This is a genomic window from Bradyrhizobium sp. AZCC 2176, assembly GCF_036924645.1.
Classification (GTDB): Bacteria; Pseudomonadota; Alphaproteobacteria; order Rhizobiales; family Xanthobacteraceae; genus Bradyrhizobium.
Map to the genome: position 1 here is coordinate 6,669,109 of NZ_JAZHRX010000001.1, position 223,054 is coordinate 6,892,162.

Here is a 223,054-nt window from a genome sequence, read left to right on the forward strand (position 1 = left end):
TGCGTCCGTTAATGCCGCCGCGGTCGTTCACCAACTGAATGTAGGCGATAAGTCCCTTCCCTACGAGACCGATCGATGACGCCGGTCCGCTGAAGGGAAAAACGCCGCCGACCTTAATCTCCGTCGCTGAAATTCCGGGCTCTTCAGCCGCGAATGCAGGCCCGCTCAAAAGTAAAGCCAGAGCCGCCACGGCCTTCCATTTCATCAACATTGCTCGTCCTCCCAAACGCGCACCTTCCGGGGTACGTCGCTGCTACAGCTTACAGTTCTTTTTTAGAACTCGTCAAGCACTTTAGATTATCGCTCCCCGGCCCGCTCGCACGCTCGGGGCGCGGGCTGAAACTTAAGAGCTAAACCATTCCGGCAAATCTGCTTTTTGCAGGCCATCGCCTCATGGAGACCACGCGCGATCGGACGTCGAACGCCAGCTGGGGAAGTCACGGGACACCGTCGTCCAGCGCGCGTCAATTCTGTTATCGAACTAACTTTGACGCATCACTTTCATGGCCTGCGGCCTCACCAAATAGATTGCGTTCGAACTCTATAGTGATATAGATTTCGACTGCCATCTAAAACATGGGGAGACCTACAATGCGCGTGAGCCGCATTCAGGCCGCGGAAAACCGCGAAACTGTAATCAATGTCGCAAGTCGCCTGTTTCGGGAGTGCGGCTTTGATGGCATCGGCCTCAAGGATCTGATGAAGGGTGCCGGGCTCACCCAAGGCGCCTTTTATAAGCAGTTCGCGTCAAAGGAGGACTTGGCGGCGCAGTCGTCTAAGCGGGCATTGGAGAGCGCCACCCTCCGATGGTTGGCCGCTACCGCGGCGAAACCCAAGGATCCGCTCGGCGCAGTGGTCGCGTTCTACCTCAGCGCCGGCCATCGCGATGAAAAAATGGACGGCTGCCCGATCGTGGCGCTCGGCTCAGATGCCGCCAGACAGGGCAGCGACGTGAAAGCGTCATTCGAAGCCGGGATCAAAGACCATCTCGAAATCCTCAGCGGATTGATTGCCGAAACCAACGGCAAGAATCCCAAAGGCAAAGCGATGGCCATTCTCTCGACGATGGTAGGTGCGCTGACGCTGTCGCGCGTCGTCAACGACCCCGATCTGGCTCAGGCCCTTCTGAAGGCGGCGGCCAAACAGGTTCGCGAAGCTGCCGCCGCTTAATGGCTAGTTATTTTATAAGCTCATGGAGGACAAAAAAATGCGCAAATCCGGGATCCATAATTTTCCGACAATCGATCGTGTCGTTTATGGCAGAGCTGCGGCTGTCGCTTTGAAAGATGAGGCGGTGCGACTCGATGCCAAACGCATCTTCCTCATCGTCAGTCGAACCTTGAACACCAAGACGGATGAGATTGAGAAGATTCGTCGTGCTCTTGGCGACAAACATGTGGCGACCTTCGATGGAATTGCGCAGCATACGACGCGTAAGCAGGCTGCCGAGGTGGCCCGTCAAGCTAATGACGCAGAAGCTGATCTAATCGTGGCTATTGGGGGAGGCTCCGCGATCGATCTCGCTAAGATCGTCATCATGGCGATGGAACATGATATCCGCGATGAAGCCGGTTTCGATCCATTTCCCATGGGCCCGGGGGTAAACTTCTCTCCGTTCCTTTCGCCCACAGTCCGACAGATCGCAATACCGTCCACGCTGAATGGCGGCGAATACAATGCAGCAGCGCTCGTCACGGATGAGCGCCATAAGTTGAAGCAGATCTTCTTCCATCCCCAAATGATGCCACTGGCGATTATCCTCGACCCTGCCCTCACCCTTCAAACGCCATCGAACCTTTGGATGGGATCGGGAACGCGCTCGATGGATCACGGTATCGAAGCATTGTGCTCGCCCGCCGGCACCCCGTTAGCTGACGAAGTCGTCTTGGCGGGCATCCGCATTCTGCGCGAGGGAATGCTCCGGACCTTGCAGCAAGCTGATGATCTGGAGGCGCGTCGACTATCTCAATACGGCTCATGGCTCGCATCTTATGGCCTCCAGGCACGCGTCCCGATGGGAGCAAGCCACGGCATTGGCCATGTGCTTGGAGGCACCTTCGGGGTTCCCCACTACTACTGCACACCCGTCATCATGCCGAGCCTTCTTCGCTACAACAAGCCATTCACCGAGGATGCGCAGAAGCGTTTGGCGACGGCTCTTGGCGCCCCGGGTGGCGACGCCGCAGACGCCTTTGCAGCATTCACAAAATCGCTTGGACTACCTGTCCGACTCGCTGACGTCGGCATAGGCGAAGACAAATTCGATCCGATTAGCAAGATTGCAATCAGTCATCGCTTCGTACAGGCCAATCCGAGGCCCTTCAAAAACGAAGCCGAGATCATCGATCTGCTGCGAATGGCAGCTTAGCTGCCATCAGCGACGATGGATCAAGATTGGAAGGTAATCTCATTATGCGTCGTGTCGTCGTTACAGGGTTGGGACTGGTATCACCGCTGGGTTGCGGCAGTGAGTTGGCATGGTCCCGCCTGCTCGAGGCCCGTTCAGGGCTGGCTGCCCTTCCCGAATGGGCAGCTCCCCTTCCCGCACGGGTCGCTGGAATCGTGCCGACAAAGGCCGACGATCCGGCTGGAGGCTTCGATCCGGATCTGGTCGTTCCTCCCAAGGATCAGCGGAGGATGGATCGCTTCATCCTGTTCGCCCTGGTCGCAACGGCCGAGGCCATTGCACAAGCGGCATGGACTCCTTCCGACGCACACTCGCTCGAGCGCACGGCGACCGTGATCGCATCGGGCATCGGAGGCTTTCCGGCAATTGTCGAGGCAGTTCGCACCACCGATCAGCGCGGGGTCAGGCGCCTCTCACCCTTCACCGTGCCGTCCTTTCTCGCCAATCTCGCGGCCGGTCATATTTCCATCCGCTACGGCTTCAAGGGTCCCATCGGGACGCCCGTCACCGCTTGCGCCGCGAGCGTGCAGGCGATCGGCGATGCCGCACGCCTCATTCGAACCGGCGAAGCCGACGTTGCGATTTGCGGCGGCTCGGAAGCCTGCATCGATCTCGTGAGCCTCGGCGGCTTCGCCGCTGCCCGGGCCCTTTCGACGGGCTTCAACGAAACGCCAGCGCGCGCGTCCCGCCCCTTCGACCGCGACCGCGACGGCTTCGTCATGGGTGAAGGTGCCGGTATCCTCGTCATCGAAGAGTTGGAACATGCGCTCCGCCGCGGCGCCCAACCGATCGCGGAAATTGCCGGTTATGGCACGACGGCTGACGCCTACCACATCACCTCAGGACCGGAGGACGGAGACGGCGCGCGGCGCGCGATGGAAGGCGCCTTGCGGCAGGCCGACCTCAAGCCCGGTGACATCCAGCATCTCAACGCCCATTCCACTTCGACGCCGGTTGGCGACGTTTCCGAACTGGAAGCGATCAAATCCGTGTTCGGCCGCGACGGTAAAATTGCCGTCAGCGCCACCAAATCGGCGACCGGTCATCTGCTTGGCGCAGCCGGGGGAGCGGAAGCGATCTTGACGATCCTCGCATTACGCGACCAGGTCGCACCGCCCACCCTCAATCTCGAAAACGGCGACGCGGCCGCGGAAGGCGTCGACCTCGTCTCTCGTGAGGCCAGACGCATGACGATAGAGCATGCGATTTCGAATGGATTCGGCTTCGGAGGCGTCAACGCCAGCGTCATCTTTCGACGTTGGCAATGACATCCTCGCGGCGAGCGGTATCTTCCCCAAAGAACTGATCAATCAAGCACGGCTGCGGGCCGTGCGGCTTGGGCGAAGCGAGGCGCTACCCTGCGGCTTGTGAGCGGTGGGTGAAAGAGTCAGGTTTGGTACTCTAATAATCCGATCTCAATTATTTCCTCACCATTTATCGAGGAATCCTGAGACCATCTTGATCTGCCCCAAGGTATTAGCCCCATTCCAATGGAACCGATTCTTGCTTATGGCTTCCGAGCCGGAAGCTCGATGGGGCTCGTCGCTGTCCTCGAATAGCTGGGCAAACCCTATCGGCTGAGGGCTGCCGCACCGATCTCCCAATGCTCGACCGCTTTCAAGCGGCAATGGGCGATAGGGTTTCAGTGGCGACGGCGCCGACCGACATGGCAGAGACACTACAGGCCGAACGTCGGGCACCGGCGGAATTGTCACCAATTCCTTGCGATCGAAGCCGACCAGGGCCGCATCCACGAGATCTTCAACCTCCATGACATTGGGCACCTTGCTGGCGTCGCCACCAGCTCGTTCGTAAATCTCGGTGCGTGGCCGTGGCCGCGTGCGGCCAAGCGGCGTGCGTAAACTGCGCCGATGCCGCTCGAGGCGCCGGTAAGGAGTGCGGTCGTCATGGATGTTGTCCTAATTGAGTTTCGAGTATCGGGATGCTCTGCCGGGGATCGATGATGACAAATCGTCGGAGCGGCGCGGTCAGCCGCGCGCCTTCAGATGAAGCATCGGGTGATGCTCATAGTAACCGGCGCCGTTCTTCACGATGGGGTCTTCCGAGGTGATCGCCTTTATCTCTTGGTCATCGGCGATCTGATAGAGCGACACGCCATAACCGCCACTCGGGTCCATGACGGGGCCATGCGCGATGACCTGCCCCTTCTCGAACAGGTCATCCAGGAACGCGCCGTGCTGCTTCATCCATGCTTTCTCATCGGCGGTCATGGTCGCGAGAAAATCGGCGCGCGGCGGGATGTACTTGCACAAATAGTACTTCATGGGTCGCTCCTCGGTGAAAGAGACATTTCAGCTTGCTTGGAGATCTCTCGATTTCAGGGATCAATCAGCCACGCCCATCTGCTTGCGAAAACTCTTCTCGAAAGTCTTTTCAGGAACAAAGCGTCGCATCAGGCGGAGACGGCCCGCCATCTTTCCGGGCGTGTACCGAATGCTCGGCTGTTTTTCGGTGGCAGCCTGCACCACCTTGTCCGCCACGGCTTCCACGGGATCGCCGGCCGCGATGCCGTTGCGCCAAGTCGCGTTCATGGCCGCGCGTCCCTTGTCGTAGACGCTCAGGATCCGGTCGGGCTTGTCGCCATTCTCTTCCAGCGCGGTGCGGGTGAAGACTGGCACGACCAGTGAGACACGAATGCCGAGTGTTCGCAGTTCGTGATCGAGCGATTCGGAATAGCCTTCGACGGCGTGCTTGGTGGCGTTGTAGAGCGCTGTATAAGGTCCGGGCAGGAAGCCGGCCACCGAACTGATGTTGATGATCCGGCCTTGGCTCTGCTTGCGCATGATGGGCAGCACTTCGGTGGTGGAAGGATGCCGAAGACGTTGATGTCGAACAGGCTCTGGGCTTGATCGAGAGATGATTGGCGCCGCGGTTGCGTGCCGTGCTGGCGACGACGACATCGTTACCGCGATCTACCAGGATGTCCGTGACCGATTCAGCCAGGGTTGACCTCGAATACCGCCACGAACGCATCCGATCTGGCGACAGCCGGAGCCAGCCAGAAGCGCGCGGCGGGGCGAAAGCCTAATGCTGGTTCGTCTACCGAGATCTTTGATTTCGCTGCATGCGGGCTGAAATAGAGACGCTCGGACGCCGCTGCCCGTCCCGCGTTCCCGACGTGAACGCCCTATCAAGCGGCCTCGACACGACTTTGGTGCCATTGCAGCGCGGGTTTGCGATCGGTACCTGATACTCCATCCAGGAGCCGTCAAGGCTATCTCAGCTTGCCTGAGAAATGTTGTGCTTCGAGCGTTTACTGCGCTTCCGGCTGTACCCTGCCAACCGGACGGTTATGGTGGGCTAGTGAGCATCGGAGTCTTCTCTTCAATTACTCGGCTGATGTCCGGCTCTTCACCAGTATTACATTGCATGACAAACCAGCGCCATCAGGTGCAGCTAAGCTGGTAATCCCATGGATAACTCGGTTGGTTCTCGCACATCCATCAGAGGCGTTGCAGCGACACCTGAAAAGCACCGAAAGCGGGTGAAACGCACCTTATGCAATTGATGCGGAGTCGGCGCATCGTTAGACTCCAAGCATTGGTCTCCGGAGACAGCCAATGCTTGAAACAGAAGAACGTGATCCTCGCGCGCCTGGGGATCGGCGAATGTATCTCTACTTCAACTATTCTGAGTCCGGCTCCCTGCGTTGGTACGTGAAGGTGAGCCGCAAGGGTCTCCGGATCGGCATACGCGAGGAATACGGAACGTCAGCGTTCGACGCGGCCTACGAAGCAGCCGTTGCAGCGCTGGGAGGAGTAATGCGCATGCGGCGCATCAAAGCAACGGTGAAGCCGGATCAGCCGGAGCGCCGCTATCTGTACGCCGATGTTAGCCAACGCGGTCAGGTGCGCTACTACGTGCAACTGCGCAACAAGCTGCCAAAAATTCGGATTTGGGCCGAGTTCGGCGCGGCTGAATTCGAGGCCGAAGTTGACACCGCGATCGCCGCTCAGATCGCGCTGTTCGGCAACGAGGGCGACTACATCAATGCGCAGAAGCAGCGCAACGAGCCACGCCCTGCTCTGCCGGAGACGCCGGCGAAACCCGGCACGCTGCGCTGGTACTGGAACGGCTACAAGCAAAGTGACCACTGGCTGGGTGATCTCAGCGTCGGTCATGAGGGCTTAGCGGAATCGACCCGGCTGCAGCGCACTGGGCTGATCGAGTCGTTAGTGCCCGAGAATGGCGAGAAGCCGTTCGCAGTGTTAACACGCAAAGTCATAAAGGCGGAAATGAAGGCGCGCACGCCGTCTCAGGCCGGCAACCTGCTGTCGGCGCTGCGCGGCCTGATCCGCTGGATGATCGACGAAGGCCATCTCGATGAAGACGATGACCCAACTACCGGACTGAAGTCCGGCAAGGCAAAGGCGAGCCGCGAGACCGGCGGCTTTGTGCCCTGGAGCGAGGACGATATGGCGCGGTACCGAGCGAAGTGGCCGCTTGGGACCGAACCGCGGCTGATGTTCGATATCCTCCACTATACTTTCCTTCGGCTGGGCGACGCGCATCGCTTCGGGCCGCCACATCTGCGACAGATCGTTCGCAAGATGGCGGTGCAGATTGCGACCGAGAAAAGTCGGGGCAACACGACCGTTACGGTGCCTGTTCACCCGGAGTTTGCAAAAAGTTTGCGTGCGGCCCGTACCTCGGGAATCATTGGCGCCGAGGTATTCACTGGCAAGGTTGTGCGCGGCCGAGTCGTGCCGATGAACAAAAAGGCCTGGGCGGCCAAGTTCAAGAAATATGCTGTTCTGGCTGGCGTGAACGAGCCCAAGAAGAGCTGCCATGGGGTACGCAAGGCCCGTGCTGAGGTTGCTGCCTACGCCGACTGCACCGAGAGCCAGATGATGGCGATGTTCGGCTGGACCGATCCGAAGATGCCCGCGCACTACATCGCGCAGGCGCATCGAGAGAGGCTCGGCATCAGCGGAATGGACAAGATCGTCGCGTTCGACCAGAGCCAGTCGCTCGATGATTTCATGCCGCTGCCGGAGGCGAACAACGGGGGAACGCTACGCGGGAACGGAGTGGTAACATTCCCAGGTAACATCAGGAAAAAAGCTTAAGGATTTCAACGCGAAACGTGGGCTTATGGTGCGCTCGGAGGGACTCGAACCCCCACGATTTTACTCACTGCCACCTCAAGGCAGCGCGTCTACCAATTCCGCCACGAGCGCTTGGGATACCGGCTGGTAGGATTACGGCCTGCCGGATCAACGGCGCCGATGTAACAAATCAGGGATGGGGGGACAAGGAAGTTTTGCACTCCGATAACTACCTGACATCAGGGGATTTCGGCAGCATTTGCTTGACTTCGACCGCGATGCGGTTGCGGTCTACCAGCACCACGCCGGAAGCCACCGGAAGGTTGTTGGCGAGGATCTTGACCTCGTCCGCCTCGGTGGCGTCCAGTTCGATGATGGCGCCACGGGAAAGCCGCATCACCTGGTGGATGGGCATGGTCGTGGTGCCGAGCACCACCATGAGATCGACGCTGACTTTATCGAGGGTGGCCACTTCGAAACCGCCAAAGGGGGACTAAATTGGTGTGGTTCCACCTGACCACGTTATGGTTAGCCAATGGTTAATGACCGCCAAAGCCTTGATTTGACGACATTCGCGCTAGTCCAGGGCGGCGGCGAGGTCGAATGGCGGATTTCAGCGAATCCAGTGCCCTACCCTGAGGCCGTGATCGAGATGGAATCACGCGCGGCCGGGATCGCCGACGGCACGGCAGCCGAGCTGGTGTGGCTGCTCGAGCATCCCCCGCTCTACACTTCGGGCACCAGCGGCAAGGCGGGCGACCTGCTCGATCCGCGCTTTCCGCTGTTCCCCACCGGCCGCGGCGGGCAGCTCACCTATCACGGCCCGGGGCAGCGGGTGGCCTATGTGATGCTCGACCTCAAGCGCCGCCGGCCGGATGTGCGGGCCTATGTGGCGGGCCTTGAAGAATGGATCATCCGCACCCTCGACGCCTTCAATGTGCGCGGCGAACGTCGCGAGGACCGCGTCGGCGTCTGGATCAGGCGGCCGGACAAGGGCGCAGGCTACGAGGACAAGATCGCGGCGATCGGCGTTCGGCTGCGGCGCTGGGTGTCATTCCACGGCATCGCCATCAATGTCGAGCCGGATCTGGCGCATTTTTCCGCGATCGTGCCCTGCGGCGTTGCCGATCCGCGCTACGGCGTCACCTCGCTGGTCGATCTCGGCCTGCCCGTGACGATGGAAGATGTCGACGTCGCGCTCCGGCGGGCGTTTGAAGACGTGTTCGGCGCAACCGCTGCGCGCCTGCCGGAAGCAACGGCCTGAGACGTCCGCCGCTCTGCCTAGCGGTCTTCCGCTCTCGCGAGCGGCGACACATATCCAGTAGCGGCGGTGTACAGAGGAGGTCGCGATGACGAAGCGTAGGCTTCCCTTCGAAAACCGGTGGACCAACAACGCGAACGCCCTGCAATGGAATTGCGAACTTGACCGTGTGGGCGTGGCGAACGTACGGGCCATGTTCGCAGATCACGAAACGCGGCATCCCAACCGGCGCAACGCTGTGTTGGACGTTCCGGCCGGCTTTGTCCGGGATTGGCTGGCGTTCCAGGATCGGCGCGCGGCGCGGCAACAACTGCTTTGGCGCGCAACCGTGATTGCGCTTTCGGCTATCGCGGCAACGGCGGCCGTGCTGGGTGTGCTGATCGCGTGAAATGGCAGAACCGCTCAGCCGGATGTGCGCGGCTTTGGTGGCAGCGACAAACCCGACGCCATCGCGAAGCCGCGCGGCGCCGGTGTCGAAAATGCCCGTCAAACCTCCATCGGTCGGCTCTGGTCGCTTAACAACAAAAGCCCATCGGGAAAACGAACCCATCCAAATTTTGAGTCGCACCAAGCCGCTACCTGTGGCGCAGGGAACGTTGGGTCGGCGAAGCAACCGACCGGTATGCCGATGAGGCCAGGAAAAAGTTCGAGGCTCGTGCTTATTGTCGAGCCACATCGAGGGCAAAACACACAATGAACGTTCCCGCCTGACGCTCCTTTGCGGGTGAAGATCGAGCTATCGCCCAGGCGGTTGACTACTTGTTCGGAGTTCCATCGGGACGAGAGAGAAAACGCACTTCCCGAACGCCTTTGGCATCGCGTGCAGTTGCAGGGTGTCACCATCGCAGGTTCGCCTTCGACAGTAATGCTTAGCTGCCCACATTGGCAGGTGGCCGTGCGCATCCCATACCTCTCCTGCTACTGTCACTGTCGGAAAATCATACGGCGTCCGGTTGCTTGGGCAAGCAGTTTTGGTTGATGCGGCTCGCTCCACAAACTCTCCATTGCGGATCGACCAAGGCATCTGACGTGTCGTTGGCCCGATCGATCCGCTCTGGATCCATCTGCCGCGTCCCGGCAGGCCTCGCCGGCTCCGACGAAAATCCTGCCGGCCACAGCAGCAGTTAGCGTTCACGCCGCCGCCTTCCGCGGCGCGACTTCGAGTTGGCCAGCGATGTAGCGGCGCTCCTGGGTGAGGCCGCCGAAGCCGTAGGCATCGCCCTTGACCTCGTCGACATGGGCATAGCTTTCCTCATGCAGCGGCCCGAGCAGTTCGCCCATGCGCTGGAACAGCGCGGCGAGATAGGCGGCCTTCTCGTCCTTGGTGTTGGTGCCCTCGCTGACATGAACGTCGAGCCAGAAGCTGGCGAGGCTCTGTTCGGCGAGCGACTTTCCGCCGGCGAACCAGTCGGCGGCATCGACCGCCTTGACGATGATTGCGGTGACCTTGGGATCCTTGCGCAGGATTCGCGCGGTCAGTTCGCTGACGGCGGAGGCAATCTCGGCCTTCAGCGACGGCGCCTTGCGGACGCTGGAATAGGTCACGGTGATAAGCGGCATGGTCATTCTCCTTCGATCAGGCGCGCGATGACATCGCGCTCCCCTTACCTAGACCCGCGGCCATCATCTTGGTATCTTATCCCTGTTCATAACAATGATAACGGATATTGATGATGCGATGAGCACGCTGGATATCGATACGGTGCAGGCGTTCCTGCTGGTCGCCGAACTGCAGAGCTTTACCCGCACAGCCGAGGCGCTCGGCGCCACCCAGGCCGCCGTCAGCATGAAGCTGCAACGGCTGGAGAGCGTGGTCGGCAAGCGGCTGGTCGAGCGATCGCCGCGGGCGGTCGCGCTGACCGCTGCCGGCGTGGCATTCCTGCCCCACGCCCGCACGCTGATTGAGGCGCATGACCGCGCGCTGTCGGGCGAGACGCCCGCGCGCCAGCAATTGTCGCTCGGGATCTCCGATCACGCCGCAGGACCGGAACTGGTGCCGCTGCTCGAACGGCTGCACGCGATGTCGTCGCAACTGGCGCTTTCCGTGACGATCGGCTTTTCGCGCGCGATGCTGGATGCCTACGATGCCGGCGAATTCGACGCCGTCGTGGTGCGGCGGGAAGGCAGCCGCCGCGGCGGCGAGAAGCTGACGGAAGACGCCTTCGGCTGGTTCGCCGCCAAGCGCCTGGCCTGGCGCCGCGGCGAGACGCTGCCGCTGGCCACGCTGGCGCCGCCCTGCGGCGTGCGCGCGCTCGCCATCCGCGCCCTCGACAAGGCCGGCATCCCATGGACCGAGCGTTTTGTCGGCGGCGGCGTCACCGCGGTGGTCGCCGCGGCCTTGGCCGGCCTCGCGGTGGCGCCGCTGGCCCGGCGGATCGCCCCGCCCGGTCTGGTCGATATCGGTCCGGCCCAGGGGCTGCCGCGGCTGGCTTCCTCCAAGGTGGTGCTGCACTCGAAGGTCAGCGACCCCGCCAAGCGCGCGGCGCTACGGACGCTGGCGGCGACGTTCAGGCACGTGGTGGCCCCGGCGTAACGGACCGTTTCGTTAAAAAGACCGATTTTTTCTGGAACCAATTGGCGCCTTGTGCGTTTGCGCCAGTTAAATGGGCAGCCGGATGTTCACGAAAGATCAGCAACAGCAAAGGGATCTATTCGAATCCGAACGTAATTTCCGACTCCTGGTTGAAGGCGTTGCCGACTACGCGCTTTATATGCTGGATCCTAGCGGCGTGGTGACGAGCTGGAATGTCGGCGGCCAGCGGATCAAGGGTTACTCGCCCGCAGAGATTATCGGGCAGCATTTTTCCCGCTTCTATACCGAGGTCGACCGCGCCAAGGGCAAGCCGCTCCGCGCCTTGCGTATCGCCCGTGAACAGGGCCGCTACGAGGAGGATGGTTGGCGCGTCCGCAAGGACGGCACCTTCTTCTGGGCCAGCGTGGTCATCGACCCCCTTCATGAGGACGGCAAGCTGGTCGGCTTCGCCAAGATCACCCGGGACATTACCGAGCGCCGCGAAGCCCAGCTCAAGCTCGAGCAGATGCACCAGCAGCCCGCGGAATCGCAGAAGCTCGACGCGCTCGGCCAACTGACCGGCGGCGTGGCCCACGATTTCAACAATCTCCTGATGATCATCAGCGGCAGTCTTCACACGCTGAGGAAAGCGGTTGGCGACGATCCCAAATGCCAGCGGGCGGTGGCGGCGATCGAAGGGGCGACCAAACGCGGCGCCACCCTCACCAGCCAGTTGCTGACATTCGCACGGCGGCAGAGCATCAATCCCCAGGCGGTCGACATCGCCGAACGCATCGATGCGGTGCGCGAAGTGCTCGACACTGCGGTCGGCAGCGCGGTGACGCTGCAATTCGACGTCGACCGCGACGTTTGGCCGGTCATGGCCGATGTCGCCGAGTTCGAGACGGCGCTGGTCAATCTCGTCATCAACGCACGCGACGCCATGACCGCCAGCGGCGTCATCACGGTATCGGCGCGTAACGAGACGCCCGGCGGCGAGGACGGCGCCGTCGGATATGTCGCGATCTCGGTGGAAGACACCGGCGCCGGCATCGCGCCCGATATCCTCGGCAAGATTTTCGACCCCTTCTTCACCACCAAGCCGATCGGCAAGGGCACCGGCTTGGGACTGTCGCAGGTTCATGGCTTCGCCCATCAGGCCGGCGGAACGGTCAAGGTGGCGAGCGAGCTCGGCAAGGGCACCAGGATCACGATCCTGCTGCCACGAAAGGAACCCGCGCCCGCGGCCGAGGACGCCAATGCGGTGGAGATCGGCGGCAGCGGCACCGTGCTGCTGGTGGAGGACAATCCGGAGGTCGCATCCGTCAGCGCCGGCCTGCTCGAACAGCTCGGCTACACCGTCCGCCGGGTGGCGAATGCCGAAGCGGCCTTGCGCGAAATCGAACTCGACGGCATAGACCTCGTCTTTTCCGACATCGTGATGCCCGGCAAGATGGACGGTCTCGGCCTGGCGCGCCACCTGAAGGCGGTCAGGCCCAGACTGCCGATTCTGCTGGCCAGCGGCTACAGCGACGCCGCGCTGAGCGTGCGCGGCGATTTTCCCATTCTGCGCAAGCCCTACGAAATCTACGAACTCAGCCAGGCGATCGCGAAACTGCCGCGGTGACGGCTCCTGACCGGCTCTCCTTACAAGATCGCTTCGAACGCACTGCGCAGCGTTTCGTGCCGGAACACGAATCCGTTGCTCAGCGCCTTGTTCGGCAGCACGCGCTGGCCGCCAAGCAAGAGCTCATTGGCAAAGTCACCGCCGACACGGCGCAGCAGCCCGCCGGGTATCCGGAAAATCGCCGGCCGGCGCAGCCGCCGTCCGAGTTCTTCGGTGAATTTCAGGTTGGTGACCGGGATCGGCGCCGTCGCGTTGACCGGGCCTGAGATTTCCGGACGCACGATGACATGCGCGATCAGGCGGATCAGGTCGTCGCGCTCGATCCACGACATCCATTGCCGGCCTGAGCCTAGCGGTCCGCCGAGGCCGAACTCGAACGGCGTCAGCATCCGTGTGATGAAGCCGCCATCGGTGCCGATCACGAGGCCGATCCGCAGGCAGACCACGCGCACGCCATGCGCTTCCGCCGGGCGCGCCGCGTTTTCCCAGGCATCGCAGAGTTCATGGCTGAAGCAGGCGTGTGATTTTGCCGACTCCGTCAGCACCTGGTCCTGCCAGAGCCCATACCAGCCGACGGCCGAACCACTCACCAGCACGGCCGGCTTGCGTTCGAGCCGCGCGATCAGCTTGACGATGTCGCCAGTCATGTTGATCCGGGAGTCGAGGATTTTTCGGCGCTTGGCTTCGGTCCACAGCCCGTTGCCGATCGGCTCGCCCGCAAGATTGACGATGGTATCGATCCTGGTATCCGCTGGAAGCTGGTCGAGGCTCCTGATCAGCGTGATCGGTGGCGGCAGCATATCGGCCTTGGCCGGGTTGCGCACCAGCGCGATGACCTGATGGCCCGCGCCGCTCAGGCCTGTCACCAGGCGGCTGCCGATGAAGCCGGTGGCGCCGGTCACCAGCACCGTCTGCCGTGCGGGCAACTTTTCAACCAGATTTGCCGCAGGCGCGCAGGTCATCCGCGCAAGACGCTTCGACGCGGTGAAATCGCGCAGGCCGCACAGCGCCGCGCCAGCGGCCGATGCGGCCGCGATCAGGCTGAGCCACCCGGTGTAGGCCGATTTGACGCCGGTCGGCTGCCCTGCCCAGCCGATCAAGACCGGTAGCAGCAGCACCAGAATGGCGCCGTAATTGATGGCGAGCAGCGTGTGATTGATGCGTTCGCTGGCCGGCAATTTCCGGCTCATGTCCTCCTCGACGAAATCCATCAGCGTGATGACGATTTCGGCTGTCAGCACCGCGATGATCAGCATCGCAAGGACGCCGTGCACTTCCAGCCAGCCCAGCACCAGGAACAGCAATGCATAGAGCATGTTGCGCACGGCATGGAGTTGCAGTTCGTAACGCTGCGAGGGACGCCATGCGAGCCGTTCGGTCAGCTCATGGTGATAGAACGTATCGAACACGCCCATCACGATCTGAATGGCGATCAGGGTCCAAAGCAGCGACGTCATGATGCGGCCTCCCGGAACAATGCGGACTGACGAATGAGCTTGCCGAAGCGCGGATGAACGATCTCCAGCGTGAAGCGGAACGTGCCGCCGCCGAGATCGGAATGGGTAACGGTGAGATCGCCGGGCGTGAACCGCATCGGCAGCGGCAACCTCAACGGCCCGATCTGGAAGGAATAGCCGACGCTGCGGAACACCAGCGCTTCGTGCTCGACGGCGATGCGCAGCGCCATGCTGACGCCGTAGCCGACATACTCCTCGAGCCCGGTCGGGCCGGCGAACCGTTTCGCCGAGTGAATGACCTGCGGAAATCCGTTGCTGCGCGCGCAGATGCGGGTCCAGATCTGGCCGCCGCTCGCCGCATCCTCGGTCACCGTCACGACCATCGGAACGCCGGTCTCAGTGCAAAGCGGCAGCGGTCCGCCGATCACGCGCGCAAGCTGCGCCAGCCACCAGCCGACCGGCGTAAAGCTCGCCTCCTCGATCGTGCCGACATAGACGACGGTCTGGCCATCGGCGAAGCGCTTGGAGAAGCGCCGCCAGATCGCCAGCGGCAAACGGCCCCAATCCTCATCGGGCAATAAATCGTGGAAGCGGTGGTCGTCGAGCAGGATGGTGTTCGAAGCGGGCGTTGCGGGAAGCCTTGGTACTCTTGTGGACGCCATCACACGCTCCTGCCCTGCCCCTCTGCCCTATCTGGATTTCCCCGCCGGCAATAAACTGACGATCTTCTCGCCAAGCTTGATCAGCGCGACCAGCCTCGGCCGCGGCACGTGGAGCATCTGCGTGTACCAGCGGTCGACCAGCTCGGTGAAAGCCAGCATTTCCTTCAGCCGCTTGCTGGCGACCGGGCTGATGGTCGGATCGTCTGCCGCGTCGGAAACGCAGGCCCGCAGCGCATCGATGGCGGGATCGATTTCGCGCTCCTTGCGACGGGCGGCGATCCGTGCCGCCACCTCCCAGATGTCGGTCTCCGCCTCGAAATGATCACGGCGATCGCCGAGGATCGGCACCCGGCGGATCAAATTCCAGGCCAGCAGTTCCTTGATGGAGTTGGAGACGTTGGACCGCGCCATGCCGAGTGTCTCGGCGATGTCCTCCGCGGTCATCGGCGCCTCGGCGAGATAGAGCAGGCCGTGGATCTGGCTGACCGAGCGGTTGACGCCCCACTCGTCCCCCATGTCGCCCCAGTGCAGGATGAACCGCTCGACGACGGCAGGGAGTTTCTTTTTGTCGGTTGTTTCTGTCATAACAGAAATATCTGACGGAACTGTGCGAATGTCAAGTCCGCCGCGGGCCGCGATTTGCGAGCTATGTCCGGCGGAGCCATCCCCTCTGCCCGATGCCGCGGTTCGACTAGAGGCCCCTGCGAAAGGAACCCGTATGAACCCCGGTTCCATCGTGTTCCCGGTCGATTCGTTAACCGCTTCGGCACGATCGCGTCCTAGATTTCCTTTTCGCGTTGCCGGCAACGAGGTCTGGCGCGGTCATCAAGGCAAAGCATGCCCTATCGAAATCCCCCGGACCCGGGCGGGCCGCTGCGGCGGATCACATCGACGTCCCTGGTCATCACCTTTGCGCTGGTCATGACCGCCTGCGTCCTGGGCGTCATGGCCTGGAAGGCGCTCGACGCCAAGAAGGCGACGCTGGCGAGCGGCAGTGCCGACATCCAGAATCTCGTCCATTCGCTTGCCGAGCATGCCTCGCACACCATTCAGGCGGTCGATATCGCGATGGCGGGAATGGTGGACCTGCTGAAATACCGGGATCCCGAGCCGGACCGGTTCAACAAGTACCTGGCCGAAACGGCGAAGACGCTGCCCCAATTGCGGGGCATCGGCGTCGCCGACGCCAACGGCAACTGGACCTATTCGTCATTTCCGGAAACACCGCGCCACAACGTCTCGGAACGGAATTATTTCGCCCATCACCGCGATACGCCGGACAAGACGCTTCGGATCAGCGAGCCGTTGCAATCCCGTGTGGACGATCGATCCTCAATGATCGTTCTCTCGAAACGTATCACCAAGCTCGACGGCAGCTTTGGCGGGGTCGTCGCCGCAGCGATCGACAAGGATTATTTCAACGGCTTTTACCGGACATTCCAGCTCGGTCCCGACGGCGGCATCAGCCTGATACGGAATGATGGTACGCTCCTGATACGCTGGCCGGCGTCGGACAAGACCAGGGATCTTTCCCGGACCGACCTGTTCTCAAAGCATCTCAAGCTGAGCTCCGTCGGATACTACAAGATCATCTCGCCGTTCGACGGCATCGTGAAGCATTTCGGCTACGAGGAAACGCCGCAATATCCGGCAGTCGTCACCGTGGCGGTGTCGGAAGACTGGCTGCTCGCCGAATGGTGGAAGGGATTGCGGACCGACGCCATCGTCGCCGGGGTGCTGTTGTGCATGATCCTGATGCTGGCAGCGTTGCTGGCCCTGCAATTCCGCTTCCGCAGCAAGAGCGAACGCGCGCTGCGCGAACGCGAGGCGCATTACCGGTTGCTGGCGAACAACATCGCCGACATCATCATCCTGATCGATGCCCGCAGCCTGTTGCGCTATGTTTTCGCGGTCGGCCGAGCCGGTGCTGGGATTGCGCCCGAAAGATATTCTCGGCAAATCATGCTTTGACCTGGTGCATCCCGACGACAGGGAGAGCGTCAAATCGGCGACCGCACGGATCAACGGAATCGACAGCGTCAGCACCGTCGTGTTCCGGCACTATCGCGGCGACGGGACGCTGGCGTGGGTGGAAAGCAAGTTCAAGCTGGCATCGGAACCGAGCGACCCCGCCCGGACGGAATTCCTCTGCGTCATCCGCGACGTCACCGAACGCAAGCGGATGGAAGACGAGCTGACCCAGCTCAACCGCCGCCTCACCCAGCTCGCTGCCACCGACGGACTGACCGGCCTGACCAACCGCCGCACCTTCGACGGCTACCTGCGGCGCGAATACGAAGCCTGCGATCAGATTGCGGTGCTGCTGTTCGATATCGACAATTTCAAGGGCTACAACGACACCTACGGGCATCAGGCCGGCGACCGTTGCCTGCAGGCGGTTGCGAAAGCCATCGGCAACGCGACCGCCGATACGTCAGGCCTGTCCGCGCGCTATGGCGGCGAGGAATTCGCCATCGTGTTGCCGAACACATCGGAGGATGACGCGTTGAAGGTCGCTGAATCCATCCGGCTGACCGTGCGAGCCCTGGGCATTCCGAACACGGCCTCCAGCCGCGGCTACATCACCATCAGCGCGGGCGTCGCCGCCAAAAGCCGCTCGACGCTCGACGAGGCCGCGCTGGTCGGAGAAGCCGACACCGCGCTCTATGAAGCCAAGCGTCTCGGCCGTAATCGCAGCATCGTTTATTCCTCACTCGACCTGCAATATGTCGAGAGCGCGTCCATCCAGCACGACGGCGAGGTCGCGCCGGGTGAGCGGACGCATTAGGCGCGAGGTTTCGCTTACATTCGCTGCCGAAGCGTGTGCAAGGTAATTTCCGGCGGACAGTTTAAGCGAACGGGCAACAGGCTCGTTCCGGCACCAACTGACGTGTAACCGACCATTCTACCGTGATGCCACGCGCCCGCACCCATCGAGCGCGGTAAGCGAGCCTCCAACTTGATTGGAATCCCGCCGGGAAGGCAGAGCTGTCCGCCGTGGGTATGTCCGCTGAGCATTAGATTGAAACCGGCGTTGGCCGCCTCGCTATAGACCTCGGGCGTGTGAGACAGCAAAATGGAAAATGCGCCGCTTGGAATTCGCTTCGCCGCCTTCGCAATGTCGTCGGTCCGATAGAAATGCGCATCGTCGATGCCTGCCAGATAGATCTGACTATTTTGGCGCGAAATTGTTTCGCACTCATTGAAGAGCATCCGGATCCCCATCTCTTCCAGCGCCGGCACCATGTATATGCTGTCGTGATTGCCGAGCACTCCATACACCGGCCCTTTTAACCGGGCCGTCAGCTCACGGATGCTTTTAAGGCTCGGGTCGAATGGTCCATAGGTTTTTCCGCGATAGTCTCCCGTCAATACGCAAATGTCGTACTCGAGGTTGCCGACAATGCCGATGAGGTGCTGCATCGCTCCCACGCTGATGTCTGCGTGCAGGTCACTGAGATGAAGAATCGTGAAATTTGCAAATGCCGGTGGAAGACTCTCAAATTCGAGTAGATTTGTCCTAATGGCGATCTGATCGGCATTGTGACGCGCGCGGTTGTACAGCCCCACCAGCCTCAGCGCGCTTTCAATGATCCAAGGCGCGGAGTACCAATTTTCGAGATTGAAGATGATCAATCCCTGGCCAAAAATTTGAGCCTCATGTTCAGTCTCAACTTTCAGCCGCCGTTCCACATGCTCGGCGCCGATCCGATCCACTACGCTTTGTAAGGCCAATATGGTCACGATTGGCGATTGAACCTCGCCTTCAAGCGACTGTCAAAGCGCGCTTCCAGCCAACGGTCTGCTCCTATCGCGGACCTCAGCAAACCACCCATCATCATCAGAGCGAAGCCATGGATGCTGAGCCCGCCGGGACCACCGATTTCGTCGACGATTTTGTCGTAAAGCTCGTACCAGCCATATCACGACGCTCAGATCGTCGGCAGCACCGAGAAGCGCTCTCCTGCCCGCCTCAGCCTCAGCATGTCGGCACCAGCGGCTTCGTCCTGCAGCGCATCGACCAATGCCGACGATGGTCCGCGCCGACACGAATCGATCATGCCAGTCACCACATCAGCCGGCCCGGCGAACGTCGCTTCCACGCTGCCGTCCCGGCGATTGCGCACCCAGCCCTCGAGGCTGCGCGCGGTCGCCTCATCCTCCACCCAGGCACGGTAGCCGACGCCCTGCACCCGCCCCCTGATCGTGATATGGCGGATCGTGTCGCTCATGACTTCTTCAATCCAAGAAATTCACCGCTGCGCGCTTTAACTTCCGACTCGCGCATCGCCATGCCGGTGAGTTCGGTCGACGCCAGCCCCCTCAGGTTCTTCGGCGAGGCTCCCTCACGCAACGCCTTCAGCGTATCATAGACGGCCTGCGTGGCGGCCGCGAAAGGCGCATGGCCCTGCAGCGCGATCCGCACGCGCTGGCTTCTGAGATAATCGAGCGCAGTCATATCCTCGGACGCGCCGCCGAGCACGATCGGAAGGCGCGTCGCAGCCGAAATGGCTTCCAGCTCCCCGCGGTTCCTGATGCCGGTGAAGAACAGCGCATCGACGCCGGTGGCCTCGTACGCCCGCGCGCGTACAATCGCGTCGTCGAGACCGGCGATGGATACAGCGCCGGTGCGCCCCATGACGACCAGCGACGGGTCGCTGCGGCCGTCGAGCGCGGCCTTCATCTTGCCGACGCCTTCTTCCAGCGGGATCAGTTGCGTTCCGGCCTGTCCGAACGCCGGCGGCAACAGCGTATCCTCGATCGTGAGCCCCGCCGCGCCGGCGGCTTCGAGTTCCTGGATGGTGCGGCGGACGTTGAGCGCGTTGCCATAGCCGTGGTCGGCATCGACCAGTACCGGCAATGTCGAGGCGCGCGACATCCGCCGCATCTGTTCGGCGAGCTCCGTCAATGTAATCAGCGCAATGTCGGGATCGCCGAGCACGACCAGCGAGGCCACCGAGCCGCCGAACATGCCGAGCTCGAATCCGAGGTCTTCAGCAATGCGGATCGAGGTCGCGTCATAGACCGATCCGGGCCGGATGCAGGTGGAGCCGTTGAGAATCGAACGCAGTTTCTCTCGGCGCTGACGAAAAGCCATGGTGCCCTCAGTTCTATCCGCCGTCGTTGCGAGCGCAGGCAATGACGTTACGCAAACTCCAGGATCAGCGCATCCACCGCCAGCGTGGCGCCGGCCGCGGCGTGAATCTTCTTCACCGTGCCGTCGCGCTCGGCGCGCAGCACGTTCTGCATCTTCATCGCTTCGACTACGGCCAATGTCTCGCCGGACTTGACCTCCTGGCCTTCGTTGACGGCAATCGACACCACGAGCCCCGGCATCGGGCACAGCAGCTTCTTGCCGGTGTCTGCAGCGGAATTCACCGGCATCAGCCGGGCGGCGGCCGCCTCGCTTTCGGTGAAGACGTTGACGGCGACTTCATAGCCCTGATGCGCCAGGCGGATGCCGTTCGGGATCGTGCGCACCTGCATCGCGACGAAATGGCCGTCGATGGTACCATGCCAGACCGGTTCGCCCGGCGTCCAGGCCGAGACCAGATTGTGCGGATTGCCGGGAAGACCATCGGTGCCGATGAAACGCACCGCGATGCCCTCGGCCTCGCGCGCCACATCGAGCGCGATTTCGTCGCGATCGAGCCACACCGCGCGGCGGCGTTCGCGTTGCACCAGCCGGCCGCTCATCTGTCCGGAAATCTGCCGCTTGCGCTCGCCCAGCACATGATCGATCGCAGCTCCGACGGCTGCCAGCCGCCGCGCAATCTCGCCTTCCGGCGGACGCGCGGAAAAGCCCTTCGGGAATTCCTCCGCGATGAAGCCGGTGGAAAGCGTGCCCTCACGCCAGCGCGGATGGTTCATCAGCGCCGACAGGAACGGTATGTTGTGCCTGATACCATCGACGTAGAACGCATCCAGCGCGGTCGACTGCGCTTCGATCGCCGCCGCCCGCGACGGCGCATGCGTCACGAGTTTGGCAATCATCGGATCGTAGTGGATCGAGATTTCGCCGCCTTCCTGCACACCGGTATCGTTGCGGATGGTGATGCCGTCCTGGCTCGCTTCCGCGGGCGGGCGGTATTTTACCAGTCGTCCGATGGATGGCAGGAAGTTGCGGAACGGATCCTCGGCATAGACGCGGGATTCCACCGCCCATCCCGTCAGCGTTACATCCTTTTGCGCGATCGAAAGCTTCTCGCCGGCGGCAACCCGGATCATCTGCTCGACGAGGTCGATGCCGGTGACGAGCTCGGTGACGGGATGCTCGACCTGCAGACGGGTGTTCATCTCCAGGAAGTAAAAACTCTTGTCCTGGCCGGCGACGAACTCGACGGTGCCGGCGGAGTCGTAGTGCACGGCCTTTGCCAGGGCGACCGCCTGCTCGCCCATCTTGCGGCGGGTGGTCTCGTCGAGCAGCGGCGACGGCGCCTCCTCGATGACCTTCTGGTTGCGGCGCTGGATCGAACATTCGCGCTCGCCGAGATGGATCACGTTGCCATGCTTGTCCCCCAGCACCTGGATTTCGATGTGGCGGGGATCGACGATGAATTTTTCGATGAAGACGCGGTCGTCGCCGAACGAGGATTTCGCTTCCGCCTTGGCGAGCTTGAAACCTTCAGCGACTTCCTTCGTCGAATGCGCGATCCGCATGCCCTTGCCGCCGCCGCCGGCGGAGGCCTTGATCATCACCGGATAGCCGATCTCGTCGGCGATCTTCACCGCATGTTTTTCGTCCTCGATGACGCCGAGATGCCCGGGCACGGTCGAAACTTTTGCTTTGGCGGCGGCCTTCTTGGATTCGATCTTGTCGCCCATCGCGGCAATGGCGCCCGGATTGGGGCCGATGAAGACGATGCCCGCCTTGGCAAGCGCGCGCGGAAACGCCTCGCGCTCGGACAGGAAGCCATAGCCGGGATGCACGGCCTGTGCGCCGATCTTGCGGCAGGCATCGATGATCTTGTCGATCAGAAGATAACTCTCCGCCGCCGCCGGCGGACCGATCAGCACGGCGTCATCGGCCATTTCGACATGAAGCGCATCGCGGTCCGCCTCGGAATACACCGCGACCGTCTCGATCCCCATACGGCGCGCAGTCTTGATGACCCGGCAGGCGATCTCGCCGCGATTTGCGATCAGAATTCGTTTGAACATGTTCTTCTTGCTTGAGCGTTGGGCGGGATCCTCCCCCGCAATGCGACATGCGGGACGCGGGTAACACACCCGTCGTACAGCAAAAATCGATGGAGGCAACGGTCTCGTATCGGCCGGTTGCGCCGGCCGGCGGCAATTCACCCGGAATAGGCGTTGAAGCGGCCCCGCGCATAAGCATGGGATACCGCCTTCATCAGCTCGCCGACCTCGGATTCCAGATATTCATTGGCCAAGATCAGCGCCCGGATCGTCGCCCGCAGATCGCCACCGCAGGCGGAAATAGCCTGATCCACTGCAGATTCCAGCTCGTCGTGCTCTTCGGATTTCGGCTGTGAAGAGGACGACATGGCAAATATTCCGTGGTGGGTGACGTTGCCTATGTTCCTATTTTGTTCTAACGAAGTCAATGAGCCATTCGGCGTCCGACCAACAACTGCCCTGACGGTTTTCCCCAACCTGCTTTCATGCGCGATTAGCGCCAGCATCTTGGTTCAATCGCGCTCCCTTATGCTAGAAGGCTCTCGCGGGTGTGGAATTGATTTGAAATGAAACAGATGCGGTCACGTATTTTTCTGGTTGCGGCGTTGCTATCGATCGTACTTCCGGCCAGCCAGAGTTTGGCCGCCACCGCCATCGTCCGGGATGGCAGCACGCTTCAGGTCGGCAATGTCACCTACCGGCTCGACGGCATCGAGGCGCCCACCGTCGATCAACTCTGCATCGACCAGAATGCCGATAGCTGGACCTGCGGTATCGAGGCGCGCGATCAACTGACAAAACTGATCGGCGGCAAACAGGTGCGCTGCGACGATCTGGGTCCCGATCCCACCTACAAGAAACGGCGTATCGGCGTCTGCAAGATCGAAGGCGACACCACAAGTCTCAGCCAGTTGCTGGTCCGCAACGGCTTTGCCTTGAATGTCGAAACCTCCGCCAGCGGTCGCTTCAACGTGGACGAAGCCCGCGCCAAAGACGACCGTCAGGGATTATGGAAAGGCTGCTTTGCCGCGCCCCGCGAGTTCCGCGCCGGCAAGAAGGACAGCCCCCTGCTCGGCGCCTCGTGCCGCGCCGACCGAGATCGTGAAATCCGCGAGGCCTTGTTCCCGGAAGATCTCGTGATGCCGGCGGGTTGCAACATCAAGGGCAAATACGCCGTCCGCGCGCGCGTCACCGGGAACCTCGGCATCTACCACCTCCAGATGTGCCGCTCCTACCCGGGACTGACCAGGCCGGATCGCTGGTTTTGCTCCGAGGAAGACGCGCAGGCCGCCGGGTTCCGCAGAGCCTATAACTGCCGATCAACCACCAAGAGCAAATGAGGCTGGCAAAGCTGCCGCTTCCTGTGTGAAGGTACCGGCAAAGGTTGCCGGTGCGCATGACCCCTTCGGACACTTCGAACGTCTTGCCTGAAATTGCCGCCGCCGAACGCTTGCGGCAACATCTAGAGGAAATCGCGGACGAGCGCGACAGGGCTCATCGCGCCCTGCAGGAACGCGAGGCGGAGCTGGCACGAATCCAGCGCATCGCCGGCGTCGGCGGTCTCGAAATCGATTTCCGCGACGGCGTCAAGAATCGCCGCTCCCCCGAATATCTCCTGGTGCACGGCTTGCCGCCCGAGGCGGCCAACGAGACGTACGAGGAATGGGTCAGCCGAATCCATCCCGAGGACCGCGAGCGAACGGTCCAACATCTGTTCGGCGTGCTGAAGAGCGAGAACGAAGACTATTCGGCCGAATACCGCATCGTGCGGCCGAACGACGGCACGATGCGCTGGATCCGCGTCGTCGCCAAGATCGAGCGCGACCGCGACGGTCGCGCGCTGCGGCTGGTCGGCGCCGATTGCGACGTCACCCCCCAAATGCTGGCGCAGGCAACCTTGCGCGAAAGCGAGGAGCGCTTCCGCCTGATCGCCAACAGCGCGCCGGTGCCGATCTGGGTCACCAAGCTCGACCGCACGCGTTCCTTCGCCAACCAGGCCTATCTCGATTTCCTCGGGCTGCCGTTCGAGGAAGCCATCGTGTTCGACTGGCGCAAGCGCCTGCATCCGGACGACCAGCAGCGCGTCGTGCAGGAATCAATCGCCGGCGAGGCCTCGCTCAAGCCGTTCGTGCTGGAGGCCCGCTACCAGCGCGCCGACGGCGAATGGCGGTGGCTGCGCTCCGAATCCCAGCCGCGCTGGGATCCGACCGGCAATCATATCGGCTTCATCGGCGTCGCCCACGACATCACCGCCGCCAAGCAGGCCGAGCACGATCTGCGCCGGCTGAACGAAATCCTCGAATTGCGGATCACCGAGCGAACGGCGCAACTGGAATCCAACGAAGCCCAGATGCGCGCGATCCTGGAGACCAGCCACCAGTATCAGGCGCTGCTCAACCCGCACGGCGACGTCCTCTACGCGAACAAGACGGCACTTGCCGGAATGTGCACCGACGCCGGCGACGTGATCGGCAAGCCATTATGGGAAACGCCGTGGTTTTCCGCGACCCCCGGCATGCGCGAGACCGTCCACAAGGCGTTCGTCGCCGTCATGATGGGCGAAGAGATCCAGACCGAGATGCTGCTGCACCTGCCGATCGGCGACCGCTATTTCGAATTCGCGATGCGCCCGCTGCACGACCAGCACGGCACCGTCATCGGCGCGGTGCCGGAGGCGATCGACATTACCGAGCGCCGCCAGGGCGAGGAAGCGCTGCGCCAGTCGCAAAAGATGGAAGCGGTCGGGCAATTGACCGGCGGAGTTGCGCACGATTTCAACAATCTTCTGACCATCATCCGGTCCGCGACCGACTTCCTGCGCCGCCGCGAGCTGCCGGAGGAGCGGCGCCGGCGCTACATCGACGCGATTGCCGAGACAGTGGAACGCGCCTCCAAGCTGACCGGGCAATTGCTGGCGTTCGCCCGCCGGCAGCCCTTGAAGCCGCAGGTGTTCAATGTCGGCACCCAGGTCGAGGCGGTGGCGCAACTGATCCGCCCGCTGGTCGGCGCCCGGATCAGGATCGACGTCGACATCGCCGACCTCAATTGCTTCGCGATCGCCGATGTCGCGCAGTTCGAAACCGCGCTGATGAACCTCGCCGTCAACAGCCGTGATGCCATGGACAGCGAGGGCCGGCTGACCATCAGCGTCCGGAAAGTAGATGCCATCCCGCCGCTGCGCGCCCAGTCCGCCCGCAGCGGCGACTTCGTCGCCATCACCGTGACCGACACCGGCACCGGCATCGAGCCTGCCCTGCTCGAGACGATCTTCGAGCCGTTCTTCACCACCAAGGAAGTCGGCAAGGGCACCGGCCTCGGCCTCAGCCAGGCGTTCGGCTTTGCCAAGCAGTCCGATGGCGACATCGCCGTCGCAAGCGAGCCCGGCCAGGGCGCGACGTTTACGGTCTACCTGCCGCAGGCTACGGTGCCGGCCGATGCCGTCGAGGCCGCCGCGACCGGCAGCGAACCCGCCGCCCGCGGCCGCGGCTACCGCGTCCTGGTGGTCGAGGACAATGACGACGTCGGACAGTTCTCCACCGAGCTATTGGAAGATCTCGGCTACACCGTCCGCCGCGTCGCCAGCGCGGATGCGGCGTTGGCGATCCTTGCCGAGGACGAGTTTTCCGCTGACCTGGTGTTTTCCGACGTCATCATGCCCGGGATGAACGGCGTCGAGCTCGCCGGCATCGTGCGCGAGCGCTACCCCGGCCTGCCGGTGGTGCTGACCAGCGGCTATAGCAACGTGCTGGCGGAGAGCGCCCATCGCGGCTTCGAGTTGATCCAGAAACCCTATTCGGTGGAATTGCTGTCGCGGATTCTCCGGAAGGCGATTTCCGAGGCGCGGCCGCAGCAGACCTGAAGCAACCTGGTCTCCAACCTCAGGCCGCGGCCTCGACGCCGGCCTCACCCGTGCCGAGCAGCGCGCGGACTTCCTGCGCCGGACGCGCCGCGCTGAACAGGTAGCCCTGCATCTGGGTGCATCCGAGATTCTGCACGGTCTCGCGCTGCTGCAGGGTCTCGACGCCTTCTGCGGTCGTGAACATGTTGCGGTCGGCGGCGATGCTCACCACCGCGCGGATGATCGAGGCCGACGAGGAATTGCGCGTCACTTCCTTGACGAAGGAGCGGTCGATCTTGATCTTGTCGAACGGGAAGCGCTGCAGATATTGCAGCGAGGAATAGCCGGTTCCGAAATCGTCGAGCGCGATGTGGACCCCGAGCGCGCGAAGCTGGTTCAGCGTCGCAAGCGCAGCGTCGTCGTCCGCGATCAGCACGGCTTCCGTGATCTCCAGCTCGAGCCTTCGCGGGTCGAGCCCGCTCTCGGTGAGTGCCGCCGCCACTTTCAGCGACAGCGTTTCCGACCGGAACTGGATCGGCGAGACATTGACGGCGATGCGGACATCGCTAGGCCAGGTCGCGGCTTCCGCGCAGGCGGTGCGCAGCACCCACTGCCCGATCTCCTCGATCAGGCCGGTTTCCTCGGCGACCGGCACGAAGTCGGCCGGCGAAACCATGCCACGCACCGGATGCCGCCAGCGCAATAGCGCCTCGCAGCCGGTGACGCGGTCGCTGCGCAGATCGACCTGCGGCTGATAGTGCAGTTCGAAGGCGCCCTGCGCCAGCGCCGTGCGCAAGTCCGCCTCCAGCTCGCGGCGATGATTGGCCTGTTGCTCCATCTCGGGGTCGAAGAAGCGGTAGGTTCTGCGGCCGGCCGCCTTCGCCGCATACATGGCCAGATCGGCGTTCTTCAAGAGATCGAACAGATCCGAGCCGTCGCGCGGGGCGATCGCGATGCCGATGCTGGCGTCGCTGGAAAGCTGGTGGCCGTGGCAGTCGAACGGGGTGCGCAGCGCCTGATAGATCCGCGCGACCAGGCCGTGAACGTCCTCGGTGCTCTCGATGCCGTGCTGAAGGATGGCGAATTCATCCCCGCCGAGACGGGCGATGAAATCCTCAGGGCCGACCGACTGGCGCAGCCGCTCCGCCACGCCCTTCAGGAACTCGTCGCCGATCAGATGTCCCAGCGTGTCGTTGATGCGCTTGAACTCGTCGATGTCGATATAGAGGATCGCGAACTCGCGCCCCTCGGTTTCCATCAGCAGCCCTTCCGCATGATGCTGGAACAGCGAGCGGTTCGGCAGATTGGTCAGCGCGTCATAATGGGCGAGATGCTCGATCCTGGCCTGGTCGCGCCGCCCTTCGGTGACGTCTTCCAATGTCGCGGCCCAGCCGCCGTCCGGCGACCGCTTGAAGATCAGCCGGATCGTCCGCCCGTCCGGCGTCGAGGTCACGGTGTCCTGCACCAGGCTGCCGTTGGGATCGAGAAACCGGGCGCAATAGGCGTCGACATCGCCGACAAAGGAGCCGCGCTCCTGGCGGTGCTGGATCAGGTCACGCAGATGACAGCCGGGTTTGACCACGTCGGTCGAGAGCCCGAACATGTCGATATATTGCCGGTTGCAGATTACGAGGCGCGCTGAGGAATCGAACAGCAGCAGGCCCTGCGTCATGTTGTTGATGGCGGTGTCGAGATGCTGGCTCTTCTCCGAAAGCTTGCGTTGCGCGGCGGCGTGCTGGCCGCGTAGCTGGCGCACGATCAGGAACACCATGCCGATCACGACGATGATCGCCAGCGCTGCCGCAAAAAATTGCAGCCTGCTCTGCGCCCGCCAGTCGGCGAGTGCGGTCTCCGTTCGGGTGGTCGCGACGATCAGGATCGGAAAGTGCTTCATCGACTTGACCGCGCCGACCTTGTCTTCCGACAATCTCGCGCTGATGAAGCGTCCCGAAACACTGCCGTCCAGCGCCAGCGCGCGCTGAAACGCGTCCGTATTGGCGACGTTGTGGCCGATCAGCTTGTCGTCCCTGGGATAGCGGGCGATGATGGTGCCGTCGCGGTGAATCATCGAGATCGCGGTGTCGCTGTCCAGCGCCAGCGATGCGACGAAGTCCTCGAAATGGGAAGGTTCGACGCCGCGGACGGCAAAGCCGATGATCTCGCCCTGCCGGCCGGTGATCTTACGCGCAAAGACCGTCGTCCAGACCTTGGTCACCCTGCTTACGACCGGCTCGACGATCACGTCGGGCGTCGGCTTGCCCGAGATGAACTCCTGGAAGTAGCGCCGGTCCGTGACGGTCTTGTCCGCCACCGGCCACATCTCGGACGAATTAATCAGCCAGCCCTTGGCGCTCCAGAGATTCAACGCGCCGACATGCGGCAGTACCGAGAGTTTGGTGCGCAGCATCTCGTGCGCGCTCAACGTCGACATTTTGCTTTCGAAATCGTCGGCGGTGTGGACCCCGTCCGCCCGCAGGCCGGCCACGACATCTTCCTGGACATGCTGGAGGTCCAGCAGTTGCTGGTCGAAATGCCGTGACAATAGCAGCGCGCTGTTGTTGAGCTCGCGTTCGGCGACTTCCAGCGCCCGCTCGCGGTATTGCATCGCGAAATAGCCGGTGCCGAGCATGATCGCGATCACGAGGACCGTCGCGCTCAGGATCAGCCACTGGATTGCACCCAGCCTGATCCGCCACGGCAAGCCGCGACCGAACAGCGGCTGGCTCTCCGCGATCACGTCCTGCGATGAATTATTCAGCATTTTCGCTGCCCCCACAGGCGCTTGTTGTAGGGAACACAGCCCAAGAGGGCGTTAGCAAAGTGAGTTATCGCGGGGTTAAGGCGGCGCCGGAATCAGGCGGTTTCCGCCATCTCGATCTCGTCTTCCTTGAGGCTGCACTCGATCAGCGCGCCGTCGATCGTGAACTTCGAAAACAGCGCGCCCGGCGTCGAGGCTTGCAGCGCCGCAAAGTACTGCGAATCTCCAGGGCTCTTCAGGAAGAACCGGATGTGGCTTGCGGACATCGTATCCCTCGACAGCCATACGATGCCGGAGAACAACGCCACCATCATCTGGGCGTATTGGCCGGCATCCGCGATCCCCAGTTCATAGACCGGCGACACCACGATAAAACGTGCCCGCAGGATCGGTGACGGGAATTTGCTCATCATCAGGCGGCTGACCTGGCAGGCCGCATGGATCCGCTCGCCGTCGGAAAGGCAGTACAGGCTGGGATGGTCGCCTTCCTTGGTCAGGCCGTCATAGGCGGTGAAGCTTCCCGTCGAAAAGGTCGAAAAGTCCTCGCCGACGCTTTCAGCGTCTTTCTTCCACTGGCCCTTGATCGACCGCCAGGACCTGTCCGGCTCTTTCATCGGCAGAAGGCGCATGACTAACCAGAGGTTAATGCAAAAGTTGATGCCGCTATTTTACGGGCGGCGGCTAAACGTTTGCTTACGCTGGCGCCCGCTGTGCAAATATTTGTTCGGCTCGCAAAACCACTACCTCGGCGCGCGTTTTGCCGCAGCATTTCCTTGCGGGATCGGCCCCCGCCGCAGCCGGTGAAACGCGTGGGCCGCGAAGCGACCACAGGAACGATCAGGCCCGGTGCGGGTTCTCCGATATCGACGTTTCCTTCCCCCGCGACGTCGAACCCGAGCCCCGCCGAACATCCCTTGAAAATCCGTTGGACGGGGTTGGCGGGGCTTCTTTTATTCCGGTTGAAGGACGGAGGATGGCGCTGTTTCGGATACGGCCAACCCAGGCCGACATCGAAATCGCGGAGCGGATTTCGGACCACACCAGTCCGGAAATCGAACAGGTTGCCAAGGTGCTTACCTGGGGCGCCGACGAGCATGTCGTTTGCGCGCTCGCCGCCGGCTGGTGGCTCTACTGCAGGCATCGGAGCGCGCGCGATCGTACTGGCAGCAACCATATCCTGCTGACGACGATTGCCGTTACGCTGCTGCCGCATCTGTTGAAGTCGATCTTCGACCAGAAACGCCCCGACCGCCTGATGGTCCGCGGGCACCTTCACGGCGTGCCGTTTTCGGGAAAACCTTTCGATGCCTTTCCATCCGGCCATGCCATGCATGTCGGCGCGCTGGCATCGGCTGCCACGGTGCTGCCGCCGGCGAAACGCAACCTGGTCTGGTCGATCGGTGCCGGCCTGGTCCTGACGCGGATCGTTCTCTTGGCGCACTGGACCAGCGACGTGGTCGCCGGCCTTGCGATTGGAGCCGTGGTCGAACGGCTGTTCCGGCGTTGGACGGGTTTTGGATTGCCGCGCCGGGAATAGCCTGCGCTTACGGCGTCGCCCTGCGAGCGGGGCCGACGGTGCTCGCCACAGCGCCGCCGGCCGGCTTTTGGTCTTACGCCGCGGCCTCGTAGTTGACGGAGGTTTCCGCGATCTTGGTCAGCGCTTCGTCGGTCTTCTTTTCTTCGGCCAGCGTCTGGTCGATCAGCTTCACCGCTTGCGGATTATTGAGCTTGGCCGCCCAGGCCTTCAGGGTGCCGTAGCGTGAAATCTCGTAATGTTCGACCGATTGGGCTGCGGCCAGCAGGCCGGCGTCGAGCGCAGGCGTGTCGGCATATTCCTCCATGATCTCCTTGCCTTCTTCGATAAGGCCTTCGATGGCATCGCACTTCTTGCCGCGCGCGGCCTTGCCAAGCAGCTCGAAGATTTGTTCCAGCCGTTCGACGTGCCCCTCGGTCTCTTCGTGGTGCTGTTCGAACGCGGCCCGTAGCTTGTCCGAACTGGCAGCCTTCGCCATTTTCGGCAGCGCCTTCAGGATCTGCTTTTCGGCGTAGTAGATGTCTTTGAGCGTATCGAGAAACAGTTCGTTGAGGTCCTTCTCAGCCATGACGTCCTCCCTTTATTGGCGGGCTGACAACATTGGATTGAACGAAATGGTTCCTAAGCCACGCGCGCGGCGCGCCTCAAGCGCGCCCAGCCGCAACATCGATCAGCGCAATGCCGAGGTCCGCCCGTTTCTTTCGTCGAAGCATTGCCGGGACTTCGGTCAAGACCACTTCGAGCGTCGGCCTCACCGTGCCTGCCAGCAGATGGCCGCCGCGGGTCGAGCCGTCGGCAAGCCCCAACACGATGTGGACATGAAGGCTGGGCTTGCCGTCATCGCCGACGGCGATGTCTCCGATCGCACCGAGAACCTCGCATTGCTCCCCGACCTCGATCTTGCGGTAGCTCTTCGAGGCGATGTCGAACCAGCCGACGGTGGCCCGCTCGAAGGCGCCGATCGCTGTTAGCGACGCCGCGGAAATCCCGGCTTCATTGGCGAAGCGGGTGAGCGCTGCAAACGCCTCCTCGCCCGAATCCAGAATGATGACGTGAACCTGCGCCTGCTCATCGGCGCCGATGCGCTTGCTCTTCATGGGTAACCTCGCAATTGCCGTTCAGGCGGCACTACGTCTGCAACTCAACGGTTGCGCCCGCCTCTTTGAGCAGGTCGCGCAGCGCTCCCGGTCAATCGGCGTCGACCGACATCGTTCCAGGCAGCCCGAATTCAAGCGCTTTCGCGGTGCCGCATGCGCGCCGTCCTGGAACTCTGCAATTCGAGGGAAGTTCACTAGGCGGAGATGGCGATGGATGTCGAAAGCCGCCTGAAGACTGCGCTCGATGAATCAAGGCTCCTTATCCTTGGAGCCCAGGTGCTGTTCGGATTCCAGTTCGAGGCTGTTTTTCAGGAGCGTTTTCCAGATGTCTCCGACATCGCGCGGCATATGCATGGTGCAGGGCTTGTGCTGATGCTGATCAGCATCAGCCTTCTGATAGCCCCTTCCCTGTTTCATCAGATCATTTTCGCTGGAGACAGCCGGGTGGGTGCCATCGCAACGGCGACGAGGCTGGCAGGCATCAGCCTGCTGCCCCTGACCGTCGGATTGGGCATCTCGGCCTTCGTGGCCCTCGAACATGTTTTCGGCCGCACCTTCGCGATCGCTGCCGGCTCGTCATTTACCGCGATCGGACTGGCGCTGCTTTACGGGCTCGGCTTTGCGCTGAGACGGGATCGGAAGAACCAGATGCAGGAAACGTCAAACAAGACTTCGCTGAAATCCAAGATCGAGCAAATGCTGACCGAGGCCCGCGTCATCATCCCGGGCGGCCAGGCCCTGCTCGGATTTCAACTGATCGCCACGTTGACGAAGGCATTCAACGAGCTGCCCGATCTGTTCAAATATATTCATTGTGCCGCGCTATGTGCGGTGGCATTGGCCGTCATCCTTCTGATGGCGCCCGCCGCGGTTCACCGCCTTGGCTTCCAGGGCGAAGACGATGCGGAATTTTTTGAAATCGGTTCTCGTCTGGTGATCGCCGCCTCGATCTCCCTGGCCGTTGGTATCTCCGGCGACGTTGCAGTAGTCTTTTTCAAAACGACCGGAAACACGGTCATTGCGTTGAGCGCGGGTGCGATCGCGCTGCTCGCCTTGCTCGCATTCTGGCTGCTCTATCCGCTCTGGCACCGTAATCGCTATGCGGCCTGACAGCGTCGCCGCTGAAGGTGCGTTGACGCAAGAAATCATTTCGCAAATAGCGCCAAGCCGCCTTGCGGCGGAACATGAAACCGGAACTGAAACCTCACATCCGTTTGAAATGACCGGATCACGATGTCGGAACGGTCGCTATCCGCTGTTCGTTGGCCTCAAGTCACTGCAAGGCCACTACAACGGAGGCAACTTATGAACTTGAAGCTCCTGACCGCAGCCGCAGTTCTTTCCACTGCCGTCGAGGCGCCGGCACTGGCGCAGGATGCTCACGGAAGGTCGGATGCCATCCGGCAGTATCAAACCAGTGACCGCTACTACCATCGGCACAGCGGATTCTGGCCGGCTGACGTAGCAGCCGGGGTGGTCGGCGGGACCATCGGCACCGCTGGCGCGATTGCGACCGCGCCGTTCCGAAACGACGTCTATGCGTATAATGACGGCTACTATGGGCGTCGCTACTACGGCGGCTACAACAGCGGTTTCGTCTGTCAGCCCGGAACGACGGTCTGGGGCGCGGACGGTCGACGTCATATCTGTCAGTAACGAGAGCGGATGAGCGTATGAAAGGCTTGTGAGGCGGCCCCCAGGGCCGCCTCTTTTCTTGTAACTTGCGGGTTAAATCCGCAACCGAATCAGGTAACCGACGAAGCGCGGTTGGGGCGCTGCTTCTTGCCCGGCGGATCGCCGCCCCGGTCCACTCTGCTCACACGCTGGGCGCGCTCCTTGTCCCGAGGTTGCTCCTGTCCACGCTCATCGCGGACGATGCCCTGGTCGTGATCACCGTGGTCCTGATCACCCTGGTCTTGATCACCCTGGTTTTGACCTCTCGTGGACGATCCAGGCTCCATCGCTTCGCGGTGCTGCTTCTTGCCCTCCTCGACCAGCAGTTCATCTCCGAGCATTTGCCCGATGATCTGTTTGGTCTGGGCTTCGGCTTTCTGATGGAACTTGCTCATGGCTGGCCTCCTCGCGGGAGAACGGCGCCGGCGCTCCGATGTTTCCGCCATTAGGCCCGAACCTTTAATGGACGGGCTACACGTTGTCCTTTCCCCGCCCTTGAGACCGGTTCCACACAATGTAACAATCCTGTCGCAGAGCGAAACTAAACGGGAGCGACGCCGGATCACCGGAACCGCTTCTTGTGGGGGAGAATCTGATGCGCCGCACAACCCTGTTGCTGTCAGCCGGTCTGATCGCACTTGCCGCAGCCTCGGCGTCTGCGCAAAACGCCAGCCCGCGCAACCTGATCCTGTTCGTGCCGGACGGCCTGCGCGGGCGCATCGTGACGCCGCAGACCGCACCCGCGATGGCCGAAGTGCGCGACAAGGGCGTCAATTTCAAGAACTCGCATTCGCTGTTTCCGACCTTCACCATGGCGAACGGCTCGGCGATGGCCAGCGGCCATTACCTCGGCGATACCGGCACCTTCAGCAACACGATCTACACCGGCCGCCCCATCGCCCATTCCAACAACACCGTCACCCCGTTCCTCGAAGTCAATCCTGTCCTGCTCGAAGTCGACGAGCATTTTGGCGGCGACTACCTGAACGAAGAGACGCTTTTGAAGATGGCGCGCGAGAAGGGCTACAGCACCGCGGCCATCGGCAAGCACGGCCCCACCTTCATCTTCGACCATACCGACAAGGTCGGCGCGGCCGGGCTGCATTCGATCATCATCGACGACGCCACCGGCAGCAAGAACGGCGTTGCGCTGTCCGACGAAATGAAGGAGGCACTGACCAAGGCCAACCTGCCGGCGGCGACGCCCCCGCGCGGTGAAAACAGCAAGGCCGGCGACGCCAAGACGCCGGGCACCACGACGGCCAATGTCGCGCAGCAGGCCTACATGGCCGACGTCGCAGCCAAGGTCGTGCTGCCGATGTTCAAGGCGCGCAACAAGCCGTTCGTGCTGGTGTTCTGGTCGCGCGATCCGGACGGCAGCCAGCACAATACCGGCGACAGCCTCAACACCATCACGCCGGGCATCAACGGACCGACCTCAATGGCCGGCATCAAGAATGCCGACAATAATCTGACGCAACTTCGCAAGGCGCTGGACGAACTGGGGCTTGCCGCGAACACCAACATCATCGTCTCCTCCGATCACGGCTTCTCGACGATCTCGAAGGAAAGCAAGACCAGCCCCGCGGCAAAAATCTCCTACGAAGACACGCCGAAGGATTTTCTGCCGATGGGCTTTCTCGCCATAGATCTGGCGAAGGCGCTGGACCTGCCGCTGTTCGACCCCAACGACAAGAACGCGCGCGTCGCCGACAACGCCCATCCCAAGGCCGGCAATGGCTTGATCGGGAAGGATCCCGCGAAACCGGATGTGGTGATCGCCACCAATGGCGGATCGGACCTGATCTATATCCCTGCTAAGGAACGCAAACTCGCGGACCGCACCATCAAGGCACTGCTGCAACAGGACTACGTCAGCGGCCTCTTTGTCGATGACGAGCTGGGGAATTTCCCGGGCACGCTGCCGATGTCGCAGCTCGGCCTGAAGGGCAAGGCGGTCGTGCCGCACCCGTCGATCGTGGTCAATTTCCGCTCCTGGTCATCGGGATGCGACGAGCCGACCAACTGCTCGGTGCAGATTGCGGACACTGTGCTGCGCCAGGGCCAGGGCATGCATGGCAGCTTCAGCCGTGGCGATACCCTGAACTTCATGGCGGCGATCGGGCCCGACTTCAAATCGGGCTTTGTCGATCCCCTCCCCGTCAGCAACGCCGATGTCGGCGCCACCGCGGCCAGGCTCCTGGGGCTCACGCAAAAAGCCAACGGCAAGCTGATCGGCCGCGTGATGACCGAAGCGATGCCCAATGGCGCAACGCCAACCGCTTACACGGGCACCGTGAAGTCGAAACCGTCGGCGAACGGCCTGCGCACCGTGCTGAACTTCCAGCGCGTCGGCTCGCAACGCTATTTCGACGCGGCGGGTTTTCCCGGCCGCACGCTCGGGCTGGATGCGGAAAGCGGCAAACAGAAAACGGCGGGGAAATAACCCCGCCGCATGTACCTGACTATCCGATGCGCCAATGCCCCTTGTGGATGTCGAATTTCACCAGGCCTTCGTCGCGCATCTTCAGAAGCAGGGATTGGCAGGCTTCCTCATTCGGCAGATTGGCACGCCGCATGAGTTGATAGGCCTTGAGCGGCTTCTCGCGAAGCGCATTCAGGATATTTTCGCGATCTTTCAGCATGACTGGTCCTAAAATCCAAAACTGGCGTTCATGATGAACCGCTCAGGCGATGACGAGTTTGATCTGGCCATCTTCAAGATTTCCCGCCGCGAGCGCGTCGCGCGCCATCTTTTCGACAACCGACCAATTTGCGAGAAGATATTTTTGGGCCAGCGCCTTCGTCGGCAGCTCGGTTTGCAGAACGCAGCGCTGCCGCGCATTCCCGTTCGCGATCTGAAAGGATACCGCCTGCGGCCCTTCGATGATCTCTTGTTCAGTGGGCTTGGCAGGTTTCCGCATTCGTTATTCCCTGTGAATGTCCGATTGAAATTGAGCCAAGCTGTCCGGATCGGCATCGCCCGCCGCACGTTGACCCGTCTCTTAGCTATTGCGAATGAGCGGCTAGCAGCCGGCTAGGACTGATCGTCCTCGGCCTCTGGAGAGCGTTTAGGCCTGTGATCCGCGGTCGGCTGTGTGTTGCGGACCGCCTCGGCCAGCATCAGACGCAACTCGTCCTTCGTCATCGGTGGTTGCCGCGTGGTCGATGATTTCCATTGTGCCATAAACGACTATATGGGGACGCCGGGGTGAGATTTAAACCCCCTGACCCATCAGTGTCCCGACACGCCCTTCAGCATGTTCTGCGGCCAGCGGCAAAGGGACGGCCGTGTCCCGCCCGCAGGCCGGACAGACGAGCGCATGTGCATCCTTCTCCGTTTTGCAAAAGAAGCAAGTTTCCGGCATCCCTGCCCCTCTAGTGTGCGACGTTGAGCAAAAATGTCGTCACAGTGCGACGTCCCTCGGAATCATGGACTTCCACGCGGACCAGATGTTCGCCCTGCGGGGCTTCGGCGTCCGGAATCTCGATGCCCGTCGGCTGGGCATAAGGCCTTATTCTCGACGTCAGATCGACGTTTGGCATTTTCAGGTAAGTCACGCGAAGCGAATCGAGATTGATCGTTGCACCGCCGAATCCCCGAAATTTGAGCTGCAGACGTAGCGGGGAACGCGCCTCACTGGCATCGGGGCCGGCAAGGTCGATACGCGGTCCGCGCGTGACGGCGCGAGCGACATGAACGCCTTTGGGCGTGGGAAGCTGCGCTTCTTCCGGCGTGATCAGGACAACGCCTGCTCGGGCGTCGGGCGGCTGCGTCGTCAAAATGAACGCCATCAAGAATACGGACCAAAAGACTTTCACGAATGTGTTTCTCCAAAAGCGCTCACTCAGCGAACCATCACCCTGGGAAACGATGACATCGCGCGCCTAGATGTAACGTCTGAAAAGCGCCAGGCGGCAAAGGGCCCGGGGTACCCAGGAAATTTACGCGCGCTCAGTTGCAGATCTCAATGTTTCCTCCACCTCCGCCTGATGGACCACCTGCGACGCCGGAGGCTCTGTATTCCACGCGGCATCCTTTTGCTACGGGCCGACAACCGCCCTGACCGCAAACAACCTGACCTGAAGCTTGCGGCCTCGACGAAGAATTTTCTGATTTTGTCCGCTCCGGCAACTCGCGCTTCGACTTCGGCTCAATTCGCTTCGCACTCGGCTTTTTCACTTCAATCTTTTCGCACGTATTGTCGTCGCCAACCTCGTACCCTGCCCGGCAAGTGATCTTCGTGCAAAGGTCCCCATCGGCCTTGTAGCCATGGTCGCAAATCTTAGCAATGCGCGCATCAGAAGACTTCCAAATCGGGGATAAAAACCGACGCTAGCAGAGTGGACATTGGACGCACCAACCGCAGAGCGCTTAGTTGCAAACTTCGACATTGTTTAGATGAGTCCCGCCACCTGGATTCCTCACCCCGTTCGCTAATCGACAGCCTTTGGCAACAGGCCGGCAACCTTGCTGGGTGCATACCACTTGACCGGAAGCCTGTGGCTTTGTCTCCGAGGCTTCCGCCTTCGCACGTTCCGGCCTTTCGCGTTTCGGATCGTCGCGCTTCGCACTCGGCTTTTTCACTTCGATCTTTTCGCACGTATTGTCGTCGCCAACTTCGTACCCCGCCCGGCACGTAATCTTCGTGCAGCGATCGCCATCGGCCTTGAACCCATGGTCGCAAATGAGAGGGCAAACGCGCGTCGTTTTGCTCTTGACGACATCGAGGGCATCGACGCTCGCAACCTTGATCTCCAGCTTCATCCCCGTGTGCTTGTTGAACAGATCGAGCGAGCGCTGCGAGGCCGCATTCCAGTTGCCGTCAACCGCACCGGTGTTGCAGCCGACGCGGCGCAGTTCGGCCTGTAGCGAACGGGGAAGATCGACGGCCTTCGGCTGATCGGATTGGTCCGCCGGCGGCGTCAGCGCGGCGATTTTGCTTTCGCCGCCCCTCTTCGCAGCCGGGTCCTTTTCCTCCTCGGCGGCTTTCAACCGCGCGGCCTCCGCAGCCTTGGCTTCCTCGGCGGCTGCTTTCGCGCGGTCGGCTTCGGCAAGTTTTGCTTCTGCAGCGGCCTTCGCTCGCTCGGCTTCCGCGACCTTGGCCTCTTCGGCCTTTTTCGCCTTCTCGGCCGCGATGCGGGCTTTCTCGGCGGCTTTGGCTTGCTCGGCCGCCTTGGCCTGCTCCGCGGCCCTGGCGCCTTCGATGGCCAGTCGCGCCTGCTCGTCCTGGGCCGCCTTGGCCTTGTTCGTGGCCTCGATGCGCGCGGCCTCAGCCGCCAGCTTGTCACGCTGCGCCTTGGCAAGTGCCGTGAAGAAGCCGGACGGATATTTCTCGATGAAAGCATCCCACACCGGCTTGGTGCCGACCTGAAGCGCAAATTCGTAATACCGCTGCATGGTGGCATCGTGATCGGTCGATGCGGCGGCCGGGGCTGCAGGCGCGGCGGGCACGAGCGTCACGTCGTTGCCGCCCAATGATCCGTAAACGAACGGCTCCTGTGCATTGCCCGTTGCTTTCAACACATCGTCGCGGACGAAGCCAAATGCCTTGCGAAGATCAAGTCCCGGCTTGGCAAGATGGTTGACCAGCGCGGCCGCAAACGGACTGTTCTTGCTATCGCCATCGGATGCGGTCGATCCCGCCTTCGCCGCAAAGGCGATCATGGTGTTGGGGCTGGAAGGCTCGACCTTGGCGAGCCCGCGGCCGATCGCGCGCGAGGCGATCGTCCGCTTCATGCTTTTTGCGAACGGGTTATCCCGGCAGGCATCGAGGATGACCAGCCGCAATTGCTTGGCCGGCTCTACAGCAAATAACACACGATCGAGCGGCAGCGTCTCGTCCAAGACATCGGAGTCCGTCTCGAGCGTGGCGTCGATCGGAATCAGATAGTTGGTGCCATCCAACTCGATGCCGTGGCCGGCGTAATAAACCACGGCGACATCCGCATCGCGGCTCCGGTTGCCGAACTCGCGCAGCGTCTTGCGCAACTCGCCGACGGTCAGGTTCAGCTTGGACTCGACCGTGTCGAAGCCTGCGGACTTGAACATCGACGCAACCGCCGCCGCATCGTTCGCGGGATTGCTGAGCTTGGCGACATTCCGGTAAGCCGAATTGCCGATCACCAGCGCAACGCGCTTCTCGGCAAACGCTGGCTGGCCAGCCAGCAAAGTCAGCCAGGCCGTCAGGACCACCCCCAAAAACGCGCGCATCAGAAAATTTCCAAATCGGCAATGAAAACCGACACTAGCATCGAATTTAACGGTCACAATACGTAGGAATGCCGAGCGGTTAATGTGATCTATATCACAGTCCTCCGCCATAGCTTTCACTGACCCAAGCGTCGACCCGCTCGGCACGCGTCCAAAACGCCGCAAAACGCGCTGCGCGCAAAAACGAATTTCATCAGCCGGTTCAACGTGATTTGCGTCGTCCAGATTGCGCGGCGAAAATATACGGCTTCCACCGCAGGCCAAATCAGCTCCATAACTCCGCCCGTCTCGCGGCAGATGAGGGGCGTTGGCCATCGTCACGAACGGGCGGTGAGATGCGATGGACGCTGATGGCGCGCTAGACGTACGCGCCGGAGGCGTACGGCGAAGTCGTGTGGTTCGGGCGCCGCGGTGCTGGCGTTAAGTCCCAGGAGAGGCGAAGCTTCTCGGGGGCGACGGAGGCAACAGAGCCGTTCTCCGGGAAGAGCACGAAGTAAGCCGTAAAGCCATTGCGCAGGGAAGGCCGGAATGCTCCCGCTGCCCTGTATGCTCGTGTGCAGTTTTGTTTGCGCAAATCGCACGCGAGACCGCGGGTGCAGCAAGCACCCGGTCTTCCCTGCGCCCTCTATTTCGAAGAGGGCCAAACGAAGATCAAACCTCGGACGCAATGCGCCGCGAGATCGCGAAAGTATGTCTGCCATAGGATGGGTAGAGCGAAGCGAAACCCATCGTCACTCGTCACACGCATCAGCATTGATGGGTATCGCTTCGCTCCACCCATCCTGCAAAGCTACAAAAAAACGGCGGGAAATGACCCCGCCATCTTCAGATCAGTGATCGGTAGATGAACCTACAGCATCCCCATGTCCAGCATGCCCGGCAGTTGCGCTAGCGGAAGAGCGGCGGCGCCGATCAGCGTTGCGACCAGTGCCGTGAGGCGGTGGTTGATGCGGCGCTTGCCGCGCATCTGGCTGGCAAGCCATTCCAGCACCTTGGTATCGATCTTGGCGGCCTGCGTCGGCGCCCAGCTCTCGATGTCGGTGTCGGGCGACAGCGCGACCGTGCGCGGCGGCACCGGCAGGCCGGACTCGGACGCCGCATGATGGGCGACCGCCTTGGCCAAGAGATCGTCGAACCGTCCGTCGTCGGTACGCTCGGCGGCGGCATCGCTGATTTCAAACAGCGCCTCGACTTCGGCGCGGCTCACCGGCTGATGCTCGACCGCGCTGACGGTCAGGATGCGTACGCACCAGGCGGCGTCGTCGGCATCGAGTGCGCGGGAAAAATGGATACGGCCCCTGGTGGTGGGGCCCTCGCCGGTGATCACGCCGTCGCGCACGATGGTGAGCGCGTGCGCCGCGGTCCGGCGGCAGGACGGTTGCGGGACGTCGGACGTCTCAGTCGACGTTTCAGCGGCTTTGGCAGTCGGGGCAGGCATAGTTGCACTTCTCAATTTCTTTTTTCAGGTCCAGCATTTCCATACGGGGCATGAACGAGCGGTTAACGATTCGAAACTGGCATTCCCTGATTTTTACATGGTTGCCAATTGGTCGCTGTGAGGTCAGTCACGGTTCAGATGGCAAAACCGGCCGGGCGTGATGCGGGCGATAAAAGGCAATATCGGGGCAGACAAGGGAGATCGCGGCGCCGTTGCGGTTTTTTCGTCGCAGAGGCATGGATCGCAAGAAGGTGCTAGAAGTTCCGGGCTTGCGGAGAAGGATCTCACCTTTTACGTGAACCAGTTCCTTTAACCCCCGTCAGGCTCTATAATCTCCGCAACAAATTCTCCTGTAACTAGAATAAGATGAGGTCAGACCATGGCACTCCAGATTGGCGCAACCGCCCCCGATTTCGAAGCCCAGACCACCGAGGGAAAGATCAAATTCCACGACTGGATCGGCAATAGCTGGGCGCTTTTGTTCTCGCACCCGAAGGATTTCACGCCGGTTTGTACCACCGAACTCGGCGCTCTCGCGAAGTTGAAGCCGGAATTCGACAAGCGCGGCGTCAAGCTGATGGGTCTGAGCGTCGATCCCGTCGACAGGCATGCGAAATGGTCCGAGGACATCCAGGAGACGCAAGGTGCCGCGCCGAACTATCCGATGATCGGCGACACCGATTTCAACGTCTCCAAGCTCTACGACATGCTCCCCGCCTCCACCTCGGGCGATCCGCTCACGCGCACGCCCGCCGACAACCAGACCGTCCGCAACGTGTTCGTCATCGGTCCGGACAAGAAGATCAAGCTGGTGCTGGTCTATCCAATGACGACCGGGCGCAATTTCGCGGAAATCCTGCGCGCGATCGATTCCCTGCAGATGACGGCCAAGCATCGCGTCGCGACGCCCGCCGACTGGAAGCAGGGCGAGGACGTCATCATTGCCGGCTCGGTCAGCGACGACGAGGCGAAGACGATCTATCCGGCCGGCTGGAAGGCGCCGAAGCCCTACATCCGGATCGTGCCGCAGCCGAAGTGATGGCGTAGCTGCTGTCGTAGATGGGGTAACGGGCCCGGGTCTGCCCTCCAAGCAAGCCGCGCTTGCTACGGCGCTATTTGATGGCGCGCTGCGCGCGGCTTGCTTGGAGGGCGGGCGGTCGTCCCTCACATTGATGGTGTGACGGAGTCGAGGGATGAGCCTCGCTCCAAACATCGAGGAGAGACGACCATGAACTACTATGCCGGAATCGACGTGTCATTGGAATGCTCGAGCGTGTGTGTTGTTGACGCAAGCGGCAAGATTTTGCGCGAGGCCAGGGTGGCCAGCGAGCCGGAGGCGCTGATCGCCTGGTTCCGGTCGTCTGGCTTTGAGTTTGAGCGGATCGGGCTGGAGGCCGGGCCGCTGTCGCAATGGCTGTTTGCGGGGATGAAGGCCGCCGGCCTCGCCGTTGAGCTGCTGGAGACGCGGCACGTGCGGAAGGCGTTTGAGGCGATGCCGGTCAAGTCGGATCGCAACGACGCGCGAGGGATTGCGCAACTGATGCGGCTGGGCTGGTTCCGACCGGTCCACTGCAAATCGATCAGTGCGCAAGAGACCCGATCGCTGCTGACGGCGCGCAAGCTGGTGCAATCGAAGCTTCTCGACGTGGAGAACAGCCTGCGCGGGATCCTGCGCGGTTTTGGCCTGAAGGTTGGCAAGACGACCGGGCAGAAGTTCGCGGGACGGATCGAGGAACTCGTGGACGGCCACCCGCACCTGCAGATGATCGCCAAGGCGCTGCTGGCGGTGCGGGCGGTGCTGCGGACCGAGTTCGCAGCTTTCGAGAAGCAGACCTGCAGGATGGTGCGGTCTGACATGCAGGCGCGGCTGCTGACGTCGGTCCCGGCGGTCGGCCCGATCGTGGCGCTGACCTATGCCAGCGCCATCGACGATCCAACCCGGTTCAAATCGTCGAAGCAGGCAGGAGCCCATTTCGGGTTGACCCCGAAGAAGCACCAATCCGGCGAGACCGACTACACCGGCCGGATCAGCAAGATCGGTGACGCCTCGGTGCGCACGGCGCTTTACGAGGCCGCCAACGTCATGCTGACCAAGCCGGTCAAAGGCTGTTCGCAATTGAAGAGCTGGGCCATGCGGATCAAAAAGCGCGCCGGCATCAGCAAAGCCAAGGTGGCGCTGGCGCGCCGGCTCGCGGTGATCATGCATCGCATGCTCGCCGACGGAACCCCCTTTAACGCCGCTGCGACGGCAGCCTGACAGGAGAGACGCAACCGTTTTCGGGCGGGTCACGACACCAGGCCTTCTCGAAGCGAAGTCCCTTCGCCGGGACGATGGATCAGGTCAGGCCGTTGCCCACCAGGTTGCCCTCGTGAGCACGCTCAACGTAGATTGGTCGACCTATCCTCTTCCAACCCCATCAGGTGGCGGCCCTGCGCCGACCCCGTACAGAAGCGAGACCCCGGCGAGCGGACAACGCAAAAGGGATTGACTAATCGAGGCCCGTTACAGAAGGGTGGGCAAAGCGCAGCGTGCCCACCACTACTTGTCTCACTCTTGATGGTGGGCACGGCGGAAGTGCGCCTTCGCCCACCCTACGGAGTCGCCGCAACCCAATTCGCCACGAGCAATCCGGCGGTCGATGAGGCCGCCGTCACCAACGCGCCCCAGGTGATGTCGAGGATCGCGACCGGCCAACTCCAGTGCTTGAGCAGCGCCAGCGAGGTCAGGTCGAAGGTCGCATAGCAAAACAAGCCGAACAGCGCGCCATAGAGCAGCGTCGATTGCCAGGACGCCGCTGCCCCACCGCTGACGAAGATCACGATTCCGGCGACGTAGAGCAGATAGAACAGGATCGCGGGTACGAGCTTGATCTCGCCCAGCATGTTGCCGACCTGAGAGGTGAAGAAGTCCTTGGCGACGACGCCAAGGAACAGAAAATCGACGGGGACGATGACGAACAGCGTCACCAGGTAGAGCGCGGCGTATCGGTTCAAGGTGGCCTCCAGCCCGGGAAACGAGGGGCAATCATTCGCAGTATAGGCAAACTACGAATGCGGAGGCTTCCGGTTTCACGGGCGGCGCGGTGCGCCGCCGTAAGGCCGTACTCAGGCGGCGCGGACGCGATCGAGGAATTTTTCGACTTCGGCCTTCAAATGCAGGCTCTCGCTCGACAGGTTCTGCGCGGACGCAAACATCCGGCTCGACGTCTCGCCGGTCTCGTCGGCGCCCTGTGCGGCGTTGCGGATGTTGGCTGCGACATCCGCCGTTCCGCTCGCGGCGGCGCGAACGCTCTGGGCAATGTTCTGGGTGGCGCCGCGCTGCTGCTCGACCGCCGCCGAGATCGAGGTGGCGATATCGCTGATGCGTTCGATGGTCTGGCCGATCGCCTTGATCGCGCTGACCGACTCTTCGGTCGCAAGCTGCATGTTGCCGATCTGACTGGAGATTTCCTCGGTCGCCTTCGCAGTCTGGCCCGCGAGGCTCTTGACCTCCTGCGCCACCACGGCAAAGCCGCGGCCGGCGTCGCCTGCCCGCGCCGCCTCGATGGTGGCGTTGAGCGCCAGCAGATTGGTCTGCTCGGCGATCGAGGTGATCAGTTTCACCACGTCGCCGATCCTGGCGCCCGCTTCCGACAGTTCGTTGATGCGCTGGTCGGTGGCGACCGCCTGCTTGACGGCGTCGGCCGCGATCCCGTTCGATTCCTGGACCCGGCGGGTGATTTCGGCGATCGAGCTGGAGAGCTCATCGGAGGCGGCGGCTGCAGTGCGGACGTGCTCAGAGGCGGTCTCGGAAGCGCCGGCCGACTTGCCGGAGAGCCCGGCCGTGGCCCGCGCGGTCTCGGTGAGTTGCCGCGCGACCCGCTCGAATTCGCTGGAGGAATTCAAAACCTTGTCGAGGATGCTGCCGACGCTGGTCTGGAACTCGTCGACGAAGCCGCGCAATTCCGACTTGCGCTGCTCGGCTGCGGCGGCGGCAGCCGCGGTCTGCTCGTCGCGCATCCGGCGGCGTTCGACCGAGTTGTTCTTGAAGACCGCGAGGGTACGCGCAATCTCGCCGATCTCGTCCATGCGCTCTTCGCAATCGATCTCGACGTCGGCATTGCCGTTGGCGATCGCGGTGAGCGAGGCCGTGACCGATGTCAGCGGCTTGGTCACCCGGCGCACGATCAGCATGGTCAGCAGCATCACCAGCAGCGCAGCGATGCCGGCGGCGATCGCCATGTTCTGGATGGCATGCGACAGCATGGTCTCGTAGTGCGCCATCGGAATGCCGACATAGAGAAGCCCGATCACCTTTCCGGCCGAGTTCACGATCGGATAGTAGGCCGTCATGAACGTCTTGCCGAACAGCGTCGCCGGCCCCTTGTAGGCCTCGCCGCGGCGCACCACCGCCTGCCCGGGGTGGTCGGGGGCGAGTTGGGTGCCGACGGCGCGGTCGCCGTTCTCCTTCTTCACGTTGGTGGTGCGGCGGACGAACTGATTGCTGGCGTCGTCATAGACGAACAGCGTCGCGTTGCCGCCGGTATAGCCCACGGCGCGGTCGACGATCGCGTGGTCCTTGAACTCGGGCATCTTGGAAATTTCGGCGCGGGCGACGGCCCCGTCCCTGATCGTGATCTTGGCGTCGCTGTAGGTCTCGGCGAACGCCAGGCCCAGCGTGCGTAAATTGACTTCGATGTCCCGCAGCGCCCGGTCGCCGAACTCGGAAGTCAGCGACCAATGGGCCGCTCCCACCACCAGCGCGGTATTGACCGCGATCAGAAGGATGGCGGAGATCACTGCCTTGGTACCGAGCCGCAGCTTGAGCGCCGGCAGGAATTTTCCAATGGATCGCGTGGTCATAACGAGAAATCCCCCAAAATCACGCCCAATCTGACCCGTTTTGCTTACGATCGCCTTAATGGACACAACCCTCGGCAAGTTATTGGGAGATATATGAAATTTATACGTGTGCGAACGCCGCGAACTCTACCTCAAACTGAGCGCGATTGACGACCAGCATCGCGGCTGCACAGGCGATCATGCCGACAATAGAAACCGCGTCGAGCTTCTCGCCGAGCGTGATGCTGACCAGCGAGATGGCCGAGGCGAGCCGGCGAGCCCGAGCAGCAATCCGCCCCACTGCACCGGCGTGACGCGTTCGCCGAGCCAGCAACCAACCCGATCAGCGCTGTCCTCCTCCTCATGCCGAGGGGTGCGTTGGCCGCTTGAAACCAATCAGCACGAACGCAATTGACCCCCGGGAAGGCACGGAATCCAAAAAACTTCCTGATCGCGGATCTCGGGGAATTAAGCGATGGCAATCAGATGGTGCCGGTCGCAAACATTGTGGACGCTCGCTGCATTCCTGCTGATGACGACAGTCGCCAGCGCCGGTACTGAAAAATCAGCCCATCCGTCCGAATTCCTGCTGCTCGCCCAGATCGCGCTGCTGGTAGCGGTCGGACGCGGGCTCGGCGAAATCATGCAGCGAATCGGTCAGCCATCCGTGATCGGAGAACTGTTGGGCGGCCTGCTGCTGGGTCCTTCACTATTCGGATGGCTCTGGCCCGCCGCGCACGACGCGATCTTTCCACCGTCTCCCGAACAAAAAGCGCTGATCGAGGGCATCGCACAGTTCGGCATCCTGCTGCTGTTGCTCCTGACGGGAATGGAAACGGACCTCAAGCTCGTCCGCAAGGTTGGCCGTGCCGCCGCCTCGATATCGATTGCGGGCATTGTGGTCCCGTTCATCTGCGGTTTCTCGCTCGGCCAATTTCTGCCGCAGAGCCTGCTTCCCCATCCCGAATCCCGCCTCGTGGCTTCGCTGTTTCTCGGTACCGCGCTCTCGATATCGTCGGTAAAAATCGTCGCCGTGGTCGTCCGCGAAATGAACTTCATGCGGCGGAACGTCGGCCAGATCATTGTTGCCACAGCCATCATCGACGACACTATCGGTTGGATCATCATCGCGATGATCTTCAGTCTGGCATCGCACGGCACGCTCGATGTTTTTTCCGTTGGTCAGGCCGTGCTTGGCACCCTTCTCTTCCTGGCCGTCAGTTTCACGGTCGGTCGACGGCTAGTGTTCCGTCTGATCCGGTGGACCAACGATTACCTGGTGAGTTCAGCCGCGGTGATCACCGTCATCCTGTTGTTGATGAGCACGATGGCGATGATCACGCACCTGATCGGCGTTCACACCGTTCTCGGCGCGTTCGTCGCCGGCATCTTGGTCGGTGAATCGCCGATCCTGACACGACAGATCGACGAACGCTTGCGCGGCTTGATCACCGGCCTATTCATGCCGGTGTTTTTCGGCATGGCGGGCTTGAGCACGGACCTGACCGTGCTTGGGGATCCTGACCTGCTCCTGCTGACGGTCGCCCTGGTGCTGATCGCCAGCATCGGAAAATTCGGCGGCGCGTTTGCGGGCGGTGCGCTCGGCGGGCTCACGCCCAGCGAATCCTACGCGCTGGCGAGCGGAATGAACGCGCGTGGCTCGACCGAAGTCATTATCGCCACCATTGGTCTTTCCATGGGGGTCCTCAGCCAAAACCTGTTCTCGATGATCGTGACGATGGCCATCCTCACCACCATGGCGATGCCGCCGATGCTTCGCGGCGCGCTTTCCCGCCTTCCGCTCGGCAAAGATGAAAAGGCGCGCCTTGAGCGCGAGGAGTTCGAGCAAAAGGATTTTGTCGCCAATCTCGAGCGCCTGTTGCTCGCCGTGGATGAAGGCGCGAATGCGAAATTTGCCTCTCGTATCGCGGGCCTGCTCGCAGGAACGCGCGGTCTGCCAGTTACGGTTCTTCATGTAGGTACCCGTGCGAAACAACAGGAGGGAAAGCGCCAGGATGAGGAGAGCCACGAAGCCATTGTAAGAGAAGCCGCCGCGGCGATCGCAGAGGCCCGCCAAGAGAGCGTGGACGACGTCGAGGTAACGACGCGCACCCGGGTCCAGAAGGCCGCCGATGCCGTGGTGGAAGAGGCGCGAAAGGGCTTCGATCTTCTCGTCGTCGGGATGGAAAATGTCTTGGGCAAGGACGGCTTCGACAAGAAAATCGAAGACGTCGCCTCGGGCTTCAAGGGTCCTGTTGCCCTCGTTGCGGCCAGGGGCGTCCACTTCAAGCAGCCTGCGAGCGCAGAGTTCAGGATACTGGTTCCGATTTCCGGAAGTGCCTCATCGCGACGCGGTGTGGACATCGCAGGCGCGCTGGCGCGCTCGAGCCCTCATCCACTCAGGATGGTTTATGTGTCCACGACCAGGGGCAAAGGCGCGCGCCGGCGCAGCGCCAGCATGTCGCTCGCGAGCGAAGAAGGTATTTTGAAGGACGCCGCGGCGGCAGCGGCCCTTTATGATGTCGACGTCAGAACGGCGCTGCGTGCGAACGTGACTCCTGAAGAAGGCATCCTGCATGAGATCGAGACCAGCGGCGCCGATCTCGTCGTATTGGGTGTCGATCGAATTCAGGGAGAAACGCTGAACATCGGCGGCGTAGCCGCCGCGATTCTCGGCAAATCAAAGGTGTCGGTGTTGCTGATTGCGGATGGCGAGGCCAACCGGAAAGACTAAGCCGCGGCACAACTCGCCGCCCCTCACCACTCTTCCGGACATGGATCGACGATCTTCCAAAGCTCGCCGCCGTTCTTGATCTTCTTCATCTCGGTGGTGAGCCCGCCATTGCGGCGGATCCAGTCCTTTACGGTGTCCGGGTAATAGGACATCAGGTCCGACGTCCCTTCCAAGCTGGTGACCTTCATACCGAAGGTGAAGGCCTTATCGTAGTAGGCTTGGTGGAAACCGAGGCTCGCCTTCGGCGTGACGCAAATCTTGTTCATCGGCACGATGCCGAACACCAGCGTGCAGGCCGAATTGCAGATGCCGTCGATGATCACGCGCTCCTTGCGGTCGCGGATGCGCTTGTACTTGGCCTTGTACTCTTCGACATAGCCGCCGTGGTCGCGCGTAATATGCAGGTCGGCGCGCGCCGGGCTCGCGACCACGACCGAGAGGAACAGCAAGGCAAGGGGCGTGATGCGCATGGGTCGATCGGGAACCGGGTAACCTCTGTGAGACGCGGGATAAGTCGGCCCGTGAAGTCAGGACCGGACAGCAGAATCTTGGCCGGACTGTGTTGGGAATTCGTTAAGCATCCCTTGAGGCCAAAACTGGGCGCGTTAGGGTGGCTTTCCGCAGCTTTTCTACCCGCCTCTCCTAGAATACGAAACCAGATCGGCCAAAATGTCAGGGGTACAGGCTTCGATCGAATCAGAGGTTTGGCGTCTATCTTGTTGGTTTGACGCGCTTTCTTCAAACGAATGGCTATCCGCCCAGCTCGAAAACTGTTTTCAGTGGAACTTCCGGAGAATCGAAATGACCAAAGCGAAGTTTTTCGTTGCCGCCGCCCTCCTCGCCACCGCGGCCCTGGCCCCGAGCCTGGCAGATGCCCGCCATAGCCGGCACCACCTGCACAATTGGGGCCTGCCCTACCCGATCAGCTTCCTCCACAATTACGGGCCCGGCCCGCAGCCCGGCACCTTCGCCTATTACGATGGTCCCTCCACCATCCTCTGCCGCCAAGGCGCAGCCGCCTATATCGGCCAGGACCGCCGGCGGCATCCCTGCTACTGACATTCCGCTGCTGGCCCTGCCGGGCCAAGTCTGATAATCGGCAGACCGCACGCGCTCGTAGCTCAGCTGGATAGAGCATCGGATTTCGATTCCGAGGGTCGGGAGTTCGAATCTCTCCGAGCGCGCCACGGCCACCTTCGCCGGCTTTCGCCGCCCTTCGCCCGCCGTCGTTTCGCACGCAACAAGATCCTGTAAAGTCAGCACTTTTCTCGCCGCACGCTTCCGCCGGTCTTCGCTGGCCAGCGTCGACATCTTTCGTTCCGGCCGCCCCTACAACTATCCCTCGACTTCAGTTAGAAGCTCCATACATCGGAAACGGCGCATTTCCGCGCGTTTCAATCGAGGGACGGGAGTTCGAAGCTCCAATGACGCTTCCAACTGGCGAGAACGCAAAAACCACCATCACCGCGAAGAACTATCTCACGGTGGGACCAGGGGATTACCCCTGCGGCGACAACCTCTATCTAATCGTTTCCCCATCCGGCGGCCGGCGCTGGCTGTTCCGTTATCAGCGCCTCGGCCTGAAGCGCCGCATGGGGCTTGGATCAGCCAAGCTGGTCAAATTGAGCGAAGCCAGGGACAAGGCGATCGATGCGCGCCGCCTGCTGGCCAAGGCCACCGACCCGAGGGAGGCCCGCGACGAAGCCCGCCGCGTCGAAGGCTGCCCCCTGTTCGGTCCCTACGCCACCGCCTGGCGCGAGACCTATCAGAAGAGCCTGCGGCACCGCGCCTCCCGCGGCAAGCTCAGGCGCATCATCGACGTGTTCTGCAAGCCGCTGCACCAGATGCGTCTCGATCAGATCGGCACCGACCAGATCATCAAACTGGTGCTCGACCCGATCCGGCATCAGGTCGAGAATAGCCGCGACACCCGGCAACGACTGAAGCTGATCTTCGATGTCGCCATTGCCGACAAGCACCGCACCGACAACCCTGCGGACTACGAAACCAGGCTGCGGCCCAAGCTGGGCAAGGCGCCGAAGCGCGGACGTGCACGCGGCAAGCACAAAGCCATGTCGCATCACGATCTGCCGGCGTTCATGCGCAAGCTCGCCGCCCGGCCCGATCTTTCCGCCCGCGCGCTCGAGGTTACCACGCTGACGGTCGCGCGCACCGCCGAGATCATGCACATGAAATGGAGCCAGATCGATCTCGCTACCGGGCTTTGGGAGATCAAGGCCGCCGACATTCCGCAGGACACCGCAGGAGGCGAAGGCACCAAGAACGATTGCGACAAGCTGACGCCGTTGCCCCGGCAGGCGGTCGCAATCCTGCGCAAGCTCTACGACGGCCGTGTGTGCGACTATGTTTTTCCGGGACGCGATCTCAAGGGGCCGATCTCCAACAACACCATGCTGAAGGCGCTCAAGGAGAATTCGGGCGACCCGACGCTGACGGTGCACGGCCTGCGCGGCACCTTCCGCACTTGGGCCCAGGACGAGACCGATTTCGAGGAAGAGATCGTCGAGCACTGCATGCATCACATCACCGGCGATGCAGCCGAGAAGGCCTACAAGCACGGCCAGGCCTTGAAGAAGCGGCGCGCCGTGCTGCAGGCCTGGGCTGATTTCGCCACCAAGCCGCCTGCGCTCAAACTTGTGCACGCCACCGCGTCCTAACGCAACGACCCCGGCGCCCGCCACAGGCAAACCGGGGTCAAACACGAGAGGTCTCAACAGCGCCATGACAAATAACGCTTTCTGCAGCGGCCGGCAAGCCGCCAACATCACCACGTTTAAAGACCGTGATGCCTGGATCAGGGCTGTCACCGCTGACAGGCGGCTGAGCCCCAGTGCGCGCCTCATCGCCGCCCGGGTCGCGCTGCACCTAAATGTCGAGACCGGTCGGTGCGATCCCGCGATGGGCACGCTCGCCGAAGAGGTTGGCATGCACCGCGCCTCAGCCTTCCGGGCCGTCGCAGCGCTCGCCGCGCAGGGCTGGATTGAGGTCGCAGGAACCAAGGGCCGGCACACCAACAGCTTCCGACTGATCCTGCCAACCGTCGCACCAGTGCGACCGTTGAACCGTGGCACCAGCGCGACGGTTGGGAGCCCGAACGATCGCACTAATGCGACTGCAACCGTCGCATCAGCGCGAGTCGAACCGTCGCACCAGTGCGACCCTATAAGCGAAGAGAAAACCGAAGGAGAAAACCGAAATATATATCCCTCGACCCTGCCATTGACCGAAGTCCAGGCCGAGAAGTCAAGACCAACGAAACCCAAAGAAAGACGTACCCGCTTCGACGAATTCTACAACGCATTCCCTCGACACGTTGCGAGAGGTGCAGCAGTCAAGGCCTACGCGCGCATCATCAAATCTGGCAAAGCCACCGAGCAGGAACTGATCGACGGCGCCAAGCGCTACGCAGCCGAGCGGCTTGGGAAGCAAGTTGAGTTCACCAAACACCCGGCGACCTGGTTGAACGCTGAATGCTGGAAAGACGAGCCAGCGAGTCCCGAAACGCGATCTAGCGCCGGTCCGCAGAACGTTGCCGAACAAGCTTTGAACGGTGCAAGCCGAGCTTGGGAAGCCTTTCTTGCGGCCGATGAAGCGGAGATGCTGCAATGAACCAGCTTGTCGCTCAGCACCAGCAGAAGCACCTCCCCACCGCCCGCTCCGCCGAACTGCGCAAGCGGATGTACGATCTCGCGCACCGAATAGCCGACGGCGACGGTGGACCGAGAGAGTTGATCCCAATCGCCGAAAGGGCCGCCGAAATAGCCAAGAGGCTGCCATTTGTTCGCAGCAGTGATCTGCGCGAGATCATCCCTAGGGTCGAGACCGAATTGGAAACCCACAAGGGTTACCTGCGCGAGATGATGGTGCTGTCCAGCCCGGCTAGCATGGGCGATATAGTGCGCGAGATTACCGAGCTTCTGCTCGCGATCCCAGGCAGCAGCCATGTGGATCTAGCCTTGCTTACTCAATGCGCGATCGAGGCGGTTGCCCGCGAAAAGCCATCGCTCGCGCGTCTACTTGTCGCCCGGGAAAGGCTTCTCCGCACCGCAAGGTTTAGGCCAAGTGTCGCCGAGATATTGGAAGCGTTTCAGGTCAACTGCGATAGCAGTGATGGCTGGTATGTGGCTGAAGGCCTGCGGGTCGCAACGCGCACCGGGGCGCTCGCGGCCAACTATGCGAAGCTGATCGAAGCACTGCCGCAGATTGAGAACGCGGAGCAGGAAGTGCGCGAGCGACGCGAACTGGCTATGCGTGCGGAGGCAGACCAGAGCGAGCGGCAAATCCGTGAGCAGCAGAAGCGGGAAATCCGTGAGCAGCCCTACCCCGTCCGGCATATTACCGGCGAGTTCATGGTCTACGACCGCAAGGCGAGACGCATCCTGGGATCGTTCGCCACCCGGGAGGCGGCCCACCAGGCTCTGCAGCAAGCAAAATCAATGGCGCGGAGAAAAGGAGCAGAAGCACGGCGCTCCGAAGACGACCGACGCACGCTGGAGACAGAGCCAGCCAATACTTCAAGCCAGGGAGCAACGCGATGATCCCTCAACTCGGAGAGATCGCCCGCACAATCGCCGACCGGGCGTTTGAGACCTAACAGACGCGAACCTGAGGCGTGTGCTCGGGCAACTCTCGATGCCCGATTTGGAGAAGGTTTTGGATCGTGTGGTGGAGATCGATCGAGAGCACCTCGCGGAAATGGACGCTAACTTGCCCGAGAGAATGCACCTCGTCTTCTTAGCCGGACTATTCCGCTGCATGCAAGGCAATACCATTCCGGGGTTTCTCCGCAGCCTTATGTTCGTGAGGCTGATGAACGATAACCGAGAGATGGCACGGAAGATCCCTTCAGACGAATTGGATCGAGGATTGCGCGAGGTGCTGCCGACGCGACAATTCCGGCAATGGCAATGGGTGCAGTGCGTTACGCGTTCGCTTTAGCCGCTGAAACCAATGGCCGCGCCGACGATGAGCAATTGGTCCGCCGACTCGCCGGTGAATTGGAGGCGCATCCCGAACTGGTGCGCATCCTCGGGCCTTTAAACCCCATGCCGGAGAGCGACTGGTGACGCTCCATCGGGCAGCCCCCGGGACGGTGAAAGGCAGTGCGGGCTTCATGACATGCCGCTCGCATTGTGGGCGCGCCGAAAAAAGCGCCCTGGAGACGCTGCCGCCAACGCCGCCGGCAGTGGGCCTGCTTGCAGGCGAAGGGTAACGAGTATCCCGGTGCAAATTGCCCGGCCTCTCATGTCGGGGCGTGATGTGGTGAAGATCAGACCCTGCTCTTTCACCAGATCACGGAGAGACAGGGCGAAGCTATGCCTGAATCCCGATTGGGCGGCGACACGCGTGACATGACGGCGCAGTGACGCGTGACGGAGCGTGATGCTTGGGCGGAACGCGGACCGATGCCCGTGCATGTTGCCCTTGGCTTTCACTTGGCACATTTGCTGCGGCGGCTGCGGCCACCGAGGTGAAGCGGTCGCGCCGCTCTCCGATCTAGTCTAGCGACAAGGCAGCTGCGCTGCGGCCGGTGCGGTCACTGGCAGGCCTTCGCACCGGAATCCATCCTAGCGCCTGTGCGCAGCCGGCGGTCCAAGCGGTCGCGGGCAGACCCGCCTGGTGTACTGGAGCGATGCGAACCCCGGTAGAGATCGCGGCGCAGGAAGGCCCGATCACCGGGTCGTCACCGGACCCGGTGCTCAACGATCGCGTGGATACGTCTTTGCCAAGGTTGCCTAACCGCCGGCCTTCAGGCGGCGGCGTTCAAGCGGTCAATGGTTTGCTGCAGCCGTGCGATCATCGCACGTTCGGCCTCGATCGTGTGCCGGGTGGTGTCCACCTCCGGCGGACCAATATCACCGGTCGACATTTCGCCGGATTCCAATCGCCGGATTCGGTCGTGAGCCAAATCAATGAGGTCTTGAAGCTGCTTCTTCCAATGAACGGACATGGCCTGCAATGTGTGGTGGTCACTATCGCAGTAAGCGTGGGGCCGATTCCCTAACGAACTATTGCTAATTGCGTGGCCCGACTACCCGGGACAATCCTGGTTGACAGCCACGCCAGATCGGGGCGCCATTTGCCCCGATGGCGGGTCGACGGTCGACCCGCATTCTTGGCTAGGTTCGCATGCAGGCAGACACGCGCGCCAGAGACCACAATTGCGGGGGGTCTCGCGAGAAAGCCCTCGAACTTCTGGAGAAGGAAGAGCCGTCACGCAGCCGAGGATCGACCAAGTATGGCGCCGCCCGGCAGTTTTGCCCTGTGAAGATTGCCCGCCTGCGCAAACCTCTGCGAAACTCGAGAAGCTGGCGAAACGCTCCCGCTGATTGATCAGGTTGTGGCCGACGCGTTACCGGGGAAACCCAGCAACGCGCCATATGGATCATTGCATGATTTCTCAGGCGATTTCGGGAACCCGCCTCATTCCCAATTCGAGCGTTCGCTTCTTGGCGGCGGCCGGTGCGGTGGTAGCGAGCACCTGCTCGATCATTTTGAGGAATGCGAGCCGCTTCCTGATCTCGGCGGCTTGGCGCTCGATGCTCTCGGCCATGGGTTCGATCAATCCAACCATTTTCGCGCGTCGGCTTGGGTGGCGAGCACTCGCAAGGACGACTTGGAAATAAAATGACCTGCATCTAAAGCGTGACCTTGCAACCCGGTCTATCCGGGAAAATGCGGAAAAGGAAAGACCAAGCGCATTCGCCAACGGCCGGGATCGAGCGCGGCCAGCTTGCCGTTGTGGTTCGGGCCCCGCTGACCGAAGAGGCACCGTTAGTGCCCTACAGAAACCAGTGGCCCGATTCATGCCTGGCCCCGGAGCGCGAGCGCGGGAGATTTCTGTTTTTCAGCACCAATTTTGAGTTGTTGTTGGGAGTACAACATGATTGACGAGAATCTTGCTCGGCTTCGAACACATCGCAGCAACATTCAGCGCTATCGCCATTTGCTAGAAACCAGCCTGACGGACCTCGAACGACAGTTTATTGCCAAGCGCCTTGCGGAAGAACAGTCGGCCATCGAAACGCTCTCTGCGAGTATGCCAGCAACCCCATCCAAGGATCCGCACGCAGCCTAACAGCAAGCTTTTAAAGCGGCTCCGACGACGCACTTCCGAACTCGGTTTCTATCGATATTCTTTGGATTGCTGATGGATGGCCGCACCACGGCCCCAATCGGTCGCAACGATTGGCGGCACGGGGACACGGGAGAGTTAGCGGAGTTCCCACGTAGATTTGGCCAGAGTTTCTGAAGGCGACTCGCCAAATTGCGAACGATAGCTCCTGGCGAAATCGCCCAGGTGCCAAAAGCCGCAGGCAAGTGCGCACGCCTTGACGCTGCCCGTCCCTGCCAGCAGTCGTTGGCGCACGAGCCATAGCCGTCTCAAGCGCAGATATCGATGGAGGCTCATTCCCTGGTATCGCTGAACCGCATCGTGCATGGTTCGCACCGAGACGCCGACATGTCGCGCAAGGTCTCCGCTGTAGACCGGACGTCCGATGCTACCGGACAAGACTGCCTGGATATCCCGGTAAACTTTGAAATGCCCGATGGAGTTCGCGCGAGAGGTCCACTTTGCCTGAACAACGTCGGCGAATGCGGCATCGATAGCGGCAACCAGGGACTCGCGCATCGCGGAGGAAGCGTGGCCGACTTCGGAGGCATTGAAGTCCGACGAGTTTGATAGGATCTGCTTCACCTGCTCGCGGAGCCGATAATGCGCAGATGTGCTCGTTTCAAACACCTTCCAATTCGGACTCGCCTGGGGCCACCCACGATCTTGCATTTCCTGCGTGAAGATAACCGACGTGAACTGTCGCTCGGTCCGTTCGACCGTGGTGTATGCAGCACCATTACGTCCGATCACGATAGCCGACCGGTCTCTTTCGACGCCGTTGAAGCGGATCGGCGAACCATCGTCCATCGAAAATCCGACGGCGGTGCAATTTGGGGCAAGGTGGCCTTCCGCAATTCGCGGGAAGGACTGAGCGAAATTGATGTCGCAACCCGGTAGATTCAGGATGGTTTGCGCAGCCGAGATTCTCCGCACGAGAGGGGTGAATTCCACGGCCAGATTTCGCACGGCAGTTCGATACTGATCAATGTCGCTGAAGCGGAATACTTTTGGCGCGAGTGTTGGCAGAGCGTCGCTGTTCATCAGGCAATAGGCGTTCGCAACCACGGTCGGGTCGGCAGTATATCATTGACTCCCGAACGGAGTTTGACGTCCGTCAACGTCTGACCCCCCGGAATATTACGGATAGCGTCAGGCCGGCGGAAAAAGAACGGCCTCAGCATCTTCTCGGGGCTGCCGAATTTCGACACTGTTCGCACCGAATTTTCGGTACCAGACCACCATCACTGCCGAATACATAACCCTGCATTAACTACTATAGCGTGATCATTCCACCACTTGCACGGGCATTCAACAGCCGACTAGCGCAGCCTGGTTTCTTACCGCCTGCGCAAATCTAGCCAGAGCTGGGCTGTCCGAGAGGTGCGCATGCGTGTGGTTTTCGAGTTTTTTGTCATTAATTTTTTTTACGCTTCCTACAAAACGAAGCGCCCGATTGCGGTAATTGCGAATGTCCACGGTCCAAAATTTTCATCGGCTTCACCACGGGAAACCCCAAGCAGACCGCTCGCGTCGGAGACCATTTGATGCTCTGACCCACGTCGCGGCGCTGCTGTCGAGCGTTGAGGGTCTGCAGATTGACACAAGGGAGGATTTGCGCCGCGCCATCCTCGTTCTTGATCTCGCAAACATGTGCATCCAAGTGTTCATCGGACAGATCGGGAGTGGTGCAGCCAAAGAACATTTGCTGGCGCAGTCCGCGAGGATCGATCACCTCATTGAAGCTGCGCGTCGCGAGGCCGCGCATTTCCGAGTTCCAATATTGCTCTAGTTAAACTTGATGCCTTTACTCCAGGGAATTGCGATGAGGTGGAATAATCGAAAGACAGCCCGCGTTCAGTTTGAACACAAGCACCTCGTCAACCTCATGGGTGTTGATGGGACATGGCGACGAACTTGCACCCTTCTCGACGCTTCTGAAACCGGCGCCAAGCTTGAGGTAGAAGGCTCTACCGACGCCCTCAAGACAGAAGAATTTTTCCTGGTTCTATCCTCCACCGGTATGGCATTTCGCCGGTGCGAGTTGGTTTGGGTCAACGGGCCACAGGTAGGCGTGCGGTTCGTCACTGAGAAGACAAAGAAGAAAAACTACCCGAGCAAGAATGACCATTCCGTTGGTGCGCAGTAAGTCAACCTTGCAGAATCAGACCTTGGATGACCGGCGATCTCACATGCAGCTAGTCTCTTCGCGAACGATCTCCTTCATCGATGTCCCCTCTCTCGCAATTGTTGAGGCCAAAGAAGTTCTATTTCATGACGAGGGAAAGGGCTTTCTCCTCTATCTCTCCGGCGGAGACTTGTCGTCAACGGCCGAAGAGCGAGTCGTGTTCCTGGAATTACGGGAGGCGCTGATCTGGTTGAACGAGCCCCCTGAGGATCAGGGATCGTTTTGGCCATGAAGACGCGCAAGTAAGCCGCTCAACGGACGGCCCTCATGTTTGTGCATATTCTGGCTGATGATGCCGCCAAGCTATCCGACCTTTGCAGCATCCTTGACCGCAGATGTCGCGTAGCAGCGGAACGGCTCGATGTCGACGCAAAGCTCTCGCAGGCGCCTCACGCTATGGTTGTCCGGGCCGATCTACGTATCGTCGAAAACATCGCGGCTCTCAAGAAGAGGAGTGCCCGCATGGCCAAGGTCCCAAAGCGCATATTCCTCGTCGAAGAACCGTCTCACGCCTGCATCTCGCAGGCCTATGCCCTGGGAGCCACGCTCGTTCTACCGAGCACAATCAACCAGTCCAGATTGCTCGCCGCATTGGCCGATCCGGCTGGACCAGAACGCGCCTCGTCAACCGCCGCGTCGCGGCACGACAACACGGTTGAGGTCGCGGCTACCGCCATTGGATCGATGTTCACCGCGGTGTCGTTGGGCGAGCCGATAGATGTGATCGGGACGAAAGAAGCTGGCAGGAAAATCGCCGATCGCATCACAGAGCGCGGGCTCACTGAATGGCTCACGACCGTGCGGCGCCATCACGAAGGGACCTACCAGCACTGTCTTCTCGTTACCGGTGTGGCCATCGACTTTGGGCTTAGCCTGGGACTGAGGAGCACCGATCTTGAGCGGCTGTACTCTGCCGCCATGTTTCATGATATCGGCAAAGCAACCATCCCGCTGGCGATACTGGACAAGCCCGAACGGCTGGACGTCGAGGAGCGCGCACTTATCGAGACGCATCCGGTGGCGGGATACGATTTCCTGAAAACTCACACAGGTATTTCCGCTGAGATCCTGGATGCTGTCCGGCATCATCACGAATATCTCGATGGCAGCGGATATCCGGATGCGCTCTGTGCCGAGGGTATCACTGATATCGTTCGAATGCTGACCATCTCCGATATCTTCGCCGCGCTGATTGAGCACCGGCACTACAAGCCCACCATGCCTCGGGCGGAGGCCTACAGCATTCTTTCCAGGATGGAGGGAAAGCTGGAAAAGCCCCTCCTGGCTGTGTTCAAGGAGGTCGCACTGACCAGGTAGCCGAGCATTGACCGTGGGTCACCGAAACTGGCTAAACCCACCGACGTTGATCGCGCGCTTGAGCCCAAAAAAGTGCGACTGCAGCCGCGGTAAAGCTTGCAGGTTCTGGTCCTATCGGAAACAAGGCTTTTCGCGACTAGCCCAAAGCAGTATACTACTTCTATTGCACTTTGTTTGTTGGGTTGGGGACCTATTATGTTGGATGACGAATTTAAGAGACAGCGCGCCCAAACTGTACGCGATCTTGCAGAGAAAGCCGACCCATTCATCAAAAGGCGTCTTCTTGATCTCGCAGCGAGATATGAAGACAACGGCCAGCTCTCTCATGTCACCAAGACACCAAACGACCTGCAGTTCGTTAGCCATAGCAACGACGGTTCGGAACGTTAAGCCGGAAAGGCGGGCCGCGGCGACGCCATGTGCCGGCTAGTAGGGCTGGGTTGAAGGCGAAGGGAAAATGAGCGCAGCGGACAAACTTCATCAATTCGCAGAAATGTTAGCCGCGGCGTCGTCTAGAGCCCGCGTGGCCGAACCTTCACAGATCAATCCAATTGCCACGGAGAACACTACCGTCGATGGTGCCGCGGTAAAGCTTGAATCTGCCGTGGCTGCAGCTACCCCTGAGGCTGGACGCGAAAACGACGCCGATTCTGATGTCCAGCCGCCACTAGGCGTACGTTGCGCGCGTTATTTGGCAACACGCGCTTCCTCCTTCCTGGTCACATGCCAGATCACGACGTGGTAATGCGGCACGTCCACGCCGGGGTGACCCGGGTTGAAGTAGAGGCTGACGTGGTCGAGCGCTGCGCCAGCGAACCCCGGCGCCTCCAATAGCTTGCGATCGTCGATGTCTCTTGTCGGGACCATATACAGGGTCGCCATCAAGCGATCCTTGCGGTCGAAGCACAGGAATGGTCCGAGCGGCAAAGTTTCGGGCTTGACAAAGAGGATGCCCAGGCTGGGAAAGAACTTTGGGAAGTTCACGAGGTCGCTAACGCGCTTGTATCCGTTCTTTTCGGCAATCTTCCGCTGATTTGGAGGCGGACGAACGACCTGGTGCTTCCTGCGCGCTTTGCCGCCTCTGTGAGCGGCTGTTTTGGGTTTTCCGACCTTGTCGGCCGTTTGCACCCTGGTCGGTGCGAGCACCTGCGGTGCCGCGGGTTGGGCTGGACCAAATTGGGGTTGACCAAACTGCGGCTGGCCAAACTGGGGTTGGCCAAATTGGGCGGCAGGCTGCCTCACGTCGGCGATCAATCCGAGCAACGCGACTAGAGCTGCGGTCACCAGCGCATTGCGCATCTTGATTTCCCAATCTTTGCTCACCTGCCCTGCTGGCGTTCTCGCCACCGCATGAAGTCCTGGAACAACTCTTCGCGGTCCGGCGGACTGCTGGTTGGCTTCTGCTCGAGGAAGCGGCCGAACGCCTTGCGAAGCGCGGCCTCTCCGCCCGATTGCCGCTGGAGCCAGCGCTCTGCCGGTCGAAATCGTCGCCAACCAGGGAGCACCTCATGCAAATTCACCTCTCGCCATTTGGGATGGTGAGCGTCGCCGAGAAATTCAGGAAACCGCGAGAACAACGTGTCGACAAACAATTCCAGGAGCTGAAACCGCTCGCTACGGGTCGGCCAGTTGTAGGCGAAAAGAGCGCATTTGATCGCGATCGTGTCGACGCTTTCACCGGTCCCAACGATGTTTGGGTAATCCTCGCGGCGGAAGGTCGATGGCAAATAATCTTGCTGCAGTGCTTTGGAATAGGGAATCGGCAGCAAGTGAATGCCATCAGCTTGCGCGTAGCGGGCCAGGACGTTGACCGGTTTTGCCGAAACCAGCAGGCTGGCGAAGATTTGCCCCCTCCTCATTCCATCCAGCGCGGCGTCTAGCCCTAGGTTCAACTCGCTGATCTTCACCTCCAGACGGTTGAGTACCTCACGGCCAAGCACAGCGGCAGCACTGCCTTCTTCGCCGAGATTCACCCTCTTTCCCTCAAGATCTGCCAGGCTCCTGATCTCAGACCGCGTGAGGAGATGGAACTCTTCGACAAAAAGTGGGGTGATGTAGACGAGCTTGTTCTGGATGTCTGCGATCGTCCTTGTCTCCCGGAGCCGGTCGACCAGGACGACAGGCGCGATCGCCATGTCGGCCCCTGCTAGCGTAAGCACGTCCAGGATGTTGCGGATGCGACCGTTTCCCACCATTGGCAGCACCCGCAACGCGACCTCGCCGCGAGGACCGGTCTCCTGGCCGCTTGCCAGCGTGGTCGCAATGTCTTGAGCTATGGCGAACTCGGTGCTTTGCGGCGGACCGGTTACCAATCCCGCGGTGTACGGGCTCACAGCTATTCCGGCTTCCTTCCTGGGAGGACTTTCCTTCGGCGCAGACACTTTGGCGGGTTCACTCGAAGAAACGGATGGTCGGGTTTGGGCGAGGACCCCCTGGGCCTGTTGGCCGAGCCAAGCCGCTGCAATGAATGCGATCAACAAACCGACCCGCACCGCTCCGCAGGCCCTCATTGTTCACACCTGTTCGATAGACCGGCCCTCCCCTGGGCGTGACGTTCGCTCACCGTCGCCGAAAAAGCTTGAGCCGACATCGTCATCCCGCCAGGTCAGAAGCACGACCGGCGGAAGGGATTTGCTTCGCTTTTCCAACGCGCCTAGAGCAGCGGCGTTCCTTTGTCGGGGATGCCTGCGGCCAACGGTCCGCGTCCGTTCTGGGGTCATTCGCGTCGGTTTCACCGGGTCGCGATCACGTCTCATCTACCCGAAAAGCGGACTATTTCAGGGGCCGTCGGCATGTCTCAAAGGTGCCAGCAACTTTCCTTCACATGCAGTCAGCTCGTGGCGTTTCCCGGTGCCCTCCCGGCCATTTTGCAGTAGTCTGACAGACGTGGTGCTCTGAAGATGCGAACCGGGAGGAGCCCATGGATGTCGCGGCCTGGCTGTGTGGTCTGGGGCTGGGACAGTACGAACAGGCGTTCCGGGAGAACGACATCGATGCCGAGGTCCTCATCGACCTCACGGCCGAGGATCTGATCGGGCTCGGCGTCGCCTCGATCGGCCATCGCCGCAAGCTGCTCGCCGCCATTGCCAACCTGCGCGCCGGCTCAATTTCGACGGTCATCCCTGCCACGGCCGCACCCGCCGCTGTCGCCGGGAAAGCCTCGCTTGCACCCGAGGCCGAGCGCCGCCAGCTCACCGTGATGTTTGTCGACCTGGTCAACTCGACCGCGCTCGCGGCGCGACTCGATCCGGAGGAAATGGCCGAAGTCCTGCGGACCTATCACAGCGCAGTGGCAGGCGCGATCGCGCGGTTCGAAGGGCACGTGGCGAAGTACATGGGGGATGGTGTGCTGGCCTATTTCGGCTATCCGCGCGTCCATGAGGATGAGGCCGAACGCGCAGTGCGGGCCGGGCTCGCGGCGGCCGCGGCGGTGCACAGGCTGGGATCGCCGCATGGCGAGGCGCTGGCGGCCCGAGTCGGGATCGCGACCGGCCCGGTGGTTGTCGGCGAGTTGATCGGCGAAGGCGCGGCGCGCGAGGAGACGGTGGTCGGCGACACGCCGAATCTCGCGGCGCGGCTGCAAAGTCTGGCCGAGCCGGGGACGGTGGTGATCTCCGCCCGGACCCGGGAGCTCATTGGTGGGCTGTTTGAGCTCGCCGAGCTCGGCATGCAGATCTTGAAGGGATTTCCCGTTCCGGTGCGGCCATGGCGCGTGGTCGGGGAAGGCAGCGCCGAGAGCCGGTTCGAGGCGTTGCACGGCGAAGGCCTGACGCCGCTGGTCGGTCGCGAGAATGAGATCGGCCTGCTGCTTGAGCACTGGGAGCGGGCCAAGGAGGGTGAGGGCCAGGTGGTGCTGCTGGCGGGCGAGCCTGGCATCGGCAAGTCGCGCCTCGTGCGGGCGCTGCGCGGGCGACTTGAGAACGAGCCGCATATCGCCTTGGGCCACTACTGCTCACCGCACCATCAGACCAGCCCGCTCTATCCGGTGATTGGGCATTTGGAGCGCGCGGCGGGCTTCGTCGCGGATGATCCTGCCACAACGAGGCTCGATAAGCTCGAGGCGCTGCTTACGCTATCGACCGATGATGTCACCACGGTGGCCCCGCTGCTCGCGGCATTGCTGTCGCTCGAGACGGATGCGCGCTACCCGCCGCTCGATATGAGCCCGCATCGGCAGAAGGAACGGACGCTCGAGGAGCTGGTCGACCAGGTCCTAGGGCTCGCAAGGCGCCGGCCCGTCCTCGCCCTGTATGAGGACGTGCACTGGGCAGATCCGACCTCGCTCGAGCTCCTCGATCTGTTGGTCGACCGGGTGCAGGGCGCCCCCGTGCTCGCTCTCATCACCTTCCGGCCCGAGTTCGCGCCGCCTTGGACGCGCCATGCCCATGTCACGGCGCTGACCCTGAGCCGGTTGAGCCGCCGGCAGGGCGCGGCCATGGTCGCGCGGCTGAGCGGCGGCAAGGCACTGCCGCCTCCGGTGCTCGACCAGATCGTCGCCAAGACGGACGGCGTGCCGCTGTTCGTCGAGGAGCTGACGCGGACCGTGCTGGAGACCAATCTGCTACGCGATGAGGGCGACCACTACTCGCTCGCGGGGCCGCTGCCGCCGATGGCGATCCCAACCACGCTCCAGGAGTCGCTGTTGGCGCGGCTCGACCGGCTGGCCCCGGCCCGGGAGGTTGCCCAGGTCGCGGCGGCGATTGGCCGGGAATTCTCGCACGAACTGCTCGCGATTGCCGCGGCGCTGCCGGAGAGCGACCTGCAGGCGGCGTTGGACGACCTCGTCGGCTCGGGCCTGGTGTTCCGGCGCGGGACGCCGCCTCAGGCGACCTACAGCTTCAAGCATGCGCTCGTGCAGGACGCCGCCTACGCGACTCTGGTGCGCGCGAAGCGGCAGCGCTTGCACGCCCGGATCGCCGGCGCGCTCGAGCAGCATTTTCCGGAGACGGTGCAGGCGCAGCCCGAACTTCTGGCCCACCACTATATGGAGGCGGGGCTGGCCGAACCGGCGATCGACTATTGGCTGAGGGCGGGACAAACAGAGATCGCGCGCTCGGCCACCGCAGAGGCGATCACGCAACTGAGCAAAGGGCTCGAGCTGATCGCTGCTCTCCCCGACGACGCCGCACGATCGCGGCGGGAGCTCGAACTGCAAGTCGCACTCGGTGTCGCCCTGATGGCTGCGAAGGGCTGGGCCGCACCGGAGGTCGGGCGGGCCAACGCACTGGCCCGAGACTTGTGCGAGCGCCTCGGCGACACGTCGCGGCTCTTCCCTGTTCTCTATCTAGTTGATGCACACATCGTGGCTGCGACTGAATGACTCGGCCTTTTGATTTGGCCTTCCGTAGGGAGAAGTTAGTGTGATTCTATGTCTGGCACTTCGATTCTGTTGAGGTGCCAAGATGTTGAACGAACAATTCAGGCTTGGTCGGTTCGGGGACGGTCGTCTCGATAAAGGGGGGCGGCCCTGCTCGAAGGAATGGTCACGCGCGCCAGTTCGTGCTTGCGGCGAGTGGCGGAGGGTGATCGGGCCAAGATCGTCCAATTCGGCCGATTTCTCGCCAATGAGAACGTGACCCTGGAAGCGCTGCTCGCAGGCTGGGGGGAACAAACGGCCGTTGCAGTGGCTGGCCGGCACGTGCTGGCGATCCAGGATACAAGCGAGATCAACTTTAGAACCAAGCCCGAGCGCCGGCGCGGGCTGGGTGAGATCGGCAAAGGGACCGGCCACGGTTTGCTGTTGCATGCAATGGCCGCGGTGGATGCCGACAGCGACGCATGTCTGGGTCTGGTTGCCGGCAAGATCTGGACGCGCCAGGGCCGGGTAACGGTGCCGCATGACAAGCGGCCGCTGGAGCAGAAGGAATCGGAGCGTTGGATCAGCACGGCCAATCGGGCCAAGCAGGTATTGTCTGCGGCCGCGAGGGTCACGGTGATCGACGATCGCGAGGGCGATATCTATGCCAAATGGGCGAGCGTATCGGCCTCAAACTTCCATCTGCTGACGCGGAGCATGCATGATCGCCTGCTGGCGGACCGGGCGAGCATGTATGCCACCACCGCCAGCTGGCCCATCATCGACACCGCGACCATTGATGTTGTGGCGCGTGCCGATCGACCCGCCCGGCAAGCCAAACTCGTGCTGCGTTTCGGTCGGGTCACCCTCAAAAGGCCGCAGAACGCATCGTTCGATTTACCCAAGACAGTCGAGCTTACTCTGGTCGAGGTCGCTGAAGTCGATCCGCCAGCAGGCGTCGAGCCGCTGCATTGGTACCTGCTGACGACCCATGACGTGAGCGATGTCGCGTCCGCCTGGCAGATCGTCAATTGGTACAAAAGGCGCTGGATTATCGAACAGCTGTTTCGCCTGATCAAAACTCAGGGTCTCCAGCTCGAGGACAGCCGGATCGAAACGGCCGATCGGCTGCTCAAGCTCACCGCGATTGCCGCCAAAGCTGCCGTCATGATCCTGCAGCTCGTTCAAGCGCGCGACGGACGCAGCACCGAGCCAGCCAGCAACGTGTTCAATGAAGAGCAGATCAAACTCCTCGCCGCGCTTGCCACCAAATACGAGGGCAGGACCGCACTCCAAAGCAATCCACATCCCCCGCAAAGCCTGGCTTGGGCCTCATGGATCATCGCTCGCCTCGGCGGATGGGACGGTTACCCACGCACCAAACCGGGACCCATCACCATGCGGCACGGCCTCCAATACTTCTTGGGCGTGGCGGCGGCGTGGGAGACCCTCAAAGATGTGCGAATCAACTAGTGTTCTCTATGGGGAGTGGGTTTTTCACGTCGTGAGGGCGGAGCTCGAGGCCGGTCGAACTGCAGGCGAGGATTTACTCCGCCGCGCCCAGGAACAGAACGATGCTGCCGCCGAAACCATTGGCAACCGCATCGTCGGAACCGCTGAATTGCTTCGCGGCGAGTTAGTGGCTGCTCGCACCCATCTGGAGCGGACGCTCGCTCTCTACGATCCGGCCGCCCATCGGTCGCTTGCCTTCCTGTTCGCGCAGGATCCAAGCGTGGCGGGACTGTCCGTTCTGTCCTGGGGACTGTTCGCCCTCGGCTATCCCGAACAGGCCCAGGCGAGGAGCGAAGAGGCACTGACAGACGCGAAGGCGTTGTCCCACCGCAACACCCTCGGCTATGCCCTGCTTTACGGCTGCATCCTGTCGCAGCTCCGCCAGGACCACGACGAGGCCCGAGATCGGGCGAATGCGCTGATCGCGCTTGCAGCCGAGCAGGACTCCCCACACTTCCTCGGAGCCGGCATCGTTATTCGCGGCTGGACGCTGGGCGAGGCTGGGGATTTTGGGGCTGGTATCGCGCAGATCCGAGAGGGACTTGCGATGTGGCAGGCCACCGGAGCGGGCTTCCTGGTGCCCTATTTCCGAAGCCTGCTTGCTGAGCTCCACGGCCGGTCCGGCGCTGTGAACGAGGGCTTGGATCTTGTTGGCGAAGCGCTGGACCGAGTGGAAGAAACCGGCGAGCGGTGGTTCGAGGCCGAGCTCCATCGGATGATGGGCGAGCTGATGCTGCTACGGCCGAGGTCCGATCCGACCGCCGCGGAAGCGCGGCTCGTCCATGCGGCGGAAACGGCGCGCCAGCAAGGCGCCAAGCTGTGGGAGTTGCGCGCGGCGACACGCCTTGCAGAAGTTTGGAGAGAACAGGGTCGGCGCGGCGAGGCTCACGACCTGCTCACCCCGCTCTATAGCCAGTTCACCGAGGGCTTTGGGACACCGGATCTGCAGGCTGCCAGAGCACTACTTCGAGAGAGCACTGCCAGCTCGGAGCCGAAGAACCCGATCCCAAACACCAGTCGTTGATGCTGCATACGAGCATGGCAGGTCTCTTGGCCAAGTCGCCTGGACGGGAATCTCGCCGGCTTCAATAGTAGCGTGAAGCCGCCCGCCTCTGAATCACCCAAGTCACAGAACCATACGTGTCCACAGTTCGAGCGTTGCCCCTCAAACCCAGCCGAGTTGCTTTAAAGCCATGCCAGAATGCCAGATCTTCGTCACGTGGCTGATCTTGTCGTCGGTGAATTGTATCACGTAGACGTAGTCTGAAGTGGTTTTTTTGCCGGTTGGCTCACACGGACCACCGGGACCGGTATGAGTGCCTGAAAAGATGGCATAGGCAGCGACGTTGTTTCGTTCAGTATCGGTAGCGAAGGATTTCACCTCGTAGCTGCTGTCCGGCATAGCGGTTGTTACCCCCCTCATCCAATCCGCGTATTCCGCAAGCGTTTTAATATCTGCAAGCGGTTCGGCTTGAGCGGCGAAGGTCGCGTTTGGAGCACAGTAAGCCTTGCAGATTTCCCAGCCCTTTCCAGTCTCGCAGGCGGCAAAGAAATCGTTGGCAATTGCCGTGATCGATGCCATGAGCGGTTCTCCTTGGTATTTATTGCAGACTTGGCTTGAAATGAACTAACCGAGGGACTTCCACGTTAACGCCGCGCAATCGTGGTCCCGATTTACCTAAGTTTTGCCGGGCCCGCCGCGTTACTCGTTCACGCACAACTCGCCGCGGGCGTGCGATTCAAATCCGCCGCCTTGCCGGCCGATGCCGGTGAGAAAAATGAGCCGGCCGGTGGAGTTGCTAAATCGATCGGTTCCCTTGACGATCCTATCCAGTTGGCTGAAGGCCAGCGACTCAGTGTCGTAAATGCCAGCAGTGGTGGTTGTGATTGTCCCGCCTTTTGCCGTGACGACCACCGTTCCCACGTAAGATTGCTGTGTTTTTGGCAACGAAGGCAGTCCTGCCGTTTCGGCCATTCCGTGCGCCGTGAAAAACCACGTTGCGCCACCTAGAGCGGGCTCATTACTCATCACTGTTCCGACGGTGCAAAGGTCGATCTGGCTTGAGCAACCTTCTTTGGTCATCTGAAGCGCAATTGTCGCCTCAAAGTTTCGGCACTGCGCGGGCTGTTGTGCGCAGCCGGCGCTCGTCGAAAGTGACATTGCAAGGATCAGGGTTGAAAGAAAGGCGATTTTCATCATGCCCTCCTTTTCTGCTGGATGTGCACTCTACATCTGATTGGAGGGGTAAACTAGAGTGCGCCAGCGCACCCTTCCAATTAGGCCGCCGCCTGTCGCAAGTCCGCAATAGGTCCCATATCGGACACTCGCCTGTAAATCACAGGCCGTCCGGATCGGGTACGGCGACGGACGCCAATGCGGCCTCAACCCTTCCAGCCGGCCTTGCGCAAACCCTCGACGAGATGAGCGTGGTCCTCCGGACGAAACCACGGAGTTCTCTTGCGGACATACATGTCAAATGCCGCCGGTGCGCGGGAGATGGCCTTCTCCAATGCCTCCCTTGCTTCCGCTGTGCGCCCAAGCTGGCCCAGCGCCGCCGCGGGCCAGCGGTAGATCATCGGAAAATCGGGATACGACCGGATCAGCCGTTTCGAGGCTTCGATCGAAGCCTCGTATTCGCTGCAGAAATACAGACCACACGCAACGTGCAACAAACGTACTGCCAGATACGGATCGCGGGGGTCGAGCCTGATGCAGGTTTCGAGCGCCGTGAGTCCTTCCCTTGGCCGTCCCGCGAAGATCAGCGTCGCGCCTCTGTGGCCATGCGCGATGGCCAGATTTGGACTCATTGAGAGAGCTCGCTCGATCTCCGCCAACGCACCGTCAGCCTCGCCGCGCGCTTGCAAGGCCCAGCCGAGGCATGAACGCGATTCTGCATCGGCGCCATCGAGCGCGACCGCGCGACGGGCCAAGGCTTCGGCCGAGCGTTGCGCGTTTGGCAGATCCAGCTTCTGGTAGATCGCGGCCGCTTGCAGCTGATACAAGGCGAGCGCGCTGTAGCCGCCGGCGAAAGTCGGGTCAAGATCGATCGCCTGCTTAAAAAAGGTCTCTGCCGTCGCATCGTCGTCTGGGGTAGCTTTGCTCAGATGCCACAGACCGCGCTGATAGGCCGCCCAGGCATCAAGGCTCTCCGGTGGCTTGCGCATGGCACGTCGTAGCTCGGCGTCTGCAATGGCGGGGGCCAGGGCGGTCGTCAGCGCTTCGGTGAGTTCGTCCTGCATCGCGAAAATATCGGCGAGATCGCGGTCGTAGCGCTCGGCCCAGACATGGTTGCTGGTTCCTGCCTCTATCAATTGCGCAGTGACGCGGATCCGATTGCCGGCCTTGCGCACGCTACCTTCGAGCACATAGCGCACGCCGAGCTCGCGTCCGACCTGTTTCACATCGACCGCTCGACCCTTGTAGGTGAAAGACGAGTTCCGGGCGATGACGAACAGCGAGGGATAGTGCGATAGTGCCGTGATCACATCCTCGGCGACCCCGTCGGAGACGAATTCTTGCTCGGGGTCGCCGCTCATATTGGTGAATGGCAGCACAGCGACGGACGGTTTGTCGGGCAACGCGAGCGCCGGAACCTCAGCTTTGCGCGTCGCGGGCCTCTGGCTGGGATCGATGATGATACGGTAAACGTGGACAGGCCGGGCGATGTTCTTCAGCGTTTGTTCGCCCGCGTCCTCGACGTCGAAAGACACCTTATCGCGCGCGTGACTGAGGACTGTACGAGAGATACATATACCGCCGGGTTCGGCCAGCGCCTCAAGTCGCGCCGCGATGTTCACGCCATCGCCATAGAGGTCTCGGCGTTCGATCATCACGTCGCCAAGGTTAACCCCGACGCGAAACTCAATTCGTTTTTCCTGCGGCACGTTGGCATTGCGGTCAATCATGCCCTGCTGAACCTCGATCGCGCAGCGTACTGCATCCACCACGCTTGGAAACTCAATTAGAATTCCATCACCGGTCGTTTTCACGATGCGGCCGCGATGTTGCTTGTTCTTTGGATCGATCAGCTCGCGGCGAAGCAGATTGAGGCGAGCAAGCGTGCCCTCCTCGTCCGCACCCATCAGCCGGCTATAGCCCGCAATATCGGCGGCGAGAATAGCGGCGAGCTTGCGTTTGGTCTGATCTAAGGCCATTGGGGTCGGTTTCCCCAGTTCCTCTCCATATTATCACGGAATGCTATGCCTCTGGGATAATTCGCGCGGGATGGCCCGCCGAGAGACTCGGACCTTGCGCTGATACCGGATGCGGATCCCGGCGCAACCGCGATGAGGAACGCCATCATCATCCAACCAGGGTTGCACGAGTCCGGAACTTGGTGCCAAACGCGGACTTTGGCTTAAGCCATCCGTAAAAACTAATAAGCTTGGGCCGCGGTCCTGGCTTTCAGCAATGGCCTGCGGGGCGCGCCTCCGGCTGCCCATCGCCAGTTGCCCCGGCGAATAGGGACTGTCGTGCTTACCGCAGTTGCGGCGGCGTGATCGGAGCGCCATGCTGGAGGGCGAGCGGGCATTTTTGCTTATTTCCCTGAATCTCGAACAATCAGGGGACGTGATCCTTCCTGCCACCACTAATGCTGTAGGATTTGGTGAGGAAGTACTCGCGATTGCCCAGCGCCTTCTCCGCGTACTGGTCGATGGCCACCGCGATGACGTGCTGGTAGCAGTACCCCTCCCGCGCCGCCATCAGCTGCACCTTCGCGAGAGCTTTAACCCAAGGCGTGTTGTCGGCTTGTTCGTCGATACTATGCCTGCGCGTCATCCGGGTCCTTTTTCATGTTGCCGATTGGCTCCGTTTTCGGGCTCATGATGACATTCCTCGTTAATGCGCGCAGCCGCGCACTTTTGGCCGCGGCATGTTTAGCGACCAGTCCGTTAGAACTAGTGGTGGCAAGAGGATAAGCACTGATGCGTAGCAGCAGCTCGAAATATTCGAGTGCCTTTTGGTAGCTCAATGCGTCGCCCGAAGACCAAATAAATGGTCCGGAAAGACTAACCGCGTGATCCCCAAACAGTTCCTTCCCGAGGCGCCGGCAGCACTCAGGAACCAATCCGGCACATCCGGCATTCGTACATAAGTCTCTGTGCTGCCGCGTCCCCATCATGCCATGAGCGCTCCTATAAGACAGGCTTTTCATATCGAGGAGATCTTCCCCTCAATTGACTGTGGCCGCTTTGCGGTCAAACGGATCGTGGGCGAGGCCGTCGAGGTCTGGGCAGATATCTATCGCCACGGCCACGATGTCGTTGCCGCCGACTTGATATGGCGCCGCGAGCCCGAATCCGATTGGCAGCGGACCGCCATGATTCACCATGGCAATGACCGCTGGGTGGGATCCTTGGTGCCTGAGAAGACGGGCCTCCACAGCTACGCGATTGAGGCGTGGACTGACGAATTCGCGACGTGGCGACATGGCTTTGAGCAAAAACGGAAAGCCAATGTGGCGACCGAGCTTGACGCCATGGAGGGAGCTTCCCTGCTTTCCCGCGCCGTGAGCGGCGGTCAGGAAGCTACAGTGAAGATTGCACGTGCATGCGAAGCCTTCTTACAGTCGGGCAAGTGCGAGGTCCTGCTCTCCGATGACCTCAGAAAGGCGATGGCTGAAGGGCAAGAGCGTACGGATCTCACCCGATCGAAGCCGCTTACACTCATGGTGGATAGGCCCCAGGCTCGCTACAGCTCCTGGTACGAGATGGTGCCGCGCAGCCAGAGTCCTCACCCGGGACAGCACGGCACGTGGAACGACTGCATTGATCGTCTTCCTGACATCCAGGCCATGGGCTTCGATGTCGTGTATTTGACGCCCATCCACCCGATTGGACGCACGAACCGCAAGGGACGCAACAATGCTCTCAGGGCGGTCGACGGTGATCCGGGCAGCTTTTACGCGATTGGCTCACATGAGGGTGGACATGATGCCATCCATCCGCAGCTTGGAAGCCTGGATGAATTTCGGCGGTTTGTTGCGGCATGCGCTGCCGCCGGCATGGAGGTCGCGCTCGACTTCGCTATTCAATGTTCACCGGATCACCCCTGGCTCAAGCAGCATCCGGAATGGTTCAAACGCCGTCCAGACGGCTCGATGAAATACGCGGAGAACCCCCCAAAGAAATACGAAGACATCGTGAATGTTGATTTCGAGTCGGACGATGCTGAGGGGTTATACCGAGCGTTGCGCGATGTCGTCCTGTTCTGGGTCTCGCAAGGCGTCAAAATCTTTCGTGTCGACAACCCACACACCAAGCCGTTTCGCTTTTGGGAATGGCTGATCAAGGAGGTACAAGCGCGTGATCCTGACGTGCTTTTCCTTTCGGAGGCATTCACCAGGCCCAAAGTCATGAAGGGGCTTGCCAAGCTCGGCTTCACGCAGTCTTACACGTACTTCACGTGGCGCACGGAAAGATGGGAGATCGAGCAATATGTGAACGAGCTCGCGGGCTACCCCGAGCGCGAATTTTATCGTCCTAATTTCTTTGTTAGCACGCCCGACATCCTGCCGTTCCACCTTCAGCTCGGCGAGCCATGGACGTTCAAGACGCGGCTTGCGCTGGCCGCAACGTTATCAAGCAACTACGGCATCTATAACGGTTTTGAACTCCTCGAGCATGAGCCGATACCCGGCCGCGAGGAGTATCTCAATTCCGAAAAATACGAATTGAAATCCCGCGATTGGGACAAGCCCGGAAACATCAAGCCTTATATCGCCCAGATCAATCGTATCCGGCGCGAAAACCCGGCACTGCAACAGACCTCTGCGATCCGCTTTCTGCCCGTGGAGGACAGTTCGGTCATTGCCTACGTCAAACATTCCGCCGATCAGACAAACGTAGTCGTGACTGTCATCGCATTAACGGGTGGTTTCCGGGAATTCTGGCTTCCGCTCGGTGATGTGCAGGTGCGGCAAGGCCACGGCGACTTGAAGCCCGTGACGGCGCTCGAAAACCTCAAATCCGGTCCGACCTCGCCCGTCGCCTATGGCGGTATGCGGCTTTGGATCGATCCCATACACGATCCCGTGCTTATTTTCCGGTGCTTGGGTTAACGAACATGAGTGCCGCAGGTGAACGCCTCGCATTCTTGGAAATACCGGAAGGTTCTTCATGGGTTGCGAACAGCGAGGTAACCGCAGCTCTCGAAAGACATTTTCTTCCAGTGTATCTCGCCAAAGCCAGGTGGTTCCCTGGCAACTCTGAAACGCGGATTAAGCCAAAGATCATTGCAAGCCTTCCTTTCGCCGCGGACTCAACCACCTTCGTCGTTATCGAGACCAACCATCGCGCGCGCTATCTCCTGCCCTTACGGGTCGACTGGCCCGGTGATGTGCGTCCCGAACTGGATAAATCCATCGTGGCTCGTTTGCACCAGGGCGAGCGTGAAGGACTGCTGTGCGACGTCGCCGCCGATCCGGCTTTCATCCGACGGCTCCTCGATCACCTTCGGCGGGAGGCTTCCATTGCTGGCTCGGGTTGGCGGCTGGACTTCAAGCCCACGAGCAAACTCGGAAGTCAACCTCCGAATACTCCATCCCGGATCCGCGCCATTCAAGGCGAGCAATCCAACAGTACGGCGCTGGTTGACCAGGACTATGTCGTCAAGCTTTACCGCCAAATCGAGCCCGGCCAAAACCCGGAGGTCGAGATGGGACACTTTCTGACCGAGGCGGCGAATTTTGCGCATACGCCTGCGCTGCTTGGCCACCTCGAGGCTGCTCATACTTCCGCGAGTTATGCCCTCGGTATTGTTCACGCATTTGTGCCGAACAGCGGTGATGCCTGGACCTGGTCGGCCGAGCGCCTCAGCATTTACCTTGACGCTATGGGGAAAGGCTCTGAAGAACGCGACAAAGCGATCACCGCACGGCGAGATTATCTCCATTGGGTGCGGCGACTGGGTTGCCGCGTCGCGGAGATGCATCGCGCTTTGGCGAGCCGCGACGAAGTGGCGGCGTTCAAGCCTGAGCCGATCGACGAAGGCGATCTCGATTTCTGGATCGGCGACGTTATGGAGCGCGCTGCTCGCATCTTCAAGAGGTTGGAGGAATCGTCGCTGGATGTGGACGACCGCCCCCTCATGGAGCGCCTGCTTCGGGTCAAACCTCGACTATATGATTACGCAGCTAACCTCATCCGTCCTTCGCTGGGCCGCTGCAAGATACGCCATCACGGCGATTTGCACTTGGGCCAGGTGCTTGTAGCCAATGGGGACGCAGTCATCATAGACTTCGAGGGCGAGCCCAGCCGACCTTTGGCAGATCGGAGGCGCAAGGCTCCTGCTGCGCGCGATGTCGCAGGTGTGTTGCGCTCCCTGGACTACGCCGCCATGGCCTCGAGACAGCAGAGGCGGATGTCAGAAAAGCTCAACACTCCGGAGTCGCGAGCCTTGTTCGCGTGGCGCGAGCAGACGACAGATGCCTTTCTGACCGCTTATCAGGAGGCGATAGGCGCCTCGGTTCTGTGGCCCGACCGCGCCGAGGACATGAAGGCGATGTTGAATTTCTTTTTGCTCGAAAAAGCGCTCTATGAGATCGAATACGAGCTTTCCTACCGGCCGTCTTGGATTTCCGTGCCATTGCAAGGCGTCCTGCGGGTTCTCGAAGAAGGAGGCGTGGCCTAGACCGAGAGTGGGAATTCAGCGACATCCATGATGGCACCAAGCGCCTGGCGGAGCCGTCGCGTCATGGTCTCTTCCGTCGCCAGGCCGAGCACCAGCATTGATCGACCAGCGGCCTTTAAGCGGTGGCCAAACGGATAAACCGTCAACGTCACATCCGGTGCATGCGTATCAATGAGCTCGGCCCAGGCGCGGCCCTGCGGCACTTCGGGCAAGACGAATTCGACCAAATCATGATGCGCGTTATAAACAAGCAGCAGCGTCGCATTCGAACCTTGCCGTTTGACACCAGTTTCCTGGGCTCTTCCGTCAAGCAGCATACCGAAACATCGCGTGGTCGGATTGTCCCAATCCGCCGTTCTCATCTCCCGGCCGTTCGGAGCGAGCCAGCTCACGTCCTTCACGTCTAGTTCTTCATTGACGTTGCCGATGACAAACCTAGAGCGATGCAGGATGGGAAAGGCCTGCCGTGTCGCGATTAGCTTGCGGACGAATTCCCGCAAGGCGCGGCCTTCGCCGGAGATCCTGAGCCAATTGAGCCATGTCGTGTCATTGTCCTGAGCATAGGCGTTGTTGTTGCCAAGCTGAGAATGGCCAAACTCGTCACCCGCGAGGATCATAGGTGTCCCGTGCGACAGCAGCGTCGTCGCTAGAGATTGCGCTTTTGCTGCTCGCGAAGCTTGATGATCTCTGGATCATCAGTGGGCCCTTCAGCGCCGTGATTCCACGAATGATTGTCCGGGTGTCCGTCGCGGTTGCCTTCGCCGTTGGCATCGTTGTGTTTATCATTATAGGAAACGACGTCGTTCAGTGTGAAGCCGTCATGCGCCGTAACGAAATTGACGGACGACCATTGCCTGCGGCCGCGCTTGTTGAAGAGGTCGCCCGATGCGGTGATGCGCCGCGCAAATTCGGGCGTCATGCCTTCATCCCCTTTCCAAAACCGACGCACCGCATCCCTGAATTTATCATTCCATTCCGCCCATCCAGGGGGAAATTGGCCGACCTGATAGCCGCCGGGGCCTATATCCCATGGCTCGGCGATCAGCTTGACTGACGAAAGGATCGGATCCTGCCGGCAGGCATCCAGAAAGCCGCCGCCTTCATCGAAGCCGTAGGGCTCCCTCGCGAGAATGGTCGCAAGGTCGAAGCGGAAACCATCCACACGCATTTCGGTCGCCCAGTAGCGCAAGCTGTCTGCGACCATCTGCAACACGCGCGGGTGCGAAAGGTTTACCGTATTGCCGGTACCTGTATCATTGATGTAGTAGCGCTTCTGGTCCGGAAGCAGGCGATAATAGCTCGCGTTATCGATGCCCTTGAAAGAAAGCGTTGGCCCGAGTTCGTTCCCTTCGGCGGTGTGATTATAGACGACGTCAAGGATCACCTCGATGCCATGGGCATGAAACTGATTGACGGCCTCCTTGAACTCATTCGCAAAGGGCGCCTTGAGATAGCGCGGCTCGGGCGCGAAGAACGCAAGCGAGTTATAGCCCCAATAGTTGCGAAGGCCCTTCTCCACAAGGTAACTATCGTCCACAAATGCATGGATCGGCAAGAATTCAGCGCTAGTGATCCCAAGCGCGCGAAGATAAGCAGGGATATGTGGATGGCAAAGTCCGGCGAAGGTACCGCGGTCGCTTTCCGGTACAAGCGGATGGCTTCGGGTAAAACCTTTGACGTGCATCTCGTAAAAGATGGTGCGGTCCCAGGACACCTCGGGCTTTGCCGCACGGCCCCAGGTGAAGGCGGGGTCTATCACGCGGCATTTTTGCATAAGATGCGCGCTGTCGCGTGAATCGAAGGACTTGTCCTTGTCCGAGTGACCGAGCTCATAGCCGAATAATTCCGGTCCCCAAAGCAGCGCGCCCACAAGCTGCTTAGCATAAGGATCAATCACGAGCTTGTTGGGATTGAAACGATGTCCGGCATCTGGCTGGTAAGGACCGTGGACCCGGTAGGCGTAGACTGCACCCGGACGTGCCGTCGGTATATAACCGTGCCAGACTTCATCGGTGTATTCGGGCAGCTCAATGCGTTCGATCTCTTTCTTTCCGCTGTCATCGAAGAGGCAGAGCTCGACCTTGGTGGCATGAGCCGAAAACAGTGCGAAATTAACGCCAAGGCCATCCCAGGTGGCTCCAAGCGGAAAGGGCTTACCTTCCAGCACCGGAGCACGCCGAAGGCTTGCCGCCGCCCGGGCTAGTCTCTTATCCTTGACCTTGTTCATGAACAATCCCAGACGCATCCCCTGCAACGCGCAAGGGCGGCTGTGCGCTGTCCAGTAAAAGCGCTATCCATGCTTTGGTTCCCGTCACCCACCAGGCGTAAAAAGCAGCCGCCCTTGTTCGGAGTGACCCTTGAACTCCCGCAGCTTTAGCGATCCACAGTCTTTGTATGCCGCTCGATCCAGGCCCGTGTCTGAAGCGAAGGGACTCTACCGGCCATCCGCTACGTTCAATACGGACATTACGGACGGCGTGCCGGTTAGTTAGCGCAGAGCCATCTTTTGCAACTCGCCGCTCAATCGGTCGAGCATAAGGCTTGCGCAGGATTGAACACTGCGAAGCAACTTAACTGCGCCATGCCTCCTCCGACTGGTGTGGATGGAGCCTGGCTTTGTCTTCCTCGTATTCCCTGATGAGGTCAGCGAGAGCTTCGCGCGTTAGCTTGTCATCGGTTGAGTTTTCTAATGTCCGACACGCTTCGATCTTATAGTCCAGCTCGCGGCACAAATCGCACATGCGCACCTCCTGTATCATACCGGGAGCACACACTATCTCCACCCGCGTCTTTGGCTGACCATTGCTGGTGATGTGCTACAATGCGATTAGACCGGCTTTGTTTCAAGGGAACGTCACCTGGGCGACTGTCCCCTACCCCGCCGCCGGAGCGGCGGTAACGCCGACCGCTCGCGTTGGACCAGCTCTTGAATAAACGCCAGCTTGCCGATCAGCGGGCGCGTCAACACGAATGCGTACATGTCCGAGGTGCTGATGGTGCGGCACAGACTGTCCATCGCGAGTACGAATAGAAACCACGCTCCCGTCACGGCATCGAAATCCTCAATCGCAGGGTGTCGAACTCGACCCTCGCGCGCAGACCGCCAATGCAGTCGGCGGCCAGTCGGCCTTCCTGACGCTCGTCAGTCGTTGACCAGGGTGCCGATCAACTGGAGTAGAGCCTGGTGTTCGGGGCCGTTGGCGCCAGCTCGAAGGAATTTTCCGATTTCGATCAGGGACGTACGTCCCCCGGAGCTGGCATTGGGCTTGTGCTCCACCATCGCGACACCCGATTGCGGATCGCGGACCAGCCGCCAGACGTCACCGTTGGCGCTTTCGTAGAGAATTCTTGTCATGCCTTTTCAACCAGGTGATCTCCGAGGGGTTCCTGGAGGGGCGGGCGGAAGAACCAAAATCCCCGACGGACGTTGGATCCGCATGTCGGACGCTTTTCACTATTTCCGAGCCCATGCTGTCCGAGCCCTTTGCAAGGCTCGGGCGGCACAACAGCTCGAGAAATCGCTCGACTGATGGGCGTGGCAAATTCGTCAATCGAAGCGGCGCCCGCGGAGAATTGTGTGCGCCGCAGGAAGAAAGCGGGTGTCCGGCGGGAGACGAAAAGTTCTGGCAACCGTCGTGCATCTCCTGGAGACCACGTCCCTGGTTCGCACCCCGCTCCCGGCCGCTGTCGCGGCGACCGCAAACGGAGATTCGGCCCGCTAGTTGGAGCGGAGATACTATGGCTCAAGCGTTGTTCGGCTTGGGTCATGACGCGATTTCACTTCCGACGTCCAGCTGGACCCTAGCCCCTCGGACGGGCTCGGGCGCGCAATCAGCGAACGCCGTATTGAAGTTGATCGCCTCGCCGCAATCCGCGTGTCGACGGAGCCGCATGCCGTGCATTCCAGGTGCGCGCGCTGATCGCCTGCCAATCAGGCACGCTGTCGAGCCGCAGTTCCGCGCCGCGGTCGCTATTGGGAGAGGAACGGAAGTGGTCCCGACATCGCTAAGCCGACGCAACTGACCCTTAGCTCACATCGATGACTGAGCTGAACATTGACGGACCCGATTCTCTACTCGGCCCCGTACTCATTCGGCCAACATCGCCTCAGCCGGCCAGGAGCGGCGCCCGGCTTCACTGTTGTCGGGAAAACGGCCTTACCCATTTTCAACGCGTTGCAACGAGCCGCGTTAAGCGCCAGAACAAAGGGCCTCACATGCCGTGGCTGGCAAATACTTTTTGGCAGCTCTTGCTCAGTCTGGTCCTGTTCTGCTGCAAGCATTGTTGGACCGCTCCATCATCGCCCAATTGCTGTCGGGAAAAGCGCTGCGCATCTCGTCTACAGCCCTGCTGCTCTTGTGGCGTGCCCATGTGACCCTGTGATGGGGACCTCCGGCCGCCCAAGACTTTCCCTTAGTCGGACCAGGCTGGTTTCTGTTCAGTTCATCTCTTTGGACACAAAGATCATCAATCTTCGCCAGCATCCTTCCGATCAGCGCTTCGGCAGATGCGGTCGGGATTCCTGCTCTTTGGAGTTGAAGGATTTCCTTCCTCTGGCGTGAGACCTGACTCCGCATGCGTTCAATCTCGGAAACGGCCCTGATTGACCTCATCAATCGGAAGCGCGCCGGCAAGCCGATCACCCCGAAGGAGCGGCCGGCCGCTGGCAATGTGGTCGATCTAATGCAGGCGTTGCGCCGGAGCGTGGGTTCGGAGCAGGCGTCCAAGCCCGCGAAGAAGCCCAAGAAGGCGTCCGTCGGACAGAAGGAGATGCTGCTACCGATCGCCAGCAAGAAGCCAGCAAAGGAAGCGACCGCGAAGAAACCCACCGTCAAATACCAGCGTAAGTCGGCATAGAGCGGCTCCGCCACAGCAACGACGCCGATTTGTGTTCTCAGCCGAGAGGTCGGCTTTGCCTGAAATGGAAACTGTTCGGAGTGAACCTCCTGGCCACGGCGCGCGCCTGGCCCTCGCATGTCTCCAGCGTGATCTTCTGGGCAAGCATGACGTCTCCGATCGGCAGAGCGCCGATCGGCATGAAACACAGCCCCTCCTGCAGGCGACCTCTTTTGTCGATCTCGCACACATTCACCGAGGCCCCGGCGTGGATCCTGTACCGCTTTCCGCTGTCGCTTCCGACGACCTCAAAGTAGCCCTTCCTGGCGAACTGCTCTCGCTGCGCCGGCGACAGCCATTCTCGCAAGAGCCGCAGCGAGCGGCCCTCCGGCGTGCCTTCGGCGCCGTGCCTGATGAACAGGGCTCGCGTCGCGCTTATGCGGGAGCGGCCGCCCGGCCGCCACAGTCGAAGGCCGAACATGGCCGGGCCGTTACCCGCCGACCAGCCTGGGGAAGAAGACAGTTTCTTCCGCAGTGGGGTCGAACGATCGTAGGTGCGAGATCTGACCCGGACCCGTCCTAACGGCCGCGGTGAAGCCGGCATTGGTGAGCTCGTAGAACCGCTGCTCCGCCTTCGCCAGTTCTTGTGCGTCATCCGAATTGAAGGGGTGACGGCGGTCGCCGCTGCGGTCCATCACGATCTGGATCGGCATGATCGTCCTCCCGGGATTGCTGGTGGCAAGGCCTGCTCCAGTATCCGACCGACCTCACGGACTTTCAAGAAGAACATTCCATCGCAATCGCCGATCGTCTGCCGATCGCAGCAAGCGCAATCAGGCTGGCAGACGCTTCCGGGCAGGTGTCGCCGAGCGAGTCCAGGCGTCCCGAACTTCAGCGACGGCCGCCTCCAGAGAGACGCCGGACGGCGGATCCTGACGGGCGATGACGAGAGCGCGCTCTTGGGCATGGGGATCAGCGCGGGCCTGCATCCAGCCATGCTCCTCGCATTCGCGGATCGGTCCGGCTTCCTGCAACACGGAGACGGCCCAGCCCCGCAGCGTCCTCATAGCGGGCTGCCGTTCCTTCGTCATCCGCATCGAAATGGCTCCTGCCGAAGACCACGTCTTCCGATCCGGCTGCTAACAAAGTTCAGGGATTCGTAAATGCAAGGTCTGCTGGTTGTCCGCGGGTCTGACGAGGCTACGCAGCCACTACCTGCGATCTCGTCTCTAACGTCTGCTGTCCAAGATGAACCGGACCAAGATTTGCCAAGCGGGAACCGCCGCTTGTGCCCCCTGCGGACTGGGTTGAAGCCACACTGGGGCACGGCTGGAGGCCCGTTCGAGCCGAGTTTCCACGCTCAATGTGAGCGCTTTCACACGACGCCAGCGGATGCCGAGCTAACGGGGTTGCATTCCATCAGGGCCTCGGCGACCGGTTCTAACCAGGCGCGTAATCCATCGCGATCCGAACTCCGCTGGCGCCATTCAACAGCCGCTTGAGGTGGAAGCTGGCGAATGCGTCATCCGGATGCTGGCCTACATGCGCCGCGAAGGCGGCGATCGCGCGCGGTCCTTGGCTTCAAGCTTGGCGAACGCGTCGAGGTAACTTTTCAGGGCGGCATCGTCGTCGATGCGCAGCGGCTCGAAGGCGCGCAGCGCTTCGGACTTGCCCCTCAGGACGAGGTCGCCGACCGGCCTGCCGCGGAAATCTCCGGCCTTTGCGATCGTCGCACTCGTGCAGATGCGCGTGCCGAGCCGCTTGTTGGCGGCTTCGAGACGCGCCGCGACGGTGATGGTATCGTCATGGGTCGCATATTCGAAGAATCGTCCGCCGCCGAAATTTCCGACGATGGCGGGCTCGGCATGCACGCCGATCCGCATCACGCCCAGAGTGACGCCTTTCCGCGGCAGCATTCGCGAAACGACTCGCTCCAGTCGTCCATCGCCGGGGCGCACGCCACCGGCACGCGATCCATGGTCCGGCTGCTCGCCGGGATGGGATCGGTGCCGCCTTCGCAGCTGCAAAATCCCCGTCTCACCCCCAAAGTTCTGTCTTAGGACTGCAAGTGTCAGAACCTTTCCGCTGTCCACGATGTTGACTTTGTGAGTTCCGCGCGCTGGACGGGACGAAGCCGTCCGCGCCCTCACCGGGAGGAAGTCACCATGAATACGACGCTTACGAGCATTCGGGATTGGAGCGAGGCTTTGCTCACATCCCTTGCGGCCGCGATGGCCATATTCTTCACCGCCATTCCCAAGATCCTTGCATTTGCCGCGATCCTAATTATCGGCTGGTTCGTCGCGGCCTTAGTGGCAAGCGCAATCGCGGCGGTGCTTCGGCGAGTCCGCTTCAACGAACTATCCACGCAATCGGGGTTCACCGGCTTCGTTCATAACATGGGGCTGGAGACTGATGCCTCGGGAGCGATTGCCCTCACGACGAAATGGTTCATCAGGCTGATCGCGCTTGTGGTTGCGTTCGACGCTTTGGGTCTACCGACTGTTTCGGACGTGCTGCGACAACTCCTGTTGTGGATTCCCAACCTTATCGTCGGAATCGTCGTTCTCGTCATCGGTGGCTTGGCGGCGAATGCCCTGGGTAACTTGGTCCGAGGTGCCACGGCACAGGCCGACCTGGGCAATCCCGACCTCCTCGCCAATATTTCAAAGGTCATGGTGTGGGCCTTCGCCATCGTCATCGCCGTGAACCAGATCGGTGTTGCACAGACGTTGGTCAACACGCTGTTCACGGCTGTCGTCGGCGCAGCAGCTCTCGCGCTCGGTCTGGCCTTCGGGCTCGGTGGACGAGAGACCGCAGCCGAGATTGTCCGTCGATGGTACGACTCGTCGCGAGGTGTCGCGTCGAAGCTCGACGAAGCTGCTGAAGCCGGCCGTCGCTTGGGCGAACACACGGCAGGTACTTCCCAACCGCCGCGCCAGTCCAGCAGGTGAACACCCCTGTAGGGCCGATAAGAAGGTCCGTGGTCGTTTTTGTGCAAAACGATGAGGTCCCTGACGTCGCCCAATGCGAAATGCATCAGTGGTCGTAGAAAATTTCGTTCGTCAGCCAAAATGGACTTTTTCAACACTATCGTAGGCAGAACGGAAGTGGCGCAGACCGGGTGCGACTTCGCCTTTTGACCCGGAGCAGAAGTCGCAGACCTCACCAATAGGCTTTTCTAGGCCAACTCAGCAAGCAGCGCGGCGGCTTCTTTGAGGTCGCAAGTATCGAAGCCTTCGGTGAAGCCGCCGTAGATCGGCGCGAGCAGGTCGCGCGCGTTGGTGCCCTTGCCTTGATCGCGCCAGAGGCGGGCCATGCTGGTGGCGGCGCGCAATTCCCAAAGCCTCGCGCCCTGTTTCTGCGCTGTTTCAAGTGCGCGGCACAGCCAGCCTTCAGCATAGAGTCCATCCGACTTGGTGATCAGCGCCTCGGCCATGAGCCGACACAGCTCCGCCTCGTACCAGCGCTCGTCGGTGCGCTCGACCAGCGCCAGCGCGTCACTCAACAGGCTGATCCCGTCGGCGATCCGGTCCGCTCGCCTGTGCGCCTCCGCCAGAAGACCAAGATAGTAAGGCACCTTGATCTCGGCACCCGTCGCCCGCTTCGTCGTCAGCCCCCACCGCATCCTGCTGATGCCCTCGTCGATGGATCCTCCCATCGCGAGCATGGCCCATCCTTGGAAACACGTGCCCGATCCAACGAAGTGAGGAAATTCTTGCTCGCTGGCGAGCGCCACCAGCTCCTCGGCTCGTTCCTTAAGGATTGCCTCATCGCCGCACAGTTGGTGAAAGAGACAGCTGATGTGCAAGGCGAATGCCAATGTATAAGGCTGCGACAGCTCGCGTGCCCAAGCCAGCGCGCTTCGGCTTTGCGCGAGTGCGTGATCCTGTTGTCCTAACAGCAGAAGTGTCCAGGCAACGAAGCTCTCGGAGGCAACGCGCTGATCGTGGGGGGTTAACTTCGGAGGTCGGTGCTCAGCCGGATCATAGAAGTTGAGTGCCTGCTGCAGATGGTGGAGCGCACGGCTGAATTCACCGAGAAACAGATGGCTGACGCCCAGGCACTTGTGCGTTATCAGCTTGGTGTCCCGGTCGTTTCGGCCGTCGGAAAGCGCGGCAAACTCTTCCGCGACCTGATGAGCGGCGCGGATCTCGGCGTGATTGTGCAAGACCGAGTGGGCGCCGTTCAGGGCAATCGCGGCCTGGGGACCCGCCAGGGCCTCGCGGCACAGCTCGCGGGCGCGGGCATACGCTTCACGGGCCTCGGGCGATGCCCATCCCTTGGCCGCTGTCAGCGCCCCAGCGAGGGCGAGCCGAAGCGAAAGTTCGTCGGATTGCCGCTCCGGACTTTTCGGCAGGCTGACGAGCAGCTTGATTGCCTTGCCAAAATGCGCAGCGGCTTCGGCCATCGTCGAACGTTGGACGGCCAGGCGCCCAGCCTTATCCCAGTACTCGATGGCCTTCTCAACGAGGCCAGCCATGGCACAATGCCGTGCGAGAAGTTCGGGCTGGGCCCCTGCAATCTCTGGAAACTGGCGTTCCAGCGTGGTGGCAATTCGGCCATGCAGTTGCTGCCGTTGCGGGCGCAGCAACGTGCTGTAGGCGGCATCCTGCACCAGCGCGTGCTTAAAGGTGTACGTGGCATCCGGCGGCGTCCCGCGTCGGAACACCAGCTCGGCCCGTATGAGCTGCTCCAAGGCGCTCTCTAGCCGCGGTTGCGACATCTTGGCCACGGCACTGATCAGCTCGTGGGAAAACTGACGCCCTAGGGTCGCCGCGATCTGCGCTACTTCTCGGGTTGGCGCCAATCGATCGAGCCGGGCCAGAAGCGAGGCCTGAAGCGTCGTGGGGATCGCCAAAGGAACCACCGGGCCGGCCATAGAGTAATGGTCTCCGGCATCGGTCATCGATCCGCTCTCGATGACGGACTTGGTCAGCTCCTCGATGAATAGCGGCACGCCATCGGTGCGATCAATGATCTGATCGGCAATTTCCCTCGGCAATGTCTTGCCTCCGGTGACGCGCGCGATCATCTCGGCGCGGTGCCGAGGGGACAAGCGGTTGAGATTGAGCAATGTCACGTGCGGACGGCCGACCCAGGGCGGCGTGAACTCTGGCCGAAACGTCAGAACCATCAGGAGCCGCAGCGTCGCGGCCCGATCGATCAGAAGATCCAGCGACTCTAGCGTCGTGGGATCGCTCCAGTGGATGTCTTCCCATAGCATCAGCAGTGGCTGTTGCGCCGCAAGTCCCTCGATCTGCGCCACCTGCATCTGAAGTGTTTTCTCCTTGCGCTTCTGCGGCGTGAGATTGAGCGGCGGGTAGCGGCCGCCGGCCGGTATCGACAGCAAGTCTGCCAATAGAGGAACAGCTTCGCCCAGCTCCTGGTTGGCCAGAGCCAGCACGGCCACAAGCTTGTCCAAGCGGGTCCCGGCCGTATCCTCGCGCCGAAATCCGGCCGCCTGCTCGAGCTGGGTGATGCTGGGATAAAGCGCACTGTGCTGATGATGCGGCGAGCAGAAATATCGCAACCGCGTGTGCGGCTCGTTCCGCACCTGCTCCAGTAGGGTTTGTGCGATGCGCGACTTGCCGATGCCCGGCTCGCCGACGATCAGGACCACGGAACCGTCGCCGGCCTTGGCTCGCTCCCAGCGCCGCGTCAGCAATGCGATCTCTTCCTCGCGACCGATCAGCGGCGTGCTGGCGGCGCGCAGCGCCTCGAATCGGCTGCCGACCTGGCCCGCGCCCAGGACCCGCCAGACCTGCACCGGATGGTCCATGCCCGCGATCGCCAATGGGCCGAGATCGCGATAGTCGAACAGGCCGCCGAGCAGGCGGCGCGTATTGTCCGCGATGACGACCGTGTTCGGTTCGGCAAGCCCCTGAAGCCGTGCCGCGAGATTAGGGGTCTCACCAATGACCGCTTGTTCCTGGGCCGCGCCTTCACCGAGCAGATCGCCGACGACGACAAGGCCGGTGGCGATACCGACACGCACCTGCAGCGAGGACGTCCCACCAGCATTGAGCCTGGTCACGCCCTCAATCAGAGCAAGGCCGGCGCGAACAGCCTGTTCGGCATCCTCCTCGTGCGCCTTCGGGTACCCGAAATAGGCCATTACCCCGTCACCGAGATATTTTGCAACAAAGCCACCCGAGCTGGTGATCACCTCGGCGCACCGGCGGTGATAGGCGCCAATGATGTCGCGCAACTCCTCAGGGTCAAGCCGCCCGGACAAGGCGGTGGAGCCGACGAGGTCGACGAACATGACCGTGAGCTGGCGGCGTTCCGCGGCGTCCGAGGTTTTCGACGGCATTAAAGCAGCAGAGGGTTCGAATGCGGCCTGCGCCGCGGACGTGGGCTCGCCGATGGCCGCAAGGATTTTCCGCCGGTGCCCGAGCGGAATTCCGATATCCTTGAGATCTTGGTCAGTCAGATGGGGGAGTACCGAGACATCAATTTCATTTTCGGCAAAACGCTGCGCGTATTGCTCGAAACCGAGTGCATGGAGCCACTGCGCAATCGACTGCATTGCGGCCACCTATTCTTTTGGTGTGGCCTTGAGCACCAGCACTATATCCCGATCTTTCCTCGATGGCACGTCATCTGCCCGGCCATTGGGTTGACCTTCCGACCCTAATACCGCCGCGCGAGGTTCGACCCAACCCGTGAAATACCGCAAGGTTACGGCCGGCGGCGCGTTCACGGCTGCAATGTCCGCTGTTGGCCCTTCGCGTCGTTCGCTGCGCTGCTCGCCAATGACGGCAATTGAGGGCGAACCGGACTTCAATAAGGCATCGCGCAGCGGAACCCACCAACGAATCGTGATCGATCTTTGTTCGTTCAACAAGCGCCTCGCCAAAAAGAGGAGCTACTAACGAAACGGTCGGCCTGACATGGCGGCCAGCTTTTGACACACGCGTGCCGGACCTGCTCGTGGGGAACCGGTAGCGCCTTGCGATCGGAAAGGGACAAATCGGGTGCGACAGAATGCGAGACTAGCGTGACTTCTCAGTGGCAGTACCAGGTTAGGTTCGATCTGAACGATTCTGCCACGGCGGAATCGGTACGCCGAAAACTCCGTGTTCCGGCACTGGCGCCGCTGTTCGATATCCTCGCCGAGCATCGCGCTGCGCTGAAATGCCAGTTCGACGCCTTTGCGGAGTATCTCGCCGCAGCAGAAGAGCACGGCGTCGAAAACTATCCGCTCTACCAGTGGACGAAGGCGACGATCGAAAATCCGGCGAAGAAGGAAAAGTATTTGAGATCCTTTACAGTCTACATGGACGACCGGGAGGTCTATGCCAAGGAGATTGCTGACGCGCTGGAGGCGGACTTGCAGCCGCTCGCCACTAGCGGGCTCATCACGCGAGTATCCAAGTACGATACCAATCCCGCCAACAATCCTCAGCCGCCGCAGGGCCCCCGCGAGCGGAGCTAGCCCATCCGCGAGAGCGAACTGAATGCCCGCTCCTGGCACCTCTCAGACATGCCCGCCTATCGTGAGAATGTCCGTTCACCGGGGGATTGTGTTGCAAAACTCCCGTTGAGACGACTCGCGAACCGTGATTCCGTTGGTGGAGAGGGCACTAGCGGGAGCGGCGCATGATGGGGCGGCGGGAAGATGGACAAGGACAGTTTTTCTATTCGTTTGATCTCGACAAGGTGGTTCCGCCCGATCATCTGGTGCGGCAGATCGACGGTCTGCTCGATCTAAGCTGGGTGCACAAGGAGCTGGCGCCATATTACTCGCACACGGGGCGGCCCTCGATTGACCCGGTGCTGATGATCCGGATGCTGATCGTTGGCTACGTGTTTGCGCTCCGCTCGGAGCGCCGGCTATGCACTGAAGTCCAGGTCAACTTGGCCTACAGGTGGTTCTGCAAGCTCGGCATTGAGGACAGGATACCTGATCATTCTGTCTTCTCCCGTGCGCGGCATGAACGCTTCCGGGAGAGCGACGCTCTGCGTCGGGTCTTCGAGGGTGTCGTGGCAATGTGCATTGCGACCGGGCTGGTTGGGGGCGAAGCGTTCTCGATCGATGCGAGCCTGATCAAAGCGGATGTGGATAAGAAGCGGATGCCCGGCGACCAGCCGATCGCATGGCCGAAGATAGAGGAGGCATCTCATGCAGTTCGCGAGTACCTCGCCGCCCTCGATACCGCCCGCGGCGATGAGGACGGCAGTAGAGATGCTGGCGGTTCAGGCAAAGGCAGCGACCGACACAAGCCTCCAAAGGAAGTCTCGCTTACCGATCCGCAAGCGACGTGGGTTGCGAGGCCAGGCCTGGACCCATTCTTTGCCTATGATGCGAACTACCTGATCGACAACAAGGCCGGCATCATCATCGATGCGGTGGGCACTCGGGCGAACCGAGCCGTGGAGATTGCCATCACCCAGACCATGGTGGACCGTGTTGAACGCCGCTTCGATCTGCGGCCCCAGCGGCTCGCGGGCGACACGGTCTATGGCGCGGTCAGGCTGCTCAAATGGCTGGTGGATCGCAACATCGCACCGCACGTACCTGTGTGGGACAAGTCTGCACGTACAGATGGCACCTTCAGCCGGGCCGACTTCGTCTTCGATCAACAGCGTAACATCTATATTTGCCCAGGCGGTGCGGAACTGACCAGCACGGGCAATATCGATCAAGGCCACATCGTTTATTACAGGGCCAGCAAGAGCGACTGCTCGCAGTGTTCACTGAAGCCAAAGTGCACGACCGCGACTGCGCGCAAAATCACCCGCGACCTAAACGAAGCTGTGCGAGATCGTGTCCGCGCCTTGGCCGATACGGAAGCCTTCCAGCAGTCCCGCCGTGAGCGCAAGAAGGTCGAGATGCGATTTGCGCACATGAAGCGCATTCTCCGGCTTGATCGGTTCCGGCTGCGGGGGTTGAGCGGCGTCAGAGACGAAGTGCTACTGACAGCAACTGCATAAAACCTGAGGCGGCTGGCCAAGGTTCTCTGCCACGCCCCGCCAATTCTGCCACAGGCCAGTCTCGCATAACCGCCCCGTCAAGCGTCGATAGCATCAACAGGTCATACAAGGCCGCGGCGCGCTCTCTGGAGGTCGCTATCGAGGGACAACGCGCCCGCGGCGCATGCTCCTAATTCTTATTCCCTGCTGCGGCTACGAGAATCCCCTGTGGGATTTAGCAGACACATTAAATCACCTCAGCGCGAACGTGGACCACGCCACGGTCCGTAATCCCCAAGGTTCGCGCCGCGCCGAGCGAAAGGTCGAGCATGCGGCCGGGAACCCTCGGTCCGCGGTCGGTGATGATAACTATTACGGACTTGCTGGTCGCAAGATCGGTCACGCGGACTCTCGTGCCGAACGGCAGGCTGCGGTGGGCTGCAGTTGGCAAATTCCGGTTGAACGAGGAACCGCTCGCTGTTTTTCCCGTCCGATACGAATAGTATGAGGCCTTGCCGGAGAAGGCTCGCTTGAAGGATCGAATTTCTGAGCGATCTTCCGAACCACGCGTTGGCTCTGCTCCAGTTTGAGATTGCGTTTGCGGATCCGGCTTAATGTGTTCGTCGGCCTCGGGAGACTGCTCTGCCTTTGCCTTCGGAATGATGGACCATCTGTCTTCGAAGGTCTGTGCTGCAGCAGGGTTGACCTGTATCCCCGTCCACGCCGAGATCATCACAATCGCGATGCTTGAAAGAAGACGCATGATCGCCTCACAATCATATCGATAACGCAAAATCATCAGGGTGTGTTCCTGCACATGGAAGTTCCCGGTCCTCGCCGCCGGTAAAAGGGTCAACATGAGTGACAAACACCCATGCCGTGCGAGCACTGACAAGTTAATCAGGGCTGCCTTACCGGCGTGAATTGATTTTCGTTTGGTAGGAGAAGCCGCTAGATAATTTCCACGCCAGGATCGTTGCCTGGTACGACAAAATCCGGGTTTGCAGGTGACGGCGAAATACCGCGCTCAATGATGCCAGTGGCTACCAACCACTCGTTTGCATTGCCGCTTGCAATAATTACAAGCGCATCCTGGTTGGGAAGCGCCTGCAGTCGAACTATGAGCTCTTTGACGGTCATCGCGATTTCCCCTGACGACAGGCCTTGCAAGCCAGTCGAAAGAAATCGTCGCCTCGATCTCCATCTTATCGAGAAGAGACCGTCGTCCACCACATCAAGGTGCAAACTTGGCTTGTAAATTTCCGCGACGTAAGCCGGATCATTCCATCTGCCCAAACCTGGCGCCCCGTTCCGCCTCTTGCGCAAGCTTCAGCCAATCCTCGGCAAGTTTTGGCGCTCGCTATTGCTGGAACATCAGCGCAGGGTCGGCCATCACCGCATTTCCCACGGCATCCACCGGTGACTGAGGGCCGCGCGCGCTCCCGCCGCAAAGCGCAGGAGCATTCCTTTGCGGCAATTTCGCCTGGCCGAGTGGATCGTACCGCCCGTCATCATCCCGCTGCTGCTTGCGATCGTGGTCATCGCGGTGGCCGGCCTCCATGCCTAAACTGAAATTACCTTGGTCAGTGGAAACCATGAAGGGGCCCGCGAAAATCTCGGCCGCGTCACGGCGGCGGCCGCGCTGAAGAAGACCAGGCAGTTCGTGCAAGAAAGGGGCTACATCGACGTGAGGATCTGCACCCCGCGCGGGCAGGTCCTGTTGTCAGACGAATTCAATCATCTCGAAAAACAGGAGGAGACTGCCATGGCCAAAAGCCAGCAACGAGGCAACCGCGAAGCCAAGAAGCCCAAGAAAGAAAAGGTCAAGGTCATCGCCGCGGCGCCCAGCCAAAAGACCGCGACCTGGCAGCCGAGCTTCATGCCAGGGAGGAAGAAATAGCTCCGGTTGAACCGGTCAATCTCTCATCGATCGGATGCTATTGGCACAAACCGGCTATTGGAGGCTGGGCAGAGCATGTCCGCTCTGCCCGGGTATTTCAGACATCAACTTGTTCCGCTATTGCCAAGCCGGAGGTAGGACATGCAGTTGCTCAACGACATACATCACCTGACGTTTATCACCGCCGACATGAACCGATTGATCTGTTTCTACGAACGTATCTTCGGAGCGCGCGTCACGGTCGATCTCGAGGAGGAGGGGCTGCGCCACGCCTTCATCGAAGTAGGTCCGCACACTGTCCTTCACCCATTTCAGGTCCCTGGAATTGAACCTCCTGGCCACCAGCCCATGTTCAAGCGCGGGCGCCTCGACCACTTTGCGCTCAATGCCGCAAGCGAGGAAGCGTTCCGGGAAGTACGGCGGCGCCTCGTTGCCGAGGGCGTAAGCGATGGAGCCGTTACAGACATGGGCTCGCTCCTCCTTCTTAGCTTCACTGACCCCGACGGAGGCGGCCACGAGGTAGTTTGGGCCAAGCCTGGTGTCCCTGTCGCGCAAGGGCTCAAGCGCTCCGAGTGGACGAAAGTCCAGCTGGATTAACATGCATGCAAGATGTGTCCCCCTGGGTCCATATGACTGCCAAGGCATTGTCTCTTAATGGCACCTTTGAGACATGGCGACCGGCCCTGACGACGTCCGTTTCCAAAGGAAGACCGGAAGTAGTCGGCCGCGACCAAAACGACGCGATTGACCCAAAGCTGTCATTAGAGCGACAGCGAAAGCTGATCCCTTTGCATCAGCTTAGAAAATGATTGCTGATGATCTCGCCGACGCGCGGCCGCTATTAGGTCAATGGTGTTGTCCGAGGCCACGAGTTCCTTGCCAAGCGGCCCTGCACACACCATCGTGCGGCCATGCTTTGGTCAAATCTGCATTGCGTGTTTGGCGGGTACGTTGACGTAGTGGAAATGCGACCGCCCCCTTTCGGGTGACATTGGACGGCGGCCTAGGTCCCCACCGCATTTTTGAGGTCCCCACCGCAAAGGCTCGTGATGGAAAGGGCAAGGTTTGGTCTAGCCAAGGTTTTCGCTTTTGGCAGCGCTCGGAGTGCTGGAACTTACCTGGTTGAGCTTTTAATAGTCGCCGCGATTTACATTGGCTTTGCCGAGTCGGCACGTTTACTGCCTGCGATTGGTCCGGCCGCGACACCGTTGTGGCCACCAACCGGGTTCGCGCTCGCGCTCGTCCTGCTGCGCGGATATCGCATTTGGCCCGCGATTTTAGTGGGGTCCGTTTCTCACCTCATGGCCAGCCAATCAGTCTTGGAGTTTGGCTCCGTCGGGATCGGTACTCTCCTCGCTGCGGTTGCAGGGACATGGCTGATCAATCGCTGGTCCAACGGACACCAGACGTTTGGTGCCCCCTCTACTGTGGCAAAGTTTGCAATCATTTCCTTTGCGCCGACCACGATGATTAGCTCAACCGTCGTCTTTGCAGGATTCATTCTCGCCAATAAACTAAGTCTTTCCGATTCTTTCGTCACCTGGTTAACCTGGTGGCTTGCAGATGCGGCTGGGACCTTAGTGATTGCTCCGGTCATCGTGCTCTGGGCGACGATGCCTTTGCGTAGGTCTTCCAAATGGCATCTGTTGGAATCGGTCGCGGTCTCCATTCTCGTGAGCACCATCGGGATCGTCGCTTACAGCCCACTCATCGGCAGCGACCTCATAAGCGATGACCTCAACGTGCTGCTGCCGTACCGGAGCCTTCTTGGCTTTCTGGTTTTACTACCGTTGATGTGGGCTGGTTTTCGCGGCAGTCGATGCAATGCCGCTACGTCCGCGCTCCTTTTCTTCGGAATGGCCGTGTGGGGTTTCTCGGTGGGCAACGATCCATTTCCGAAAACGGATCTGAATGGAGCCCTGTTATCGCTACTCGTGCTTTCGATCAGCGTATCAGTGGCACCTCTTGCTTTAGCTGCAGCAATTGCGACACGCCAAAACACCGAAGCCAATTTGCTTTCGATGCAGGAACAATTGAACAGTCAGATTGATCGAAAAAATGTGGCGCTCGACAGCATTAGACGTCACTTCCAAACGCTGATCGAAGGTGTTGTCGACTATGCAATTTTTGCGCTCGATAAAGAAGGGCATGTTACAAGTTGGAATAGCTCCGCACAAAAAATCATGGGGTACGTCCCGGAAGAAATTATCGGCAAGCATTTTGGGATATTTTATCGACCGGATGAGCGCCGTGCTGGCTCTCCAAACCGTGCATTAGAGTTGGCAATCCAAAGAGGCAAGCACGAAGTTGAGGGTTGGCGTATCAGAAAAAATGGCACGCCGTTCTTCATCACCGGCTCGGTCTTTTCGAGTTGTGACAACGCAGGAAATCTGATCGGTTTTATCAATATACTCCGGGACGCAACCGAGCGACGCGACGCGGAGGAGAAACTGGTCCAGGCACGCGAGCAGCTCGCGATGTCGCAGAAAATGGAGGCAATCGGTAAACTGACTGGCGGGATTGCACACGACTTCAACAATCTATTGATGATCATTGGAGGTAGCGCTCAGATCTTTGCACGCCTACTTGATCCGAAATTGCCAAAAGCAATCGAAGCCATACAGACCGCGGCCAAACGTGGAGAAAGTCTCACGCGCCAATTGCTGACATTCTCTCGTCATCAGCATCTTAGCCCGACGGTCGTTGATTTGAATGCTTCCATAAAAAACATGCGGACCATGATCGAAAGTTCGCTGCGCGGGAATATTGTGTACAACCAAAATATTGGTGAGGATGTTTGGCCGATTAAGGTGGACCTCGCCGAACTAGAACTAGCGATTGTCAATATCGCCGTTAATGCTCGCGACGCAATGCCGGACGGCGGTACGTTCACGCTATCCGTCAACGAGGTGACAGTAGATCATGAAATCGGCGATAATCGCCTCGGAGGAGCCTTCTTTGCGATAGCGTTTAGCGATACGGGCACTGGTATTCCGCCAAATCTTCTGTCCAGGATGTTCGATCCATTCTTCACAACCAAAGAGGTTGGTAAGGGAACCGGGCTCGGTTTGTCGCAGGTTTATGGTTTTGCACACCAGGCCGGCGGAACGGTGACGGCCGACAGCAAGGTCGGACAAGGAACAACGATTACGGTGTACTTGCCTTATTGTGCGGACGAGCAGATCACCTGCAACTCAGCTAAAACAAAAGCACGGTATTCGCAACGGCAGACGGTTCTCGTTGTCGACGACAGCGCTGAGGTGGCGGAAGTAACATCCTCGCTGTTCGAGCACCTGGGCTATGAGACTATCTATCGAGATTCGGCCGAAGCGGCGCTAAAACTGCTTGAAGCCGGTACGAAGATCGATCTCGTCTTCAGCGATATCGTCATGCCCGGGACCATCGACGGCGTCGGGCTCGCGAGAGAAATCCGATCGCGGTACCCCAATTTGCCTGTGGCCCTTACGACGGGTTACAGCGATGCGGCAAAAGCAGCTGCCCCAAATTTAAGAATACTGCGTAAGCCGTTCGATACCGAGGCACTAAGAGATTTTATCCAGGACGTTACGCCTCCGAGATTAATGAAATCGTCCGGCTTGCCACTGGCGTCAGGCACGGCTGAGGCTTTGCGCAGAAGTTGACCAGCCCCGCCGTTGAGGGCAAGCCGCGTCGACTTCCGCTTTTGGGCACAAGACGGACATCCAACGCGCAGCCGCGAATGTCTGTTGCCGAAGGTAAACCGGACCTAAGACGTCGTTTGGTTCGCGCTGAATGAGGATCGGCCGCTTTTCGCCTTCGCCGGCATCTGGACCGAGTTCAAGGGCGGTCGTGGCACCGATCCCCGGGCCGCACCTCGTCTACGGGTTCTTGACGACCTCGCCAAACGCGATCGTCGAGCCGATCCATCCGAAGGCGATGCCCGTGATCCTGACGACCGATGAAGAACGCGAGGTCTGGATGCGAGCGCCATGGGACGAAGCGAGGGCACTGCAAAGACCGCTACCGGACGATGGATTGATGATTGTTCGGCGGGGCGGGCGCCAATTTGAACCCCGTTCGCCGTAAATATACGCACAAAGGTTCCGCGCGTAGTAACCATTTAACACGTTCCCGCTATCAGAGGCGGTATTTGAATTAGGGATATTACAGTGGTCGAAACTCGGGTTGCGCCGCGCATTCGGGTCATGAAAGCTGCCAAGATCGATTATGGCGGCGACAAGTATCCCTGCGTTGTCCGCGATATATCAAGCACCGGCGCAGCGCTAGAGTTTTCCGATTTGATCCGCATTCCCGACGAGTTCACACTCATCGTGCCGGATGACCGATTGAAACTTTCGTGTCGCGTTGTATGGCGCAGAGATTATCGCGTCGGAGTGCGATTTGAATAATTGAGCTTAGGTTGAGGTAGGGAACGCTTTGGCGACGTGTGGATGCGCGCGCCGTGGGATGAAGCTTGGGCGCTGCAACGGCCGCTGCCGAACGAAGCGATGAAGGTAGTGGCACGCGGCGCCGAGGACATTGCCAGCGCCGCATGATCGATGGGTTTGCCTGTGGACCAGAATGCGACGTCTCTCGTCACCAGACCGGAGATGCGGTTTTGCGGTCATAACGGTCATCCAAACGTGATCGAGCGCTTCCCGGAGGTTTCCCATGAAGCATCCGATCATATCTGCAATTGCAGTCGTTGCGTTCTCACTACTGCAACCACCATGCTGTCGTCGTACTCACCGTCGACCGAGCGTCATGCCGCCGGTACGGTCATAGGTCATTGCAAGAATTTCCACAGCCTGGCCGGGACAAAAGCTTCCGAGCTAATGCCTTACTAAGCGCGAAGAACACGCTGAAACGAACACCAGGTGCTGGATGCGCGCGCCGTAGCATGAAACGAAAGCGGACGTTGCCTGATGATGCGTTGAAGAGCCGACAACGAGGACAAGGCCGCCGCGTGACCGATCGCGGCTGGCAGCGCGATTTCGACGACCCGATCCAGTTACCCGACGGGCGAACGCTGGTCACGTTGCATGACGCGGCAACCTACATCACGGACGCCGCAGAGCCGGAATGGCAGGCCGCGATTGCGGCGTTGATGTTGGTGGTCGAACTGGGAGGCCCGACGATGTTTGCCCGGATCGGCGTCATGAAAGCATTGAACCGCGGCCACGTTCGCGAGTTTAACCCATCTCGCAAGGAACCCCACTGGGGACGCCGCAAGCTGGCGCGAGATCGATGAAAACGGTCTGGATTTACGTCGATACAAAGAAACAGGTCGGCGACCGTGACCATCTCAAGGTGTTTGCAAACTCGGACCTTGCCGATGGGTGGTTCGTGGTGAACGATCCCGAAGGCGTCGTCTTTGAGTACGAGGTCATAGGCGTTGCAGATGACGAAACCGGGTCGGGACGTCAACGGCATCGCTAGGACAGAGGCCGACCACCACATGAAATGCCCGGCGTGCGGGCAATGGTTCGACATGTGCGATCTCGGTCAGGGCTCGGGGAAATCGAATTGGTAAAATAGCAGATATGTGCGCCGATGCCCGGCTATGGCCATGTCCGAAATGGGTTAAAGTGCCGTTTTGACCGTCTCGCGATCACTTCCGGTCTACCCCGGTAAGCAGACATTTTCTAAGTCCGTCAGCATGTCTCAAAAGTGCCAGGAGCGGAAATGCTTGGGAACGTGCAAAACTCCAGGGCCAAGGCGAATGTCATTCCGGCGTTCCTAAGGCAAGGTCCTGTGTCGGCGCTGCGACAGTCGTAGCAACGCCAAAGCGGCCATCGCCGCAAACTCCAAGCCGCCAGCAAAGAGCAAGGGCGCGCCGAGCGCGCCGCTGACGTCACGGAGAATACCCCCGACTGGTATCAGCAACGCCATCCCGGCGTAGTACCACGTAAAAAATACTCCCATTCCGGCGGCCCGATTTGGCGGGCGCAGCACCTCTGCCGGTAGCACCATCATGGCGCCCGCAGGCAGACCAGCCACAGCCCCAACGAATATCATGAGTGCGAGCGAGGGCGCCATCGGCACGAGCAAGGTGCCGAGTCCTAACGCGGCCAAGCTCATCATCATCACCATCGTTGAGTGGCCAATTCGATCAATCAGAACACCCCCCAGCGGGATCGTAACGACCAAGGTCCAGGAGACCAGACTGATCTCGAAGCCGGCGTCCTGCTGAGATAGCCCGTTTGACATCAGCAGGGCTGGCCCGAAGCTGACGACCAGGATGTAGCCGACATTGAACAGCATCCACACGCCGCCGGCCAGCGACACCAAGCCGAGCTCGCGCGGTGACAAGCCCAGGCGCTCCTCTTTGCTTGACGGCGGGGGTGCAACTGCGACTGGAGGAACGCGGTAGATCGCTGCAATGAGCATCAGCACCAGAGCGGCAACCGCTGCTGTGCTCGCAAGCGCCGCCGCAAAAGAGGTTTGGGCAGCGAGCCACGGCAAGATGACCAACGCGAGAGCGATGCCGATCGGCCAGCTGCTGACAAGGAGAGCCAATGCAGTGCCGATCTCACGACCGACGAACCAATCCGTTGTCATTTTGGTCAACAACACGTTGAGCAGCACCGCACCGACCCCGCTGGTCAAACGTCCGGCAAGCACCGTCGGGTAGTCCTCGGTCGCGGTCAGCAGGCCGCCGGCGACCATGAGCATCACGCCGATCAGCGCGATGCGTTTGTCGCCAAAATACTGACCGAGCAACCCCCCAGGATACGCAATGACGATACCGGGAAGAAGATAGAGTCCGATCAGCAATCCGAGCTGGGCGTAATCAATCCCGAAATCGGCGACGACGAACGAGGAAAGCGCAGCAACCGCCTGAAATTGGAACGCCATCGCGGTTCGCGCGAGGAACAGAACAGCCAGGATCAGCCACCGCTCGCCGACATTCGATCGAATTCTGTCGCTGTAGCGCATGGCATCACCACCATCGACCGCGTGCAAATTCGGCGTAGGATCGTAGCCGCTCCAGCCGTATCGCCGGAAGAGCCAATTCACGGCCTCGCCGAGGGCATGGGAGCCCCGGGCCACAGAACGACCACTGCCCAACTAGAGGAAGCGAATGTCATGCCGGATGCCGAAACTTGCAAGATCCTTATCGCGGGGAACTGTATTTTCCGGAGAGGCGTCGCGAGCATCGTCCGCGATGTTGTCCCGGCCGCATCGGTCGCGGAGGCCTTTTGTTTTGCCGATGCAAGAGCGCGACTCAATCGCGGCGAGTTCTTCGCTGCCATCTTCGATATCGATGCAGACGACCTTAATGGACCTATCAGCTTTCGAACGCTTCGCGTCGCTTGTCCCCACCTTATCGTGGGAGTGTTGTCGCGTACCGCAAGTGCCGGTGACATCCTCAGCTACCTGGCCGCAGGCGTAACCGGTTATATTCTCGAAAAGTCCGACCAAACGGAAGTCGAGCGCGCCGTCCGAGGAATCCTCAACGGGGCGATCTATATACCGCCAAACGTAATCGAGCCTACGGCCTGCAAGCCAGAGTTTGCGCTACCTGCACTGCGTCGAAACTGGTGCCGTTTGACGCCGAGGCAAAATGGGGTGCTCAGATTGTTGCTGAAGGGCTATTCCAACAAGGAAATCGCGCGACAGCTCAACTTGTCTCCGCACACGGTCAAAATTCACGTTAGTGCACTGCTGCGCTGTTTTGCAGTACAAAAGCGGTCTAGCCTTGCAGTGGCGACGGCCGCTCTGCGCGCCGAAGGAATCGGCCATTGCAGTCCGCTCGGCTCCTCGCAGATGCTGCAGATCAGCGTATGAACGGCGGCCCTGCGGCGGACTAGCTCTCCTTTATGGAGAACTAGTCCTTCTCCGTAATTGATCTGAGTGGACGATGAGATCAATTTGCCAGTGCTGCTGCTTTTGGTCGGGCGTTTGTCCACTTCCCGCCAACGTTCAGGGCAGCAGCGACTGATAATCCACCACAACGGAAGGAAAACGGCATGCGTATCACGGAACAAGGCGACCAAAATTCGAAGAAAGAACCTGGCGACCAAGTGGTATCGAAGGCGCCGCGGACGAGGGGCCTCAACGCTCTCCTCGAAACGGTTCGCCAGAAGATGGCGTACACGATTCGTGGAATATGATCGAAGCCGGTTTTCTCGCCAGCTTTGGTTCCTACTCCATGAAGTATCTTATACGAAAGGAGGCACGAACATGCGCGTCATGGAACGAGGCGGCCGATACAGCAAAGAAACCAACTACCAAGTGGTGCCGAAAGCGCTGAGAACGACGAGCTTCGTGCCGCCGACGGCGGGCGTCAATGCTCTCCTCGAAACGGCGCGCCGGAAGAAAGCGTATGCGATTCGCGGAATATGATCGAAGCCGGTTTTCTCGCCGGCTTTGGTTTCAACTCCGATTAGGCAAGCCACCTCGAGTCTGGAAGGAATACAATGATGCATCCGGTCACTGAATGGGTTCGTATCGCCGGCGAAACGGCGATCATTGCGCGAGAGTCGGGCGAGGTCTGGTTTCATGCGCTGGACGGCCGCGAAGCGGGCGCTGCTTTCGCTGAACGCATGACCGGCGGGGGCGCGCCGGTCAGCACGACGGGATTGCTCGATGGGGCGATCAGCCTTGCATTCGAGCAGACGGACAGCCGGTTCGAGCAGACAGACAGCCGGCCCGCCGCCCAAGAAAGCCCGAACCTGCTTCGCTACATCTACGCCCTGGCAGGGGCCTACCACACGGCCAAGGATACGCCGCGCAATTTGTTGCGGGCCGCCGAGCGCTTTAAGGAAATCGGGCGACCGGAGGTCACTGCGTATCTCGAGATGCGCGCGCTGGAGGAAAGCGGTCACGAGCGGCTGGCGCTTAAGGACCTCCGTGCGCTGGGACTGCCCGCCGAGCGGATCGTTGCGAACCTCGTGCCGGCCGGCATCAAACCACTGTGCGATCTGTTCGACCGTTTTTGCTTCGAGGATTATCCGATCGAGTGCGTCGGCTTCTCCTATTGTTCGGAGCGGATCGCCGCCCTCAAGCCGAAGGCTGAAGTCGATGCCGTGCAATCGCTGTTTCCGGACGGTGTCGATGCAACGCGCTTCTTGAGAAGCCACAGCAGCCTCGGCAGCGAGGTCTCCCACGTGGAGGAGACGATCGAGTTCGTGGCGAGCCTGCCGGCCGAAGATCGCATCAGCGTCGTGCAAGCGACCTACGAGACCGCCTTGCTGATGGCCTCAGGGCGCCGGCTCGAGAGCAGCAAATCGGAAGCCGAGATTCGTGAGGAGCTCGAGGAAGCCGCGGGAGCCGCACTGCTCAAATTCAAGTAATCGCGGCACGTACGCGAGGCCCTGACAGCGGGCGTGAACTGAGGCGCTCCGCTGCCGGGTGGGCTCGTCTTTAACGATGGACGCAAATTCGATCACCCTAACGCGTTACCGTGCTCCATCTATCACTCAGTCCTGAACGGCAGCTAAGGATCAATCGCGTCGGTTTGGCCGGACCACGGCGACTTCCGGTCTACCCTGGTGAACGGACATCCTCAGGATAGGCGGGGATGTCTCAAAGGTGCCATGTATGGACGGCGCCCGCGGCGCAAGAGGAATCTGACGTTTCAGCGAAGCGTTCGGGTGCAGCCATGTATCCGGCCTTTGAATGCAGCCACTTTGGCCGCTGGCCTTGATGTGATCCGCTGATCGGGTCCCAAACAAAAGCACGCGTTCTTTCCTCGCGTGGCACCTTACGGGTTTTCCCAATCGACGGTCTCGACCGTTTCGCATCAATGTCGTCTTCACCCCTGCAGTTCGTGAACGCACGGACGCAACCTCATCCTCCCATTGCCGAGCCCTTGTTAGACTGCCACAAGTTGGGGTGCCCGGTAGGTCCCACCCCTGGCCAGCAATGCCCAGGCGATCCGCGCCATCTTATTGGCCAGCGCGACGGCGACGACCTTGAACGGTCGCCGAGCGAGAAGCTGAGTGAGCCAGGGATACTTCTCCGGCTGCTGGCGCGCACGCCGCAAGACAGAATGGGCTCCGACAATAAGAATACGCCTGAGGTATTGGTCACCCTGTTTCGAGATCGGCCCGAGCTTCTGTTTGCCGCCGGTCGAATCCTGCCGCGGCACGATCCCGATCCAGGCCGCAAAATCACGACCCGACCGGAAGGCCTTCGGGTCCGTGACGACGGCGGTGATGGTCGTCGCGCCTACGACGCCGATACCGGGGATGGTCTCGAGCCGCTTACTTGCCTCGTTCGAGCGATGCTGCGCAACGATCCGTTTCTCGATCGATCCGATCATCGTCTGCACAGCCTGAAGCTGCGCCGCTAGTACGGTTAGGCTGGCGTGGGCGTCGATCGGCAAGCGCGAACTCTCATCCTGTGCGACGATCGCCAACAACTCTTTGATCCCTTCGCGCCCCTGTGCAGCCGTAACGCCGAACTCGGCCAAATGCGCCCGTAATGCATTGATCAACTGGGTGCGTTGGCGCATCAGCAGGTCGCGTGCTCGATGCAGCATCAACTGGCCCTGCTGCTCGGCCGACTTAATCCGCACGAAACGCATGGTCGGGCGCCGCACCGCCTCACAGATTGCCTCCGCGTCGGCGGCATCGTTCTTATTGCGCTTGACGTAAGCCTTCACATCCTTCGCTGGCATCAGACGGACCTCGTGGCCCAGCTTCGTCAACTCGCGCGCCCAATGGTGCGACGTGGCACAGGCCTCCATGCCGACCAGGCACGGCGCCAGAGCTTCGAAGAACGCTATAATCTGGCCGCGGCGAAGTTGCTTTCTGACGATGACCTTCTCGGCCGCGTCAATGCCGTGAACCTGGAACACGTTCTTGGCGATATCCAAACCGATCGTGGTAATTTGCATGTGGACGGCTCCCCTCATGTGATTCGTCTTCGACGAACCACCCTATGGCACTGCGATGCCGGGAGCGGGCGCCGTCCACCACATCAATTGCGGACTAATGCACGATGAGCGCAGCGGTGTCGCCAGCAGCACTTGCGTGATTACCCCTATCCTCGTGCAAGATCGAGCAGCCGATCCCTCTCGGGAGTCTGCGGCCGCGCGCGCCCTGCGCCCCTTCGGCTTCTATATGTGGCAATCGCAATTGCGATCCATGTTGCGTGGAAAGCGAGTCCGGCCAGCAGGACGAATTGACCAGGAATGGGCCCAATAGCTGCTCGCAGCCAGAACTCCTGCACCGAGGCGACCGGCGCCGGATGGATCAGCAGTTTACCGACGTACGCGGTCACCTGGATCGCGAAAATCCAGCTGTAGTTGTTGCGAAGCCTGCGGCCCACTGCCTCAGCGTAGGTAATATGAAGGTTAGGGGCTCGGTAATCCTGATAGAGAATCTCGTTCCAGCCATTCTCGACCTGAACGCCCTCGCCGCGGAGAATTGGCCCAAAGAATTGGACTTCGAGGACATGCGCGCGCATGCGCCAAAAATCAAAGAAGCGGTAACGCCGCGCCTCGATGAATAAGAAGGTAGCAACCAAGAGCCCCACGAGCACCAGCGGCAGAGGGGACGCGGATTCGCTGCTAAACGTGAGTGACAGTGCGATACCGGTTGTAAGGACCGCCCAATTGGTCGTTGCATCGAGGCGTGTACGCCAGACCGTGCTACGGTACAGCTCGCCGCGATAGAGGTGCGACAACGCGGTGATATCAGCTGGGTCGAATGCAGATTGCTTACCTTCGATATGGGTTTCACTCATCGTTTTGATCCCTTGCGCGTTTATGTCATTCACGACCCCAACACATGATGCTGCTTGGCGATGTTCTATTATGTCCACCTGTTGTCACGGCCCAAGGAAAAAAGCGGCCCTTTGGGTGTGTTGTTTACGGTGCAAGGAACGGACTCAGGCACCGCAGCAATTATCGTCGCTATTGGATCACCTCGTCGGCGCGGCCGAGCAGCGTAATTGGAATGTCGAGGCCGAGAGCCTTAGCGGTCTTGAGGTTGATTTTCAGGGTAATGTCCATCGCCTGCTCGAAGGGAAGCTCCGCCGGACGCGCCCCTTTGAGGATGCGATCAACATAGCCCGCGGCGCGTCGCCAAGGCAGTGAACTCGTTCATAGCCATTTTGCGTCATCCGGTACATAACGCAGGCGCAGAGGGCACACGCTATGACCCAACCTGCGAAACGCATACCCACATGGCTGACGATTGACGTTGGTGATCGTCATATCGCTGGCGATTATCGGGATAGGGATAGGGACTGCTCCCTAGCCACGGGCCGATCGCCCGAACGCTAAGACAACGTATCGGGCTTGCAACCGCGTCAAGGATCGGTTCTGACAGCGGCCAACAGCTATTACCAAAATTGGTACATCCAGACTGCTGGCTTTCCGAACGGTTCAGTTTCTATAACATCGCAAACCAGAGGAGCTCTCTTGTGTGCGCGCTCCGGCGAGAAAACCGCGTTGGCTCAATCCAGCCCCCTGTACCGCAGCCAAGGGCATGTATCTCGTCGGGGTGCGCAAGCAAGAATTGCCTGGCGCAACGCTCCTCGGGACGCTGTGGATGTAACACCTGGAAGCGAACGGCGGTGAACATGCGTGGTCGTTTTACGGATTAGTCGAGTGTTTGATCTATCAAGTACCAAACGCCGCTGCCCGGGTTGCATCGGCTGCGAACAGACCGCCGCCAAACGCGACGGGCGGCCAAAAAACGCCTCGGCGGACACGGGGCTTTCCAATGTGGACATTTCTTACGATCAATCCTCGCGCTGGCAGAAACTCGCGGCCGTACCCGAGGAAATTTTCGAGCGCCAAGTGCAAGACAAAAGCCACATGCCGACCACGGCCGGCCTGATCCGCGCTGCTGCCGAGCGAGGCCATGTTGGTGCCTAACCACATAGCTCCGGCTTTGCCGCAACCCTGCGCCGTCCAGTCGCCTCCGGTTCGATATCTCCGGGGCGAGAAGATGCCAGAGTGTTCATCAGGCTGGGGCCGTAAGTTCCACGAGCCCATCGCGCTGCCGGGCGGCGGCAGGCTCGTCCCTCACCCGCCGCTGCGATCTTGACGCGCTTCAATGAGACCGGCTGATCGCAATCCGACAGGCAATCCAACCGACACATGCGGTTAACGTTTCGTTAACCTTACGGAGCAAGACTTTGCCTGCCGGGGCTGGGCGCATCATGAAAGGAGAATCCCATGCCAAATCTGGAAGAGGCCATTCGCGAACGTGCCTACCACCTCTGGATCGCCGATGGTCAACCCGAGGGCCAGGCGGACATCTATTGGCTCAATGCTCAACGCGAAATTCTCACAACATCAGTTGAAAGCTCAGGCAGCAACGCTGCCGCCGCAGCGCCCACCGACACGAGATTGGTTGCGACGAAATCCACTAAAAAGGCAAAGGTCGCCCGATCGGAAAAAAACAAAACCCGCGCCGTCGCGTAGTTCCATGCGAGCATCGTCACGCGGAGCCGTAACGACGACTCCGTCATCAGCGGAGCGGGTAGCCCCGCTCCTGTCGTCAAAACGAATCGAGGCCGATTTTCAGGAGAAATACCGGCGCTTCCGCGGCCGTTTCGTGGGAGCGGTCATCAACTGCCGCCCGTTCCAAGATCGCGCAGCGCCTGCGTGAAGTTCGACGAGGACAAGCCGTTGGCTAAGGAAGCGATGATGCGCCGAGAGTGAGCGACTCGGCAGTCCGACCACCGCGGCGATCGTGGCGCTGCCGCCGCCGGCCAAGGCCTGGGTGACGTCATTCGATGCCTTCGGACGCAACGCAAGTTGCGGCGTGCGCTCGGTGATCTGACTGGATGATAGCCAATTTAACGCGGGAGCGCGCCGCTTCCATCTCCAATGGTCATCAGTGCGCGCCCCACCGGCGGGACTTTGATCGCCTTTTGACAGCTACTAATCCAAGCTCCCGCGCCTTCGTTTTCACTGAACCAACGTAGCGTCCAAGGGACTTCGATATTTCTGCCGCACTATGCCGCTGCCCGCTCATGGAGATCAGGGTCTTAACCTCTAGTTCGGTCTATACCCGGGGCTTAGACGACTTCATCGCGAGCCAGATAATCTACGGAAAATCCAATGATGGGCTCCAATCTAGGCGAACAGGAGGCCAGGCACGATTTAGAGGTCGTTCCTATAAGTGCAGTGCTCTCCCGACCGTGACACGAAAAAATTAGCGGCCTGATTGGAAGCTTGGCATGGCAGTGGCGGCAGTCGCACAACGTCATTCGCTTTGCCGAAAGCTGGCGCATCCTAGTGGCGATATTTCAGCTGAGCGTCGCGCCGGGTCAGTGACGTCTGCTTAGTGTCATTCGCGGGCGTTCTGACCGTGCTCCGTTCACTTCCGGTCTTCCCCAACTAGCGGACATTCTCAGGGTCGGTCGGTATGTCTCAAACGTGCCAATGACGGAAGTAGTCTTCTCACTCGATCACCTCGTCGGCGATCGCGAGAAGCGTCGGCGGGATCGTGGGGCTGAGCGCCGTTCCCTTGAGCGTCCTCACGGGCTCGCTCCGGGCTTGGTCCACGGATTCCAGCGCTTCACGAGCCAAAAAAGTGTTTTGCCCCATGGGGGTGGGGTAAACTGGCTATCTCATCTGGTGCGACGGCTTGGTCCGCGGACGCAGTATTTGGCCTTTCAGTTGTAAACGTCGTTTCCGTAGATGGTTTACGCAGGCAGAAATGGATCAGGCCTCGCCACCAGCGAAGATGTCCTTCTTGATGACCGCGTGGACGCCCCAGTTGCCGTCAACCACTTGGGTGATGCCGAAGTCGACGCCGACTGTGATAAGAGAGATTGCCTCATCCTCTGTTAGCTTCTTAGTCGTCATCAGGAACTTGCGCATCTTGCGGAACGCATCGCGCAAGGCGAGATCGACCGAAGATTTCGAGTAGATATCGGATTGCGCCTTGTCTCCGAGTTCGTCGAGGTAATTGGCAAAGCTGAAGCCGTGCACCAGCCACTCGTTTTGAGTCTCTAGCATCGGATAATCAAGAGCTTCGAGCGCAGTGGCGGCCAGATCGGCCTTTTTGTGAAGAATGATCTGGAAGGTGCCATTCAGCGAGCATTCGATCGCTGTACCGCACAACTCGGAATCGCCTTGCGAGGCATGCGAGTCGCCAACGGACAGCAGGCCGCCCTCAACCGCGACTGGATAATACATCGTCGCGCCTTTGCCGATCCGCCAATTGTCGATGTTGCCGCCGGTGTAGCTCGGCGGAATCGAATCGACCATGTCAGCCTCTTTGGGTGCCAGCCCGATCACACCGAAATGCGGCCGTATCGGGATACGGACGTTCTTCAGGATGCCATGGTTTTCCTGAATAGTGCCGTGGTCGATCGGGACGCCCGGATAGTCGATCGTCTTATGCACCACCCCAGATGGATCCGTCTGCGGCGTCCATCTGAAATTGTATGCCGCTTTCGCCCAGTTACGTCCTCCACTGGAATCTACCTCGTAGATGGTGATGACTTCGCGAGGCTTGGGATCGGTAAGCAGATCCTTGTAGTGGAAGCCCCACCATGCCGCCGCGTTGCTGCCGAACGCCTTGCCGGGATATTTTGGATTGGCGCAGGGCCGAGGCGCGACATCGATGATCCGCAGCTCAATCACATCACCCTGCTCGGCGCCGCGGACGTAGACCGGTCCAGTGAGGATATGGACGCCCAGGCCTTCGCCGGCACCGCGACCGAACAGCGAAGCATCCATCGGCCCTGCGCCCCGCCGGTCGACACCCTTCTTCTCCTTGGTCCACAGGAATACGCTCTCGGCACCGAGATCGCCCTTGACCATGCGCTCGGCGTCGTCATTGGCATGGTGGGTCAACGCCTCCATGGTGATGAAGTCACCTGAATCGATCTCGACCTGCGGCTTCAGTTTTTTGCTGAAGTAACCCCAATGCACCGTGTCGGCGTTTGCGGGCAAATGATGATAGCCGCGCTTGGCCGGCTGATGCCTCTCGGCGGCGGCCGCCATCTCCGGCGTCACCAGCGAAATACCGCCGGCGCTGAGCGCTGCTGCGCCGCCGGCTGCGGCGAAGCTCGACTTCAGGAACGACCGTCGCTCCCGATCAAGCCTTTCCTTGAATTTTGAATGGTGCAGTTCAAATTCCGGACACGTCTTGTCGTCACCTGCGCACATTGCATCGCTCCTCGCGGTTTGATCAACATGCCCCGGCCAGTGAGGCTATCATGTTCGAGCTGTTCAGCAATGGTCAACGCCGCGAAATAAGCGTCTTGAATGTACCGAAAACCCCAACCCCGAATGCCAAACAATCAAGGTACAATGGGAAGCCCACATTAAAGGTGAAAAAAACCGTCGCACCGAGCCACGATCGCCAGTTTTGACAGCCGCCCAGAATGGTGAAACGGCATGCCGCTTTCCGACCAACATCGCCACGCCGTGCTGCTAGCCGGCCGCACCCAGGATGTCAGCGTTATCACCACCATTATCGCGGAGGTGCTGGTGGCAAGCCCAGGAACGAACCTGTTCGAAATCGAACAAGCGTTTCGGGATAATGCTTCGGCGGCCTATTTGGTCGCCACGACCGAGGGGTTCGTGGTCGTGCTCGGTGCGATGGCAATGCTGGTAGCGGTCAGCAAAGAGGGCATGACGGTTGAGCAAAACCGGGCGGCGCTGGCGACGTGCCGACCATGGCCGGCACCACCCGCCGGATCTGCGAATTGATCCAAGTGCAACGCGGTAAAGGCCGTTATGCGCTGGTGTTTTTTCGGTCAATCGAGTCGCCGTGACATGTGAACTCGTTCGCAGCCACTTGCACTCTTCCCGGTACATAACGTGCCCGCGGAGGGCAAACGCTATGAGCAACCTGCAAAGCGCATACCCAGATGGCTCACGATCGACCTGTTGGTGATCGTCACATCGCTGGCGATTATCGGGATCGGGATAGGGATTGCTCCCTAGCCTCGAACCCCAACCGGATCGGTTCTGACCGCTATCCAGTACTACCCAAATTGGTACATCCAGACTGCCGGCTTTCCGAACGGTTCGGTTCTCATAACATCGCAAACCAGAGGAGGTCTCTTGTGTGCGCGCTCCGGCGAGAAATCCTTGGCTCAATCCAGCCCCCTGCACCAGCGCCAAGGGCATTTAATCTCGTCGGGGCGCGCAAGCAAGAATTGCCTGGCGCAAAGCTCCTCGGGACGCTGTGGATGTGAATTGCAAGCGGGACGGCGGTGAACATGCGTGGTCGTTTTTACGGATTAGCCCGGTGTTTAACATATCAAGCAACAAACGCGGCTGCCCGAGTTGCATCGGCTGCAAACAGTCCGCTGCCAAACGCGACGGGCGGCCAAAAAAGGCCTCGACGGACGCGGGGCTTTCCGATGTGGGCATTTCTTACGATCAATTCTCGCGCTGGCAGAAACTCGCGGCCGTACCCGAGGAAATTTTCGAGCGCCAGATGCAAGACGAAACTCACGTGCCGACCATGGCCGGCCTGATCCGCGCCGCTGCCGAGCCGTGGTATCCCGGCGATCAGCGCGATCGCAATTGACACGCCAACCTAGCGATGGCGGGCGGGATTTCCGGTTCACCCCGAACAACGGACATGAAACATGTCAGCCGAATTGGTCTGCTAAGTGCCGATTTTGTTGCAAAAGTCGGTTGAGACCGATGGATGTTGGCCGGTCGTTTCACTAACGGCGATCGGCTTTGTCCGCCGGCTCCCCGGCGCTCTCTACGCAACTCTTACGCTACGCAACACACGGCCCATGAGCGGGTGGCGGTCGCGCAACCAACGACGCGAGCCGCCGCAGGTTCTGGGCGATGGCAGCAAGGACAAACTCGTCCTGGGCACCTCGCGGTCCACGCAGTCGAAGCCGACCGAGCTTCAAGATGCGCTTTAAGTGCGCGAACCGCATCTCGATCTTCGCTCTTTCCGCGACTGCTCGAAGCCCTCGGAACTGGCGAGCAAACGGGCAACATCCCGGGCGTGCTCATGGATGTCGCGCGGGATCTTGCGCGATGGGTCTTTCGGACAGCACTTTGGTTTGAGTGGGCATACATCGCAGTCGAGCTTGCTGGCGCGATACAGAAGCGTCTTGCCTTCATGTACGGTGCCGCTTGTCCCCAGCTGCTTGCCGCCGGGGCAATGATAGACGTCGTTGATCCGGTCATATTGAAAGTCGCTGCGCGAGAAGGTGCCGTCATCCCGCTTCGATTTGTCGAACACGGGGATGTGTGGCGCGATGCCCTTTTCCTCGACCAGCCAGTTCAGCATCGGAGCCGCACCGTAAGCCGTATCCCCGACAAGCCGCTCCGGCTTGAGGCCGAAGCGTTCCTCTGTTCGCTGGATCATGGTCTTTGCCGCCCCGACCTCGGCCTGCCGAATGGAGCGGGAGGCCTCGACGTCAACGATAACGCCGAACTTCACATCGATGAGAAGGCCGGTCCCTTGTGAGCGCCGGTCCACTGGGCTGCAGGATCGGACGGCGAGACAAACTTCGGGACAACCTCGCTGGCAGCGCCCCACGCCGTATCGTCGAGGGTCGCCAGATACTCCTTCACCGCGCGGCTCGATTTCTTGGGATCGCGATCTCTGTGCCAGTCCGGTCCCGCGATCGAGCGCTGCTTGTTGGCATCGGCAGCAATCAGGCTGGCATCGACGGCGAAGCCTTCCCCACCCACTAGCCCGGCAGCAATACACGCCTCGACAACCCGCTCGAACACGCGACGGAAAACCTCTCCCTCGCGGAAGCGCTCGTTACGGGCGCGTGAGAACGCCGAATGATCCGGGATGGCGTCCTCAATGCCGAGCTTGCAAAACCAACGATAGGCGAGGTTCACCTGCACCTCGCGACAGATCAGCCGCTCCGAACGGATTGCGAAGACATACCCCACGACCAGCATCCGGATCATCAACTCCGGATCGATGGAAGGGCGACCCATGAACGAATAGTGAGGTGCAAGTTCGCTGCGAAGCCACGAAAGATCGAGAGCGGTCGCTTCGCGCCTGGCCGCGGCAAGAGCGCGCGGGAAGCGACAAGGAGCCGCCCCCATTCGCCGCGCGGCAAGAAAGCGATGGCTATTGCGGCGGAGGGGGCGCATGCTGCTCTGCGGGCAGCGCCGGCGCCAGGCGCCTTTGCGAAAGGCAGGCGCGCATGACCATCCGTTCCCGACGTGAAGTCGTCACCTTCAAACATCCGTTCCGGATCAGGGGCATCAATCGCCTGTTGCCCGCCGGCGCCTACGAGGTCGTCAGCGATGAGGAGACGATCGAGGGCCTTTCGTTTGCGGCGTTCCGCCGCGTCGCCACCATGATCAAGGTGCCGGCGGAAGGCTCGCGCGGGTTGGCGATGGAGGTGGTCTCGATCGCCCCGGTCGATTTGTCGGACGCGCAGCGCATCGACGCGAGCACATCCAATGGCTGACGAACCATCCGACCTCGACAGCCACCGCGGCATGGCGGCGCAGAAAGCGACCGACATTCGCCGCGCGCTGGCGGAAGTCGAGACCCATGCGCGGGAGCTGCGCGACCGGCGGGCCGAGATCGAAGATCACCTGCTGGCGTTTCCCGCCGCGTCGTGGCCGGAGGCGGCCGCCAAGGCGCGCTACGTCCTGAAGCTGTATGCCGCAGGACTGGCGCCGGAAGACACAAGGCATCGCGACCTCGTCGCGGCCATCCTCGATGACTTTGCCCGGCTCACTGAGCAGGGCTGAGGCAAACGAGGGCTGCGATCGCAGCGCCGCGTCTAAGGAGTCACATGACGCTCACGCACGGACGCTTCATCAGTTACGAGTACGACAGGATGGTGGTCCTGTTCTCGATGCTCGACGGCAACAAGGAGATCCCTTGCGCGGTCTCCACCTCCGCCATGGATGAGCTGGATGGTGTGGTGCGCGCGAGAGCGGGCCAGCGTGAGGAGCAATTCATGCGGTTGCGCGAGCGCATCGAGGCGTGCGCCGCCGGCAAATATCAGGCGACCGAGTTCGAGGGCACGCCGCCCGGAATTGTCCTGCGCAGCATCGATTTCCGAAAGCTGCGATAAGACCGCGCGCGGCTCGCCGCGCCACACGGGAAGTGCTGCTGTCGGGGTTAGCGACCGTCCTATGTGCTCGGCAGCACGCAAACGAACGCCCGCTGGCGGATCCGCTTGACGCGGTTCATTACATCGTTTCCCACAACGGACGCGGAAGTTTCTAAGAGCTTCGGACTAGCCATAGGGTGGCTCAAGCCCTATCTTACTAGTATCACTGATCGTGAAAAGGTTTCAGTGACTGAGAGACCGTACCGTGCTCCCGCCGCCCAACAGGAGGGAGCCCATGAGTTCGATCATTTATCCATTGCATTTTCAGCGGAGGTTCGAGCGCCGCTGGGCTTCTAGAATGGTCAGCGAGCCGCGCCGCTCTCCATCACGAGGCACCATACCTGCAGCTGCGGACAACTTGTCACTGCCCCGGTCAGTTCAACCTATTTGCCCACGGGGGTTGTCAACGAATGGCGGTGTTCCGCTTGCGGCAACAACTGGGAGACGATTGCTGACCCCCGGCGTGGGCTCAACGAAGCCAGCTCAATGAGCCATGCCAGCCTTGTGCTCGGCAGAGGCCGCGCGGCGGTGACCGAAGCCGCCCCATAGGCGGCTCTGACACAACGGCGAAAGAGCGCAGCGATTTGCACGGCTCGACCTGAAGCAAGGAGGTCTTGTGAAAGGCAATATATTCAACAGCAAGGGTATTCACGTCGGCGTTATAGTGGGTCGAGAAATTTTCGACCGTAGTGGTACGAAGCTGTATGACCTCAAAGGGATCAACATCTACCGGCTGTCCGGAGAGTTGATTGGTCATCTAAATGACGCGAGCGGTTCGGACAACCGGCTCGATAAAGCGACCGACCGCTTGTTCACGTAGTCTCCCCCAAGGCGCGGACTGTGGATGCACGAGAGCGTCACGCCGAATGTCCGATAGGGGTCAGGAACAGACATTTCCGGGTAACCGAATTTTCGATGACGCCATCGGTCCTGTTGGCTATTCGATCACCTCGTCGGTGCGGGCGATCAGTGTGAGCGGCACACCGACGCCGAGCAATTGGCCTAATCCGGGGCCGCCGACATCAATGCGGACTCGGTGGATCACTCGGCTGGTATAACGCGCGGCTTTCCTTTCTCGATGATGAAAGCGTTGTAAGTCCTTGCCGGCTTATCGGTGATGTTCTTGGTCTCGTGTACGACCCAGGCAGGGACATAGTAGGACTCTCCGGCCGTCACGGTTTTCCATTCGCCTCCTGCCTGTTGGGTGACGATCGTGCCTTCGACAACCGTTCCGTACTCGTCGCCGGGATGAGTGTGGCGGCGGGTAGTACTGCCTGGCGCAAATTCGGCCGTGAGCAGCACGAAAACCTTGTCCGGTACCCCGGTCACTTGAGTTTCAGTCACCAGCACCGTCGCTTTGAGGCCTGGCGGTGGCGTGACCGTTGGAAGTGGCGCCTGTTGGGCGTACAAAGGCGCCGCTGCAAGAACAACAATTGTGGTAACAAGGCCAAGCGAGCATCGCATAGAGGGACCTCCGTGTCAGCGCATCTGGCGAATTAGTCTGCCATGAATGCACGATAGTCCGGTTACGTTGCCCCCTGGCCGGGCAAGGCTTGCGACCAAACCCGTGCACATGGGGTCGGATGCGACGGTGATGGGGCGGAGTTTGCCCCGCTCCTATGCGCCGGTTGCGATCGGATTGCATCCGTTCCTCCAACAACCGGAACCTGTACAGAATAGCCTGTTCGGAATGATTAGTCAGGAGTAATTGAGTTCGGTGGAATGTTCGGTTTGAGTCAATCGCGTCGGTTTGCCCCTAGGCCAGTGACTTCCGATCTACCCCGATCAACGGGCTTCGCCAGGCCGACCCGACTGGTCCGGTTCGTGCCAGGAGCCGACATCGGCTCGCCTATCCGATCACCTCGTCGGCAAGTGCAGGAGTCAGGCTAGGTCCACTGCGAGGCGCTTGAGATCGGCGAGCGAGCAGTGGCCCAGAGCGCCTTCGTGAGTGGCGCGCAAGACCACGCGGGGCGCCTGGCCCGCCTCGAGAGCTTCTTGCCAACGCGGAGCACAGAGGCACCAACGGTCGCCGGGTTTCAGGCCGCGAAAGCCGAATTCCGGCATCGGTGTCGAAAGATCGTTGCCGCGGGATTTGGAAAACTCGAGAAACGCGGCGGTCATGACGGAGCAGACCGTGTGGCTACCGATGTCCTCTCGCCCAGTGTCGCAGCAGCCGTCTCGAAAGAACCCCGTCATTGGGCTTATCGAGCAGACTTCGAGCCGCTCACCGAGCACGTTACGGGGTGTGCTCGGCCGACCGCCTCCATTACCGTTGTCGTCCCTCAGCATTGCCGTCTCCGCGTGCGGTGTTGTCGACCGACTATTGATCTTTGGTGAGTCGCACCTGCCGCTTCCGACCAAGCGGACATCGTCCCCGTTTACCTCTTCGGGTACGCCGTGAAAATGTAATCTTTTGCCGCCACTATCGTGTGGCACGCGTGCCCGCAGTTGGCGCCGCTCCCAATCCTGTACGGACTGCGGCGGTCGCGCTTCGCGCATGGAGTGCGTGCCGGAAAGGCAAGAGGTCGCGCCGCTTCGAGAGCCGTTGCGCTGCGACCAGGGAACGTGATGACGTTGCTCATAGCTGCACCCCCCAAATGGTGCTGAGGGATTTGGCGAAGCTCTCGATCAGATCGAGCGCGGTGCCCTCCCGCTCATCTAGCATCCAGGCTTCCCTGCCCTCCGCGATCGCGCGAAGGTAGTTGATCTTGGCAGACAGGCCGGCCACCGTGGTGGCTGCTGTTTTGACGAGGAGACCGAAGGCATCGTTCGCGTCATCGCAGGGCTTCTCCGTGATGCTCCGGTTCGCCTTGTGCACACCATGGCTTTTCTCAAGTCGGGCAAGTTCGTCGATCGCAGCCAGGTGTGCGGCATGGGCGTTTCTGTGCTCGTCGATGGCAGCAAAGATCGGGTCGACTGCGGCCGCCATGCCAACAGTGGTTGGAATTGCAGCGGCGACGGCGCCGCCGGTAGCAATGGTGAGTAGGCGCCGCCGTGTCGGATCGACGGGAAGTGCAGACGTGTTTGTGGGTGGCGTGCTAAGCATGCTGTCAGCTTGGGTCATTTGGATTTACCGTCCTTCTTGGCTCGGGTTAGAGCCGGGGGTGGAAGTTCGCGCTTCCCCTCGGCTTGTTATTTCTGTAAACTGAAAATATGAAGAAATCAATTTCAGTAAACAAAAAAACGCGTGGCCGTCCGAAAAAGAAGGGCGGCGTCCACCCTGTGACGGCTGTACGTCTGTCGCCGGAACTCGGGTCGGCTGTCGACAAGTGGTCAGATTTGCAAGCCGATGGACCGTCACGCTCCGAGGCCATCCGGCGCCTAGTCGAACTGGGGCTCACCGTGCGGCCGAAGGCACGGAAATCCAGCGAAGGTCAGCAGCTCCGAGCGCGCGAAATGGCAAGCGTGGCGATCGACAGCATGACCGATAGTTCCGCCCACCCAAGTGATCAGGACAGCCGTAAGCGCCGTCTCCTCAAAGGACCGGAAGAATTTCGCGATGTGCGGGTGGACAGGTCAACGGCTAAGCGGAAGTGACCCGGATTGTTTTCTCGCTATTTGAGCCGGAATGGCCTACAGAGACTGATCGCCGCCCGCCCCTAGGCTGTTATCGGTGACTGAGAGCGTCTGTGCTCCCGCCTCAACTGAAGGCGGTCAAATGTCGAAGGTGTCTTCATTCAATTTTCGTGAGTGGCTGGTACCCCCAGTGTTGCTGCCGATCTTTCTTGTGCTGCTCATCGTCGCGGCGATGTTGTACAACACAAGCCCGGCCTAACGTGGCCGCGCTCGCCATACCTCGAACTCAATGGTGCAGCTCTATGAACCAAGTTTCGCTCGATCAAGTATATCGCTTTGATCAGACGCCATCCGCGCGCGTAAAACGTCTGCGCAAGGAAGCTCGCGGCACACCGCCTGGGGTCCGACGTGACGAATTGCTCCGCAGAGTGCAGCAAATCGAAAACATTTCGCCGGCTCAGGAGCCGCTTGCATCTCTCGATCTTCAACCACCTAAATGAGCAGTTCTCGGCCCATACTTGGAGGGACCGAAATGGAAACCGCTGTCGCGTATCTAATCTCTGTTGGAATAACTGCTTGCGGGATCTGGGTCGTTGCCGGAACGATTGCGGCAGGCTCGCCTTTGGCTTGGACGCTTGCTGGTCTCGCTACCGTTACGGTCGGATCTCTCAGCCTTTTTGAGCAACTTAAACCTGTGAGCTAGACCCGCTTCGTTGCCGCCGGCAGGAACGATCCGTTGCCCAGTCACTTGAACCTAATGGCATTCACTCCTCGGCCTATCGTCTGGAAGACCGTCATGTTTTTTGCAGTGACTGCTGTCCTGCTATACGCGGTCTGGGGTCCATACTGAGCAACGCGCGAATCCGAAACCTCTTTGTGCTGTTGACCATCACCCAAAACCGCGCTCCGTCCGCACCACGTCAGCTTCCTCCCGGTTGCGGCGGGGTTCTAGTTTCGCACCGTAGGCTTATACAGCTGGGGTTGAAGGCAAAAGCGAAATGAAGGACTGGAAGTGGACCCAAGATCCCAAGACCCTCCTCTGGATTATTGGTGCCCTGGTTTTCCTGATATGGGTGTTTTTGCAGAGGCAGTATTACTGAGCTTCCGCCGCCTGGTCGAGCTCGGGTTGAAGGGAAAAAGCAAATGACCAAGCCGAAGCGGTCTGCCGAGCAACAGGTTGCGGACGAGCTCGAGCGACGGGCTCTCCACCCGCTTTCGTCGAGGCAGACGATATCGGACAGCCAAGCCGAGCCAGAATTCCATGCAAACCACAAACGCCTTAGAGCAGAAAGGCTGGCGCGAGAGGCAGTCGAGCTGGGGCTGAAGGTGAAGAAATGACAAAAACGCCGGACGGGCTTCAGCCGCCCAAACAGATCACCAAAGCCGAGCGCGATGCGCGTAAGGCACTTCCGATTGAAGGTGCTCGGTCTTGTGGGATCAACCACAATTGGAACGATTGGCGCTCTCATCGGGCTTGTAACTGCCCTAAAGAAATAGCCGAACCGTGCGCCAGATTGGTTGCGAGCCGCTGATCCGGAACACGCAGCCCTACACCAAGCGCATCGCGCACAAGGGCATCTGGGTCGAGCCGGAGTTGCTAGCCGAGATCGAGTACCGGGCGAAGTCGGCCGAGGGCAAGGTGAGGCATCCGTTCTTCAAGGGTCTGCGGGAGGATTTGTGATGGCCCGGGGCGAATGGACAGAGACAGAAGTCGAGGACCTCAAAGCGGCAATCAATGATGGCCTCTCAGTCGAGGAAGCGGCGGAAATTCTCGATCGAGCTGACCGTGTTGATGAGGTCATCAAGAAGTGTCGAGAGCTGGGATTGGAGCCGAAAAAGCGCCAATCATGAGTGACATCCCGCGCTGGTTTCTGTGGCCAGAGGAAGGACCCTGCAATAGTGGTGTGCCCGCTGCGACAACTGTCATTGGCTCTGCGAGGGGCATCCGGACCAGCCGTGGTTAGGCGCGCGCGCCTGTACCTGCGGCGCTCCCGGAGCGCCATGCCCGGTCTGCAATCAATCCGATGAGTCCACCGCGCCGGATCTTCCCGAGGGATTTCAGGCGGACGTCGAAAGCTCTCAGCAGTTGCCGCGCTACACTGGCATCGACATGGATGATCCGGACCGGCCGGAGATCGAGCATTTCGGAAACTGTCCTATCTGCGGCGAGCTGATCGACATGCGCGACCTCGCCCAGGTGATCGCGCATATGCACGGCCAAAAACCAGACCCGAAACCGGACAAACACTAGGCGTGAACCCATAAATCTGCCAGGCGGATGGTTTGCGAGAGTCCGCTGTGCCCCCATAGCGAACAAATTCCGCTACGCAGCGAAATGACGCAATGGGCCATGTGTGGACGGCTCCGGTTTGGCAAGAGCTTTCTTCACGGTTTTGCAGCATTGGTCGTTGCAGCCATGTGTTCGGCCTTTTGATGCGGTTCACTTGACCGCTGGCCATAATGCCCTCCGCGGATCAGGTCCCTACCAACAACTCGCATTCAAGAATGCCTTGGCACATGTGGGTTGTCCTGATCGCCGGATCGACCGGCTCTGCATTACGTGCTGTTCGCCCTCCCAACCTTCACATCACGCCGGCTGTCCGGCGCGATTTCGTTTATCGCGCAAGCGCGACGGGTTCTTTGTATCGCTCGCCCGTGGCCATCATGGCCCAGACCATCCGCGCGATCTTGTTAGCGAGCGCGATAGCCGCAACCTTGGTCGGCCGCCTGGCCAGCAACGCCGTGAGCCAGGGCCGATGTTTGGTGCCATGGACCTTGGCGTAGCGGATGACAGAAAGCGCGCCGGCCACGAACAGGCCGCGCAGATAGCGGTCACCTTGCTTGCTTATATTGCCGAGCCTGTTCTTGCCTCCACTGGAGTGCTGTTTCGGCACCATACCGATCCAGGCCGAGAAGTTGCGCCCTGATCGGAAGGACTTTGGATCAGCAACGGCAGCGACCAAAGCGGTGGCCAGTACCGGACCGACGCCGGGGGCTGCCTCGAGCCTCATGCTCATCTCGTTGGATCGGTGCCATGCCCTGATCAGCCGGTCGAACTCCAGTATCTGCTGCTTGTTGCTTTGCAGTTGATCCCCGAGTGCCGAAAGACACGCACGAGCTATGTCCGGAACTCGCTTGTCGTTCGGATCGGTGACGACATTGAGCAGTTCCTCGACACCGTGACGACCGACCGGCGCAACGATCCCGAACTCGGCAAGATGGGCCCGGATTGCATTAATCACCGAGGTCTGCTGGCGGACGAACAAATGGCGGGCGCGGTGCAGCACCAGACCGCTCTGCTGCTCGGCGGTCTTGGTCGGCACGAACCGCATGTTGGCCCTGGTGACCGCCTCGCAAATGGCCTCTGCGTCAGTCGCGTCATTCTTCTGCCGCTTGACGTAGGGCTTCACATAGGCCGGCGGCATCAACCGCACGGTATGACCCAGTGCCTGGAGCTCGCGCGACCAATGGTGCGCCGAGCCGCAGGCTTCGATACCGACAAGACAAGGCGACAGCTTCTGGAAGAACGTCAGGACATAGCGACGTTTCAGTTGCCGGCGAACAATCACCTGTCCGCCAGCGTCAACGCCGTGAACCTGGAAAACCGACTTGGCGATATCTAAACCGATTGTCGTCATCGTCTGCATGGCTCGCTCCTCTGAATCGTGGGAGCCTTAACAGCGCCCACACCCATGGCACCGATGTGCCGGGTGGAGGAGCCGTCCACAGCAACAACAACGGACATCGCAAACTGTTACATCTGCGCTTGAGGGGGTCGGAATTTGATGACAGCGATCAGACCAATCAGCATGAAGATGGCCAGCACAGCGGCCTGTGTGACCGCGAAGGGTGGTTCGGTCTGCATCGGAGCCAACGTATTGAGAGCCGAAACCTTCCCGAAGCTCTGCACGACCAAAACGAAGACGTTAAGATAAAGCGACACAACAGCGGTGATTATGTAGATCCAGCGCCATGCGCCTACCAGGTGCTCTTTGTACAAAGCAAACAGCGCGACGGCCAGGATCACACAAGCCACAATTCCGACACCCAAAGCCGGCGTGAAGCCGTGGATGGGAAAAAGAAATCCAGTCAAGCTGGTGAGCGCCGTTGTGAAGAGAAAAAGTGCGGTTGTGACCGGCAACGTGTTCGAGGCAAACATCCCGCCCACAACGATCAGTCCACTTCCGATTGCGACAAGGGTGATAATGACGCGCAAGATTGTGAAGGCGTCCACCGACATCCCTAGGATCATGGAAAGTCCCCGTTGTTGGCGTGCTCGCTCGTACGCCGGTGCGGCGCAGGCGCGAGATGATCGACCTGCTCGCGGTGGAGGAGCCGAAGCCTAAGCCGGCGAAGATGCGGGCGGTGTTGTACGAGACAGCGATCGACAGTTGTTCAAACGCATGCGGTCGTCTAGTTCGGCCCTAACCTAACAAGCGGTCAGTGCGCCCAGAAGGCCGGTACCCAACGAAAGAGGTCGCCAGCGACCGCCACATGGCAGGTGTTGTCCAAGCTCATGTTTGTCTCCTCGTGTACTTGGGTTGTACCAGTCACTGTGCGGGCACGAGCGCCGGGGCGCCCTTGTCCTTGATCAAGAGCACCAGGAATTTCGCCGGCTGGGTGCCGCTTGCGTTCCGGTCGACGACATGAACATCATCGGGGCCTTCATAGAAGGTCTGTCCTGGTGTCAGTGTCACCTGTTGTCCACCCTTCAGCTGCATCACGACGGAGCCCTCCAGCACGTAAACAAACGCATGTGCATTGTGTCGGTGAATAGCGCTCGACCCGCCGGGCGCATGCTCGACTGTGATCATCAGAGCTTCCCTGCCGGGATGCTCCGGAAGGTCCTTAGACATGAGTGACGTGACCTTAGGCTCCTGAGCCACCGCCGTGCGGGTCATGAGGCACAGAAGAACCAACGCAACGAGTTTGATCGTCATAGTCGCCTCTTTCGTTCGTTGCCCGGGACCGCTCGGACAGACTGGGCGTACCTCCGATGCGGGATCAGGCTGCTGCCTGTGAGCGGCGGTGCCATTCGTCGAAACCGATGCGGCCGAGGCGCGCCTCGCCCAACGGCACGAGCGAGTGCTCGTCAACCCGGCCGCCCCAGTATCGGGCATCGGGATCGCTCACGACCTCACGCGGGTCGCCAACCGCCTTCAGATAGCGGGCGATGATTTCATTGAATGGCGCTCGTTCCGGGCCGGCAATCTCCACGATGCCGCTTCGCGGCGCCGCGAGTGCCACATCGGCAACGATGGCAGCAACGAATTCCAGCACCGCCTTGTCTTCAAATGAGGGCGAATTGGCGAGGTCGATCACCACCTGCACGCCGACCAAGGCCTCTTTGAGACCCTCTCCTGTGATGGTGTTGATACCACTTTGGGGGGATGCAGCGACGACGTCGTGACCGCCCTGGCGGAGAATAGCGACGGTTTTCGAGCCGATCAGGCCGGTGCCGCCGATGACGATGATCTTCATGGCTAACCTCGCTTGTCGCAGGGACACGTGGAGATGGGAGCCCGCTCTCCTCGAAGTCCAGCCGTCAGCGCGCATTTAGGGGACGATGCGCGCTGACGCCGAACACAAGTGCGCTCCTAAGCTGCCTTCCGCTCTTCTTTCTCTGCGATAAACGCAAGTAGGTCAGCATTGACCTGATCTTGAAGGGTAGCGGTAAGGCCGTGAGGCGCACCGGGATAGTAGATTTCTTTCGCGCCTTTGATCAGCTTGGCTGATTTTTTGGCAGAGGCCTTCACTGGCACGATCTGATCATCTTCGCCGTGCATTACAAGCGTTGGCACATCGAACTTTTTGAGGTCCTCAGTGAAGTCGGTCTCGGAGAAGGCCTTGACGCTATCATAGGAATTCTTAAGACCGGACTGCATGCTCCATAGCCAGAACTGATCTAAGATCCCTTGCGAGACCTTCGCGCCCGGTCTGTTCGCGCCATAGAACGCAATCGCACCGTCCTTGTAGTACTGCGAGCGGTCTTTCATGAGTCCAGCGCGGATGCCGTCAAATACTTCCATCGGTAGCCCATCCGGATTGCCTTCGGTCTTCAACATGAGCGGCGGCACCGCGGCAATGAGGACAACTTTCTTAACGCGGTCGGTACCATGCCGTCCGATGTAGCGCGTAACTTCGCCGCCGCCTGTCGAGTGACCGACGAGTGTAACGTCACACAGATCGAGCGCTTCGATGACGGCAGCTAGATCGTCGGCGTAGCCGTTCATGTCGTTGTGGGCAGAAGCTTGGCTTGAACGGCCGTGACCCCGTCTGTCGTGCGCGATGCAGCGGTAGCCGTGCTGCACGAGGAACATCATTTGACCGTCCCAGGCATCGGAACTGAGCGGCCAACCGTGCGAGAATGTGATGACCGGGCCCGCGCCCCAGTCCTTGTAGTAGATTTGCGTGCCATCTTTGGTGGTGATCGTACTCATGACATAGGCTCCTTTCCTGCCTTTTTGAATTCTGCAAGAATGGCTTCTATCCGCGCGGCCTGGCCGGCATCACCTTCGCCGTCACGGCGAGCGCGCTCTTTTCCCTTTTGTTTGAATTTGCAAGGCTATTGTCGCAGGAACTTAGATTGCGACCGGCGTCCGGCGCCAGTGTAGAAGTTCAACGCGTCGCTCGCGCTGTCATGGGACAACACACATTGCTCTTCGTCGAAGCCGTTTTCCTCGGCGAAGTGGCTGCCTAAACGTAGGCCAACCCAAACTTTCCAAAGACATTTTCAGGGCGACATTAAACACGTTTTCAACGGGACATTCCATCAGCCATGTGAACGGCCCCATCACTTTATATTAATCGAGGGCGTCGCTCTGACAGCCGAAAACTTTCACAACGTTCATGGCGCGAATGGTCGGAGCAGTGTCGTTGAATGACGCGCTGCACGGCCCGTGGACGATCACAGCGCAGCGAAAGGTCTGACTTCCGAGCTGGGTCATTCGCGTCGGTTTGACTGGACTACGGCGGCTTCCTGTCCCGGTGAACGGCGTTCTCAGGACAGGCGGGCATGTCTCAAAGGTGCCAGGTGCGGACATCCACCATTATTCGGCGCAGTCGTTACGACCGTCCGTCAACACTATCCGATACTCACCTCTTTCCGTAATCCGTGAAAACGTAGTCGCGGTTCTGCACCACCGAGTGGCACGAGAACCCGCACTTGGCGTCGTTTTCCTGCGGCGGATTGTCCGCTGCAGTGGCGGGCTTAAACGTATCGGACGCGGCGTCATAGTTGAACTCGGCCCATCCCCATCCGCCGCTGTCCGCGAACCTCTTGCTGTCCTTCACCATGAAACCAGCGTCAAGCTGAGTACCTGGCACCGTTGGCTGACCGGGATACGTCTCTTGTATTTTCGGGCTCCAATGAATTTTCGCCATCTTGGCGCCGTCTGGGAAAGGCTTGCCATTGCCGGGCACGCCTTCCTTATAGGCGTCGATCATTACCGGATTTCCCACGATCACAGCGATCTTGCCTCCGCTCTCGCTCATCGCGATCACTGGCCAGTCCTCGTATCCCCTGAACTCAGAGAACCCGAGGCCATTCGGTACTTGCACAGTGTATTTGTCCTGCGCGGAAATTGCGACACCAGCCGCCAAAACGGCGATCGATACCGAAATACTGAGACTGATCAGCGTGTTTTTTTCATTGTCGCATCTCCTAACCCCGTTGTTGGAAATTGCGTCGTCGCATTGTTTTCTCCGAGGCTTAGGGCTGCGCTGCCCGTTGCTCACGAAGAACATGATTACAGCATGGATTTGCGCGTTGCGAAATGGGGTCCAATGCCATGTGCATAGCGGTATTTCTAAACTGTCGACGATGCCCGCTAATGGAATGCGAGTGGCCTGAATTGAAATACGGGCGCACAAAAGCAGGATGGATGAGACCCCCGCAGAGATCAGATTGGTCCAAGCGTGATCTTGAACAAGTATAACCACAATGTGCCTTAAAGCAGCGCGCTGATACCAACGGTGATTCTCGCGCCTCCCGGCCCGTCGGCTCATGTTTGCCGATGTGCCGATTTCAACACGAGCGCATCGCTGTTTTCATTTGAGGATGCCTCGCGCCGGCATAAGGCGTTCGGCTCGAACGATTTGCTGGTGCACAAACCAACGTATCGGATGCGCCGATGAGGGAACCGTTTTCCGAATGGTTATGGGCGTTATCAGGTCACGCGACATCATGCGTTCATGTGGCAGACTTTACGTAGTCGAAGAATTCCTGAAGCTGAGCGGGCCCCCTTTGCGCCGACAATATCCGCAACCGAACTCGTTACCCGACGGCGAAATCATAATTGACTGCTTTCGACGCGGGCAGTCTGCCGTCCAAACACTGCTATTGTGGCCCGCCACCCTGGGATGGAGATCTAACTGTCTTGCCAGTTTCAATATAGGGGCCTCATGGCTTAGTTGCGCTGCTTCCGCAGCCAAGGTGTTGCCCTTTAGCTCCTCAGCAATAGCCCTAACGATGTCTGTTAGTTCGTCAGTCGAGAGAAGGCCGGGTATGTACGGCGGTCTCGGAAATTCATGGGGAAACCTAGCGCGCACGAGCGCGCACAGAAGTACCCTTCCCGCCTCGCGCTCAGTGAACTGGCGAGGAGCACCCGCAAGACAACAGCACCTCCATTTTGAGTTTACCCAGTAAAAGTCGCCGCTCGCGCGCGCAGCTAAGCTTTCTCTGGTAAATTTCTCGGCATCGGTCGTGAGCGACCAGAGCAAATCCCGCTTATCATGACGAAACAAAAAAAGCGCTTCGTTTAGTTCGGTGATGCCCAGGTCCCGCTCCCACACACCAAGGAATAGCGCGTTGGGTGGAATCCGGCCTTGATGGTTTGGCGCATGGCCCCACGGATCAACGAATGATTTCTCGCTGTCTCCGGCGGAAAGCTCCGGGATATTCGACAAAAAAACCTCCATCGGTTTGACCGAGGAGGGCTGACAATCGCGCGACCCGCTTCGTTGCCGAATGGCCGCATCCCCTTGCGGAGCCACCTTGCCCGGGAACGGCAGGTTGGCGAGGGCGTCAGCCCCTCTCTTGATGCTGGCTGTCAGTATAGCAGGTTCAAACATCTTCTTCTAGGGCTGGAGTTGAGAAGCCTCGTTTGAAGCCAGCAGCACGATGCAATTCGCTCCAGGTTGGGCGAGCCAAGGCTACGGCGCAAAGCCGACCGCCCGCTGCGCCGCCACTAGAGGCCGCACGCGACCAGCCTTGCTCCACCACCACTACGTTGGACACGATCCCCGGCCGTGGCATTCGTCGGCACGTCTACGAACTCGCCTCTCGCGAATGAAGGTGGCTTGGCTCGCGGAAGCCTCCAACGCTCGTTGGGTCCTTCCCGGGCCGGGGAGGCCCCGCGGTGCCGCCGCCGCCCGAAATTTTCGCATATCCGGTCCAGCCGCAATCCGGCTTGCATTGCCGGATCAAAACCCCAGTTTTCGCAACCCCGGTTTGGCGGGTCGCCGGTGGACCTTCCTAAAGTGCGCACGCGCTGCCGCCGCAAATGGGATAGGCGTCGGAGACCGACGCCTTTATTACTGCCAATAGTTGCATTTTTTCAGCAGCGCCAACTGATGGTCAGCAATCATATTAAGTAGAAACTTTAGTGCGATCATAAGGTGCAACAATCACTTAGCTCTTTTTAAAGCTGCGCTTGCGTCGTCAAGGTTTGCTTACAAGCGTTTCTAGGGATATTTGACGTGACGCACACAGATTGTCACAGAACGGTGGTGCGTCATGGAAGAAAGATTCTGGTTTACGCCGATCGCATACTCAGCGTTCGGAGTGCTCACGGCCCAGTCCAAGACCAACGTCGACAAAATCCGGTCTCGAGGGCAGTACACACCGATCACCGATGTTCCGCGGCCTGTTGCTGATCGTCCTTGGCGAGATCACATTTTTCTGCCGGCGGATGCCATCATCTGGGTCGCGATCGATCTGCTGCGTCAGCAAGGGATCACGCGGAATGCTTTGAAGGCATCGCTGCGCGACATTCAATTGTACGCAATATCGGCCTTCAACGCTCTCGACGACGACAAGGAAGCGATGCTCGCGCTCACCCATGACGGCCGGCGCTATGCTGTCGCCTGCGCGTGTAGCGGTGCCGACGCAGTCAAGCTCACCATCGAGCGCTTCGCCGATCTCGGCGTCAGCGACATCTCAAAGCTGCGCTCCTTCTGCGTGTCCCTTCGCGCCGCTTATGAGATCGTTTCGCTACGCGCCCGCGCCAATAGCATCCCGTTTCCGCGCCGGGTATGGCCGACACCCGGTGAGCTTGGTGCCGGCGCTAGTCTGCCCACGCAGGGTGTCGCGCCGCGCCGATCATCGATCATCAAGGCGTGGTTAGCCGGGTGCGCCGGGCGGACAGAAGGCGTCAGAAGCGCCACGTCTCAACCTTCTCACAAGGGGTTCGTATCCATGCCTCCAGGACCGGGCCGACCGACTTGCAAAAAGCCGCTGAGCCAAACGGAATGAGTGGAGCGCGGTGATGGCGAGGCTGACGCGAAACAGGCAGCGGCGCAGCGCTTCGAGATCGCGCACAAGTTCAACAGCGGTCGACGCTCTCGGAAGATCGCCGAGTTGCAGGGCGCCGGCCTGCCGCCAGCAAGCGTGGTGATCAAGAACGTCATGGGTTAGTAGGAGTTCGTGGACATGGCCAACGTGATGACCGACGTGCACGAGGCGAAAGCGCCAGCAGGGGGAAACGCGCGGGGGAATGGTCGCAAGCCGAGAGGCGCCCCGGAAGACAACGGGCGAATTCAGGTCACTGACAAGCTCGCCTTCACGATCCAGGAAGCCGCGATCATCTGTTCGCTGGGGCAGACCAAGATTTACGAGGCGATCAAGGACAAGCTGTTGAAGGCGCGGAAATATGGCACGCGCACCGTCATCCTGCGGGCTGATCTCGAAGCTTTCTTGGAGAGTCTGCCGCTCATTTCGAAAGATAACCCCTCGGGCTCACCCTCAATCGGGTTTCGAACTGAAAAATGACGAAATATCAGCTGCATAAGTGCTTAGTTTGGCGCTCTCCGAGCGCCACTTCGGTACAAAACTGGGCACTCCAAAACCTGCCGATTTTGCGCTTGAAGCCGCGACCAACGTGCGCAGGAGCACGCTTTTCGACCCCATGATGCGAACCTCTTTCGCGTCCACTTCGATGCGCTGGGCCAGGGCGCGGAGGTGGTCGCGGCGGCAGCCGCCCGATTCGGTCCGCATGCGCCTGCGCGCCTGGCTGGCGAAGGTATTGAGTGCCTGCGGCGTGATGCTCGGCCCCGCCCGATCCAGCGCGCCCTCGGCCCGCTCTGCGTCGGCGCGGGCCTGATCGCGGATCGACTTCAGCTCGGTCACGCGCTCCTTGAGCATCGGGTCGGACACATCGGCGATTCCGTTTTCGATCGCATCGTACAATCGCTTGAGTTTGGCTTCTGCTTCGGCTGCGCGCTTGCGCAATTCGGCGATATGCGTCGTTCGACGCTCGGCGCGCTCTTTCCGGCGATGGAGGACGGTCGATAGGATTTGCTCGAGGCGTTTGGGTTGCAAAAGTCGCTGCTCGATGTGGTCGGCAACGAGGCTGTCCAGCTTCTCCATGGGAACGGTCTGCCCCTTGCAGCCAGTCTCACCTTGCCGGGCCTTGGTGCAGCAAGTGTAATACCTGTACCTCCCGCTCTTCCCGGTCCTCAGTGTCATCGCGCCACCGCAGGCAGCGCAAAAGCAGATGCCGGTAAGGAGGGTCGGGCCGCTGACGACGCGCGGCGCGCTCAGTGCGGGGCTGCGCGTCTTGAGCAACGTCTGTACCGCCTCAAATTCGGCGACCTCGATGATCGGCGGCACCGCCATTTCGACCACCTCGGCCTCCGGTTTGCGTTCGCGGGTCTTCCAATATTTGGTGTTGAAGCGGTGGCGGCCGGTGTACGTCGTACGCGTCAGCACCTTGTGCACGGCGTCAATGCCCCAGCGTCCACCGTCACGCGTTCGGATGCCGGCTTCGTTCAAGTGTTTGGCAATTGACTTGACGCCCATCGCCCCCGATGAACCGTTTCCCTCGCGGGCCAGCCGGAAGATCAGCCGCACGGTTTCGGCCTGGATCGGATCAATCTCTAATGTCTTCTTGATGCGGTGGCCGCGCTGCTCGGCGGCTTCCACGATGCGGTAACCAATCGGCGGCAGCGCGCCGTTCCAGAAGCCTTGCCGTGCATTCTCCTTCATCGCCCGCAGCGTATGCTTGGCGTTCTCCTTGGACTGATATTCGTCGAACAGCGCCATGATCTGGCGGATCATGTTGCTCATCGGATCGTCGCCGAGTTCTTGGGTGATCGACACCAGACGCACGCCGTTCTTGGCAAGCCGACGAACGTAAAACTCAAGCTGGAACTGATCGCGGAAGAAGCGGCTGAAGCTGTGGACCAGCACCACGTCGAACGCCGGCGGCTTGGTGGTCGCGGCGTCGATCATGCGCTGGAACTCTGGCCGCCGATCGTCGGTGGCGGACGCACCGGGCTCGACATAATCGGCGACGATCTCCCAGCCGCGCGACGCGCAATAGCCCTTCGCCTGGCGTCGCTGATCCGGGATCGAGAGATCGCTATCGGCTTGCCGTCCCGTCGAGACCCGCAGGTAGAGAGCAGCCCGAACCGTTGCAGCCATGGTGATGTCCCCTCAGTCCTTTCCAAACAACTCGTCGAACAGATCACCGAACCAAGCTTCGAAGACATCGATCTCCGTTTCGGTCACCGGTACGTCTTCCGGCCAGTCATCCGTCACCGTCAATGTCGTCCGATCGCGCTTCGCCCGTCGACGGCCAGGACGGACGGGCGCGGCCACATAGTCATAGAGATCGTCGAATAGCACGCCGCCCGGCGCATGCCGTGGTCGCGATTTTTGCGAGGAAGCCATGGCGCCACTGTGGCAATCTTGGCTGATCCACTGAACGGCCAAAGTCCACGCCACATCACGCTGCCGTGCTCCGACCCCGCGCTTCTCTTGCAGCGTGAGCGCAATCGCTCACAGCAAGCCATGATCGCATGGCAGCAAAGAGCCGGGCCAGCGGAGCACAGTCAAGGCCGCAAGCCGGCGGAGCCGGTCGCGCGCAGCGCGAGCCTTGACGGTGCGCCGTTGGTCCGGCAGCGGGCTCCCATGCGATCTTGGCCGGACGTCCCGCCGAGTACGCGCAACAAAACGCTACGCTGCGAACGATGGCGCTCGGAACGTTGATTTTGAATGCTTTCTCGGTTCGAGCGGCACCAGGCGGCTTCATATGGTGCCGCTGCAGTGCCATCCAAAACAGTGTCCAGACAAACACTTACGACCCCCGACGGCACGGAGCGACATCGTCGCTTTTATCTTGCCGTCGCCATCAATCTCGCCAATCGCGAGGGGGGCCGCCAGAACGGCTGGCGCACCTCGTGGTTGACGACGCCGGGATCGATGCAGAGGTCGCGCAGCGTCCGCTCGTCGCACTTCGCGAGCTCGCGGCGTCCCACGTGGCGGCGGCGCCACTCGCGCAGCGTCGCGACGATCAAGCCCAGGGTCAGGCTCCAGCTCGCGCGCGGTGCCACCACCGGTGCAAGGCCTGAAGACCCGGCCTTGTTGCCCCTCACCGCGGTTCCCTCGCGCGGCCATAGGAGATCGCGATCGCGCCTGCGAGCAGCACGGCGGCCGAAATCACAAGCGAGGCATGCGCGCCCGCAATGAACTCGTTGCCCCCTCCGACCAGCGAGCCGAACAGGGCAACGCCAAGCACGCTGCCGGTCTGCCGCGTCGCGTTCAGCACACCCGCGGCGATGCCAGATCGCGACTTATCTACACTGCCGAGCAGCGTCGAGGTCAAGGGCGGCACTAGCAGGCCGAGCCCGCCGCCAAGGACGAGGAGCTGAGCGCCGATCGCCCAGTAGCTCGTGTCTGAGGCCATGGGCAGCAGCGCAACGCAGCCCACGGCCGTGATCACCGAAGCCAGCGCGATGGTTTGCGGCGCGCCGAGGCGTTCGCTGACCGACGCGGCGACGAGGTTGGCGGGCAGCACCATGGCCATCATGGGCACGAAGGCGAGGCCCGTTGCGAACGGCGACCAGCCACGGATATTCTGAAAATAGAGGCTGAGCACGAAGATCAGGCCGTAGAAGGCGATGTTGAAGAGAACCCCGACCAGCGCGGTGAGCGCGAACATGCGATGGGCAAACAGCGAGAGCGGGAGCATCGGTTGTGGCGCGCGAGCCTCGCGCCACACGAACAGGAATCCGACCACGGCCGCTGCCGCGAAACCCACGATGACGAGCGGATGGCTCCAGCCGAGCCTGCCGCCCTCGATCAGGGCGCCGGCCAGCGTGCCGAGCGCTGTGATCGCCGCGGTCTGGCCCGGCAGATCGATTTCGCGCTGTGAGAGCCGCGGCGTCTCCTCGGCATAACGCCAGGCGAGCCAGAGGCCGGCGGCGCCGATCGGCAGGTTGACCAGAAAGATCGAGCGCCAGCCAACCAGCGCGATCAGCACGCCGCCGACGAACGGCCCTGCGGTGAGTGCGACGCTCGCGCCTGCTGCCCAGAAGCCGACCGCGCGGCCGCGCTCCTTCGGATCGGCATAGGCGTGATTGAGCAGCGTCAGCGAGTTCGGCACCAGGATCGCCGCCGCCAGGCCCTGCACGGACCGCGCGACGATCAGGAACACCGCCGACGGCGCCAGCGCGCAGGCGAGCGACGCCAACGTGAAGATCGCAAAGCCCGCCATGAAAATCCGTTTGGCGCCGAGGCGGTCGCCGAGCGCGCCGGCGGTCAAAATGAAGGCGGCAAACGCGATGGTATAGGCGGTCACGACCCATTGCAGCTCGGCGACGCTACCGCCGAGCGAGGCGCCGATGCTGCTCAGGGCGGTATTGACGATGGTGATGTCGAGCTGCACCACGCCAAGGCCGAGGCTCATGGCGGCAAGCGCCAGCGCCGTCGCGAGCGGCGAACGGGATGACGTGTTGTCGGAGTGGGCTTGTTCCGGCCGCCCCGCGAATGCGCGAATGTTGGGCGAAGTTGTTTGCATGGGTCATCCTCAGTTATCTGCGGGAATTTTGCGGCTCAGATAGGCCCGATTTTGCGATTATCCTTCGATATCAATCGAATTGTCGAAGCGCGGGATGATCTTTCGCTTCATGGCGGCGCTTACTTTCGCGGGGCACATCGGTGTCTGCGCAATCTATGTTCCGCGATCGGACCAGTCTCGCGGAACTGCTACCGTCCTGGCCGTAGTATTTGTGCTTGGCGGTGCGTTCTCATCGGCGTAGGAGGAGACATGGACACGGGACCCAAAATCGCCCAGGTCGCGGCACTCGTCGGCGATCCGGCGCGCGCCAACATGCTTAGCGCGCTGATGGATGGCCGAACGTTGACCGCCACGGAACTCGCCTATGTGTCCGGCGTGGCGCCGCAGACAGCGAGTGGCCATCTTGCGAGACTCAGGGACGCCGGATTGCTAGCGCTCGAAAGGCAGGGCCGACGACGATATTTTCGTCTGGCCTCTCCGCTCGTCGCGCGCATGCTGGAAGGTCTCATGGTCTTGGCGCAGGAAGGCCCCGCCCGGCAGCGCAATCTCTGGCGTGGCGGAGAGACGCTCCGACACGCGCGTACGTGCTATGACCACATGGCCGGCCGCATTGCCGTCGCGATCGCCGACCGGCTGGCCCAACAGTCGTTTATTCTCCTCGACGAGGATGGCGGACAACTAACCGATGCCGGTCGGTCGTTCTTCGATGAGGTCGGCGTCGATCTTCGCCTCACCTCCAAGCGCCGAGTGTTCTGCCGACCCTGTCTCGACTGGAGCGAGCGCCGGCCGCATCTGGCCGGGGCGGTCGGTGCTGCCATTCTTCGACACGCTCTCGATCACGATTGGGTCGAGCATGTCCGGGATAGCCGCGCGCTCGTCGTGACCCCTGTTGGTGTTAGTGGACTCGCCACAACCTTCGGCATCGAGGGCGCACCCCCGACGGACGGCCGCGAAGGGCGGGTTGCATCATGTGGCGTGCCGAGCGGGAAGTTTGTCTAAGACCGCGAAGATGTCCGAAGGCTTGGGCCGCCGTAGGCGTAGCGCGAATTCGCAGGTCGTCGCGGTATTGCCGATTGGAGCGCGTGGCAGGCTCCGGCATCATAGCGCCACGGCGAAGCAGTAGTGCCCATCTTCATCGGCCGTGGCGCGCCATTTGGCTAAAGCGAAGGCCTCGCCAGCGTGTGCGGCTTCAAGCAGGATTCGGCAGCCACGCCGCGTCCGCTCGGGCTCCCCAACCAAAAATATCGAAAACAACCCCATGCAAAGTAGCAGGCAGTCGCCGGCCCGACGGTTGGGACCAATGCTTGACACGTCGGGCAAATCGGCGGCACTCCTTCATCATCGCACAATCCGTCAAACGCCCGTGGGCACGCAATAGCGCGCGCCGTTCGGCGTGATTTTGCCATGGCGGCCACTGTGGCAAGCTTGGCCGATCCACTGAACGGCCGAATTCCACGCCACATCACGCTGCCGTGCTCCGATCTCGCGCTTCCCTTGCGGCGTGAGCGCAATCGCTCACAGCAAGCCATGCGATCATGGCCGGACATCCTGCCGAGCCCGCGCAACAAGACGCTACGCTGCGAACGATGGCGTTCGGAACGTTGATTTTGAATGCTTTCTCGGTTCGAGCGGCACCAGGCCGCTTCATACGGTGCCACTGCAGTGCCATCCCAAACAACGTGCAGACAAACACTTACGACCCCCGACGGCCCGGAGCGACATCGTCGCTTTTATCTTGCCGTCCAAACCAGCCAATCAGCCGCGGATATTCTGTCGTGTTCGCTATCGTCGTTCTTTCCGTTCGCTACTCAAATCCATTCTGCCGTTCGCTGTAACCTTTCTCTGCGAGAGTTTTGTCTGATAGACTTCTTTATTTCGTCCTTGAGTTTCGTTGAGGTTGCGATGATCAGCAAAGCGGATGTTGTCGTTGTTGGTTCAGGCGGCCTTGGGGCCGCTACCGCGTATTATCTCGCCAAGCGCGGCGGGCTCAGCGTCGCCCTGCTCGACAAACACGATATTGGCTCGCAGACGTCACCCCGCGCTGCTGGCATGGTGAGCTGCGTACGGAAGGGCGACCTCATGATCAAATTGATCAAGGACGCCTGCCGAAAGATCGAGAGCTTCACCGAGGAAACGGGACAACCGCTGGATTGGGTTCACTCAGGCAGCTTGAAAATCGCTCGACGGCCCCAAGATGCCGATGTCATCGCGGCCGATCTGCAACGGGGGAAGCGCATGGGTCTTGATGTCGAGCAGATTTCGCCTGACGCCGCCTGTCGCCTCAATCCATTCCTAAAGTCATCCGGCGTCGTAACGGCGCTGCGAATCGGCGATCGATATTTCGATCCCGCGCAAGTTGCCGTTGGATTCGCGCGCGGAGCCGAGGCCAAAGGCGCCATCTTGCTGCCGAAAACCGATGTAACCGAAGTCACCATTGAAGGTGGAAAGGTCACTGGTATCCAAACCCGCAAGGGTCCCGATTCAAGCACCCGTCGTTGTTGATGCCGCTGGCGCGTGGACGCGGCAGGTGGCTGAGGCAAGCGATATCCGCGTCCCGCTCGTGCCCACTCGTCAGCAACTGATCGTGACCGAAGCCTTGGAGGGCGCCAGGGCGGACCTGCCGATGGTGCGAATAATGGATGCGGCAGTCTACGTCCGGCCCTGTCAGAGAGGTTTCTTGTGGGGGGTCTACGAGGAGGAACCCCGTTTCTTTGATATGAAGGTTCTCGGTCCGGCCTTTGACGTCAAGGATATGCCACTTGACGTCGAGGTGCTGCGGCGTGCCGCAGAGGAGGTCAAGGCGCAGTTGCCTTTTCTGCAGACGGCGAAGACGCGCGAATTCCGCGGCGGCATACCGACGATGACAGCAGATGGCCATCATATTCTAGGCCCTGCGCTGGCGGCGAAGGGGTTCTTCTTTGCCAGCGGCTGCAACGTGGCCGGTCTTTCGATTTCGCCGACAATCGGCGAGGCACTCGCGGCCTGGATTGTTGATGGACAGCCGCCAATCGACCTCTCGCCAATGTCCCCTGCAAGATTCAGTGACGAGAATTGGTCGGAAGAACAGCTCAAGCGAGAGGCTGCATGGCAGTATCGCCATTTCTATGGTGCGGTCTGATATCTTGGAAGTCTAACCCTGGCGGCAATTCCGCTGACTGTGTTAGGGACTGATCACGATATCAGAAGACTGCCGACCATCAGGCGTAGCACTATATCGCAGACGGTCGCGGTTTCTTGCGGTCTAGCGTGTGGTAGGCTCCCCCATCACAGCACCACGGCGAAGGATTAGTGCCCATCTTCATCGGCCGTGGCGCGCGATTTCGAAACAATAGGGGACATCGAACTATCCGGCTATTCCATCACGTTGTAGACTACGATCGGCTGGCTGAGTCCTTTCAGCGCTAGATTGCCAATTTCTTCGACGGACGCAGCGCCCTCGACTGCCGCAGCTACAAGCTGGCCCACCAGGATTTGTCCATTTTTCGCCTCGCCGCACAGCCGCGCGGCCACATTCGTAATGGTACCAATCGCGGTGTAGTCCATGCGTTCGGCGAAGCCGATCTGGCCCAGGGTGGCGTAGCCTTGCGCAATGCCAACCCCAAAGCCGATCGTGTGACCGCGACGACGCCAAGCCTTAACCACTCCCGCCGCTATCTCGCGCATCACCACCGCCATCTCCACGGCGCGCTTGGCTGGCTCGGGCGTGGGCAAGGGGTCATTGAAGAACACCATGATTCCATCGCCGCCATAGTGATCCAGCGTCCCCTCAAAGCGCGCGACGACCGGTCCAAGGGCGCCATGGTAATCTCGCAATAGAGCCATGACCTCTTCCGGCTCGGCGCGCTCGGCAAAGGCGGTGAAGCCACGAATGTCGCAGAAGACGACCACGATTTCGCGACGGTGGCTCTCGAGAATGCTTTCGTCGCCGCGCGCGACGATCAGGTCGGCCAATTGAGGCGCCAGAAACCTGCGCAACTTACCAATTCGCTCGATCTCGGCTACCTGTGCGGCCACGCGGACCTCCAACTCGCGATTCCAACGCCCTATTTCCTCGGTGCGCTTTCGCAATTCACTGAGCAGTCGAGCGTTTTCGATTGCGATCACTGCTTGAGCCGCAAAGTTCTGCAAAATCGCGACCTGCTTTTCGGAGAACGGCCGAACTTCCTTGCGATAGACCGTCAGTGCTCCAAGCAACACATTGTCTTTGCGAAGTGCGACAACGAGCGCGCTTCGGGCGCCACCCAAGTCTACTACTGCCCGACGAAGCGGATTACCTTGACGGTACGCCTCCTCGTCCATCTGATCCAGGTTGTGAATAAGCTCCTCGCCGGCGAGCAGTCGCCAGTGTGCGTCTCCGGGCCGGGGCTGGTCCATTCCTGCGCTGAAATAGGTAGCAAGAGCATCCGGCACGCCTCGCTGCGCGGCGCGCTCAAAGCGTTCGCCGTCATACGTGGTCACGAATCCGAATGCGGCCTCGCAAAGATGCAGTGCGTTATCGAGGATCGTGATGAATACCGGTGCGAGGTCGCCGGTCGAGGAGTTGATGACCCGCAATATTTCGCTGCTGGCCGCTTGTTGAGCCATAGCTTCGTCGCGTTCGGCTCTGCATTCCGCTAACTCGTGCTCGAGATTGACAACCATCTCGTTGCCGCCTCGTTGAATTGGTTGCTGACTAGAATCTTCGGGCGTTGCATTCTTGCATGGATCAGATCGCGTATCGTTTGATGGCGGCTTCATCCCATTCGATGCCGGCGCCAAGGCGTTCGGGAATCTCGATTTCGCCGTTTCTGACCGCGAACGGCTCTTGGACAACCGGGTCGGCCCAGTCCTGCCACTCGAGCCAGTGCGCCGTTTCGGTAGCGCGCATCAGATGAGCTGCAAATTCCGGGTACAGATGCGTCGAAACCTGGATGCCGGCCGCGGCAGCAATCGGAACCGCCCGTAGCCAGCCGCTCACACCGCCAATCCGCATCAGGTCAGGCATCACGTAATCGCTGGCTCCCGAATGAACCGCCTTGTAGAGCTCACGGGGGCCATAGAAATTCTCGCCGAGCTGCACCGGCGTCTTGAGGTCCCGCGTCAATTGCGCGTAACCCGCCAGGTTGTCGTAGGCGATCGGCTCCTCCAGCCAATACAAGCCCTGTTCGTCGAGCGCATGACAGCGCTGCAACGCATCGCCCAGTGAAAGCCCCTGGTTGAAGTCGACCATGAGTTTTACGGAGTCACCTGCCCCCTGTCGAACCTCGCGGATCGCGGCGAGATCAGCAGCCGGTACGTCGCGACCAAGGCGAAGCTTTAATGCCGTGAAGCCACCTTCGGCGCAGAGCTCTGCTGCCTCTTTCGCCAATGTCGACACGTCGGTTAGCCACAGCCCGTTGCTGTTGTAGGCCGGCACCGGGCCGACGGTCCCGCCGAGCAGGCGCGCCAGCGGCAGTCCGGCCGCCTTCGCCAATGCGTCCCAGATCGCCATGTCGATCCCGGATATGGCGATCAATGCGGCGCCTTCATACCCGATCAGGCTTTGCGACCTCCGATTGGATTGGAAGGCATCGAGCGGCGCAATCGGCTTGCCGACGAGCGTCGCGCCAAGCGCTTGAACGAGCGCAATGATGCCCGCCAGCGCATCTTTCAGGTATGGCTCCAGATAGCTGCGTCCGACGACGCCCTCGCGCGTGTAAACGTCGATCAGGATCAGCGGCCAATCGTTGAACCGACCGACTTTCGAAATGATCGGGCGCCGCAGCGGCAGCAAAACCGCTCGCGCATCGATAGACAGCAGCGTGAGCGATCCGCGCATGGAATCGGGTCCCAGTCCGCATCGGACGGATTTATCTGACGGCAGCGGTATTCCGATGTAAATTCACTTCTCGGTATACCAAGGGGCGAGCTATGAGACGATCGGCTGCGCAGACGCGACTACATATTCTCGACGCCGCTTATGGACTGTTTTGGCGCCAGGGCTTCCTCAGAGTCTCCATGGACGCGATTGCGGCCCGGGCCGGCATCACCAAACGGGCGCTGTATCAACATTTTCGGAGCAAAGATGCGCTGATGGCGGCTACTCTGGCGTATTCCAGCGAGTTGGTGATCGAGCGACTAAGACAATTCCAGAAGCCGGTCACCACGGGCGACGAACTGATCGAGAGTTACTTCGCTCAGCTCCGTGAATGGGCGAAGAAGCCGAAATATTCCGGAGGGGGTTTCACGCGTGCCGTAGTTGAACTCGCCGATCTGCGCGGCCACCCTGCTCGTGCAATTGCGCGAAAGCACAAGTCCGCAGTCGAACAATGGCTCGCCGACGAACTAGCCTCCACGGGAATTCTCTCGCCCGGCGACCGCGCACGGGAGATCATGCTGCTAACGGAGGGCGCCATGGCGCTCATGCTCATCCATGGCGATCCAGGCTGGGCGAACTCAGCTGCGCAGGCGGCAAAAAGGCTGCTCCAAACACGCCAAGCTCTCGCATCACACCGCCGCTAATGGCACATCGCGTCGGTCGCGAAACTGGCCGGCATGACCGCTATTGTGGGGCAACCGGACCACCCTGCGAAGTCGGGAACGCAACTGCGCATCAGGCGTAGCGCAAAATCGCTGGCGTCGCGGCTTTGCCGATTGGAGCGAGTAGTGGGCCGCGGCATCATAGGGCAACGGCGAACGAATAGTGCCCATCTTCATCGGCCGCGGCGCGCCACTTCGGAATACGCGATTGACACCAAGATGCGCCAATTTCCCGATGCAAGACGTCAAGCGATACAGAGCGCGAATTAAATTCACCGTAGTTCGCGGCGTGGGTCGGGGACTTGCGCATTCGAGCGAGAGGTAGGACCGCGGATGGCAGCGCTAAACGGGTATCCTCAAAACCTACGATTCTAGCCGCGACCGCGCGCGACGCCGGCATGAAGGACCCCGAAGGATCGCGAACTTCGCCGTCGTAAAGTCTGGCAAGGCAGCTTCCTCGTGAGACGCCCCCTTGCCAGAGAAGGTCTTATGAACGCGATGTCGCTTTCACTGCATGAAGCCTTCGGCGAGGACCTTCCCGGTCACCAGGCTCGCGGTCCCCACACCCCAGATCTGTCGCTCATTGACCCAGGCATAGTCCTTCGACGCGGTGGAGAGGCGGACGTTTGCGAAGATGTCGAGCACCGGCTCGCCGGGTCGCGGCGCCGCCTGGCCGTCGCCAGACAACGCGATCCGGTGGCCGTCGTCGGTTTCGATGATCAGGTGCAGGTCGAGGTCCATGCGCCCATCCGCGCGCACCCGCACATAGTCGACGCCGTGCGCATGGCCCGCGAGGCGGCCCTTGTATCGCCCATCGACCGCAAGGTCGAACCGGGCTCCGTGTAGTGGAATCGCTTCCTGGCCGGCAAGGATGGCGTCCATGCTCACACCGTAGTCGGTGACTCCAGTGATATCGAGTTCCATGTCGTAAATCTTCTCGCCCCTCATTGCAGTATTTTGAGGCATTGCATTTCTCTGAGTTATACCGTGCCTTTGGTTCCAGCGGATGGACAGTTCACTCAAGCGATGAGTGTCACCGCCGCCACCAGTCAGTCGAATGGGGAGCGGCAGTTTCGACACATTCTGCGGATTTTTTTGCGCCTAGCTGAGTTCGGCGAGCCGGCCCTCAAGGGGCGGATCAGTCACCGAGGCGCAGCCTCGCGGATGCGAGGGGGTCAAACAATAGTCCTCGATCTTGTATCGAGGATTGCCTGAACGCCGTGTGGCAGACGCTTCGTCATCGCGGCAGATTGACTTCGCGTCCGGTGGGAGCGCAAGCCCATCAGAAGTAGTGCCCCAGAGAAGGGCGGCGAATACTTGTATGTCCAGGCGCGGTTTCGGCCAAGCGATCATAGCGCCACGGCGAAGGAGTAGTGCCCATCTTCATCGGCCGTGGCGCGCCACTTCGGTACAAAGCAACACCGCAGTACCCTATGCTCTCCGTTTCCGCGCCACCATCGCGCAATTGTAAAGCGCCCATGGCCCTGCCCAACAACGGGCTCACGGCCTCATCATGATCGGGCTGCGAATCCCCTGCGGCATGCCGGCGACAATCGCGGGGCTGGAAGCGTGCGAGGCGCTCACCCAGTACGTACGCCAAGCGGCTGGTGTTGACGCCTGAGCGTTTTGCCGCCATATGCAGAGTATGAACAAGCTTCGATCAGCCGCATCGACCACCACGGCGACCGCTTACGGCGGATCGCCTGCTGGTTGTGCGCGCTAGAGACAAGCGTACTTCACCCAGAAAAGGCCCCGCCGGCGACGGACGGGGCCTTTTCCGGTTTTTGATGGTCCCCGTCCGCGCTTTTTCCCATCACAAGGAACACAGCCATGGACGATCTCGACCACAGAAATCTCGGCGTGAAGCTCAAACTCTGGCACCTTCAGGAAGATGCGCCGGGCATGGTGTTCTGGCATCCGCGCGGCAACGCGGTCTACCGGGTGCTGGAGGACTATGTCCGGCGCAAGATGCGCCGAGCCGGTTATGCCGAGGTCCGGACGCCACAACTTCTGCCGCAGGAGCTCTGGGGCCGCAGCGGCCACTGGGACAAGTTCGGCGAGCACATGTTCCGGGTCGACGACGGCGAGTTGGCGATGGCGCTGAAACCGATGTCGTGCCCGTGCCACGTGCAGATCTTCAACAAGGGGCTGCGCTCGTGGCGAGAGCTTCCGATCCGCTATGCCGAGTTCGGCGCTTGCCACCGCAATGAGCCTTCCGGTTCGCTCCACGGCATCATGCGGACGCGTGCCTTCGAGCAGGATGACGCCCATGTGTTCTGCCGCGAGCAGGACGTGGAGGGCGAAGTCGCGTGCTTCATCGCCCTGCTGGGCGAGGTCTATCGCGACCTCGGTTTTCCCCACTACGAGGTGGCGCTGGCCACGCGGCCGGCGATGCGCGCCGGCGACGACGCGACCTGGGACTGGTCAGAGACAAAGCTCGGCGATGCCGCCAGGCAATGCGGCCTCGCGCCTCAAATCAATCCCGGCGAGGGCGCGTTCTACGGACCGAAGCTGGAATTCGCGCTGCGCGACCGGCTAGGACGATCCTGGCAGTGCGGCACGGTGCAGCTTGACGGCGTGCTGCCGCAGCGGCTCGAGGCGTCCTACGTCGCCCCCGACGGCAGCCGCGCGAGGCCCCTGATGATCCACCACGCCATCTTCGGATCGCTCAGTCGCATGATCGCGATCCTGCTCGAGCACCATGGCGGTGTGCTTCCGTTCTGGCTGTCGCCGGACCAGGTCGCGGTCGCGCCGATCTCGAAAGACCAGGCCGGATACGGCGCGGACGTGCTGGCGGCGTTCGAGGATGCCGGGATCCGGGCCGTTGCCTATGACGGTGCCGATACTCTTTCGCGGCGCATCGTGGCGGCGCATGAAATGGCGGTGCCGGTGATGGCTATCGTCGGCGGGCGCGAGATGAGGGACGGCCGGGTGAGCCTGCGCGAGAGCGACGGCTCACAGGCCGACGTTCCGCTGGCCGAGGCGGTGTCCCGCCTGCAGGCGAGGGCCAGGCCCGGCGCCGTTGTGGCTCAACCCTTGTAAAACGTGCCTCAGGCGCCGCATCCCTGGTGTGCCGGGCGTCGGCGCCGCGCCCGCGGACGCAGGATCCCAGGCGAGCAGGCCCAAGGAAGAGCGCGGTGTGTCGCCTGCTGGCCCATCGTGATCTCGGGATTGATCAAGAAGGCCGCTATCGAAGGGCACCCGGACCGCCTGCGAAATCGGAAAGAACGCCGCCCACGAGGCGTAGCGAAAAATCGCAGGGCATCCCGGATTATGCGGCCGGAGCGCGCAGCCGGCCGCCGCATCATAGCGCCAAGGCGTCATCGGCCGTGGCGCGCCTGCCGGTTTTTGCGCTTTCAGCGGCGACAAGCGGGGTCCCGCTGCCCGAAACTGTCAACGATCATCTCGGCTAGGAAGCTCGTTTAGTTACCAATCGGCCTCTTTGCTCCCACGGTCCGGCATTCAGGACTGCGCTCGCTACCTTCCCGCTCGAATCCCTTACGAAGGTGATCCGCGTGTGGTACCCGTCGTCGACATGAAATTCGCGTTCGGATATGGCTTTTAGGCGGACAGGTTTGCCCTTCTCGAAATCCAGGATCGGCCAAGGTCCGGTCGCCTCCGCAACCAAATTCCCGGCGTCGATCCTGACCTGCAACTCGACACCAGGAACATAGATCGGCGCCCGCGTAACAGCGATCTCGATCGGAGCAACCTGCGCACGCGTGATTTTCAGCCGGGTTTGCGAATTGACCGGGCCTCGCAACCTCGCGATGACCTGGCTCAACGTAAGACCCTTGACGGGGGTGCCGTCAATTTCCGTGATGATATCACCCGGTTTCAATCCAGCCTCAGCCGAGGGCGAGTTATCAAGAGGGCGAATAATTCGCGCGCTGCTGCTTTTCAATTCGATATCGGCGCCGATCCCGGAAAAGTTGCTGACAGGACTCATCCTGTCCCGCGAGCTCGATGACTGTCCGAAATCGTATTTGCCGACGAGTTCATCGAGCGCGACTTGATCGGTCGCCGCGGTTGCGGATATCGGCGCGTCGCGGTCGGGAACCAGGAAGGCTCCGTAGGTCAGGTTGCGAAACGGACGCGTGAAACGGCCGTAGTCGGTCGCAACCTGGATGAGTTGTATAGCGATCAGCTGCTCCGCCGGATCGACCCAGAAATAGGTTCCCCAGAGGCCGCTCCAGGTGTAGCTGCCGACCGATCCGGGCACCCAGCTCGAGGCCGCATCGCTACGGATCCCGAAGCCGAGCCCGAAGGTCGCGCTGCCCCGCGGCCCCATGTCGCCGCCGGTGAATTGGATGTCTGATGGCAGCGAGTTCGTGGTCATCCGGCGGACGGTGGCGGGCGAAAGGATGCGCACCCCGTCGAGCTCACCACCGTTGAGCAGCATCTGGCCGAACCGCAGATAGTCCGCGGCCGTCGACACCAGCCCGCCGCCGCCCGAGAACAGCGTGGTCGGCTTGGTGACGTCCCGGTCAGGGCGAATCCATGCGCCAACCGGCGCGTCGACCAGGCGGGCGAGCTTCTCCGGCGGCACCCAGAAACCGGTATCGATCATGCCGAGCGGCCTGAACAGGCGGCCGTCGAGAAACTGGTCCAGCGGTCGGCCTGAAGCGACCTCGATCACTCGCCCCAGAACGTCAGAGCTGTGGCCATATTCCCAGACCTCGCCGGGCTGATGGGCGAGCGGAAGCCGCGCCAGTCGGGACACGAAGTCCTTCAAAGTGCCGTCACGTGCCAAGCCTTTGTCGTACAGCCCACTGTCGCGGTAGAGCTGGTGCACGGCCGTATCGCCGCCTTCGTAGACGAGGCCGGATGTGTGACGCAGCAGGTCCTCGACGGTCATCGGGCGCTTCTGCGGCTCAAGCGTGAGCCTGCTTTGTCCGCTCGCCGGATCGGTGGTCTCGACACCGACCATCATGTCCTTCAGCTCGGGAAGATAGTGGTGGACCGGGGCGGCGAGATCGAGCTTTCCCTCCTCGACCAGGATCATGGCGGCCACGCTGGTGACCGGCTTGGTCATCGAAGCGATCCAGAAGATTGCGTCGGCCTGCAGCGGGATGGTCTTGGCGCGGTCACGATAGCCGGCGGCGCGCAGATACGCGACCTTGCCGTTGCGGGCGATCGCCGCAACCGCACCCGAGAAGGCGCCGGCGTCAATCTGCGTCTGCTGCCAGGCCGCTATCCGCGTCAGCCGCGTCGAGGAGAATTCGAGCGCTTGGGGATCGCTTACCGGCGCGACGTCGTATGCAAACCCCCGCCACACGGCGAACACCGCGACAAGGAGGACGAACATCGGGGCGGCACGTCCCCAAACCGACTTCGGAATGTTGCGCGAGATGAGACTGAGCATGAGATCTTCCCCGATGTGCAGCCAAAGCGCTGCCTTCGACGATGACGCGTTTTCATGGTCCTCGAAGTTCTGGAGCATTTCCGCACGATGCCGTGCCAGGAAATCCGGCGCATATAGTCTCAAGAGGAACCCGTACACCGCCAGAGAACGAGACCGGGTCTTCCTGATATGCGCCATCGCGTCACGCGGTCCCCAGTTGGCGGCGCGCGACAACGGCAAGATGTGACAGACGCTCTGTTTCCGCTCGGAGCGTCGCCAGCCCGCACGCTGTGAGTTTGTAATAGATTCTGCGCGGGTCCCGCGTGTTGCCCTGCGTCACGAGACCGGCTTCGATCATGCGGTCCAGCGAGCCGTACAACGTTCCCGGCCCCATTTTGACGGCACCTTGGGAGTCCGATTTAACCTGTTGCATGATGTCGTAGCCGTGTCGCTCTTGACCGACGAGGGCCAGCAGAATGTGGAACACGGCGGGCGTCAGCGGCAACTGGGGTTCGGATTTGCTCATACGAATTTATATATATCCGCGACGGATATAGTCAAGGTTGGATTCGTAGCGAAGGGTCGTAGACCGTCGCAGATTTGCGCATAGCAGCGCGCGCCGCACCGCGCCATCATAGCGCTACGGCGAAGCAATAGTGCCCTCATCGGCCGTGGCGCGCCACTCTTCGCTAGAGCACGCCACGGCCCGCGTAAGGGACCGTTCCTGCGCTGTCACTCCCACGATCAGACTGCTGCACTGAGACCGCGACGGTGCCCCGTATCATTGAATGATACGCCAGCATTTGATTTCCGTATCATTCAATGATACATGTCGCATGTGATCAGGACTTCCGGGACAAAACCGCCGAAGCCGTCTTCAATGGCGAAAGTCCCAAGGGCTTTCCGGCCGACCTTGTTAGAAGAGGACGCGACAATGGCAAAGAAGCTCAAGCCCATGCATCCCGGTGAGGTTCTGCGGGAGGAGTTCCTGGTACCGCTGAAAATGTCGGCGGGCGCTCTTGCCAAGGCCTGTGGCTTGCCTCGTACTCGGATTGAGCGGATCGCCGGCGAACAGACGGGCATTACCGCCGATACCGCGCTTCGGCTCGCAAAGGCGCTTGGCACAACCGCGCAGCTTTGGCTCAATCTGCAGAACGACTATGACGTTGAGATTGCGAAGCGCGATCTCGGCAAGATCCTCGACCGGATCGAGACCGTAAATAAGCCGGAGGCAGCCTAACCGGCGGAGCGCAATATCGCAAGGTGGCGAAGATTTGCGCAATGCCGCGCACGGCCGCGCAGTCCATCATAGCGCCACGGCCAAGCAGAAGGGCCCATCGTCATCGACCGTGGCACGCCACCTGGATCGAGCAAGACAAAGCAACCGAGTGCTGCCATTTGCGCGCCGAAACTCACGAATGAAATTTAGGCCTTCATGGCCGGAGCCCTGTGCCTCACTGCTAACGCCGGCATCGAAAAGACCGTCGCAACAAAGTCGCCTGACAGCAACCGCCGGCCAAACACTGAAGGAGTTTGTCTTGTCCAACCCGAGAGACTTTCACGCTCCGCAATCGTCCTACACAAAGGAAGATCTGCTCAGATCGAGCGAAGGCGGCTATTTCGGCCCGGGCAATGCCCAACTGCCGGCACCGCCCATGCTGATGATCGACCGCATCACCGAGATCAGCCTGAACGGCGGCGAATTCGGCAAGGGCCACGTCATCGCCGAGCTGGATATCGCGCCTGGCCTCTGGTTTTTTGACTGCCTCTTTCAAGGCGATCCGGTGATGCCGGGCTGCCTGGGTCTGGACGCCATGTGGCAGATTGTCGGCTATTGGCTTGGCTGGTCCGGCTCGCCGGGCAAGGGCCGCGCCGTCGGCGTCGGCGAGGTCAAGTTCCGGGGTGGTATAACGCCAGCCATCAAGCGCGTGCGCTACGAGGTCAATATGCGCCTCGTCAGGCGTGGCAAGCTGGCTGTTGGGGTTGCGAATGGCCGCGTGTTTGCCGACGGCGCATGCGTCTATCTCGCCGACGATATGAGGGTCGGACTGATCGCATTCCCGAGCTGAGTTGCATTCCGAGAAGAGGCCGCCATGGTGCGCCGCTTCGCCTCTGATCGGAACATCGCTTCATCCTGCGCGTAGATGTGTGCGGAGTGCTGACTTCGGCCCCGTTCGGCTCCCGCACACGGACGAAACATGGAACTCGTCACCCACAAGAAGTTCAAGGCCGGCCATCTGATGCCGTGGGGGAAAGGCACCGTGGTTTCACGGGCAAAGGGGTTTGTTTTCCTGGCCGGCAACACCGCAACCACGGACGATTACGAACCGTTCAAAAAAGGTGGCGGTGCCGTCGGAGACGTGGCCGCGCAGTGGCGCAACATACTTGCAAACATCAAATCCGATCTGGAGGAACTCGGCACCTCGCTGGACCACCTGATCAAGCTTACGTTCTTCGTGAAAGGGCCCTTCCCCGCCGGCGGCGTATTGAGTTCTCCCAACTTCCGCCAGGACGTGATGGACGAGTTCTTTGCTCAGCATTGCCCCAAGCAATGCAGTTACAACAACCCTCCACCCTCGGAGATCATCGGGGTTGCGGCGCTGGCGCATCCCGACCTCGTCATCGAGATCGTCGCGGTCGCAGCACTGCCCGATTAGCTGCGTCACGTCGTGCCGGGCCAAGCCTGCGACGCGCGGTGCTGCGCAGCGCCGACCTTCGCCGGCCATGGCCCGTCACGCCCCGCACAGACGGGCGCCGTCAAATACACAAGCGGGCATCCCGATCAGGAACAGATCCAGATGATCGCAACCGCTATCGGGACCCCCAAACCAAGTGCGCCGAAAATCGCCGGGACGAATTCGGACAGCAGACTTACCTGATGTTTTACGCCTGGTGACGACATGACGTTGCTCCTTGGAGCCCCGCGAGCCTCTGCCCGCCCCCAAGATGAACGATCAATCGCGCCTTCGGACTAAAGCCCGTGGCGACTCGCTAGAGGGGCAATGCTGGGGCGTTATGGTTAACAAGTGGTTAATCGGCATAAAGAGAAGTTTGCAGACCGCGCCTTGAAGACGCGCCGCTTGATCGTGAATCGCGCGCCGGCGGTGCACACGTCGTTCGGCCAGAGTTCCGGAAGAGCGCCTCGCCGGCATCGTCGGCCGCTCCCCGTCGCGCCCCGGCCGCCGCCAAGGAATGGCGCCTACCCGGCACCACTCCTTTTCAGCGGCGCACGCCAATCAGAACGAGCAGCCATACGCCGTGAGCGAAGCCTTCGTTGCATCCAGGGTCTGCTTGCAGGTCGATTCCATGGTCGCCTTCACTGACGGATTCTTGGCCATGTCGACCCACGCCTTGCGCGTCTGGTCGATCTGCGTCTTGTACATCGCGCGCTGTGCCTCGGGGACCTTGGAGACGACGCAGGCATCGTACTTGGTCAGGAAGTCGTCACAGGCTGCGATACCCGTGCTCTGCGCGTGAGCCGTGGTGACGCCCGCGAGCAAGGCGATGCCCGCCGCGAGTGACAGCACCTGTCGGGGGTTCGCGCTCGAACCCGCCACGGCTTTCGATATTGCTTGACGCATGATTTTCATTCCTCTGTATCAACTGACTAATTTGGATCGGCGGCACGCGCCCGGCTTCGCCCGTATCTCCCCGATCGACTCGCAAAGCGGCGCGCGCCGACAACCGGTCGGCGTTGCGGACGTTGAGCAGTTCAAGCGTTGAGCAGTTCGAGGCGAGACCGGGCACCATCGTGCCGGCCACGAATAAGTGTTCCGTCAATTTGGCGAGATTATGGGTGACGGCGTGGTGACATTGCGACAACCGCGCAGTCGGTGACAGGCGGTCGCTATCATGTTGCCGTGCGATCACCGTCTTGACGATGTTGCAGGCGTTCTCCTGCGTCGCGAATGAAAGCCTCGGTCGATCCTGATCCTGTCCAGTGACAATTGATGGACATTGCTCAGGCTGGACTGCCCCGATCCGAAGTCGTCCGGCAGCGCCACCGCTTTACGCGGCTGAGGTATCGATCGAGCGGCGTATCACCCGCCGCACCTCCGCATTGGACAGGAACAGATCGTGGTTGATGACGCCCCAGCCAGCTTCTGATGCATCGATGACGCGCACCCCGAGCTGCTCTATGGCGGCCTTCTCGGCGGCGCCGACCCGTGTCATCCCGCCGGCCAATCGTCCCGACAGCGCCAGTGCGCGGTCGTTTGTCGCGGTAACGACGGTGATCTTGCGGCCGAGCGGACCGATGCGGGTGACCGCCGACGAGAATACGTCCATGTCGATATCGGGTGAGGCGAACACCACGGCCCCGATCTTGTCGGTACCGCTGTCGCCGTTCCGCGCATAGAGCTGGCGCAAGCTTTCGAGCGTCAGCATGGTGCCCATGCTGTGCGCGACGATGTGAACGCGGCCGGTGCCGGGAGCCGTGACGGCAGCCTGGAGCACGCGCTCGAAGCCGTCGCGCGACCACATCGCGCTGTCGCGGTCATAGGCGTAGTCGAACAGTCCGGCCTTGGACGGCCAGGAGAACACCATCGTCTGGCCGCGGAATTTGATGCCGTCGGCGAGATGTGCGGCATCGAGCGCGGCCGTCTCGAATGTCTGTTTGAAACCGTGCACGTAGATCAGCACGTCACCCCCGCCGCCCTGCGCGAGAAGATCGCTGACCTCTCCCGACGCCGGCTCGACGCCATCAAGACGCCAATCGCCAAGCCCGGCCGCGGCGAGCGAGAAACGGCTCTCGTCGGGCGGCACCAGCTTCGCCCGGGCGACGGTCATCCTTGTCGCGCGCTCCGGCCCGAACCAGGGTTTGGCCCGCCCGCCATTGACCGGCTTGCGTGTGGTAGCGACGAGCAATGTCGGTTCGGCGGTAAGCGACGCAGCGTCGTAACGCGCGCCGGTCGCGCCCAAGCTAGCGCATCCACCGAGCGCGAGCACGCTTGCGGAAGACACAATCCCGCGCAGCAAAGCGCGGCGGGACGCAAGAGTCTGGAGAGTCTGGTTGTGCAGCAAATGTCGGACGATCACACAGGACCTTTGGGAACACGGTTTCGCAGAACCCGTCACCACAGCTTTCCTGAACTAGCATGGCGAGAAAAGGGCGGACGATGGCAATCGCTTGTTCCGGTTCCCGTCGCGATTCCGTGATCCGCAGGCGGCGCAACGAAACCATTTCGATCCGCCGCGAAGTCCTCCGGAAACAAAGACCCTCTAACGATGTTGTCTCATCAAACGACGGGGTTAGATCATGTTGGTGTCGGTCCTGAACCTCATCTACCGCGAATTCCTCAAGCGTGCCCTTTCCGGCATCGCAATACAGGGAGGAAAACTATGACCGAAGTCGTGACGGCATTCCTCATTTTCGCCAGCATTGGCGTATTCCTGGCCCACGCATTTGATGCCTATCGCCTGCGCTAGATTTGCCTGACATCACGCTGGTACGGTCGCGCCGCGAGATCAGTCGACGCTGTATGCGCGCGTGGTTCTAATGCGCGCTTGGCGACCTCCTGCTATCGGGTGCCATCCTTACCGGCGATGAACACGTCGCGATCCGGGAATTTTTCGAACACTTCCACAGGCTGGCCGAAATTCGTAGCGAGCACATCCCTGGGATTTGCTGCGATCCATTGCGACAGATCAATGGTTTCGTAGGTGCCCGCATTGAATCCGATCAGGATGCGCGCAGGTCCGCCGCCGACATTCTCGATCGAGTGGCCATAGCCCTGCGGGATGTAGCCGACGTCACCCTTCTGCAATCGCTCGATCCGGTAGCGGCCGTGCGAACCAAACAGCGTGACACTCACCTCGCCTTCGACGACGTACTGCCACTCGTCGGCGTTCGGATGCCAGTGCAGCGTCCGCAGCGCGCCGGGATCAAGATCGAGGACGACGCCCGTGATCGTCTTCGCAATCGGGAAGCGGCTGGAATCGACCCGCCACTCGCGGCCGTCCCGATAGCTCGCATGCGGCGGCTGCGCCAGCAGGCGGTATTTGTGGGTCTCCGGCGGCAGCTTCCAGCCCTGCAGCGGCACCGACGGCTCGGCAGGCGGCGGTTTGCCGCGCGCGAAATACACCTCCTCCTTTGGGAATGTTGCGAACACAGCTTCCGGCAGGCCGAAATTCTTCGCCAGCAGCGCCGGCGGCGTATGTCCGACCCAGTCGGTGATGCTGAAAGTACCGAATTCGGAGAAGTAGCCGTTGTCGAAGATCAGGATGAAGTGACAGGGTTTGTCGCCGAGGCATTGCAGCATGTGGCCGTGGCCGCGCGGGAAGTACCAGACGTCGCCGGCTTCGAAATCGTTGGTCTCGGCAAGGCCGCTTGGATCGACGACGGTGGTGCGGACACGGCCTTCGAGAACGAACGCCCATTCGGCCGCGGTGGCGTGCCAGTGCAGTTCGCGCATCGCGCCGGGCTCAAGCCGCATCGAGACGCCGGCGATCCCCTTGGAGATCGGCAGTTGCGCGACCGTCGCCTCCTTGCCGTAGCTGTTGCCGATGACCTTGCCGTCCGACTTCTCCAGCGCGAATTTGAAAGTCGGAAGATCCCTGCCGGCAAGCGTTGGGTCCGGAACATTGTTCATGAAGCTCGGATCGCCGCCGGCTGCCGGCTGTGCCCCACCCAGCGCTGCCAGCGAGGCGATGCCTGCGGCGGCCAGAAACTCCCGGCGTTGCGGATCGGACATGATGCTCTCCTTGAGGATGATCCAGCGAAATGCTCCGACGACGGCTCCCACCCGGCCGCGGAAGAAGCGCCCACTAGACCACAAAGTTGGCGCTGGCGGATGGGGGTGTGCTGGCCGTAACGGACCCCGCCCGGGACAACCAGACGTCAAGCAAGGGCCGGCCGGCATCCTCCCGGTCGTCGCAGGCTCAATTGAATGGCTATTAAATCAACGGGTTAGACAGACGCTTGGGGATGGTGCTAGAGAACGCAGGCGGGCAGCGGGATTTCGATTCCGAAGGTCGGGAGTTTCTGGCCTCTCCAGGCGTGCTCGTTCGGCTTACGGCTATTCGGACATTTCAACATGAGAAAGATCATCCTGGCGCTGGCGATCCTGTATCCGGCGGCAGCGCTGGCTCAGGGGACCGCCCCGGCCAATCCCCCGACCGTCGGCGGCAAGCCGCTGGTTGTGGTCGGATCGAAGAAATCAGCGGCGGGCAAGAAGGAAAAAGAAAAACCCTTGTCGGTCGCCCAGAAGTTGCAGGCTTGCCTGGATATCGACGATGCGACCAAGGAACGGCTGAATTGCTACGACGCCGTTTATGCGCCACAGCCCAAGCCGAAGGCGCCGGCGGCGAAGGGCGTCAATGACTGCCGCTTCCTCAAGGAGGAAGACGAGCGGTTGGCCTGCTACAACGGTTTTGCGGACAAGATTCCGAAACTGCCGCGCTAACTAAGTCGGGCGGCGCACCTTACCAGGTGGAATTCCAGTTCGGGCCGCCAAAGAAGCCGAATTGCGACTGCTGCGCGACCCGCATTTGCGGGTGCTGCGCGAACTGCATCGGCAGTGCCGGACGGGTCTTGGCGACCTTGCGCTTGCGCTGGACCTGCGGCTCGGGCTTCTTCGCTTCCGCCGGGACGAACTCGGCAAACGTCTCCCGCACACGGGCTTGGGCGGCGGCGTCGGCCACAGGAGAGGCAGGGGCCGCAGCACGCGCGGGCGGCGCGGCGGCTTGGGCCGTCATGGTCGGCGGCGGAACAATGGTCGGAAGGCTGGTGTCGTAGACCACCCGTTCCGGCAGCTTCTGGTCGGAACGGATGCGAACCACGGTTTTGTCGACCGACGGAACGGCCTGGCTGGCCACAACCGCCTGCTGCGGGACAAACACATCGATCGCCAACAACAGCGCCAGCAGCACTCCGCCGACAAACAGGAAATAACGCGCTACGGGCATTGTGATCTCGCTCCCCCCGCGCGAGTACCGCGCGGTTCAGTCGCCCAACGGGCGATATAGCGATTAGTTCCTGGCCAACCGGCAAGGTTCAAAAGCAGAGATCACATTTTCGGGGGGAGGCGCGGCACGTTCGGCGGCACAAGGTTAAATACGGCTGGCTGTCACCAGTGAACATTTCGCCTTATTTGCGTTGACGTTGACGAACCCGACCAGCATGCCGGCGTAGCGCTTCCGGCTCTTCATGTTCACGGTATCGGGAATGACCCGCCGGCGGTCGGTCAGATGGCTGCCGTCCCGGCGGGTGAAGGTGCAGGCGATCTCGATATCCCTCACCGCATAGTCATTGGCATTGCGCAATGTGAAGGTCACCAGCGCCTTCGAGCCGAGCCCGCCCCTTCGCCACGATTGCGAGACAATCTTGAGGCCGTCGAGCGGCGACTGGGCGGGAGCCACCGTTTCCGGCGGCGCGATGTCGAGCGGTGCGGCAGCGGCCGAATTGGCGTCGGGGGAAACGGCCGTCGGCGCCGGGCTCGACAGGGTCGCCTGGACCCCGGCCGTGTCGTCCGATGTATTTTGCGATGTATCTTGCGTGACGCGCGCAACTTCAGGCGAGGTCGCCGTGGAATGGCCCTCGGCATCGCTTGCCTGCGGGAGCATCAACCATAAGGCGCAGCCTGCGATGGCGATGGCCGGCAGCACGACAAGCCGTGCTTCGGACTTTCCGAACGACCAGCCGGCGATTCTCATAGCGGTGCCCTCACCCGGCAGCGCCGACGCCTGCCGCGCCGCGCACGAAAAAAGCCATACGAGCGTTTGCCGTACGGCTTCTGTCACGACCGCCGCTGTACGGATCCTGCCGCCCGTCAACAATCACCCAGGGAGGAAATGGTTTCACGCCACCTCGACAATATTGCGGCGGCGGCACGGGATGGCATTGTGGAGGCGTGGCGGCTAGATTGGCCGGCCGCAACCGGCCTTCAGCGCCGCAACAACAATGCCGCAACAACAATAATGAGGAGACCGAGATGCCGACCGTTATCTGGGACCATGTCCATTTGCGCAGTCCCGATCCCGAGGCGACCGCCGCATGGCTGGAAGACGTTCTCGGAGGCGAGATCATCCGTGGTCCCGGGCGGATTGACGTCAAACTCGGCGGTGCCAATGTGTTCATCGCACCCGTCACAGTCGGCGACGGCGTCAACACCCCGCCGGTGACGCCCTATCAGGGTCTCGACCATTTCGGACTGACCGTGAAAGACATCGACGCGGTTGCCGCCGAGATCAAGGCCAAGGGCGTCGAGTTCACGAAGGAGCCAACCACCATCCGGCCCGGCGTGCGCATCTGCTTCATCCGTGGGCCGCAAGGCATTTCGATCGAGTTGCTCGAGCGCGACAAGAAATATGCGTGACTCCACTTTCGCTGAGCACGACGATCTATCTGGCCGACGCTCGCGCGCTAGGTCATGCTGCCCGGCATGAAGCAGCGGATGCTCAATCCCTGATAACCGCGCATCGGCCAGACCATGGTTCGGCCGAAGCGATTCGGTTCGGTGATCACGGCGTCGTCGGGTACGTCATACCACTCGCCGTCAATGCGAACGCGGTAATGTCCGCTTTTCGATTCCCAATCCACGTCGCTGACCGCGCTGCCGTCCGCGTCGGAGCAACACGGCCCCTTGCCGCTCTTCAGACTGTCGAACCATTGCTTCAGTGGTGAATTGGCGTAACGGCCGTCGGGATCGCGCGCCTCGCCGCGATCAGCGGCAAGCGGCAACATCAGCAATACGCTGCCGATCATCATCCGCCTTTTCCAGCGGCCCGCGCGATGACGACCCGTCGTTTCACGGTTGCTGTTCCCGATGTATGGATGCGGCACGTGGCCGCCGGAATTCATCCAGTTGGTCACCTGTTTCTCTTGCTCCAAGCACCCGCCGGCCGGTGCCAAACCGAGCTATGCATTTCGCGGGCCAACTTGATTCGGTTCCCGACCCGTCATCCCCGCGTCACGTCGCAATGGTTCGATCAGGGTTTGCTTATTGGCAGGCAACCTGACGCGTTGACGGTGCATGCCACGCTTTGGCATAACTCATTGACCGGCTTGGGCGCGGCGGCCGGCATCCGGGGCGTCATGAAAAACGGGCTCTATTCGATCCACGTCACCCTGCTGGATGGGCGCACCGGCAAGGGCAGCGGCGTGATTCTGTTCCGCGACGGCCAGATCCTTGGCGGCGACGCCTATCTATTTTATACCGGCAGCTACACCGTGAAGGGCGATACCTTCAAAGGCGAGGTCCTGGTGCAGCGCCACACCACCCCGCGCGACAATGACAATCCGCTGTTCGGCGGACCCAATCCGGTTGGCATCGGCGTCTCCGGAACATTCACCGACACCCGCGGCACCATGAACGGAACCGCGCTGGTCGGCAAAGCCAGCCAGATTTTTGGCGCGACGTTGCACAAGCTGGCGGATATCAACTAGCGCCCGAGCACGCCCGCCTACTCCGCCGCCTGCTCCAGCGGTGCTGTGCGCGGCAGAATCATCTGGATGCGCGTGCCGCCGCCCGGCTGCGAATCGAGATCGAGCCGGCCACCGAGGCGTGTCGTGACAATGCTGTAGACGATGTGCAGGCCAAGTCCGGTGCCACCCTGGTCGCGTCGGGTGGTGAAGAACGGATCGAAGGCGCGGCGGCGGACGTCGAGGCTCATGCCAATGCCGTTGTCGGAAAAGATGATCTCGACATTGTCCTTGCCGGACTCGCGCACCTGGATGTCGACCGTGCCGGGCTTGCCGTCCGGGAATGCATGCGCCACCGAATTGAGGAACAAGTTGGTAAGCACCTGTCCATACGGTCCGGGATAGCTGTTCATCATCAGATTGGGCTGGCACTCGACATTGAGCGTCAGATTATGTTTGCGCAGGCCCGGCCGCAGGCTCATCACCACCTGCTCGGTGAGGTCGCCAAGGTCGAAAGAGCGCTGGTCCGAATAGTTGCGGTCGGCGGCGACCTGCTTGAACGACTGGATCAGCTCGGCGGCGCGGTTGAGATTGGCGACGAGCTGCGACGACGCATCGCGGCTGGTCTCGAGGAAATCGTTCAGGCTGGAGCGCCGCAGCTCGCCGCGGGCGACCTCGGCTGCAAAATTCGATGTCTTGCGCTCCAGCGCGGAGGCCACCGTCAGACTGATGCCGACGGGGTTGTTGACCTCATGCGCCACGCCGGCCACCAGCCGGCCGAGCGCCGCGAGTTTTTCCGCCTCGATCAGCGAATTCTGCGTCTCGCGCAAGTTCCGCAGCGCCCCCTCCGCTGCATCCTTGGCCTTGCGCATCTCGGATTCGACGCGCTTGCGCTCGCCGATGTCGAGCGCAACGGTGACGATGTTCTCGATCTCGCCGGAGGGATCCAGGATCGGCAGCTTGTTGACCAGCCATTGCCGCATATGGCCGGACGCATCCCTGTACTCCTCCTCGTAGAAGCCGAGCTCCTTGCCGGCTGCCAATACCCGCTTGTCGGGCTCGTCGGTCTTTTCCGCGCCGTAGCGCGACATCAGATCGGCGGTGGTGCGACCGATCGCATCCCCCGGCTCGACTCCGAAAATGCCAGCCATATAGCGGTTCATCAGGACATAGCGGAGCTCCTTGTCCTTGACGTTGATGACGGCAGGCACGGTGTCGATCACCATTTGCAGCAAGCGGCGGCCTTCGGCGATCGCATCTTCGGCGCGCTTCTGGTCGGTGATGTCGCGCACCGTTCCCTCGTAGCGGACGACGACACCGGCCTCATTGTGCACGGCGCTGGCGCTGTCGGAGAGCCACAGCACCGAACCGTTGCGCGTGCGAACCTGGTACTCATATTCACGGACCATGCCGTCGCGCTGCATCAGCCGCTCGTATTCCGCCCGCGCTTCGGGATGGACATAGACCGTACCCGCGATGTCGCCGATGCCGTTGATCAGATCCTGCGGCGTGGCATAGCCCATCATCCGCGCCAGCGCCGGATTGGCGTTCAGCAGCGCGCCGCCGGGCGTCGTGACGTAGATTCCGTCGACCGAAGACTCGAACAGCTTGCGGTAGCTTTCCTCGGCAAGCCGCTGTTCGGCGAGCGCACGCACCGCCGCCTCGCGCGCGCTGTCGGCATCGACCAGCGTCTGCCGGAATACCTCGGCGGCGCGGGCAATGTCGCCGATCTCGTTGTCCACGTCGATCGCCGGAATCGAGGCGCTCTTTTCGCCACGGGCCACCGTGCGGATCGAGTTCGCGATCGCCGCAAGCGGACGTACGGTGCGGCGAACCACCAGCAGCGAGGCAAAGAGCCCGATCAGGACGCCGGCAGTACCGAGCACGATGCTCTGCCATTTTGCTTCGGTCAGCGTCCTCGCAAAATCGCGGGAGAGAACGCGCCCTCGCCGCTCGCTGACGTCGCGCAACAATTCCGTCACGCGCTGGATCAGGCGGCCCTCCGCGCCAAGCACTTCCCTGTCGATGTCGGATATCTGCCGCTCGCGGATCGATATGTTGACAATCGCCAGCGCATAGTCGTCGACGATCGCGCGCAGCTTTGGATCGGCGACCGTCATCGAGCGCATGCTCTCCGCAGCCTGTTCGGCAGCCGAAGGGTTATGCGCCAGCAACGCCGAGGCGATGCGGCTCTGGGTCTGAGACAGGGCCATCGCAAGGTGGGCATCGGACGCCTCGGCGATCGCAGTATCGAATTTTTCGCGCAAGGGCGGCAACGTGACGATCATTTCGGCGCGGCGGTTGATCAGCGCTGAAATCCGCTCGATGCCGCTGCGGTAGGTCGCCAGGCGCTCGGTGACGCCGTCGATCATGTCCTGCTGCTCGGGAGCGAGCTCCAGCCGCGTCTTCTTCAGGACCTCGCCGAGCGAGGTCGCGGCTTCGCCGACCTGGACCGACTGCGTGCCGGGGTCGGTAACGAAATCCCGAGCGGCGAGCCGCAATTCGTTCATGCGGCGGTCGATGTCCTCGGCGAGGTCACCGACGCTCTGTAGCCGCTGCAGCTCGGCAAAAGTCGAATCGATGTGGCGGATGGCGATGACGCTGGCAGTCGAGGTGATGATGATCACCGCCAGCACCAGCATGAAACTGCCGAATGTCAGTTGGCCGATCGAAAGCGAGAACGATCGCGGCGGCAGCGAATTCGGCGGCGTTTCAGCGGTCATGTGGGTCGGGGCCGGGCTCCTATCGGGACGCAATATACGATGTATTTCGGGCCGTGGGGAACATGCCGGCCGTTGGTTAATAGCGGTATATAAGCCGGATTTCTCGGGGCCAGCCCGGTCACACTTGGGCCGTCCCCAGCGCCCTCGCCGCTGGCGCGAATAGCTGCAGCCATTCGGTTCCAGATGCGGTAGCGCCGCAGCGGCACGCAGGTCGACGCCTTCCCGACGTGAAGCCCGTTCAGACGGCCTTCCCGATCGGGCTCGCCTTTCGCGCCGGAATCGTCATTGCGGCGACGCCGACGACGACACAGGCGAGCCCGATCCAGGCGGTCGAACTTAGCTGCTCGCCGAGGAAAACCACGCCCACCGCGACGCCGATCGGCACGCGCAAATAGGCCTGCGCCGTGGTGCCGACCGATCCCAGGGTCCGGATCAGGCGGAAATAGATCACGAAGGCGAGCGCTGTGGAGAACACCGCGAGCCCGAGCAGGGCCAGCATCGAACCGGTCGACGGCTGCAGCGTCCACGGCCGCTCCAGCACCAGGCCGACCGGAATCAGGATCGCCGCGCCGCACAGCAGCGACCCGGCCGCGGGCACCATCGGATCGAGATCCCTGAAACTCCGGCCGAAAATGGCGGCGCCGGCGTAAGCGATGGCGGCCAGCACCATCACGAGCTGGGCCGTCAGTTGCTCGCCGAAGCCGGACAGCGCCTGCATCCCGACGATCAGGCAGATGCCGGCCATCCCGGCGATGACGCCGAGCAGCTTCCTTGACGTTACCGCCTCATGGCGCGTGACGGCGAGCGTCAGGAAAAACGTGAATATCGGCGCCGTGGAGTTGAGGATGGTTGCCACCCCCGCATCCAGCGCCCGCGTCCCCCAGGCGACCATCGTCCAGGGGACGACACTGTTGAGGCAAGCCTGAAACAGGAAGCGTCGCCAGCTTGTGGCATCAACGGGCATTCTCACGCCGCGCCAGCGCAGGATGATCAGCAGCAGCAAGCCGGCAATCAGCGTGCGGCACGCGATCAGGGTGATCGGCGGAATGGTCGCCACCCCGACCCGGATGAAGGTGTAGGACGCCCCCCAGAGTGTGGCGAGCGCGAGCAGCAGCGCCAGCTCGGTCGCCATGCCGGCGCGTTGAGGATGGGTATCGCCCATGTCCGTGTTCCCGATCTCGGTGAAAGCCGGGACGGACATTACAGCCGCAAGCGCTGCGATACTTCGTTATACGCCGAAGTGTGGATGCAGCCTTCGACGCGACCGGGCTTCGGGCGCGACGGATATGTCAGCCGACCGAGCCGACCTCGAACACCTCGCCGTCGTAACCGGCTTCGAGGGGAATGCGGAGCTGGCGGCCGCCATTGTTCCTGGTCATGACCGGCGTCACAGTGACGACGGATTTGCCTCTGGAGTCGTCGAGCGCGGACTTCACGCTTTGCTGCTTGCCGAGCTTGATCAGGTTGCGCGTGGTGGGGAACGGCAGCTTGAAGCGTCCGCTCTCGCCGCCTTCCAGTGCCTCGCGCGGCGAGACCCAGATCGAATCGGTGGATTCCCTGCCGTCATGGGCGCCGACCTGTTCGGGCGGCGCGGCGGCAAGGAAAAACCAGGTATCGAACCGCTTGGGCATGCCCTCCGGCGTGATCCAGTGCGCATAGGGCACGAGTTCGTCGAGCGCCAGCACCATGCCGTTGTCGGTCAGCACCTTCAGGAACGTGATCTTGCCATCGCAGAGGTCGGCGCGGTTGATAGCCTCGATCTCGCTGGCGCGCTTGGCATCGACCAGCGCCTTCGATCCCTTTGGCCGCGCCAAAAGGATCCCGCTTTCCTCAAACGTTTCGCGGATCGCCGCAATGCGGAAGCTGAGCGTGGCCTCGTCGAGCCCCTCGCCGCCCGAATAGAGTTCTGATGTCGCGATGATCTCCTTGTCGCCCTTGTCGACACTGCCGCCGGGAAACACCAGCGCGCCGGAATTGAAGTCGATCTCATAATGGCGGACCATCATGAAGACCTCGATTTCCTTGGCGTCTGCGCTGTCGCGCAGCAGCAGGATGGTGGACGCGGGACGCGGGGCGACGGTTTCGGCCATAACACCTAACTCCTGGACCTCATCCTGAGGAGCGGCCCTTGGGTCGCGTCTCGAAGATGATTGGCACGATCGGGGCCTCGTGGTTCGAGACGGCGCTTCGCGCCTCCTCACCATGAGGGACTTCTAGCCCGCCGCGCTGGATTGCGGTTGCAGATTGGCGCGGCGGTCGACGCGCGCCACCCGCGACAACAGATACTCAACTTCGGCCTTCGCCGTCGCTGTGATGGTGGCGCCGGGCTTGCGCTGCGCGCTGGACGAAATGATACCGCGCTTCTGCAGCACGTATTTGCGGACCGACAGGCCCGCGCCGGGCTGCTGCTCGTAGCGGATCAGCGGCAGATGCGCGTCGAACAGATCGTGCGCCGCGTCGCGCTTGCCGGCCTTCGACAGTTTGACGACGTCGATCAGCAGTTCCGGGAAGGCGTAGCCGGTCATGGCGCCGTCAGCGCCACGCTCCATTTCGAAATCGAGGAACAGCCCGCCATTGCCCACGAGAATGGAAAGCGGCCGCAGCGAGCCGTCTTTCTGATAGCCACGCAGCGTGGAGATCTTTTCCAGGCCCGGCCAGTCCTCATGCTTGAGCATCACGCAGGACGGCGAATCCATCACGATCTTGCGGATCACGGCCGGCGTGAAGATGACGTTGAGCGTCAGCGGATAGTCCTGCAGCACCCAGGGAATCTCGTCGCCGATCGCTTCCTGTGCCTGCTTGAAATAGCCCGTGATCTGGTCGTCGGTGCGCAAATGCGGCGGCGGCGCGATCATCACGCCGGCGGCGCCTGCGTCCATCGACGCTTTCGCCAGCGACCGCATCGAGGCAAAGCCCGGCGCCGAGACGCCGACGATGATCTGCATGTTCCTGGCGCGCTTGACGAAGCGAACCGCGACCTGCTCGGCTTCAGCCGCATCGAGCTTCGGCGCCTCGCCCAAAATGCCGAGTACGGTGACGCCGTCGCAGCCGACTTCGGCGTAGAAGTCGGTCAGCCGGTCGATCGATTTCTCGTCGATGCGGCCGTCATCGTGGAACGGGGTCGGCGCGATCGCAAAAGTGCCTGCGGCCTGAGCGGTGAGCTTTGTCATTTAGTGCCTCTTGTCTGGTCATTCCGGGATGGTCCGAAGGACCAGACCGCAGATGCGCAATTGCGCATCGGGGAATCTCGAGATTCCGGGTTCGATGCTTCGCATCGCCCCGGAATGACGTCAAATCTAAAACCTTCGCGCGCCCATCTTGATCTGCTCTTCCGAGAAGAAGATTTCCTTGGCGTGCTTGACGATATCCTCGGCCTTCCATCCCTCATGCGGGGGCTTCCAGCCTTCCATTTCCATCATCCGCATCTCCCGTACGCCGCGCGGGCCGGAGACGCCGAGCACCTTGCCGGTCTGGTCGCCCGACAAGTCGCTGACCATGTATAGCACGGCCGGCGCGATGCCGTCCGGGCCGAGCGCCGCGCCGGGGTTCTCCTTATAGCGCGGCAGGTCTGCGGTCATGCGGGTCAGCGCGCCGGGAGCGAGCGTCCAGATCCGGATATTGTATTTGCGGCCCTCGATCGCCAGCACGTTCGACAGTCCCCAGATACCGCCCTTGGCGGCGCCGTAGTTGGTCTGGCCGAAATTGCCGATCAGGCCCGAGGTCGAGGACGTGTTGACGATGACGCCACCGCCGTTCTCGCGCATCCATTTGAACACGGGCTGGGTGCAGCAGAAGGTGCCTTTGAGGTGCACCCTGATCACCTTGTCCCAGTTGGCCTCCTTGGCTTTTGCAAACGTCTCGTCGAGCAGGATGCCGGCGTTGTTGACCAGAATGTCAGCCCGGCCGAAATTCTTGATGGCGTCGTCGAACACGGATTGTCCGCCGGCCATGGTCGAGATGTCGGCCCCATTGGCGACGGCCCGGCCGCCCTCTTCCTTGATCGCATTGACCACCTTCTGCGCCATCGAAACGTCGGCGCCGGAACCATCGCGCGGCCCGCCGAGGTCGTTGACCACGACAGCCGCGCCCTCGCGCGCGAACAGCCTTGCGTAGGCCTCACCGAGCCCGCCGCCCGCGCCGGTGATGATCGCGACCTTGCCGTCGAGTAATCCCATGGTGTGTTCTCCCAGTTAGTTGCCGTCATTCCGGGATGGTCCGAAGGACCAGACCCGGAATCTCGAGATTCCGGGTTCGCGCTATCGCGCGCCCCGGAATGACGAGCAAATCACCCCAACACCGTCTTCCCGCTCCTGATCACGGTGACGCCCCGCGATTTCACCTTGGCTTCGAACGAAACGACGTTGCCGTCCTTCCACAATTCCATCGTCACGGTCTCGCCGGGAAAGACCGGCGAGGAAAAGCGCGCGACGTGCTGCTTGAAGGCGGACGGATCGTAGTCGGCATAGGTCTGCAGCACGCCGCGGCAGGTGATGCCGTAGGTGCACATGCCGTGCAGGATCGGCCGCGGAAAGCCGGCCTTCTTGGCAAACTCAGGATCGGAGTGCAGCGGGTTGCGGTCGCCGCAGAGGCGATAGACCAGCGCCTGGTCCGGCCGCGTCGTGATGTCGACGATCTTGTCGGGCGCCCTTGTCGGCACCTTGTGCGGCTCGGGCTGGCCTTCGGAAGGTCCGCCAAAGCCGCCGTCGCCGCGCGCGAAACGCGAGGCCACCAGCGTGGCCAGCTTCTCGCCGTTCTCGTCCTTCAGCACGGTCTGGTGGCGGATGACGGCGCCCTTGTCCTTGCCCTTGTCGAAGACGTCAAGCACGGTCGAGTCGGCCGTGATTTTCGCAGCGCTTGGCAGCGGCTTGTGGAAGGTGATGTCGCGCTCGCCGTCGACCACCATCACGCGGTTGAGATTCATCTCGCCGGGGCTAGAGCCCCACGCCGCCACCGAGGCGAAGGTCGGCACTACCTTGAGGGGGCGCGGGGTCAACGTGCCTTCGTTGACGTAGGCGAGTTCGTTCTCGTCCATCGGATCGGCCCCCATGCCGATCCCGTAGGCGTAGAGCATCACCTCGCGGTCGGTATAGGCGTATTTCTGGCCGAGATTTTTCAGGGCCATGAGCTGTTCGTAATTGATCGGCATGTTTGAATCTTCTCCCCAATCGCTCGTTATCGTCACCCCCGCGAAAGCGGGGGTCCAGTAACCACCGGCGTTTACTGGATCCCCGCTTTCGCGGGGACGACCACCTCTTGCGTGGCGCGCAGCGCGCGCAATTCCACTAGGCCGCCGTGAAGAACGGCAGCGGCGCGCCGTCGGTCGGCTTGAACACCACCTTCACCTTCTGGCCGATCTTCAGGCTCGTTAGATCGCAATCGACGATGTTGGTCTGCAGCGACGGGCCTTCCTTCAGCGTGACATAGGCAATCGCGTAAGGACCGGTCGGCGATTTGCGCATCAGGCTGTAGGTGTAGATCGTGGCCTCGCCCGAACTCTCCTCCCACACCGTCTTGTCGGAGAAGCAGAACGGGCAGATCGAGCGCGGGAAGTAATGCGGCTCGCCACAGGCGGTGCAGCGCTTGATCATGAACTTGCCGGCCTTGGCCGCTTCCCAGAACGGCGCGGTCTCGGGATTGGTCACCGGCGCCGGATATTTTTTCGCTTCAGCCATCACACGCGCTCCAGAATGCAGGTTGAGGCGGCGTGACGCACGCCGAGAAGTCCGCCGGTGCCATGGGCGATCGCGAGGTCGCAATTCGGCACCTGCACCTTCGGATGGGCTTCGCCGCGCAATTGCCGGACTGCCTCAAGGATTTTCGTCATGCCGCCGCGGTTGACCGGATGATTGCTGCAGAGGCCGCCGCCATCGGTATTGAACGGCAGCTTGCCGACGCCCGAAATCAGATTGCCGTCGGAGACGAACTTGCCGCCCTCGCCCTTCTTGCAGAAGCCGAGGTCTTCGAGCTGCATCAAAACCGTGATGGTGAAGCTGTCATAGATCGAGGCGTACTTGATATCCTTTGGCGTGACGCCCGCTTCCTCGAACGCGCGCGGGCCGGACCAGACGCCGGCGGAATAAGTGAGGTCGAGATCCTTGCCGCCGCGCGGGCCTTTCATCGCCTCGCCATGGCCGATCAGCCGCACCAGCGGCTTCTTCAGGCTTTTCGCGATCTCAGGCGTGGTCACGATCATTGCGCCGCCGCCGTCGGTGACGACGCAGCAATCCATCCGGTGCAGCGGGTCCGAGATCATCGGCGAGTTGATGACGTCCTCGACCGTGACAACCTCTTTGAGCATCGCGTGCGGGTTGTACTGGGCGTGATGCGAGGCTGCGACCTTGATCCAGGCGAGCTGTTCGCTGGTGGTGCCATAGTCGTGCATATGGCGCATGGCACACATGCCGTAGGCATTGTGGGTGGTCGCGCCATAGGCCGCCTCGAAATCGGCTTCCGCGCCGGCGGCACGCGCCGGCATCGGGCCGGTGCGCGGCTTGCCGGCGAGCGTGACCAGCGCGATCGAGCATTTGCCCGCCGCGATCGCCGCAGCCGCGTGGCCGAGATGGATCAAATAGGAACAACCGCCGGTCTCGGTGGAATCGACATGACGCACCTTCAATCCGAGATAATCGACCATCGGCCAGAGGCCGCCGGGGGCGTCGCCGGCGCAGAAATAGCCGTCGATGTCGGCCTTGGTGAGCCCGGCATCCTCGATCGCCCCCTTGGCGACCTCGGCGTGCAACTGCGCGGTTGATTTGTCGGGTGCGTGCCGGGTGGGATGCTCATAGATCCCGGCAATGTAGGCCTTGCCCTTGATGGTCAAATCGTTCTCCGTTGGCGTTTCTTCTTCCGGGTTTTTTCTGGCCTGTCGCCGCCCCCTTGGCAAGCGCCGAAATATTCCGCCGGGCGAGACGGTAGCGACTGGACTCAACTCGGGATGATTATCAGCGGAAATCGTATCAGGTCGGCACGCCCGGATATGCCAGTGTGTTCTCGCGGCGCGACGCACCCGAGTTGTGCCTGCTCGCTTGCCCCCTCAGGGATGAGGGCGCAGGGAAGACCGGGTGCGCGCTGCACCCGCGGTCTCGTGTGCAATGTGCACAAAGAAGTGCGCACACGAGCATACAGGTCCAGCGGAGAGCATCCGGCCTTCCCTGCGCAATGGTTTGACGGCTTATGGCGCGCTCTTCCCGGAGACGAATTCCTCTTGCCTCCGTCGCTGCCGGATTGACGACTGGCCGAACCCGGTTGGGTTCGAACAACCTCCGCCAGCTTGACACCAGCCACGGGTGCCAGAACCACACGCTTTTGCCGTACGCGAACTGCGCCGCTCGTCCTGCGCGGATCAATCGCTCACAGCCCCAAGACAAAGCTTGAGGCCGCCCTGCAATGCCTCGCGCGCGCAACGCCATCGCGTCCACCGCAACCCGCACTCCACGTATCGTGACGACGCGTACGCCCCTCTTCATGAGGCGGGATGGCGCGAAGATGGAGCTGATTTGGGGAAAATGAGAAGCGGTATATTTTTGCTGCGCAATCTGGACGACCCAAATCGCGTTGAATCGGCTGGTGAAATTCGTTCTTTGGCGCAGCGGGTTTCTGTAGCAACTGTAGGGTGGGCAAAGCGTAGCGTGCCCACCATTTAGAGCACCGCCTGTCGAGAGATGGTGGGCACGACGCTTCGCGTCTTTTGCCCACCCTACTGCTGTCTATTCCGCCGCGAACTGGCTGATGAATCGATCTCAGTGCCCAGCCAGTGTCTTGTACGCGGCAACGGCACGCTTGAGGTCGTCGTATTCCTCGCAGGGAAGCAGGCAGAGTTTTTCCAGCGCCACCAGCAATTGCTGTGCCTTGGCCGGCTCCCCCAGCACCAGATAAGCCTCACCGAGATGCTCACGCGCGCTGCGGTGGCGGGAGTTCAGCATCAAGGCCTTCTGATAATGGCCAATAGCCGGACCCATCTGACGCAGCCGCCGATAGGCATAGCCGATGTAGTTCTGGATATCGGCATTAGTCGGGTCGCGCAGCGCAGCGAGTTCGAACGCTGCGATTGCGCCATTCCAATTCTCTGCGCGTAGTGCCTTCTTGCCGGCCTTGAAATCGGGATCGAGTTGTGCCCAGTCGGCATCCAATGCAACCGACGTCATAGTGGTGCAGATCGGCCAGGCGTCGGCGGTGGCGCTCGGCTCAGCCGGCCTTACGGCCACACCGAACGGCGGTGCAGTCGCGATCCGCCCGCCCAGCGAGCCTATGGTGTAGGCGGCCACGCCGCTCACCAGCACACCGAGCATGATTGCCAATGCGACCGCGCGGATCATCGTGTCTTCCCGACCTGATGGCTGCCGGGCGCTGGGCCAGACAGCCAAGGAATTATTTTCGTGCAGAACCTATCGTGTCGTCTTGGCGCGCATATGCCCGGGCCACACGGATTTCCTGCCGCTCCGTATCGGCGTTGCTGGCCAAGTTCACCAGCTTGCCAAAATAATTGGAGGCCTTCTGCCGGTCGCCTGCGCTGTCGGCAGCGCGGGCGGCTCCCCAGAACGCGCGGAAGCGGTTGGGCGTCTGCTTGAGCGCGGTCTCGAACTCGTTCAGGGCGGCGGCAGGCTGCCCCGTCTCGAGAAGTAGTTCGGCCAGCAATTCGCGGAACGGATAGAGGCGATTCTCCATCGCGACATGCTTGACGCTGCCGTCCTCGCCATCGGCCGCGGCTCGCATGAACCGCAGCGCCTGATCGGTCGCACCTTCCTTCAGTGCGATCCAGGCCGAAACGGCCAGCATCTGCTCTTCGGTCCGGTCCGCCCAATAGGATTGGTCGGCACGCTGCAGTGTCGTTCGCAACGCCTTCATCGCTTCGATCTCTGCCTTGGCGCCTGCAAGATCACCCGTGCGGGCCATGCCCAGACCGCGCGTGAAGCGGATCAACGAATCCGCCATCGGATATTGGGTGGCAATCATAGGCAGCTCGGCGGCGCCAGCCCAATCTGCGCGTTCCAGGACATAACGCGCGGGCATGGCGGACTTGGCGGTGAAATTAACGAAGGTGATAGGACGATCGCCGCGATCGGCGGTGGCGAGCGACCTCTTAATCATGGCATCAGCCTTGGCATCCTGTGCGAGCTGCAGGTGGGCATAAACTATGAAATCCGACGCATGATAGTAGTCCGGCTGGATCTCCAGCGACGACGCGTTGGAGGCAATGGATTCCTCCCACAGGCCGACCATGGAGTAGATATGCGACGGCATGTGCCGCGCGTGCGGCACGGCCGGCGCAATGCCGGCGTAGCGCCGTGCCGACGCGATTCCCTTTTCGGCGAGCGGCGCAAAATCGTAGGCGTGAATCAGGTAGTGTGTCACGCCCGGATGCTGCGGATTCTGCTCGAAGAGTTTCTCCAATAACGCCGCGGACTTGATTTGATTGGCGTAGGTGAGGTCGCTTTTCGGTGCGGCGGCTTGAAGCGTCAACGCATAAAAGGCCTGGACTTCGTAGTCGTCAGGATAGTTTTGCGCCATCTGCGCCATCGCGGTATTGTAGGCTGCCAGTCGGGCATTTACATCGACCTTGTCGTGGTCACGAAAATAGGCGCTCAGCGCCTCGATCCAGTCACGTTCGCGCTGGGTCTTCGGCCCGGCAGCCCGCGCCTTCTCGAGTGCGGCCCAGGCTGCCTGCGCGTCCGCCCGTGACGGAGTAGTTGCAAGAGTGTTGCCGAGCAGGTCCATCGCCACGCCCCAATACGCCATGGCGCAAGTGGGATCCTGCTGCAGGATCTCTTCGAATTTCCGGCGGGCGATCACGAACCAGTACGAATGAAGCATGGCGACACCGCGGTCAAACTCGACCTGCACTTTGGGGTCGCAGGAGGTAGCGAAGGTTACCTTACCGAGATTTTGGTCTTGCTGGCCGATTGCGCCGCTTGCGAGCGCCGCACTGATCAGGCCGGCGGCAAACAAGGTTCGTCCCGATTTCGCGTTCATCGTGAGTCTCCTTTAGGCCTTGCGAGTGATGGTCCGTAGGCTTGAGTGGTCGGATGCCTCTCCGTCCCTCCTCGTTATCCAGTTTCGGTTTGTTGCCCCTGCGCCTGCAAAGCGCGCAGATCAACCACGCCGGCCCCAACGCGCTACAAATCGCGCCTGCAACCGGTTTTGAATGAATGCGCAATGCTTGCTGCTGAAGCCACCGACGTCGCCCTCAATCAAAGGATTTTGGCACGTCTCTCTGGCGCTTACCGAGTGAAGCTTAATCCTCTTTCCATGCTCCCGAAAGAGCCTGCAACGCGCGCACAATATCTGAATTGAGTCCGGAGTGTGCACCGAAGCGAGCATTTGACCGCTCCTTCGGACTTATAGGTTCCGCGCTAGCGCGCAGGGTGGGCAAAGTGTGCCCACCATCACAAAGGAAATCGTCGACGCGGCGCCGTGCGTCTGCCCACCCGATCGGTGCCCTACTCCGCCGCGAGTTGCCGCGGCGCCGGCGGCGGGTTGACGAGGTCGGCGGCGAGTTGCGTGTAGCGCGCTTTTGCGTCCTGCACCGCCTTCTCCTTCACCGGGCCGTAGCCGCGGATGCGGTCGGGCAGCGAGAGAATTTCGACGGCGGTATCGTGGGTGAGCGGCGACAGCAGGCCGAGCACGGTGGCGACGTCCTTCTCATAGCCAGCAATAAGATCGCGCTCGAGCTTGCGGTCGGCGCTGTAGCCGAAGATGTCGAACGGCGTGCCGCGCAAGAAGCGCAATTTGGCCAGCGTCCGGAACACCGGCATCATCCAGGCGCCGAACGCGCGCTTCTTCGGCCGGCCGAGCGCATCGAGGCCGCCGCCCAGGATCGGCGGCGCCAGATTGAAGTTGAACTTGAAGTCGCCTTCGAACTGGTCGCGAACCTGCTTTTCGAAACGGCCGTCGGTGAACAGCCGTGCGACCTCGTACTCGTCCTTGTAAGCGAGCAGTTTGGCGTAATTGATCGCGACCGCGCGCGGAAGCGCGTCGCCGTAGCCGCCGTCGGTGGCGGCGTCGCGGACACGTTTCACGAGACCCCGATAGCGCTCGGCGAGCGCGGCGTTTTGATATTCGGTCAGAAATGCGCTGCGGTGGGCGATGATCTCGTCGAGCGACATCGCATCCAGCGTCTTCGGTGCAACGACCTCGTCCTGCCCCTTCATCATGGCCTCAAGCCGCGCCGGGTCGGCGGCGGCAAGACGGCCGAGCTGGAAGGCCTGCGTGTTCATCTTGATCGAAACGCCGTTGACCTCGATCGCCTGCAGAATAGCCTTCGCCGACAGCGGCAGCAGGCCCTTCTGATAGGCATAGCCCAGCATCATGATGTTGGTGGCGATGGAATCGCCGAGCAGCGCCTCGGCTGGCTTGGTGAAGTCGTAGAAAGAAGAGTCCTTGCGCAGCTCGGTCTCCAGCACGTGGTTGACCTTGCGGCTCTGGAAATTGAAGTCGCGGTTGAGGATGAAGTCGGCGGTCGGAATGACGTGGGTGTTGATGACGCCGACAGTGCGGCTGGCTTCGCAGAGCGTGATGGTGTCCTTGGCGGCGGCCACCACCTCGTCGGCGGCTATCACCAGATCGGCGGTGCCGGTGACGATGCGCGAACAGGTGACGTCGGCGGTGTGTTCTGACAGGCGCACATGGCTGAGCACCGCGCCGCCCTTTTGCGCGAGGCCGGACATGTCGAGGATCATGCTGGCCTTGCCCTCGATATGCGCGGCCATGCCGAGCAGCGCGCCGATCGTCAGCACGCCGGTGCCGCCGACGCCGCCGACCGCGATGTTGTAGGGCCGCTCCAGCGAGGGGAACGCAGCCGGCTCGGGCAGATCGCCGATGTCGCCAAGGCTTGTGTCACCAAGGCCTGTGTCGCCAAGGTTCGCCGGCGCGCGGCGGCGCGGCTTGCCGCCGTCGATGGTGACGAAGGACGGGCAAAAGCCCTTCAGACACGAATAGTCCTTGTTGCAGGTCGACTGGTTGATGGTGCGCTTGCGGCCCATCTCGGTTTCCAAAGGCTCCACCGAGATGCAGTTCGACTGCACCGAGCAATCCCCGCAGCCTTCGCAGACCGCCGGATTGATCATGACGCGGCGCGCCGGGTCTTCCATCAGGCCGCGCTTGCGGCGGCGGCGCTTTTCGGCCGCGCAGGTCTGCACGAAGACGATCGCCGAGGTGCCCTTGAGCGTGCGGCAGGTCTTCTGGACCGCGTCGAGTTCGTCACGGTGCGCGACCTTGACGCCGGGCGCGATGTCGGACGCCGGATAGGCGCCGGGGTTTTCCGAAACCAGATAGATGTTGCGGATGCCCTCGGCGTGAAGCTGGAAGGTGATCTGCTGCGGCGACAATTCGCCGTCGACATGCTGGCCGCCGGTCATCGCGGTGGCGTCGTTATAGAGGAGCTTGTAGGTGATGTTGGCGCCCGACGCGATGGCCTGCCGAATCGCGAGGCTGCCGGAGTGGAAGTAAGTGCCGTCGCCGAGATTGGCGAAGACGTGTTCTTCCTTGGTGAAGGGCGCGACGCCGACCCACGGCACGCCCTCGCCTCCCATGTGGGTGTAGGTCTCGGTCGAGCGGTCCATCCACAGCGCCATGAAGTGGCAGCCGATGCCGGCAAAGGCGCGGCTGCCTTCGGGCACCTTGGTCGAGGTGTTGTGCGGGCAGCCCGAGCAGAAATACGGCGTGCGGGTGACGGGGGCGACCGCCTGCATCTGGGTCGCCTGCCGGCCGTTGAACCAGTCGGCCTTGGCGCGAAGCATCGCGGCGATTTCGGGATTGAGATTAAGTCGAAGCAATCGTTCCGTCAGCGAGCTTGCCAGCGAAGCGACGCTAAGCTCGGCGGCAAAAGTCAGGAAGCGCTTGTCGTGATCGTCCATCTTGCCGACGATGCGCGGCCGGACGTCGTCGCGCCAGTTGAACAGCTCCTGTTTCACTTGATTTTCGACGATTTCGCGGCGCTCCTCGACGATGAAGATTTCCTCGAGGCCAACGGCAAAATTGCGCACGCCTTCCGGCTCCAGCGGCCAGGGCATGCCGATCTTGTAAAGCCGCAAGCCAATCTTGGCGGCGACTTCCTCGGTGATCCCGAGTTCGCGCAGCGCCTGACGGATGTCCTCGTAGCTCTTGCCTGACGCCATGATGCCGTAGCGGGCATTCGGCGAATCCATGGTGATGCGGTTGATCTTGTTGGCGCGGGCAAAGGCGATCGCGGCATAGCCCTTGTAGTCCTGCAGGCGCAGGTCCTGGGCATAGCGATCGTCGGGCCAGCGCAGATTGAGCCCGCCCGGCGGCATCTCGAAATCGGTCGGAATGATGAAGGGCGTCATCTCGTCGGTGAGGTCGATCTCGGCGGTAGTTTCCACCGTCTCGGTGATCACCTTCATGCCGACCCAGCAGCCGGAGTAGCGCGACATCGCGATACCCAACAGGCCCATCTCGATCATTTCATGGATGCTGGAGGGATAGAGGTAAGGCATCAGTGCGGAGATGAAGGCATGGTCCGACTGATGCGGGACGGTCGAGGACTTTGCGCCGTGGTCGTCGCCGGCAAGGACGAGCACGCCGCCGTTTTTGGCTGAGCCCGCCGTGTTCCCGTGTCTGAAGACGTCGCCACAGCGGTCGACGCCGGGGCCCTTGCCGTACCAGATACCGACCACGCCATCATATTTGGCGCCGGGCGAAAGGTTGAGCTGCTGCGAGCCCCAGATCGCGGTGGCCGCGAGGTCCTCGTTCACGCCGGGCTGAAACTTGATGTTGTATTGGTCGAGGTGTTTTCGCGCGGCGAAGAGCTGCTGGTCGTAGCCGCCGAGCGGCGAGCCGCGATAGCCGGAAATGAAGCCTGCGGTGTTCAGCCCTGCGGCGCGGTCACGGCGGATCTGCGCCATCGGCAGGCGGACCAGCGCCTGGATGCCGGTCAGGAAAATGTGGCCGGTACCTTGGGTGTATTTCTGATCGAGACTGATCGGACCCTGGTTGATTCCCATTTAAGCCCTCTGTGTCACCGGCGTGAGCCTTGATCGACGATGCTTTTTATCTAGGCATCTGAACTTGTTAGAACCAGTCTATGTCGGATTTTCCTGGCCACGCACTACAAATCTCGCCGCCGAAGCCGCGCTTTCAAAGATCGCAATTTCGTGCCGGGAATAACGGCAACGCTTTTCGGTTTGTGTCGTCCGGGAGCCTCGGCGCGAAACGGCATGACATCCCTCCCCTGCATGCTTTCGCGCTATAACGCCTCCGGAGGCCAGATGGTGCAGGGACCACGCCGGACCATGCGGACGATTCTCGCTGGGGTGCTTTTGTGCACTGCGTTCGCCATTGCCACGGGCCATGCCCAATCCAAGCCAGATTTGAGGAGCGAGCCGAGCGCCGAAGATATCGCGCGCGGCAAGGCGCTGACCGACGCCGGCGACTGCGCGAGCTGCCACACCGCCGATTCCGCAAAGCCGTTCGCTGGGGGCAAGCGGATCGACACCCCGTTCGGCGGCATCTATTCGCCCAATCTGACGCCGGACCGCGAGACGGGCTTGGGCGCCTGGAGCGATGACGACTTCTACCGCGCTTTGCGCTTCGGCGTGGCGCGCGACGGCTCGCGCTATTACCCGGCCTTCCCCTATCCGAATTTCACCAGGCTGACGCGCCAGGACATTTTTGCCATTCGCGCCTACCTGGCGACGCTGGCGCCGGTGAGCAACGCGCCGCGCGCGCCCGAGCTGCGCTGGCCGTTCAATTATCGCGTCGTGATGCGCGGCTGGAACTGGCTGTTCTTCAAGCCCGGCATTCTGATGCCGGACCAGCAGAAGAGCGCGGAGTGGAATCGTGGCCGCTATCTGGTCGAGGGCGTCGCGCATTGCGGCACCTGCCATACGCCGAAGAACATCCTTGGCGCGGACAGGCGCGGCCAGAAGTATGGCGGCGGGCGGGTCGCGGGCATGTTCGCGCCGCGGCTGGACGGCGCCGAGCGCAGCGGGCTGAAATCCTGGAGCGTGGAAGACATCACGGAGTATCTGCAGAGCGGCCGCAACGCCAGGAGCCATGCCGGTGAACTGATGTCGGAGGTCGTGGTCAATTCGACGTCTGTCATGAGCGATGCGGATGTCCGCGCGATCGCGGTTTACCTGAAAGACCTGCCGGCGGGCGCGCCGGAGCCGAAGGTCACTCCGCCTCCACCGACGCAAATGGCCGCGGGCGAAAAGCTCTACAAGGGTGCCTGCATCGCCTGCCACGAGGCCGACGGCTCGGGCGCGCCGCGGATCTATCCGCCGCTGCCGGGCAACGCCAACCTGCAATCCGCTGACGCATCGAGCACGCTGCGCATCATCCTCGACGGCGCGGAGACCGTCACGACGCCGCGCGCGCCCAACAAAGGATCGATGCCGGCCTATGCCGCGAAGATGACCGACCAGCAGATTGCCGACGTGACGAACTACATCCGCAATGCCTGGGGCAATGCGGCGCCGCTGGTAACGGCAGAACAGGTCGCGAGGGCGCGCCGCAAATAGAAGGCGCGCCGCAAATAATCGTGTCCCCCTGCGCCGCAAGCTCCACACGGCAAATCTCACACCGGGAACCGGGCGAATCATCAGTTCCAACATTACGGGGTTGCAACATTGGCGGGGAACATCCGCGCACGCCAACCATTGTCTTCGGGATGCTTAACGGAGGAACTCATTCATGGCATATCAACCCAATCCGAACGATCCCTACGGCGCCGGCCTGAGCGATGAAGAAATCCGCCGTCAGGCCCGCCTTAACAATCTCGACAATGATTTGCAGGCCGATCCCACGCTCGGCGAGGGTCCTCCGAGCGGCACCAAGGTCGCCATGTTCGCTGTCGCTATCGCCGTGGTGCTGGGCGCCCTGTTCTATGGTCTCAACAATACGACGGTAAACCAGGCGGGTACATCGCCGGAGAACCGGACCGCACAGACGCAGCCGGCTAACCCTGCGGCGCCTCCGGGGATGCGTGACGTAACGCCGCGCAGCAACACCGACCCGGGCACCACCACAGGTGCTGCGACCAATCGACCGGCGTCGCCTAGCACGGACATGAACAAGCCGACCACGCCGCCTGCGGACAACGCGCCGGCCAGCAAGCAGTAACGCTCATCATCTGAAACGACGCGCAGCGGGCCCATTGGCCCGCTGCTTTTTTGTGGCTGGCCGAATTTGGGGCTAGCTGAACATCTTGTTGAGTTCGCCGCCGGGATAGCCGTTGGCGAACTCCTTGAATGTCCCCTGCTCGGCCATCTCCTTTGATGCCTTCATGAAGCCGGCCCACGCCATCCGCGCCAGCGCGCCGCCGACGCTGATCCGGCGGACGCCGAGATCGGAGGCCGCCGCCAGCGACGGGCCGGCGGCGCCGACCAGGAGATTGACCGGCTTTGGATGCACCGCCTTCACCACAGCCGAAATCTCTTCCGGCGTTGAGATACCGGGCGCATAGAGACAATCGGCGCCGGCTTCGGCATAAGCAGTGAGCCGGTCGATCACGAGCTTCAGATCCTTCTGCCCGCGCAGGAACGCCTCGCAGCGGCCGGTGAGCAGGACGCCGCTATTGTCGGCATCGATGGCTTTCCGCGCCGCCTTGATGCGATCGACTGCCAAAGCGCGATCGAACAGGGGTTTTGCATTATCACCGGTAAAGTCCTCGATCGAAAGTCCTGAAACGCCGGTCTTCACCGCGCGTGCCACATTGACGGCGACCTTGTCCGGCTCGTGCGCAAAGCCGTCCTCGAAGTCGGCATTGACGGGGATATCGACCGCCGCGCAGATCGCGGCGAGATGTGTGCAGACATCGTCAACGGTGACGCGGTTGTCGGCCTTCGCCAGAGTCCAGGCAAAGCCCGCGCTGGTGGAAGCCAGCGCCTTGAAGCCAAGATGCTGCAGGGCTACCGCGCTGCCGACGTCAAAGGGATTGGGGATGATGAAGCATCCGCTCTCGTGCAATTTCCTGAATGCGGTGCGTTTGTCAGCAGGTGTCAGCATGGGTCGCTCCCCTCATGTTTGTTGGCGCCCGCGTAGATAGGTGCGCAACGCCCGTTCTGCCAGACGCCTCACGCCACGACCTTGCGCAGGAACGTCCGCTCCTCGGCGAGGATGAACTTGTTCTCCTCGGCGAAATTGAAGTTGGCCATGCCTTCGCTGTCGGCGCGCAGCCGCGCGCGGTAGCTTTCATAGGCAGCGAGGCTCTCGAACGAGATCAGCGCAAACGCGATGTTGTTGGTGCCCTCATGCGGCATCCAGTAGCCGAGCAGGTCGCCGCCGCATTTCGGGATGATGGTGAGCCAGTTTTTTGAGTACTGCTCGAACAGCGCGCGCTTGAATGGATCGAGCTGGTAGCGGATGAAAACGGTGACGGTCATGTGGGGGCTCCTGTGCTTCCTAGGCCGTCATTGCGAGCGAAGCGAAGCAATCCATAGCGCCGCAAGCGGAGGAATGGATTGCTTCGTCGCTGCGCTCCCTTGCGCAAACGCTTCGCGTTTGTCGCAGGCAATGACGTTCGAGGCAACAATACCCGCTTGCCCTACCGCAATGCTTCGGCTATCATCGAACTATGAAAGCAGGCCCCGACATCGCCATGGTCGCCTCCCTGGTCGGCGATCCCGCGCGTTCCAACATGCTGACCGCGCTGATGACCGGCCGCGCGCTGACCGCGAGCGAGCTGGCGCACCAGGCCGGCATCACGCCGCAGACCGCGAGTTCGCATCTGGCAAAACTCGAGGCCGGCGGCCTGATCGAGCCGGAGAAGCAGGGCCGTCACCGCTATTACCGCCTCACCGGCCCCGACGTCGCCCATGTGCTCGAAGGCTTGGCAGGTCTCGCCGAGCGCGCCGGCCACACCCGCGTGCGCACGGGGCCGAAGGAGCCGGCGCTGCGGCGGGCGCGGATCTGCTACGATCATCTGGCAGGCGATCTCGGCGTGCAGATGCTCGACAGCCTGCGCAAGCAGCGGCTGGTCCGGCAAACCAAACAGGACATCGAACTCACCGGCGAAGGCAAGCGCTTCATGGCGCAGGCGCTGCAGATCGACACGGAGGCGCTGGCGCACCCGCGCCGGCCGGTCTGCAAGGCCTGTCTCGACTGGAGCGAACGCCGCCATCATCTCGCCGGCACGCTGGGTGCCGCCGTGATGAACCGGTTCACCGAACTCAACTGGGCGTCGCGCGATCCGACGCCGGGCAGCCGCGTCGTCAACTTCACCCGCACCGGCGAAAAGCGCTTCGCGGCGCTGTTCGGGAGTGAGCCGGCTTAAGCGCTCCGCAAAAAGTGAAGCCGTGCTGGCTTTACCGCGCGCGCTCATCACATCAATAAGGCCCACATCCCAAAGGATGGAGCCTGCGATGCAACGCGCGATCGTGATCTGCTTTTCGATTATCGTGGGCAGCCTCCCCTGCGCGCTGGCAGCCGAGCCTGCCGTGCGCGAGTTCTCTGCGCGCGAACCCTCTGCGCGCGAACCCTATGGCATCGCGCTCGAGGGTTTTGCGTATCCCTACCCCGTCCACCTGCTGCCGCTCGTGAACGACGGCGAGCAGATGCGGATGGCCTATATGGACGTAGCTCCCGCGCAGCCGAACGGGCGGACCGTGGTGCTGCTGCATGGCCGCAATTTTCCATCGAGCTATTGGGCGCCAGTCATCAAGACGCTGAGCGATGCCGGCTATCGCGCGGTGGTGCCGGACCAGATCGGCTTCGGCAAATCCTCCAAGCCGCAAGGCGAGCTGCATTTCGACACGCTGGCGCGCAACACGATCGCACTGCTCGATCATCTCGGAATCGCAAAGGCCGACATCGTGGCGCATTCGCTCGGCGGCATGCTTGGCGTGCGGATCGCGCGCGCCTGGCCCGACCGGATTGCGCATCTGTTGCTGACCGCTCCGATCGGCCTGGAGGATTACCGGCTCTACGTACCGCCGACGCCGACCGAAAAAATTCTGGAGAATGAAGACAAGCTCACGGCGGACGGCTATCGCAAGCAGTTAGAAACCAATTACGCGCTGAAGCTGCCGCCCGAACAGGTTACGCCGTTCATCGACGCGCGTTTCAATATCAAGGGCAGCGCCGAATATCCGCGCTGGCTGCGCGCCTTCGTCAGCTCCGCGCAAATGATTTACCGCGAGCCGGTCGCGCACGAGATCCCGCTGATCACGCAGCCGACGCTGTTCGTGATGGGCGCCGACGACCACAACGCGCCGGGAAGAGCCAATGCGCCGGAAGCGCTGCGCGCGAAAATGGGACAGAACGCCGAGCTGGCCAAAGCGCTCGCCGCGAAAATGCCGAACGGCCGGGCCGAGGTGATTCCCAATACCGGACACCTGGTCTTCCTGGAGGCGCCGGCCAGATACAGTGAACTGTTGCTCGGATTTCTGGCCGTAGCGCCATGACAAATCACGACATTCATGTTCCATTCAGATGTTCCTGAATAGGTTCCGAACCGTGCCGCCTTGCGGCCATGAACGGGAGAAAACATGAAGTACCTTTTCGCAGCAGTTTTGGCCCTGGGCACCGTTGCCAGCTTCAGCGCGGCGGAAGCCGCCGGCGGATGCGGCCCCGGCTGGCATCGCGGCCCCTATGGTGGCTGCCAGCCCAATCGCCGGGCCGTTGTGGTTCGTCCAGCCCCGGTCGTCGTGGTGCGGCCTGCAGCTCCGGCCGTCGTGGTGCGGCCCGGCCGCGTGTGCCCGTATGGCACGGTGTGGCGCTATGGACGCTGCCGCGCTTACTGACGTTTCCAAAGCATGACAAAAGCCCCGCTCGCGCGGGGCTTTTTTTATTCCTTATCCAAACAATTCCTGGCGACATCTCACCAATAGTAACGACGACGACGCCAGTAGCGGCGGCGCCAACGACGGCGGCGATGCCAACCCCAATATCTGCGACGCCGGCGGCGCCAACCCCAGTGCCGGCGACGCCAGCCCCAGTGCCGACGGCCCCAGCCGCGATGACGGCCGCGACCCCAGCGCACTTCTTCGGGTGTGAGGCGGTCGACCTCATCGCCTGATGTGACGGCGGGTTGAGCGTTCGCATCGGGAGGGAGTTTAGCGTCGTCGGCGAGCGGCGCCGGCATCAGCGGCGCGGCCTGCGCGCTTGCTGCAAGCGCGACACCGCCCGCGGCAAATCCAAGGGCGAGTTTCAGAAAGTGGCGGCGTTCCATCACATCTTCCTCCTCCGTTGCTGTGTGCGAAGAAGAGAGTTTCGAGCTGCCTAGATGAACGCGCGGTGAACTGCGCGTTCAGCTTTGCTCCGAACGAAGTCGATCAAGATTTATTTTTGCGCGCGGCTCCTCGCAGCGGAACATTTGTCGTCGTTGCGGCTTTTCTGCATCGCGCGCGCGTGTGATCCCGCTTCGCTCTGCGAGCTACGCCGGACGAGCTGCGCGGGAACGACAACCCTGTTACGCCACGAGCTCCTCGGCCAGCACCAGCACCTCCCGTGTCCGCGTCACGTCCGGCCAGTCGCGGTTGAAGTCGGCCACCAGGCGCTTCATCTGCGGCCCCTCGATCGCGCGATCGAGCGTGGTTTTGTCTGTGAATTGGTACATCGCGTGGTGCAGCGACGGATCGGTGACGCTCCAGTAGCGCCATGCCTTCACGGCGCCGAACGATTTCATCGCATCCGGCAGATGTTCCCGCGAATACCAGGTATCGAACGCCTCGCGCTTGGCGGGGTCTGATACAGTGGCGCGGACGACGAAGAAGGCTGCGGGCATGTTTCTCTCCCAATGATTTTGTAGGGTGGGCATCTGCGTATCTTTCAACACGCAACTGTCACATGCTCCGTGATATCAACGCCGCGCGCAACGCGTTATCCGAGGTGCCACCCATGCCTGCCCGCCATCGCTCCGCCCTACTCGCAGCCCTCTGCCTGTTCGTGGCAACCGCTCCCGCCCTTGCCGACGAGATCATGCTGCCCCGCGAGCCGCAGGTCGGGCCGCGGCCGTTTTATCTGGTCGACAAGATGAAGGACGGGTCGCTGAAGCAACAGCTCAGCCAATGCACCGGACCGTTTCGCAAGACCGATTTTTCCATCGGCCACCGCGGCGCAGCGCTGGAGTTTCCCGAGCATACAAGAGAGTCCTATGTCGCGGCCGCCCGCATGGGCGCCGGCATCATCGAATGCGACGTGACCTTTACCAAGGGCCGCGAACTGGTCTGCCGCCATTCGCAGTGCGATCTGCACACCACGACCAACATTTTGACCGTGCCGGAGCTGGCCGCCAAATGCTCGCAGGCGTTCAGCCCGGCCGATCCGGCCACCGGAAGGCCTCGGCAAAATGCTGCACCAGCGACATCACCCTCGCCGAATTCCGCACGTTGGCCGCCAAGATGGACGGCTTCAATCCGGATGCGAAGACGCCGGAGGAATACCAGAACGGCACGCCGCGCTGGCGCACGGACCTTTACGCCAATTCCGGCACGCTGATGACGCATCAGGAGAGCATCGCGCTGATCAAGAGCCTGGGCGCCAAATTCACGCCGGAATTGAAGGCGCCGGAAGTTCCGATGCCGTTCGACGGCGACTACACCCAGGAGAAATATGCTTCGCAAATGCTGGACGCCTACAAAAAGGCCGGCATTCCCCCGAGCGACGTGTTCGCGCAAAGCTTTAATCTCGCCGACGTGCTCTATTGGGTGAAGACCGAGCCGGCGTTCGGGACGCAGGCGGTGTATCTCGAGGACCGCTACGAAAAACAGGGTCTCGATCCCAACAGGCCCGACACCTGGAAGCCCTCGATGGCGGAGTTGAAAACGCAAGGCGTAAGAATTCTGGCGCCGCCGATCTGGATCTTGCTGACGCTGAACGACAAGCGCGAGATGGTCCCGTCCGAGTACGCCAAGGCTGCGAAGGCCGCCGGCCTCGACCTGATCGGCTGGTCGCTGGAGCGCGACGGCCCGCTGCACAAGGGCGGCGGCTTCTATCACAAATCGATCAAATCCGCAGTCGATCGCGATGGCGACACGCTGACGGTGCTGGACGTGCTCGCAAAACAGGTCGGGGTGCGCGGCATGTTCTCGGACTGGCCGGCGACGACGACGTTCTATGCGAGTTGCACGGGCATGAAGTGAGGGCTTCGTAGGGTGGGCAAAGCGAAGCGTGCCCACCATTCTCGTGCGAGTCAAAGTTGGTGGGCACGCTTCGCTTTGCCCACCCTACGCGCCTTCACGAGCAGGCACGTCAATTCAGCTTCATCGGCGCATCCCCAACTACCCGGAGATCGATCCTGCCGATCAGGTCCGAACGGAGCGCCCCGGCGGCGCTGATGGCGTCGCTGGTCTGCCGCAATGTGCTGACATTCGATCCGAGCGATACGATTCCGCCGAGTATCGCGGCGATCGATCCGAGGGCAGCGACCTGACTGGATCCGAACAGGCCGAGCATCGTGACGAGCAGCAATCCGACGCCGCCGGCGATGGCCGCCTTGGAAACCAGAATGATCTTTCGGCATCGCTCCGAGACTTCGGCGAGCTCCTCAAGCCGCTCCTCGATGAGTGAAATCTCGTCGGTCGGGTCGTCTTCGGGCATCAGATTCAAGATCGAGCACCAACGTGTCATTTCGTGGGGTGGGTTAGCCACCCTACCCGCCGTTCACCTTTCGCGCTAGGCGGGCTCCAGGCCGAGCGCCAGCGCGCTCTCGATCCAGGCCGGCAATTCGCGCTGATACAGCGCATTGCTTTCCTTGAAGCCGAGTGCCGGATCCAGCACGAAAGTGGCGAGAACTTCCTTCACCTTCGGATCGCTATTGGCCGCGACGCACAGTTCCGCCAGCCGGTCGACGATCGGTTGCGGCACAGCCTTCGGCACCGCCCAGCCGGTGAAGCCGCTCAAGGTGAAGAACTTCGATGTCGCGCCTTGTTCGGGCAGCGTCTTGACGTTCGGGATCGCGTCGACCTTTTTCGAATGCACCGCGAACACAACACCTTTATTCCCTTGCAGAACGGTTTGGGCTGCCGTGTAGCTGCCCATCGCGACATCGAGCGTGCCGTCCAACAGCCCCGTCCACATCGGCGCTTCGCCCCGGTAGTGGATCGGTTCGATCTTGAGGCCATACTGCTTGTTGAGTTCATTGATCGTGATGTGCGGCGCCGAGCCCGCGCTATAGGTGCCGAAGTTTACCTGCCCCTTCTTGCGCGCGAACGCGACGAAATCGTCCAGCGTCTTGACGCCGGACGCCAGGCTCGCGACCAGCAGCAGACCGGCGCCCGGAATGATGCTGACTAGCGTCAGGTCTCTATCCATGTCATAGCCCGGGTTCTTCATCATGACCCGGTTCATCACATAGGTCGCGGAAATCGAGCACAGAATGGTGTGACCGTCCGGCTCCGCGCGCGCGACGTCCGCCGCGCCGATCGAGCCGGACGCGCCCGCCTTGTTCTCGATGACGACGGTCTTTCCCACCTGCCTGGAGATGAAATCGCCGAAGGCGCGCGCGAGCAGATCGGTCTGCCCGCCCGCCGGATAGCTGCAGACCATCCGGATATTTCGCGACGGCCACGCAGCTTGCGCCGAGGCGCCACGCGAGAGCAAAGGCATCGCGGCCGCCGCCGTGCCGGCAGCGATGAAGTGACGGCGATTGATTTTCGCAAACATTGATTCCTCCCTGAATTTTCAAGGAGCGTAGCGCATCGCCCGGCTACTGCCACATGCGAATGCCGGGACAGATTGGCGCACTTAGCGAAATTCGGGCTCTCCTCACATGATCCCGCAAGCGCGCTAACTCGATGATGGTATTTGCAACTGCCACGGGTGCGAACCGACGGCGCTTTATGCGAGTTGGATGGGGATGAAGCGAGCGCAGGCTGGACGAGCTGTCCACTGTAGCGCGTACAGTTAGAGCGCGCGGGATGCGGGCCGCAGCATCGGCGTCAGCACTGGAGAAGAGCCACTTTGGATTCTGCCGGTGATCTTGAAGCCATGACGTTCATAGAGCGAAATGTTACGCGGATTCGAGCTTTCGAGGTAGGCCGCGATGCCCTCCTCGTCGCATCGTCGAAGGGCGTGCTTCATCAGCAACGTGCCGAGCCCCTGCCCGAACCTGTTCGGATCGGTGGCGATAAAAGGCAGATACCAATGCGGCTCAAGGGGATGATGTTCGGCCATTCCTTTCATGACGGCCCCGATATCCTCGGCGGTCTCCGGGCGCTGGGTCTCCTCCATGATTGCGCCCATTTCTGCTTCATCTGGCTCGACGCCTGGCGGCAGCCACAGGGCAACGGCGCGAGCCCCTTCAGTAATGTAGGCTGTGCCATGCTCGAAAGCCCGGCCGCCGAGAGCATTGACGAACCGAGGCATTGTTCTGAGGTACACGGACGGATCGGGCCAAGCCCAACGCGCCATCGGGTCGGCTGCAAAGCCGAGCACAATGGTGCTGATCGCGCCTGCCTGGACGTTTGCGTCCGCGGATTTGACTTCCGGCGCCACCGACATCCTGTCGTTCCCTCGGTCACCATTCGATCTTAGGCATCGTTAATGTAAACGGGCCAATGCCTTCTTCAAGAACCAGACCGGCTCTTAATTCTTGTGAACGCGTGAAGGGCACAAAGCGCACGAGGGCGACGGTGCGCATCGTCGTCTTGTCAAGGGCGATTTTTTCGACGACCGCGAGCTGCTTCGGCGGACGGCGGCGTTTATGAAAACTACTACTGTTGTCCGGACTGCAACTGCACTGGCGCCCGCGCTTGTGCTCTGGCTTGCGTCGGCGGAAGCGTCGACACGGGCTTACGCGCAGGGTTGGCAACTGGCCGTGGCGGATTAGCTGATGTCGCCGCCGATGTCTTGGGCCGCAGGTTCTGCTCGGAGGCACTGGAGATCGCGCGCGCCATTTGTTCCTGGCTCGCCTTGAGCTGTTCGGTGATCCCAGCATTTTCGCGGGCCAGTTCTTCCTGGCTGGCCTTGAGCTGCTCGATCTCCTGCTGCACGCTTGCGAGATCACGCGCCATCGTTTGGAGCGATTGTGTCACCTCGGGCGGGATCGGGTCCGATGCCGCGGCTTGCGGCACGGTCTGAGCCGGAGGCGGTAATTGCAAAAGTCCTGCATCCGCCGCAGCCACCTGAACGGCAGGCGGGCTCTGCTCGGCGGCAAGCTTTGATGTTTCCGACGGCAGCGACGAAGCCGCGGCCAGTTGCGGTGCCCACCGGGAGATCATCGGCGTGACCGTCTCGCCATAGGACTGCCAGGCGAAAGCAGCGGTACAGATGCCCGCTGTCAACAGCAGGCCGATCAAGCCGCGTAGCGCCGGTCTGCCTCGCGATGGATGACGAAGCCTGTTCACGGGCTTCTTCTCCAGCTTGGAAATCTGTTCGTTGAACCGTGCGAGTTCTTCATCCGCGCGAGCGATCTGCTCATAAGCATGCGCGAGCCGTTCATCGGCGCGCGCGACCAGCTCCATCTCTTGCGTGGACAGTGCCGGATTAACGTGCGGGTCGGTTTGCTTGGTGTTCACCGAGGAATCCATGAGGCGCCTCCTGCCAGTTTGCCGTCAACTGAACGAGCGATCGTCGGATTGTAGACACTCCTTACCGCCGTTTTGACCAAAGCAAGGCTGGAGGATGGAAAGTATAGGGCTGATTTTGGGCAACAACCCTGCAGGCATCGCCTTGAGGTCGCGTCGCAGCGCTCTACTTCCGACAGCTGGAAGCGAGCTGCCCTGGCCCTAACGACGGCTCAGTTGGCCTTGCGGCTCAGGAAGACCGGGATGTCGAGAACCTTCTCCTCGACCGGATTGCGCGCAGGCATGGCACGGCCGAACGGATCGAGGCGCTGCGGCGCTGCCGGCCGCGCCGGTTCCGCGATCGGCCTTGCCGGTCGCACTTCGGGGTGGCGGGACGGCGGGAGCATCGACGGCGGACTCTCAAATCTCGGCGCCGACACACTACGCTCGATCCGGTCGGCGGTGCGGCGCCTGTCGTTGCTCAGCCGGCCGGCGAGGTCCGTCAGCGAGCTTTCCGCCGGCTGCGACTGGCGCGCCGGGCTGAGATTGTCGATGCCGGTAGCCACGACCGAGACGCGAACGATACCTTCGAGGCTTGCATCGAAGGTGGCGCCGACGATGATGTTGGCGTCCGGATCGGCCTCGTCGCGGATGCGGGTCGCCGCTTCATCGACCTCGAACAGCGTCAAATCCCTGCCGCCGGTGATGGAGACGATCAGGCCACTGGCGCGCTTGATCGAGGGATCCTCGATCAACGGATTGGAAATCGCAGCCACCGCGGCGTTGAGCACGCGCTTGTCGCCGGAGGCCTCGCCCCTGCCCATCATGGCCTTGCCCTTCTCGCGCATGACTGAGAGCACGTCGGCAAAATCGAGATTGATCAGACCTTCCTTGACGATGAGGTCGCTGATGCAGGCCACGCCCGAATACAGCACCTGATCGGCCATCGCGAAGGCATCGGCGAACGTGGTCTTCTCGTTGGCCACCCGGAACAGGTTCTGGTTCGGGATGATCAGCAGCGTGTCGACCTCCTTCAGCAGCTCCGCGATGCCGGCCTCGGCATAACGCATGCGGCGCTGGCCCTCGAACTGGAATGGCTTGGTGACGACACCGATGGTGAGAATGCCGAGCTCACGCGCGGCCCTGGCGATAATGGGCGCGGCACCCGTACCGGTGCCGCCGCCCATGCCGGCGGTGATGAACACCATGTGCGCGCCGCTCAATTGCTCGCGCACCATATCGATCGCCTCTTCCGCTGCCGCGCGGCCGATGTCGGGCTGCGCGCCGGCGCCAAGGCCACCGGTCACCTGCGCGCCCATCTGGATAACGCGCCCGGCCTTCGAACTGGTGAGCGCCTGCGCATCGGTATTGGCGACGAGGAAGTCGACGCCTTCGAGCCCGGCCTCGATCATGTTGTTGACGGCATTGCCGCCGGCGCCGCCGACCCCGCACACAACAATGCGCGCCTTCAGCTCGCGGATATCGGTCATGCCGGTCATTTTTGCCCCACGATTGCTCCGCGACGCTGCGGAATGAGAAAACAGGGATAGCTAGCCACGCGCAGCCTTGCGGTCTGATTCCACCAGGGTCGCGGCGAGTTGCCCCAGCCGGCGTTCCGTCTTTTCGATCGAGCTGTCAGTTCGGGCACGGGTCCGCAGCACGGCCACCTCCCCCTCAAGCCGCGCCGCCGCCTCCCTGGCCGCCGTGGTTTCGGCCCTCGCGTGCAGCAGCTCGATCACCAGGCGTTCCGCGCGCGCGCGTTCGTACTCGAAATCGGCGCGATGACCGGCCGCCCTCGCCTCAAGCTGCGCGATCTCCGCCTCCAATGCCGCGACCTTTGCCGTCCACTGCAGGACGTCGCCGGACCGGCGACGGCCTGGTGGCTGTGGCGTATGCCGGATTTCGGCGAGATCAACGGTCACCAGAGCCTTGCCGTCCTCCGAAAGCGAGCGTGGCAGCCGCAGCCGCCTGGCAAGCGAACGGGCGGCCACGGGCGAAATATTCAGGCGGGCGCCGAGGGCGCCATAGGTCAGACTCTCAACGGACATCGGCTGTTCTCCTCGAACGAACCGGGCGGTAAATCCGCTAGTGATAACTGGCAATCATCAGAGGCTAGGCCGGCATGGTTAACAGATGGTTAACGAATGGAACTGGGAGCCACCGATGTGCGCCCGCCGCCGCCGCGATGACCATCTGGCTCCGCGCCCAGAAGACGATTAAGCGCGTCAAAAGCTGGCGCGGGATCAACAGGTTGCGGTATATTTCCGGGATTGCGGCTGAGGCGCGACGCCGATGGATGACGAACAGCTCGCTGACCTGCACAGATTTCTTGCCGAGTATCATCGAAGGCTCGCCAAGGAAGCCGTGCTCGACGTCGTGCAACAATATCACTCCGATCTCGCACAGCGACTCGCGGATGAAGCCGCGCTGATCCCAAGGCGAACCGCGATCGCGCAGCGCCTGCGCAAAGGCGAGCAGCAGAAGAAGAACGATCTGGAGTGAATACGGCGGCTGCACCGTCAGTGCGATGCTGGCGCTGGAGGCCAGCGGCAAGATCGTCGCTTCTGCGCCGCGCTGCTGCGGCCGGAGAGCGCCGGCGAATGACAACGACGGACGCAGGGGATTGGACGCGCAGGCTCAGTGAAAGCCCGCGGCGAGCCCAACGACCTGGCCATCGAGACCATTGAAACCGTGATGACCGCCCGCCTGGCAGGGATCGCCATTGTCAGCGCCGCCGCTGAGCCAGGTGACGCGCGCGCGGCCGGACGACCATTTGATGAACGGCTCAACTCCCGCCGGCAATGTCGCCCTGCAGGAATCCGCCTGATGATGAATGACGAGCGTGCGCGGCAGCGATGCCGGCGAGCCCAGGATCGCGATCACGCTTTCACCGCTGCCGGATTCGCGGCTGAGGAATCCCGACGTCAGCACCAGCGCGTCGGGCCTGGCGCCACGCGCGATGCCCTGCGCCGCGCGCAGTGTGCCGCGGCTGGTGCCGATCACCGTCACCGGCCGCTTGATCGCAGCCATGTACTCAACAGCCCTGGCGAGATCGGTGCCGGCATCGGCGACGAGCACCGCGAGACCCCGCGCCGCATAGGCATGGCGCGTGCGAACCAGTTGATTGAGCCTCAGGCCGTGGATTCCGCCCTGGTCATCAGCGCGAATGGCCCCATCGCCGCCGGGCAACAGAATGACGCTGCCGCGCAGCGCCTTCGGCCGGATCAACACGGCGCGCGAACCGCCGACGTCAACGGTCTCATCGGCAGCAGCGGGTACGCAGGCAAGGCCGACAAGCAATGCGGCAATTCCCAAACGATCGACAAAACGGCGTTTCTTCATCATGCTCTCTAACTATCGGCGGCGTTATCAGAGCGCTGGCAACGCGGCAGCAATTATCAATATCGCTCACACTTGTCGTCCCCCGTTCGGAGGAATGGTTCACACGCTGGTACGCAGCATAGCAGGCGTACCAGAGGCGCTCAAACGCAGCCCACCAAAGTCTCGACATGCGGTCGGTTCGGCCGGTGGGTTACGCCTTTCGGCGGACAAGTCGGCTACCCCTACCCGCTGACCGTTTCGTGAAGGCGAGAGGCAGGCTATCATCGCGCCGCATCACCACGCGATGGGAGCGGATGATCCGAGGGAGGCCGTCATGAGCCAGCCGCAGCCAGTCAAGGATGCCAGCCAGCTTTACGAAGTCGAGCGCCGTGCCCAGCACGCCGCGCGCCCCGGCTTTCGCATTACGGAGTTGCAGCTCTCTGCAACCCAGAAGGTGCCGTGGCACACCCACACCAATGTGTCAGATACGTTTTACGTCCTGGAAGGCCACATGCGGCTGTTCCTGCAGGATCCGAAAGAGGAAGTGAATTTGCAGCCCGGCGAAGTCTATGTCGTCAAACCCACGCGACCGCACCTGGTGACCAACGGGGGCACGAAGTCGCTCACCTTCCTGGTCCTGCAAGGCGTCGGCGAATACGATTTTGTTCCGCTGGTGTCGCGCTAGGCGAGCTTTCATGATGCCGAGAATGCTCGACGCGAGTTCCTATTGCTCCGAGCATGAATATAACGCGGAACCGGTAGCGCGAGCGGCCGCGGACCCCGGCGTCGCGGCAATGGTTGTCACACTTTCTACAAACAACCGCGTGAAAATCGAGAAACCAAGGGGAATGTTGGGTCGTTCTGCTGCAGGCGTCATCCAAAACAGAGGAGACAGCGATGGCAACTAAAGTAAAACCCGTTCCTGAAGGATATCACACCCTCACGCCCTATCTCGTCGTCGACGGCGCGGAAAGAATCGTCCAGTTCATGAAGAACGCATTCGGCGCACAATTCGTGTTCGAGCCGATGATGCGGCCCGACGGCAAGATCATGCACGCGGAGCTCAAGATCGGCGATTCCGTCGTGATGATTGCCGATGCTTCCGAGCGCGCAAAGGCCACTTCAGCCATGCTGCACGTCTACGTGCCCAACGTGGATGCGGTTTACCAGATGGCGCTGAAGGCTGGCGGCACGTCGGTGATGGAGCCTTCGGACATGTTCTATGGCGACCGCAGCGGCGGCGTGACGGACCCGGCCGGCAACCACTGGCACATCGGCACCCACGTCGAGGACGTCTCGCCCGCCGAGCTCAAGAAGCGCGCGACGGAATTCATGAAGCAGCAGAACAAGGCGGCGTAGCGCCGCGCGCTGCTGAATATGCGGGGCGGGTTAGCGCGTCCGCCGAAGCTCGACAAGAGCGAGGACGGAGCGCAGCTCGCCGCTGCACCAACCGCGTATCGACATTTTGCTGGATTACGCCTTCCGCCTTCGCTAGTTGAGCCACGGCGTCCGAGGTCGGCTAACCCATCTACGCATTCTCATCACAACGGCAGATTGTCGTGCTTCTTCGCCGGCATTTCGACCTTCTTATCCCTGAGCATCGCCAGCGCCCGTGCGATCCGCCTCCTTGTGGAATGCGGCATGATGACGTCGTCGATGTAGCCGCGCTCGGCGGCGATGAAGGGGGACAGGAAGCGGTCTTCGTACTCTTTCGTTCGCGCGGCGATCTTGTCGGCGTCGCCGATGTCTGAGCGGAAGATGATTTCCACTGCACCCTTGGCGCCCATCACGGCGATCTGGGCGGTCGGCCAGGCGTAGTTCATGTCGGCGCCGATTTCCTTGGAGGCCATCACGTCGAACGCGCCGCCATAGGCTTTGCGGGTGATGATGGTGACGAGCGGCACCGTGCATTGCGAATAGGCGAACAGCAGTTTTGCACCGTGCTTGATCAGGCCGCCATACTCCTGCGCGGTGCCCGGCAGGAAGCCCGGCACGTCGACGAACGTCACGATCGGGATGTTGAAGGCATCACAAAAACGAACAAAGCGCGCGGCCTTCCTTGAAGCATCGCTGTCGAGCACGCCCGCCAGCACCATCGGCTGGTTGGCGACGAAGCCGACGGTGCGGCCGGCGATGCGGCCGAAGCCGGTGACGATGTTCTTCGCGAATGCCTCCGAGATCTCGAAGAAGTCGCCCTCGTCGACCACCTTCTGGATCAGCTCCTTCATGTCATAGGGCTTGTTCGGATTGTCGGGGATCAGCGTGTCCAGCGACATGTCCACGCGCTCGATGTCGTCGAAGCTTGGCCATTCCGGCACGCCGTCGGTGTTGTTGGACGGCAGGAAATCGATCAGCCTGCGCATCTGCAACAGCGTCTCGACGTCGTTCTCGAACGCGCCGTCCGCGATCGAGGAGCGCGTGGCGTGCACCGAGGCGCCGCCGAGTTCTTCCGCCGTCACCACCTCGTTGGTGACGGTCTTCACCACGTCGGGGCCGGTGACGAACATGTAGCTGGTGTTCTTCACCATGAAGATGAAGTCGGTCATCGCGGGCGAATAGACGTCGCCACCGGCACACGGGCCCATGATGACAGAGATCTGCGGGATCACGCCTGAGGCGATGACGTTGCGGCGGAACACGTAGGAATAACCCGCCAGCGCCGCCACGCCCTCCTGGATGCGCGCGCCGCCGGCGTCATAGAGGCCGATGATCGGCGCCCTCGCCTTCATCGCCATATCCTGAAGCTTTGTGATCTTCAGCGCATGGGTCTCGGACAGCGAGCCGCCGAACACGGTAAAGTCCTTGGCGAACACAAACGTCTTGCGGCCATTCACCGTGCCCCAGCCGGTGACGACGCCATCGCCCGGCACTTTCAACTTTTCCATGCCGAATTCGGTCGAGCGATGCTCGACGAACATGTCGAATTCCTCGAACGAGCCCTTGTCGAGCAGCAGTTCGATGCGCTCCCGCGCGGTCAATTTTCCGCGAGCGTGCTGCGCCTCGATGCGCTTCTCGCCGCCACCGAGCTTGGCGCCGGCGCGCCGTTCTTCGAGGGTGTCCAGGATATCCTTCATGCTGCTCCCGCCCGCCTTTTGGGTAACGATTTGAGCGGGTTCTAGCACGGCCTTTTCGGAAGCGGAAACACCTCGTCCGGCCTCTGGTACCGCCGCCCGGCGCCCCCTATATCCGCACCCTGACCATGGGGACCGGAATGACCGATGCTGCAAGCGCCGACACCTCGGGCGCCGTTACAGGGGGTGTGCGAACGTTGCTTCGGCTGGAAGGATTAGCGCTCTTTATCGGGATGACGCTGCTTTATTATATCTGGGACGGCGACTGGTGGGTTTACGGCCTGCTGTTCTTCGTGCCCGATCTCAGCTTTGCGGCTTACCTGTCGGGGCCGCGTTTCGGCGCCCTGATCTACAACGCAGCCCACAGCTATCTCGCGCCGATGGCGATGATGACGACCGGCCTTGGCACCGCCTCGCCGCTCGTGCTCTCGATCGCCATGATCTGGCTGGCCCATATCGGCTTCGACCGCGCGCTCGGTTACGGGTTGAAATATGCCAGCGGATTTGGCTTCACCCATATGGGCCGGATCGGCAAGCCGTCCACCAAGGCTTAGGCTGGCGGTACGCTTAAAGCGAGTGAACGCAGCCCTCGGGTGATCGCCTCTGCCGGCAACCGCAAAGCAAGCGCAGAAAGCCGTGAGCGCATTCCTGCCGACGCTGTTCAAGCTGGGGTAGTGGCGGTGGAACCCGCCCGCATGACAGAGGGGCGGCGCCCGAAACAATGAACCGGCGCGGGGTCTGGGCGTTGATTGCCTAACCGAATGGAGGGCCATCAAGATGTCTGGATCCAGTCTCACCCGAACGGCGTTGCTGCTTGCATCGCTGACCTTGCCGGGCAGCGCGGCCCTGGCCGCACCCATCTCCCCCTTTGCCGCCATGGCGGGTACATGGTCCGGTGGCGGCGTGCTCAGCACCACGGACGGACAACAGGAGCAATTGCGTTGCCGCGCAGCGTACAATGTCGCCGGAGCCGGCGAGCAGCTTCGGCTCAATATAAGATGTGCCAGCCCAAGCTATAATTTCGATCTTGCAAGCGACGTCGAATACCGTGGCGGCGCAATCTCCGGTTCATGGAGCGAAACCAGCCGCAACGCTTCCGGAACGCTTTCCGGACGCGCGTCCGGCGATCACATCCAGGCTGCAGCAAGAGGCGACAGCTTCTCAGCCAACCTGTCACTAACGACCCGCGGCGGCCGGCAGACCGTGTCGATCCAGCCGCAGGGCACCAACGTCCGGGCGGTTTCGCTAGCGCTCAACCGGCGTTAGCGAAGAGTCGCCGCGATATCCGCGCACCGTGATGCGCAGCGATACTCGCCTTTGCTAACTTAGGGCAGCCGCTTGCCCGGCAGATGCTTGCCGTTCTGATGCAACGTCAGCGACGGCGCCGCGCCGCCTTCAGGCCGGGCGAAGCTGATCTGGGCGTCGACCACGCGATAGAAAAACTCGGTCTCGTTCTCGGCATAGACCTCGAACTCGGGCTGCGCCGTCGCCTGAATGAACAGGCGCCCGCCATCGGGGCGCACCGTCAGGATGAAGGTCGGCGTCACCTCATAGCGGCCGGCATAGGCGGCCAGCACGGCCGGATCGACCGGCACCTGTCGGCGAACTCTGGGCAGCGGGTATGCCGCGTTCACAAGATGCGTGCCAAGCAAGGTATTGGCGTCATGGTCGGCCGCATTGGAGAGCAGGATGCAGTTTCGCCGGGTTCTGGTCGAGTAGCCGATGAAGGTTGCATAGCCGCCAGTGCCGCCGCTCATCCAGATCAGTTCGTCGCCGAACCGCCGGGAGACGAACCAGCCGAGGCCCACGTCGCGCTGATCCATCCGCGGACGCCGCTCGGAAAGCGTCATCTTAAGTGCGGCAGCGACTGGCGTATCGGCCGGATCCAGGCACATCTGGAGAAACTTCAACAGGTCGTTCGCCGTTGAACGAAACGCGCCGGCACCCGCAAGCGCCAAAAAATCCCAATTCGGGACCGGCGCGAGGCCGGCGTTGTGGCCCTGCGCCAGCCGTTGCCGCATCGAATCTGTGAGCGTGATGCGAGTATCGTCCATGCCGAGCGGCGCGCAGATGCGCGACACGACGAGCTCTTCATAACTTTTGCCGGCGCGCAGCTCGAGGATATGGCCAAGCAGGCCGAAGCCGAGATTGGAATATTCGAAATGCTTGCCCGGCTTGGAGCCGAGCTTGCTGTTCGAGAGGTAGTCGTACAGCCGCTCGGCCATGTAATCGATGTAGGGATTGCCCCAGTCTTTCGGCGCGAAGTTCGACGGCATCCGTGGCAGGCCCGAGGTGTAGGTCGCCAGGTCCATCAGCGTGATCGGCGCGCCCTCGAAATCCGGCATCCTGACGCTGGCGGGCAGAAATTTCGATGCAGGATCGTCCGCCGCCACCTCGCCGCGCAGCACCATGTCGGCGAACACGAGCGAGGTAAGCACTTTTGTGATCGAGCCGATCTCGAACACTGTGTCGGCATCGAGCGGGCGATCGGAGCCGGAACGCCCGTAGGCCGTCACGCTGCGGCGGCCGCTGTCAATCGTCGCGGCGACCAACCCCATGGTGTGGCCGATATCCACGCGCTCTTTCAGGATGGCGGCGAGGTCCCGCTCGGGCGTTGACGGGGTCTGCATTGACTGGGCTTGCATTGACTGGGCCTGCACCCTTCCCCGCGCGAGCAGCAGCCCCGAGACTGCGAGCAGAACCGAGCGGCGATGCAGCATGCAAAGCTCCGTTGGCCGTCCTTGCGCCCGTCACGCAACCTTAACCTGCGCAACCCGGATCAACCCGTCAATAGGCCACGATATCGGCAAGGCATTGCTGCGTCACCGCCATGCGCGCGGCGATGTGGTTTTGCTCCTTGCAGTCCATGTTCATCGCGAACACGGTGGCGGAAGACCCCTTCTCCACCCAGCCGACCATCCAGCCCAATGACGGCTTGCCCACTTCCGCCCCCAGCAGGCCGCTCTTGGCGCGGATGATAGCGTCGCCAACCTTGGTCACGGGGAGGATATCGCGCGTCAGTTCCTGGCTGCGCTTCGACACCGGCAGCACGCCGCGCCGCAGCCGGTCGACGAAGTCGATCTGCTGAATGGGATCAATGCGAAGGTTTCCGGTGAGCCAGAACTGGTCGATGCCGCCGCCGATGTCGCGGTTGCCGTAGTCGAACAGGTCGAGATATTTCTGCATGCGCTCGGCCCCGATGCGGCGGGCGATCTCCTGATAGACCGGCACCGCGGACACCGCGATTGCCGAGCGCAGCGTGTGATCCTTGTTCCAGGGCTCGATGCTGCGCGTCACGCCGTCCCACTTGAAGACGTCCTTGTCAGGGTCCTCGACCACGCCGGTTTCCAGCGCGATGATCGAATTCGGAATCTTGAAGGTCGAGGCCGGCAGCCTGCCCTCGCCCGAGCGGACCTTGTCGCTGGCGATGATCAAATAATCATCCACCTTGTAGCCGACGAAGGTTCCTGTCGTGCCGAGGTCGAAAAACCGCTTGGCCAGGTCGTCGCGAAACTCGCTGCGCTGGTAGGAGACATTGGCGAGGGTGCGCGCGGGCAAGAGAGTGGTAGCGGCAAGCAGGCTGAGCGCATGGCGGCGATTGATCACGGTAGTATCCGAGCTGGTTTAGAGAGGCAGAGACGATGCAAATGGCATCGTGGAAAAACTATGACAAGGGGACTTTTCGTGTGACGCGTTTCCTGCGCAGAGCGGTTTCTGCGCAGATAAGTCTGCGCAAACCTGCGTAGACTTCATTGCTATGCGAACCGGATTCCACCCCGGATCAGCTCCGGGGCAGGCTTTTGCTTGAAAACGCCGTTACCGGATCCGGCCCGACAGCCGCAGCACGAAGACCAGCACTTCGGCGACCGCCTTGTAGAGGTCCGGCGGAATTTCGTCGCCGATTTCGACATGGGACAAGGCGCCGGCCAGCACCTCGTTCTCCTCGATCGGGATGTCATGTTCGCGGGCGAGTTCGACGATCCTGGCGCCGATGACGCCCTTGCCCTTCGCCACCACCCGCGGCGCGCCGGTCTTGTCATAGTGCAGCGCGACCGCAAGCTTGTTTCTGGTTTCGACGCTCATAGCGCGCGATCCAGAAAATGCCCGGCGCGGGCGGCGGGCGCGGGCTGCGGCGGTGCGCCGTCGCGGATCACGATATCGCCGGGCTGCAATTCGGCCCGGCTCAGCGCCTGGCTGAGGTCGGATGCACCGGCGCGCAGTTGCTCCGCCGTCGCCGGCCGTTCCGCCCAGATCCGCACCGAGGTCTTGTCGCCGCTAAGCGAGATCAGCGCGTGAACCGGACCGGCCGGCTCGACGTCGAGCGAAAATCGCGCGCGCCACACCCGCTTGGCCGACTCCACTTCCTGTTCGCCGCCATCGCGGGAAATCTCGAACTGCGCCATCGCCGTGCCTTGCGGCGTGGCGAAGGGAATCTCGAAATTCCAGCGCGGCACATTCATGTCGGCCTTCGACGTCGAAGTGTCGACGCGGTCCGGCAAGGATGCCACCTGCAGCAGGGTTTGCCGGGCGATGGCAGCATCGGTCTCGTCGAGCAGATGATGCGCGGTGGCTTCGAGCGGCGCATGTGGCGCAATCGTCGGCGATGCGATCGGCTGGGCGGCCGGAAGCGCGCCGCGGATCGGCGGCGGCGGCGTGTTGGTGTGGAAGGTCATGTCCGTACCACGAACGTCTTTCGGCGTGGCGGCCATCCGCACCGGGTTGCCGAGCTCTTGCAGCGCTTCCTGCAGCAGGTTCAAGGTCGCACCGGCCGAAGGGCCGGCGTCGAGCACCACCGCCAGCGGATTGCGGGCGACCTGACCTGCCAGCGCAAAATTCCCGGCGGCGGGCAACCGCGCCTGCGGCAGCAGGATTTCCTGAACATCGAGATTGGGAGACAAAGACGGCGCGAGGGTCGCGGCGGTGGCCTGCGGCGACGCGGCTTGTTGCGCCCCGGCCGGCGTCGCGGCTGTTGCGTTGCTGCCAAGCGCCGATTGCAGCGTCTGGCGAAGCACGATCAGCGCGGCCTTGAGGTCGGGAACGGCGCTCGGCGGGAGCGAGCCTGCCGCCAGCGACGCCTCAAGGAAAATTCCGGACTTCTGGAACGCGGTCTTGATATCGCCGCCGTCGAGGTTGTGGTCGAGGCTGGTCTGCTGCGCCAGCACCTGCGCGATCGCTGCCTGCAATTTCGGCGGCAGATTGCTGGAGGAAACCGCCGCGCCGAGATTGGCAAACAACGGCGCCAGGCTGTCCTGTTCGGTCACCGCGGCTTGCGCGGCCGCGGAGACGGCTGTGCGCTCCAGCGGCGTCAGCACGTTCTTCGATGACACGACGGCCGACCGACTAGCTGCGGCATCGGCCAGCGCATCGGGCGACAAGGTGACGGCGTCGGCTGATGACCCCGCGGCATCGCCACCCTGCCCGACCACGGCGAGGCGGATGCCGTCCTTGGTCTGCATGACTGCAAGCTGCAGGTTCTGGCCCTGCTGCAACGGAATTTCCGAGGCCACATCGATCGAGAAGCTGGCGATGGCAATCCGCACCAGATCGGCGGACAGCACTTTCAGGACCTGGGCGTTGACCACGCTCCCCGGCTGCAGCACGAGTTCGGGCGCGATGCCGCCAACCTCTTGGGCGGCAAGCACCGGCAGAACGGGATTGATCGATATCGCCATGTCATGAGGTCTCGGCCAGGCTACGAAGGCTAACCCTCTGTCGTAAACCTCTCGTTAACCTGAGGGCGGCGCTCAGGCCGTCATGGCCTCCAGAATGGTCACCGCGGCGCGGAAATCGATGAACCTGGCCGCGCGGCGGGTCGCGACCTCCTCGTCGACGCCCCATTTCTCGACGTTCCAGTCATCATCCACGTGGGCGGCCGCCCATACCTCGTCGGAATCGAGGGCCCCGCGCAGCAGCGCCAGCGCCAGCAGCGCGGAGCCTGTTAACGTCGTCACCACATGGAGGGCGGCCACTGACCATGGATCGGTAGGAAAGACGCGGCGTGCCGCCTTGATCGCTTGCTCCGGCTGAGCGACATGCACGATCCCCTCGGACAGGATGAAATGGGCTCCCAGTTCGTTCGCGGCCCAGGACAGCACCGGGTCCCAGTGCGCGGCTTCGCGCGCGACCAGCGCCTCGGGATGGCCGGCGCGATAGAACAGCAAATCCGTGCCGAGGTATTTTGCGATATCGTCGGCCACGGCATCGACGCGATCAGTGACCTCGGCAACGCTGTTGGCAAAGCGCGTCAGCGGCATGGTCAGGGGATCGATGGTCTCGCCTTGCGCATTCCATTCGGCGGCGATCGCTTCCGCGATGGCGCTGGCCGGCGCGACAACCTGGCGGCCGGAAGGCGTGCGGATCGGCTTGCCGTCCAGCGTGACGGCAAACCCGCCATCCTTCGCCGCAATGCCCGCGTCCTTGTAGAACCGCTTGCGCCGGGGAACGCGCGTGGCACGCCGCACCGCCTCCTCCGGATCGAGCGGAGAATGTCCGGCGACTTCATCGAATAGTTCACGCATGCGGCGGCCAGTGGTCGGTGATAATCCAGCCCTGACAATACGATATCGGGGGATGCAAATAAAGCCGATGAGGAGGTTGCGGCGACCGGTTGCAATACCGGTTCTGTTGGCGCGCCGCGCAGTCTGATCGGTTCACGCCTGGTTCCGCTCGTCGCCCTCGTACGCAACGCAAGGCCTGTTCACTATTGCGCCGATTGCGCTGACTGCGATGTGACGAGCGATCGGATTCGGTCCGCATCCGAGCCCGTGACCGGATTGTAGACGATCATGCCAAGGTCGGGTCGACCATCGACGGCAAACGCCGAATATTCCAACGCGATCAGGCCAAGGATCGGATGCCGGAGACGCTTCACCCCCTCGCCGTGAACGTGAACGTCATTGTCACGCCATAGCGCTTCGAACTCGGGGCTGAGCCTGCAAAGCTCGTCCACGAGTTGGCCGACTTCGGAAACGGCGCCGGCGCGCGCCGCATCCGCCCTGAACGCGCCGACCACGAAACGCGCCACGCTTTCCCAATCATATTGCGCGGCCCGGACGCGGGGATTGCCGAAGATGAGGCGAAGGATGTTGCGCTGGTTGGAAGGGAGCGCGCCATAGTCGGTCAGCACCGCAGCCGCGGCACGATTCCATGCGACGACGTCCCAGGTGGCGGTCTTGATCAGGGCGGGACTGACCTCGAGCGCATCGAGCAGCCGTTGCAACCGAGGTGTGACTCCCTCGACCGCCGCGTAACGGACCGCGGGTAGACGCCCGAGCCCGAGCAGGAAGAGATGTTCGCGCTCGATGTCGGTGAGCATCAGCGCACCGGCGATCCGGTTCAGCACGTCCGCCGAGGGAGCGCCACCCCGCCCTTGCTCCAGCCACGTGTACCAGGTCGGGCTGATATTGGCGCGCTGAGCGACTTCCTCCCGGCGTAACCCCGGCGTCCGTCTGCGCCCGGCCGAAAAACCAAAGGCGGTCGGATCAAGCCGCGTGCGGCGGCCCTTCAGATAGCTTCCAAGCAGATTGCTGGTTTCGACGGGCACGCTGATCCTGTTGGTCATTATACCACGATAACATCACTACTTTAACATGATGAGCGCTTGGCCGATATCAGTCTCCAAACACCATTGGAGACTTTTTCCCATGCGCATATTCGTCACCGGCGCGACCGGCTTTGTCGGCTCCGCCATCGTCCGCGAGTTGATCAATTCGGGCCATCAGGTACTGGGGCTGGCCCGCTCCGACACCGGCGCCGAGGCGCTCTCGGCGATGGGCGCCGACGTCCATCGCGGCTCGCTCGCGGATCTGGAAAGCCTCCGCGACGGTGCGCGCAAGGCAGACGCCGTCATCCACACGGCCTTCAACCACGACTTCTCCAGGTTCGCCGAGAATTGCGCGGAAGACCGGCGCGCGATCGAGGCGATGGGCGCCGTGCTGGAGGGATCCGGGCGGCCGATGCTCGTGACTTCAGGGCTTGCGTCGCTGGCGCCGGGCCGGATCGCGACCGAGGCCGACGGGCCCTCTCCCGATTTCCCGCGCGCCTCCGAGGCGGCGGCCGCTGCCGTGGCAGAACGCGGCGTGCGCGTGTCCGCGGTGCGTCTGGCGCCATCGACCCATGGCGCCGGCGATCACGGTTTCGTCCCGCATCTGATCAGCCTCGCACGCGAGAAAGGCGTCGCAGCTTACATCGGCGATGGACAGAACCGCTGACCCGGCGTGCATCGGCTCGATGCCGCGCGCCTCTACCGGCTTGCGCTCGAACAGGGCGTCGAGAGCGGCCCCTATCACGCGGTCGCCGACGAGGGCGTGCCGTTCAAGGAAATCGCCGAGGTGATCGGGCGCCGGCTTGGCGTGCCGGTCGTCTCCAAAACCCCTGATGAGGCGACCGGGCATTTCGGCTGGTTCGCCCGGTTCGCGGGCATGGACATCCCGAGTTCGAGCGAGCGGACCAGGTCGGCGCTGGGATGGAAGCCGGAGCAGCCGGGGCTGATCGCCGATATCGATCAGCCGGGATATTTCGACGCCTAAGCACGTCCAAGTATCTTGAGCGCCGAACCACGAGCGTGTATCGGCGCGAGCAACATGCCGCGTCGGCAGCATTGCAGCGCGCCGGCCGGTGAAGTCCTACCCAGGTGATATCTTGAACTCCCAACCTTCGACGAAACACGTGGCGGCTTCCAGCTCGTTCGCGGCCATGAAGTCACGGCCCTATCGCGCGCAGTTCGTGGCCTACGTGCTGGCCATGATGGCCGACAATATCGAGCATGTGATCAGCTATTGGGTGGTCTTCCAGAAATTCCATTCACCCGCGCTGGCCGGCTTCGCGGTGCTGTCGCACTGGCTGCCATTTCTGCTGTTTTCCGTCGCCGTCGGCGGGCTGGCCGACCGGTTCGACCCGCGTCGCATCATCCAGTGCGGGATGCTGCTGTTTATCGTGGCCTCGAGCGGCTGGGGAATCTTCTTCATCACCGACACGCTTGAGATGTGGCACGCGATGCTGCTGCTGGTCATCCACGGCTGCGCCGGCGTGCTGTGGCAAACGCCGAACCAGTTGCTGCTCTACGACATCGTCGGTCCAGCCGATCTGCCAAGCGCGGTGCGGATGAACGCGATGGCGCGCTATCTCGGCATCCTGGTCGGTCCGGCCGTGGGCGGCGTCATCATGCTGGCGCTTGGCCCATCCCACGGTATCATTTTCAACACGCTGTTCTATCTGCCGATGCTGCTCTGGCTGTTCTGGGCGCCCACCAGAGCCAAGGACGCGGCACCCCGGCGCATCCCCGTCCGCGGCCTTGCCGACATCGTGCAGACCATCCGCGACATCGGCAAGCAGTGGGTCCTGACCTCGATGACGCTGCTCGCCGGGCTGACCTCGTTCATGATCGGCAATGCCTACCACGCCCAAATGCCGGGCTTCGCTGGCGATCTCGGACATGGCGACCCCGGCGTATCCTACAGCGTTCTGCTGGCAGCCGACGCCGCCGGCGCGCTGCTTGCGGGCATTGCCCTGGAAGCGTGGGGACGGCTCAAACCAGATCCCCGGACAGCCATCATCCTAGCCATCCTGTGGAGCCTGTCCCTGCTCGCCTTCGCTTCCATTGGGATTTACGCGCTTGCGATTGCACTGCTGTTTGCAGCCGGATTCTTCGAGTTGTCGTTCAACACGATGGCGCAGGCGCTGGTCCAGATAAATGCCCCCGCCGACATCCGCGGCCGCGTCGTCGGCCTGTTCAACATGGCCGGGCTCGGCATGCGGACCTTCAGCGGCATCACGGTGGGCTTGCTCGGCGCAGCGGTCGGCATTCACTGGTCGCTCGGCTTGTCGGCCGCCGTGCTGTTGGCCTTTCTGCTCGTCCTGCATCGCCGCGCGAAGTGATTCACCCGCATCGCGATCGGCCGATCGCCGACAGCCGACGCGCAGCTTCTGGCTCAGTTGGAGTCGACCCCTAGGGCTTTTGATAGATCACCTTGCCGGCGCGGATCGTGTAGGCGACCTTCGCAAGGTTGCTGACGTCTGTGACGGGATCGCCGTCGAGAACGGCAAGATCGGCGTCGAATCCCTTTTCGACCCTGCCCTTCTTCGCGGCCTTGAAATACCGCGCGGGATTGGTGGTCAGCGACGCGAGGATTTGGCGTTCCGACAGCGCGCGGTGCATCAATTCATATTCGAGCGTAGTGTCGTAGAGCTGGATGTAGCCGACGTCGGTTCCGAACAGAACCGTACTGCCGTTCTCGGAGAAGCTCTTGAGCTGGCCGACAATGTTGTCGACGATGCGCGCGACGATCTCGGGCGGCAGCGGCAGCTTCGCAAACAGCGACAATGTCGGCGTTAGCGCTACCCCCTGCTGCTTGAAGCGCGCGAGCTGCTCGGGAGGGTAGCCCGGCTGCCTGGCGACCGTGTGCGCCATCACGTCGACCCCGGCGGCGATCACGGCCTCAATACCGGCTGTGTTCTGGGGATGTGCGAACACCGGCTTTCCTTGCGCGTGCGCGACATCGACCGCAGCCTTGGCAACGGCCGCGTCCATGTTGACGACCGGCTTGTCTTCCCCCTTGTAGGAGCCGGTGAACAGTTTGATGCCGTCGAGGCCGATCTGCAGATAGCCGCGCGCCATTTTCGCGGCTTCGTCGGGCGTAGCGGCTTCGGGGAGTTGCATCTCCGGTGGCAGATAAGCGGGATGGCCGCCCTTCGGAAAGATGCTGCCCAGAGCATGGATGTCCGGGCCCAGCACCTCGCCCGAGTTGATCCGCCGTCGTAACGGCAAGGTGTCGCTGGGGTCGGAGCCGAGGTCCCAAACGGTGGTGAAGCCCCACCGTGTCAGCATCTCCTGCATATGCTCTTGCAGCGACGCAGCGGGAGCAGAGCCCGCGTTCTTCCAGACGGCCTGCGTGAAGTGGACGTGGCTGTTCCAGAAGCCGGCAACGACGGTCTTTCCGGCGCAGTCAATGACCTGCGCATCCGAGGGAATCTGAACTTCGCTGCGGCTGCCGATTGCAGTAATGGCGCCATTGGACGTGACAATGACCGCGTCGGAAAGCGGCGCGGCGTCAGGCGAAGCGTAGACGCTGCCTCCCGCGAGAACGAGCGTCTGCGCCGTAGCGCCGGTGCAGACGGTCACCGCGAAAAGGAAAAAGCAGAGCGCGCCGCGGAGGAGATTTCCAGTCATGCGCGAAGCCCTTTTTACCTTGGCTGTTCGGAATCGACGAGCGGGACCGGATACCAGATGTGTGCGGTTCCGGTTTGACAGTTGTTGCGCCCTTCGAAAATCGGCGGCGCTATTCCTCCGGCGCGTTCTCGATCGGATCGAACCGGTCATGCTCGAGCCCGAGCAGATTCCAGGATTGCAGCATGTGCGGCGGCAGCGGCGCGCTAACGTCGATGACGCCGCCGCGCGGGTGCGGGATCACGATCCGCCGCGCCAACAGATGCAGGCGGTTCTGCAGGCCGCCCGGCAGGTCCCAGTTCTCCTTGTTGAAATATTTGGGATCGCCGACGATGGCGTGATCGATATGGGCCATATGGGCGCGCAACTGATGGGTGCGTCCCGTGACCGGCTTCAGCGATACCCAGGCGAGTTTTTGGGCGGAGGTCTCGACCACGGCGTAGTAGGTCACCGCGTGGCTGGCGCCCTCGTCGCCGTGTTTGGCCACGCGCATGATGCTGTCGTCCTCGCTCTCTTCCTTGGCGAGATAGGTCGAGATGCGGCCCTGCTTCGGCTTCGGCACGCCGGCCACCAGCGCCCAGTAAATCTTGCGCGCCGAGCGGTGGCGGAACGAGCCGGTCAAGGCGGTGGCGGCAAAGCGTGTTTTTGCAATCAGCAGGCAGCCCGAGGTTTCCCGGTCCAGCCGGTGCACCAGCCGCGGCTTCTGCCCCTTGGCGTCGCGCATCACTTCAAGCATCAGGTCGACATTTCGCGTGATGCCGGAACCGCCCTGCACCGCAAGCCCCGCGGGCTTGTTCAGCACCATGACGTCGGCGTCCTCGAACAGCGTCATCTCCTTCAGCGCCTGCAACGTCTTCGTTGCAGCCTCAGAAAGCTGGCCTGCGCCCTTCGGGGCATCGAGCTTGAGCGGCGGAATGCGAACGCTCTGGCCTTCTTCCAGCCGGTCTTTGCTGTCGGCGCGCTTGCCGTTGACGCGCAGTTCGCCCTTCCGGACGATGCGCTGGATGTGGGAGAACGAAAGCCCGGGAAAGCGCGCCTCAAGGAAGCGGTCGACGCGCATGTTGTTTTCGTCCGCGGTGACGACGACGGTCTGGACCTTGATCGGGAGCGGCGGCGGCTCGGGTGCGATCTTTTCCGGTTCAGGCATAACAGGTTTCGCCGCACGGGGCGGCGAAGCCAGAAATCGCGCCGGTGGCTTGCCGCCCGGACGATACGACTGCTGCCGCTCGGCTGCCGAGCCCCGATAGGGCCGCGCGCCCTTCGGGCGATCGCCCGACGGGCGGAGAGGTCTCTTGACGCGGCGGCTCATGCCGTTTTTCCAAGCTTACGAGATGTCGGACGGATTGTGCGACGCGGCAATACCGCGATCTTCGCACCCACCTGGCTTTCAGCGAGACGTAGCTCGTAATTCTGCTGCAAGTTCATCCAGAATTGCGGGCTGGTGCCAAACCAGTGCCCAAGACGCAGCGCCGTATCGGCCGTGATGCCGCGCTGGCCGTGAATGATCCCCGTGATCCGGTTCACCGGCACATCAATCTGGCGCGAAAGCTCGGCAGCACTTAAGCCAAGTTCGCGCAACTCTTCGGCAAGATGTTCGCCCGGATGGATAGGTGTACGAGGCACGATGGTCTTTCCTCAATGATAGTCGACGATCTCCACCTCGACAGGCCCCGGCATCCCGTCAGGCCATGCGAAGCAGATACAGCATTTACGACTTACGTAAATAGTAATTCCACTATGTCCGAGTGCGTCGTGAATCGTCACGGCGAATTCAGTATAAATTAGGTGCCGGATCGGCCATGTTAGGCCAAACAACCAAGAAACGTGGGGCAGTCCGGATGAAATTATCAAGGTCGGCTTTGACCGTACTGGCGGCAATGGTCTCGAGCACGGCGTGGGCACAGCAGATGCCCGAGGATCTGGCCTGGAAGCTCCTGGAACTCGGCCGCGTCATCGACCCACCCAAGACGATGGAGCTCTACGCGCCGCTGCAGGAAAAAGAGCCGTATCAGGGCGTCAAGGTCGACCGGGACGTTAAATACGGCCCCGCCGATCGCAACCTGCTCGATATCTTCGCACCGGATAACGTGACATCGCCCCGGCCGGTGCTGATCTTTGTCCACGGCGGCGCCTTCGTCGGCGGCAACAAGCGGACCACACCGACCAGCCCGTTCTACGACAACATCATGCTTTGGGCGGCAAGGAACGGCTTCGTCGGCGTCAACGTCACCTATCGGCTCGCGCCACTGGCAGCCTGGCCGGCGGGCACCGAGGACATCGCCACCGTGGTGAAGTGGATCACCGACAAGATCGGCGAGCGTGGCGGCAATCCCGCCCGCATCTACCTGATGGGACATTCCGCCGGCGCGGTTCACGTCGCGAACTATGTCTCGCACCCCGAATTCCACAAGGTGAAGGGTGGCGGCTTGGCCGGCGCGATCATGCTCTCGGGCATTTACGACCTGACCGCGACACCGCTTGCCGATACCGGGCGCGCCTATTTCGGCGCCGATCCCGCGCGCTATGCCGAACGATCCTCGCTGTCCGGCTTGGCAACAACGGATATTCCGCTGATGATGGCTGCCGCCGAACTGGATCCGGAAGGCTTCGTGCTGCAATTCGATCTCGCGAAAGATGCGAGCTGCAAACGCGCCGGCGGATGCGCGCGCACTTTCCTGCTGCCGCAGCACAGCCACATGTCGGAGGTGTATTCGATCAACACCGCCGACACCCGGCTGACCGATCAGATCCTCGATTTCGTGAAGACAAGGAAATAGCGACCGAACCAGGGCGCATTGCGGCCTCGCGCCCGGTACGCCGCGGACATGCCGCCACGATAGTTGACTCCAGATTTTATAGTATGTACTATAAAAAATGTAGTACGATGAGGCTTTCCGATGTCAGCCACATCTGACGTTGCCCGCCCAACCGGCGTCCGCGGCTTTTGGCTTGGATTTGCCGCCTATCTGCTTCCGTCCTTTCCGATTGCTTTCGCCTGGCATCTCGTCCTGTTCGAGCAGAAGTACCACGCGCTGCAAATCTATCGTGACGAACCGGTGATCGCCTTCGGACTGGCTTCAATGATCATCCAGGGCGCGATCTTCTCGTGGTTATTCCCACGCGTATTCGTGCAAGGCAGCGGCTCCTTCGTGAAGGACGGGCTGTTGTATGGTCTTGGCGCAGGCCTGCTGTCGTGGTCATTCACCACACTCGCGGTCGGAGCCAAGAACGTGATGGTTTCCGTGCCGGACTATGTGCTGCTCGAAACCGCGTTCACGATCCTTCAATTCGCCATCGTGGGGCCATTGATCGCGCTCGCCTACCGAAGATGATGCGGAGGAAATCAACCTAAAGGATGAGCAACCTGCACTACCCGCAATTCTGCGCACTTGCCCGCGCGGCGGAAATCATCGGCGAGCGTTGGACACTCCTGATTATCCGGGAGCTTCTTGTTGGGCCGAAGCGATTTGGCGATCTCCTGGATCATCTTGACGGCATGAGCCCCACCTTGCTGACAACGCGCCTCACCGCCCTGATCGAATGCAACGTCGTGCGGCGGACCGCCTTGCCGCCGCCAGTCAATGCGCAAGTGTACGAGTTGACGGAGATCGGCCGGGAGGTTCAGCCCGCGATCCGGGAGTTGATCCGCTGGGGCGGCCGCTTCCTGTTTCCCCCGGTGCCGGGCGACACGTTCGAGCCCGATTGGGTGCTGCTCGGCCTTGACGCCATTGCGAAACGCTCACCCGTGCCGGAAATCAGGATCGGCCTCGTGGTCACCCATGGCAAGAAATCGGCGGGCTTCACCGTCGCAGGCAGCAGCGTCGGAACGACGATTCAGAGAGGCCTCAGCGATTGCAAGGGGACGCTGGAAGCCCCGTTCGACGCGGTGCTGCAGGTTGTCGGAGTGAGCGTATCACTTCAGGATGCGATTGAGGCAAAGCGCGCCAGAGTAAGCGGCAGCATGGCGCTCGTTCGCAAGCTTCCCCTTCTGTTCGACCTCGCGGATCGCCGGCGCATCACGCCCGCTGCAAACTGACAGGAGGGACCGGTGGCTTGGACGAAATCACCGCAGTCACTGATCGATCTGTTCGAGAAGTCGGTTCCGTCAGCCACAAGCGTTTCCCGCCGCAAGATGTTCGGCTACCCGGCGGCCTTCGCCAACGGAAACCTCTTTATCGGGCTGCATCAGAACGATTTCATCATACGGCTATCGGAGAAGGATCGCGCCCGGTTCAGCGCCGAATTCGGCGAACGGCGCTTCGAGCCCATGCCGGGCCGGCCGATGCGTGAATATGTGCGATTGCCCGAGGAACTGCTGGCCGACCCGCGCAGGCGCGCATCCTGGATCGATCTTTCGCTGCGCTATGCCGAGGCCATCGTGCCGAAGGCGAAGCCTCCAAAGAGAAAGCAAATGGCCCGAACGGTGAAAAGGAGTCGAACATGAAAAAGTTTGTGCTGCTGCACTACGGCTTTGAGAAACCTACCCCGGAAATCATGGCCGCTTGGGGCAAATGGTTCGAGGCGACCAAGCCGCATACCGTCGACATGGGCGGCCTGGGCAATGGTCGCGAAATATCGAAGGACGGAACGAGGGACCTTCCGCTCGGACCCGACTCGATCACCGGCTTCACGATCGTCAACGCGGCAAGTCTCGACGACGCCGAGAAGATCGCCCAAGGCAACCCTTTCATTTCGAGCATTCGGGTCTACGAAGTAAGGTCGAGTTGACGCGAAGACGTTGCGGCGAATGAAGCGCTTCAGCGTCATTGCCAATGCGCCGTTTCGGTTGCTGCATGGCAGTCGCGGCACCCGATCGTCTAAGCCGCTCGCCCTATTTGCACTGCGCGACGTTTCTGACCGCGGTCAGGTCGCTGATGGAATTGTTCGACGGACGCTTTTTGGCGGCCTCCTCCGCTGCGGCACAGGCCGCCACCGGGTCTCCGTTCTGGAACCTGGCCCAAGCGAGATTGGTCCAGGCATCGCTGAAGTCTGGGGACTCCTTGACGGCCTGATCCAGCACCGCCTGCGCATCGCGCGGCCGTTTGGCGATCAGGAGCAGCCGGCCATAGTCGGCCTTGAGCGCCTTCACCGGATTAGGTTGCTTGAGCGCAATCTTGAACAGCTCGTCGGCGGCGTCGAAATCATTGAAGCGAGCTTGAGCAATCACCGCGAAGCCGTGATAAACAGTGCTCTGTTCAGGTGAAATGAGAAATGCCTGATTAAACCGCAGCGCGGCCTCCCGCACCTTGCCGGCCTGTATCGCTATCCAGGCACGCTTGGTTGTCTCCTCGAAAGCCTTTTCGCGAGACCCGGTGGCCCCGACGATGGCGCTCACAAACTTCTCATCCTCGGCCTTCTGCTCCGGAGTCTTGGCTCCAAATCCGAAGAACGGCTGCTCGTTGATCGGCGCGGAATACGTCCGCTTCGTCACTTGTACGCCCGGCACCACCTCGACGGTCTCGGCAGCAGCAGAAAATGCAGACGCCACCGTCACCGCAAAGACGACGACCCGAATGGCCTCTTTAAGATCGCTCTGTCTCATTCGCGCTCACGTTCCCTTCGCAACTTCGCCCAGTAGTCCAGCCGCTTGCGGATCTCGCGCTCAAAACCGCGATCCGGCGGATCGTAAAAGGTTTGCCGCCCCAGCGCTTCCGGAAAGTAGTCCTGCCCGGAGAACGCGTCCGGCGCGTCGTGATCGTATGCGTAGCCCGAACCATAGCCTTCCGACTTCATCAGCTTGGTCGGCGAATTGAGAATATGTTTTGGCGGCAGCAGCGAGCCGCCCTCTTTCGCCGTTCGCATCGCAGCCCCGAACGCCTTGTAGGCGGCGTTCGATTTCGGCGCGGTGGCGAGATAGATCACGGCCTGCGCAATTGCGAGTTCGCCCTCGGGATGGCCGAGGAAATCGAAGGCATCCTTGGCGGCGTTGCAGATCACCAGCGCCTGCGGATCGGCCAGACCGATGTCCTCGACCGCCATGCGTACCACGCGCCGCGCCAAAAACAGCGGGTCCTCGCCGGCATCCAGCATGCGCGCGAGGTAATACAGTGCGGCATCCGGATCGGAGCCGCGCACCGATTTATGCAGCGCCGAGATCAGGTTGTAATGGCCGTCGGCCGATTTGTCGTAGATCGGCGCGCGGCGCTGCAGGATTTCCTGCAACTGCGCGGCGTTGAAGCTTTCATCCTTGCGCGCGGCGCGCCAGACCTCTTCGGCCAAGGTCAGCGCGGCGCGGCCGTCGCCATCGGCCATCCGCACCAGCACGCTGCGCGCCTCCGCATCGAGCGGTAGTTTTCGGCCTTCGATCTTCTCGGCATGCGCAAACAGTTTTTCGATCGCGGCGACATCGAGCGAATGAAACACCAGCACCCGCGCCCGCGACAAAAGCGCGGCGTTGAGTTCGAACGACGGGTTTTCCGTAGTGGCACCGACCAGCACCACGGTGCCGTCTTCCATCACGGGCAGAAACGAATCCTGCTGCGCGCGGTTGAAGCGATGCACCTCGTCGACGAACAACAGCGTGCCCTTGCCCATTTCGCGCCGGGCGCGCGCCGCGTCGAACACCTTCTTCAGGTCGGCGACGCCGGAAAACACTGCCGAAATCTGCTCGAAATGCAGTTCGGTGGCGTCAGCCAACAGCCGCGCCACCGTGGTCTTGCCGGTGCCTGGCGGTCCCCAGAACACCAGCGAGCCCAGCGTGCGCGTCTCCAGCATCCGCGTCAGCGCGCCGTCCGGGCCAAGGATGTGATCCTGGCCCACGACATCGGCAAGCGAGCGCGGGCGCAGCCGGTCGGGCAGCGGATGCGGCGCATCCTGCTCCATCCCCGCCGCAGCGAAGAGATTGGTTGCTTCGCGGGGTTGCTTCGGGCTCATCCGCCCAGCGTCACGTTGATCTGCTGGCCGCCGCGCACCACGACGATGCGCCAGAGCCTGGAAGAAGCTTTTGAAGCCTTGTCGAGATCGCTGGTCTTGCCGATCTTCTGGTTGTTGACCGCAAGGATGATATCGCCCTTCTGGAAGCCGACGCTGGCCGCGGTGCCGCCGTCGGCGAGGTCGATCACCACGACACCCTCGGTCTGGGAATCCAGGTGCAGCTCGTCGGCCACCGCCGGCGAGATATTGGCGACTTTTGCGCCCTGGAACGGCGAGCGCGCGGTGAGCACGATTTCATCGCGGTTGGTATCGGGCGCGGTCTCCAGCGGCACCGTCAGCTTGACGGTCTTGCCGGCGCGCTGAACGTCGATCTGGGCAGCGCCGCCAAGCGGCCGCGTGGCGAAGCGGTAGTCGAACGCGTTGGGATCGTCGATCTGCTGGCTTTCGATTCCAATAATGAGGTCGGATGGCTTCAGGCCGGCGCGCGCGGCCGGACTGTTCGGCGCAACGTTGGCGACCAACGCGCCGTTCGGCAGCTTCAGCCCCAGCGTCTCGGCGATTTCGGGCGTCACCGCCTGCAGTTTCGCGCCCAGCCACGGCCGCTTGACCGCCTTGCCGCCGCTCTTGGCGGATGCCACGACCACGCGCACCATGTTGGCCGGGATCGCAAAGCCGATGCCCTGCGAGCCGCCGGAGCGCGAGAAGATCGCTGTGTTGATGCCGACGAGCTTCCCCGTCATGTCGACCAGCGCACCGCCGGAATTGCCGGGATTGATCGCGGCATCGGTCTGGATGAAGAACTGGTAGTCGGTGATGCCGACCTTGGTGCGGGCAAGCGCCGAGACGATGCCCTGAGTCACGGTCTGACCGACACCGAAGGGATTGCCGATCGCAAGCACGACGTCACCGACCAGCAGCTCATCGGAATTGGCGAACTCCAGCGTGGCGAATTTCTCCCTGCCGTCCTTCACGCGCAGCACGGCCAGATCGGTGCGGCTGTCCTTGAGTACGATTTCGGCCTCGAACTCGCGCTTGTCGGCGAGCGAAATCTTGACCTGATCGGCGCCCTCGATGACGTGGTTGTTGGTGACCACGAGTCCCATGGGGTCGACCATCACGCCCGACCCGAGCGAGCGCTGCATCTGCTCGGGCTGCTGGCCGGGCACGCCGAAGAAGCGGCGGAAGATCGGGTCGTCCAGCAGCGGGTTACGGTTCTGCACGGTCTTGGCGGCGTAAACGTTCACCACCGCCGGCTGCGCGCGCTGCACGATCGGCGCGTAGGACAGCCGCAGCTCGGCACCCGAGGACGGCACGCGCCGGTCCTGCGCAAGCGCAGGCGCTGCAACGACCACAGAGGCCAGCAGCAGAGCGAAGAAGCGGATCAAATTCATGCGACAATCCTAAGAATTCAGCACCACACATATAGATGCGCGGCCACAACGAGAGAAGATAAAGTGGACCCAAATACCGGCAGCTACGCCGCGCGATCGGGCGTTTTGACGGCGTCCGGCGGCGGCGCAGAGGATAGCCTTTCCTGATGGCCCTCGCCCCACGCCCGCAGCGTCTCGATCACGGGCCGCAGGCTCTCGCCGATCTCCGACAGCGTGTACTCGACCCGCGGCGGCACCTCGGCATAGACCTTGCGGATCACGAGCTTGTCGTCCTCGAGCGCCCGAAGCTGCTTGGTCAGCATGCGCTGGGTAATCGCCGGCATCCGCCGCCGCAACTCCCCAAAACGCTGGGTGCCGGCCTGCAGGTGGAACAAGATGACACCCTTCCACTTGCCGTCGATCAGGTCGAGCGTAGCCTCGACCGCGCAACCGGGCCGGTGGGCAAAATTCCGCCGTTTCATGGAGCTCTTCCAATAGTATCCAAACAGGGACTAGTTCCCCAAATTTACAGTACTTGCCAAGTTGATGCCAGCGCGACAGTTAGGTTGCCACCCTCAAGCAAGGCAGGAGAAACGGGCATGAAGGCCGTCGGATACCGAAAATCGCTCCCCATCGAGGACGCGGATTCGCTGATCGATTTCGAAACCGCCAAACCGGAACCGAAGGGCCGCGACGTCAGAGTCGCCGTGAAAGCGATCTCAGCCAACCCGGTCGACTACAAGGTCCGCAAGCGCGCCGCCCCGCCCGAGGGCGAAACCAAAATCCTGGGCTATGACGCCGCCGGTATCGTCGATGCCGTTGGACCCGACGTCACGCTGTTCAAGCCGGGCGATGAAGTATTTTACGCCGGCTCGATCCTGCGCCAGGGCACCAACGCGGAATTTCATCTGGTCGACGAGCGGATCGTCGGCGAGAAGCCAAAATCGCTTTCGTTCGCGCAGGCCGCCGCCTTGCCGCTCACCTCGATCACCGCATGGGAATTGCTGTTCGACCGGCTCGGCGCCGTGCCGGGCAAGAGCGTCGATCCGCGCACGCTCTTGATCACCGGCGGCGCCGGTGGTGTCGGCTCGATCCTGATCCAGCTCGCGCGCCGCCTCACCGGACTGACGGTCGTCGCCACCGCCACGCGTCCGGAGTCGCAGAAATGGTGCCTCGATCTCGGCGCGCACGCCGTGGTCGACCATTCCAAACCGATGAAGGAGCAGATCGAGAAGCTGAAGGTGCCGCCCGTCGCGCTGGTCGCAAGCCTCACCTTCACCGACCAGCACTACAAGGCGATCGCCGATTTCATGGCACCGCAAGGCAAATTCGGCCTGATCGACGATCCCCCGGAATTCACCGTCTCTGCCTTCAAGGGCAAGGCCGTCTCGATCCACTGGGAATCGATGTTCACACGCTCGTCGTTCCAGACGGTTGACATGATCGCCCAGCACCATCTGCTCAACGATGTGGCAGACCTGATCGACAAGGGCGTGCTGCGCACCACGCTCGACCAAACTTTCGGCACCATCAACGCGGCCAATCTGAAGCGCGCCCACGCGCTTTTGGAAAGCGGCAAGTCGCGTGGCAAGATCGTGCTGGAAGGCTGGTAGCTGCCCAACAAACAGGGTTGATCGGGAGGTCGATTCAAAGGACCCTGTCCCATCGATCCGGGACGGCTGTCGCCGAAAACCCCGGCGCGAATTGCCGGGGAACACGGAAGACAGGAGACCTGTTTCGACATGATACGGATGTTTCTGACGGCCGCGATTGCGTCGGCCTGTGTGGTGGGTTGTGCTTCGATCGCAGCGGCGCAAGGTAGCTACCCCGAAAAACCGCTGCAGTTGATCGTGCCCTTTCCGCCCGGCGGCGCCTCCGATGTCGTCGGACGCATTGTTGCCGGCGAGCTCGAGGCGCGCCTGGGCAAGCCCGTCATCGTGCTCAATCGCCCCGGTGGCGGCACCACGATCGCAGCCCGGGAGGCCGCCAATGCGGCACCCGACGGCTACACCCTGCTCGCCAGCTCGAATTCGACCTTTACCCTGCAGCATGCGGTGAAGGACAACGTGCCGTACGACAGCGCCAGGGATTTCGAGCCGATCGGCCAGACCGGCACCCTGACCATGGTGCTGGTCACCCATCGCGACAATCCGATCAAGGACGTCGCGGCGCTGGTCGCAGCCGCGAAGGCCAATCCCGACAAGCTGTCGCTGGCCTCCTTCGGCATCGCCACCATTTCGCATTTCGCCGGCGAGCTCTTCAAATCAAGCGCCGGCATCAAGATGGTGCACCTGCCCTACAGGGGCAGCGCGCCGGCGATGAACGACCTGATGGGCAAGCACATCGAGTACCATGTGGATACCGTGATCGCGATCAGGCCGCTGCTCGAATCCGGCGCGCGTCCGCTGGCGGTATTCTCCGCCAAACGTTCGCCGTTCCTTCCTGACGTTCCGACACTCGCCGAACTCGGTTATCCCAATATCGACCTCGTCTCTTGGGGTACTGTGGTCGCGCCCAAGGGAATCCCGCCGGCCATTCGCGACCGGCTCGCCTCGGTGCTGGACGAGGCGATCGCAAGCCCTTCGGTGATCGAGCGCTTTAAGAAGGTCGGGTACGAAGCCGGCTTCAAGCGCTATCCGGACTGGCCGGGATTCATCGCCAGGGAAACCGCCGAGATGAAGGAACTGGCCCGCAAGGGCGGGATCAAGGAAGAGTAACCCCCGATATGACCGAGCCGTGCGATCTGCCCGCGGCAACGGCCCGGGCGTTGATCGGCGAGCGCAAGCTTTCGCCGGTCGAACTCATGGACAGTTGCATCCGGCGGATCGAGGAGATCGACCCCGCCGTCAATGCGATCATCGCGCGCTCGTTTGATAGCGCGTGCGCAACGGCGCGGGAGGGCGAGGCCGCCGTGATGCGCGGCGATCCACTCGGCCCGCTGCACGGCCTTCCGCTCGGCGTGAAGGACCTGGTCGACGCCAAGGGGCTGCCGACGAGTTTTGGCAGCGTGCTGTTCGCGGACAACATCGCGGCCGAGGATGAAGCTGTTGTCGCGATGCTCAAACGCGCCGGCGCCATCGTCGTCGGAAAGACCAACGTCCCCGAATGGGGCGCGGGCGGCAATACCCGCAATGCGCTGCACGGCGCCACCGGCAACCCGTTCGATCCCGAACGCTCCGCCGCCGGCTCGTCTGGCGGGTCGGCGGTGGCGCTCGCCACCGGCATGGTGCCGCTGGCGACCGGTTCGGACACCGGAGGCTCGGTCAGGAACCCCGCCGCCTTTTGCGGGGTGGTCGGATTCCGTCCCTCGCCCGGGCTGATCGCCAGCAACAGCCGCAACATGGCCTGGCTGCAGATCTCGCAGCTCGGGCCAATGGCGCGAAACGTCTCCGACGCATGCCTGATGCTTTCCTGCATGCTGGATCGCGACGCGCGGGATCCGCTGTCGGCGATCCTTCACGCCGGCGGAACGCCTGAGAGCGCGACCTATCGCAATCCGCCAAGGATCGATCTTGCCGGCTTGAGCATCGCGGCGACATGCGATTTCGGGTTTGCGCCGACCGAGCGCGCCATCACCGAGACATTCAAGACGAAGCTCGCGACATTCGGATCGGCATTCCGCCGCCTCGAATGGACCCATCCGGACTGCAGCCATGCCGATGAGGTGTTCCGGATATTGCGCGCCGTCGCATTTCTGGGGCGTCACCGCGAACTCGTAGAGAAACATCCGGACAAGGTAGGCCCCAATATTCGCGACAACGTCGTCGAGGGGCTCGGATACTCCGCTCTCGACGTGGCGCGCGCGCTCTCGCTGCAGACCGCGCTCTATCGGAGCTGGCAGACATTCTTCGGCGAGCACGATTTTGTCATTGCGCCGACGGTCACGATCAGCCCGCGGCCGTGGTCGGAGCTCTACCCGGCCACGATCGACGGCACGCCGACCAAAAGCTATTTCCACTGGCTGGCGCTGGCCTACGCCGTCACCAATGCCGGACATCCGGCGGTGGCGATACCGGCCGGCCGCGACGGCGCCGGATTGCCGTTCGGTATCCAGATCATCGGCCCGCGCGGCGGCGATGTCGCGACGCTTGCCGTTGCCCGCGAGATCGAGGCGCTGCTTGGCGCCAATCCGGAGACGGCCCGTCCCGTCCCCGATCTCGCCTGGCTGCGCGGTCAGCCGCCGATGTCCTCCCGGCCGGGTTTTCTGGATTTCGACTGACGCGATGTTCGTCTGCGGCTACTGCCCGGTTCCAGACGGAACAACGGCAAGGGTTACCTTGCGCTGGCGAAACCGCCTCCTGAACGTCCATTCATCAAAATTAAATCCGCCGCCAAACCCTTGGCAAGCCGTCGCTTACGCAACGAACTTCACTCGAAAGTGTTTAGCGAATGTCTGTTTATGGAAAGGAGTGGTCCATGAGGAAGGCACCTTTGGCTTTAGCCGCGGCGGCGGTCTTGGGCCTGACGGCGGTGACGGCACCGTCGCCGGCAGAGGCCCACTGGCGCGGAGGAGGATTTTTTCCGGCCGTGGCTGGCGGATTGATCGCGGGCGCGGTTATTGGCGGACTGGCTTCGAACGCCTACGCCTATGGTCCGGGCTACGGATACTATGGCGGCTATCCGTATTACGGCGGCTATGCGCCGGCTTACTATGGCGGATATTACGACGAGCCTTACTACCCAGTCGTCCGCTATCGCCGCGTGGTTCGGCCGGCGTTCGCCTACTATGGCGGCCCGCGATTCTATGGTCCGCGGTTTTACCATCGCCGCCACTGGCATCATTGGTAATGCATCGAATCGAAAGGGCCGCCAGCATGGCGGCCCTTTTTGATGAACAACGCCGCAGTCGATTGTTCAGTCGATTTCATGCACCACGGTTCGGCTTGCGGGGTCAACCAGCATCACGCGATTGTTCGAGTAGACGTAGCGATACTTGGTCACCGTCGGACCCCAATCCGGAGGCACCGGCACGAGTTCGACGTCGGTCGGCACCTTCGCGCCAACCACGATCCTCTCCTGCGTTTCGACCGGACGGATCTTGTGCTCGGTGACGTAACTCTTGATCCGGGTGCGATACTCCGGTTCGATCTGGATCGTAGCGCCCGCAGCCCCCGTGGTCGTTCCGGGCGTGACTATAGTGGTTTGGGCACTGGCCATCGTCGTAACCAGCGACGCTGCGGCCGCAAGCATGAACAGCTTCTTCATCTGATTCCTCCTCAAACCGCATCAGCGCGGTTGCAGGAAAAACAGATTTTTCCCGCTCTTGTTCCGAGAAGAATTCAGCACCGCAACGCGTTGAATAGGCAAAGATATGGCCTTGACGCGCTGCCATTTAGCGCGACATGCCGTTGCAAGCTCAAAGCGGCGCGACGCCTTCAACGAAGATCAGCCGTCGATCCAGTGCCGTCTGCCGCACCTTCAAGGCCTCCGCATATTCCGGCGAAGCGTACCATTCACGCAAACGTTCTATCGTTGGAAATTCGACGACAATGATGGTTTTCGGCGGTGGGCCGCCTTCGATCAAATTTGCGACGCCGCGGCGGACCAAATAGCGCCCGCCATACTGCGCGATCGTCTTCGCGGCGATGATGCGATAAGCCTCGAAACCCGCCGCATCGCGCATCTCAACTTCGGAAATAACATAGGCCGACATCGCGAACCTCCGACCACATTTGATCACCGGATTTCGACGATCTCCGCCTCGCCTCCGCCGATGACGCCGACATCGCCGACACCCTTGCCAAACAGCGCGCGCGCCAGCGGCGACGCATGCGAGATCGTCCCGTGTGCGGGGTCGGCTTCGTCTTCGCCGACGATGCGGAACGTCTGCCGGCGGTCATCCTCGCGCACGATGGTGACGGTATGGCCGAGCCGCACGACCGAATTGTCCGTGGGCTCCGGGATCACCGCCGCCGTGGCGCGACGCGCGCTCCAATAACGGACATCGCGGCGGGCGGTCGCCAAGGCGTGCCGATCCCCGGCCGCTTGCGCCGCAGCCTGGGCTGCCTGGGCGGCCACCAATGCTTCCTCGATCCGGCGGAAACCTTCAGCCGTCACATCATTCGGAAGGTCGGAGATCGGCCGGTCCGGCAGATCCTCGGTGTCCGCTGTTTCCTTGACGAACGCTCTGCTCATACCTTGTCAAACGTCTGCGAGCCCTGAGGGTTCCTATGAACCCGCGCCCGCATGGCGACGAGATGGCAGGCGCTTCGCCCAACAAAAAAGCGGCGCCGGAAGCGCCGCTTTTGAAACTTGCGATTTTGGAAGACTTACGCCGCTTCGGCGGACTTTTCCTGCACCGGGCCGGAATCCTGGCCCTTGGCATCGACGTCGCGGTCGACGAACTCGATCACGGCCATCGGGGCATTATCGCCGTAGCGGAAGCCGGCCTTGATGATGCGGGTGTAGCCGCCCTGGCGGTCCTTGTAGCGGGGCGCCAGCGTGTCGAACAACTTCTTGACCTGGTCGACGTCGCGCATTTCGGAGATCGCCTGGCGACGCATGGCGAGCCCGCCCTTCTTGCCGAGGGTGACCAGCTTCTCGACGATCGGGCGCAATTCCTTCGCCTTCGGAAGCGTGGTGACGATCTGCTCGTGCTTGATCAGCGCGGCGCACATGTTGGCGAACATCGCCTTGCGATGCTCGGCGGTGCGGTTGAGTTTGCGATGAACCTTGCCGTGACGCATTGAACTATTCCTTCTCTTCGTCGCGACGGTTCGTCGGACTTGTTGCTCAGGTGGGCTGCCTGCGTTCGCCCGTTAAAAAGCGCGATGAAACATCATCGCGCTTTGACTTGTTGTTCGCTCAGTAGTGATCTTCGAAACGCTTGGCGAGCTCGTCGATGTTCTCCGGCGGCCAGCCCGGCACTTCCATGCCGAGATGCAGACCCATCTGGGCCAGCACTTCCTTGATCTCGTTCAGCGACTTGCGGCCGAAGTTCGGGGTGCGGAGCATTTCCGCTTCCGACTTCTGCACGAGGTCGCCGATATAGACGATGTTGTCGTTCTTCAGGCAGTTTGCCGAACGCACCGATAGTTCGAGCTCGTCGACCTTCTTGAGGAACGCCGGGTTGAAGGCGAGATCGGGAATGATCTCCTGCGCCACTTCCTTGCGCGGCTCTTCGAAGTTCACGAACACATTGAGCTGATCCTGCAGGATGCGGGCGGCATAGGCCACCGCGTCTTCCGGCGAGATCGCGCCGTTGGTCTCGATCGTCATGGTCAGCTTGTCGTAGTCGAGGATCTGGCCCTCGCGGGTGTTCTCGACCTTGTAGGAGACCTTGCGCACAGGCGAGAACAGGCTGTCGACCGGGATCAGGCCGATCGGCGCATCCTCGGGCCGGTTACGCTCGGCGGCGACATAGCCCTTGCCGGCGGCGACCGTGAACTCCATGCGGATTTCCGCGCCCTCGTCCAGCGTGCAGATCTGCAGGTCGGGATTGAGCACGACGATGTCGCCGACGGTCTGGATGTCGCCGGCGGTGACGACGCCCGGACCCGACTTCTTCACGACCATGCGCTTGGGGCCTTCGCCCTGCATCTTGATCGAGATGTCCTTGATGTTGAGCACGATGTCGGTGACGTCCTCGCGAACGCCCGCGATCGAGGAGAACTCGTGCAGCACGCCGTCGATGTGCACCGACTGCACGGCGGCGCCCTGCAGCGACGACAGCAGGATGCGGCGTAGCGCGTTGCCAAGCGTCTGGCCGAAGCCGCGCTCGAGCGGTTCGGCGACGACGGTGGCAAACCGGGTCGCGTCGGAGCCCGGCGTTACCTGCAGCTTGTTCGGTCGAATGAGTTCTTGCCAATTTTTCTGGATCGTCACTTTGTTACCCCTTCGGGTCAATAGACCGGCCAGTCGATTTGCCTTCAAATCACCGGCGTCGGAGATCGCGGATCAGTCCGCAGCAGTCAAAACTCCAAAAACAATCGCGAGGCGGCGCCTGCCGCCCGCGACCAGATATCAGACCCGCCGGCGCTTGCGCGGACGGCAGCCATTGTGCGGGATCGTCGTCACGTCGCGGATCGACGTCACGGTGAAGCCCGCCGCCTGCAGCGCACGAAGCGCCGATTCACGGCCCGAACCCGGGCCGGCAACTTCCACTTCCAGCGTGCGCATGCCGTGTTCCTGCGCCTTCTTGGAAACGTCTTCGGCCGCGACCTGCGCGGCATAGGGGGTCGACTTGCGCGAGCCCTTGAAGCCCATCGTGCCGGCCGAGGACCAGGCAATGGTGTTGCCCTGCGCGTCGGTGATGGTGATGGTCGTGTTGTTGAACGACGAATTGACGTGCGCGATGCCCGAAGCGATGTTCTTGCGTTCGCGACGGCGTACGCGGGTGGCTTCCTTGCCCATAACCTAAAAACCTTCCTGTGATCTCAAACGCCGCCGTACTGCCAGCGGCTACACCTAAAAACGTGATGGCAAGTGGCGAATAGATATCTACTCGCCATTCCCTATTCGCTATTCGCCCGCTTACTTCTTCTTGCCGGCGATCGACTTGGCCGGGCCCTTGCGCGTGCGCGCATTGGTGTGGGTGCGCTGGCCGCGCACCGGCAGGCCGCGGCGATGACGCAGGCCGCGATAGCAGCCGAGGTCCATCAGACGCTTGATGTTGATACCGGTCTCACGGCGAAGGTCGCCCTCGACGAGATAGTCGCGGTCGATCACTTCGCGGATCTGCAGGACTTCCTGGTCGCTCAGCTGGCTGACGCGACGCTCAGTCGGGATCTTGACCTTCTCCATGATCTCGGCCGCGTTCTTCTGGCCGATGCCATGGATGTACTGGAGCGCGATCAGAACGCGCTTGTTGGTCGGGATATTCACGCCGGCAATACGGGCCACGGACTTCTCTCCTGTCGCCGATCCCTCATGGGCCGGCCTTAAGTGCTTGCTATCTCGGGCAGGTTTCCGCAAACGCGAACACGACGCCCTTCCCCTCATCTGCTTCGGGGCCCGGCATCGTCAAAAAACTATCCGACTTGGATGCGGGCTTATTAAAGGATTCAACTCGGTTTCGTCAACCGCCTCTATCGCTTAGCTCGCTTTTTCGTGACCTTTTTGGCGGCCTTCCGGACGGTGGCCTTTGCCGCCTTTTTGGCCTTGGCAGCGGCTCCGCGCCGGGCGGACGAGGCGACCTTCCGCCCTGCCTTCTTGGAAGCTGCTGCCTTAATCCCCTTGGAAGCCGCTTTCTTGCTCCTTGAGGCCGTTTTGGCGGCTTTCTTGGCGGTTTTGGCAGCCATGCCCGCGGGCCTGGCGGTCGTCCTGGAGGCTCCTACGGCCTTCCTGGCCGGGGCCGCGGCTTTGGGTTCCACTGCGCCGACGGCGGAGAGGATCCGGTTGATCTCCCTTGTGACCTGCTCGATGGTCATCATCCCGTCGACGGTCGCCAGCTTCCGACGCTCGGAATAATAGTGGATCAGCGGCTCGGTCAGCGAGCGATAGCTCGCCAGCCGCTTCGACAGCACTTCCGGGGTATCATCGATTCGCACTTCCTCGCCGCGCGCCCGCATCTCGGCGACGCGCGTCTCGACGCGGTCCAGCAGCGCGCTTTCGTTGACGCGCAATTCGATTACGGCGTCGAGCTTGATGTGTTTCCTCTTCAGGAGTTCGTCGAGGGCTGCCGCCTGCGGCACCGTGCGGGGAAAGCCGTCGAGGATGAAGCCGTTCTTCATGTCGGGCTGGTCGAGACGGTCGGAGATGATCCCGATCACGATCTCATCCGGCACCAGCGCGCCGCTCGCCATGATGTCCTTGGCCTGCAGGCCGACCGGCGTTTGGGCTGTGACCGCCGCACGCAGCATCTCGCCGGTCGAGAGCTGGACGATGCCGTACTTCTGAACCAGCCGCTGTGCCTGGGTCCCCTTGCCCGCCCCCGGCGGACCCAAAAGGATCAATCTCATGACTTTTCGCCCCCCGGCTTGGTGAGCGAGACGCCGCACACCCTGTATTGAATTTCAGACCACGCGTGTCCGCTGATCAGCGGCGGCGGCCCCTCAGCTTGGATTTCCTGATCAGCCCCTCATACTGATGGGCCAGGAGATAGCCCTGCACCTGCGCCACCGTATCCATGGTCACGCTGACGACGATCAGAAGCGAGGTGCCGCCGAAATAGAACGGCACCGAAGCGTAGGAAATCAGGATCTCGGGAATCAGACAGACGATCGCCAGATAGATCGCACCCAGCACGGTAACGCGCGACAGCACGTAATCGATATATTCGGCGGTGCGCTCGCCCGGGCGGATGCCGGGGATGAAGCCGCCGTGCTTCTTCAAATTGTCGGCAGTCTCGGTCGGGTTGAACACAATCGCGGTGTAGAAGAAGGCGAAGAACACGATCAGCGCCAGATAAAGGAACAGGAACAGCGGCCGACCGTGGCTGAGTTGGGTGTTGAGCCACTGGAACCATTCCGGGCCCTTGCCGGCGTTGAAGTTTGCAACGGTGGCCGGCAGCAGCAGCAGCGACGAGGCGAAGATCGGCGGGATCACGCCTGACGTGTTGAGCTTGAGCGGCAGATGCGAGGACTGGCCCTCGAACATCTTGTTGCCGACCTGGCGTTTCGGATACTGGATCAGAAGCCTTCGCTGCGCGCGCTCCATGAACACGATGAAGGCGATCACGGCGACCGCCATCACGATCACGATCAGGATCAGGCCGGTCGAGAGCGCGCCCTGGCGTCCCAGTTCCAGCATGTTGGCGAGCGCGGACGGCAGCTCGGCGACGATGCCGGCCAGAATGATCAGCGAAATGCCGTTGCCGATGCCGCGCGAGGTGATCTGCTCGCCGAGCCACATCAGGAACATGGTGCCGCCGGTCAGCGTGATCGTGGTCGAGAGCAGGAAGAAAATGCCGGGGTCGCTGACGACGTTTCCGGCGCCCTGCAGGCCGACGGCAATGCCGTAGGACTGGAACGCGGCCAGGATCACCGTCAGATAGCGGGTGTACTGGTTCAGCGTCTTGCGGCCGGCCTCGCCTTCCTTCTTCAGCGCTTCGAGCTGCGGGGAAACCGTGGTCAGGAGCTGGATGATGATCGATGCCGAGATGTACGGCATGATGTTCAGCGCGAAGATCGCCATGCGGTGGATGCCGCCGCCGGCGAACATATTGAACATGCCGAGAATGCCGCCGGCCTGCGACTTGAACACCTGCTCCCAGATCGCAGGATCGATGCCGGGCAGCGGAATGTAGGTGCCGAGCCGATAAACAAGCAGCGCACCCAGCGTGAACCAGATGCGCTTCTTCAGTTCGTCGGCCTTCGCCAAAGCGCCGAAATTGAGGTTTGCCGCAAGTTGTTCTGCTGCTGAGACCATGTTCAGGCTTTCTCCCGCCGCCCCTCAAACCGCCGCCCCTTCCCCGGGGCGATCGGCAGACGCCGGACATTATTTGGTGCTCGGCTTCGATAAGTCCATCGCTCTCACGTGCGGATCGCCCGCCACTGAGCGGGCGATGACGCAGATGTTACGCCGCCTCGCCTTCTTCCTTCTTGGCCGGGGCCAGGATCTTCACGGTGCCGCCGGCCTTCTCGACCGCCGCGACCGCGGATTTGGAGGCGCCATGCACCTCAATCGCGAGCTTGGCCTTGAGTTCGCCGCGGCCGAGCAGCCGCAGGCCGTCCTTGGCGCGACGGATCACGCCGGCCTTGACCAGCGATTCGACGGTGACGGTTTCCTTGACGTCGACCAGCTTGGCGTCGATCGCCTGCTGCAGCCGGTCCAGGTTGATCTCGGCGAAGTCGAGCCGGAAGATGTTGTTGAAGCCGCGCTTCGGCAGGCGGCGATGCAGCGGCATCTGGCCGCCCTCGAAGCCCTTGATGCGCACGCCCGAACGCGCGGTTTGGCCCTTGCCGCCGCGGCCCGAAGTCTTGCCCTTGCCTGAACCGATGCCACGGCCGACGCGCATCCGCTTCTTGCGCGAGCCGGCGTTGTCGGCGATATCGCTGAGCTTCATCGTTAGCTTCCTTTATCCTTGGAGCATGATCTTAACCGAGAACCGGTACCCGCTTTTCGGAATCATGCTCCGATCTTATTTCTCGTCGACGATGCGGACGAGATGTTGAACCTTGGCGATCATGCCGCGAATTGCAGGCGTGTCCTGCAACTCGGTCACACGACCGATCTTGTTGAGCTTGAGGCCGATCAGCGTCGCGCGCTGCGAGTGATGGCGGCGGATTGCGCTACCGGTCTGCTCGACCTTGATCGTCTTTGCGGCCTTGGCCATCGTCTTAACTCCAAAGAGCGCCTAAAAAATCGCGCCGGTTATTCAGCCACCACTTCGGCGTCGCCGCCGACGCGGCGCGACTGCAGCGTGGACACCTTGATGTTGCGGCGCGCGGCCACCGAACGCGGCGAATCCTGATGCTTCAGCGCGTCGAAAGTGGCGCGAACCATGTTGTAGGGATTCGACGAGCCGATCGACTTCGCCACCACGTCCTGGATGCCGAGCGTCTCAAACACCGCGCGCATCGGGCCGCCAGCGATGATGCCGGTACCGGCCGGAGCAGCGCGCAGGTAGACGCGGCCGGCGCCGTGGCGGCCGGCGATGTCGTGATGCAGCGTGCGGCCTTCGCGCAGTGCGACGCGCGTCAGATTACGCTTGGCCGACTCGGTCGCCTTGCGGATCGCCTCGGGAACTTCGCGCGCCTTGCCGTGGCCGAAACCGACCCGGCCCTTCTGATCGCCGATCACGACCAGCGCCGCAAAGCCGAAGCGCTTGCCGCCCTTGACGACCTTCGCCACGCGATTGATGTGGACGAGCTTGTCGACGAACTCGCTGTCGCGCTCCTCGCGATCCCTGCTCCGTTCGCGGCCGCCGCGTTCGCGTTCACCTGCCATGGTGTTTTCCAATCTTTAGGGGAAGAGAGCCCCTGTCCTCGTAAATTTCCAAAACCGGTTCGTTAGAAGCTCAGTCCGCTTTCGCGGGCCGCATCCGCAAGCGCCTTGACGCGCCCGTGATAGAGATACTGACCGCGATCGAACACCACTTCCTTGACGCCCTTCTGCACGGCGCGTTCCGCCAGCAGCTTGCCGACGGCCTTGGCCGCATCGATGTTGGCGCCCGTGTTGCCGCCCTCGCGCATGTTTTTTTCCAGCGACGAGGCGGAAGCCAGCGTCTCGCCCTTCAGGTCGTCGATGACCTGGGCGTAGATGTGCTTCGACGAACGGAACACCGACAGACGCGGGCGTCCATTGGCGGTCCGGCGCAGCGAGTTCCGCACGCGCTGCTTGCGCCGGGCATTCGTGACCTTGAGTGACATGACCGGCTCCGTTACTTCTTCTTGCCTTCCTTGCGGAAGATGAATTCGTTGGCGTACTTCACGCCCTTGCCCTTGTAGGGCTCCGGCGGACGGTAGGCGCGGATCTCAGCCGCGACCTGGCCGACGCGCTGGGAATCGGTGCCCGTGATCGTGATCTCGGTCGGCTTCGGCACCGCGATGGTGATGCCTTCCGGGATCGCGTAGACGACATCGTGGCTGTAGCCGAGCGCCAGCTGCAGGTTCTTGCCCTGCAGCGCAGCACGGTAACCGACGCCGGTGATCTCGAGCTTCTTCTCGAAACCCTTGGTGACGCCCTCGACCAGGTTGGCGACCTGCGCGCGTGCGGTGCCGTACATCGCCTGCGCCCGGTTGGTTTCGATCCGAGGCGCGACCTTGACCGCGCCGTCCTCGAACTTCACCTCGACGTCGTCATGCACGACGAACTGAAGCTGGCCCTTCGGCCCCTTCATCTTGACGGTCTGCCCTTCGACGCTCGCCGTCACACCGGACGGGATCGGAACGGGCCGTTTGCCAACACGTGACATGGCTTCAATCCTTCCTCAGAACACCGTGAAGAGAATTTCGCCGCCCACATTCGCGTCACGCGCGGCGTGGTCAGCCATGATTCCCTTCGGCGTCGACAATACCGAAATGCCGAGACCGTTATTCACCCGCGGCAGGTTCTTCACCGAGGCGTAAACCCGGCGGCCCGGCTTCGAGACCCGCTCGATCTCGCGAATGACGGGCTCGCCGTCGAAATACTTCAATTCGATCTCGAGCTCGCTGCGGCCCGAAGCGTGTTCGACGCTGGCGTAGCCGCGGATGTAACCCTCGGACTTCAGCACTTCGAGCACGCTGGCGCGCATCTTCGAGCCCGGGGTCGAGACCTTGGACTTCGAACGCATCTGCGCGTTGCGGATGCGGGTGATGAGATCGGAGATCGGATCGTGCGTTGACATTGTTCCGACCCTCCTTACCAGCTCGACTTCACGAGCCCGGGAACCAGGCCCTTGGAGCCGAGTTCGCGTAGCGCGATGCGGGAAAGCTTGTTCTTGCGGTAGTTCGAGCGCGGACGACCGGTCAGTTCGCAACGGTTGCGGATGCGCGTCGCCGACGAATTGCGCGGCATCTGAGCGAGCTTCAGCGTCGCCGCGAAGCGCTCTTCCATCGGCCTGGTCTTGTCGGCGATGATCGCCTTCAGCTTCGCACGCTGCGGGGCGGCGTTCTTCGTCATCCGCTTGCGCCGGTTGTTCTTCTCGATCGAACTCTTCTTTGCCATGCTTTGGCTCCTAGGTTTCCGCGTTTGAGAGGCTTTAGCTGCGTCTCACTGCCGGAACGGGAAATTGAATGCGGTCAACAAGGCACGCGCCTCGTCGTCGGTCTTGGCCGTGGTGCAGACCGTGATGTCCATGCCGCGGGCTTCCGAAACCTTGTCGAAATCGATTTCGGGGAAAATGATGTGCTCCTTGAGGCCGAGCGAGTAGTTGCCGCGGCCGTCGAAGCTCTTCGGATTGAGGCCACGGAAGTCACGCACGCGCGGCAGCGCCACGTTCACCAGGCGATCGATGAACTCGTACATCTTGGCCTTGCGCAGCGTGACCTTGCAGCCGATCGGCTGGTTCTCGCGCAGCTTGAAGGTCGCGATCGCGATCCGCGAATAGGTCACGACCGCCTTCTGGCCGGCGATCTGCGTCAATTCGGCAGCCGCGGTCTCGGCCTTCTTGCGATCATTGACGGCATCGCCGACGCCCATGTTGAGCACGACCTTGTCCAGCCGCGGCACCTGCATGACGTTGGCGTAGCCGAACTTTTCGGTCAGCTGGCCACGAATGCTCTTGTCATACTCCGCGCGCAGGCGCGGTGTGTAAGCGGTATCAGCCATCGATCTCTGCTCCCGAGCTCTTGGCAATGCGTACCTTCTTGCCATCAGCCTGAATCTTGAAGCCCACGCGGGTCGGCTTTCCGTCCTTGCCGACATAGGCGATGTTGGACAGGTGGATCGGCGACTCCTTGGAGATGATGCCGCCTTCCTGGTTCTGGGTCTGCTTCTGGTGACGCTTCACCATGTTGACGCCGCGCACCAGCGCCTTGTTCTCGGCGGGGCGGACCTCGAATACTTCGCCGGTACGGCCCTTGTCGCGGCCGCTCAGCACGATGACCTTGTCACCTTTCCGGATCTTGGCAGCCATCACAGCACCTCCGGCGCAAGCGAGATGATTTTCATGTGGTTCTTGGCGCGCAGCTCGCGCGGCACCGGCCCGAAGATACGGGTGCCGACCGGCTCCGACTGGTTGTTGATCAGCACCGCGGCGTTGCGGTCGAACCGGATGACCGAGCCGTCGGCGCGGCGGATGTCCTTGCGGACCCGCACCACGACGGCCTTCATCACGTCGCCCTTCTTCACCTTCCCGCGCGGGATGGCTTCCTTGATCGACACGACGATAACGTCGCCCACGGTGGCATAGCGGCGCTTGGAGCCCCCCAGCACCTTGATGCACATGACACGGCGTGCGCCTGAATTGTCGGCCACGTCGAGGTTGGTCTGCATCTGAATCATTGATGCACCTCGTCCTCTTTCTGATGCGCTCGAATTAGCGCCTAAAATTTTTCCTGATTACTCATCCGGCCGGGCCGAACGAGTCTCAGGCGGTTTTCTTCTGCTCGCCCCGGACCACGGTCCAGCGCTTCAGCTTGGAGATCGGCTTGCTCTCCTCGATCCAGACCATATCGCCCGGCTTAAACTCGCTGTTCTCGTCGTGCGCGTGGTAGTTCTTGGAGCGGCGGATCGTCTTCTTGTAGATCGGATGGGTGAAGCGGCGATCGACGCGCACCACCACCGTCTTGGCTTGCTTGTCGCTCACGACCACGCCCTGAAGGGTACGTTTCGGCATTGGTGGCCTCTTACTTCTTCTTCGCGCGCGACTGCGCGGCGATGGTCTTGATGCGGGCGATATCGCGGCGGGCTTCACGCAGCCGCGAGGTGTTCTCCAGCTGCCCGGTGGCGCGCTGGAAACGCAAATTGAAACGCTCCTTCTTCAGATTGAGGACGGCGTCCTCCCTCTGGTCGTCGCTCATCGCGCGGATGTCTTCAACTTTCATCGGGGCCATGACGGTTACTCCGCAATGCGCGCGACGAAGCGCGTCTTGATCGGCAGCTTGGCGGCGGCCAGCGTAAGCGCTTCCTTCGCGGTCTGCACGTTGACGCCGTCGATCTCGAAAATCACGCGGCCGGGCTTGACCCGCGCCACCCACAGTTCCGGCGTGCCCTTGCCGGAGCCCATGCGGACTTCGGCAGGCTTCTTCGACACCGGCAGGTCGGGAAATACGCGGATCCAGACGCGGCCGGCGCGCTTCATGTGACGGGTCAGCGCGCGGCGCGCGGCTTCGATCTGGCGGGCGGTGATGCGCTCGGGCGCCATCGCCTTCAGGCCGAACTGGCCGAACGACAACGTCGCACCCGAAGTCGCAACGCCGTGGATACGGCCCTTATGCGCCTTCCGGAACTTCGTTTTCTTTGGTTGCATCATGGCTTTAAGCCCTCAAACCTTCTCTAATATCTCACGCAGCGGCGTCGCGGCGCGGACGTGCGGTGTCGCCTTCGGCCATCTTCTTGTCCTGGGCCATCGGATCGTGCTCGAGGATCTCGCCCTTGAAGATCCAGACCTTGACGCCGCAGGTGCCGAACGTGGTGAACGCGGTCGCCACGCCGTAATCGACGTCGGCGCGCAGCGTGTGCAGCGGCACGCGGCCTTCACGGTACCATTCCATGCGCGCGATTTCGGCGCCGCCGAGACGGCCCGAGCAGTTGATGCGAATACCCTCGGCGCCGAGGCGCATCGCCGACTGCACCGCCCGCTTCATGGCGCGGCGGAACGCGACGCGGCGCTCGAGCTGCTGGGCGATCGATTCGGCGACCAGGGTGGCGTCGAGTTCGGGCTTGCGGATTTCGACGATGTTGATGACGACGTCGGAAGCCGTGATGTCGGCAACGCGCTTGCGCAGCTTGTCGATGTCGGCGCCCTTCTTGCCGATCACGACGCCCGGACGCGCCGAATGGATCGTCACGCGGCACTTCTTGTGCGGACGCTCGATCACGATGCGGGCAACAGCGGCCTGCTTGAGCTCCTTGTGCAGGATCTCGCGGATCTTGACGTCTTCGTGCAGCAGCTTGCCGTACTCGTTCTTGCCGGCGAACCAACGCGAATCCCACGTGCGGTTGATACCGAGACGCAGTCCGATTGGATTGATCTTTTGACCCATCGTTTTCTCCCGCGCCGCTTTAAGCGCTTGCCTCGGCCTCGACCTGACGAACCACGATGGTCAGGTGCGAGAACGGTTTATACACACGCCCCGAACGGCCACGGCCGCGCGGCGAAAAACGCTTCATGACGATGCCGTTGCCGACATGGGCCTCGGCGACGACGAGATCGTCGACCTCGAGGTCATGGTTGTTCTCGGCGTTCGCAATCGCCGATTCCAGGCACTTCTTGACGTCGACCGCGATCCGCTTGCGCGAGAACTGCAGGTCGGCGAGCGCAGCCGAAGCCTTCCGGCCGCGGATCAACTGCGCGACAAGATTGAGCTTCTGCGGGCTGACGCGCAGCATCCGGGCAACAGCCTTGGCCTCGTTGTCCGCGAGGCTACGTTCGCGCTTTGGTTTGCTCATCGTCTATTCCTCAAGCCTTCTTGGCTTTCTTGTCGCCAGAGTGGCCATGGAAGGTACGGGTCGGCGAGAACTCGCCGAACTTGTGACCCACCATTTCCTCGTTGACCGAGACCGGCACGTGCTTCTGGCCGTTGTAGACGCCGAACGTCAGGCCGACGAATTGCGGCAGGATGGTCGAGCGGCGGCTCCAGATCTTGATGACGTCATGACGGCCGGACGCGCGCGCAGCATCTGCCTTCTTGAGCAGAGAGGCTTCGACGAACGGGCCTTTCCAGACTGAACGAACCATGTCCGGCGTTCCTTACTTCTTCCGCTTATGGCGGCTTAGGAGGATGAATCGATTGGTCGACTTGTTCGACCGCGTCTTCTTGCCCTTGGTCGGCTTGCCCCACGGGGTAACCGGGTGGCGGCCGCCCGAGGTGCGGCCTTCGCCGCCGCCGTGCGGATGGTCGATCGGGTTCATGACGACGCCGCGGTTATGCGGGCGCCAGCCGAGCCAGCGGGTGCGGCCGGCCTTGCCGAT

229 protein-coding genes, 2 tRNA genes, 11 pseudogenes and 1 riboswitch (2 of these 243 running past the window's edge) are annotated in these 223,054 nt (G+C 61.6%); of the genes and pseudogenes, 97 read left to right on the forward strand and 145 right to left on the reverse strand.

Features of this window, described 5'->3' with window-relative positions:
• Positions 1–211, reverse strand: the 5' portion of a protein-coding gene (locus V1288_RS31610; RefSeq protein WP_334360743.1) for an ABC transporter substrate-binding protein. It extends 989 nt beyond the left edge of the window; only the first 211 of its 1,200 coding nucleotides appear in the window; its start codon is at positions 209–211; its stop codon lies beyond the left edge, outside the window.
• Between the two features lie 380 nt (positions 212–591).
• Between V1288_RS31610 and V1288_RS31615 the strand changes: the two genes are divergently transcribed.
• From V1288_RS31615 to fabF, 3 genes are read left to right on the forward strand one after another with little or no spacing between them, the layout of a single operon-like run.
• On the forward strand, positions 592–1,170 hold the full coding sequence (locus tag V1288_RS31615; RefSeq protein WP_334360744.1) for a TetR/AcrR family transcriptional regulator: 579 nt from the start codon (positions 592–594) through the stop codon (positions 1,168–1,170).
• Positions 1,171–1,207: 37 nt separating this feature from the next.
• The gene (locus tag V1288_RS31620; RefSeq protein WP_334360745.1) at positions 1,208–2,368 is read left to right on the forward strand and encodes an iron-containing alcohol dehydrogenase; all 1,161 of its coding nucleotides are present in this window, start codon (positions 1,208–1,210) and stop codon (positions 2,366–2,368) included.
• Positions 2,369–2,412: 44 nt separating this feature from the next.
• On the forward strand, positions 2,413–3,675 hold the full coding sequence (gene fabF, locus V1288_RS31625) for a beta-ketoacyl-ACP synthase II (protein WP_334360746.1): 1,263 nt from the start codon (positions 2,413–2,415) through the stop codon (positions 3,673–3,675).
• A gap of 423 nt (positions 3,676–4,098) precedes the next feature.
• Here fabF and V1288_RS31630 read toward each other — a convergent pair.
• From V1288_RS31630 to V1288_RS31640, 3 genes and pseudogenes are all read right to left on the reverse strand, one after another.
• A pseudogene (locus V1288_RS31630) lies at positions 4,099–4,233 on the reverse strand (SDR family NAD(P)-dependent oxidoreductase); the annotation flags it as partial.
• A 162-nt stretch (positions 4,234–4,395) separates the two neighbouring features.
• On the reverse strand, positions 4,396–4,692 hold the full coding sequence (locus V1288_RS31635; protein ID WP_334360747.1) for a YciI family protein: 297 nt from the start codon (positions 4,690–4,692) through the stop codon (positions 4,396–4,398).
• 60 nt (positions 4,693–4,752) lie between these two features.
• Positions 4,753–5,328: an SDR family NAD(P)-dependent oxidoreductase gene (locus V1288_RS31640; protein WP_334360748.1), complete on the reverse strand. Its 576-nt coding sequence runs from the start codon at positions 5,326–5,328 to the stop codon at positions 4,753–4,755.
• A gap of 660 nt (positions 5,329–5,988) precedes the next feature.
• Here V1288_RS31640 and V1288_RS31645 point away from each other — a divergent pair.
• Positions 5,989–7,497, forward strand: coding sequence for a hypothetical protein (locus tag V1288_RS31645; protein ID WP_334360749.1), 1,509 nt, complete (start codon positions 5,989–5,991; stop codon positions 7,495–7,497).
• Positions 7,498–7,523: 26 nt separating this feature from the next.
• Here V1288_RS31645 and V1288_RS31650 read toward each other — a convergent pair.
• Together V1288_RS31650 and V1288_RS31655 are read right to left on the reverse strand one after the other, a co-directional pair.
• Positions 7,524–7,608: transfer RNA gene (locus V1288_RS31650), tRNA-Leu, on the reverse strand.
• A 97-nt stretch (positions 7,609–7,705) separates the two neighbouring features.
• Positions 7,706–7,948, reverse strand: coding sequence for a FliM/FliN family flagellar motor switch protein (locus V1288_RS31655; RefSeq protein WP_066505938.1), 243 nt, complete (start codon positions 7,946–7,948; stop codon positions 7,706–7,708).
• 63 nt (positions 7,949–8,011) lie between these two features.
• Between V1288_RS31655 and lipB the strand changes: the two genes are divergently transcribed.
• Complete coding sequence (gene lipB, locus V1288_RS31660; protein WP_334360750.1) at positions 8,012–8,740, forward strand: lipoyl(octanoyl) transferase LipB; 729 nt, start codon at positions 8,012–8,014, stop codon at positions 8,738–8,740.
• 85 nt (positions 8,741–8,825) lie between these two features.
• A complete protein-coding gene (locus V1288_RS31665) occupies positions 8,826–9,125 on the forward strand; it encodes a hypothetical protein (RefSeq protein WP_334360751.1) in 300 nt (99 codons plus the stop codon).
• Between the two features lie 98 nt (positions 9,126–9,223).
• Here V1288_RS31665 and V1288_RS34190 read toward each other — a convergent pair whose 3' ends face one another.
• Complete coding sequence (locus V1288_RS34190; protein ID WP_442893881.1) at positions 9,224–9,640, reverse strand: GFA family protein; 417 nt, start codon at positions 9,638–9,640, stop codon at positions 9,224–9,226.
• Positions 9,641–9,868: 228 nt separating this feature from the next.
• Positions 9,869–10,297, reverse strand: coding sequence for a tautomerase family protein (locus V1288_RS31670; protein WP_334360752.1), 429 nt, complete (start codon positions 10,295–10,297; stop codon positions 9,869–9,871).
• A 118-nt stretch (positions 10,298–10,415) separates the two neighbouring features.
• Between V1288_RS31670 and V1288_RS31675 the strand changes: the two genes are divergently transcribed.
• Positions 10,416–11,270 (forward strand): LysR family transcriptional regulator, encoded by an 855-nt coding sequence (locus V1288_RS31675; protein WP_334360753.1) that lies wholly within the window; start codon positions 10,416–10,418, stop codon positions 11,268–11,270.
• 82 nt (positions 11,271–11,352) lie between these two features.
• Complete coding sequence (locus V1288_RS31680) at positions 11,353–12,876, forward strand: ATP-binding protein (protein WP_442893882.1); 1,524 nt, start codon at positions 11,353–11,355, stop codon at positions 12,874–12,876.
• Positions 12,877–12,896: 20 nt separating this feature from the next.
• Here the strand turns inward: V1288_RS31680 and V1288_RS31685 are convergent, their stop codons facing one another.
• From V1288_RS31685 to V1288_RS31695, 3 genes are read right to left on the reverse strand one after another with little or no spacing between them, the layout of a single operon-like run.
• Entirely contained in the window at positions 12,897–14,333 is a 1,437-nt protein-coding gene (locus V1288_RS31685; RefSeq protein ID WP_334360755.1) for a TIGR01777 family oxidoreductase, read from the reverse strand.
• A complete protein-coding gene (locus tag V1288_RS31690; RefSeq protein WP_334360756.1) occupies positions 14,330–14,995 on the reverse strand; it encodes a DUF4166 domain-containing protein in 666 nt (221 codons plus the stop codon). The genes V1288_RS31685 and V1288_RS31690 overlap by 4 nt, the downstream gene beginning before the upstream one ends.
• 27 nt (positions 14,996–15,022) lie before the next feature.
• Entirely contained in the window at positions 15,023–15,580 is a 558-nt protein-coding gene (locus tag V1288_RS31695; protein WP_334360757.1) for a GbsR/MarR family transcriptional regulator, read from the reverse strand.
• A gap of 252 nt (positions 15,581–15,832) precedes the next feature.
• On the opposite strand from V1288_RS31695, the gene V1288_RS31700 reads away from it, so the two are divergent.
• Entirely contained in the window at positions 15,833–16,966 is a 1,134-nt protein-coding gene (locus V1288_RS31700) for a cache domain-containing protein (protein ID WP_334360758.1), read from the forward strand.
• Complete coding sequence (locus V1288_RS31705; protein ID WP_334360759.1) at positions 16,929–17,783, forward strand: sensor domain-containing diguanylate cyclase; 855 nt, start codon at positions 16,929–16,931, stop codon at positions 17,781–17,783. The genes V1288_RS31700 and V1288_RS31705 overlap by 38 nt, the downstream gene beginning before the upstream one ends.
• 14 nt (positions 17,784–17,797) lie before the next feature.
• On the opposite strand, the gene V1288_RS31710 is transcribed toward V1288_RS31705, so the two are convergent.
• The 5 genes from V1288_RS31710 to V1288_RS31730 form a co-directional block, all read right to left on the reverse strand.
• A complete protein-coding gene (locus tag V1288_RS31710; protein WP_334360760.1) occupies positions 17,798–18,739 on the reverse strand; it encodes a metallophosphoesterase in 942 nt (313 codons plus the stop codon).
• A 188-nt stretch (positions 18,740–18,927) separates the two neighbouring features.
• Positions 18,928–19,227, reverse strand: a complete 300-nt coding sequence (locus V1288_RS31715; protein WP_334360761.1) for an acylphosphatase — start codon at positions 19,225–19,227, stop codon at positions 18,928–18,930.
• The gene (locus tag V1288_RS31720; RefSeq protein ID WP_334360762.1) at positions 19,224–20,093 is read right to left on the reverse strand and encodes an isocitrate lyase/PEP mutase family protein; all 870 of its coding nucleotides are present in this window, start codon (positions 20,091–20,093) and stop codon (positions 19,224–19,226) included. Before V1288_RS31720 ends, V1288_RS31715 begins: the two co-directional genes overlap by 4 nt.
• Positions 20,094–20,140: 47 nt before the next feature.
• Positions 20,141–22,156: an acetyl/propionyl/methylcrotonyl-CoA carboxylase subunit alpha gene (locus tag V1288_RS31725; protein ID WP_334360763.1), complete on the reverse strand. Its 2,016-nt coding sequence runs from the start codon at positions 22,154–22,156 to the stop codon at positions 20,141–20,143.
• 137 nt (positions 22,157–22,293) lie between these two features.
• Positions 22,294–22,503 carry a hypothetical protein gene (locus V1288_RS31730; RefSeq protein WP_334361456.1) on the reverse strand — a complete coding sequence of 70 codons (210 nt, stop codon included), beginning with the start codon at positions 22,501–22,503 and terminating at the stop codon, positions 22,294–22,296.
• Between the two features lie 207 nt (positions 22,504–22,710).
• On the opposite strand from V1288_RS31730, the gene V1288_RS31735 reads away from it, so the two are divergent.
• A complete protein-coding gene (locus V1288_RS31735) occupies positions 22,711–23,475 on the forward strand; it encodes a thermonuclease family protein (protein WP_334360764.1) in 765 nt (254 codons plus the stop codon).
• Between the two features lie 56 nt (positions 23,476–23,531).
• Positions 23,532–25,994: a PAS domain S-box protein gene (locus tag V1288_RS31740; RefSeq protein ID WP_442893883.1), complete on the forward strand. Its 2,463-nt coding sequence runs from the start codon at positions 23,532–23,534 to the stop codon at positions 25,992–25,994.
• Positions 25,995–26,013: 19 nt separating this feature from the next.
• Here V1288_RS31740 and V1288_RS31745 read toward each other — a convergent pair whose 3' ends face one another.
• The gene (locus tag V1288_RS31745) at positions 26,014–28,734 is read right to left on the reverse strand and encodes a bifunctional diguanylate cyclase/phosphodiesterase (protein ID WP_334360766.1); all 2,721 of its coding nucleotides are present in this window, start codon (positions 28,732–28,734) and stop codon (positions 26,014–26,016) included.
• Positions 28,735–28,826: 92 nt separating this feature from the next.
• On the reverse strand, positions 28,827–29,360 hold the full coding sequence (locus V1288_RS31750) for a hypothetical protein (RefSeq protein ID WP_334360767.1): 534 nt from the start codon (positions 29,358–29,360) through the stop codon (positions 28,827–28,829).
• 344 nt (positions 29,361–29,704) lie between these two features.
• Between V1288_RS31750 and V1288_RS31755 the strand changes: the two genes are divergently transcribed.
• The gene (locus V1288_RS31755; RefSeq protein WP_334360768.1) at positions 29,705–30,268 is read left to right on the forward strand and encodes a phosphatase PAP2 family protein; all 564 of its coding nucleotides are present in this window, start codon (positions 29,705–29,707) and stop codon (positions 30,266–30,268) included.
• Positions 30,269–30,341: 73 nt separating this feature from the next.
• Here the strand turns inward: V1288_RS31755 and V1288_RS31760 are convergent, their stop codons facing one another.
• Both V1288_RS31760 and V1288_RS31765 read right to left on the reverse strand, forming a co-directional pair.
• Positions 30,342–30,833 (reverse strand): YciE/YciF ferroxidase family protein, encoded by a 492-nt coding sequence (locus tag V1288_RS31760; RefSeq protein WP_334360769.1) that lies wholly within the window; start codon positions 30,831–30,833, stop codon positions 30,342–30,344.
• Positions 30,834–30,909: 76 nt separating this feature from the next.
• Positions 30,910–31,362 (reverse strand): PPC domain-containing DNA-binding protein, encoded by a 453-nt coding sequence (locus V1288_RS31765; RefSeq protein WP_334360770.1) that lies wholly within the window; start codon positions 31,360–31,362, stop codon positions 30,910–30,912.
• A gap of 210 nt (positions 31,363–31,572) precedes the next feature.
• Between V1288_RS31765 and V1288_RS31770 the strand changes: the two genes are divergently transcribed.
• Both V1288_RS31770 and V1288_RS31775 read left to right on the forward strand, forming a co-directional pair.
• Entirely contained in the window at positions 31,573–32,472 is a 900-nt protein-coding gene (locus V1288_RS31770) for a DUF6328 family protein (protein ID WP_334360771.1), read from the forward strand.
• A 195-nt stretch (positions 32,473–32,667) separates the two neighbouring features.
• On the forward strand, positions 32,668–33,018 hold the full coding sequence (locus V1288_RS31775; RefSeq protein ID WP_334360772.1) for a hypothetical protein: 351 nt from the start codon (positions 32,668–32,670) through the stop codon (positions 33,016–33,018).
• 89 nt (positions 33,019–33,107) lie between these two features.
• Here the strand turns inward: V1288_RS31775 and V1288_RS31780 are convergent, their stop codons facing one another.
• Complete coding sequence (locus tag V1288_RS31780) at positions 33,108–33,431, reverse strand: hypothetical protein (RefSeq protein WP_334360773.1); 324 nt, start codon at positions 33,429–33,431, stop codon at positions 33,108–33,110.
• Positions 33,432–33,631: 200 nt separating this feature from the next.
• Between V1288_RS31780 and V1288_RS31785 the strand changes: the two genes are divergently transcribed.
• Positions 33,632–35,482, forward strand: coding sequence for an alkaline phosphatase family protein (locus tag V1288_RS31785; RefSeq protein ID WP_334360774.1), 1,851 nt, complete (start codon positions 33,632–33,634; stop codon positions 35,480–35,482).
• Between the two features lie 19 nt (positions 35,483–35,501).
• Here the strand turns inward: V1288_RS31785 and V1288_RS31790 are convergent, their stop codons facing one another.
• The 5 genes from V1288_RS31790 to V1288_RS31810 all read right to left on the reverse strand — a co-directional run bounded on the left by V1288_RS31790 (position 35,502) and on the right by V1288_RS31810 (position 40,688).
• Complete coding sequence (locus V1288_RS31790; RefSeq protein ID WP_057842672.1) at positions 35,502–35,681, reverse strand: hypothetical protein; 180 nt, start codon at positions 35,679–35,681, stop codon at positions 35,502–35,504.
• A gap of 42 nt (positions 35,682–35,723) precedes the next feature.
• Positions 35,724–35,960 (reverse strand): hypothetical protein, encoded by a 237-nt coding sequence (locus V1288_RS31795; protein ID WP_334360775.1) that lies wholly within the window; start codon positions 35,958–35,960, stop codon positions 35,724–35,726.
• A gap of 454 nt (positions 35,961–36,414) precedes the next feature.
• Positions 36,415–36,858, reverse strand: a complete 444-nt coding sequence (locus V1288_RS31800; protein WP_334360776.1) for a hypothetical protein — start codon at positions 36,856–36,858, stop codon at positions 36,415–36,417.
• A 553-nt stretch (positions 36,859–37,411) separates the two neighbouring features.
• Positions 37,412–39,250, reverse strand: a complete 1,839-nt coding sequence (locus tag V1288_RS31805) for a caspase family protein (RefSeq protein WP_334360777.1) — start codon at positions 39,248–39,250, stop codon at positions 37,412–37,414.
• A gap of 850 nt (positions 39,251–40,100) precedes the next feature.
• Entirely contained in the window at positions 40,101–40,688 is a 588-nt protein-coding gene (locus V1288_RS31810; protein WP_334360778.1) for a hypothetical protein, read from the reverse strand.
• A gap of 379 nt (positions 40,689–41,067) precedes the next feature.
• On the opposite strand from V1288_RS31810, the gene V1288_RS31815 reads away from it, so the two are divergent.
• Together V1288_RS31815 and V1288_RS31820 are read left to right on the forward strand one after the other, a co-directional pair.
• Complete coding sequence (locus V1288_RS31815; protein ID WP_334360779.1) at positions 41,068–41,727, forward strand: peroxiredoxin; 660 nt, start codon at positions 41,068–41,070, stop codon at positions 41,725–41,727.
• 189 nt (positions 41,728–41,916) lie between these two features.
• Positions 41,917–42,945 carry an IS110 family transposase gene (locus V1288_RS31820; protein WP_334356129.1) on the forward strand — a complete coding sequence of 343 codons (1,029 nt, stop codon included), beginning with the start codon at positions 41,917–41,919 and terminating at the stop codon, positions 42,943–42,945.
• Between the two features lie 335 nt (positions 42,946–43,280).
• On the opposite strand, the gene V1288_RS31825 is transcribed toward V1288_RS31820, so the two are convergent.
• The 3 genes from V1288_RS31825 to V1288_RS31835 form a co-directional block, all read right to left on the reverse strand.
• A complete protein-coding gene (locus V1288_RS31825) occupies positions 43,281–43,682 on the reverse strand; it encodes a DUF2177 family protein (RefSeq protein WP_334360780.1) in 402 nt (133 codons plus the stop codon).
• 111 nt (positions 43,683–43,793) lie between these two features.
• Entirely contained in the window at positions 43,794–45,530 is a 1,737-nt protein-coding gene (locus V1288_RS31830) for a methyl-accepting chemotaxis protein (protein ID WP_334360781.1), read from the reverse strand.
• A 100-nt stretch (positions 45,531–45,630) separates the two neighbouring features.
• Positions 45,631–45,843 (reverse strand): hypothetical protein, encoded by a 213-nt coding sequence (locus V1288_RS31835; RefSeq protein ID WP_334360782.1) that lies wholly within the window; start codon positions 45,841–45,843, stop codon positions 45,631–45,633.
• Positions 45,844–46,041: 198 nt separating this feature from the next.
• Between V1288_RS31835 and V1288_RS31840 the strand changes: the two genes are divergently transcribed.
• The gene (locus V1288_RS31840) at positions 46,042–48,243 is read left to right on the forward strand and encodes a cation:proton antiporter domain-containing protein (RefSeq protein WP_334361457.1); all 2,202 of its coding nucleotides are present in this window, start codon (positions 46,042–46,044) and stop codon (positions 48,241–48,243) included.
• Positions 48,244–48,266: 23 nt separating this feature from the next.
• Here the strand turns inward: V1288_RS31840 and V1288_RS31845 are convergent, their stop codons facing one another.
• Positions 48,267–48,713 carry a hypothetical protein gene (locus tag V1288_RS31845; RefSeq protein ID WP_334360783.1) on the reverse strand — a complete coding sequence of 149 codons (447 nt, stop codon included), beginning with the start codon at positions 48,711–48,713 and terminating at the stop codon, positions 48,267–48,269.
• Between the two features lie 331 nt (positions 48,714–49,044).
• Between V1288_RS31845 and V1288_RS31850 the strand changes: the two genes are divergently transcribed.
• The 6 genes from V1288_RS31850 to V1288_RS31875 all read left to right on the forward strand — a co-directional run bounded on the left by V1288_RS31850 (position 49,045) and on the right by V1288_RS31875 (position 53,330).
• A complete protein-coding gene (locus V1288_RS31850; protein WP_334360784.1) occupies positions 49,045–49,302 on the forward strand; it encodes a hypothetical protein in 258 nt (85 codons plus the stop codon).
• A gap of 51 nt (positions 49,303–49,353) precedes the next feature.
• Positions 49,354–49,430 (forward strand) — tRNA-Arg (locus tag V1288_RS31855).
• Between the two features lie 237 nt (positions 49,431–49,667).
• Positions 49,668–50,921, forward strand: coding sequence for a tyrosine-type recombinase/integrase (locus V1288_RS31860; RefSeq protein ID WP_334360785.1), 1,254 nt, complete (start codon positions 49,668–49,670; stop codon positions 50,919–50,921).
• A gap of 64 nt (positions 50,922–50,985) precedes the next feature.
• Positions 50,986–51,873 (forward strand): hypothetical protein, encoded by an 888-nt coding sequence (locus V1288_RS31865; protein ID WP_334360786.1) that lies wholly within the window; start codon positions 50,986–50,988, stop codon positions 51,871–51,873.
• Positions 51,870–52,802, forward strand: coding sequence for a hypothetical protein (locus V1288_RS31870; RefSeq protein ID WP_334360787.1), 933 nt, complete (start codon positions 51,870–51,872; stop codon positions 52,800–52,802). Before V1288_RS31865 ends, V1288_RS31870 begins: the two co-directional genes overlap by 4 nt.
• A gap of 369 nt (positions 52,803–53,171) precedes the next feature.
• On the forward strand, positions 53,172–53,330 hold the full coding sequence (locus V1288_RS31875) for a hypothetical protein (protein WP_334360788.1): 159 nt from the start codon (positions 53,172–53,174) through the stop codon (positions 53,328–53,330).
• 1,334 nt (positions 53,331–54,664) lie between these two features.
• On the opposite strand, the gene V1288_RS31880 is transcribed toward V1288_RS31875, so the two are convergent.
• Complete coding sequence (locus V1288_RS31880) at positions 54,665–54,829, reverse strand: hypothetical protein (protein ID WP_334360789.1); 165 nt, start codon at positions 54,827–54,829, stop codon at positions 54,665–54,667.
• A 318-nt stretch (positions 54,830–55,147) separates the two neighbouring features.
• Between V1288_RS31880 and V1288_RS31885 the strand changes: the two genes are divergently transcribed.
• Positions 55,148–55,342 (forward strand): hypothetical protein, encoded by a 195-nt coding sequence (locus tag V1288_RS31885; RefSeq protein ID WP_334360790.1) that lies wholly within the window; start codon positions 55,148–55,150, stop codon positions 55,340–55,342.
• A 135-nt stretch (positions 55,343–55,477) separates the two neighbouring features.
• Here V1288_RS31885 and V1288_RS31890 read toward each other — a convergent pair whose 3' ends face one another.
• Together V1288_RS31890 and V1288_RS31895 are read right to left on the reverse strand one after the other, a co-directional pair.
• The gene (locus V1288_RS31890) at positions 55,478–56,446 is read right to left on the reverse strand and encodes a helix-turn-helix domain-containing protein (protein ID WP_334360791.1); all 969 of its coding nucleotides are present in this window, start codon (positions 56,444–56,446) and stop codon (positions 55,478–55,480) included.
• A gap of 349 nt (positions 56,447–56,795) precedes the next feature.
• Positions 56,796–57,146, reverse strand: a complete 351-nt coding sequence (locus V1288_RS31895) for a hypothetical protein (RefSeq protein WP_334360792.1) — start codon at positions 57,144–57,146, stop codon at positions 56,796–56,798.
• Between the two features lie 57 nt (positions 57,147–57,203).
• Between V1288_RS31895 and V1288_RS31900 the strand changes: the two genes are divergently transcribed.
• Genes V1288_RS31900 through V1288_RS31910 form a run of 3 tightly spaced genes read left to right on the forward strand, consistent with a single transcriptional unit; the run spans position 57,204 to position 58,883 of the window.
• Positions 57,204–57,527 (forward strand): PilZ domain-containing protein, encoded by a 324-nt coding sequence (locus V1288_RS31900; RefSeq protein ID WP_334360793.1) that lies wholly within the window; start codon positions 57,204–57,206, stop codon positions 57,525–57,527.
• Positions 57,502–57,798, forward strand: coding sequence for a hypothetical protein (locus V1288_RS31905; protein WP_334360794.1), 297 nt, complete (start codon positions 57,502–57,504; stop codon positions 57,796–57,798). The genes V1288_RS31900 and V1288_RS31905 overlap by 26 nt, the downstream gene beginning before the upstream one ends.
• A gap of 35 nt (positions 57,799–57,833) precedes the next feature.
• Positions 57,834–58,883 (forward strand): HD-GYP domain-containing protein, encoded by a 1,050-nt coding sequence (locus V1288_RS31910; protein WP_334360795.1) that lies wholly within the window; start codon positions 57,834–57,836, stop codon positions 58,881–58,883.
• Positions 58,884–59,570: 687 nt separating this feature from the next.
• Here the strand turns inward: V1288_RS31910 and V1288_RS31915 are convergent.
• Positions 59,571–60,182 carry a hypothetical protein gene (locus tag V1288_RS31915; protein WP_334360796.1) on the reverse strand — a complete coding sequence of 204 codons (612 nt, stop codon included), beginning with the start codon at positions 60,180–60,182 and terminating at the stop codon, positions 59,571–59,573.
• A gap of 20 nt (positions 60,183–60,202) precedes the next feature.
• On the reverse strand, positions 60,203–61,216 hold the full coding sequence (locus V1288_RS31920) for a TAXI family TRAP transporter solute-binding subunit (RefSeq protein WP_334360797.1): 1,014 nt from the start codon (positions 61,214–61,216) through the stop codon (positions 60,203–60,205).
• A gap of 587 nt (positions 61,217–61,803) precedes the next feature.
• Here V1288_RS31920 and V1288_RS31925 point away from each other — a divergent pair.
• The 3 genes and pseudogenes from V1288_RS31925 to V1288_RS31935 form a co-directional block, all read left to right on the forward strand.
• Positions 61,804–64,167 (forward strand): annotated as a pseudogene (locus V1288_RS31925) (AAA family ATPase); the annotation flags it as partial.
• Between the two features lie 195 nt (positions 64,168–64,362).
• The gene (locus V1288_RS31930; RefSeq protein ID WP_334356785.1) at positions 64,363–65,652 is read left to right on the forward strand and encodes an IS4 family transposase; all 1,290 of its coding nucleotides are present in this window, start codon (positions 64,363–64,365) and stop codon (positions 65,650–65,652) included.
• Complete coding sequence (locus V1288_RS31935) at positions 65,636–66,715, forward strand: hypothetical protein (RefSeq protein ID WP_334360798.1); 1,080 nt, start codon at positions 65,636–65,638, stop codon at positions 66,713–66,715. Before V1288_RS31930 ends, V1288_RS31935 begins: the two co-directional genes overlap by 17 nt.
• 141 nt (positions 66,716–66,856) lie before the next feature.
• Here V1288_RS31935 and V1288_RS31940 read toward each other — a convergent pair whose 3' ends face one another.
• The 5 genes from V1288_RS31940 to V1288_RS31960 all read right to left on the reverse strand — a co-directional run bounded on the left by V1288_RS31940 (position 66,857) and on the right by V1288_RS31960 (position 70,664).
• On the reverse strand, positions 66,857–67,273 hold the full coding sequence (locus V1288_RS31940) for an ester cyclase (protein WP_334360799.1): 417 nt from the start codon (positions 67,271–67,273) through the stop codon (positions 66,857–66,859).
• A 120-nt stretch (positions 67,274–67,393) separates the two neighbouring features.
• Entirely contained in the window at positions 67,394–67,888 is a 495-nt protein-coding gene (locus V1288_RS31945; RefSeq protein ID WP_334360800.1) for a hypothetical protein, read from the reverse strand.
• 185 nt (positions 67,889–68,073) lie between these two features.
• Complete coding sequence (locus V1288_RS31950) at positions 68,074–69,846, reverse strand: adenylate/guanylate cyclase domain-containing protein (protein WP_334360801.1); 1,773 nt, start codon at positions 69,844–69,846, stop codon at positions 68,074–68,076.
• Between the two features lie 406 nt (positions 69,847–70,252).
• Positions 70,253–70,471 carry a hypothetical protein gene (locus tag V1288_RS31955; RefSeq protein WP_334360802.1) on the reverse strand — a complete coding sequence of 73 codons (219 nt, stop codon included), beginning with the start codon at positions 70,469–70,471 and terminating at the stop codon, positions 70,253–70,255.
• Positions 70,455–70,664: a hypothetical protein gene (locus V1288_RS31960; protein ID WP_334360803.1), complete on the reverse strand. Its 210-nt coding sequence runs from the start codon at positions 70,662–70,664 to the stop codon at positions 70,455–70,457. The genes V1288_RS31955 and V1288_RS31960 overlap by 17 nt, the downstream gene beginning before the upstream one ends.
• Before the next feature lie 153 nt (positions 70,665–70,817).
• Between V1288_RS31960 and V1288_RS31965 the strand changes: the two genes are divergently transcribed.
• Positions 70,818–72,752 carry an alpha-1,4-glucan--maltose-1-phosphate maltosyltransferase gene (locus V1288_RS31965; protein ID WP_334360804.1) on the forward strand — a complete coding sequence of 645 codons (1,935 nt, stop codon included), beginning with the start codon at positions 70,818–70,820 and terminating at the stop codon, positions 72,750–72,752.
• A gap of 5 nt (positions 72,753–72,757) precedes the next feature.
• Positions 72,758–74,323 (forward strand): putative maltokinase, encoded by a 1,566-nt coding sequence (locus V1288_RS31970; RefSeq protein ID WP_334360805.1) that lies wholly within the window; start codon positions 72,758–72,760, stop codon positions 74,321–74,323.
• On the opposite strand, the pseudogene glgX reads toward V1288_RS31970, so the two are convergent.
• The 4 genes and pseudogenes from glgX to V1288_RS31985 all read right to left on the reverse strand — a co-directional run bounded on the left by glgX (position 74,320) and on the right by V1288_RS31985 (position 78,727).
• Positions 74,320–76,550: pseudogene (gene glgX, locus V1288_RS31975) on the reverse strand (glycogen debranching protein GlgX). The gene V1288_RS31970 and the pseudogene glgX overlap by 4 nt on opposite strands.
• Positions 76,551–77,177: 627 nt before the next feature.
• Positions 77,178–77,435 carry a putative zinc-binding metallopeptidase gene (locus V1288_RS34195; RefSeq protein ID WP_442893998.1) on the reverse strand — a complete coding sequence of 86 codons (258 nt, stop codon included), beginning with the start codon at positions 77,433–77,435 and terminating at the stop codon, positions 77,178–77,180.
• Positions 77,436–77,465: 30 nt separating this feature from the next.
• On the reverse strand, positions 77,466–77,678 hold the full coding sequence (locus V1288_RS31980; RefSeq protein WP_334360806.1) for a hypothetical protein: 213 nt from the start codon (positions 77,676–77,678) through the stop codon (positions 77,466–77,468).
• 857 nt (positions 77,679–78,535) lie between these two features.
• Positions 78,536–78,727, reverse strand: coding sequence for a hypothetical protein (locus V1288_RS31985; protein WP_334360807.1), 192 nt, complete (start codon positions 78,725–78,727; stop codon positions 78,536–78,538).
• A 186-nt stretch (positions 78,728–78,913) separates the two neighbouring features.
• On the opposite strand from V1288_RS31985, the pseudogene V1288_RS31990 reads away from it, so the two are divergent.
• Positions 78,914–79,180 (forward strand): annotated as a pseudogene (locus V1288_RS31990) (Ku protein); the annotation flags it as partial.
• A 37-nt stretch (positions 79,181–79,217) separates the two neighbouring features.
• Here V1288_RS31990 and V1288_RS31995 read toward each other — a convergent pair.
• From V1288_RS31995 to V1288_RS32010, 4 genes and pseudogenes are all read right to left on the reverse strand, one after another.
• Positions 79,218–79,640 carry a hypothetical protein gene (locus tag V1288_RS31995; RefSeq protein WP_334360808.1) on the reverse strand — a complete coding sequence of 141 codons (423 nt, stop codon included), beginning with the start codon at positions 79,638–79,640 and terminating at the stop codon, positions 79,218–79,220.
• A gap of 10 nt (positions 79,641–79,650) precedes the next feature.
• Positions 79,651–79,872 carry a hypothetical protein gene (locus tag V1288_RS32000; RefSeq protein WP_334360809.1) on the reverse strand — a complete coding sequence of 74 codons (222 nt, stop codon included), beginning with the start codon at positions 79,870–79,872 and terminating at the stop codon, positions 79,651–79,653.
• A gap of 64 nt (positions 79,873–79,936) precedes the next feature.
• Positions 79,937–80,256 (reverse strand): annotated as a pseudogene (locus V1288_RS32005) (hypothetical protein).
• Positions 80,257–80,697: 441 nt separating this feature from the next.
• Positions 80,698–81,075 (reverse strand): adenylate/guanylate cyclase domain-containing protein, encoded by a 378-nt coding sequence (locus V1288_RS32010; RefSeq protein WP_334360810.1) that lies wholly within the window; start codon positions 81,073–81,075, stop codon positions 80,698–80,700.
• A 249-nt stretch (positions 81,076–81,324) separates the two neighbouring features.
• Here V1288_RS32010 and V1288_RS32015 point away from each other — a divergent pair, with 249 nt between their 5' ends.
• Complete coding sequence (locus V1288_RS32015) at positions 81,325–82,113, forward strand: mechanosensitive ion channel family protein (RefSeq protein WP_334360811.1); 789 nt, start codon at positions 81,325–81,327, stop codon at positions 82,111–82,113.
• Positions 82,114–82,340: 227 nt separating this feature from the next.
• On the opposite strand, the gene V1288_RS32020 is transcribed toward V1288_RS32015, so the two are convergent.
• A complete protein-coding gene (locus V1288_RS32020) occupies positions 82,341–85,691 on the reverse strand; it encodes an adenylate/guanylate cyclase domain-containing protein (RefSeq protein ID WP_334360812.1) in 3,351 nt (1,116 codons plus the stop codon).
• A gap of 9 nt (positions 85,692–85,700) precedes the next feature.
• The gene (locus V1288_RS32025; RefSeq protein ID WP_334360813.1) at positions 85,701–86,006 is read right to left on the reverse strand and encodes a hypothetical protein; all 306 of its coding nucleotides are present in this window, start codon (positions 86,004–86,006) and stop codon (positions 85,701–85,703) included.
• 156 nt (positions 86,007–86,162) lie between these two features.
• Here V1288_RS32025 and V1288_RS32030 point away from each other — a divergent pair, with 156 nt between their 5' ends.
• Entirely contained in the window at positions 86,163–86,600 is a 438-nt protein-coding gene (locus V1288_RS32030; RefSeq protein WP_334360814.1) for a hypothetical protein, read from the forward strand.
• Between the two features lie 164 nt (positions 86,601–86,764).
• Positions 86,765–88,096: pseudogene (locus tag V1288_RS32035) on the forward strand (IS1182 family transposase); the annotation flags it as partial.
• Between the two features lie 229 nt (positions 88,097–88,325).
• Here the strand turns inward: V1288_RS32035 and V1288_RS32040 are convergent.
• Positions 88,326–88,895 (reverse strand): septal ring lytic transglycosylase RlpA family protein, encoded by a 570-nt coding sequence (locus tag V1288_RS32040; protein ID WP_334360816.1) that lies wholly within the window; start codon positions 88,893–88,895, stop codon positions 88,326–88,328.
• A 134-nt stretch (positions 88,896–89,029) separates the two neighbouring features.
• On the reverse strand, positions 89,030–89,218 hold the full coding sequence (locus V1288_RS32045; RefSeq protein ID WP_334360817.1) for a hypothetical protein: 189 nt from the start codon (positions 89,216–89,218) through the stop codon (positions 89,030–89,032).
• A gap of 439 nt (positions 89,219–89,657) precedes the next feature.
• Here V1288_RS32045 and V1288_RS32050 point away from each other — a divergent pair, with 439 nt between their 5' ends.
• From V1288_RS32050 to V1288_RS32085, 7 genes and pseudogenes are all read left to right on the forward strand, one after another.
• Positions 89,658–89,978: a hypothetical protein gene (locus V1288_RS32050; protein ID WP_334360818.1), complete on the forward strand. Its 321-nt coding sequence runs from the start codon at positions 89,658–89,660 to the stop codon at positions 89,976–89,978.
• A gap of 189 nt (positions 89,979–90,167) precedes the next feature.
• Entirely contained in the window at positions 90,168–90,575 is a 408-nt protein-coding gene (locus tag V1288_RS34200) for a VOC family protein (RefSeq protein ID WP_442893999.1), read from the forward strand.
• A gap of 452 nt (positions 90,576–91,027) precedes the next feature.
• Positions 91,028–93,619: an MASE1 domain-containing protein gene (locus tag V1288_RS32060; RefSeq protein ID WP_334361458.1), complete on the forward strand. Its 2,592-nt coding sequence runs from the start codon at positions 91,028–91,030 to the stop codon at positions 93,617–93,619.
• 108 nt (positions 93,620–93,727) lie between these two features.
• A pseudogene (locus V1288_RS32065) lies at positions 93,728–94,043 on the forward strand (SOS response-associated peptidase family protein); the annotation flags it as partial.
• A gap of 83 nt (positions 94,044–94,126) precedes the next feature.
• Positions 94,127–94,366, forward strand: coding sequence for a PilZ domain-containing protein (locus V1288_RS32070; RefSeq protein ID WP_334360820.1), 240 nt, complete (start codon positions 94,127–94,129; stop codon positions 94,364–94,366).
• 491 nt (positions 94,367–94,857) lie between these two features.
• Positions 94,858–95,208, forward strand: coding sequence for a hypothetical protein (locus V1288_RS32080; RefSeq protein WP_334360821.1), 351 nt, complete (start codon positions 94,858–94,860; stop codon positions 95,206–95,208).
• Entirely contained in the window at positions 95,205–95,396 is a 192-nt protein-coding gene (locus V1288_RS32085; protein WP_334360822.1) for a hypothetical protein, read from the forward strand. Before V1288_RS32080 ends, V1288_RS32085 begins: the two co-directional genes overlap by 4 nt.
• A gap of 300 nt (positions 95,397–95,696) precedes the next feature.
• Here the strand turns inward: V1288_RS32085 and V1288_RS32090 are convergent, their stop codons facing one another.
• Positions 95,697–96,977, reverse strand: a complete 1,281-nt coding sequence (locus V1288_RS32090; RefSeq protein WP_334360823.1) for an MFS transporter — start codon at positions 96,975–96,977, stop codon at positions 95,697–95,699.
• A gap of 69 nt (positions 96,978–97,046) precedes the next feature.
• Between V1288_RS32090 and V1288_RS32095 the strand changes: the two genes are divergently transcribed.
• From V1288_RS32095 to V1288_RS32105, 3 genes are all read left to right on the forward strand, one after another.
• Positions 97,047–97,748: a response regulator transcription factor gene (locus V1288_RS32095; protein ID WP_334360824.1), complete on the forward strand. Its 702-nt coding sequence runs from the start codon at positions 97,047–97,049 to the stop codon at positions 97,746–97,748.
• 396 nt (positions 97,749–98,144) lie between these two features.
• Positions 98,145–98,306 (forward strand): hypothetical protein, encoded by a 162-nt coding sequence (locus V1288_RS32100; RefSeq protein ID WP_334360825.1) that lies wholly within the window; start codon positions 98,145–98,147, stop codon positions 98,304–98,306.
• Between the two features lie 77 nt (positions 98,307–98,383).
• Positions 98,384–99,256, forward strand: coding sequence for a hypothetical protein (locus V1288_RS32105; RefSeq protein ID WP_334360826.1), 873 nt, complete (start codon positions 98,384–98,386; stop codon positions 99,254–99,256).
• A 521-nt stretch (positions 99,257–99,777) separates the two neighbouring features.
• Here the strand turns inward: V1288_RS32105 and V1288_RS32110 are convergent.
• The 3 genes from V1288_RS32110 to V1288_RS32120 all read right to left on the reverse strand — a co-directional run bounded on the left by V1288_RS32110 (position 99,778) and on the right by V1288_RS32120 (position 102,003).
• Entirely contained in the window at positions 99,778–100,803 is a 1,026-nt protein-coding gene (locus V1288_RS32110) for an IS110 family transposase (protein ID WP_334360827.1), read from the reverse strand.
• A 146-nt stretch (positions 100,804–100,949) separates the two neighbouring features.
• Positions 100,950–101,654: a DUF2270 domain-containing protein gene (locus tag V1288_RS32115; protein WP_334360828.1), complete on the reverse strand. Its 705-nt coding sequence runs from the start codon at positions 101,652–101,654 to the stop codon at positions 100,950–100,952.
• Positions 101,655–101,823: 169 nt separating this feature from the next.
• Positions 101,824–102,003 (reverse strand): ABC transporter substrate binding protein, encoded by a 180-nt coding sequence (locus V1288_RS32120; protein ID WP_334361459.1) that lies wholly within the window; start codon positions 102,001–102,003, stop codon positions 101,824–101,826.
• A 519-nt stretch (positions 102,004–102,522) separates the two neighbouring features.
• Here V1288_RS32120 and V1288_RS32125 point away from each other — a divergent pair.
• Both V1288_RS32125 and V1288_RS32130 read left to right on the forward strand, forming a co-directional pair.
• Positions 102,523–102,792, forward strand: coding sequence for a hypothetical protein (locus V1288_RS32125; RefSeq protein ID WP_334360829.1), 270 nt, complete (start codon positions 102,523–102,525; stop codon positions 102,790–102,792).
• 303 nt (positions 102,793–103,095) lie between these two features.
• Positions 103,096–103,344: a DUF2934 domain-containing protein gene (locus tag V1288_RS32130; protein WP_334360830.1), complete on the forward strand. Its 249-nt coding sequence runs from the start codon at positions 103,096–103,098 to the stop codon at positions 103,342–103,344.
• Between the two features lie 1,248 nt (positions 103,345–104,592).
• Here the strand turns inward: V1288_RS32130 and V1288_RS32135 are convergent.
• Positions 104,593–106,047, reverse strand: a complete 1,455-nt coding sequence (locus V1288_RS32135) for an acetamidase/formamidase family protein (RefSeq protein WP_334360831.1) — start codon at positions 106,045–106,047, stop codon at positions 104,593–104,595.
• Positions 106,048–106,097: 50 nt separating this feature from the next.
• Between V1288_RS32135 and V1288_RS32140 the strand changes: the two genes are divergently transcribed.
• The 3 genes from V1288_RS32140 (at position 106,098) to V1288_RS32150 (ending at position 107,422) form a co-directional block, all read left to right on the forward strand.
• Complete coding sequence (locus tag V1288_RS32140; protein WP_334360832.1) at positions 106,098–106,253, forward strand: hypothetical protein; 156 nt, start codon at positions 106,098–106,100, stop codon at positions 106,251–106,253.
• A gap of 25 nt (positions 106,254–106,278) precedes the next feature.
• A complete protein-coding gene (locus V1288_RS32145) occupies positions 106,279–106,593 on the forward strand; it encodes a hypothetical protein (RefSeq protein ID WP_334360833.1) in 315 nt (104 codons plus the stop codon).
• A gap of 487 nt (positions 106,594–107,080) precedes the next feature.
• Positions 107,081–107,422: a hypothetical protein gene (locus V1288_RS32150; RefSeq protein ID WP_334360834.1), complete on the forward strand. Its 342-nt coding sequence runs from the start codon at positions 107,081–107,083 to the stop codon at positions 107,420–107,422.
• 199 nt (positions 107,423–107,621) lie between these two features.
• On the opposite strand, the pseudogene V1288_RS32155 reads toward V1288_RS32150, so the two are convergent.
• Positions 107,622–108,864 (reverse strand): annotated as a pseudogene (locus tag V1288_RS32155) (transposase); the annotation flags it as partial.
• A 164-nt stretch (positions 108,865–109,028) separates the two neighbouring features.
• Between V1288_RS32155 and V1288_RS32160 the strand changes: the two are divergent.
• The 4 genes from V1288_RS32160 (at position 109,029) to V1288_RS32175 (ending at position 110,775) form a co-directional block, all read left to right on the forward strand.
• Positions 109,029–109,298 (forward strand): hypothetical protein, encoded by a 270-nt coding sequence (locus V1288_RS32160; protein ID WP_334360835.1) that lies wholly within the window; start codon positions 109,029–109,031, stop codon positions 109,296–109,298.
• Entirely contained in the window at positions 109,291–109,587 is a 297-nt protein-coding gene (locus V1288_RS32165) for a hypothetical protein (RefSeq protein ID WP_334360836.1), read from the forward strand. Before V1288_RS32160 ends, V1288_RS32165 begins: the two co-directional genes overlap by 8 nt.
• A gap of 44 nt (positions 109,588–109,631) precedes the next feature.
• Positions 109,632–109,916 carry a DUF1488 domain-containing protein gene (locus V1288_RS32170; protein WP_334360837.1) on the forward strand — a complete coding sequence of 95 codons (285 nt, stop codon included), beginning with the start codon at positions 109,632–109,634 and terminating at the stop codon, positions 109,914–109,916.
• Between the two features lie 655 nt (positions 109,917–110,571).
• Positions 110,572–110,775 (forward strand): hypothetical protein, encoded by a 204-nt coding sequence (locus tag V1288_RS32175; RefSeq protein WP_334360838.1) that lies wholly within the window; start codon positions 110,572–110,574, stop codon positions 110,773–110,775.
• A gap of 221 nt (positions 110,776–110,996) precedes the next feature.
• Here the strand turns inward: V1288_RS32175 and V1288_RS32180 are convergent, their stop codons facing one another.
• From V1288_RS32180 to V1288_RS32190, 3 genes are all read right to left on the reverse strand, one after another.
• Positions 110,997–111,419 carry a cupin domain-containing protein gene (locus V1288_RS32180; protein WP_334360839.1) on the reverse strand — a complete coding sequence of 141 codons (423 nt, stop codon included), beginning with the start codon at positions 111,417–111,419 and terminating at the stop codon, positions 110,997–110,999.
• A 417-nt stretch (positions 111,420–111,836) separates the two neighbouring features.
• Complete coding sequence (locus tag V1288_RS32185) at positions 111,837–112,244, reverse strand: DUF2237 family protein (RefSeq protein ID WP_334360840.1); 408 nt, start codon at positions 112,242–112,244, stop codon at positions 111,837–111,839.
• Between the two features lie 289 nt (positions 112,245–112,533).
• Positions 112,534–113,019 (reverse strand): hypothetical protein, encoded by a 486-nt coding sequence (locus V1288_RS32190; protein WP_334360841.1) that lies wholly within the window; start codon positions 113,017–113,019, stop codon positions 112,534–112,536.
• Positions 113,020–113,108: 89 nt separating this feature from the next.
• Here V1288_RS32190 and V1288_RS32195 point away from each other — a divergent pair, with 89 nt between their 5' ends.
• From V1288_RS32195 to V1288_RS32215, 5 genes and pseudogenes are all read left to right on the forward strand, one after another.
• A complete protein-coding gene (locus tag V1288_RS32195; RefSeq protein WP_334360842.1) occupies positions 113,109–113,492 on the forward strand; it encodes a hypothetical protein in 384 nt (127 codons plus the stop codon).
• Positions 113,493–114,614: 1,122 nt separating this feature from the next.
• Positions 114,615–114,809 (forward strand): hypothetical protein, encoded by a 195-nt coding sequence (locus V1288_RS32200; RefSeq protein WP_334360843.1) that lies wholly within the window; start codon positions 114,615–114,617, stop codon positions 114,807–114,809.
• A gap of 184 nt (positions 114,810–114,993) precedes the next feature.
• Positions 114,994–115,152 (forward strand): annotated as a pseudogene (locus V1288_RS32205) (ATP dependent DNA ligase); the annotation flags it as partial.
• Positions 115,152–115,322, forward strand: a complete 171-nt coding sequence (locus V1288_RS32210; RefSeq protein ID WP_334360844.1) for a hypothetical protein — start codon at positions 115,152–115,154, stop codon at positions 115,320–115,322. The pseudogene V1288_RS32205 and the gene V1288_RS32210, both read left to right, overlap by 1 nt.
• Positions 115,323–115,581: 259 nt before the next feature.
• Complete coding sequence (locus V1288_RS32215) at positions 115,582–115,722, forward strand: hypothetical protein (RefSeq protein ID WP_334360845.1); 141 nt, start codon at positions 115,582–115,584, stop codon at positions 115,720–115,722.
• Between the two features lie 364 nt (positions 115,723–116,086).
• Here the strand turns inward: V1288_RS32215 and V1288_RS32220 are convergent, their stop codons facing one another.
• The 6 genes from V1288_RS32220 to V1288_RS32245 all read right to left on the reverse strand — a co-directional run bounded on the left by V1288_RS32220 (position 116,087) and on the right by V1288_RS32245 (position 121,217).
• The gene (locus tag V1288_RS32220) at positions 116,087–117,118 is read right to left on the reverse strand and encodes an IS110 family transposase (RefSeq protein WP_334360846.1); all 1,032 of its coding nucleotides are present in this window, start codon (positions 117,116–117,118) and stop codon (positions 116,087–116,089) included.
• 107 nt (positions 117,119–117,225) lie between these two features.
• Positions 117,226–117,723: a hypothetical protein gene (locus tag V1288_RS32225; RefSeq protein WP_334360847.1), complete on the reverse strand. Its 498-nt coding sequence runs from the start codon at positions 117,721–117,723 to the stop codon at positions 117,226–117,228.
• A 298-nt stretch (positions 117,724–118,021) separates the two neighbouring features.
• Positions 118,022–118,411, reverse strand: a complete 390-nt coding sequence (locus V1288_RS32230; protein ID WP_334360848.1) for a cupin domain-containing protein — start codon at positions 118,409–118,411, stop codon at positions 118,022–118,024.
• A gap of 64 nt (positions 118,412–118,475) precedes the next feature.
• Positions 118,476–118,952: a hypothetical protein gene (locus V1288_RS32235; protein ID WP_334360849.1), complete on the reverse strand. Its 477-nt coding sequence runs from the start codon at positions 118,950–118,952 to the stop codon at positions 118,476–118,478.
• Positions 118,953–119,068: 116 nt separating this feature from the next.
• Complete coding sequence (locus V1288_RS32240; RefSeq protein WP_334360850.1) at positions 119,069–119,911, reverse strand: alpha/beta fold hydrolase; 843 nt, start codon at positions 119,909–119,911, stop codon at positions 119,069–119,071.
• A gap of 655 nt (positions 119,912–120,566) precedes the next feature.
• The gene (locus V1288_RS32245; protein WP_334360851.1) at positions 120,567–121,217 is read right to left on the reverse strand and encodes a cytochrome P460 family protein; all 651 of its coding nucleotides are present in this window, start codon (positions 121,215–121,217) and stop codon (positions 120,567–120,569) included.
• A 1,201-nt stretch (positions 121,218–122,418) separates the two neighbouring features.
• Positions 122,419–122,520, reverse strand: a riboswitch (SAM-I-IV-variant riboswitch).
• Positions 122,521–123,207: 687 nt separating this feature from the next.
• Between V1288_RS32245 and V1288_RS32250 the strand changes: the two genes are divergently transcribed.
• The 3 genes from V1288_RS32250 to V1288_RS32260 are packed head-to-tail and all read left to right on the forward strand — an operon-like array spanning position 123,208 to position 124,461.
• Positions 123,208–123,945, forward strand: a complete 738-nt coding sequence (locus tag V1288_RS32250) for a hypothetical protein (RefSeq protein WP_334360852.1) — start codon at positions 123,208–123,210, stop codon at positions 123,943–123,945.
• Positions 123,946–124,107 (forward strand): hypothetical protein, encoded by a 162-nt coding sequence (locus tag V1288_RS32255; protein WP_334360853.1) that lies wholly within the window; start codon positions 123,946–123,948, stop codon positions 124,105–124,107. It begins immediately after the preceding gene.
• Positions 124,108–124,122: 15 nt separating this feature from the next.
• The gene (locus tag V1288_RS32260) at positions 124,123–124,461 is read left to right on the forward strand and encodes a helix-turn-helix domain-containing protein (RefSeq protein ID WP_334360854.1); all 339 of its coding nucleotides are present in this window, start codon (positions 124,123–124,125) and stop codon (positions 124,459–124,461) included.
• Here the strand turns inward: V1288_RS32260 and V1288_RS32265 are convergent.
• From V1288_RS32265 to V1288_RS32280, 4 genes are all read right to left on the reverse strand, one after another.
• Positions 124,435–126,114 (reverse strand): recombinase family protein, encoded by a 1,680-nt coding sequence (locus tag V1288_RS32265; protein WP_334360855.1) that lies wholly within the window; start codon positions 126,112–126,114, stop codon positions 124,435–124,437. The two genes, V1288_RS32260 and V1288_RS32265, sit on opposite strands and share 27 nt — an antisense overlap.
• Before the next feature lie 12 nt (positions 126,115–126,126).
• Positions 126,127–126,405: a hypothetical protein gene (locus V1288_RS32270; protein WP_334360856.1), complete on the reverse strand. Its 279-nt coding sequence runs from the start codon at positions 126,403–126,405 to the stop codon at positions 126,127–126,129.
• A 401-nt stretch (positions 126,406–126,806) separates the two neighbouring features.
• On the reverse strand, positions 126,807–127,067 hold the full coding sequence (locus tag V1288_RS32275; protein ID WP_334360857.1) for a DUF1127 domain-containing protein: 261 nt from the start codon (positions 127,065–127,067) through the stop codon (positions 126,807–126,809).
• Complete coding sequence (locus V1288_RS32280) at positions 127,064–128,491, reverse strand: MFS transporter (RefSeq protein ID WP_334360858.1); 1,428 nt, start codon at positions 128,489–128,491, stop codon at positions 127,064–127,066. Before V1288_RS32280 ends, V1288_RS32275 begins: the two co-directional genes overlap by 4 nt.
• A 249-nt stretch (positions 128,492–128,740) precedes the next feature.
• Here V1288_RS32280 and V1288_RS32285 point away from each other — a divergent pair, with 249 nt between their 5' ends.
• From V1288_RS32285 to V1288_RS32295, 3 genes are all read left to right on the forward strand, one after another.
• Positions 128,741–129,490 (forward strand): ArsR/SmtB family transcription factor, encoded by a 750-nt coding sequence (locus tag V1288_RS32285; protein WP_334360859.1) that lies wholly within the window; start codon positions 128,741–128,743, stop codon positions 129,488–129,490.
• 903 nt (positions 129,491–130,393) lie between these two features.
• Positions 130,394–130,993, forward strand: a complete 600-nt coding sequence (locus V1288_RS32290) for an NAD(P)/FAD-dependent oxidoreductase (protein WP_334360860.1) — start codon at positions 130,394–130,396, stop codon at positions 130,991–130,993.
• 25 nt (positions 130,994–131,018) lie between these two features.
• Positions 131,019–131,609, forward strand: coding sequence for an NAD(P)/FAD-dependent oxidoreductase (locus V1288_RS32295; protein WP_334360861.1), 591 nt, complete (start codon positions 131,019–131,021; stop codon positions 131,607–131,609).
• Between the two features lie 233 nt (positions 131,610–131,842).
• Here V1288_RS32295 and V1288_RS32300 read toward each other — a convergent pair whose 3' ends face one another.
• A complete protein-coding gene (locus V1288_RS32300) occupies positions 131,843–133,132 on the reverse strand; it encodes an adenylate/guanylate cyclase domain-containing protein (RefSeq protein ID WP_334360862.1) in 1,290 nt (429 codons plus the stop codon).
• Between the two features lie 64 nt (positions 133,133–133,196).
• Positions 133,197–134,288, reverse strand: coding sequence for an enolase C-terminal domain-like protein (locus tag V1288_RS32305; RefSeq protein WP_334360863.1), 1,092 nt, complete (start codon positions 134,286–134,288; stop codon positions 133,197–133,199).
• 92 nt (positions 134,289–134,380) lie between these two features.
• On the opposite strand from V1288_RS32305, the gene V1288_RS32310 reads away from it, so the two are divergent.
• Positions 134,381–134,971 carry a TetR/AcrR family transcriptional regulator gene (locus tag V1288_RS32310; RefSeq protein WP_334360864.1) on the forward strand — a complete coding sequence of 197 codons (591 nt, stop codon included), beginning with the start codon at positions 134,381–134,383 and terminating at the stop codon, positions 134,969–134,971.
• Between the two features lie 525 nt (positions 134,972–135,496).
• Here the strand turns inward: V1288_RS32310 and V1288_RS32315 are convergent.
• Complete coding sequence (locus V1288_RS32315) at positions 135,497–135,913, reverse strand: DUF3237 family protein (RefSeq protein WP_334360865.1); 417 nt, start codon at positions 135,911–135,913, stop codon at positions 135,497–135,499.
• A 906-nt stretch (positions 135,914–136,819) separates the two neighbouring features.
• Here V1288_RS32315 and thrS point away from each other — a divergent pair.
• Positions 136,820–138,031: a threonine--tRNA ligase gene (thrS, locus tag V1288_RS32320; protein ID WP_334360866.1), complete on the forward strand. Its 1,212-nt coding sequence runs from the start codon at positions 136,820–136,822 to the stop codon at positions 138,029–138,031.
• Positions 138,032–138,398: 367 nt separating this feature from the next.
• Here thrS and V1288_RS32325 read toward each other — a convergent pair whose 3' ends face one another.
• Together V1288_RS32325 and V1288_RS32330 are read right to left on the reverse strand one after the other, a co-directional pair.
• Complete coding sequence (locus tag V1288_RS32325) at positions 138,399–140,354, reverse strand: serine hydrolase (RefSeq protein ID WP_334360867.1); 1,956 nt, start codon at positions 140,352–140,354, stop codon at positions 138,399–138,401.
• Positions 140,355–140,535: 181 nt separating this feature from the next.
• Positions 140,536–140,859, reverse strand: coding sequence for a PadR family transcriptional regulator (locus V1288_RS32330; protein WP_334360868.1), 324 nt, complete (start codon positions 140,857–140,859; stop codon positions 140,536–140,538).
• Positions 140,860–141,267: 408 nt separating this feature from the next.
• Between V1288_RS32330 and V1288_RS32335 the strand changes: the two genes are divergently transcribed.
• From V1288_RS32335 to V1288_RS32345, 3 genes are all read left to right on the forward strand, one after another.
• Positions 141,268–141,573 carry a HigA family addiction module antitoxin gene (locus V1288_RS32335; RefSeq protein ID WP_334360869.1) on the forward strand — a complete coding sequence of 102 codons (306 nt, stop codon included), beginning with the start codon at positions 141,268–141,270 and terminating at the stop codon, positions 141,571–141,573.
• 298 nt (positions 141,574–141,871) lie between these two features.
• Positions 141,872–142,402, forward strand: a complete 531-nt coding sequence (gene fabA, locus V1288_RS32340; protein ID WP_334360870.1) for a bifunctional 3-hydroxydecanoyl-ACP dehydratase/trans-2-decenoyl-ACP isomerase — start codon at positions 141,872–141,874, stop codon at positions 142,400–142,402.
• A gap of 129 nt (positions 142,403–142,531) precedes the next feature.
• The gene (locus V1288_RS32345) at positions 142,532–142,990 is read left to right on the forward strand and encodes a RidA family protein (protein ID WP_334360871.1); all 459 of its coding nucleotides are present in this window, start codon (positions 142,532–142,534) and stop codon (positions 142,988–142,990) included.
• Between the two features lie 579 nt (positions 142,991–143,569).
• Here the strand turns inward: V1288_RS32345 and V1288_RS32350 are convergent.
• The 3 genes from V1288_RS32350 to V1288_RS32360 all read right to left on the reverse strand — a co-directional run bounded on the left by V1288_RS32350 (position 143,570) and on the right by V1288_RS32360 (position 147,025).
• The gene (locus V1288_RS32350; RefSeq protein WP_334360872.1) at positions 143,570–143,914 is read right to left on the reverse strand and encodes a hypothetical protein; all 345 of its coding nucleotides are present in this window, start codon (positions 143,912–143,914) and stop codon (positions 143,570–143,572) included.
• Between the two features lie 427 nt (positions 143,915–144,341).
• A complete protein-coding gene (locus V1288_RS32355) occupies positions 144,342–145,370 on the reverse strand; it encodes an alpha/beta hydrolase (RefSeq protein WP_442893885.1) in 1,029 nt (342 codons plus the stop codon).
• Between the two features lie 482 nt (positions 145,371–145,852).
• A complete protein-coding gene (locus V1288_RS32360; RefSeq protein WP_334360874.1) occupies positions 145,853–147,025 on the reverse strand; it encodes a cupin domain-containing protein in 1,173 nt (390 codons plus the stop codon).
• Positions 147,026–147,367: 342 nt separating this feature from the next.
• Between V1288_RS32360 and V1288_RS32365 the strand changes: the two genes are divergently transcribed.
• Positions 147,368–147,736, forward strand: coding sequence for a hypothetical protein (locus V1288_RS32365; RefSeq protein ID WP_334360875.1), 369 nt, complete (start codon positions 147,368–147,370; stop codon positions 147,734–147,736).
• A gap of 19 nt (positions 147,737–147,755) precedes the next feature.
• On the opposite strand, the gene V1288_RS32370 is transcribed toward V1288_RS32365, so the two are convergent.
• Entirely contained in the window at positions 147,756–148,238 is a 483-nt protein-coding gene (locus V1288_RS32370) for a hypothetical protein (protein ID WP_334360876.1), read from the reverse strand.
• Between the two features lie 144 nt (positions 148,239–148,382).
• The gene (locus tag V1288_RS32375) at positions 148,383–149,108 is read right to left on the reverse strand and encodes a hypothetical protein (protein WP_334360877.1); all 726 of its coding nucleotides are present in this window, start codon (positions 149,106–149,108) and stop codon (positions 148,383–148,385) included.
• A gap of 155 nt (positions 149,109–149,263) precedes the next feature.
• Here V1288_RS32375 and V1288_RS32380 point away from each other — a divergent pair, with 155 nt between their 5' ends.
• The gene (locus tag V1288_RS32380) at positions 149,264–149,647 is read left to right on the forward strand and encodes a VOC family protein (protein WP_334360878.1); all 384 of its coding nucleotides are present in this window, start codon (positions 149,264–149,266) and stop codon (positions 149,645–149,647) included.
• Positions 149,648–149,694: 47 nt separating this feature from the next.
• On the opposite strand, the gene V1288_RS32385 is transcribed toward V1288_RS32380, so the two are convergent.
• Positions 149,695–150,144 carry a hypothetical protein gene (locus tag V1288_RS32385; protein ID WP_442894000.1) on the reverse strand — a complete coding sequence of 150 codons (450 nt, stop codon included), beginning with the start codon at positions 150,142–150,144 and terminating at the stop codon, positions 149,695–149,697.
• Positions 150,145–150,366: 222 nt separating this feature from the next.
• Here V1288_RS32385 and V1288_RS32390 point away from each other — a divergent pair, with 222 nt between their 5' ends.
• Positions 150,367–150,717 carry a GrlR family regulatory protein gene (locus tag V1288_RS32390; RefSeq protein ID WP_334361461.1) on the forward strand — a complete coding sequence of 117 codons (351 nt, stop codon included), beginning with the start codon at positions 150,367–150,369 and terminating at the stop codon, positions 150,715–150,717.
• A gap of 17 nt (positions 150,718–150,734) precedes the next feature.
• Here the strand turns inward: V1288_RS32390 and V1288_RS32395 are convergent, their stop codons facing one another.
• The 11 genes from V1288_RS32395 to V1288_RS32445 all read right to left on the reverse strand — a co-directional run bounded on the left by V1288_RS32395 (position 150,735) and on the right by V1288_RS32445 (position 167,374).
• Positions 150,735–153,416, reverse strand: a complete 2,682-nt coding sequence (locus V1288_RS32395) for a PAS domain S-box protein (RefSeq protein WP_334360879.1) — start codon at positions 153,414–153,416, stop codon at positions 150,735–150,737.
• A 238-nt stretch (positions 153,417–153,654) separates the two neighbouring features.
• A complete protein-coding gene (locus V1288_RS32400; RefSeq protein WP_334360880.1) occupies positions 153,655–154,578 on the reverse strand; it encodes a DMT family transporter in 924 nt (307 codons plus the stop codon).
• A gap of 127 nt (positions 154,579–154,705) precedes the next feature.
• Positions 154,706–155,506 (reverse strand): NUDIX hydrolase, encoded by an 801-nt coding sequence (locus tag V1288_RS32405; RefSeq protein ID WP_334360881.1) that lies wholly within the window; start codon positions 155,504–155,506, stop codon positions 154,706–154,708.
• Between the two features lie 123 nt (positions 155,507–155,629).
• On the reverse strand, positions 155,630–156,586 hold the full coding sequence (locus tag V1288_RS32410; protein WP_334360882.1) for a dihydrodipicolinate synthase family protein: 957 nt from the start codon (positions 156,584–156,586) through the stop codon (positions 155,630–155,632).
• A gap of 126 nt (positions 156,587–156,712) precedes the next feature.
• Positions 156,713–157,591 (reverse strand): SDR family oxidoreductase, encoded by an 879-nt coding sequence (locus V1288_RS32415; protein WP_334360883.1) that lies wholly within the window; start codon positions 157,589–157,591, stop codon positions 156,713–156,715.
• Positions 157,592–157,701: 110 nt separating this feature from the next.
• A complete protein-coding gene (locus V1288_RS32420; protein ID WP_334360884.1) occupies positions 157,702–158,562 on the reverse strand; it encodes a MaoC/PaaZ C-terminal domain-containing protein in 861 nt (286 codons plus the stop codon).
• 136 nt (positions 158,563–158,698) lie between these two features.
• The gene (locus tag V1288_RS32425; RefSeq protein WP_334360885.1) at positions 158,699–159,088 is read right to left on the reverse strand and encodes a Zn-ribbon domain-containing OB-fold protein; all 390 of its coding nucleotides are present in this window, start codon (positions 159,086–159,088) and stop codon (positions 158,699–158,701) included.
• Entirely contained in the window at positions 159,088–160,236 is a 1,149-nt protein-coding gene (locus V1288_RS32430) for a thiolase domain-containing protein (protein ID WP_334360886.1), read from the reverse strand. Before V1288_RS32430 ends, V1288_RS32425 begins: the two co-directional genes overlap by 1 nt.
• A gap of 919 nt (positions 160,237–161,155) precedes the next feature.
• Positions 161,156–161,731, reverse strand: coding sequence for a hypothetical protein (locus tag V1288_RS32435; protein WP_334360887.1), 576 nt, complete (start codon positions 161,729–161,731; stop codon positions 161,156–161,158).
• Positions 161,732–161,783: 52 nt separating this feature from the next.
• Positions 161,784–163,361 (reverse strand): hypothetical protein, encoded by a 1,578-nt coding sequence (locus V1288_RS32440; protein ID WP_334360888.1) that lies wholly within the window; start codon positions 163,359–163,361, stop codon positions 161,784–161,786.
• A gap of 491 nt (positions 163,362–163,852) precedes the next feature.
• Positions 163,853–167,374, reverse strand: a complete 3,522-nt coding sequence (locus V1288_RS32445) for an indolepyruvate ferredoxin oxidoreductase family protein (protein ID WP_334360889.1) — start codon at positions 167,372–167,374, stop codon at positions 163,853–163,855.
• A gap of 288 nt (positions 167,375–167,662) precedes the next feature.
• On the opposite strand from V1288_RS32445, the gene V1288_RS32450 reads away from it, so the two are divergent.
• Together V1288_RS32450 and V1288_RS32455 are read left to right on the forward strand one after the other, a co-directional pair.
• On the forward strand, positions 167,663–168,892 hold the full coding sequence (locus V1288_RS32450) for a cytochrome c (protein WP_334361462.1): 1,230 nt from the start codon (positions 167,663–167,665) through the stop codon (positions 168,890–168,892).
• Between the two features lie 172 nt (positions 168,893–169,064).
• On the forward strand, positions 169,065–169,493 hold the full coding sequence (locus tag V1288_RS32455; protein WP_334360890.1) for a hypothetical protein: 429 nt from the start codon (positions 169,065–169,067) through the stop codon (positions 169,491–169,493).
• A 72-nt stretch (positions 169,494–169,565) separates the two neighbouring features.
• Here V1288_RS32455 and V1288_RS32460 read toward each other — a convergent pair whose 3' ends face one another.
• Both V1288_RS32460 and V1288_RS32465 read right to left on the reverse strand, forming a co-directional pair.
• Positions 169,566–170,378 (reverse strand): isocitrate lyase/PEP mutase family protein, encoded by an 813-nt coding sequence (locus V1288_RS32460; protein WP_334360891.1) that lies wholly within the window; start codon positions 170,376–170,378, stop codon positions 169,566–169,568.
• 68 nt (positions 170,379–170,446) lie between these two features.
• A complete protein-coding gene (locus V1288_RS32465; RefSeq protein WP_334360892.1) occupies positions 170,447–170,755 on the reverse strand; it encodes an NIPSNAP family protein in 309 nt (102 codons plus the stop codon).
• Positions 170,756–170,946: 191 nt separating this feature from the next.
• Between V1288_RS32465 and V1288_RS32470 the strand changes: the two genes are divergently transcribed.
• The 3 genes from V1288_RS32470 to V1288_RS32480 all read left to right on the forward strand — a co-directional run bounded on the left by V1288_RS32470 (position 170,947) and on the right by V1288_RS32480 (position 173,113).
• The gene (locus V1288_RS32470; RefSeq protein ID WP_334360893.1) at positions 170,947–171,645 is read left to right on the forward strand and encodes an ArsR/SmtB family transcription factor; all 699 of its coding nucleotides are present in this window, start codon (positions 170,947–170,949) and stop codon (positions 171,643–171,645) included.
• Positions 171,646–171,733: 88 nt separating this feature from the next.
• On the forward strand, positions 171,734–172,774 hold the full coding sequence (locus V1288_RS32475; protein WP_334360894.1) for an alpha/beta fold hydrolase: 1,041 nt from the start codon (positions 171,734–171,736) through the stop codon (positions 172,772–172,774).
• 84 nt (positions 172,775–172,858) lie between these two features.
• The gene (locus tag V1288_RS32480) at positions 172,859–173,113 is read left to right on the forward strand and encodes a GCG_CRPN prefix-to-repeats domain-containing protein (RefSeq protein WP_084030351.1); all 255 of its coding nucleotides are present in this window, start codon (positions 172,859–172,861) and stop codon (positions 173,111–173,113) included.
• Between the two features lie 77 nt (positions 173,114–173,190).
• Here V1288_RS32480 and V1288_RS32485 read toward each other — a convergent pair whose 3' ends face one another.
• Complete coding sequence (locus tag V1288_RS32485; protein ID WP_334360895.1) at positions 173,191–173,541, reverse strand: twin-arginine translocation signal domain-containing protein; 351 nt, start codon at positions 173,539–173,541, stop codon at positions 173,191–173,193.
• 240 nt (positions 173,542–173,781) lie between these two features.
• Entirely contained in the window at positions 173,782–174,096 is a 315-nt protein-coding gene (locus V1288_RS32490; protein WP_334360896.1) for a hypothetical protein, read from the reverse strand.
• Between the two features lie 113 nt (positions 174,097–174,209).
• Between V1288_RS32490 and V1288_RS32495 the strand changes: the two are divergent.
• Positions 174,210–175,453 (forward strand): annotated as a pseudogene (locus V1288_RS32495) (glycerophosphodiester phosphodiesterase family protein).
• A 109-nt stretch (positions 175,454–175,562) separates the two neighbouring features.
• Here V1288_RS32495 and V1288_RS32500 read toward each other — a convergent pair.
• From V1288_RS32500 to V1288_RS32535, 8 genes are all read right to left on the reverse strand, one after another.
• Positions 175,563–175,910, reverse strand: coding sequence for a hypothetical protein (locus V1288_RS32500; protein ID WP_334360897.1), 348 nt, complete (start codon positions 175,908–175,910; stop codon positions 175,563–175,565).
• A 75-nt stretch (positions 175,911–175,985) separates the two neighbouring features.
• Positions 175,986–176,975 (reverse strand): Bug family tripartite tricarboxylate transporter substrate binding protein, encoded by a 990-nt coding sequence (locus V1288_RS32505; RefSeq protein ID WP_334360898.1) that lies wholly within the window; start codon positions 176,973–176,975, stop codon positions 175,986–175,988.
• Positions 176,976–177,215: 240 nt separating this feature from the next.
• On the reverse strand, positions 177,216–177,812 hold the full coding sequence (locus V1288_RS32510) for a GNAT family N-acetyltransferase (protein WP_334360899.1): 597 nt from the start codon (positions 177,810–177,812) through the stop codon (positions 177,216–177,218).
• A 212-nt stretch (positions 177,813–178,024) separates the two neighbouring features.
• The gene (locus V1288_RS32515) at positions 178,025–178,840 is read right to left on the reverse strand and encodes a hypothetical protein (protein ID WP_334360900.1); all 816 of its coding nucleotides are present in this window, start codon (positions 178,838–178,840) and stop codon (positions 178,025–178,027) included.
• Between the two features lie 209 nt (positions 178,841–179,049).
• The gene (ftsZ, locus tag V1288_RS32520; RefSeq protein ID WP_442893886.1) at positions 179,050–180,315 is read right to left on the reverse strand and encodes a cell division protein FtsZ; all 1,266 of its coding nucleotides are present in this window, start codon (positions 180,313–180,315) and stop codon (positions 179,050–179,052) included.
• Positions 180,316–180,366: 51 nt separating this feature from the next.
• Positions 180,367–180,864 (reverse strand): hypothetical protein, encoded by a 498-nt coding sequence (locus V1288_RS32525; RefSeq protein WP_334360901.1) that lies wholly within the window; start codon positions 180,862–180,864, stop codon positions 180,367–180,369.
• Positions 180,865–180,928: 64 nt separating this feature from the next.
• Complete coding sequence (locus tag V1288_RS32530) at positions 180,929–181,369, reverse strand: hypothetical protein (protein ID WP_334360902.1); 441 nt, start codon at positions 181,367–181,369, stop codon at positions 180,929–180,931.
• Between the two features lie 84 nt (positions 181,370–181,453).
• Positions 181,454–182,158, reverse strand: coding sequence for an alpha/beta hydrolase (locus tag V1288_RS32535; RefSeq protein ID WP_442893887.1), 705 nt, complete (start codon positions 182,156–182,158; stop codon positions 181,454–181,456).
• A gap of 313 nt (positions 182,159–182,471) precedes the next feature.
• Between V1288_RS32535 and V1288_RS32540 the strand changes: the two genes are divergently transcribed.
• Both V1288_RS32540 and V1288_RS32545 read left to right on the forward strand, forming a co-directional pair.
• Positions 182,472–182,822: a cupin domain-containing protein gene (locus tag V1288_RS32540; protein ID WP_334360904.1), complete on the forward strand. Its 351-nt coding sequence runs from the start codon at positions 182,472–182,474 to the stop codon at positions 182,820–182,822.
• 212 nt (positions 182,823–183,034) lie between these two features.
• Entirely contained in the window at positions 183,035–183,496 is a 462-nt protein-coding gene (locus V1288_RS32545) for a VOC family protein (RefSeq protein WP_108518187.1), read from the forward strand.
• A 182-nt stretch (positions 183,497–183,678) separates the two neighbouring features.
• On the opposite strand, the gene V1288_RS32550 is transcribed toward V1288_RS32545, so the two are convergent.
• Complete coding sequence (locus V1288_RS32550) at positions 183,679–185,211, reverse strand: acyl-CoA carboxylase subunit beta (protein ID WP_334360905.1); 1,533 nt, start codon at positions 185,209–185,211, stop codon at positions 183,679–183,681.
• A 137-nt stretch (positions 185,212–185,348) separates the two neighbouring features.
• Between V1288_RS32550 and V1288_RS32555 the strand changes: the two genes are divergently transcribed.
• Together V1288_RS32555 and V1288_RS32560 are read left to right on the forward strand one after the other, a co-directional pair.
• Positions 185,349–185,762: a DUF4260 domain-containing protein gene (locus V1288_RS32555; RefSeq protein WP_334360906.1), complete on the forward strand. Its 414-nt coding sequence runs from the start codon at positions 185,349–185,351 to the stop codon at positions 185,760–185,762.
• A 223-nt stretch (positions 185,763–185,985) separates the two neighbouring features.
• On the forward strand, positions 185,986–186,474 hold the full coding sequence (locus V1288_RS32560) for a hypothetical protein (protein WP_334360907.1): 489 nt from the start codon (positions 185,986–185,988) through the stop codon (positions 186,472–186,474).
• Between the two features lie 59 nt (positions 186,475–186,533).
• Here the strand turns inward: V1288_RS32560 and V1288_RS32565 are convergent, their stop codons facing one another.
• The 6 genes from V1288_RS32565 to V1288_RS32590 all read right to left on the reverse strand — a co-directional run bounded on the left by V1288_RS32565 (position 186,534) and on the right by V1288_RS32590 (position 192,769).
• Positions 186,534–187,928: a serine hydrolase gene (locus V1288_RS32565; RefSeq protein ID WP_334360908.1), complete on the reverse strand. Its 1,395-nt coding sequence runs from the start codon at positions 187,926–187,928 to the stop codon at positions 186,534–186,536.
• A gap of 67 nt (positions 187,929–187,995) precedes the next feature.
• Complete coding sequence (blaOXA, locus tag V1288_RS32570) at positions 187,996–188,814, reverse strand: class D beta-lactamase (RefSeq protein ID WP_334360909.1); 819 nt, start codon at positions 188,812–188,814, stop codon at positions 187,996–187,998.
• Between the two features lie 210 nt (positions 188,815–189,024).
• On the reverse strand, positions 189,025–189,291 hold the full coding sequence (locus V1288_RS32575) for an EscU/YscU/HrcU family type III secretion system export apparatus switch protein (protein WP_334360910.1): 267 nt from the start codon (positions 189,289–189,291) through the stop codon (positions 189,025–189,027).
• Positions 189,288–190,880: a flagellar hook-length control protein FliK gene (gene fliK, locus V1288_RS32580; RefSeq protein WP_334360911.1), complete on the reverse strand. Its 1,593-nt coding sequence runs from the start codon at positions 190,878–190,880 to the stop codon at positions 189,288–189,290. The genes V1288_RS32575 and fliK overlap by 4 nt, the downstream gene beginning before the upstream one ends.
• A 72-nt stretch (positions 190,881–190,952) precedes the next feature.
• Positions 190,953–191,726, reverse strand: a complete 774-nt coding sequence (locus V1288_RS32585) for an ATP12 family chaperone protein (protein ID WP_334360912.1) — start codon at positions 191,724–191,726, stop codon at positions 190,953–190,955.
• Between the two features lie 182 nt (positions 191,727–191,908).
• Positions 191,909–192,769, reverse strand: coding sequence for a helix-turn-helix transcriptional regulator (locus V1288_RS32590; protein ID WP_334360913.1), 861 nt, complete (start codon positions 192,767–192,769; stop codon positions 191,909–191,911).
• 82 nt (positions 192,770–192,851) lie between these two features.
• Here V1288_RS32590 and V1288_RS32595 point away from each other — a divergent pair.
• Together V1288_RS32595 and V1288_RS32600 are read left to right on the forward strand one after the other, a co-directional pair.
• Positions 192,852–193,736, forward strand: a pseudogene (locus V1288_RS32595) (SDR family oxidoreductase).
• A 139-nt stretch (positions 193,737–193,875) separates the two neighbouring features.
• The gene (locus tag V1288_RS32600; protein ID WP_334361463.1) at positions 193,876–195,084 is read left to right on the forward strand and encodes an MFS transporter; all 1,209 of its coding nucleotides are present in this window, start codon (positions 193,876–193,878) and stop codon (positions 195,082–195,084) included.
• 70 nt (positions 195,085–195,154) lie between these two features.
• Here V1288_RS32600 and V1288_RS32605 read toward each other — a convergent pair whose 3' ends face one another.
• The 3 genes from V1288_RS32605 to V1288_RS32615 form a co-directional block, all read right to left on the reverse strand.
• Complete coding sequence (locus V1288_RS32605) at positions 195,155–196,375, reverse strand: amidohydrolase family protein (RefSeq protein WP_334360914.1); 1,221 nt, start codon at positions 196,373–196,375, stop codon at positions 195,155–195,157.
• Between the two features lie 109 nt (positions 196,376–196,484).
• Positions 196,485–197,681 carry an RluA family pseudouridine synthase gene (locus V1288_RS32610; RefSeq protein WP_334360915.1) on the reverse strand — a complete coding sequence of 399 codons (1,197 nt, stop codon included), beginning with the start codon at positions 197,679–197,681 and terminating at the stop codon, positions 196,485–196,487.
• Entirely contained in the window at positions 197,678–197,995 is a 318-nt protein-coding gene (locus tag V1288_RS32615; RefSeq protein WP_247516805.1) for a HigA family addiction module antitoxin, read from the reverse strand. Before V1288_RS32615 ends, V1288_RS32610 begins: the two co-directional genes overlap by 4 nt.
• Positions 197,996–198,210: 215 nt before the next feature.
• On the opposite strand from V1288_RS32615, the gene V1288_RS32620 reads away from it, so the two are divergent.
• From V1288_RS32620 to V1288_RS32640, 5 genes are all read left to right on the forward strand, one after another.
• Entirely contained in the window at positions 198,211–199,149 is a 939-nt protein-coding gene (locus V1288_RS32620; RefSeq protein ID WP_334360916.1) for an alpha/beta hydrolase, read from the forward strand.
• Between the two features lie 120 nt (positions 199,150–199,269).
• Entirely contained in the window at positions 199,270–199,704 is a 435-nt protein-coding gene (locus V1288_RS32625) for a hypothetical protein (RefSeq protein WP_334360917.1), read from the forward strand.
• Positions 199,705–199,727: 23 nt separating this feature from the next.
• Complete coding sequence (locus V1288_RS32630; RefSeq protein ID WP_334360918.1) at positions 199,728–200,408, forward strand: winged helix-turn-helix transcriptional regulator; 681 nt, start codon at positions 199,728–199,730, stop codon at positions 200,406–200,408.
• Between the two features lie 12 nt (positions 200,409–200,420).
• Positions 200,421–200,816: a TfoX/Sxy family protein gene (locus V1288_RS32635; protein WP_334360919.1), complete on the forward strand. Its 396-nt coding sequence runs from the start codon at positions 200,421–200,423 to the stop codon at positions 200,814–200,816.
• Positions 200,813–201,100: a hypothetical protein gene (locus V1288_RS32640; RefSeq protein WP_334360920.1), complete on the forward strand. Its 288-nt coding sequence runs from the start codon at positions 200,813–200,815 to the stop codon at positions 201,098–201,100. Before V1288_RS32635 ends, V1288_RS32640 begins: the two co-directional genes overlap by 4 nt.
• 103 nt (positions 201,101–201,203) lie before the next feature.
• Here the strand turns inward: V1288_RS32640 and V1288_RS32645 are convergent, their stop codons facing one another.
• The 4 genes from V1288_RS32645 to V1288_RS32660 form a co-directional block, all read right to left on the reverse strand.
• Complete coding sequence (locus tag V1288_RS32645; protein ID WP_334360921.1) at positions 201,204–201,914, reverse strand: tetratricopeptide repeat protein; 711 nt, start codon at positions 201,912–201,914, stop codon at positions 201,204–201,206.
• Positions 201,911–203,245, reverse strand: coding sequence for a replication-associated recombination protein A (locus V1288_RS32650; protein ID WP_334360922.1), 1,335 nt, complete (start codon positions 203,243–203,245; stop codon positions 201,911–201,913). The genes V1288_RS32645 and V1288_RS32650 overlap by 4 nt, the downstream gene beginning before the upstream one ends.
• A complete protein-coding gene (locus tag V1288_RS32655; RefSeq protein WP_334360923.1) occupies positions 203,242–204,636 on the reverse strand; it encodes a DegQ family serine endoprotease in 1,395 nt (464 codons plus the stop codon). The genes V1288_RS32650 and V1288_RS32655 overlap by 4 nt, the downstream gene beginning before the upstream one ends.
• Positions 204,637–204,719: 83 nt before the next feature.
• On the reverse strand, positions 204,720–205,097 hold the full coding sequence (locus V1288_RS32660) for a winged helix-turn-helix transcriptional regulator (protein ID WP_334360924.1): 378 nt from the start codon (positions 205,095–205,097) through the stop codon (positions 204,720–204,722).
• Between the two features lie 117 nt (positions 205,098–205,214).
• On the opposite strand from V1288_RS32660, the gene V1288_RS32665 reads away from it, so the two are divergent.
• The 4 genes from V1288_RS32665 to V1288_RS32680 all read left to right on the forward strand — a co-directional run bounded on the left by V1288_RS32665 (position 205,215) and on the right by V1288_RS32680 (position 209,403).
• Entirely contained in the window at positions 205,215–206,228 is a 1,014-nt protein-coding gene (locus V1288_RS32665) for a zinc-binding alcohol dehydrogenase family protein (RefSeq protein WP_334360925.1), read from the forward strand.
• A gap of 129 nt (positions 206,229–206,357) precedes the next feature.
• Complete coding sequence (locus tag V1288_RS32670; RefSeq protein ID WP_334360926.1) at positions 206,358–207,332, forward strand: Bug family tripartite tricarboxylate transporter substrate binding protein; 975 nt, start codon at positions 206,358–206,360, stop codon at positions 207,330–207,332.
• Positions 207,333–207,340: 8 nt separating this feature from the next.
• The gene (locus V1288_RS32675) at positions 207,341–208,834 is read left to right on the forward strand and encodes an amidase (protein ID WP_334360927.1); all 1,494 of its coding nucleotides are present in this window, start codon (positions 207,341–207,343) and stop codon (positions 208,832–208,834) included.
• 197 nt (positions 208,835–209,031) lie between these two features.
• Entirely contained in the window at positions 209,032–209,403 is a 372-nt protein-coding gene (locus V1288_RS32680; RefSeq protein WP_334360928.1) for a hypothetical protein, read from the forward strand.
• A gap of 66 nt (positions 209,404–209,469) precedes the next feature.
• Here V1288_RS32680 and V1288_RS32685 read toward each other — a convergent pair whose 3' ends face one another.
• The 26 genes from V1288_RS32685 to rplB form a co-directional block, all read right to left on the reverse strand.
• Entirely contained in the window at positions 209,470–209,820 is a 351-nt protein-coding gene (locus V1288_RS32685; RefSeq protein ID WP_334360929.1) for a DUF1236 domain-containing protein, read from the reverse strand.
• A 151-nt stretch (positions 209,821–209,971) separates the two neighbouring features.
• Complete coding sequence (locus V1288_RS32690; protein ID WP_334360930.1) at positions 209,972–210,268, reverse strand: DUF1330 domain-containing protein; 297 nt, start codon at positions 210,266–210,268, stop codon at positions 209,972–209,974.
• Positions 210,269–210,291: 23 nt separating this feature from the next.
• Positions 210,292–210,750 carry a transcription elongation factor GreA gene (gene greA, locus V1288_RS32695; RefSeq protein WP_334360931.1) on the reverse strand — a complete coding sequence of 153 codons (459 nt, stop codon included), beginning with the start codon at positions 210,748–210,750 and terminating at the stop codon, positions 210,292–210,294.
• Between the two features lie 134 nt (positions 210,751–210,884).
• Positions 210,885–211,301, reverse strand: a complete 417-nt coding sequence (rplQ, locus tag V1288_RS32700; RefSeq protein WP_334360932.1) for a 50S ribosomal protein L17 — start codon at positions 211,299–211,301, stop codon at positions 210,885–210,887.
• A gap of 118 nt (positions 211,302–211,419) precedes the next feature.
• Positions 211,420–212,460, reverse strand: a complete 1,041-nt coding sequence (locus V1288_RS32705; RefSeq protein WP_442893888.1) for a DNA-directed RNA polymerase subunit alpha — start codon at positions 212,458–212,460, stop codon at positions 211,420–211,422.
• Between the two features lie 117 nt (positions 212,461–212,577).
• A complete protein-coding gene (gene rpsK / locus V1288_RS32710) occupies positions 212,578–212,967 on the reverse strand; it encodes a 30S ribosomal protein S11 (protein ID WP_006021048.1) in 390 nt (129 codons plus the stop codon).
• Between the two features lie 120 nt (positions 212,968–213,087).
• The gene (gene rpsM / locus V1288_RS32715) at positions 213,088–213,456 is read right to left on the reverse strand and encodes a 30S ribosomal protein S13 (RefSeq protein ID WP_334360934.1); all 369 of its coding nucleotides are present in this window, start codon (positions 213,454–213,456) and stop codon (positions 213,088–213,090) included.
• Positions 213,457–213,641: 185 nt separating this feature from the next.
• Positions 213,642–214,514 carry an adenylate kinase gene (locus V1288_RS32720; protein WP_334360935.1) on the reverse strand — a complete coding sequence of 291 codons (873 nt, stop codon included), beginning with the start codon at positions 214,512–214,514 and terminating at the stop codon, positions 213,642–213,644.
• A 76-nt stretch (positions 214,515–214,590) separates the two neighbouring features.
• Entirely contained in the window at positions 214,591–215,922 is a 1,332-nt protein-coding gene (gene secY, locus V1288_RS32725; protein ID WP_283034132.1) for a preprotein translocase subunit SecY, read from the reverse strand.
• A gap of 148 nt (positions 215,923–216,070) precedes the next feature.
• Entirely contained in the window at positions 216,071–216,559 is a 489-nt protein-coding gene (rplO, locus tag V1288_RS32730; protein ID WP_247836442.1) for a 50S ribosomal protein L15, read from the reverse strand.
• A gap of 75 nt (positions 216,560–216,634) precedes the next feature.
• Positions 216,635–216,829 carry a 50S ribosomal protein L30 gene (rpmD, locus tag V1288_RS32735; RefSeq protein ID WP_334360936.1) on the reverse strand — a complete coding sequence of 65 codons (195 nt, stop codon included), beginning with the start codon at positions 216,827–216,829 and terminating at the stop codon, positions 216,635–216,637.
• Positions 216,830–216,867: 38 nt separating this feature from the next.
• Complete coding sequence (gene rpsE, locus V1288_RS32740) at positions 216,868–217,443, reverse strand: 30S ribosomal protein S5 (RefSeq protein WP_028349043.1); 576 nt, start codon at positions 217,441–217,443, stop codon at positions 216,868–216,870.
• Between the two features lie 62 nt (positions 217,444–217,505).
• Positions 217,506–217,865, reverse strand: coding sequence for a 50S ribosomal protein L18 (rplR, locus tag V1288_RS32745; protein WP_334360937.1), 360 nt, complete (start codon positions 217,863–217,865; stop codon positions 217,506–217,508).
• 11 nt (positions 217,866–217,876) lie between these two features.
• Positions 217,877–218,410 (reverse strand): 50S ribosomal protein L6, encoded by a 534-nt coding sequence (rplF, locus tag V1288_RS32750; RefSeq protein WP_334360938.1) that lies wholly within the window; start codon positions 218,408–218,410, stop codon positions 217,877–217,879.
• Between the two features lie 15 nt (positions 218,411–218,425).
• Complete coding sequence (gene rpsH, locus V1288_RS32755) at positions 218,426–218,824, reverse strand: 30S ribosomal protein S8 (RefSeq protein WP_057834252.1); 399 nt, start codon at positions 218,822–218,824, stop codon at positions 218,426–218,428.
• A 14-nt stretch (positions 218,825–218,838) separates the two neighbouring features.
• Positions 218,839–219,144 (reverse strand): 30S ribosomal protein S14, encoded by a 306-nt coding sequence (gene rpsN / locus V1288_RS32760; protein WP_025588640.1) that lies wholly within the window; start codon positions 219,142–219,144, stop codon positions 218,839–218,841.
• A gap of 45 nt (positions 219,145–219,189) precedes the next feature.
• Positions 219,190–219,747: a 50S ribosomal protein L5 gene (gene rplE, locus V1288_RS32765; protein WP_334360939.1), complete on the reverse strand. Its 558-nt coding sequence runs from the start codon at positions 219,745–219,747 to the stop codon at positions 219,190–219,192.
• Complete coding sequence (gene rplX, locus V1288_RS32770; RefSeq protein ID WP_057849122.1) at positions 219,740–220,054, reverse strand: 50S ribosomal protein L24; 315 nt, start codon at positions 220,052–220,054, stop codon at positions 219,740–219,742. Before rplX ends, rplE begins: the two co-directional genes overlap by 8 nt.
• Positions 220,054–220,422, reverse strand: a complete 369-nt coding sequence (rplN, locus tag V1288_RS32775; protein WP_011473865.1) for a 50S ribosomal protein L14 — start codon at positions 220,420–220,422, stop codon at positions 220,054–220,056. Before rplN ends, rplX begins: the two co-directional genes overlap by 1 nt.
• Before the next feature lie 85 nt (positions 220,423–220,507).
• Positions 220,508–220,756 carry a 30S ribosomal protein S17 gene (rpsQ, locus tag V1288_RS32780; RefSeq protein ID WP_057843583.1) on the reverse strand — a complete coding sequence of 83 codons (249 nt, stop codon included), beginning with the start codon at positions 220,754–220,756 and terminating at the stop codon, positions 220,508–220,510.
• A gap of 10 nt (positions 220,757–220,766) precedes the next feature.
• Positions 220,767–220,973: a 50S ribosomal protein L29 gene (gene rpmC, locus V1288_RS32785; protein WP_334360940.1), complete on the reverse strand. Its 207-nt coding sequence runs from the start codon at positions 220,971–220,973 to the stop codon at positions 220,767–220,769.
• A 5-nt stretch (positions 220,974–220,978) separates the two neighbouring features.
• Positions 220,979–221,392 carry a 50S ribosomal protein L16 gene (gene rplP, locus V1288_RS32790; RefSeq protein ID WP_057849123.1) on the reverse strand — a complete coding sequence of 138 codons (414 nt, stop codon included), beginning with the start codon at positions 221,390–221,392 and terminating at the stop codon, positions 220,979–220,981.
• Positions 221,393–221,423: 31 nt separating this feature from the next.
• Positions 221,424–222,125 (reverse strand): 30S ribosomal protein S3, encoded by a 702-nt coding sequence (gene rpsC / locus V1288_RS32795; protein WP_057849124.1) that lies wholly within the window; start codon positions 222,123–222,125, stop codon positions 221,424–221,426.
• 19 nt (positions 222,126–222,144) lie between these two features.
• On the reverse strand, positions 222,145–222,531 hold the full coding sequence (gene rplV / locus V1288_RS32800) for a 50S ribosomal protein L22 (protein WP_025588652.1): 387 nt from the start codon (positions 222,529–222,531) through the stop codon (positions 222,145–222,147).
• A gap of 10 nt (positions 222,532–222,541) precedes the next feature.
• Positions 222,542–222,820 carry a 30S ribosomal protein S19 gene (gene rpsS, locus V1288_RS32805; RefSeq protein ID WP_024509042.1) on the reverse strand — a complete coding sequence of 93 codons (279 nt, stop codon included), beginning with the start codon at positions 222,818–222,820 and terminating at the stop codon, positions 222,542–222,544.
• Positions 222,821–222,832: 12 nt separating this feature from the next.
• Positions 222,833–223,054, reverse strand: the final stretch of a protein-coding gene (rplB, locus tag V1288_RS32810) for a 50S ribosomal protein L2 (RefSeq protein ID WP_334360941.1). 612 nt of this gene lie beyond the right edge of the window; 222 of the gene's 834 nt are visible here — the last part of the coding sequence; the start codon falls outside the window, past its right edge; its stop codon occupies positions 222,833–222,835.

Coding starts and splice junctions, on each gene's coding strand:
- V1288_RS31615 (WP_334360744.1), top strand. CDS start 592: ATGCGCGTGAGCCGCATTCAGGCCGCGGAAAACCGCGAAACTGTAATC.
- V1288_RS31620 (WP_334360745.1), top strand. CDS start 1,208: ATGCGCAAATCCGGGATCCATAATTTTCCGACAATCGATCGTGTCGTT.
- fabF (WP_334360746.1), top strand. CDS start 2,413: ATGCGTCGTGTCGTCGTTACAGGGTTGGGACTGGTATCACCGCTGGGT.
- V1288_RS31635 (WP_334360747.1), bottom strand. CDS start 4,692: ATGAAGTACTATTTGTGCAAGTACATCCCGCCGCGCGCCGATTTTCTC.
- V1288_RS31640 (WP_334360748.1), bottom strand. CDS start 5,328: ATGTCGTCGTCGCCAGCACGGCACGCAACCGCGGCGCCAATCATCTCT.
- V1288_RS31645 (WP_334360749.1), top strand. CDS start 5,989: ATGCTTGAAACAGAAGAACGTGATCCTCGCGCGCCTGGGGATCGGCGA.
- lipB (WP_334360750.1), top strand. CDS start 8,012: ATGGTTAATGACCGCCAAAGCCTTGATTTGACGACATTCGCGCTAGTC.
- V1288_RS31665 (WP_334360751.1), top strand. CDS start 8,826: ATGACGAAGCGTAGGCTTCCCTTCGAAAACCGGTGGACCAACAACGCG.
- V1288_RS34190 (WP_442893881.1), bottom strand. CDS start 9,640: ATGCGCACGGCCACCTGCCAATGTGGGCAGCTAAGCATTACTGTCGAA.
- V1288_RS31670 (WP_334360752.1), bottom strand. CDS start 10,297: ATGCCGCTTATCACCGTGACCTATTCCAGCGTCCGCAAGGCGCCGTCG.
- V1288_RS31675 (WP_334360753.1), top strand. CDS start 10,416: ATGAGCACGCTGGATATCGATACGGTGCAGGCGTTCCTGCTGGTCGCC.
- V1288_RS31680 (WP_442893882.1), top strand. CDS start 11,353: ATGTTCACGAAAGATCAGCAACAGCAAAGGGATCTATTCGAATCCGAA.
- V1288_RS31685 (WP_334360755.1), bottom strand. CDS start 14,333: ATGACGTCGCTGCTTTGGACCCTGATCGCCATTCAGATCGTGATGGGC.
- V1288_RS31690 (WP_334360756.1), bottom strand. CDS start 14,995: ATGGCGTCCACAAGAGTACCAAGGCTTCCCGCAACGCCCGCTTCGAAC.
- V1288_RS31695 (WP_334360757.1), bottom strand. CDS start 15,580: ATGACAGAAACAACCGACAAAAAGAAACTCCCTGCCGTCGTCGAGCGG.
- V1288_RS31700 (WP_334360758.1), top strand. CDS start 15,833: ATGCCCTATCGAAATCCCCCGGACCCGGGCGGGCCGCTGCGGCGGATC.
- V1288_RS31715 (WP_334360761.1), bottom strand. CDS start 19,227: ATGAGCGACACGATCCGCCATATCACGATCAGGGGGCGGGTGCAGGGC.
- V1288_RS31720 (WP_334360762.1), bottom strand. CDS start 20,093: ATGGCTTTTCGTCAGCGCCGAGAGAAACTGCGTTCGATTCTCAACGGC.
- V1288_RS31725 (WP_334360763.1), bottom strand. CDS start 22,156: ATGTTCAAACGAATTCTGATCGCAAATCGCGGCGAGATCGCCTGCCGG.
- V1288_RS31730 (WP_334361456.1), bottom strand. CDS start 22,503: ATGTCGTCCTCTTCACAGCCGAAATCCGAAGAGCACGACGAGCTGGAA.
- V1288_RS31735 (WP_334360764.1), top strand. CDS start 22,711: ATGCGGTCACGTATTTTTCTGGTTGCGGCGTTGCTATCGATCGTACTT.
- V1288_RS31740 (WP_442893883.1), top strand. CDS start 23,532: ATGACCCCTTCGGACACTTCGAACGTCTTGCCTGAAATTGCCGCCGCC.
- V1288_RS31745 (WP_334360766.1), bottom strand. CDS start 28,734: ATGCTGAATAATTCATCGCAGGACGTGATCGCGGAGAGCCAGCCGCTG.
- V1288_RS31750 (WP_334360767.1), bottom strand. CDS start 29,360: ATGCGCCTTCTGCCGATGAAAGAGCCGGACAGGTCCTGGCGGTCGATC.
- V1288_RS31755 (WP_334360768.1), top strand. CDS start 29,705: ATGGCGCTGTTTCGGATACGGCCAACCCAGGCCGACATCGAAATCGCG.
- V1288_RS31760 (WP_334360769.1), bottom strand. CDS start 30,833: ATGGCTGAGAAGGACCTCAACGAACTGTTTCTCGATACGCTCAAAGAC.
- V1288_RS31765 (WP_334360770.1), bottom strand. CDS start 31,362: ATGAAGAGCAAGCGCATCGGCGCCGATGAGCAGGCGCAGGTTCACGTC.
- V1288_RS31770 (WP_334360771.1), top strand. CDS start 31,573: ATGGATGTCGAAAGCCGCCTGAAGACTGCGCTCGATGAATCAAGGCTC.
- V1288_RS31775 (WP_334360772.1), top strand. CDS start 32,668: ATGAACTTGAAGCTCCTGACCGCAGCCGCAGTTCTTTCCACTGCCGTC.
- V1288_RS31780 (WP_334360773.1), bottom strand. CDS start 33,431: ATGAGCAAGTTCCATCAGAAAGCCGAAGCCCAGACCAAACAGATCATC.
- V1288_RS31785 (WP_334360774.1), top strand. CDS start 33,632: ATGCGCCGCACAACCCTGTTGCTGTCAGCCGGTCTGATCGCACTTGCC.
- V1288_RS31790 (WP_057842672.1), bottom strand. CDS start 35,681: ATGCTGAAAGATCGCGAAAATATCCTGAATGCGCTTCGCGAGAAGCCG.
- V1288_RS31795 (WP_334360775.1), bottom strand. CDS start 35,960: ATGCGGAAACCTGCCAAGCCCACTGAACAAGAGATCATCGAAGGGCCG.
- V1288_RS31805 (WP_334360777.1), bottom strand. CDS start 39,250: ATGCGCGCGTTTTTGGGGGTGGTCCTGACGGCCTGGCTGACTTTGCTG.
- V1288_RS31810 (WP_334360778.1), bottom strand. CDS start 40,688: ATGCCTGCCCCGACTGCCAAAGCCGCTGAAACGTCGACTGAGACGTCC.
- V1288_RS31815 (WP_334360779.1), top strand. CDS start 41,068: ATGGCACTCCAGATTGGCGCAACCGCCCCCGATTTCGAAGCCCAGACC.
- V1288_RS31820 (WP_334356129.1), top strand. CDS start 41,917: ATGAACTACTATGCCGGAATCGACGTGTCATTGGAATGCTCGAGCGTG.
- V1288_RS31830 (WP_334360781.1), bottom strand. CDS start 45,530: ATGACCACGCGATCCATTGGAAAATTCCTGCCGGCGCTCAAGCTGCGG.
- V1288_RS31840 (WP_334361457.1), top strand. CDS start 46,042: ATGACGACAGTCGCCAGCGCCGGTACTGAAAAATCAGCCCATCCGTCC.
- V1288_RS31845 (WP_334360783.1), bottom strand. CDS start 48,713: ATGCGCATCACGCCCCTTGCCTTGCTGTTCCTCTCGGTCGTGGTCGCG.
- V1288_RS31850 (WP_334360784.1), top strand. CDS start 49,045: ATGACCAAAGCGAAGTTTTTCGTTGCCGCCGCCCTCCTCGCCACCGCG.
- V1288_RS31860 (WP_334360785.1), top strand. CDS start 49,668: ATGACGCTTCCAACTGGCGAGAACGCAAAAACCACCATCACCGCGAAG.
- V1288_RS31865 (WP_334360786.1), top strand. CDS start 50,986: ATGACAAATAACGCTTTCTGCAGCGGCCGGCAAGCCGCCAACATCACC.
- V1288_RS31870 (WP_334360787.1), top strand. CDS start 51,870: ATGAACCAGCTTGTCGCTCAGCACCAGCAGAAGCACCTCCCCACCGCC.
- V1288_RS31875 (WP_334360788.1), top strand. CDS start 53,172: ATGGGTGCAGTGCGTTACGCGTTCGCTTTAGCCGCTGAAACCAATGGC.
- V1288_RS31885 (WP_334360790.1), top strand. CDS start 55,148: ATGATTGACGAGAATCTTGCTCGGCTTCGAACACATCGCAGCAACATT.
- V1288_RS31895 (WP_334360792.1), bottom strand. CDS start 57,146: ATGCGCGGCCTCGCGACGCGCAGCTTCAATGAGGTGATCGATCCTCGC.
- V1288_RS31900 (WP_334360793.1), top strand. CDS start 57,204: ATGAGGTGGAATAATCGAAAGACAGCCCGCGTTCAGTTTGAACACAAG.
- V1288_RS31905 (WP_334360794.1), top strand. CDS start 57,502: ATGACCATTCCGTTGGTGCGCAGTAAGTCAACCTTGCAGAATCAGACC.
- V1288_RS31910 (WP_334360795.1), top strand. CDS start 57,834: ATGTTTGTGCATATTCTGGCTGATGATGCCGCCAAGCTATCCGACCTT.
- V1288_RS31915 (WP_334360796.1), bottom strand. CDS start 60,182: ATGCGCAATGCGCTGGTGACCGCAGCTCTAGTCGCGTTGCTCGGATTG.
- V1288_RS31930 (WP_334356785.1), top strand. CDS start 64,363: ATGGTCACGCGCGCCAGTTCGTGCTTGCGGCGAGTGGCGGAGGGTGAT.
- V1288_RS31935 (WP_334360798.1), top strand. CDS start 65,636: ATGTGCGAATCAACTAGTGTTCTCTATGGGGAGTGGGTTTTTCACGTC.
- V1288_RS31940 (WP_334360799.1), bottom strand. CDS start 67,273: ATGGCATCGATCACGGCAATTGCCAACGATTTCTTTGCCGCCTGCGAG.
- V1288_RS31945 (WP_334360800.1), bottom strand. CDS start 67,888: ATGAAAATCGCCTTTCTTTCAACCCTGATCCTTGCAATGTCACTTTCG.
- V1288_RS31950 (WP_334360801.1), bottom strand. CDS start 69,846: ATGGCCTTAGATCAGACCAAACGCAAGCTCGCCGCTATTCTCGCCGCC.
- V1288_RS31955 (WP_334360802.1), bottom strand. CDS start 70,471: ATGACGCGCAGGCATAGTATCGACGAACAAGCCGACAACACGCCTTGG.
- V1288_RS31965 (WP_334360804.1), top strand. CDS start 70,818: ATGAGCGCTCCTATAAGACAGGCTTTTCATATCGAGGAGATCTTCCCC.
- V1288_RS31970 (WP_334360805.1), top strand. CDS start 72,758: ATGAGTGCCGCAGGTGAACGCCTCGCATTCTTGGAAATACCGGAAGGT.
- V1288_RS31980 (WP_334360806.1), bottom strand. CDS start 77,678: ATGACAAGAATTCTCTACGAAAGCGCCAACGGTGACGTCTGGCGGCTG.
- V1288_RS31995 (WP_334360808.1), bottom strand. CDS start 79,640: ATGTTCGGCCTTCGACTGTGGCGGCCGGGCGGCCGCTCCCGCATAAGC.
- V1288_RS32000 (WP_334360809.1), bottom strand. CDS start 79,872: ATGCCGATCCAGATCGTGATGGACCGCAGCGGCGACCGCCGTCACCCC.
- V1288_RS32010 (WP_334360810.1), bottom strand. CDS start 81,075: ATGCTGCCGCGGAAAGGCGTCACTCTGGGCGTGATGCGGATCGGCGTG.
- V1288_RS32015 (WP_334360811.1), top strand. CDS start 81,325: ATGAATACGACGCTTACGAGCATTCGGGATTGGAGCGAGGCTTTGCTC.
- V1288_RS32020 (WP_334360812.1), bottom strand. CDS start 85,691: ATGCAGTCGATTGCGCAGTGGCTCCATGCACTCGGTTTCGAGCAATAC.
- V1288_RS32045 (WP_334360817.1), bottom strand. CDS start 89,218: ATGACCGTCAAAGAGCTCATAGTTCGACTGCAGGCGCTTCCCAACCAG.
- V1288_RS34200 (WP_442893999.1), top strand. CDS start 90,168: ATGAACCGATTGATCTGTTTCTACGAACGTATCTTCGGAGCGCGCGTC.
- V1288_RS32060 (WP_334361458.1), top strand. CDS start 91,028: ATGGAAAGGGCAAGGTTTGGTCTAGCCAAGGTTTTCGCTTTTGGCAGC.
- V1288_RS32080 (WP_334360821.1), top strand. CDS start 94,858: ATGAAACGAAAGCGGACGTTGCCTGATGATGCGTTGAAGAGCCGACAA.
- V1288_RS32085 (WP_334360822.1), top strand. CDS start 95,205: ATGAAAACGGTCTGGATTTACGTCGATACAAAGAAACAGGTCGGCGAC.
- V1288_RS32095 (WP_334360824.1), top strand. CDS start 97,047: ATGCCGGATGCCGAAACTTGCAAGATCCTTATCGCGGGGAACTGTATT.
- V1288_RS32100 (WP_334360825.1), top strand. CDS start 98,145: ATGCGCGTCATGGAACGAGGCGGCCGATACAGCAAAGAAACCAACTAC.
- V1288_RS32105 (WP_334360826.1), top strand. CDS start 98,384: ATGCATCCGGTCACTGAATGGGTTCGTATCGCCGGCGAAACGGCGATC.
- V1288_RS32110 (WP_334360827.1), bottom strand. CDS start 100,803: ATGCAAATTACCACGATCGGTTTGGATATCGCCAAGAACGTGTTCCAG.
- V1288_RS32115 (WP_334360828.1), bottom strand. CDS start 101,654: ATGAGTGAAACCCATATCGAAGGTAAGCAATCTGCATTCGACCCAGCT.
- V1288_RS32130 (WP_334360830.1), top strand. CDS start 103,096: ATGCCAAATCTGGAAGAGGCCATTCGCGAACGTGCCTACCACCTCTGG.
- V1288_RS32135 (WP_334360831.1), bottom strand. CDS start 106,047: ATGTGCGCAGGTGACGACAAGACGTGTCCGGAATTTGAACTGCACCAT.
- V1288_RS32140 (WP_334360832.1), top strand. CDS start 106,098: ATGTTCGAGCTGTTCAGCAATGGTCAACGCCGCGAAATAAGCGTCTTG.
- V1288_RS32145 (WP_334360833.1), top strand. CDS start 106,279: ATGCCGCTTTCCGACCAACATCGCCACGCCGTGCTGCTAGCCGGCCGC.
- V1288_RS32160 (WP_334360835.1), top strand. CDS start 109,029: ATGACCATCCGTTCCCGACGTGAAGTCGTCACCTTCAAACATCCGTTC.
- V1288_RS32165 (WP_334360836.1), top strand. CDS start 109,291: ATGGCTGACGAACCATCCGACCTCGACAGCCACCGCGGCATGGCGGCG.
- V1288_RS32170 (WP_334360837.1), top strand. CDS start 109,632: ATGACGCTCACGCACGGACGCTTCATCAGTTACGAGTACGACAGGATG.
- V1288_RS32180 (WP_334360839.1), bottom strand. CDS start 111,419: ATGCGATGCTCGCTTGGCCTTGTTACCACAATTGTTGTTCTTGCAGCG.
- V1288_RS32185 (WP_334360840.1), bottom strand. CDS start 112,244: ATGCTGAGGGACGACAACGGTAATGGAGGCGGTCGGCCGAGCACACCC.
- V1288_RS32190 (WP_334360841.1), bottom strand. CDS start 113,019: ATGACCCAAGCTGACAGCATGCTTAGCACGCCACCCACAAACACGTCT.
- V1288_RS32195 (WP_334360842.1), top strand. CDS start 113,109: ATGAAGAAATCAATTTCAGTAAACAAAAAAACGCGTGGCCGTCCGAAA.
- V1288_RS32200 (WP_334360843.1), top strand. CDS start 114,615: ATGACCAAGCCGAAGCGGTCTGCCGAGCAACAGGTTGCGGACGAGCTC.
- V1288_RS32210 (WP_334360844.1), top strand. CDS start 115,152: ATGGCCCGGGGCGAATGGACAGAGACAGAAGTCGAGGACCTCAAAGCG.
- V1288_RS32215 (WP_334360845.1), top strand. CDS start 115,582: ATGGATGATCCGGACCGGCCGGAGATCGAGCATTTCGGAAACTGTCCT.
- V1288_RS32220 (WP_334360846.1), bottom strand. CDS start 117,118: ATGCAGACGATGACGACAATCGGTTTAGATATCGCCAAGTCGGTTTTC.
- V1288_RS32225 (WP_334360847.1), bottom strand. CDS start 117,723: ATGATCCTAGGGATGTCGGTGGACGCCTTCACAATCTTGCGCGTCATT.
- V1288_RS32230 (WP_334360848.1), bottom strand. CDS start 118,411: ATGACGATCAAACTCGTTGCGTTGGTTCTTCTGTGCCTCATGACCCGC.
- V1288_RS32235 (WP_334360849.1), bottom strand. CDS start 118,952: ATGAAGATCATCGTCATCGGCGGCACCGGCCTGATCGGCTCGAAAACC.
- V1288_RS32240 (WP_334360850.1), bottom strand. CDS start 119,911: ATGAGTACGATCACCACCAAAGATGGCACGCAAATCTACTACAAGGAC.
- V1288_RS32245 (WP_334360851.1), bottom strand. CDS start 121,217: ATGTTCTTCGTGAGCAACGGGCAGCGCAGCCCTAAGCCTCGGAGAAAA.
- V1288_RS32250 (WP_334360852.1), top strand. CDS start 123,208: ATGGAAGAAAGATTCTGGTTTACGCCGATCGCATACTCAGCGTTCGGA.
- V1288_RS32260 (WP_334360854.1), top strand. CDS start 124,123: ATGGCCAACGTGATGACCGACGTGCACGAGGCGAAAGCGCCAGCAGGG.
- V1288_RS32265 (WP_334360855.1), bottom strand. CDS start 126,114: ATGGCTGCAACGGTTCGGGCTGCTCTCTACCTGCGGGTCTCGACGGGA.
- V1288_RS32280 (WP_334360858.1), bottom strand. CDS start 128,491: ATGCAAACAACTTCGCCCAACATTCGCGCATTCGCGGGGCGGCCGGAA.
- V1288_RS32285 (WP_334360859.1), top strand. CDS start 128,741: ATGGACACGGGACCCAAAATCGCCCAGGTCGCGGCACTCGTCGGCGAT.
- V1288_RS32290 (WP_334360860.1), top strand. CDS start 130,394: ATGATCAGCAAAGCGGATGTTGTCGTTGTTGGTTCAGGCGGCCTTGGG.
- V1288_RS32300 (WP_334360862.1), bottom strand. CDS start 133,132: ATGGTTGTCAATCTCGAGCACGAGTTAGCGGAATGCAGAGCCGAACGC.
- V1288_RS32305 (WP_334360863.1), bottom strand. CDS start 134,288: ATGCGCGGATCGCTCACGCTGCTGTCTATCGATGCGCGAGCGGTTTTG.
- V1288_RS32310 (WP_334360864.1), top strand. CDS start 134,381: ATGAGACGATCGGCTGCGCAGACGCGACTACATATTCTCGACGCCGCT.
- V1288_RS32315 (WP_334360865.1), bottom strand. CDS start 135,913: ATGGAACTCGATATCACTGGAGTCACCGACTACGGTGTGAGCATGGAC.
- thrS (WP_334360866.1), top strand. CDS start 136,820: ATGGACGATCTCGACCACAGAAATCTCGGCGTGAAGCTCAAACTCTGG.
- V1288_RS32325 (WP_334360867.1), bottom strand. CDS start 140,354: ATGCTCAGTCTCATCTCGCGCAACATTCCGAAGTCGGTTTGGGGACGT.
- V1288_RS32330 (WP_334360868.1), bottom strand. CDS start 140,859: ATGAGCAAATCCGAACCCCAGTTGCCGCTGACGCCCGCCGTGTTCCAC.
- V1288_RS32335 (WP_334360869.1), top strand. CDS start 141,268: ATGGCAAAGAAGCTCAAGCCCATGCATCCCGGTGAGGTTCTGCGGGAG.
- V1288_RS32345 (WP_334360871.1), top strand. CDS start 142,532: ATGGAACTCGTCACCCACAAGAAGTTCAAGGCCGGCCATCTGATGCCG.
- V1288_RS32350 (WP_334360872.1), bottom strand. CDS start 143,914: ATGCGTCAAGCAATATCGAAAGCCGTGGCGGGTTCGAGCGCGAACCCC.
- V1288_RS32360 (WP_334360874.1), bottom strand. CDS start 147,025: ATGTCCGATCCGCAACGCCGGGAGTTTCTGGCCGCCGCAGGCATCGCC.
- V1288_RS32365 (WP_334360875.1), top strand. CDS start 147,368: ATGAGAAAGATCATCCTGGCGCTGGCGATCCTGTATCCGGCGGCAGCG.
- V1288_RS32370 (WP_334360876.1), bottom strand. CDS start 148,238: ATGCCCGTAGCGCGTTATTTCCTGTTTGTCGGCGGAGTGCTGCTGGCG.
- V1288_RS32380 (WP_334360878.1), top strand. CDS start 149,264: ATGCCGACCGTTATCTGGGACCATGTCCATTTGCGCAGTCCCGATCCC.
- V1288_RS32390 (WP_334361461.1), top strand. CDS start 150,367: ATGAAAAACGGGCTCTATTCGATCCACGTCACCCTGCTGGATGGGCGC.
- V1288_RS32395 (WP_334360879.1), bottom strand. CDS start 153,416: ATGACCGCTGAAACGCCGCCGAATTCGCTGCCGCCGCGATCGTTCTCG.
- V1288_RS32400 (WP_334360880.1), bottom strand. CDS start 154,578: ATGGGCGATACCCATCCTCAACGCGCCGGCATGGCGACCGAGCTGGCG.
- V1288_RS32405 (WP_334360881.1), bottom strand. CDS start 155,506: ATGGCCGAAACCGTCGCCCCGCGTCCCGCGTCCACCATCCTGCTGCTG.
- V1288_RS32410 (WP_334360882.1), bottom strand. CDS start 156,586: ATGACAAAGCTCACCGCTCAGGCCGCAGGCACTTTTGCGATCGCGCCG.
- V1288_RS32415 (WP_334360883.1), bottom strand. CDS start 157,591: ATGGGATTACTCGACGGCAAGGTCGCGATCATCACCGGCGCGGGCGGC.
- V1288_RS32420 (WP_334360884.1), bottom strand. CDS start 158,562: ATGCCGATCAATTACGAACAGCTCATGGCCCTGAAAAATCTCGGCCAG.
- V1288_RS32425 (WP_334360885.1), bottom strand. CDS start 159,088: ATGGCTGAAGCGAAAAAATATCCGGCGCCGGTGACCAATCCCGAGACC.
- V1288_RS32435 (WP_334360887.1), bottom strand. CDS start 161,731: ATGATCCGCGCGGTCGCATTGGCAATCATGCTCGGTGTGCTGGTGAGC.
- V1288_RS32445 (WP_334360889.1), bottom strand. CDS start 167,374: ATGGGAATCAACCAGGGTCCGATCAGTCTCGATCAGAAATACACCCAA.
- V1288_RS32450 (WP_334361462.1), top strand. CDS start 167,663: ATGCGGACGATTCTCGCTGGGGTGCTTTTGTGCACTGCGTTCGCCATT.
- V1288_RS32455 (WP_334360890.1), top strand. CDS start 169,065: ATGGCATATCAACCCAATCCGAACGATCCCTACGGCGCCGGCCTGAGC.
- V1288_RS32460 (WP_334360891.1), bottom strand. CDS start 170,378: ATGCTGACACCTGCTGACAAACGCACCGCATTCAGGAAATTGCACGAG.
- V1288_RS32465 (WP_334360892.1), bottom strand. CDS start 170,755: ATGACCGTCACCGTTTTCATCCGCTACCAGCTCGATCCATTCAAGCGC.
- V1288_RS32470 (WP_334360893.1), top strand. CDS start 170,947: ATGAAAGCAGGCCCCGACATCGCCATGGTCGCCTCCCTGGTCGGCGAT.
- V1288_RS32475 (WP_334360894.1), top strand. CDS start 171,734: ATGCAACGCGCGATCGTGATCTGCTTTTCGATTATCGTGGGCAGCCTC.
- V1288_RS32480 (WP_084030351.1), top strand. CDS start 172,859: ATGAAGTACCTTTTCGCAGCAGTTTTGGCCCTGGGCACCGTTGCCAGC.
- V1288_RS32485 (WP_334360895.1), bottom strand. CDS start 173,541: ATGGAACGCCGCCACTTTCTGAAACTCGCCCTTGGATTTGCCGCGGGC.
- V1288_RS32490 (WP_334360896.1), bottom strand. CDS start 174,096: ATGCCCGCAGCCTTCTTCGTCGTCCGCGCCACTGTATCAGACCCCGCC.
- V1288_RS32500 (WP_334360897.1), bottom strand. CDS start 175,910: ATGCCCGAAGACGACCCGACCGACGAGATTTCACTCATCGAGGAGCGG.
- V1288_RS32505 (WP_334360898.1), bottom strand. CDS start 176,975: ATGTTTGCGAAAATCAATCGCCGTCACTTCATCGCTGCCGGCACGGCG.
- V1288_RS32510 (WP_334360899.1), bottom strand. CDS start 177,812: ATGTCGGTGGCGCCGGAAGTCAAATCCGCGGACGCAAACGTCCAGGCA.
- V1288_RS32515 (WP_334360900.1), bottom strand. CDS start 178,840: ATGGATTCCTCGGTGAACACCAAGCAAACCGACCCGCACGTTAATCCG.
- ftsZ (WP_442893886.1), bottom strand. CDS start 180,315: ATGACCGGCATGACCGATATCCGCGAGCTGAAGGCGCGCATTGTTGTG.
- V1288_RS32525 (WP_334360901.1), bottom strand. CDS start 180,864: ATGTCCGTTGAGAGTCTGACCTATGGCGCCCTCGGCGCCCGCCTGAAT.
- V1288_RS32535 (WP_442893887.1), bottom strand. CDS start 182,158: ATGAAGAAACGCCGTTTTGTCGATCGTTTGGGAATTGCCGCATTGCTT.
- V1288_RS32540 (WP_334360904.1), top strand. CDS start 182,472: ATGAGCCAGCCGCAGCCAGTCAAGGATGCCAGCCAGCTTTACGAAGTC.
- V1288_RS32545 (WP_108518187.1), top strand. CDS start 183,035: ATGGCAACTAAAGTAAAACCCGTTCCTGAAGGATATCACACCCTCACG.
- V1288_RS32550 (WP_334360905.1), bottom strand. CDS start 185,211: ATGAAGGATATCCTGGACACCCTCGAAGAACGGCGCGCCGGCGCCAAG.
- V1288_RS32555 (WP_334360906.1), top strand. CDS start 185,349: ATGACCGATGCTGCAAGCGCCGACACCTCGGGCGCCGTTACAGGGGGT.
- V1288_RS32560 (WP_334360907.1), top strand. CDS start 185,986: ATGTCTGGATCCAGTCTCACCCGAACGGCGTTGCTGCTTGCATCGCTG.
- V1288_RS32565 (WP_334360908.1), bottom strand. CDS start 187,928: ATGCTGCATCGCCGCTCGGTTCTGCTCGCAGTCTCGGGGCTGCTGCTC.
- V1288_RS32575 (WP_334360910.1), bottom strand. CDS start 189,291: ATGAGCGTCGAAACCAGAAACAAGCTTGCGGTCGCGCTGCACTATGAC.
- fliK (WP_334360911.1), bottom strand. CDS start 190,880: ATGGCGATATCGATCAATCCCGTTCTGCCGGTGCTTGCCGCCCAAGAG.
- V1288_RS32585 (WP_334360912.1), bottom strand. CDS start 191,726: ATGCGTGAACTATTCGATGAAGTCGCCGGACATTCTCCGCTCGATCCG.
- V1288_RS32590 (WP_334360913.1), bottom strand. CDS start 192,769: ATGACCAACAGGATCAGCGTGCCCGTCGAAACCAGCAATCTGCTTGGA.
- V1288_RS32605 (WP_334360914.1), bottom strand. CDS start 196,375: ATGACTGGAAATCTCCTCCGCGGCGCGCTCTGCTTTTTCCTTTTCGCG.
- V1288_RS32610 (WP_334360915.1), bottom strand. CDS start 197,681: ATGAGCCGCCGCGTCAAGAGACCTCTCCGCCCGTCGGGCGATCGCCCG.
- V1288_RS32620 (WP_334360916.1), top strand. CDS start 198,211: ATGAAATTATCAAGGTCGGCTTTGACCGTACTGGCGGCAATGGTCTCG.
- V1288_RS32625 (WP_334360917.1), top strand. CDS start 199,270: ATGTCAGCCACATCTGACGTTGCCCGCCCAACCGGCGTCCGCGGCTTT.
- V1288_RS32630 (WP_334360918.1), top strand. CDS start 199,728: ATGAGCAACCTGCACTACCCGCAATTCTGCGCACTTGCCCGCGCGGCG.
- V1288_RS32640 (WP_334360920.1), top strand. CDS start 200,813: ATGAAAAAGTTTGTGCTGCTGCACTACGGCTTTGAGAAACCTACCCCG.
- V1288_RS32645 (WP_334360921.1), bottom strand. CDS start 201,914: ATGAGACAGAGCGATCTTAAAGAGGCCATTCGGGTCGTCGTCTTTGCG.
- V1288_RS32650 (WP_334360922.1), bottom strand. CDS start 203,245: ATGAGCCCGAAGCAACCCCGCGAAGCAACCAATCTCTTCGCTGCGGCG.
- V1288_RS32655 (WP_334360923.1), bottom strand. CDS start 204,636: ATGAATTTGATCCGCTTCTTCGCTCTGCTGCTGGCCTCTGTGGTCGTT.
- V1288_RS32660 (WP_334360924.1), bottom strand. CDS start 205,097: ATGAAACGGCGGAATTTTGCCCACCGGCCCGGTTGCGCGGTCGAGGCT.
- V1288_RS32665 (WP_334360925.1), top strand. CDS start 205,215: ATGAAGGCCGTCGGATACCGAAAATCGCTCCCCATCGAGGACGCGGAT.
- V1288_RS32670 (WP_334360926.1), top strand. CDS start 206,358: ATGATACGGATGTTTCTGACGGCCGCGATTGCGTCGGCCTGTGTGGTG.
- V1288_RS32675 (WP_334360927.1), top strand. CDS start 207,341: ATGACCGAGCCGTGCGATCTGCCCGCGGCAACGGCCCGGGCGTTGATC.
- V1288_RS32680 (WP_334360928.1), top strand. CDS start 209,032: ATGAGGAAGGCACCTTTGGCTTTAGCCGCGGCGGCGGTCTTGGGCCTG.
- V1288_RS32685 (WP_334360929.1), bottom strand. CDS start 209,820: ATGAAGAAGCTGTTCATGCTTGCGGCCGCAGCGTCGCTGGTTACGACG.
- V1288_RS32690 (WP_334360930.1), bottom strand. CDS start 210,268: ATGTCGGCCTATGTTATTTCCGAAGTTGAGATGCGCGATGCGGCGGGT.
- greA (WP_334360931.1), bottom strand. CDS start 210,750: ATGAGCAGAGCGTTCGTCAAGGAAACAGCGGACACCGAGGATCTGCCG.
- rplQ (WP_334360932.1), bottom strand. CDS start 211,301: ATGCGTCACGGCAAGGTTCATCGCAAACTCAACCGCACCGCCGAGCAT.
- rpsK (WP_006021048.1), bottom strand. CDS start 212,967: ATGGGCAAGGAAGCCACCCGCGTACGCCGTCGCGAACGCAAGAACATC.
- V1288_RS32720 (WP_334360935.1), bottom strand. CDS start 214,514: ATGAGATTGATCCTTTTGGGTCCGCCGGGGGCGGGCAAGGGGACCCAG.
- secY (WP_283034132.1), bottom strand. CDS start 215,922: ATGGTCTCAGCAGCAGAACAACTTGCGGCAAACCTCAATTTCGGCGCT.
- rplO (WP_247836442.1), bottom strand. CDS start 216,559: ATGAAGCTCAGCGATATCGCCGACAACGCCGGCTCGCGCAAGAAGCGG.
- rpmD (WP_334360936.1), bottom strand. CDS start 216,829: ATGGCCAAGGCCGCAAAGACGATCAAGGTCGAGCAGACCGGTAGCGCA.
- rpsE (WP_028349043.1), bottom strand. CDS start 217,443: ATGGCAGGTGAACGCGAACGCGGCGGCCGCGAACGGAGCAGGGATCGC.
- rplR (WP_334360937.1), bottom strand. CDS start 217,865: ATGTCACTCAAGGTCACGAATGCCCGGCGCAAGCAGCGCGTGCGGAAC.
- rplF (WP_334360938.1), bottom strand. CDS start 218,410: ATGTCACGTGTTGGCAAACGGCCCGTTCCGATCCCGTCCGGTGTGACG.
- rpsH (WP_057834252.1), bottom strand. CDS start 218,824: ATGTCAACGCACGATCCGATCTCCGATCTCATCACCCGCATCCGCAAC.
- rpsN (WP_025588640.1), bottom strand. CDS start 219,144: ATGGCAAAGAAGAGTTCGATCGAGAAGAACAACCGGCGCAAGCGGATG.
- rplE (WP_334360939.1), bottom strand. CDS start 219,747: ATGGCTGATACCGCTTACACACCGCGCCTGCGCGCGGAGTATGACAAG.
- rplX (WP_057849122.1), bottom strand. CDS start 220,054: ATGGCTGCCAAGATCCGGAAAGGTGACAAGGTCATCGTGCTGAGCGGC.
- rplN (WP_011473865.1), bottom strand. CDS start 220,422: ATGATTCAGATGCAGACCAACCTCGACGTGGCCGACAATTCAGGCGCA.
- rpsQ (WP_057843583.1), bottom strand. CDS start 220,756: ATGCCGAAACGTACCCTTCAGGGCGTGGTCGTGAGCGACAAGCAAGCC.
- rpmC (WP_334360940.1), bottom strand. CDS start 220,973: ATGGCCCCGATGAAAGTTGAAGACATCCGCGCGATGAGCGACGACCAG.
- rplP (WP_057849123.1), bottom strand. CDS start 221,392: ATGATGCAACCAAAGAAAACGAAGTTCCGGAAGGCGCATAAGGGCCGT.
- rpsC (WP_057849124.1), bottom strand. CDS start 222,125: ATGGGTCAAAAGATCAATCCAATCGGACTGCGTCTCGGTATCAACCGC.
- rplV (WP_025588652.1), bottom strand. CDS start 222,531: ATGAGCAAACCAAAGCGCGAACGTAGCCTCGCGGACAACGAGGCCAAG.
- rpsS (WP_024509042.1), bottom strand. CDS start 222,820: ATGGTTCGTTCAGTCTGGAAAGGCCCGTTCGTCGAAGCCTCTCTGCTC.